This is a genomic window from Cellulosimicrobium sp. SL-1 (assembly GCF_011033075.1).
GTDB classification, from domain to species: domain Bacteria; phylum Actinomycetota; class Actinomycetes; order Actinomycetales; family Cellulomonadaceae; genus Cellulosimicrobium; species Cellulosimicrobium funkei.
In genome coordinates, this window is the sequence record NZ_JAACJC010000011.1 from 1 (window position 1) to 188,250 (window position 188,250).

Below are 188,250 nucleotides of genomic sequence, written 5' to 3' on the forward strand. Positions count from 1 at the left end.
CCGAAAAACTTTCCAACCACCCCCATGCGAAGGCGGCTCATATCCGGTATTAGCCCCGGTTTCCCGGAGTTATCCCGAAGTCAAGGGCAGGTTACTCACGTGTTACTCACCCGTTCGCCACTAATCCGCCCAGCAAGCTGGGCATCATCGTTCGACTTGCATGTGTTAAGCACGCCGCCAGCGTTCGTCCTGAGCCAGGATCAAACTCTCCGTAAATGAACAACGCCCACCACCAGGGCAAACCCCGGCAGTGAACAATCCATACGAAGCGAACCCCAACAGGGTTCACAAAACTGGCATCAACACGAAAGATGACATCATCTTCCGAAATCAACCAAAGGAATCCCAGACACAACCAACCCAACCACCCGGACGGGCAACCAGGCCAGCCATGCCACAGGGACAAAAAATTTGGCATTGACTAACAAGCACACTGTTGAGTTCTCAAACAACCGACACACACCGCCTCCGACCTCGTTCCCGAGGCCCTTGCGCGGGGCGCTTCCTTCGTTCTGAATCCTACCAGACCCGGCCGTTCGTCCCGGACCGGTGAAAACCGGATTTCCGTTAAGAAATGTACCTGATCCAGACACCCTCACCGCACTCACGGCGCAGCACTGTGCTCCGAGAAATCTGGTGGGAGTTTCGCCCGGGGGACCAGCCACTTCGCATCTGCTCCGAAGAGCTGTGCCGTGGTGTCTGTTCCTCCCTGCCGGGCGACCTCGAGAACATTACGGGGTCGCGGGCCAGGAGGTCAACTCGCTCCCTCGTGACCCGGCTCACCCGGCTCACCCGTCGCCGCCGCTCGCGCGCGCTCCCCCAGGACGCGCACGGCCTCGCGCAGCTCGGGCGGCCCGACGACGTCGAACGGCACGTCGAACATCGCGCACCGGGCCGCGAGCCCGCCCCAGGACCAGGAACCGGTCGTCAGGCGGCACCGCCCCTCCCCCGCCGGCTCGACGACCGCGTCCGCGCCCGCCCACCGCGCCACCGACGCGGCGTCCGCGTGGAGCTCGACGGTCCCGCGCACCGGGTAGCTGGTCGTGGCGAACCGCTCCACGACGAACGCCGCGACGTCGGGCGCCGGCAGCGCGCGCGGCGCGAACCGTGCCCCCGTGCCCTCGCGCGGGACCATCCGGTCGACGCGGAACGTGCGCCAGTCCTCCCGGTCGAGGTCCCACGCGACGAGGTACCACCGCCCGCCCCACGTCGCGAGGTGGTGCGGCTCCGCGCGCCGCGGGGCGCGGAACCCCGCGGCCTCCGGAGCACCCGGCGCGTGGAGCACCTCACCGGTGCCGCCGTCGTAGTCGAACCGGAGCACGCGTCGTTCGCTCGCCGCCGTCCCGACGGCGACGAGCACGTCGGGACGCACGGTGGGGAGCTTCTGCTCCCGGCGCCCCGGCACGGCGGTCACCTCCAGAGCGTCGATGCGCGTCCGCAGCCGCGCGGGCATCACCTGCCGGATGGTCGCGAGCGCCCGGGCCGCGGCGTCCTCGACCCCGGGCAGCGCGCCCGTGCGGAGGGCGACCGCGACGGCGACGGCCTGCTCGTCGTCGAACAGGAGCGGCGGCACGTCCGCCCCGGCGTCGAGCCGGTACCCGCCGTCGGGGCCCTTGGTCGCGCGCACCGGGTAGCCCAGCGTGCGCAGCCGGTCCACGTCGCGCCGCACGGTGCGCGGGCTCACCTCCAGCCGCTCCGCCAGCGTGGCCCCCGGCCAGTCGCGGCGCGCCTGGAGCAGCGAGAGGAGCCGCAGCAGTCGTCCCGAGGTCTCGAGCATGGCTCCAGCGTCGCACGAGGTAGAGGACCGAACGTGTCCGCTACCCGGAGCAGGGTCGTTCCCGACGCACGCACCGCACCCAGGAGGAGCACCGTGATCCGGACCAGAGCACTGACCAAGGACTTCGCCGTCGGGCGGGACGAGAGCCGCACCGTGCACGCCGTGCGGGGCATCGACCTCGACGTCGCGCCGGGCGAGCTCGTCGCCGTCCTCGGCCCCAACGGGGCCGGCAAGACGACCACCCTGCGCATGCTCACCACGCTGACCCGGCCGACGTCGGGCACCGCCACCGTCGCGGGACACGACGTCGTCGCCGAGCCGGACGCCGTCCGCCACCGCATCGGGTACGTCGGGCAGGGCAACGGGGCCGGGCACGCGCAGCGGGCCGTCGACGAGCTCGCGAGCCAGGGCCGCATCCACGGCCTGGACCGCCGGACCGCCCGGCGACGCGCCGACGAGCTGCTCGACTCCCTCGAGCTCACGGCGCACGGCACCCGCAAGGTGTCCGACCTCTCCGGCGGGCAGCGCCGCCGGCTCGACGTCGCCATGGGCCTCGTGCACGCGCCGTCGCTCCTCTTCCTCGACGAGCCGTCCACGGGTCTCGACCCGCACAACCGCGTGAACCTGTGGGAGCACGTCCTGCGCATGCGCGACGGCGCCCGCGCGACGACGGGCGAGCCCATGACGATCGTCCTCACGACGCACTACCTCGACGAGGCCGACACCATGGCCGAGCGGGTCGTCGTCGTCGACCACGGGCGCGTCATCGCCGACGACACGGCCGCGAACCTCAAGGCCGAGCTCGCCGGGGACCGCGTCCTCGTGACGCTCGCGCCGTCGGGCGGTCGCGCGCACGACGACGCCGCCCACCTCACCGCGCTGGCCCGCCGCGTCGAGGGCTTCCGCGAGGTGGCCCGCACGCCCGAGGGCGCGGGCGCCGTCGGGCCCGACGCTGGGCCCGACACCGGGCCGGACGCCGGTCCCGGCAGCGCACCCGCGCTCGAGGTGCGCGCCGAGCGGGGCGACGCCTACCTGCCCCGGCTGCTGCGCGCGGCGGACGCCGCAGGGATCGCCGTCGACACCGCCCAGGTGCGCCGGCCCACGCTCGACGACGTCTTCCTCGCCCTCACCGGGCGCAGCCTGCGCGAGACGGGCGCCTCCACGAGCGCCGACGCCCACCCCACCGAGAGGACCGCAGCATGAGCACCGTCACCACGACCCCGACCATGCCGCGCACGGCACCGAGCCGCGCGCACGCCCCACGCCGCGGCCTCGCCGCCTTCGCGCGCGACACCGGCATCGTGCTCGTGCGCGAGCTGCGGCCCGTGCTGCACGACCCGTTCTCCGTCCTCTTCGGGCTCGTCCAGCCGGTCGTCTTCCTCGCGCTGTTCGGACCGCTCCTCGTCGGGTCGCTCGGCGGCACGACGACCGGCCAGGAGGTCCTGGGCGGCAACGTCTGGCAGTGGTTCGTGCCGTCGATCCTCGTCATGACGACGCTGTTCGGGACGTCCACGACGGGCGCGAACCTCCTCGTCGAGCTGCAGACGGGGGCGCACGAGCGGATGCTCGTCGCGCCGCTGTCGCGCGCGTCGCTCCTCGTCGGGCGCGCGCTCAAGGAGATGGTCCCGATCGTCGCGCAGTCCGTCGTCGTGGTGCTCGTCATGCTGCCGTTCGGCTTCGAGCTGCACCCCGCCGGCGCCGTCGTGGGGCTGGTGCTGCTCGCCGTCTTCGGCGTGGGGATCGGCTCCCTCAGCTACGCGCTCGCGCTCGCCGTCCGCAAGCAGGACTGGATGTTCTGGGTCGTGCAGCAGACGCTCGTCTTCCCGCTCATGATCCTGTCCGGCATGCTCCTGCCGCTCGAGACCGGACCCCGCTGGATGCAGGTCGCGTCCGACGTCAACCCGCTGCGCTACGTGGTCGACGCCGAGCGGGCGCTCTTCGCGGGCGACCTCACGGCGTCCGCCGTCGCGTGGGGGTGGGTCGCCGCCGTCGTGACGGCCGCCGTCGGGCTCGCCGTCGGGATCCGGACCATGGTGCGGACGACCGACTGAGCGGGGCGCGCGTCAGGCCCGGGCCAGCTCCACGGCCCGGGCCACCGCGCTGCCCGGGCTCGTCAGCACCCGGACGGGCACGTCGGCGAGCAGCGGGGCGGCGGGCGCCATGCTCGCCTGCGCGAGCACGACCACGTCGGGCCTGCGGCGCGCGACGGCGTCCCGCACCGCGTCGGCGACGGCCCGGTGGTAGGCCGTGAGGTCGCCGGCCTCGAACGCCGCCCAGGCGTCGCCGCAGACGACCGGCTCCAGCTCGACCTGCGTCCCCGCGCGGCGAGCCGCGTCGGCGAGGAGCTCCGTCGTCGGGGCCAGCGTCGAGGCGAGCGCGACGACCACGGCGACCCGGCCGCCGTCGCGCACCGCCTCCGCCGCGAGCGGCGCGTCCACCCGCACCACGGGGACCACGGACGACCCCCGACCGGCGCTCTCCGCGACCGGCCCCAGCGTCGAGCACGTGCACACGACCACCGACGCGCCCGCCGCGGCGAGCGCCTCGACGTGGGCTCGCACCCGCGCGGCGACGGGCACGCCCCCGCGCGCGGCGTCGAGCAGGGGAACGTCCACGCGATGCGTGTGGCCCTCCCCCGGCGCGACCTCGTCGACGAGCGCACCGAACGTCGCGACGTGGACCTCCGCCGTGTGCAGGAACCCGATCACGCGTGCCTCCGGTCGTCGTGGTGCGGTCCCGGGGCGCCGGGGCGAGATGCGAGAAGTGGCCCCTGCGGCGAGTCCGCCAGGGGCCACTTCTCCCGTCTCACGCCAGGAGCGGTCCCGGCCCGCGGGCTCAGGCGGTGTGCTCGCGGAAGGCGTCGGTGAGGGTGGGGCCGTCGTCGGTGCCCAGGCGCCAGACGCTCCAGCCGTCGGCGGTGTGGGTGCCGGAGACCGCGACCGCGGCGAGGTCCGGGTGGCGGAACCGGGCGCCGTCGGACAGCTCGATGAAGCCGTCGGGCTGGAGCACCGCCTCGAAACGCTGCCCGCGCCGGGGCCGCGACCAGACGAGCTGGCGCGGGGCGCCGAACGCGCGGGCGAGCGCGACGAGGTCCGGGTCGTCCTCGGGGCCGAGCGGCAGGTCGGCCGCGGGCGGGGACGGCACCGGCGCGACGTCGCGGCTCCTCGACGGAAGGTCCGGCCCCGTGCCGAGGTCGACGGGCGGGTGGTACGACAGCGGGTCGTACGGGCGCTCCTGCGCCGGGCTGCGCTGGTCGCCGTACTCGTGCGTGAGGTACGACTCGCGCGTCCGGATCGACTCCCGGGTACGGATCGACTCGCGCGTGAGGATCGAGGTGCGCGGGGCCGGCGCCTCGTCGGCGCCCTCGACCGGGCGGCGGTCGGCCCAGGCCGTCGGCGCGGGCTCGGGCGCCGTGCGCGCGGTGAGCGGGTCGTCCAGGGGCACGAAGTCGAGCACGGGCGGCTCGGCGCGGCGCGGCTCGTCCGTCGCGGCGAGGGGGGCGAGCTGGCCCGTCTCGTCGGCCGACGTCGGCGCGACGCCGTAGGTGGTGCGGGGCTCGAGCTCGGCGGCCCGGCGGCGCTCCGCCCGGGACCTCGCGGCCTGACGCGTCACCACGGGAAACTTGCCGGTCAGGGCTCGGCCCACGGCGACGCCGTCCGCGAAGTCGGAACCGGGGGCGACGGCACGGCCCCGCGGGGGCTCGGGTGCCGCGGGTGGCGCGGGGTTGTCGCGCGTCATCGCGAGCGGGGACACGTCGACGAAGCGGCGGCCGTCGGCCCCGTGGACCACGCCGAGGCGCAGCACCGCGACCGGCGAGCCGGGCTGGCGCAGGAAGTCGAGCGCGTCCTGGATGCCGGGCGCGGCGCTCGAGCAGATGACGATGAGGCGCGCGCCCGTGGCGCGCGCGGTCGCCTGCGAGCGCGTGAGGGGCACGTTGTCGTAGAACGCGGCGACGTCCTGCTGAAAGCGCGACGCGCCGCCCGTGTAGCGCGCGGCGAGCTCGGCGCGCGTGAGGCGACCGGCGCGGCCCGCGTGGTTGAGCGCCGCGGTCAGGGCCTCCTCGGTGAGCTCGGCCGTGACCTCGATGACGACCGGGAGCCCCGCCGCGTCGAGCGCGAGGAGGTGCGGCTCGTCGTCGGACGTGCCCTGCGCGACCGGGAAGATCTGCTCGCCCAGCAGTCCCTCGAGGTTGCCGTCCACCACCCGCTGCGCGTCCGTCCCGAATGCTCCTGCCTGCTGGGGCGGCTGGACCAGTACGGGACGCTCGGCGTCCACCTCGAAGAGGGGCATCGGGGGTTCTCCTGCAGCAGCGGAAACGCGACCTGGGCGGGGGCGTATGCGCCATAGCCTACGGGGGCGGGTCAAGTCCCTCGAAGCGGGCGAACCGGTGCGCAAGGGCCGTCCGGCCCCGCCCTCCGGCCCGGGCGTCACCCGCCCGGTCAGGCGTGCCCGGTGTCCTCCGACTCGGCCGCGAGCCGCTCCTCGACGCGCTCGACCTTGCCCGTGAGCTCGCCCGTGCGACCCGGGCGGATGTCGGCCTTGAGGACGAGCGACACGCGGTGACCGCCCGCGCCGACGGCCTCGGTCGCACGCTGGATCACGGGCATGACGACGTCCCAGTCACCCTCGATCTCGGTGAACATCGACGTGGTGCGGTTCGGCAGGCCCGACTCGCGGACGATGCGGACGGCCTCGGCGACGGAGTCCGCGACGGACTCGCCGGCACCGAGCGGGGCGACGGAGAAGGCGAAGACGGCCATGGGTCCATCGTGGCACGGCGCCGCGCCACGGGCCGGGGCACCGGGCGCTCCCCGAGGGGACCGTGCTCCGACGTAGGCTCGTCGTCGTGACAGCAGAACACCGCACCGACCGCGTCACCGTGCTCGCGGGCGGGGTCGGCGGGGCCCGCCTCGCGCACGGTCTGGACCTCGCGGGGACGGACCTCACGGTCGTCGTCAACGTGGCGGACGACGTCGAGCTGCACGGGCTGTGGATCTCGCCCGACCTCGACACCGTGACGTACACGCTCGCCGGTCTCGCGGACGAGGAGCGCGGCTGGGGCGTCGTCGGGGAGACGTACGCGGCCCTGGAGGCGATGGGCCGGCTCGGCGAGGACACGTGGTTCACGCTCGGCGACCGCGACCTCGCGACGCACGTCGTGCGGACGGCCCGGCTGCGCGCGGGCGCGCCGCTGTCCGACGTCACGGCGCAGCTCACGGCCGCGCTCGGCGTCCGGGGGCGCGTGCTGCCCGTGACCGACGACCGCGTCGCGACGCTCGTCGACACGCCCGCCGGGCGCCTGGGGTTCCAGGAGTACTTCGTGGGCCGCCGGCACGCGGACGACGTGCTCGGTCTCGTCTACGACGGCATCGACGCCGCGCGCCCGGCGCCCGGCGTGCTCGACGCGGTGACCGACGCCGACGTCGTCGTGGTCGCGCCGTCGAACCCGTTCCTGTCGGTGGAGCCGGTGCTGGGCGTCGCGGGCGTGCGGGAGGCGCTCGCCGGGACGTCGGCGCGACGCGTCGCGGTGAGCCCGATCGTGGGCGGTCGCGCGCTCAAGGGCCCGGCGGCGCAGATCCTCACGACGCTCGGGCACGAGGTCTCCGCGCTCGGCGTCGCGCGCCTCTACGTGGGCCTGGTCGACGTCATGGTCATCGACGACCACGACGCGCACCTCGCGGACGCCGTCCGCGCGCTCGGGATGGACGTCGTCGTGACGGACACGGTCATGGGCGGCGCCGAGGGCCGCGAGCGCCTGGCGCGCACGCTGCTGCGGACGGCGGGGATCGCGCGTGGGTGACCTCGTGCTGCCCGACGGCGGCCCTCGCCCGGGCGCCCCGGGACTGGCGCGCGTCGTGGCGGTCGTGCCGCTGCGCGACGGGTCGTCGGGGAAGTCGCGGCTCGCGCACGTGCTCGACCCCGCGTCGCGCAGCAGGCTGATCGGCGTGCTCGCGCGGCACGTCGTGGGGACGCTGCTCGCGAGCGACGGCGTCGAGCGCGTGGTCGTCGTGACGTCCGACCCGCGGTTCACGTGGCGGGCGCTGCGGGACGTCGTGGTCGACGAGTCCGCCGACGCGGCGCACGCCGCGTCCGACGACCTGCCCCTGCTGACCGCCGACGCCGACCGGCTGCGCATCGTGCTCCAGCCCGCGGACCGGCCCGGTCTGGACGCGGCGGTCGAGCTGGGCCGGGAGATCGCGGAGGAGGCCGCGGCGCAGGACGCGGCGGCCCCGGGCCCGGTGCGGCTCCTCGTCGCGCACGCCGACCTCCCGGCGCTCACGACCGCGGACGTCGCGGCGCTGCTCGCCGAGGACGCCCCCGTCGTCGTCGCGACGGACCGGGTCGGCGCGGGCACGAACCTGCTCGTCCTCGGACCCCCGGCTTCCGCGCCGTCGAGCACGACCGCGGTCTCGGGAACCGGCGCAGGACGCCAGGAACCTCGCGCTCGGCCCGACGGCGGTCCCGGCGGAGGGGGGTTCCGGTTCCGGTTCGGGCCGGGCAGCCGCGCGGCGCACGTCGCGGAGGCCGAGCGGCTCGGGCTGCGGGCCGTCGTCGTGCAGCGGCCCGGGACCGCCGTGGACCTGGACACGCTGGACGACTGGGGCGAGCTGCCCCCGCCCGTGCGGGCCGCCGTCGGGCTGCACGTCCCGGCGCTGCGCGACCACGACGCCTGACCCGGCACCCGCCCGCGCCGCTACGACGGCCAGGTACCGAGCTCCTCGGCGGGCGCCGCGAGGCCGACCCGCACGTCGGCGAGGAGGCGCTGCCACGCGCCCTCGTCGAGCGGCCCGGCGCAGTCCAGCGCGAGCACCACGGACTGCGTCGACGCGTCGCCCTCGAACGTCGGCACGCTCACGACGCGCGCCGCCCCGCGCACCCGCACCTCGCCGCGCGGGGTCGTCACCGTCCAGTCCTGGGCCACGCCGTTCACCCCCTGACGGGTCACGCCGTCGGCGAGGAGGGGCAGCAGGACGTCGCGGGGAGCCGTGAGGTCGCCGCCGTCCGCGGCGACCGTCTCCGCGAGGAGGGCGGCGGACGCGTCGTGCGGGCTCGCCGTCGGTGCCGCCGGGTCCGCCGTCGCACGTGACGACAGGACGCACGCGCCGCTCGCACCGACGACATCCCACCCGGACCGCGCGACGAGCGGGGTCGCGCCGGCCACGCCTCCGAGGCTCGTGACCTCGGGCGGAGCGGCCGTGGGCGCCTCCCCCGGCCCGGCGGAGGCGCCCGCCGTCGGCTCGTCGGAGCCACCCGGAGGCCGCTCCGGGTCGCCCGAGGCGGTCGGGTCGTCGGCCGGGACCTCGGCGGGCGGCCGGTCCGTCCGCGTCGCGGACGCCGCGCCCGTCGGGTCCTCGGGCGTCGCGCTCCCCGTGCACGCTCCCGCGCCGAGGACGGCGAGCGCGAGCCCGACGGCGAGCGCCCCCGCCCGCGAGCCCGTCACGACCGGCCTCCCCAGCGGCCGCGGTGCACGACGTCGTCGAGCGGCTTGCGCGCGCGACGGCGCGGCGAGCCCGTGGCCGCCCGATCGAGGGGGTGCCCGACGGCGACGACCCCCGTCGGCGCGTACGCGTCCGGGATGCCGAACGCCGCGCGCAGCCGTCCGACCTCGCCCGGCGCGACGCCGAAGAAGCACGCGCCGAGCCCTTCGTCGACGGCGGTCTGGAGCATGAGCAGCGCGGCCATCCCGGCGTCGACGTGCCAGTACGGCACGGCCCAGCGGTTCTCGTCGCGGTCCGCCCAGCCCTTGTCGTCCTCGGCGTACCGGTCGAGGTAGACGTCCTTCGACGTGAGGACCACGACGAGCACGGGCGCGGTCCGCATCCCGGCGAGCCACGCGCTCATGCTCCGCTCGGGCTGATAGGGCGAGGTCGCGGACCAGAAGCGCGCGACGTCGTCGGGCTCGGTGAGCACGAGGAACGACCACCCCTGCGCGAACCCCGCGCTCGGCGCGCGGACGGCGTTGCGCACGAGGCGGTCGACGGCGTCCGGGTCGACCGGCTCGTCGGTGAACCGGCGCACCATGCGCCGGCGTCGGACGACGTCCTGGAACTCCACGCGGCCCCCTCGGCACGGTCCGGGATCAGGTCCCCGCACCCTATCCGGCGACGCGCCGCGTCATCCGCAGCTCGAGGAGGCGGGGGTCGCTCGGGAGGGGCTGGGTCTCGCCGGTCGGCGCGAAGCCCGCGCGCTCGTAGAGGCGGAGCGCGGGAGCGTTGGTCGCGGTGACCCAGAGCGCGAGCGTGCGCGCGCCGAGCCCGGCCGCGAGGTCGTCGGCGCGCGCCAGGAGCGACGCCGCCACACCGCTCCCCCGCGCGCCGGGCTCGACCCACACGGACACGAGCTCGGCCACGGTCGGGTCGTCGGGCGAGGGAACGACGGCCGCGACCCCGACCACGGGACCGGGCGACCGGCCGCTCCCGGGCGGGGCGCCGTCGTCGGACTTGCCGCGGTCGCCAGGCGGGCCGCCGTCGGGGACGGTGCGCGCGAGGAGCGTGCGCCCCTGCGCCGCGCGCTCGCGCCACACGCCGTCGGGGAAGGCGGCCTCGCGCGCGAGCGTCGAGCCGAAAGCGGACGGGGCGTCGGCGAGCGCGCGCAGGCGGACGTCCCGCAGCTCGCGCCAGTCGTCGGGCCGGATGCGCGCGACGATCGTGGTGGGCATCGGCCCATCGTGGCAGCCCGGCCCGGCGTGGGTGCGCCGGGCCGGGCCGCTCGGCCGGCTCAGGCCGCGTCGAGGCGCGCGCGCAGCTCGGGGTCGAGCTCCAGGTCGGCCGCGCCGAGGAGGTCGTCGAGCTGCTCGACCGTGCTGGGCCCGATCACCGGGATCACCGCGTGCTCGCCGCCGAGGAGCCACGCGAGCGCGACCTGGTTCGGCGTCGCGCCGAGCTCGCCCGCGACCTCGTGCAGGAGGCGGATGCGCTCGCGCGTGGTCGGGTGGTCGAACCCGTCCCAGAGCGGCTTGTCCCGGCGCACGTACGCGCCCTGGAGGATCGGCGAGTAGGCGGTGACGGCGAGCGGCGGGCGGCCCTCGACGCCCGTGGACGCCGCGTAGTCGAGCAGCTCGTACGACGCCCAGTTGTGCCGCCCGGGCTCGGGCGTCGGGTAGGCGTAGGTGTAGTTCTGCTGGACGAGCCCGTAGGGCGTGACGCCCTGGCGCAGCGCCTCCTCGCGCGCCTCGACGACGCGCCACAGCGCGACGTTCGAGATGCCCGTGATGCCGACGACGCCCTCCGCCTGGAGCTTGCCGAACGCGCCGACGGTCTCGGCGAGCGGCGTCCCGTGGTCGTCGACGTGCCCGTACAGCACGTCCAGGTGGTCGACGCCGAGGTGGCGCAGGCTCTCGTGCGCCTCGTCCGCGACGACGTCGGCGCCGAGCCCCTGGAAGTTCGTCGGCTCGACGTTCTGCAGCGGCAGGGCCGGGTCCTTCTTGGCCGCGCCCAGCTTCGTCGCGATCCGGACCTCGTCGCGCGCACCGCGGCTCGCGAGCCAGCGGCCGAGCAGGTCCTCGCTGTCGCGGCCGTGGCCGTCGGCCCAGAAGCTGTAGTTGTTCGCGGTGTCGAGGAACGTGCCGCCCGCCTCGCGGTAGCGGTCGAGGATCGCGAACGAGGTGTCCTCGTCGACGAGGGTGCCCATGTTCATCGTGCCGAGGCACAGGGTCGACACCTCGAAGGAGGTGCGCCCGTCGCCGATGGTGCGGTACCGCATGGTGGTCTCCCTGGGTCTGTCGGTGGTCCGAGCGGCCCGTGGTGGCCCGTGGTCTCGGTGACGTGCTCCACGCTAGGGAGGCATCGGCACGGGTGTACGGTCCGATGCCATGGCCGTCGACCAGACCAATCTGCCGTCCGACCGCCCCGGGCCGACGGCGGCGCTCGCCTGGGAGGCCCTGCTCGACCTGGGCACGGGGCCGGGGTCCCGCGTCGAGCGGCTCGAGCGCGCGGTCCGCGACGCCGTGCACGCCGGCCGCGTCCCCGTCGGCGCGGCGCTGCCGCCGAGCCGACAGCTCGCCGAGTCGCTCGGGGTGTCGCGGTGGGTCGTCACGGAGGCGTACGGCCAGCTCGTCGCCGAGGGCTTCCTCGAGGCGCGCACCGGCTCCGCGACCCGCGTCTCCGCCGCAGCCGGCGCCCGCTCGACGAGCCCGAGGGAAACGAGCGCGCTGGGCGAGCGGCCCACGAGCCCGGCGGGAACGACGGCGCGCGCGGGCCGTGGCGGGCCTGGCGGGAGCCGCGAGGAACGAGCGGCGGACGGTAGACCCGCGCGCTCCGTCGTGGACGCCGGGCGGACCGACACCGGCAGGACCCACGCCGCGCGCGCCCGGTTCGACCTCGCGCCGGGCGTCCCCGATCTCCGGCACGTCCCGCGCGACGCCTGGCTCCGCGCGGCACGCGAGGCGCTCGGCACGTCCGGCGGGACGGCGTCGAACGACGACCTCGGGCAGCCCTCCCCCGCCGGGCACCCGCACGCGCGCGCCGTCGTCGCCGGCCACCTGCGCCGGGCGCGCGTCGTCACCGGGCCGGACGACGCCGTCGTACTGACGCGCGGCGCGACGGACGGCATGGCGCGCGTCGCCGCCGCGCTCGTCGAGGCGGGCCACACGCACCTGCTCGTCGAGGACCCGAGCTGGTCGGTGCTGCGCGACGTCGCAGCGCGCGCCGGTCTCACCCCCGTCCCGGTCCCCGTGGACGCCGGGGGCGCGGACGTCGGCGTGCTCGTCGACGCGTCCCGGCGGACGGGCGCGCGGGCCGCGCTCCTCACGCCCGCGCACCAGTTCCCCACCGGCTCAGCGCTCGCGCCCGAGCGGCGCGAGGCCGTCCTCGCCTGGGCGCGGGACGTCGACGGCGTCGTCGTCGAGGACGACTACGACGCCGAGTTCCGCTACGACCGCCGGCCCGTCGCCGCGCTCCAGCAGCTCGACCCCGACCGGGTCGTGCTGCTCGGCTCGGTGAGCAAGACGATGAGCCCCGCGTTCGGCGTCGGGTGGATGGTCGTGCCCGCCCGCTGGCGCGAGTCCGTCGCGCGGGCTGCCGCCCCGCACGGCCCGACGGCGGCCCCGTCCACCGTCGACCAGCTCGCGTTCGCGCGGCTCGTCGCGTCCGGCGGCTACGACCGGCACCTGCGCGCCGCGCGCGGGCGCTACCGCCGCCGTCGCGACGCCGTGCTCGACGCCCTCGCCCGCGAGCTGCCCGGCGCCGCGGTGCGCGGCATCGCGGCGGGGATGCACGCGCTGCTGTCCCTGCCGGGCACGCCCGACGATCCCGCGCCCGACGCCGCGCACGTCGTGCGCGAGGCCGCGCGGCGCGAGGTGACCGTCGTCGACCTGCGCCGCTACCAGGTGCGCCCCGCCGAGCGGTCGACGACCCTCGTGCTCGGGTACGGCAACCTCGCCGACGCCCGCGTCGACGAGGCGGTCGCCCGGCTCGCCGACGCGGTGCGTGCCGCTACTCGTCGTGGGACAGGAGGCTGAACTCGGCGAGCAGCTCGCCGATCTCGGTGGCGTCCACCTTCTTCTGGAGCCGGTCGCGCAGGATCCGCGGCCCGGGGATGTCGAGCTCCTCGCCGTCGCGCAGGGCGCTCACCGCGGCGAGCAGCTTGCGGACGTCGTACGTGCTGTTGAAGACCTCGGGCACGCCGCGCTCCAGGTCGAGCAGCTGGTAGGCCGCCTCCATGCCGGTGCGCACGGAGTACTCGGTGGTGAAGATCGTGTCCCGGGTGGTCTCGGCGAACTGGCCGATGAACGCGAAGTTGCGGGCGCCGTCGGGCACGACCTGGGGCCGGTCGCCCGCGTGCCGGGGCATGAAGAACGCCGTGACGTACGGCATCATCACGGGCACGCAGCTCGCGGCCTCGGCGGCGAGGGTCGGGATGTCGGCCTCCGGCACCCCGAGGTGATAGAGCCACTCCTGCGTGATCTCCTCGCCCGTGCACTCCTGGAGCGACTTCTTCACGTAGTCGCCCGGGGTGTCCACGAACAGGCCGTAGACCCACACGACGATCTCGTCGGGCGACTGCGCCTTGAAGTGCGGCTGCCGGTTGACGGTCCAGCTCATCAGCCACGCCGAGTCGCGCGCGGTGACGATGCCGCCGGTGACGACCGTCCCGCTGAACGGGTCCCGCCGGCAGATGCGCTCGATGTGCTCGGGGATGCGCCGGTCGAGCGTCGTGACGGTGGCGGACTGCCACTTGGTGAGCGGGATGTCGGTGCTGAAGACGTCGGGCCGGCCGAACGACGGGTCCTTGGCCGCGACGCGCCGCCACAGGTCCCACGCGGGCGCGGGCCCCGTGTCGAGGCGCGCGGGCGTGTGCTGGTCGCCGTTGTCGGAGTTCTCGGTGAGCGAGCCGATGGTCGCGATGACGAGGTCGTCCTCGCCGAGGTCGATCGTCCGCTCGACGGCGGCCCCGCCGGACTCGTGGGCCGCCGCGTGGTCCAGCAGGTGCAGCCGCGTGGCGACCTTGCGGTCCGGGGCGAGGTCGAAGTCGACGTCGGTGACCTCGACGTGGAACCGGAACGTCACGCCCTGGCCCATGAGCCAGCGCGTGAGCGGCAGCACCATCGACTCGTACTGGTTGTACTTGGTGAACTTGAGCGCCGAGAGGTCGGGCAGGCCGCCGACGTGGTGGATGAACCGGTGCAGGTAGAGCTTGAACTCGAGCGCGCTGTGCCACTCCTGGAACGCGAACATCGTGCGCCAGTAGAGCCAGAACTGGCTGTCGAGGAAGTGCCGCGACATGACGTCCTCGATCGACTTGCCCTCCATGTCCTCGCGGCGCGCGAGGAAGATCTTCGTGATCTCCTTCTGCGCCTTCTCGTCGAGGCGGAACAGGTTGTCGAAGTGCGCGTCCTTCCCGCGGTCCTCGGTGACGCGCTGGAGCGAGAAGTTCGGGTCGTCCTTGTTGAGCCAGTAGAACTCGTCGAGGACCGAGACGCCCTCGGTCTCGATCGACGGGACGGAGCGGAACAGGTCCCACAGGCACTCCATGTGGTCCTCGAGCTCGCGCCCGCCACGGATCACGAACCCGCGCCGCGGCTCCTTGATGCCGTCGAGCGCGCCGCCGGGGAGTCGGAGCCGCTCGTAGACGGTGATCTTCTCCCCCGGCACCTGGCCGTCGCGGACGAGGAAGCCCGCCGCGGACAGCGACGCGAGGCCCGCTCCCACCAGGTGCACGGACCCGAGCCGGTCCGTCCGCTCCGGCCTGCGCGGTCGCGCGAACGCCTCGTAGTTGCCGCTGGAGTAGTACATGGCCTGCCCCTCACCGCCGACGACGTGGACGGAGCACCGCCCGCGGTGGTGCTCCCCTGCCATGCTCGCGCCGGGGTCGACGGACCGCACCTCGGTGCGCGCACGCACCCCAGGGGACTCGCGCCCGTGCGGGGCCGGGGCGGCCGTGCGCCGTCGGGCGGCGTGCGCCGTCGGGCGGTCGGCCGCCCGACGGGCTCAGAGCCGCTCGGCGAGCAGCTCGACGAGGGCCTTGCCCTGCACGCCGGCGAGGTCGTCGGCCTGCGTGCGGCACGAGAAGCCGTCCGCGAGGTACACGTCGCCGGGGGCGGCGTCGCGCAGCGCGGGCAGCAGCGCGTTCTCCGCGACGGCGACCGACGTCTCGTAGTGGCCCTTCTGCATGCCGAAGTTGCCCGCGAGGCCGCAGCAGCCGGCGAGGACCTTGATGGTCGCGCCCGCGTCGCGCAGGAGCCGCTCGTCGGCGGCGAAGCCCATCACCGAGTGCTGGTGGCAGTGCGGCTGCACGACGGCGGTCACGTCCGACAGGTCGGGCACGCGCCACCCGGACTCGCGCCCGGGCGCGGTGTCGACCGAGGTGAGGAGCTCGGCGAGCGTGCGCGTCGCGGCGGAGACCGCCTGGGCGCGCGGGTCGTCGGGGAACAGGTCCACGAGGTCGGAGCGCAGCACGGCCGTGCACGACGGCTCGAGCCCCATGATCGGGATGCCGTTCACGGCGTACGGGCCGAGCACGGACAGCAGGTTCTCCAGGCGCTTGCGCGCGCCGTCGAGCTGGCCCGTGCTGATCCACGTGAGGCCGCAGCACGCCTGCTCGTCGGGCACGACGACGTCGTACCCCGCCGCGGTGAGCACCTTCACGGCGGCCTGCGGCACGCCCGGCGACATGTTGTCGCTGAACGAGTCGGTCCACAGGACGACCTTCGGGCGCTCGTCGCGCACGGGGCGGCCGGGCTGCTGCCCGATGCGCAGGCCGGGCACGCCCTGGGTCGCGCCGCCGCGCCTCCACCACGTGCGGAACGGCACCTCGGCGAACTCCGTCATGGAGCGGCGCGTGTCCATGCCGCCCGCCCACAGGACCGCCTTCGCGAGCGGCCGGAACCCGAGCAGCTTGTTGGCCAGGCGCGGCATGCCCGTCGCGAGGCGCGCCCAGACCGGGAGCCAGCCGAGCGAGTAGTGGTCGACGGGGCGCAACTTGCCGCGGTACGTCCGGTACAGCACCTCGGACTTGTACTGCGCCATGTCGACGCCCGCGGGGCAGTCGCTCGAGCACGCCTTGCAGGACAGGCACAGGTCGAGCGACTCGCGCACCTCGGGCGCCGCGAGACCGCCGACGAGCGTGCCGTTCACCGCCTCCTGGAGCACGCGGGCGCGCGCGCGCGTGACGTCCTTCTCGTCCTTCGTCGCCTGGTACGACGGGCACATGAAGCCGCCCGCGGCGCTGGTGTCGGCGCGGCACTTGCCGACGCCGACGCACCGGTGCACGGCCTGCGTCATGTCGCCGTGGTCGTGCGCGAACGAGAATCCCTGGTAGCCGGCGCGACGCGAGATCTTCGTGACCTTCGCGGGCGCCGCCGTGCTCGTCCCGGGTGTCCCCGGCGCGCCGACCTTCGACAGCAGCGGGTGCGCGTGCGGGCGGCGCAGGTCGTCGTCGACGGCGCTCGGGCGCACCACGACGCCCGGGTTCATCACGTCCTGCGGGTCGAACAGCGCCTTGAACCGCTCCATGAGCGCGATCGCCTCGGGGCTGTACATGACCGGCAGCAGCTCCGAGCGCGCGCGGCCGTCGCCGTGCTCGCCCGAGAGCGAGCCGCCGTACTTCGCGACGAGCTCGGCCGCCTCCAGCATGAACGTGCGCAGCACCGAGCCCGACGCCTCGAGCGGGATGTCGATGCGCAGGTGCACGCACCCGTCGCCGAAGTGCCCGTACGGCAGCCCGTCGACGCCGTAGCGCGCCATGAGCGCGTCGAGGTCGCGCAGGTAGTCGCCCAGCTTCTCCGGCGGGACGGCGGAGTCCTCCCAGCCCGGCCACGCCTGCTCGCCCGCGGGCGTGCGCCCGGCGAGCCCCGCGCCGTCGGCCCGGATCTGCCACATCTTGGTCGCCTCGGCGCCCGCGGGCAGGATCATCGTGGCCTCGCTGCCCGACGCCGCGACGATCGCCTCGGCGTTCGCCATCGCCTCCTCAGGGGTGGCGCCGCCGACCTCGACCATGAGCCAGCCGGCGCCCGGGGGCAGCGGCGGCACGGACGCGTCGCCCTTGGCGCGGCGCACGACGTCGACGAGCCGCGCGTCGAGGCCCTCGACCGCGAGCGGGTTGAGACCGAGGAAGGTCGGGACGTCGTCGGCCGCGGACGGCATGTCCGGGTAGCCGAGCACGACGAGCGTCGGCTTGGACGGCACGGGCACCAGGCGCACCGTGGCCTCGAGGATCGTCACGAGCGTGCCCTCGGTGCCGACGAGCGCCTTCGCGAGGTCCGACCCGTTCTCCGGCAGCAGGTGCTCCAGCGAGTAGCCCGACACCTGGCGCCCGAACCGCCCGAACTCCGTGCGGATCAGCGCGAGGTTCTCGCGGACGAGCTCCGCCAGTCCGGGGACCGCCGCGAACGTCGGGTCGCCCTTGCCGGCCGTGAAGCGGCGCCCGCGGCCGTCGACGACGTCGAGCGCGAGGACGTTGTCGACCGTGCGCCCGTACGCGACGGCGTGCGGCCCGCACGCGTTGTTGCCGATCATGCCGCCGAGCGTCGCGCGGTTCTGCGTCGAGGGGTCCGGGCCGAACCGCAGCCCGTGCGGCGCCGCCTCCTGCTGGAGCGTCGACATGACGACGCCCGGCTCGATGCGTGCCGTGCGCGCCTCCGGGTCGACGTCGAGCACGCGGTTCACGTGTCGCGTGAAGTCCAGGACCACGCCCGGCCCGATCGAGTTCCCCGCGACCGACGTCCCCGCCCCGCGCGCCGTGACCGGCACCTCGAGCTCGCGCAGCACGTCCAGCGCGGCGACGACGTCGTCCGCGTCCTGCGGGTAGACCACGGCCTCGGGCACGACACGGTAGTTCGACGCGTCGGTCGAGTACTCCGCGCGGCGACGCGTCGCGGTGTCGACCGTGCCGCGCACGACCGTCCGCAGCGCGTCCGCGAGCGCCGTGCGCGCGGCGTCGGCCGCCCGTTCCGCCTCGCGGACGGCAGCGGCGCGCTCAGCCTCCGGCGACGTCGTCGCGCGGGAGCCGGACCGCCGCGAGCCGTTCCCGTGCTGCGAGGCGGGGGTCGTGGTGGCGTCGATCTCAGCGGACACGTCGCGATTGTCGCACCCCCTGCCCCCGACCCTCCGCCCCGTCCGCCCCCTGACCCCCGATCTGCCGAGGTAGAGCCCTGGTCTGCCGAGGTAGAGGCGTGGTCCGTCGAGGTAGAAGGGTGGTCCGCCGACGTAGAGGCCTGGTCATGCCAGACAGCGCGTGGTCACCGATCACGGCCGAGGTTGCGGCCGGCATGGGCGCCTGATGCCCGACGGCGGCCGGTGGCCCGCGGCGGGCGGGTCGCCGCTGCCCGACGTGAGCGAACGACGCCGCGGGTGGTTCGCCCAGGTGAGCGAAGACCACGGCGAGACGACGCCGGGCGGGGTGGGTGGTGGTGCCGCGTCGTGGCGGCCCTGGAACGAGGGATCGTCCGGAGTGAGCTTGCGAACGCAGGACGATCCCGACCGAGAAGGCGGGAGCGACGCGAGGAACGAGCGGCGCGGATGGTAGACGCGGCACCACCACCCACCCCGACCTCCCGACGCAACCACACGCCGTCGGGCACGAGAACCACGGCTCTACCTCGGCAGACCACGGCTCTACCTCGGCAGACCACGGCTCTACCTCGGCAGACCACGGCTCTACCTCGGTAGACCAGGGCTCTATCTCGGCAGACCTGGGCTCTATCCCGTGAGTCAGAGGACGAGCTCCGGCTGGAGCTTCTTGATGGTCCAGACGCGCTGCTTGCGGGCGGCGACCGTCGTCAGGGCGAGGGCCGCGACCAGCACGACGACGAGCACCGTGACGTCGCGCGTGACCGTCGCCATGTTGCCGCCGTAGAGGAGCTGGCGCAGACCCTCGACCGCGTACGTCATGGGCAGGAACCGGTGCATGGAGCGCAGCGGCTCGGGGATCGTCTGCCACGGGAACGTGCCGCCCGCGGTGACGAGCTGGACGAGCATGAGCACGAGCCCGAGGAACTGGCCCGCGGCGCCGAGCCAGACGTTGAGCGCCTGGAGGATCGCGACGAACGTCGCCGACACCAGCACGAGGAACAGGGCGGTCCCGACACCGTGGACCGGGTCGATGTCGAGCGCGAACTTCGTCACCGTGAACATCGCGGCGACCTGCACGACGCCGATCGCGGCCGGGGTGAGCCACCCGCCCAGGGCGGTGGCCAGGCCCGACCTCCCGGCGGCGAGGGCCCGCGACGACAGCGGGCGCACGAGCAGGAAGAGCACGTAGGCGCCGATCCACGTCGCGAGAGACAGGAAGAACGGCGCGAGGCCGCCGCCGTACGTGCCCGCGGACGACAGCGCGTCGCTCTTCACGGACACGGGGTTGCCGATGGTCTCGGCGGTGTCCTGGCGGGTCTGCTCGTCGAGGTCCGGCACCTGCCCGAGACCCTCGGCGAGCCCGTCGCGGAGCTGCGTGACGCCGTCGACGAGCTCGCCCGAGCCGTCGCGCAGCTGCGACGTGCCGTCCGCGAGCGAGGTCGCGCCGTCGGACACCTGGCGCGTGCCGTCGGCGAGCTGCGAGACGCCGTCCACGAGCTGCGGGGTCGCGGCGGCGAGCTGTCCGGTGCCGTCGGCGAGGCGGTCCGCGCCGTCGGCGGCGCTCGCGATGCCGGAGGTCAGCTGCGGCGTCGCGCCCGCGAGCTGGGCCGCGCCGTCGGACACCTGGCGCGACCCGTCCGCGAGCTGGTCGAGCTTCCCGGACGCGGCGGTCACCTGGTCGACGGCGCCCTGCACCTGCTCGCGCTGCTGGTCGAGCACGGGCCCGACCTGCGCCCGCACCTGGTCCGCGGTCGCCTGGTCGATGACGCCGTCGGCGACGAGCTGGTCGAGCCGCGCGTCGACGTCGCTGCGGATCGTGTCGAGCGTCGGGAGCACCTCGCCCGCGGCGGCAGCGGCCTGCTGCCCGTACTGCGCCACCTGCGCGTTCCCGTCCGCGACCTGCGCGGCGCCGTCGGCGAGCTGCTGGGTCTGGGCGGGCAGGGACGACGTCGCGCCCCGGAGCGTGCCGAGCCCGGACGCGAGCGCCTCCGCGCCGTCGTCGAGCTGCCCGACGGCGTCCGCGAGCGTCCCGGTGCTCGCGTCGAGACGCTCGGCGCCGTCGGCGGCCTGGCCCGCGCCGTCGGCGAGGGTGTGCGCGCCGTCGTCCGCGGTGACGAGGCCGTCGCGGAGCTGCGTCGACCCGTCGAGGAGCTGGTCCGCGCCGTCCACGGCGTCGGCGAGGTTGGTGTGGATGGACGCGAAGCCGCGCAGGAACGTGTCGGCCGCCTCCGTGCCCACCTGCTCGGCGATGGAGTCGCGCACCTTGCCGACGATCTGGTCCGCGATCGTCCGCGCGAGGTAGTTGTTCGCGTCGTTGGTGATGAGCGTGAGGCTCGCCTGCTGCGGCTCGAACTCGCCCGCGGACGCGAGGTCCGCCGAGAAGGTCGGGCCGATGACGAGCGCGGCGTCGTACCGCCCGGACCGCACGCCGTACTCGGCGTCGACCTGGCTCGTCTCGACCCAGCCGAAGCCGCCGTCGTCGAGCAGCTGGTCGGCGACGTCGCGCCCGAAGTCGCGCCGCGTCGTCGCGCCCGTCTGGGCGTCGGTGGTCGTCGTGCCCTCGTCGAGCACGACGAGCGCGGCGGGGATCTCGTCGAGCTTGTCGTACGGGTCGTGGTTCGCGAACAGGTAGAGGCCCGCGTAGAGCGTGGGGATGAGCGCCATCGCGAGGATCGCGAGGCGGGGCAGCGTCCCCGCGGCGAGGCGGCGCAGCTCGGACAGCCCGAGGCGGATCGCGGTCATCGGTCCTCCTCGGGGTCGTGCGGGGCGGCGGGCTCGTCGGTCGTGGTGGGCGCAGTGGGCGCGGTCCCGGGGACGGGCTGCTCGGGAGCCGGGCCCGGCTCGGGCGCGGGGTCCGGCCCCGGCGCGGGGTCGGGGTCCGGCGCAGGGTCGGGGTCCGGCGCGAGGTCCGGGTCCGGCGCGGGGTCCGGGTCGCGCGGCGGCTCGGGGCGCGTGCGCAGCACGACGGCCGGCGGCTGGTGGATCGACGCGCCGCGCGCGGGCGGGAGGTCCACGCCGAGGTCGCGGGCCGAGGCGCGCGTGCACTGCACGAGCACGCCGTACCCGGCGCCCGCGAGGCTCTGCGCGACCTCCCACCAGCCGGACGGCTCTCCCCCGTGCCGGTCGGGGAGCGTGAGCACGAGGAACCGGACGTCCGGGTCCTCGGCCGCGAGCGCCGCGAGCAGCGCGGTGCGCACGACCCCCGGCACCTGGTCGAGGCGCCGCGCACGGTCGGTGGTGAGGGAGTGGTCGGCGAGCCAGCGGGTCACGTCGGTGGGCAGCGAGCGGCGGCCGGCGAGCGCGAGGCCCTCGGCGACGACGTCGGCCACGGTGAGCGCGTCGTCGGGCTCGCTGATGCCGGGCACGTCGACGACGGCGGTCACGTCGCGCAGGGTCGCGGCGGCGCCGCGCGCGGGGCGGCCGGAGCGGTGCGACGGCGTGCTCGCCGGGGTGAGGCGGACCTCCCCCGCGGACGGGTCGAAGCGGCCGGTGGCGACGAGGGCGAGCGCGGTGTGCCCGTGCCCGGGCTCCCCGGCGACGAGGACGCACTCGCCCGTGGACCAGGCGAGGTCCATCGGCTCGAGCATGGGCTCGCGCCGCCCGTCGACGCGCACGTCCGTCAGCGTGATCTGCATCCGGTTCTTCCCCTCCGTGGCGTCCCGGGCCTGCCCCGGGGCGCCGTTGACTCACGGTCAACAACGCTACGCCTCTTGTTGACTCGCGGTCAACAAGAGCGTAGAACGGTGTCATGCCTCGCACGCCCACCCCCGCCGGCCCCTCCGGCGCCGACGGCTCCGTGCGCGCCCGGACGGGCGGCGCCCGCCGACGGCGCGAGCCCGCCGACCGACGGCGCGAGCTGCTCGACGCGGCCGCGCGCCACGCCGACGAGCACGGCCTCGACGCCCTGACCCCAGCGGCCGTCGCGGCCCGCTCGGGGGCGTCCAAGGCGCTCGTCTTCCACTACTTCGCGTCCACGGCCGGGCTGCGCCGGGCCGTCGCGCTGGAGGCCGTGGCGGAGCTCGAGGCGGCGACGGTCGCACCGGACGATCGTCCCCTCGTCGAGCGCCCGGCGCTCGCCGTCGCCTCCTACCTCGACGCCGTCGAGGCGCGCCGGCTCGTCTGGCAGGACCTGTGGCGCGGGGTGCTCGCCGAGGACGACGCCACCCAGGAGGCGCTCGCGCGCGTCCGCGACAGCCTCGTCGCGCGCCTGACCTCGACCGTGAGCGCCACCACGACGGACGCGCTGCCCACGACGCCCCGCCTCCGGCTGCTCGCCGCGGGCTGGGTCGCGCTCGTGGAGAACGTCACGGCCGCGTGGCTCGGCGGCGGGGACCTGAGCCGCGCGGACATCGAGAGCCTCGTGCTCGCGAGCGCCGTCGTGCTCGTGCCCGAGCTCCCCGAGCCCGCGCGCGGCGCCGTCCTGGCCATCGCCCGGGCGAACTCGCCCGCGGCGGGCTAGCGTCGGGGCGACGGGCAGCGGACGAGGTCGGGAGGCAACGCATGCGCGTGGTGGTCGTCGGAGCGAGCGGGAACGTCGGCACGGCGGTCCTGCGCCGGCTCGCGGAGGAGCCGGTCGTGACGTCCGTCGTGGCGGTCGCTCGGCGCGTGCCGCGCGCCGACGGGTCGAGCACCGTGCGCTTCCCGCACGACGTCGCGACCTGGCGGTACGCGGACGTCGCGGCCCCCGACGCCGACCAGCGGCTCGACGCCGCGTTCGCCGGGGCGGACGTCGTCGTGCACCTCGCGTGGGCGATCCAGCCGAGCCACGACCGCGAGCGGCTGCGGCGCGTCAACGTCGAGGGCACGCGCCGCGTCGTCGAGGCGGCGCAGCGGGCGGGCGTCGCGCACGTCGTCGTGGCGTCGTCCGTCGGCGCCTACTCCCCCGCCCCGTACGCGGGCGACGCTCGCGACACCCCGGTGAACGAGGGCTGGCCCGTCGAGGGCGTCCCGGGCTCGTCGTACTCGGAGGACAAGGCCGCCGTCGAGACGCTGCTCGACGACCTCGACCGGGAGACGGGGATCGTCGTCTCGCGCGTCCGCTCGGCGCTCGTGTTCCAGCGCGACGCGGGCTCCGAGATCGCGCGGTACTTCCTCGGCCCGCTCGGCACGCGCGTGCTGCGTCGCGACCCGCTCCCGGCGGTCCCGCTGCCCGACGGCCTACGGCTCCAGGTCGTGCACGCCGACGACCTCGCGGACGCGTACGCGCGGATCGTCGTGGGCCGGCACCCCGGGCCGTTCAACGTCGCTCACCCCACCGTGCTCACGGCGCAGGACGTGGCCGACGTCGTCGCGGACGGCTCGCTGCGCACCGTGCCCTACGCGACCGCGCGGACCGCCGTCGCCGTCGCGTGGCGCGCGCGCCTCGCGCCCGTCGGCGAGGGCTGGCTCGACATGGCGATGCGCGTGCCCGTGCTCGACACCGAGCTCGCGACGGAGCTGCTGCGCTGGCGCCCCGTGCACGGCGCGAAGGACACGCTCGCCGAGCTCGTCGACGGCATCCGGGCGGGCGCCGGGACGTCCTCGCCCCCGCTCCTCCCCCGCTGACCGGACTCGCTCGCGGCACCACGCCCCTGACACGACGGACCCCGGGTCGCGCGCCGTCCGGCGGTGCGCGGCCCGGGGTCCGTCGTCGGTGCCGGGGTCAGCTCTCGAGCGTGGCGTCCAGCGTGATCGTCGGCACGCCCGCGAGCGCCTTCGAGACGGGGCACGTGGCCTTGGCCGCCTCCGCCGCCTGCTGGAAGCCGGCGGCGTCGATGCCCTCGACCTCGCCGCGGACGGTCAGCGCGATCTCCGGGATCTGGAAGCCGCCTGCCGGGTCCGGCGCGAGGGTGACCTCCGCCGTGACCTCGAGCGAGACGGGCGTCGCGCCGGCCTCGCCGAGCAGCGCGGAGAACTGCATCGCGTAGCAGGACGAGTGCGCGGCGGCGATGAGCTCCTCGGGGCTCGTGACCCCGCCCGCGTCGTCGGCGGCGCGACGCGGGAAGGACACGTCGTACGTCCCGACCTTCGAGCTCGTGAGCTCGACCTGGCCCTGGCCGTCCTGGAGGCCGCCGTTCCAGGCGGTGCGTGCGATACGGGTGGGCATGCGAGATCTCCTTCGACGTCGTGGGTCCCGGGCAGGACCCGGTGCCCCGACCGTAACCCGCCGCGCCGCGCCCCGCCGGGACGGGGTGCGTGAGGTCTGCGTCACGCGGCGCGCTCAGCCGAGCGTGCCCGCCGGGCGGTAGACGACCGACGACGCGCGGTCGTCGAACGAGCCGAGGCTCGCGCAGTGCGGCGTGCAGTTCTTCTTCGTGCCCGCGTACGAGTAGGAGTCGTAGAGCGTCACCCAGCACCCGGCGTACGTCGACGCCGAGGAGACGACGTTGTTCATGAGGAGGTTCGCGAGGTTCGGGAACCCGTACGTCGAGCCGGTGTGGCACCCGTTCGTACCCGACCCGTAGAGCACCTTCGACGCGCCCTTGTAGCTCGGGTCCCGCCACAGCACGCCGAGCACGATCGACCCGGCCGCGGCCGTCGTCGCCCGCTCCGCCGCGGCCCGCGGGCCCGCCGTCGTGGTCGCGTTGAGCTCGCCGACGAGGCCGTCGACGTCGGCCCGCGTGGCGCGCGCGAGGCGCGACGGCGCCACCTCGTCCCCGGAGACGAACTCGAGCGCCTCCTCCAGCGAGCCGAAGCACACCTCGGGTGCGGCGGGCAGCGAGGCAGGGTCCTCGCCGGGGAGGAGAGGCCGGGCCTCGACGGCGCAGCTCTCGCCGGTCGCGACGGGCTGGTCGGCGAGCGGGACCGCCGCGAGATCGTCCCCCGGGGCGGCCCGGACGCCCGACGGCGAGGCGAGCGCCGGGCCGGCGACGGCGCCCACCAGCACGAGACCGGCGACGAGGCCGGCGGACAGGGCGCGGAGCGGAGTGCTGGTCATGGTTCTCCTTCTGCGTGGGCCACGCCCCCGGGTTCGCACCCCGTGGACCTGACGCGGGAAGGGGACTCCCACAGGACGGCCACGTCCCGTGACCCCGCCCGCATCCTAGGGCGGACGGTCCCTCGGGGCCCGGCGGAGGTCCCCTGCCGCTGGGCAGGTCGGGCGGTCGTTGGTTACCGTGCTCGGGTGGCCTCGGTCCCACCCGGGCGAGACCGCTGGGAAGGACCCATCCACGAACCCTTCGCCGAACCGGCACTGCCGGGGAGATGAGTGTCGATGAAGCACCGTTCTCTACCCGTGTCACTGACCGCCGCCGCCGCGAGCCTCGCGGTCGTCGCGGCCGCCGCCGCGCCCGCCGCCGCGGACCCGCCGCCCGACCCCGGCAACGCCTTCGGCGTGCAGTCGGGCGCGTCCCTCGAGCCGACCGAGAAGGTCGCGCCGTCGCTCGCCAAGGCGACCGGCACGGTCACCGCGTTCGTCGAGCTCGACGCGCCGTCGGCGGTCGACCTCACGGCGCAGGGCGCGAGCCCCGACGAGGTCGAGGCCAACGCGCAGGAGGTCGCGCAGCTCGCGGACGACGTCGTCCCTCAGCAGGCGACCGCCCGCAGCGCGGGCGCGCGGAACCCGCAGCAGGTGTCGGTGACGAGCACGCTCGTCGCGGGCGTCGTCGTCACGGGCGACGCGGCCCGCGTGCGCGACCTCGCGCGCGACGCCTCGGTCCGCACGGTCTACCGGATCATCCCCAAGAAGCCCGCGAACAAGGGCACGGACGTGTTCACGCGCGCGCTCGAGACGTGGCAGAGCACCGGCCTCACCGGCGAGGGCGTGCGCATCGGCATCATCGACACCGGCGTCGACTACACCCACAAGGCGTTCGGCGGCCCCGGCACGCAGGAGGCGTTCGACGAGGCCTACGGCGACCGCGGCACCGGCCCGGTCCCCGAGGGCACGTACGACGAGCTGAAGTTCCTCGGCGGCCACGACTTCGCCGGGTACGACTACGACGCGAGCGGCACCGTCCCCGGCACGACGCTCGTGCCGACGCCCGACGAGAACCCCATCGACTCGCTCGACTCGGTCGGCTCGGGCCACGGCTCGCACGTGGCCGGCACGACGGCGGCGTACGGCGTCACGGCCGACGGCGAGACGTTCGACGGCGACTACTCGACGCTCACGGACATCTCCGACTGGCAGGTCGGCCCGGGCTCCGCGCCCGAGGCGGGCATCTACGCGCTCAAGGTGTTCGGCGACCTCGGCGGCTCGACGGGCGTCGTCGTCGACGCGCTCGAGTGGGCGGCCGACCCGAACGGCGACGGCGACCTGTCCGACCGCCTCGACATCGTCAACCTCTCCCTCGGCTCCGACGGCTCGCCCGCGGACGACCCGGAGAACCTCTTCATCGACCAGCTCTCGCGCCTGGGCACGCTGTCCGTCATCGCGTCGGGCAACGCGGGCGACGTGACCGACGTCGGCGGCTCGCCCGGCAACGCGCGCACCGCGCTGACAGTCGCGAACTCGGTCGGCGACACGCAGACGTTCGACGCGGTCCGCGTCGAGGCGCCGGAGTCCCTCGCCGGCACGTACCCGGCGCAGAACTCGCAGGCGTACGCGGGCACCGCGGACGTGACCGCCCCGGTCGCGTTCGTCGCGGACGACTTCTCCGGCTGCACCGCGTTCACGCCCGAGCAGGCGGCCGCCGTCGCGGGCAAGATCGCGTTCCTCTACTGGGACGACGACGACGCGACGCGCGCGTGCGGCAGCGCCGCGCGCTTCAACAACGCGGAGGCCGCGGGCGCCGTCGGCGTCCTGCTGTCCTCCGAGCTGTCGTCGTTCGTCGCGGGCATCGCGGGCAACCCCGGCATCCCCGGCGCGCAGCTCACGGGCCCGAGCCACGCCGCGCTGCGCCCGGCGATCGAGGCCGGCGAGGTCACGCTGACCGTCGGCCCGTCGCTCGCGCTGTCGTCGTTCGTCTCGATCCCGGAGATCGGCGACACGCTGAACAGCGGCTCGTCGCGCGGCGTGCACGGCTCGCTCGGCGTCGCCAAGCCCGACGTCGCGGCGCCCGGCACCGGCATCGCGTCCGTCGCGTCCGGCCGCCTGGTCGGCGCGAGCATCAAGTCCGGCACCTCGATGGCCACCCCGCACGTCGCGGGCATCGCGGCCCTCGTCAAGCAGGCCCACCCGGGCTGGGCTCCGGCCGAGGTCAAGGCGTCGGTCATGAACACCGCGACGCACGACGTCTTCACCGGCCCCTCGGGCACGGGCACCGCGTACGGTCCCGAGCGCGTGGGCTCCGGCCGGGTCGACGCCGTCGACGCGGCCACGAACACGACCCTCGCCTACGCGTCGCAGGACTCCGACCAGGTCTCCGTCGCGTTCGGCGTCGTGCCCGTGGGTGCGGACCCGGTGACGGTCCGCAAGACCGTGACGGTGCAGAACACCGGCGACACCCCGAAGACGTACTCGACCGGATTCACGCAGTCGAGCACGGCCGGCGGCGCCACCGTCTCCGTCGCGCCCGCGTCGATCACCGTCCCCGCCGGCCAGCGCACCGTCGTCACCGTGACCCTCACGGCCGACCCGGCGACGCTCGCCAAGGAGCTCGACCCGACGTCGTCGGCCGACTCCGGCGTCGGCGTGCCGCGCGACTTCGTGTCCTCGGTGAGCGGCCGCGTGGTCCTCACCCCGACGGACGGCGGCAGCGAGCTGCGCGTCCCCGTGCAGGCGTCGCCGCGGCTCGTGAGCGACCTGTCCGGCAAGCCTGTCGCCTTCCCGGGCACCGCGACGACCGCCGAGCTCGACCTCGACGGCCGCGGCGTCGCCTCCGGCGGCTGGACGTCGATCGTCGCGCCGTTCGAGCTCAAGACGACGAGCCCCCGCCTCGAGGCGGACGCAGCGGTGGGCGCCTCGGCGTCGGCCATCGCGGCGGCCGACGTGCGCGCCGTCGGCTTCGCGTCCACGGCGCCGCAGGAGGCCGCGGCCGGGGGCGACCCCGCCGACGGCGTCATGGGCATCGGCGTCGCGATGGACGGGGAGTGGGCGAGCCTCGGCTCCGTCTCGATCCCCGCGGTCGAGATCGACGTCGACTCCGACGGCTCGGCCGACTTCGAGGTCGCGGCGGTGAAGTACAACGCCGAGACCGACCTCACGCTCGCCGCCACGTACACGCTCAAGGACTGGACGGCTCCCGACGGCACCGAGTACGAGGCGGGTGACAACGTCGACCTCCAGCCGGTCAACTCGGTGTGGGGCGACGTCGACACCTCGGTGTTCGACAACAACGTCGTCGTCATCCCGGTCGGCATCGGGTCGCTCGGCATCGAGGAGGGCGACGTGCCGACCTTCCAGGTCCTCACGTACTCGCCGTACTCGCAGGCCGCCGACCAGCTCGTCGACGCGAGCGAGACGTTCACGGCCGACCCGTACGACCCGGCCTACTGGTTCGGGGGCGAGGGCGAGCTCGTCTACGTCGGGGCCGACGACGCGCCGATCACCGTGCACCGCTCGGAGTCGGCGGTCGAGGCCGGCAGCGGCAAGCTCCTGCTGCTGCACCTGCACAACGCGACCCCGACCTCGCGCTGGCAGACCGTGGACGTCACGACGTCCGCCGTCGTCGACGCGACCGTCACGGCCGAGGCCCGCTGCCTCGGCGGGAAGGCCCACGTCGCGGTGCGCGTGCTCAACGAGTCGGGCGCGACGGCCGACGTCGTCGTGACCACGCCGTACGGCGAGAAGACGTTCCCGAACGTCAAGGACGGCAAGAACGCCTACCGGTCGTTCTCGTCGCGCGCCGCGTCGTTCGACGCGGGCTCGGTGACGGCCACGCTCACCGCCGAGATCGACGGCGAGGAGGTCACCACGACCTACGACGCCGACTACGAGGCGCTGAGCTGCTCGTGAGGCCCGCCGCCTGAGCGCTCCTCGCGGACGCTCGAGCGACACCCCCCGACGGCGCCCGGTCCCCACGGACCGGGCGCCGTCGGCATGTCCGGGGCCGCGTCGTGGTTCCCGCCGCCGCCGGGGTATGCCGGCCGCCGCGCGGTGGCCCCGCCGTCCGCGTGGGCACGGCCCGCTACGCTCGCGGGCGTGAGCGACTTCCCCTCCCCCGACACGTTCTTCGCCCTGCGCCCCGGCCCCGCCGTCGGCACGGGCGCAGCCGACGGCCCCGACTACACCCTCACGGTCCACGACCTGGGCGAGCTCGTGCTCCCCAGCGGGCGCCTGGAGGCGTCCGACCCGTTCACGCTGCTCGGCCACGGGCTCGTCGTGCCGGTCGAGCCAGGGCGGTACCCGGTGCGCGTCACCGTCGCCGACGTCTCCGACGAGCAGGACGGCTCCCACCTGCGCGAGGCGTACCTGAGCGTCGTGCTCGCCGAGGGCGAGGTCGCCGCCGTCGAGCCCGTGGTCCCCGAGGGTGCGGACGGCCCGCCGGAGGCCGGCGCCGCCTACGGCGTGCCGGTGGACGCCGGGACGGTCGCGTTCGCCGACGCCGACGCCGTCGCCCGGCTCATGCCGGAGGGCGACTGGTACGACGAGGTGTTCGACGACGGCACCGACACGAGCTGGTTCGCGCTCACGGACTCCCCCGACCACCTGCGCGAGGGGTCGGCGAACATCCTGCTGCCCGGCGCGCAGGACGGCGAGAACGTCGTGCTCGCACACTCCGGCTGGGGCGACGGCTTCTACCCGCTCGTGCGGACCGTCGCCGCGGACGGCACGGTGCTCGGGCTGCACCTCGACCTGCTCGTCGCGCTGCCCGACGACGAGGACGACGACTAGGCGGGCACCGCTCCCCATGGAGCGGTGGCGCGCGGGCGGCTAGCGTTCCGGGGCAGGTGACGACCCGCGACGAAGGAGGGGCCGAATGGCCTGGTGGGAAGACGAGAAGCCGTCCGCGAGCCGGCTCGCGGACCAGCTCGCGGACTCGAGCCGTCCGGCGCAGCCCGCCTCGCCGTACGCCGACGACCGCTCGGGCTCCTGGGCCGTCCTGCCCCTGTGGCTGCTCCTCGGGGCGGCGCTCACCGCCGGCGGGGTGGCCCTGCTGGTGTCGATGCGGTCCGCGACGGGGGTCTGCCTCGGGACGACGGTGCTCGCGCTGGGCCTGTTCTACCTCAGCCAGTACGGCGTCCTCGCCGGGTACGTGCTGCAGGTCGGTCGCCTGCGCCGCCGTCGCGTCGAGGCGGCGCTCGCGCACCAGCCCCCGCCGGCCCTGACCGACCACGACGTCCGCCAGTTCCACGTGCCGATCCGGCCCTCGTACGCCGGGTCGGCGTTCGTCGGGTTCCTCGACCCGGGCGACGCGCCGGCCCCCGCAGGGCTGCGCGCAGCGCGGGTCGTGGGCGGCGTGTGCACCGCCGTCTTCGTGCTGGGCGTCGTCGCGACGCTCGTCGTGGGTGCCGTCACCCGCGCCTGACCGACCGCCCGCGCGACTCGCCGACGGCGCACGGCCGTGCGCACCCCTCGCTCGCCGCGCGCCCGTGCGCCGACGCTCCTAGCCTGGAGAGCGTTCCGTACCTCCCAGGACGGCAGGGGCACCCCATGACCGGGCACGGCTCGCACCGGAGCAGCCTCTCCGGACGCTTCTCCCACGACCCCGACCTCGACTTCGAGATCCGCACGGTCCTCGGCGGAGCGTTCAGCGGCGCCGCCGACGCCGGCGAGGTGCTCGCGGCCGTGGCCGACGTCGGCACGGACCACCGTGCGTGGTTCCGCGCCTGGGACGCGCTCGGCGACCGCCTGGCCGCGACCGGCGAGTCGTGCGCGGCGCGCGGGCACCGCGTGAGCGCCGCCTCCGCGTACCTGCGTGCGGCGACCTACCTCGGCGTCGCGGTGAACGCGGTGTCCGGGCTCGAGGACGACGCGCCGCTGCTGCCGACGTTCCGCAAGCACCGTGCGGCGTGGGACCGCTGGGTCGACCTCGTGGACCTCGACGTCGAGCGCCTCCCGATCCCCTACGAGGGCACGACGCTCCCGGGGTACTTGTTCCGCGCCCCGGGCGTCGACCCCGGGGTGCGCGGGCCCGTCGTCGTCGCGGTGAACGGCTCGGACGGCTCGCTGCCGTCGCTGTGGTCGGCCGTCGTGTCCGGGGCGGTGCGCCGCGGGTACCACGCGCTCGTGTTCGACGGCCCGGGCCAGCAGTCGGTGCTCTTCGAGCACGGGGTCCCGTTCCGTCCCGACTTCGAGGCGGTCCTCACGCCCGTGCTCGACGCGGTCGTCGCGCGGGCCGACGTCGACCCCGGCCGCGTCGCGGTCTACGGGATCAGCCAGGGCGGCTACTGGGTCACGCGCGCGCTCGCGTTCGAGCACCGCCCGGCCGCGGCCGTCGTCGACCCAGGGGTGGTCGACGTGGCCACCTCGTGGGAGCGCGAGGTGCCGAAGAGCCTCCTCAAGCTCCTGGACAAGGGCGACGACCACGCGTTCGACCGCGACATGGCGCTCGGCCTGCGCCTGTCGAAGGGCGCCGCCCGCACGTGGCGCTTCCGCGCGCGCCCGTACGGCGAGCAGGGGTATGCCGCGACGCTGCGCGAGGTCCGCCGGTACGACGCCTCCGACGTCGCCGCTCAGGTCACGACGCCGCTGCTCGTCACGAGCCCGGAGGACGAGCAGTTCTGGCCCGGCCAGCCGGAGCGGCTGGCCGGGCTCGTCCCCGGGGCGACGCTCGTCACCTTCAGCGACGACGAGGGGGCGAGCGGGCACTGCGAGCCCCTCGGGCGGGCGCTCGTCGAGCAGCGCGTGCTCGACTGGCTCGACGAGCGCCTCGCCCGGTAGCGATCGCTCGTCAGACCCGGACGCCGAGGCCCTGCAGCTCGAGCACCAGGCCCTTGATCGCGGCGGCCGGGACCTGCCCGGACCCGCTCTCCACCACACCCGCGACCGACGCCGGCACCTCCGCGTCCGAGCAGATCACGAGCGGCGTGTCGGCGGAGGAGTCGGGGAGCCGCCCGTGCGAGCCCTTGACGTACGACGCGTCGAGCGGCACGGTGCTCATCGCGTACCGCAGGCCCACCTTCTTCTTCACGAGGTTGAGGCCGGCCTTCGCCTTCGCCAGCCGGTCCGCCGGGTCGAAGAACAGCTCGGCGGGGTCGTAGCCGGGCTTGCGGTGGATGTCGACGCCGCGCGCGTACTCGGGCGCGCGAGCGTCGTCGAGCCAGAAGTAGTACGTGAACCACGCGCCGGGCTCCGCGACGACGACGAGGTCGCCCGACCGCTCGTGGTCGAGCCCGTACCGCGCCTGCGCCTCGCGGTCGAGCACCTCGTCGACCCCGGGGACGCCGCGCAGCAGGTCCGTGACCCGCCGCCGGAGCGCCGGGTCCTGCTGGTCGCCGAGGTACACGTGCGCGACCTGGTGGTCCGCGACGGCGAACGCGCGCGAGGTCCAGGGATCGAGCTGCTCCTTGCCGTCCTGCACGTAGACCTCGAGGAGGCCCTCCCGGCGCAGGATGCGGTTGAGGTGCACGGGCCGGTCGGCGTCCGCGATCCCGTACTCGGAGACGACGAGCACGGTGACGCCCTGGTTCGCGGCGTCGTCGAGCAGCGGCGCGAGCGTCGCGTCGAGCTCGGCCGCCGCGGCGTCGGCCTGCGGCGACGTGGGCCCGAACCGCTGCAGGTCGTAGTCGAGGTGCGGGACGTACGCCATCGTGAGGTCGGGCGCGTGCGTGCGCAGCACGTGCCGCGTCGCGTCGACGATCCACCGCGACGACGTGATGTCCGCCGTCGGGCCCCAGTAGGTGAACAGCGGGAACTCGCCGAACCGGCCGACGAGGTCGTCGTGGAGCGCCGCCGGGCGCACGTAGGCGTCCGGGGACTTGCGGCCGTCCGCGTGGTAGATCGGGCGCGGCGTGACGGTGACGTCCGTCGTCATGCCCATCGCGTACCACCAGCAGACGTTCGCCGACGAGTACTCGCCGCGCGCCCGGCGCGCGGCCTCCCAGAGCTTCTCCCCCTCGACGAGGCGGTTGTGCTGGCGCCACAGGTAGACGTCGCCGAGCTCGCGGAAGTACCAGCCGTTGCCCACGATCCCGTGCTCGGCCGGGCTGAGCCCCGTGAGCATCGTCGACTGGACGCTGCACGTCACGGCGGGCAGCACCGTCGCGAGCTCGGACTGCCAGCCGCTCGCGGCGAGCTGGCGCAGTCGCGGCATGTGGGCGAGCGCGGTCGAGGTGAGCCCGACGACGTCGAGCAGCAGCACGGGCTTCATGCGGTCCTCCTGGTCGTGCCCGGGTCGGCGGCGGCGTCGTCCGCGGTCGGTCCCGAGGGTGGTTCGGTGCGCGCCGTCCCGGCGGCAGCGACGTCGTGCGCCGCGACGAGGTGGGTCGCGGCGAGGTGGTTCGTCGCCCAGCGCAGCTCGGCCGCGATGCCGGCGACGAGCGAGTCGGTCGCGGCCCCCTCGGGCAGCACGGCCCACGTGTACGTCTCGACGTCGAGGTGAGCCTCGTCCCCGTGCGGCGCCGCGCGGACGGCGTCGACCGCCGCGCGCAGCACGTCCGTCGTCGCGGCGAGCGGCGCGGCGGGCTCGTGGTGCAGGGGCACGTGGAAGTGCACGCGCCACGGTCCCTCCGCGGGCAGCGCGCCGTCCAGGGCGTCGGGCAGGTCGTCGGCGGCGAGCACGTCGCCCCCCGCGGTGAGCTCGCGCACCTGGTGGATGTACCGCTGCTCGGCGAACGCGCCGACGGCGGCGCGCGCCGCGCCGTCGGCCGGGTCCGCGACGTGCAGCGCGGCCGACGCCTGCACCTTGACGACCCGCAGGCCCGCGTCGGTGATGCGGCGCACCGTCGCGGCCGTCCCCGCGCGGCGGTCCGCGAAGGACACCGCGAGGTGGCACGTGTCGAGGCACACGCCCACGTGCTCGGGGTCGATGCGCCGGTCCGCCGGCACGTCCGGCCCGGTGCGCGCCGCGAGCCAGGCCACGACGTCGTCCACCGTGTCGAGCACGCAGCCCGGCTCGGGCTCGACCGCGACGCGCACGACCTTGCCCGTGCGCTCGCGCAGGTCGCGCAGGCCCTCCCCGAGCGCGGCGAACGCGCGCGACGCGGCGTCGTCGTCGGCGTCCGTCCACGGCTCGCGCCAGGCGAGCGGGAGCGTCGAGATCGACCCGGCGACGCCGTCGGGCAGGAGCTCCGCGAGCACCTCGGCGCACTCGAGCGTGTACGCGAGCCGCTCCGGGTCGGCCCACGTGGGCGTGTAGACGTCGAGCTTGACGACGTCGGCGTGGAAGCCGCCGTACGGGAACGCGTTGAGCGTGTGGACCTGGAGGCCGTGCTCGTCGAGCACGGCGCGCAGGCGCACGCGGTCGTCGGGCGAGCCCGCGAGGCGGTGCGCGAGCACGGCCGGCATCCACAGCCCGACGCCGAGCACGTCCAGCCCCGCGGCCTCGCGCACGGGCGCGGCGTAGCGCACGAGCTGGTCGAGCACCCCGTCGAGGTGCTCGGCCGGGTGGACGTTGGTGCAGTACGACAGCAGCATGGTGGTGCCCTCCCGCGCTACGCCCGCGCGCCGCGCAGCACGGACGAGCCCTCGAACTCCACGCCCGGGGTGGGGAGGTCGCCCTCGACGAACCCGGGGACCGGGTCCAGCACGAGGTTGCCCGACTGCCCGTAGAACTCGACCGGGTTGCGCCACAGCACACGGTCGACGTCGTCCTCGGTGAAGCCCGCGGCGAGCATCGCCTGCCCCGTCTTGAGCGTCTTGAGCGGGTCGGAGCGGCCCCAGTCGGCGGCGGAGTTCACGATCATGCGCTCGGTGCCGTGCTCCTGGAGGATCGCGACCATGCGGTCCTCGTCCATCTTCGTGTCCGGGTAGATCGAGAACCCGGCCCACGCGCCCGCGTCGAGCACGAGCGCGACGTTGGTCTCGTTGAGGTGGTCCACGAGCACGTGCTCGGGCGCGATCCCCGACTCGCGCACGACGTCCAGCGTGCGCCGCGTCCCCGACAGCTTGTCGCGGTGCGGGGTGTGCACGAGCACGGGCAGCGCCGCGTCGCGGGCCATCTGGAGCTGGCGCGAGAAGACCTCGTCCTCCTCGGGCGTCATCGAGTCGTACCCGACCTCGCCGACGGCGACGACGCCGTCCTTGAGCAGGTAGCGCGGGATCTCGTCGAGCACCTCGCGGCACCGCGCGTCGTTCGCCTCCTTGGGGTTGAGAGCGATCGTCGCGTGGTGCCGGATGCCGAACTGCGCGGCCCGGAACCGCTCCCAGCCCAGGAGCGCGTCGAAGTAGTCGAGGAACGACCCCACGTTCGTGCGCGGCTGGCCCAGCCAGAACGCCGGCTCGACGAGCGCGCGCACGCCCGCGGCGTACAGGGCCTCGTAGTCGTCGGTCGTGCGGCTGGTCATGTGGATGTGGGGGTCGAAGATGCGCATCAGGCGGTCCTCCCGGTGGTGACGTCAGGGGCGAGGCGGGCGACGTCGTCGGGCACGACGCGGCCCGCGGCGCGGCGCTCGGCGGCGAAGTCGCGGGCCATGCGGGCGAGCTCGTGGTCCGCGCGGTCGTCGAGACCGGCAACGGCGTCGAGGCTCACGCCCATGAAGACGAGCTTGAGCACGGCGTGGCGCCACGCGTGCGGGTCGAGGTGCGCGGCCGCGAACGGCCCGACGGCCGCCGCGACGAGGCTCTGGTCGTTGGTGCGGAGCGCGTCCGCGGCGAGGTCCCGGCCCACCGCGACGACCGACGGCGCGGCGTCGTCCGCCAGCGCACCTCGCGCCGTGAGGGCGTCGAGACCACGCAGGACGCCCCGCCGCTCGGCGGTGTCGCCGTGCTGGTAGAGGTCCGCGAGCCGCGCCGCGAGGGCGGCCTCGCCGTCGGCACCGCCGCGACCCGCGCCCTCGGCGAGCGCGACCACGAGGTCGGCGCGGGCGGCGTCGTCGACCGTCCCGTGCACGACCCCCGCGGGGTCGGTGTCCGGGCGGACGGGCGCGCGGCCCACCTGGCGGCCCGCGAGCGCGAACGCGCGCGTCACGGCCGCGGGGTCCTGCGCGACGGCGGCGCGCGCCTCGGCGAGCCAGCGCTCGCCCGGGGCGGTCCCGTCCGCCGTGCGGGCGTCGGGGCGGGTGGTCTCGGTCATGGCACCTCCTGGGGGTGGTGGGGGCGGTCGTCCCACGCGCGGTGCAGCGCTGTCATGCTGCGGTGCGCGAGGCCGGGGGCGTCGTACGAGTGGCGCGGCAGCTCGACCGCCGCGACGCCCGCGTACCCGACGTCGGCGAGCGTGCCGAGCACGAGCGGGAGGTCGATCTCGCCCTCGCCGAACGGGCGGTGCTCGTGGTGGGTGCGCGGCATGTCGTCGAGCTGCACGTTCGCGAGGTACGGCGCGGCCGCGCGCAGGGCGCCCACCACACCGTCGGGCTCGACGACGAGGCAGTGCCCGACGTCGACCGTGACCCCGAGGTCCGCGAGGTCGCCGCCGTCACCGCCCAGCTCGTCGCGCAGCCGCAGCGCGTCGCCCACCGTCTCCACGAGCATCCCGGGCTCGGGCTCGAGCGAGAGCCGCACGCCGTGGTCGCGCGCGTGCTCGACGAGCGCGGGCAGGCGCTCGCGCAGGAGCGTCCAGCCCTCGGCGGGGGTCACGTCGTCGGGCAGGACCCCCGAGAAGAAGGACACGCACTCCGCGTCCAGCACGGCCGCGATCTCGACCGCGCGGCGCAGGAACCGCAGCCGCGCGTCGGCCTCGACGTCCACGAGCGTGGGGCGGTGCTTGCGGAACGGGTCCAGGAGGAACCGCGTGCCCGTCTCGACGACGACGCGCATCCCCGCACCCTCGTGCGCTGCGGCGAGCCGTGCACGCAGCGCCGCGGCCTCGTCCTCCCAGCCGTCCGCGAACGGGTCGAGGTGCGGGAAGCCCAGCGTGAGCGCGACGGCGCCGTATCCCTCGTGGGCGAGCACGTCGAGCGCGACGTCGAGCGGGTGGTCGGTGAAGCCGTTGGTGCCGTACCCGAGCGTGAAGGGCATCGCGCCCCCGGCGGTGCCGGGCGCGCTCACGTCTCGCTCATCTCGGCGCGGCCCGGGGCCCGCCCCGCGCGGCGCAGCAGCCGGCCCGCGACCTCGACGCCCGCGAGCACCCCCACCGACGCCAGGCTCCCCCCGCGCGCGGACCACGCCGCCTGCAGCGGCAGCATCGCGCGGATCCCGGCCTTGGTCGCGGCGAACGCGTTCTGGGCGGACGGCGTGATCGCGGCGTCGACCTGCCGGGGCAGGCACGTCGCGAGGTAGGCGCCCGCGGCCGCGACCCCGGCGACCGCCGTCGCGACGCGCGTACGGTGGCTCGCGCCGTCGGCCGCCCGGGCGCGGCGCACCGCCCCCGCGCCGACGACCGCCCCGCCCGCCGCGGTGGCGGCGGCCACGCCCGCGGCGAGGGACGACGTCGTGCCGTGCACCTCGCCGCGCGACAGGTACGTGACGCCCGCGGTGTGCACGGCCATCCCCGCGGCGGCCGGCAGCGCGGCGCGCAGGTGCCCGACGCCGGCCCCGAGCAGCACGTCGAGCCCGCGGCACGCGGCCATGACGAGAGGACCGGCCGCGCGCTCCTTCGCGACCGTGTCGTACGTCCACACGCTCGCGGCGAGCGGGACGGCGACGGCGAGCGCGCGCGATCCCCCGCCCGCGGCGGCGAGACCGACGCCCGCGGCCGTGAGACCGACGGCGACCTGGAGGGCCCGTCGCTCCGTCACGCGGCCCGACGGGATCGGCCGCTCGGGCCGCTCGACCGCGTCGAGGTGCCGGTCCGCGTAGTCGTTGAGCGCCATGCCGCCCGCGTACAGGCACGCCGAGGCGAGGGGCAGGAGCGCGCGGCGCGGCGTGAGCGCGTGCCCGGCCGCCGCCGCGCCCGCGAGCGTGTCACCGACCACCGAGAGGACCGCGGGGGCGCGGACGAGGTCCAGGTGGTCGTGGAGGGAGCCCGTCACGACCGGTCGGCCGCGGCGGTCGCGTCGCCGCCCACCCGGGCGGTCGCCGCGCGGACCCAGTCGGACAGCGCGACGGTCTGTGCGGCGAAGTCGTGCACGCCGCTGCCCCAGGGGTCCTTGAAGAAGAACCCGAGCTCCGGGACGGGGCCCGCGTACCCGGCCGCGTCCGCGAGCGCGAGCAGGCGCGCCAGGTCGAGCACGAGCGGCGCGGCGAGCATCGAGTCGTACGCCGACCACGTGGTCTGCAACGTGAGCCGCGAGCCGAGGAAGCCCTCGACGTGCACGTGGTCCCACGCGACCTTGATGTCACCGAGGTCGGGCACGTTGTCGATGTGCAGCGGCGTGACGTCGCTGCCCGTGAGGTCCTGGAGCCCGCGCGACTTGGACACGAGCTTGCTCTGCACCGCCTGCGGGTCGGCGAGCGTGGCGCCGTCCCCGCCGCCGAGCAGGTTGGCCCCCGCCCAGGACAGGACGCGCAGCCCGCGGGCCCCGAACGCCGGGGCGAGGATCGTGCGCAGCCACGTCTGGCCGGTCTTGCCGTCCTGGCCCGCGACGGGGACGCCGCGCTCCTCGGCGAGCTCGAGCAGCACCGGGAGGTGCATGCTCGCCGACGGCGTGAACTCGGCGAACGGGGCGCCCGCGAGCAGCGCGGCGTACGCCGTGACCGAGCTCGGCGGCAGCACCGCGCGCTCCGGGTCCGCGAGCGCCGCGCGCAGCAGGTCGCGGTCGGAGAGCTCGGGCGCGGGCTCGGGCAGCGGCTCGGTCGACACGAGGTCGACGACGACGACGCGCGCGAGGCCGTGGCGCTCGCGGAAGTCCACGATGTCCGCGGCGAGGCGCTCCGCGGCGGCCTGCTGCGACTCGCGCGCGCTGCCCTCCGCGGGGTGGGCGGAGTAGCCGGGGCGCACCTCGGCGTCGGCCCGCTCGAGCGCGGCGTGCGCGGCGGTGAGCAGACGCGGCGCGATCATGCCGGCCTCGACGAGCAGCTCGGCGCGCTTGACCATCGACACGTCGGAGATGTCGTGGCCGCCCACGACGAGGTCGCCGAAGGCGGGCAGCGGGGCGGAGGCGAAGGGCTCGCCCGCGGTGACGCACCCGGTCGGCTCCGCGCCCCCGTCGGCGATCACCGCGAGGCCGAGGGCGGCGGTGGTGGCGACCGAGCCGCGGGCGCCGACGAGCCACAGCCCGGTGCGCGCGTCCGGGGCGGGGCGGTCCGACGATCCGTCAGGGGCGAAGTGGTGCATCGTTGCTCCCGTTCCGACGGCGGACGCCGCGGCGCCGCCGATCACGACGACGATGGCCTCCCTGCCACCGTCGGACCGCACGCCCCGGGAGAGGGTCGCTCTGCTCGCTCTCCGACCCGGTGCCGCTCGGTCTGCTGCGACCCTAACCACACTTTTGTCGGTGGTCAATCAAAAGCGTGGCCACTTTCGCGACCTCGGATGCTTGCAACGTGCAAAAGCGCGCAGGCGAAGCCGACCTGGCGGTCGGTATCACGATACCGACCGCCGGGTCGTGCTCCGTCATCCGGCAGCGGGCGTGAAGTCGAGCTGGTCGTCCACCACGGCCACGACCGACCAGACGTTCCCGTCCGCGTCGGACAGCTCGTACGCGGGCAGCAGGACGGCCGCGCCGTCCGGCTGGTACTGCACCGCCAGGCCCAGGCGCGCGTCCGTGATCGTCACGTCCGTGACGGGCCAGGCGAACCGCGCACCCTCCCCCACGGTGGGCGGGACCGTCGGGGCCTCGGGCTCGGACGCGGTCTCCGGGAGGGGCTGCACGTCCTCGCGGGCCCACGCGATCATCCCCCCGCCGCCGAACCCGAACCGTGCGTCGCCGAGCCGCTCGACCGCCTCGGCCGGGCTGACGACGTCGTACGCGCCGAGCGGGACCCGCGGCGCAAGCGGTCCGGAGAGCGACGCGAGCCCCGCACCCGAGTACGTCGCTTCCCACGTGGTTCCCGTGCGCTGACCGTCGACGATCTCGTAGGCCGCCAGGAACGTGGCCCGGGCGCCCTGCTCCGGCGTCATCTCGCGCGCGACGACCTCGTATCCCGAGACGTCGACGTCGAGTCGCGCGAGCAGTTCGCGAAGCTGGTCCACGGCGGCGTCGGGGCTTGGCGGCGCCCCGTGCCCCTCCTCCGCGCACTCCCCTGGCTCCGCTGACGAGGTGGACGAGCCCGCCGGCCCTGAGCCGTCCGCACCGTCAGCAGGCATCGGCGTCACGGCGACGCAGCCCCACGGGTCCTTGGCCGGGTCGGTGAAGCTCACGCTCGCGAGACCGTCCGGCTGGAGCGAGACCCTGGGTCCCGTCCAGTCGGCCGAGCCGACGGCGTACGACCCGTACTCCTCGCGCACCTCGCCCGCGACCCCGAGGGTGTCGGCGACGCGGCGCACCGTCTCCTGCGAGAACACGCCCGCCGCGTCGTAGGCCCACGCCTCGGCGCTCGCGCCCTGCGTGGGCAGGCCGTCCTGGTGGAACACCGTGCGCGCTCCCCAGAACCCCCCGGCGAACCCCGGGACGACGCTCGCCGCGCGCGACGCATCGACAGCGCCCCCTTCGGTGGCGGCGCCGCCCGCGAACGCGTCCGCCCCCGCGGGTGCGTCCGCGCTGCCGAGCCGGATCGGGGCGAGCGCCGTGCTCTCCGCGGCGGAGCCGCCCGCAGTGGTCCTCCACTCGCCGGCACCGAGCGCGTAGCCGCCCGTCCCGATGACGAGCGCGCCCACCACGGCGGCCGCCACCTGGAGCGGCGCCCGACGGCGCAGCCGGCGGGCGCGGCGCTCGGCGAGCTCGTCGACGAGCGCGGCCGTCGGGCCGTCCGCCCCGGCGAGGCCGGCCGCGTCCGGGAGCTTCGCAGGAGCCGCGCCCGGGCCGCTCGTCGCGGGACGGGCGAACGCCTCGGGGACGCGGTCGCGCACCGCGGCCTCCAGGACCGTGGCGTCCGGGGTCGCGTCCGCGGCCGGGTCGGCCGCGCGCAGGCGCTCCAGGTCCGCGTCGTCGGGCTGCTCGGGGGTTCGGGTGGTCATGTCGCCCTCCAGGTACCGCAGGGGCCGTACCGCGCAGGTGCGGCCGGTCGGGTCTACCCGTGATGTGTGCTCAGGCGCCGGTCTCTTGCGCGAGCGCCGACTGCTCCGCCCACGCCGTGCGCAGGCGCGCGCGGGCCCGGGACAGCGCGGCGTCCGCGCCCCCGCGCGACGTGCCGAGGACGGCGGCCAGGTCCGCCCCACCGAGCCCCTCCCACGCGTGCAGGAGCAGGATGCGCCGGTCGCGGTCGGAGAGCGCGCCGAGCGCGCGGCGCACCTCGTCGTCCTGCACGACGACGTGCTCGACGTCGGCGCCGTCGTCCGGGCGCTCGGGCACCTCGGCCACGGGCAGGGCCCGCGCCTTGCGGCGGTGGTTGGCGAGGAGGAACCCCGCCGTGCGGTACAGCCACGGCAGCTCGGCGCCGTCGGGCACGTCGGCGCGACGCCGCCAGGCGGTCGCGAGGACCTCGGCCGTCAGGTCGTCGGCGTCGGGGGCGACGCCCCCGACGGCGCTCGGCAGGCGCCGGCGGAAGTAGCGGTACAGCGGTGTCGCGTGCGCGGCGAAGAGCGCGGCGAACCAGGCCTCGTCGTGGACGGCGGCCTCGGTGGTCTCGTCACTGCCCTCGTCGGTCGTCACGGCGGCTCCTCGTCGGCGGGGCGGGCTGTCAACCGCTCTGTGTCCCGGGGCCCGCGTTCCTTGCACGCCCCGCGGTTCACCCGAACCTCACCCGCGACGGCCCCGATCCTGCCATCCCCGGCCCCTACGCTGAGAGGCATGACGACGACGGAGCGAGACGCCCCGCCGCGCCACCCCCGCCGTCGGCGGAGCCGGGCGGCCTGGCTGGGCTGGGTTCTCATCCTGCTCGCGGTCGCGCTCGTCGTGTGCGCCGGGCTCCTCGCCCGGGACGCGCTCGCCGCGCGGGACGCCCTGACGCGCGCGCTGGACGAGGTCCCCGCCGCCGAGGAGGCGCTCCGGGACGGCGACGTCGCGGCCGCCGACGCCGCGCTGGAGCGGGTCCAGCCCCTCACCGCGTCCGCACGGGCCCACACCGACGGCCCCTTGTGGTCGCTCGCCGCCCACCTGCCGGTCTACGGGCAGGACGTGCGGGCCTTCTCCGTGGCCGCCGCGACGGCCGACGACCTCGCCGCCGTGGTGCTGCCGTCCCTCACGCAGACGCTCGGCAGCGTCGAGGGAGACGGGATCGCGCTCACGGGCGACGGCGTCGACCTCGCACCGCTCGTCGCGGCCGCGCCGACGGTCGCGCGCGCCGCCGACGCGTTCGACGCGATCGACGCGCGCCTCGCGACCGTCGACCGCGACGCGCTGCACGCGGAGGTCGCCGACCCGTACGCCGCGCTCGTCGCGCGCACCGACGACCTGCGCCCGGTGGTCCGCACCGCCGACCGGCTCACGGCGCTCGCGCCCGCGATGCTCGGCGCCGACGGCCCCCGCCGCTACCTCGTCCTCGCGCTGAACAACGCCGAGCTGCGCGCCGGCGGCGGGATCCCCGGCGCGCTCGCGGTGATCTCGGCGGACCAGGGCAGGGTGACGCTGGAGCGGCAGGCCTCGACGGTCGGCTTCCCGTCGTTCGACGAGCCGGTGCTGCCCCTCGACCCCGGGGTCGAGCAGCTCTTCAGCGACCGCGTAGGCCGCTACCTCCAGGACACCCCGCTGACGCCGGACTTCCCCACGACCGCCGCGCTCGCGTCGACGATGTGGGAGCGCGCGCAGGGCGAGCAGGTCGACGGCGTGGTCGCGACCGACCCCGTCGCCCTCTCCTACCTGCTCGAGGCCACGGGTCCGGTGACCGTCCCGGTCGACGGCGGCGCGGTCGACCTCGACGCGGGCAACGTCGTGCAGACCCTCCTCTCCGACGCGTACGCCGAGCTCGAGCCCGGCGAGCAGACGGACACGTTCTTCGCGGCGGTCGCGGCCCAGGTCCTGGAGGAGTTCCTCGCGGGCGGGGCCGACCCGGCCGTCGCGCGGGACGCGCTCGTGCGCGGCGCGGACGAGCACCGCGTGCTGCTGTGGTCGGCGCACGAGGCGGAGCAGGAGCGCCTCGCGGGCACGGTCGTGGCGGGCGACATCGACACCGCCGACCAGGCCGCGGGCTCGGTCGGCGTGTTCCTCAACGACGGCACCGGCGGCAAGATGGGCGTCTACCTCGGCAGCGACGTGCGCCTCGCGGGCAGCACGTGCACGGCCGCGGGCCGCGTGGACACGTTCGAGGTCGACCTCGCGTCGTCCGCCCCGGCCGACGCCGCGACGAGCCTGCCCTGGTACGTCACCGGCGGCGGGACGGCGGGCGTCGAGCCGGGCGTCACGCGCACGTTCGTCGTGCTCTACCCGCCGCGCGACGGGCAGGTCTCGGGGCTGCGCCGCGACGACGCCCCGCTCCCGGCGCAGCCCGGCGACGTCGCGGGCCGCGGCGCGCTCTCCGCGATGGTCGACCTCACGCCCGGGCAGTCGACGACCCTGTCGTTCACGACGACGACGCCGCGGGACGCGGGGACCGCCGCCGCGACCTCGCTCGACGTGTGGAGCACGCCCACGACCACCCAGCCGGGCCTGCGCACCGCGGACGTCACGCCCTGCGGCTGAGCCGCGTCCGGTCGCGTCACGGCGCGGTCACGATCCCGCGCACCGACGCTTTTTCACCCTGGACAAGCGTCCAACTCGGGCGTCCGCCTCGCTAGCCTGGCAGGACGGAAACACCTCGCGCACGTGTGGCACCTGCACGTATCAGGGACCTCGGGGCACGGCTCCCTCTCCACGAACAGCCTTTCCCGCCCACGGACAGGATTCACCATGAAGACGTCGGGAGGACGCCGCGCCGGGAGCCGCGCGCTGGCCGTCACCGCTACAGCCGCGACGGTGGTGCTGCTCACCGCGCCGGTCGCGGGAGCCGCCGAGGACGACACGTACGTGCCGGAGCCGACGATCGAGCTCACCACCCTGTCCCCCGTCTGCGACGGGGACGTCCCGTACCTCGAGTACGCCATCGCCGTCACCGGCACGGACAACGACACCGCGACCATCACGTGGCTCAACCCGGGCGGCGCGGACGTCGTCCAGTCCGGCCTCCCCCTGCAGGGCCGCGTGCTGTGGCCCGGCGCCGTCGTCGGGGCGGACGGCCGCGGCGCCGACTGGCCCGGCTGGAGCCTGGTCGACGGGCAGTGGGTCGAGGGCGACGAGTTCGACTGGGTGCGCCCCAGCGTCCAGGTGCTCTTCCAGGTCAACCCCGAGACGGTCGTCAGCGTGGACTACCCGCCGTCGTCGCCGAGCTGCGCGACGAACCCGCCGGGACAGGGGAACCCCACGACGACCACGACGGCGTCCCAGGTCTCGCGCACCGTCGCGACCGGCTCGTCGTCCTCGTCGCTCGCGACGACGGGCGCGACCGTGGGCCTGTACGCCGCCGTCGCCGCGGGGCTCGCGGCCGTGGGCGCCGCGGTCGTGCTGCTGACGCGCCGCACGCGCAAGGGCTGACCCGGCCGCCGGCACGGCCGGGTGCACGACGACGGCCTCGCACCCTCCCGGGTGCGAGGCCGTCGTCGGTGCGGGCCGGGGTCGGTCAGGCGGACGCCCAGCCTCCCGCGGCGAGGCGCGACTCGAGCCCCTCGAACGCCCAGCGGTCGACGACGAGCACCGCACCGCCGGGGGCGTCGGGCACGTACCACTGGAGCTGCTCGACGGTCCGCACCTCGGCCCCGGCGGCGTCGACGCACGAGAGCGTCCAGCGCGCGAGCGTCGCGGGCGTGCCGGCGACCTCGACGTCCGACTCCGCAGGGTCGCCGACCGCGCGGGCCGCGAGCGCGTCCGCCCCGGGGCACGTGGCGCCGTCGGGCAGGAGCGCCGTCGCGGGGTCGACGCCGTCGAGCGCGGCACCGGTCAGCACCTCGAAGCTCGGGCACGCGGCGTCCTCGGGGCACCCGCCCGCCCGGACCTGCGTGACGCCGTCGGCCGGCTGGAGCACCGACCAGTAGTCGGCACCGGGGAGCTGGAGGGGGCCGACGGGCACCTTGCCCGCGTCGGCGTGGTCGCCGTGCGAGCCGTGATCCTCGGCCTGGGCGGGTCCCGACCCGCCGTCGACGGCCGCCCCGGCGTCGTCGGAGCCGCTCGTGCAGCCCGCGAGGAGCGCGGCGCCGAGCACGGCCGTCAGGGCCACGGGCAGGGCGGAGGCCACGGACGGCGGGAGGGGACGGGAGGTGCGGGGTCGGGTCGTTCGGTGACGCACGGGCACGCTGACCGCCTTTCACGGTCGGAGGAGCCCCGCAACCCACTGGGGAGGGCTGCGGAGTTCCTCGTCGGCCCCTTCACGCTAACGAGCGCGAGGGCTGGTCGAGATGCGGGAGAACCACACGATGGCGGCCCGCGGGTACGGGATTCCCCGTACCCGCGGGCCGCCCCGGTGGTCCCCCGTCAGGAGGGGCGGCCGGGCGTCAGCACGCGCCGAGGGCCTGCCACGGGCCGTACTGCTCCGCACCCGGGACGTTGTTCTGCGTCCACCACTTCGCGCGGTACGACTGGCCCTGGTAGGAGACCGTCGCACCCCCGGTGTAGGCCACCGTCGCGGACCAGGCCGGCGCGGTGCACGTGCCCGGCGTGGTGGGCGGCGTGGTCGGGGGGTTCGTGGGCGGCGTCGTCGGCGGGGTCGTCGGGGTGGTCCCGCCGCACGCGCCCGTCGCCTCCCAGGGGCCGCCCGCGCTCGGCCGGTCGCCCTGGGTCCACCACTTCGCGCGGTAGTTCTTGCCCTCGAACGACGCCGTCGCCCCGCCCGTGTAGACCGTCGCGGCCGACCACGCGGCCACGCAGGCCGTCGGGTCCGTCGGCGGGGTGGTCGGGGGGTTCGTCGGCGGGTTGGTGGGCGGGTTCGTCGGCGGGTTCGTCGGGCCGCTCGCGCCGTCGACGGGACCGGCCGGGAGCGTGCGGACCTTGTCCGTGAAGCCACCGAGCAGCGTGCCGTCGTGGTTGCCGGACAGGTCCCACCACATGGCGCCTCCCAGGTTCAGCCGGTCGATGTACTCGGCCTTGGCCGCCACCGACCGGGCGTTGTCGTAGCTCCACCACTGGTCGCCGTCGTACCGCCAGGCGGAGACGGTCGTCGGGTCGTAGTAGTCCTGGCCCCGCGTGCGGAGCTTGTCGTAGTCCTCGTTGCCCGCCTCCCACGTGCCGGGGGCCGCCCCGTTCGCGGCCGACCACGGCTGCGACGACGTGACGCCCTTCCAGCCGCGGCCGTACATGGCGAGGCCGAGGCCGAGCTGGCTCGGGGCGACGCCGGCGCGGAGGTACTCCTGGACGGCCTTGTCCGCGCTGAACTGGCGGCTCGCGGCCCGCGGGTCGACCGGGTCGTCGTAGAGGTTGCCCTGGTGGCCGGCCAGTGCCGGGTCCCAGGCGCCGTGGAGGTCGTAGCCCTGCACGTTGCCGTAGTCGAGGGACTGGAAGATGCGCGGGTCGTTCCAGCCGCCGGCCGCGATGTCGGCCGGGTTGGCGGGCAGGAACGCCGAGAGCAGGTAGTGCTTGCCGGTCTGCGCGCCGTACGCGTCGAGCTGCTTGCGGAACTCGGCGAGCAGGAGCCGGAAGTTCTCGCGGTCGTTCACGGGGTCGACCGAGTTGCCGACCTCGCCGTTGTTCGAGCCCGGCCACTCCCAGTCGATGTCGATGCCGTCGAACACGCCGGCAGCCGCACCCGGCCCGCCGCGGCCGTCGATCACGGGCAGGTTGCCCTTGATGTAGAGGTCGATGCACGACGACACGAGCTTCTCGCGGGACGCCTGCGTCGCCGCCGCGCGGGAGAAGTTCTTCGACCAGGTCCAGCCGCCGATCGAGATGAGGGCGCGCAGCTGCGGGTTCTTCGCCTTGAGCTGCTTGAGCTGGTTGAACGAGCCCGCGAGCGGCTGGTCCCACGCGTCGGCGACGCCGCCGACGGAGTTCGCGGCCGTGTAGCCCATGCCGAAGTCGGCCCACGCGTCGCCCGCGCCGTCGGAGCCGTTCGGCCCCGTGCCCTGCGCCTTGTTCGCGATGAAGCACGTGAGGTTCTGGTGGTGGATGTTGCCGAACGAGTAGTTGATGTGGGTGAGGTCCGCGGCCGCGCCGGAGTCCTGCACCTTCTTGAGCGGGAAGGCGCGGCCGTACACGCCCCACTGGGTGAAGTAGCCGACGTTGCGGTAGCCGTTGACGTCGCTGTCGCCGGGGTTGCCGACCGCCGTCGTGGCGGTCGGCGCCGCCTGCGCCGGCGCGACGCCCGCGAGGAGGCCGCCGACGAGGGCGGCCGCCGTCGCGAGCGCCGCGAGGCGCGCGCCGCGCCGCCGGGCCGGGCGCGGTGGTCGGGTGGAGAGGGACACGTCCATGGGTCCTGCCTCGTGCTCGTACGGGGAGCTGCGGCGGCTCCGTGCTCCGGACCGCCCTGCCCTCAGGTCACCCCGAACGTAGCCACGAGGGGACCCGCGCGTGATCCGCGCTTCCCGCAGTGTTCGCGGCTCCTCCGCGCGGTCGGCGTAGGGGAAGACCCGTAGGACAAAAGCGGACAGATGCTGACGAGAGGCCCCGAATCGACCCCGGCTCAGCGCCCCACGCGGTGCGCCAGGACCGTGAGCTCGACGCGCGAGCGCACCCCGAGCTTGCGGAACACGCGCCCGAGGTGGACCTCCACCGTGCGGACCGACAGGTAGAGCTGGTCCGCCGCCTCCCGGTTCGACGCGCCCTGGACGACGAGGAGCGCGACGTCGAGCTCGCGCTCCGTGAGCTCGTCCGCCCACCGGCCCCGCAGCTCCGCGAGCGCCTCGTCCGTCACGTCGCTCTCGCGCACCGCGAGCCGGCACGCGTCCGGCGGGGCGGGCCGCAGCGCGGCCTGCGCCTCGACGCCGGCGCGCGCGACCCCGAGGGCGGCGTGCATGCTCCCGGCCCGCGGGGCCGCGGGCCACGTGCCGCCCGGGACGACGGCCCCACCGCCGAGGACGCCGGGCACCCCCGGCACGGCCGCGGTCAGGTCCTCGGGCACCGGGCCCCCGAGGAGGCGGACCACCTCGGCGTGCTCGTCGAGCGCGATCGTCGTCCAGGCGTCCGCGCCCGCGTCGTCGAACAGCTCGATCGCGGACAGGAACAGGCCGTGGGCGCGCTGCAGCTCGCCCGCGCGCACGAGGGCGCGCGCGGCGCACAGGTCGGTCCGCGCGTGCTCGTAGGGCGACGCGGTCGTGCGGTTCACGCGCGTGGCCCGCTCGAGCGGCGCGGTGAGGTCCTCGGGCGCGGCGAGCGAGACGTCGGCGCGCACGAGCGTCGCCGACCGCAGCGACGGCGGGAGCTCCTTGGCGTCGACCCGGCGCCGCGCGAGCGCGCGCTGCGCCGCGTCGTGCCGCCCGGCGACGACCCATGCCTCGACGTCGTCCAGCCCGGGCAGCGGCAGCATGCGTGCGCTGTCGGGACGCTCGCGCTCCGCGGCGAGCTCGAGCAGCGTCGCGGCCTGGGTCACGTGGTGGGCGAATGCCGCACCCATGGCACGGTCCACGAGCAGGCCGAGGCGCACGGGCCGCGACGTCGGGCTCGCGCACGTCTCCTCGAGCGCCGTCGCGACAGGCCCGACGACGCCCCGGGTCATCATGTCGAGGCGGCGCGCGGCGGCCACGCCCATCCCCGCGAACGGCAGGCCGAGCGGCAGGCGGAACGCGGCCTCCGCGAGCTCGTCCGCGGCGCGCGTGAGGGTGCCGCGCCACAGGTGCACGAGCGCCTGCGCGAGCCGGACGTGCGCCTCGGCGAGCGGCGTGAGGGCGGCGTCCGGGCCGTCGAACCACCGGCCGCCGTCGCGCACCGGGGCCAGGGAGGCGACGACGCTCGCGAGCGTCTGCGCGGCGTCGTCCAGCCGGTCGTCGGCGGCGAGCCCGAGCGCCCGGCTCACCTGGAGTGCTGCCTCGTGGTCCGGGCCCAGGTCGACGTCGGGCACGACGCCGCGCTCCCCCACCCCGAACACCGCGGCCCAGGATCGGGCGAGGGCGAGACGCGCCGGGGTCGCGTCGTCCTCGCACCACGACGCGAGGAACGTCGCGGTGTCGAGGAGCTGGGAGGTGCTCACGCCGTCGCCCCGCTCTGCGTGCAGCCGCGCCGCCGTGAGCACGCCCGTCACGACCCCGGCGACGGCGTCCGGCGGGAGGCCGTCCGGCCGGCCCCCGCGCAGGTAGGGCGACAGTACGTCGTCGGGCACCTGGCCCTCGGCGAGCGTGAGCGCCGCGACGAGCGGGCCGAGCGTGCACGCGCGCAGCGCGTCGTCCCCGCTCCGCGAGGCCTTGCGCAGCCAGTCGGCGGCGTCCTGCACGTGGCCCGAGCGCAGGGCCGCGACCCCGGCGATCGCGAACGCCTCGGCGCGGTGCTCGGCGCCCGCCTGGCTCGCCGCCTCGCGCGCGACCTCGTGCGCCCACACGACGTCGCCGCGGTCGAGGTGGCGGCGCGCGATGCGCAGGAGGCCCGGGACGAGCGCCGGGTCGCCCACGAGGGTCGCGAGCGCCGAGTGCCACACCGCGACGTCCTCCTCCCCCGCCCGCCGGTGCGCCTCGGCGAGCGCGACGTGCGCCGCCGTGCGCTCGGCGAGGCGGGCGTCGGCGTGGACGAGCGAGCGCATGCGCGGGTCGACGAACGCGAAGCGGCCCCCCGCGAGGACGAGGTGCTCCGCGAGCGGGCCGTCGAGGACCTGCTCCATCGCGAGCCCCGTCGCGGACAGCACCAGCTCGGTGCGGTCGACGACGGCGACCGCCGCGACGAGCAGCGCCTGGCGCTCCGCCTCGCTGAGCGCGGCGAGCCGGTCGGCGAAGAGCGACCGGACGGCGGGGACGGCGGGCAGCGGGTCGGGCAGGATCGACCCGCCCGAGAGCTGCTCGGGGGTGAGGAGCGCCGCCGTCTGCGTGATGGCCGCGGCGTTGCCACCGAGGAGGTGCGCGAGCCGCGCCGCGACGTGCGGGGCGACGGCGAGCCGCCGCTCGACGAGCAGGAGGTGGAGCGCGTCGGCCGGCGCGAGCGGCGGGACGGCGCGCAGCTCGAACGGCCCCGCGGACGGGTCGAGCGCGCCCGCGGGCGCCGTCCCCAGCAGGACGACGGGCGCGTGCCGCTGCGCGACGAGGCTCGCGAGCACCGACCGGCTCAGCTCGTCCTGGAGGTGCAGGTCGTCGGCGACGAGGACGACGGTCGCGCCGTCGAACGTCGCGACGAGGAGCTCGGCGAGCGCGACCGCCGCCACCTCGGGGAGGTGGCCGAAGCCCGGGTCGACCGGCTCGAGGACCCGCGTGAGCCGCTCGGGGACCACGCCGCCCGCGAGCTGCGACACCTGCGACACGACGGAGACGACGGCCGACCCGGGAGCGGGGACGCCCGCGGGCGGGCGACAGCGGAGCGTGACGGTCGGCTGCGCGAACTCGTGCGTCGCGACGGCCTCGCACACGAGCTCGAGCGTCGCGCTCGCGCCCATGCCGTGCTCGGCGGTCCACACGAGACCGCCCTTGCCCTCGCTCACGGCGGCGAGCGCGCGGTCGACCTCCTGCGCGCGGGACGAGAGCCGCTCGAGCCGTCGCGCGAACCGCGAGTCCGCGCGACGGACCGGCTCGGGAACCATGTAGTCCTGCTGTTCTGACATGTCGGGACCCTCCGTCCGGGGGCTTCGTCGCCCGTCGACCGGATGAAATGTTAACAACCCTCCGTAAACAAGGGATCACCTCATCGTTTCCCGCTCGTCACACGGTCGCCACCTGGGCCGACGCTCGCACCTCGACGGTTGCTGCCCGCTGCCCGGAGGGCTAGCCTGGCCTCGATCCCCGTCGCGGCCACGACCCCCGTGCGCCCCGACCCGGGTGCGGCGCCCACGGCGCCGCCGCCACGAGAGCGAGGTGAGCCCCATGCCTGACGGCAGCAGTCATAGATCCGTGCACTGCGCGCTCACCCCCCGTGGCTCGCGACCCGACGCCTGAGCCCGGCCGACGCAGGTCCCTGCGTCCCCGGCCGTCGTCCGTCCCGCGCGGGGAGGTCGCCAGTGCGCTCCGCGCGCGCCTCGCGCGCGCCGCCGGACCTCCCCCGCCGACGCACCCGCGCCGCCCACCCGTGGCCGCGCCCGTGCCGTCCGCCCGCCGGAAAGGACGACCACCATGACCCAGCGTTCCCCTGCGACCGCGCCGACCACCACCCCTGCCACCCCGGTGCGGGCCCGCCCCGCCCGGACGCCCCTGCGCGCCCCGCGCGAGGCGCGGCGCCGCGCGCGCCGGCCGAACCTCGAACGGCAGTCGATCTCCTTCACCGTGGGGCTCTACCTGTTCATCTGCGCCGCGCTCCTCACCGCGCACTTCACGGCCGGCGGTGCGTGATGACGACGATGCTGCCCGAGACCCCGGGCCTCGCCCCCGGCACGGAGACCCGCCTGCCCGCCCCGGCGCGCGGCGGGCTCGACCTGCACGCCCGCGCGCACGGCGACGGCTCGCCCCGGTTCGACCCGCGCGTCCTGCGCTCGCGCTGGGTGCAGGTCGCGGTCGGGGACCCGGACTCCGCGGCCCGCGCGGCCGAGCACGGCGTCGACTTCGCGGCTGCCGGAGGACGTGTCTGGGAGACGGACGCGCACGTCTACCTGCCGGTGACGGCGACCCGGCGCGACGGCGACCGGGTGGTGGACGAGCGCATCGTGCTCGCCCTGTCCGCCGACGTCGTCGTGACCGCCCAGCCGCAGCGGCACTACGCCGTCTTCGACAAGGCGATCGCCCGCATGCGCCGCACGCCGTGGCTCATCGGCTCGTCGTACGGCGTCGCGTACGCGCTGCTCTACGCGCTCAACGAGGCGGCCGACCGCGTCGTGTCCTACGCGAGCGACCTGCTCGAGGACATGTCCGACGAGATCGACGAGGCCACGCGGGGCGTCGACTCCCGCGGCCGGGAGATCGGGGTGAGCGACATGCAGGACACGATCACGCGCATGAACCGCGCCGAGGAGATCGTGTCGCGCGCCCAGGAGTCCCAGCTCTCGCTCGCCCGCGCCGCGCGGCACCTGCGCAGCGAGATCGCGGACTCGGACCCCGTGCTCGCGGGGCTCGTCGAGACGCTCGTCGCGGACGTCGACGGCGTGAAGCAGCACGCCGGGTTCGAGCACGACAAGGTGCGCTACCTGCAGCAGGCGATCATGACGTCGCTCGACGTCAAGCAGGCGCAGATCGTCAAGGTCTTCACCATCATCACGGCGGTGTTCCTGCCCCCGACGCTCATCGCGTCGTTCTACGGCATGAACTTCACGCACATGCCCGAGCTCGACCGGCCGTACGGGTTCACGCTCACGGTCCTGGTGACGCTCGTCGCCGCCGTCATCCCGCTCGCGTACATCAAGCGCCGCGGCTGGCTGCGCTGAGCGACGGACGGTGCGGTGCGCGGCCGAGGCCGCGCACCGCACCGTCAGGGTGTCAGGCGCAGGTGCCGACGACGCGCCAGGCCGGGTACCACTTCTCCGTGCCCGGGACGTTCGTGCGGACCCACCACGCGGCGCGGTAGTTCACGCCCTCGTGCGAGACGACGCGCCCCCCGACGTACGAGGTGCTGCGGTCCCAGCCCGGGAAGCACGAGCCGGGCGCGGTCGGGTCGACCGGACCGGCCGGGGCCGCGCGGTAGACGTCGGCCGCCGTGCCGACGAGCTCGTCCTCGTAGTCGCCCGCGAGGTCCCAGAACATCGAGCCGCCGAGGCCCTTCTCCGTGATCCACGACGCCTTGAACTCGACGGCGCGCGGCGTGTCGACGCTCCACCACTGGTCGCCGTCGTAGCGCCACGAGGCCCCGCTGACCTCGTCGAAGTACTCGGTCCCGTGGTCGCGCAGCTCGAAGTACTGCTTGTTCCCGGCCTCGTAGGTGCCGGGGGCGACGCCCGCGGCGGGCTGCCAGGCGCCGTTCGAGTCGCCGGCCTCGACGCCGGACCAGCCGCGGCCGAACGCCGGGATGCCGAGCGTGAGCTGGGCGGGATCGACGCCGCGCGACAGGTAGAGGTCGATGCCGTCCTCGAGCGAGATCGTGCCGGGCTGCGAGGTGTCGTGCAGGTTCGCCTGGTGCCCGGCGAGGTTCGGCGACCAGCCACCGTGCAGGTCGTAGCCCTGCATGTTGCCGTAGTCGAGGTAGTCGAAGATCGTCGGGGCGTCCCAGCCGGCGTTCACCACGGTGGGGCTCACCGGGATGTAGGCGGAGAGCAGGTAGTCCTTGCCCTGCGCGGCACCGCGCTCGTCGAGCTGCTTGCGGAACTCGGCGAGGAGGGCGGTGAAGTTCGCCTTGTCGTTGACCGGGTCGACGTGGTTCTCGGGGTGCTGCGACCAGTCGGGGGCCCCGGGCCACTCCCAGTCGACGTCGATGCCGTCGAACAGGCCCGCGGCCGCGCCGGGGCCGCCGCGGCCGTCGATCACGGGCAGGTTGCCGTCGATGTAGAGGTCGATGCACGAGGCGACGAACTTCGCGCGGCTCTCGGGCGTCGCCGCGGCCTTCGAGAAGAACTTGGACCAGGTCCAGCCGCCGAGCGACATGAGGACCTTGGTGTCGGGGTGCTCCTCCTTGAGCTTGCGGAGCTGGTTGAAGTTCCCCGCGAGCGCCTGGCCCGGCTCGTCCGCGACGCCGTCCACCGAGTCCTCGGCGGAGACGGCTCGCACGAAGTCGGCCTGCGCGTCGCCGGCGCCGTCGTTGCCGCCCGGCTCGGGCGTGCCCGGGGCGTCCGCGAGGAAGCACGTGAGGTCGGTCGGGTGGATGTTGCCGAACGCGTAGTTCACGTGGGTGATCTGCTCGGCCTGGCCCGACTCGACGAAGTCGCGCACGGTGTAGCCGTAGTTCTCCGGGGCCCAGGACATGAAGTAGCCGACGTTGCGGTACCCGTTGAGGGCGGCGTCGCCGTTCGGGGAGTCGGGCGTCGGGGTGGTGGCCGCCGTCGTGGCGGTCAGGTGGGCGGTCGGCGCGGCGGCGGCGGTCGTCGCGGCGGCGACGGCCCCGCTCGCGGCGAGCGCGAGGGCGGTGAGGCCGGCGGCCGCGCGCGTGGCGCGGGCGCGGCGCGGGGCGGACGGGCGAGGACGGTGCATCGAGAGGACCTCTCGTCGACGAGGTCGGTCGCCGACCCGCGCGGACGCGCGGCGGTGCGGCCTCCTGCGGGGCCTGAGCGACCGGCTGACGTGAGCGACCGTAGCCGTGGGCGGGGCCCGCGGGACTACGTGCTTCCCACACTCTTCGCGTCACGCGCGCCGCGCGGGGTACGCGGTCCTCCGTACGCAGACCCCGTACGGGACAGCCCGTACGACGCCGCGTCAGGCCTCGAGGATCAGCGTGACCGGGCCGTCGTTGACGAGGTCGACCGCCATGTGCGCGCCGAACCGCCCGGTCGCCACCTCGACCCCGCGGGCGCGCAGCGCCTCGACGACCGCTTCGACGAGCGGCTCCGCGACGGGACCGGGCGCCGCGCCGTTCCACGACGGCCGACGGCCCTTGCGCGTGTCCGCGTAGAGCGTGAACTGGGAGACGACGAGCACGGGCGCGCCCTCGTCGAGCACGGACCGCTCCCCCGCGAGGATCCGCAGCTCGGCGATCTTGCGCGCGATCGTCTCCACCTGCGCGTCGCCGTCGTCGTGCGTCACGCCGACGAGCGCGAGGAGACCCGGCCGGTCGATGGCGCCGACGACCTCCGCCGTCCCGTCGTCGGCCACGACGCGCACGCTCGCGCGCGTCACGCGCTGCACGACGGCCCTCACGGCCGTCCCCCGTCGTCGCGCCGTGCGGCGTCGGACGAGCGGTCCCGCGAGGCGTCGTGCACCGCGTCCGTCCCGGGCTCGTCGAGCACCGCGCGCACGGTGCCCACCGGCTGCCCGGCGCCGAACACGAGCACGTCGCCGAGCGCGTCGAGCGCCGGCCCGTCCGCGCCCGCGACGTCGAGCGCGCCGAGACGGCGCAGCGCCGCGGCGAGCACCGTCGGGCGCGGCCGGGACGCGCCGTCGAGCACCTTGAGGGCGAGGGCACGGCCGTCGGGCAGCCCGGCCCCGTACACCCCGTCGGCCCCGTCCTTGGCGACCAGGCCCGGGACGGCGCGCATCGCGAGGGTCGCGTCGCGTCCCGTGCCGCCCACCATCTCGGGGAACGCCGCCATGGCGCGCGCGACCTCCGCCTCGGGGGAACCCGGGTCGTGCTGCGGGGCCGCGGCGAGATGCCCGAACGCGCGCGCGAGCCCGCGCACCGTCGTCGAGAAGAGCGGCGCGCCGCAGCCGTCGACCGTCACGTGCTCGACGGCGACGCCCGTCGCCTCCGCGACGGTCTCGCGCACCGCCACCTGCAGCGGGTGGTCGTGCTCCAGGTACGTGCGCGGGTCCCAGCCCGCGACGACGCACGTCGCGAGCATCGCCGCGTGCTTGCCGGAGCAGTTCTGGGTGATCGACGACGGGCCGTTCCCCGCCTCCTGCCACGCGAGCGCGGCCGGCGGGTGGAGCGGGAGGTCCGGGGTGTTGCGCAGCGCGGACTCGTCGAGCCCGGCGCCCGCGAGGATCTCGCGCACCCCCGCGAGGTGCTCGGGCTCGCCGTTGTGGCTCGCGGCGGCGAGGGCCAGGAGGCGCGGCGGCAGGCGCAGGCCGTGCCGCAGCATCGCGACGGCCTGGAACGGCTTGACGCTCGAGCGCGGCCAGACGACCGTGCCGGCGTCGCCGCGCTCGAGGAGCGTGCCGCCGTCGGGCTCCAGCAGCACGAGGTGCCCCGTGTGGACGGACTCCACGAGGTCGCCACGCACGACCTCGGCCAGCGGGACGGCGGCGCGCGCGACCCCGGTGCGGACGTCGTCGGTCACCGCGGCGCTCACCAGCCGCCGGGCCGGCCGGACGACCCGTTGCCGCGCCCGTTCCCGTAGGGCTGGAGGCGGGGACGCACGTCGACGAGGTACACGATCGCCGCGACGACCGCGATGATCCCGATGAAGCCGAGGTTGATCCCGCCGCCGAGCGGGATGGAGAGGAAGCCGAGCGCCGCGGCGACCCCGAGGATCGCGAGCCAGATCGGCTTGCTCAGCTTGCCCTCGGCCGTGAACGCGCTCGCGGGCCGCCGGATCGCGTCGACGAGCGCGAAGAGCTGCGTCCCGAACACGACCAGCGACAGGAGGAGGTAGACGATCCACTGCAGCGACCCGAAGATTCCCACGGGCACGAGCCTACGGTCTGGCGAGCGGCCACGGCACCACGCGCAGCCCGGCGGCACGCGCCGCGGTCACGACGTGCGGGTCCCACGCGGCCACGACCGTGTCGTCGTGCGCGACGGCGAGCGCGCTCGCCACGTGCACCGCGTCGTTGCTGCGCAGCGACCCGGCGGCGACGAGCCGCGACGCGCGGTCGGTGACGGCGCCGGACACCTCGACCACGTGCAGCGCGGGTCGCAGCGTGTCCCACGTGCCGAGCGCGCGGGCGTGCGCCGGGCCGTCGATGACCCCGCCGCGGGCCCCCGCGGCGAGCGCGGCGCGGACCTCGACGTCGGCGAGGCGGCTCGTGACGACGACGTCCGCACGGTTCCACAGGCGGCTCGCGAGCGCGGAGCCGGCCTCGGGGACGCACAGCTTCACGAGCGCGCTCGCGTCGAAGTAGACGAGGGCCACCGCGGGCCCCTCAGCGCCGGATCCGGCGCACGAGCGCCGCGACCCCGCCGCCGCGGGCGACCCGGGCGCCGTCGGACGGGCGCGAGCCGTCGGGACCCGCCGGACGTGCCCCGTCCGTCGCCGCGGCGAGCACCGGCGCGGGCACCGCGTGCACGGGGCGCTCCCCCGCCGGGGGGACCAGGACGCCGTCGCGCACGAGCTCGGTGACGAGGTCCGCCGTCGCGACGCCGGTCAGCCGGGCGACGGGGACGCCGCGCTCGGTGATGACGACCTCCTCACCGTCCCTGGCCCGCTCGATCCACGACTTGAGCTCGGCGCGCAGCGCGCTGACAGGGACCTCCATGCCCCGACCGTACCGGCCCGCGGTACCGCTGTGCAGGGGTCGGTCGTCCCGGGTGCGAACGCTCTCAGAGCTCGGGGAGCGCGTCGCGCGCCTGCTCGGGCGTCGCGCCCGCCGCCTCCAGGGCGTCGACGATCGGTGACCGCACGAGCATCACGAGCGACTGCACCTGCCAGTCGCCGTCGCCGAGCGCGTGGGGGTCGGCGCTGCGGGCCACCTCGAGGAGGACCTCGCGCGCGACCGCCGGGTCGCGCCCCGCGCCGACGGCCTCGGCGAGCACGTGCACCCCGGCGCCGAACCGGGCGACGAGGTCCGCCACGGCGTCGAGCTCGTGGTGGTCCGGGCCGCTCGCGACCGGCCGCGCACGCCGCGCCAGGACGCGCACGCTGCGCATCGCGCGGTCGACGAGCACCGCCTGCCGCTCGAGCCCGCCCAGCTCGTCCCGGTGCCGCAGCCCGGCGGCGCTCACGCGCGCGAGCTCGCGCGCGGAGGTCGCGGACGACTGCCACTCCTCGAGCGCGCCCTCGGACGCCCGGCCCTTGACCAGCGCCGCGTCGAGGTCCGCGGGGTCGCGCGCTCGCAGACCGCGCGCGAGCACGTCGAGCACGCCCGCGAGCTCCGACGTCGCCTCGGACCCGAGCAGGCGGGGTCGTCGTCGGGGGTCGCCCGGCGTGAGGGCCGCGACGGCGAGCGCGACGGCGCCGCCCACGAGCGCGTCCGTCCACCGCCCGAGCGGGCCGCCCGCCTGCGCGGCCGGCAGCCCGACGATGACGATGGCCTGCACGCCCGCCTGCGTCGTGAGCATCGCGCCCCGGTCGATGAAGCGTGCGGCGAGGGCCGAGACCGCGAGGACGACGGCGACCTGCCACCAGCCCGACCCGATCGCGTGGACCACGAGGTCCCCCAGGCCGACGCCGATCGCGACGCCCACCGCGAGCTCGAGCACGCGGCGGAGCTGACGGTCCTGGCTGAAGCCGAGGCAGATCCACGCGGAGACCGGCGCGAAGAAGGGGGCTGTGTGCCCGAGCCCGTACCGGGCGATGCCGAACGCGAGGCCGGCAGCCGCCGACGCCTGGAGGATGGGCCACAGCGCCACGCGCACGCGGGACGCGCCCTGCCGGACCCGGGCCCGCAGGAGGAGCCGGCGCCACGCCGTCCGGGCGACGTGGACCGCCCCCGGGGACTGCCCGCGCGCCGGCCCCGACGTCACAGCATGCTCGTGGGTGCGCCCTCGCCGCGCGGCGTGACGCCGCGCCCGACCGGGCCGCGCGCGGCCGGACGGTCGACGGAGACGCCCTCGCCGGGCACCACGACCTCCTGCGCCGCGGCGATCGCGCCCCCGTCGCAGTCGACGAGGAGCTCGGCGTCGACCGGCGCGCTCCGCTTGAGGACCGCGAGCGCGATCGGCCCGAGCTCGTGGTGGCGCGCGACCGACGTGACCGCCCCGACGGCGCGACCGTCGAGCGTGACCTCGGCCCCCGGCGCGGGCAGCAGATGGCCCGACCCGTCGAGGTGCAGCATGACCACGCGCCGCGGCGGACGCCCGAGGTTGTGCACGCGCGCGATGGTCTCCTGCCCCCGGTAGCAGCCCTTGTGCAGGTGGACGGCGGTGCGCAGCCAGTCGGTCTCGTGCGGGATCGACCGGTGGTCGACCTCCGTCGCGAGGCGCGGGCGCCAGGCCTCGACGCGAGCGGCCTCGCTCGCCCACGTGCCCACGAGGCGCCACCCGGCGGCCTCGCGCGCCGCGACGGCGTCGGCCAGCTCCGCGCGCGGGACGAGCACGAGCCGCCACGGGCGCTCGCGTCCCGGGTGCTCGTCCTCGGGCGGGCCGTACCGCGTGCCACCCGCGAGGACGCGCGGCCACGGGTCGCGCCACGTCACGGGCTCGTCCTCGGCGCCCTCGGCGTCGACCGGCTCGCCGAGCGCGGCCCACTCGTCCGTGGCGTCGGCGATCTCGACGCGGAGCATGAACTTCATGCGGTCCAGCCACGCGGCGAGGTCGGCCGCGTGCGAGCGCTCGGTGACGAGCCAGGTCGTGGTGCCGTCGTCGACGACCGACGCGGCGTGCTCGACGTGGCCCTGCGGCGAGAGCACGAGCAGCTCCGTCGAGGTGCGCGGCGCGAGGTCCGTGAGGTCCTGGGACGTGATGGAGTGCAGCCAGCTCAGCCGGTCCGGGCCCGTGACCGTGACGACGCCCAGGTGCGACTGGTCGACGACGGCGCCGCCCGTGCGCAGCGCGCGCTGCTCCCCGGTCGGGTCGCCGTAGTGCCAGGCGACGCCCTCGTCGGGGCCCGTCGCGGGCACGGCGCCGTGGCGGGACAGGAGCGGGCTGGTGTAACCGGTGGTCACGGGTGGTCCTCCTTCGTCGACGCGTCCGGACCGGGCGGGCCCTCGGGCCGCCCGGTGGCCTGCGTCAGGCCGACGGGCGCCGGGTCAGCTTCGCGGACGCGTACGACTGCAACGGCTGACCGAAGGCCGCCAGTTCCCACACCCACAGGAGCTGGCCCTCGACGAACCCGTAGAGCCGCTTCGAGGCCGTGACCTCGGACGCCGTGGACGTGCGCGCGATGAGGTCGCTCGCCAGGTCCACGCGGCCGTTGCCGACGGCGCCGAGGTACACCGACACGCGACCCGCCGGGTCGGCGACGAGGACCTCGAGGGGGTGGCGGTCGTCCTCCAGGCCCTCGGGCCGGTCGGTCGACACGCGCCAGTAGCCGGTCTCCGTGGACCAGACGGGCGACGCGGCGGCCGCGGCGTCGAGGGTGGCCTCGTCACGCTCCGGCCACTCGCCCTCCGCGGGCACCGTCTCGGGGACCGCGGCGTCGAGGACGCGCAGCGTCGACTCGTAGCGCAGGTAGGGGCCGCCGTCGTGGTCGAACACGACGTCGTGGACGAACGGCGTCTCCTCGATGCCCGGGTACTTGACGACGCCCTCGCCGCGCCAGCTCCCGACGAGCCAGGCGAGCGGGTACACCTCGGGAGCGAGGCCTTCGGGGAACTCGAACGGCATCAGCGACCACCTCTCGGAGTCGGGCGGCGCGCGGCGCCCGCGCGGGGACGGGCCCCGCGCGGCGACGTCAGCGCTGGCCCTTGAAGAGCTTGTAGACGACGTACCCGGCGAACCACGTGATGGTCACCGTCGCCGCGAGGAGCAGGCCGAGGAAGATCAGCTCGAGAGTGTGCGGGCTCATGCGGGCGATCCTACCGGCCGGACGGCGCCCGCACGCCGTGGCCGTGGTCACCCGCGGGGCTACGCTCGGCCGCGTGACCGACTCCACGTTCCCCGCCGCCGCCCCCCGCTCCCGCTCGCTCGTCGTCAAGACGACCTCCGGGCTCGACCGGCCCGAGGCCGCGAACCAGGCCTTCACCGTCGCCGCCGCCGCGGTCGCGGCGGGCGTCGAGGTGAGCGTGTGGCTCACGGGCGAGGCGGCGTGGTTCGGTGTGCCGGGCCGCGCGGCGGAGCTCGAGCTCGAGCACGCGGCGCCGCTGCCCGACCTGCTCGACGCGGTCCTCGCCGCGGGCACGCTGACCGTCTGCACGCAGTGCGCGGCGCGCCGCGGGATCACGGCCGACGACGTCCTGCCCGGCGTCCGCATCGCGGGCGCGGCGGTGTTCGTCGAGGAGGCGCTGCGCGAGGGCGCCCAGGCGCTCGTCTACTGAGCGAGCCGCGCCCGCGGGCGCTCGCCTGCGGGGCGGCCGCGCGCCGGGCCGTCAGCGGGCCGGCGCGACCCGGCGCAGCAGCAGGTACAGCTCGCACCCGAGGCACAGGCCGAACGCGGCGTTGAGGACGGCGGCCACGAGCGCGAGCGCCGCCGCGGCCGGCACGGCGCCCGCGACGCCGAGCAGCCCGAGCACGACCCCGGCGCCGGTGATCACCAGGCCCACCGCCTGCGCGAACCGCGGCGGCCTCGGGTCCTCGCGCTCCGTCGTCGGGCCGATGCGCGGGAGCAGGACCAGCCGGTAGACGGCCGCCTGCCACGTGCCCTGCGCGCCGCGGACGGTGCCGAGCAGGAAGCCCGCCGCGACGACGGCGAGCAGCACGAGCGCCGCGGGCGACGTCCAGAGCAGGATCACCACGGCGAGCAGGACGGCCGTCATGCCCGCCCCCGCGCGCGGCCCGCGCGGGTCGATGCCGGCGGGCGCGCCGCCCGGCTCGGTGACGGTGGCCTCCGGGCCTGCCTGGTCGCTCACTCGGGTCTCCTCCGGTCGGGCCGTCGGAGACGGCGGTCAGCTGCCTGGCACGCTCGCGGGCCGCGCGCCCGGGTCCGCGACGGCGAGCGCCGCGAGCGCCTGGGCGCGGTTCATGCCCCCGCTCGCGCGGGCGACCTCGCGGCCCTCCGCGTCGAGCACGAGGACGGTCGGCGTGCGCAGTATGCCGAATGCTCGCACCAGGTCGAGGTGGTCGTCGACGTCCATCTCACGATGCGTCACGTCCGGGTGCGCGGCGCTCACGTCGCGCAGGACCCGGGCGGTGGCGCGGCACGGCGCGCAGAGCTCGGCGGAGAACTGGACGAACGTGCGGCGCTCCGCGAGCGCGACGCCGTGCGCCGCCCAGTCCACGGGCGCGGGCCCGGCGACGGCGGCCGCGGGCGACGCGGGCCCTCGCTCCCGCGCGGCCCGCACGACGCCCTGGCGGTGCTGCCACCACACGCCGAGCGCGGCCGTCGCGACGAGGGTCACGACGAGCAGCACGACGGCGAGCGGCGAGGGGGTCACCCGACGATCACCCGGCCGACGACGAAGATCAGGGTCCCGCCGACGGCGACGGGCAGCGCCGTCGCGGAGAACGCGCCCAGCCGGCCGCGCAGCTCGGGGAGCTGGTCGAAGAGCGCGTGCAGGGACGCGACGAGCAGGCCCGCGACGCCCCCCGCCCAGACGCCGCCCAGCAGCTCGAGGTCGGGCATGACGTAGCCGACGGCGCCGCCCGCGAGCACCGCGAGGCCGAGCGTCAGCGCGGCGTTGAGCCAGCCGCCGAGCGGCAGCGCGGACACCGCGGACGCCACGGCGAGCGCGACCGCCGTCGTGACGACGAGGGACTCGCCCGCGTCGGTGCGGCCCGCGGCGATCCAGCCCGCGCTCGACGTCGCCACGACGATCCCGCTCACCGTGCCGATGAGCGACTCGACGAGACGCGGGCGGCCGTCGCGCCGCAGGAGCTCGGCGACGAACGCGAGGACGACGGAGAGCGCGAGCACGACGGGCAGGTGGCGCAGCGCGGGCTCCCCGCGCGTCGCGGCGGTCGCGGCCACGGCGCCGAGCCCGGCGATCGCGATGACGACCCGGGTCCCGCCGTGGACGGGGATGTCGAGCAGCCGCGGCCAGCCGATCGCGACGCTCAGCGCCAGCGCGCCCGACGCGATCGTGAGCGGCAGCGGGCCGAAGAACGCGGCGACGGCCACGACCGCCGCCAGGCATGCCGTCACGACGGCACGGGTCGAGAGGTCCACGCGGTCAGCGCCCCGTTCGGGGGTCGCGGGAGGGCGTCGGGTCGTGCAGCACGCCTCAGAGTGTCGCAGAGACTCGCCGCGGGCCGCTCACCGGCTGCCCGTCGGCGGCCGGGCGGCGGTCTCGCGAGCGAGCCGCGGCGTCGCTGCCGGGCAGCGCTGTCACCGGCCGGGGAGTGCGGACGCGCGCGATGTGAGACACGCACCGTGCGCGCGGCCGGCACGCGATACGGTAACCGTCCACGGACCGCGGACGTGGCCGACGACGTGGCGTGCCCCGTAGAGGTCCGTCCCGCCCGGTCGCCACGCGTCGACGCCCGGGGGCGCCGCCCGCGCCCCGCGACCCGGAAGGAGGTGCCGGATGGCCGACCTGCTCATCCTCACCCCCGCCACTGGCGGTTCCGTCGAGGTGCTGCCCGCGCTCGGCCTGCTCTCGCACCGTATCCGGGTCCTGCCCATGGAGCCGTCGGCGCTCGTCGACGCACCGGACTCCGACGTCGTGCTGCTGGACGCGCGCCGCGACCTCGTCGCGGCCCGCACCACGTGCCGGCTCCTGCACGCCACGGGCCTGACGGTCCCGCTCGTGCTCGTGCTCACCGAGGGCGGGCTCACCGTGGTGACCGCCGAGTGGGGTGCCGACGACCTCCTGCTGGAGGGTGCCGGACCGGCCGAGGTCGAGGCTCGCCTCCGCCTCGTCATCGAGCGCTCCGCGCGGGGTCCGGCCGAGGACGGCCCGCAGGAGATCGCGGCGGGCGAGCTCGCGATCGACGCGAGCGGCTACACCGCCCGGCTGCGCGGCCGCCCGATCGACCTCACGTACAAGGAGTTCGAGCTCCTCAAGTACCTCGTCCAGCACCCGGGCCGCGTGTTCACGCGCGCGCAGCTCCTCCAGGAGGTCTGGGGCTACGACTACTACGGGGGCACGCGCACCGTCGACGTCCACGTGCGCCGTCTGCGCGCCAAGCTCGGGCCGGAGCACGAGCAACTCATCGGCACGGTGCGCAACGTCGGCTACCGGTTCGACCCGCCGAAGGACCGCCGGCCCGCGGCGGCCGCGGAGACGTCCGGAGCGGACGCCGCCGGCGCCGGCTCCGGGTCGTCGGCCGACAGCGGGTCCGGGACGCCGGTAGGTTCGTCCGGGTGACGCCCGACCCCTCCGACTTCACGTCCGCCCTCCTCGACGGCCCCTGGCGACACGAGTTCGTGCCGGCCAACGGGGCCCGCTTCCACGTGGCGCTCGCCGGTCCCGAGGACCGCGGCGTGCGGGACCCCGGCCCGCCGCTCGTCGTGCTGCTCCACTCGTTCCCCCAGTTCTGGTGGGCGTGGCGGCACCAGCTCGAGCCGCTGGCCGCCGCGGGCTACCGCGTCGCCGCGATGGACGTGCGGGGCGTCGGGGCGTCCGACAAGCCGCCGATCGGCTACGACGCCCCGACGCGCACGCGTGACATCGCCGGCGTGATCCGCTCGCTCGGGTCGGGGCGCGCGGTCGTCGTGGGCCACGGCACCGGCGGCAGCCTCGCCTGGGCGATGGCGGCGCTCCAGCCCGCCGTGACGGCCGGGGTCGCCGCGTTCTCCGCGCCGCACCCCGCACGCCTGCACACGTCGGCCCGGCGGCTCCTCACGCCCGCCGCGCAGCGCCAGCTCGCGTTCTACCAGGTGCCGACGCTGCCCGAGCGCGCGCTCGTCCGCGGCGACCTCGTGGCCGACGTGCTCGCGACGGGCGCCGCGCAGCCCTTCGCGCCCGACGTCGTCGACACGTACCGCACCGTCATGCGCATCCCGTTCGCGGCGCACACCGCGATGGAGTCGCTGCGCTGGGCCGTGCGCTCCACCCCACGTCCCGACGGGCGCCGCTTCCTCGCCGCGCTCCGCCGCCCCGTCGAGGTCCCCGCCCTCCAGGTGCACGCGGCGCGCGACGGGTTGCTGCGGCGCGACCTCGCGGACGCCGACGGCGCCGCGCTCGCCCGGGACTTCCGCTTCGAGGTCGTGGACGACGCCGGGCACTTCCTCCCCGAGGAGGCCCCGGGCACCGTGACGGACCTGCTCCTGGACTGGCTCCCCACGACGCAGCGGCCCGCGGGCTGACCGCGCCCTGCGGCCGTCCGCGCGAGGCGCTCAGCTCGTCTTGACGAGCGCGGCCGCCTTGACCGGGTCGACCTCGCCGACGCCGAACGACGGGCACCACCGCGCGATCGTGCACGCACCGCACGCCGGCTTGCGCGCGAAGCACACCCGCCGGCCGTGGAAGATCAGCCGGTGGGAGAGCATCGTCCACTCCGACTTCTCGATGAGCCCGCCGACGACCTGCTCGACCTTGACCGGGTCCTCCTCCGTGGTCCACCCCAGGCGACGCACGAGGCGGCCGAAGTGCGTGTCCACGGTGAGCCCCGGCACGCCGAACGCGTTCCCGAGCACGACGTTCGCCGTCTTGCGCCCCACGCCAGGCAGGGTGACGAGGTCCTCCAGTCGGGCGGGCACCTCGCCGTCGAACCGCTCGACGAGCGCCTGGCCGATCCCGATGACCGACTGGGCCTTGGCCCGGAAGAAGCCCGTGGGCCGCAGGATCTCCTCGACCTCGGCGCGGTCCGCCGCCGCGTACGCCGCGGCGTCCGGGTAGCGCGCGAAGAGCGCGGGCGTCGTGAGGTTCACGCGCTTGTCCGTCGTCTGCGCCGAGAGGACCGTCGCGACGAGCAGCTCGAGCGGCGTGGTGAAGTCGAGCTCGCAGTGCGCGTCCGGGTAGGTGACCGCGAGCTCACGGTTGGTGCGGCGCGCGCGCCGCACGAGCGCGAGGTGCGACTCGGGCTTCGGGGCCCGCGCGCGGGCCTGCTCGGTGGTGGTCACGAAACCCACCGTAGCCGCCGCCCCTGACACCCGAGTTGCAGCGGTAGGGCAGACTTGTCCTGGAACATTTCCGAGGACGAGACGATAGGACACCCCGCGTGGACGACGACGTTGTGCTCTCCGCCCCCCTGTTCGCGACGATGGACGCGGACGAGACGCGCACCCTCTTCGAGTCGATGCAGCAGATCGAGCTCTCGCGCGGAGACGTGCTGTTCCGCGAGGGCGAGCCGGGCGACCGCCTCTACGTGATCGCGAGCGGCAAGATCAAGCTGGGGCGCCGCTCCAACGACGGCCGCGAGAACCTCCTGTCGATCCTCGGCCCCGGCGAGATGTTCGGCGAGCTCTCGCTCTTCGACCCGGGCCCCCGCACCGCCACCGCGAGCTCCGTCGCCGACTCCGTGATCTACGAGCTCGGACACGACCAGCTCGTCGAGTGGATCGAGAAGCACCCGAGCGTCGCCAAGCACCTGCTCAACGCCCTCGCGCGCCGCCTGCGTCGTACGAACGAGACGCTGGCCGACCTCGTGTTCTCCGACGTGCCGGGCCGTGTCGCCAAGGCGCTCCTCGACCTGTCGACCCGCTTCGGCGAGGAGACGGACGAGGGCGTCCGCGTCGCGCACGACCTCACGCAGGAGGAGCTCGCGCAGCTCGTCGGCGCGTCGCGCGAGACCGTGAACAAGGCGCTCGCCGACTTCGCGACGCGCGGCTGGGTCCGCCGCGAGGGCCGGGCCGTCGTCCTGCTCGACATGGACCGCCTGGAGCGCCGCGCACGCTGACCGACGAGATGCCGACGAGAACGGGGTCGGCGACCGGATCCTCACGGACCCGGTCGCCGACCCCGTTCTCGTGCGGGCGTGCGGGCTAGTCCGCCAGCTCGACGACGAGCTCGACCTCGACCGGTGCGTCGAGCGGCAGGACCGCGACGCCGACGGCGCTGCGCGCGTGCACCCCCGCCTCGCCGAAGATCTCGCCGAGGACGGTGCTCGCACCGTTCACGACCCCGGGCTGGCCCGTGAACGACGGGTCGCTCGCCACGAACCCGACCACCTTGACGACCCGCACGACGTCGTCGAGGTTGCCGACGACGTCGTGCACGGCCGCGAGCGCGTTGAGCGCGCACACGCGCGCGAGGCCCGCGGCATCGGCGGGCGCGACGAGGCCCTCGCCGTCGCCCACCTTGCCGGTCGCGAGCAGCGCGCCGTCGACGAACGGGAGCTGGCCCGAGGTGTGGACGTACCGGCCCGAGCGCACCGCGGGGACGTAGGCGGCGACCGGCGCCGCCACCCGCGGGAGGGTGATCCCGAGCTCCGCGAGGCGCGCGGCGACCGTCCCGGCGGGGACGCCCGTCACTACTTCTCCCCGGTGGGGCGCTTGAGATAGGCGACGAGGCCGTTGCCGTCCGGGCCGGTCACGACCTGGACGAGCTCCCAGCCGTCGGAGCCCCACTGGTCGAGGACGGCCTTCGTGTTGTGGATGATGAGGGGGATGGTCGCGTACTCCCACGTGGTTGCCATGGGGCGAGCGTAGTCGGACGGCGCGGGCCGCGGCGCGGCCGGACGGGCGCGCCGTCCCGGGATGCTTACACAACCCGCACACCCGGGAGAGGCGGCTTTCCGGGCCTCTCCCGGGGTTGCTCCCGTAGGGTTGGCACCATGGCTTCCCCTGTGCGTCCTCGCGGCCGGCAGATCAACGCGTACCAGCTCGTCGCCCTCTTCCTGGCGTTCGTGCTGGTCTCCGGCGTCGGCGGCGTGCTCGCGGCCGGACTCCTCGTGCCGCTGGCCGCCGGGGCGAACACGGCGACCGACACCGCCGTCGAGGTGTTCGACGAGCTGCCGGCCGACCTCGAGCCTGGCCCGCTGTCCGAGCAGTCGCGCATCTACGCGAACGACGGCACGACGCGGCTCGCGACGTTCTACACGGAGAACCGCATCGTCGTCCCTCTGGACCAGGTCTCCGAGCCCATGAAGAACGCGGTCATCGCGATCGAGGACAAGCGCTTCTGGGAGCACGGCGGGGTCGACGTCGAGGGCATCCCGCGCGCGTTCGTCAACAACCTGACGGGCGGCTCGACGCAGGGCGCCTCGACCCTGACGCAGCAGTACGTGAAGAACGTCCTCATCGAGCAGGCCGTGCGTGACGGCGACGTCATGGCCCAGCACGAGGCCAAGGCCGACACGCTCGGGCGCAAGGCGCGCGAGGCGAAGCTCGCCATCTCGCTCGAGAAGAAGATGAGCAAGGAGGAGATCCTCCAGGGCTACCTCAACATCGCGCAGTTCGGGCGCTCCGTCTACGGGGTCGAGACGGCGGCGCGGCACTACTTCGGCGTCTCGGCGAAGGACCTGAACTACCTCCAGGCGGCCACGATCGCCGGGATCACCAAGGCGCCGTCCACGTACGACCCGACGGCCGACCCGGAGAAGGCCCAGAACCGCCGCAACGTCGTCCTCAACACGATGTACCAGCAGGGGTACATCACCAAGGAGGAGTACGACGCCGGGCTGGCCACCCCCATCGCGGACACGCTCGCCATCCAGCCGCTCGAGGCGGGCTGCCAGGCGTCCGGCGGCTCCGCGTTCTTCTGCGACTACGTCACGAAGATCATCATGTCCGACCCGGTGTTCGGCGAGACGAAGGCCGACCGCGAGGCCCTGCTGTACCGCGGCGGGCTGGACATCTACACGACGCTCGACCCGACCATGCAGGCGGCCGCTGAGCAGCACGCGGCAGCCGCCGTCCCGGCGGACGACCCGAGCCAGATCGAGGACTCGATCGTCACCATCGAGCCCGGCACCGGCAAGATCCTCGCGATGGCGCAGAACCGCGCGTTCGACAACACGCAGGACCCGGCGCCGAACACGACCGCGGTCAACTACAGCGTCGACCAGGCCCACGGGTCGTCGAACGGCTTTTCCCCCGGCTCGACGTGGAAGCCGTTCGTGCTCGCGGAGTGGCTCAAGGAGGGCCACTCGCTCTACGACACGGTGAGCGCCAACAAGCGCACGTGGACGCTGGGTCGCGACTTCCGCGCGAGCTGCGCGCGCTTCGGCAACGAGCAGTGGACGCCGGCCAACTCGGACGGTCCCGGGAGCGGCTCGATGTCCGTCCTGCAGGCGACGTTCAACTCGGTGAACACCGCGTACACGACGATGGCGAGCCAGCTCGACCTGTGCGGCGTGGCGAACACGGCCAAGGCCGCCGGGTTCCAGCCGTCGATGCTCGCGGACGCGGGCGAGGTCAAGGTGCGCCCGTCCATGATCCTCGGCACGCAGAACTCCTCGCCGCTGCACATGGCGGCCGCGTACGCGACCTTCGCGAGCGGCGGCACCTACTGCTCCCCGATCGCGATCACCAGGGTCGTCGCGGGCGACGGCACGGAGCTCCCCGTGCCCTCCGCGGGCTGCCAGCCCGGAGCGATCGACCCGAACATCGCCAACACCGTCACCTACGCGCTGCAGCAGGTCCTCACGCAGGGCTCGGGGCGCGGCAACGCCCTCGCGGACGGGCGCCCCGCAGCCGGCAAGACCGGGACGGCGAACAACAACACGCACACGTGGTTCATCGGGTACACCCCGCAGGTCGTCACGGCCGTGTGGATCGGCAACGCCGAGAGCGACGTCCCGATGAACGGGCGCTTCACCATCAACGGCAAGACGCGTCCGTACTGGTACGGCTCGAGCCTCGCCGCCCCGACGTGGCGCGACTACATGAACCAGATCCTCGCCGGACAGCCCGCTCCCGGGTTCGCCGACCCGGACTGGGGCCGCGTGAACGCCCCGACGCCCCCGCCCAGCACCCCCTCGACGCCCGAGGGCGGCCAGGGGGGCGACCAGGGTGGAGGCGACCCGGGGGCCGAGCAGCCCGGTGGTGACGACTCCGGCGCCGACCAGCCGGACAGCGAGGCGGACGGCGGCGACCGCGGCGACCGCGGCGACCGCGGCAACGGCGCGGGCCGCGAGAGCGACCTCGGTGCCTGGCTGGAGGGCCTCGGCGGGAGGAACGGCTGAGCGCCGACGGGGCGCGTCGGGCCCTGCGAGGGCTCGGGGCGCTGGCCGCCGTGGGCGTGGCGGGTGTCGCGTACGCGCACGTGGAGACGAAGCTCTTCACGCTCCGTGAGGCGACCGTCCCCGTGCTGCCGCCCGGGTCGCGCGACCTCCGGGTGCTGCACGTCTCCGACCTGCACCTCGTGCCGACCCAGCGGCGCAAGATCGAGTGGGTGCGCTCGCTCGCCGAGCTCGAGCCCGACCTCGTCGTCGACACCGGGGACAACCTCGCGCACGTCGACGCGCTCGGGCCCCTGCTCGACGCGCTCGCCCCGCTCCTCGCGCGGCCGGGCGTGTTCGTCCTGGGCTCGAACGACTACTTCGCGCCGGTCCCGAAGAACCCCGCGCGCTACCTCCTGCCCGACGCCCGGCTGCCGTTCGCGTCGCAGGCCCGCCTCCTGCCCGCGGCCGAGATGGCCGGCGCGATGCGCGACGCCGGGTGGGTCGACCTCACGAACCGTCGTGACGTCCTCGACGTCGGCGGCGTCCGCCTCGACCTCGTGGGCGTCGACGACCCGCACCTCGACCGCGACGTCTTCCCCGCGCCCGCGTCGCAGGCTCCCGCCACCCCGCCGGAGGGCGGCGTGCTCCGGCTCGGGGTCACGCACGCGCCCTACCTGCGGGTCCTGGACCAGATGCACGACGACGGCGCGGAGCTCGTCCTCGCGGGCCACACCCACGGCGGGCAGCTCTGCGTGCCCGGGTTCGGCGCGCTCGTGACGAACTGCGACATCGACCGCAAGCGGGCCAAGGGCCTGCACGGCTGGCCGGGCCCTCGCCCCGACGCCGCGGGCGGCGAGGACTCGACGTGGCTGCACGTCTCCGCCGGCGCGGGCACGTCGCCCTACGCGCCGGTCCGGTTCGCGTGCCGCCCGGAGGCCACGCTGCTCACCCTGACGTCGCGCTGACGCCCCCTTCCCCACCGCTCCACCGAGCACGGGGTCAGCGACCGCGATCCCGGGTTCTCGGTCGCCGACCCCGTGCTCGGCGGGTGGTTGGGGGCGGTTGCTGGCGGGTGTCGTCGGGGTCACGGGGATCGGGTTTCGTGGCACGGCACTTCGTCGGCTATTCTGGGCAGGCTTCCCGCGGGGAAGACGGGGAGCTTCCCGTCGGACCGTCACGTGGGTCAGCAACCGGGGTGTGGCGCAGCTTGGTAGCGCGCTTCGTTCGGGACGAAGAGGTCGCAGGTTCAAATCCTGTCACCCCGACCAGCCGAGAGGCCCGGGATCCGCGAGGATCCCGGGCCTCTCGTCGTTCTCCCGCCCGCCGCTCCCCCGGCGGTGCGCCCCGGTTCGCGCGAGACTGAGGCCGTCCGCTGTCCCGAACCACCGCGGAGGTCGCCATGAGCGCTGGACGTCACGTCGTCGTCGGAGGAGGGCTCGCCGCGGCGAAGGCGGTCGAGACGCTGCGCGCGGAGGGCTACGACGGCGGGATCACCGTCGTCGCGCGCGAGCCGCACCGCCCGTACGAGCGGCCGCCGCTGTCCAAGGACTACCTGCGCGGCGAGGCCGAGCGCGACGCGGTGTTCCCGCTCCCGGCGGACTGGTACGCCGCGCACGACGTCGAGCTGCTCACCGGGACGGCGGCAACCGCGCTCGACCTCGCCGGGCGGAGCGTGACGCTCGACGACGGCCGCGCGCTGTCGTACGAGAAGCTGCTGCTCGCGACCGGCTCGGACCCGCGCCGGATCCCCCTGCCCGGCGGCGACCTGGCCGGGGTGCACGAGCTGCGGACGCTCGACGACAGCGACGCCCTGGGCGCGGCGGTGCGCGCGGCCCGGGACGACGGCGTCGGGCGGCTGGCGGTCGCCGGCGACGGCTGGATCGGCCTGGAGGTCGCGGCGTCCGCCCGCACGCTCGGCCTCGACGTCACCGTGATCGGGCTCGGGACCCACCCGCTCGAGCGCGTGCTGGGGCCCGAGATGGGCGAGCTGTACGGGCAGGTCCACGCCGACCACGGGGTGCACCTCCACCGCCGCGCCCAGGTCACCGGCATCTCCGGCGACGGTCGTCGGGCCACGGGGGTGGACCTCGCCGACGGCACCCATGTCGACGCGGACCTCGTGCTCGTCGCCGTGGGCGCGGTCCCGAACGTCGGGCTCGCGCGGGACGCCGGGCTCGCCCTCGACTCGGCGACGGGCGGCGTCGTCGCGTCGGCGACGCTCCAGACCACCGACCCCGACGTCTTCGTCGCGGGTGACATCGCCAGCGTGCCGTCGGCACGCTACGGGCGGTCGCTGCGCGTCGAGCACTGGGCGACCGCCCTCCACCAGGGCCCGCACGCCGCGCGCGCGATGCTCGGCGCGACCGACCCCTACCCCGAGCTGCCCTACTTCTTCTCCGACCAGTACGACGTCGGCATGGAGTACCTCGGCTTCGTCGCCGGCCCGGACGCCTACGACGAGGTCGTGGTCTCCGGCTCCGTCCCGGACCGCGAGCTCGTCGCGTTCTGGCTCAAGGACGGCCGCGTCGAGGCCGGCATGGCCGTCAACGTCTGGGACCGCATGGAGGACGTCAAGGCCCTCATCCACCGCGACGGCCCGCCCGACCGCGCCGAGCTGGAGTCCTTCGTCGCCTGACGCCCTCCGTCGGCCGACCAGGCGATCCCGGCGGTTCGAGCAGGTGGTCTCGGCTCGTCCGACCGGCGGGACGCGCCAAGACCACCTGTTCGGCGCAGGGCGGGGGTCAGGGTCAGGGTCAGGGGAGGTCGCGCTGCTCCGGGCCGACGTACTGGCTGAGCGGGCGGATGAGGGCGTTGGCGGCGCGCTGCTCCATGACGTGCGCGGTCCAGCCCACCACGCGCGACGCGACGAACAGCGGCGTGAACATCGGGGTGTCGAAGCCCATGAGGTGGTACGCCGGGCCGGCCGGGTAGTCGAGGTTCGGCAGGATGTTCTTGCGCTCGGTCATCGCGGTCTCGAGCGCGGTGTAGAGCTCGAGGAGGTCCGGGCGGCCGTAGTGCTCGACGAGGTCGTCGAGCGTCGCGCGCATGGTGGGGACGCGCGAGTCGCCGTGCTTGTAGACGCGGTGCCCGAAGCCCATGATCTTGCGCTTGTGGGCGAGCGCGTCGTCGAGCCACGCGGCGGCGCGGTCGGCGGTGCCGATCTCGGCGAACGTCGCCATGACGGCCTCGTTCGCGCCGCCGTGCAGCGGGCCCTTGAGCGCGCCGACGGCGCCCGTCACGGCGGAGTGCAGGTCGGACAGCGTGGACGTGATGACGCGCGCCGTGAACGTGGACGCGTTGAACGAGTGCTCGGCGTACAGCACCATCGACACCTCGAACGCGCGCACGACGGCGGGCTCGGGCTCCTCGCCGAACGTCATCCACAGGAAGTTCTCGGCGTAGGAGAGGTCGTCGCGCGGCTCGACGAGCTGGAGGCCGCGACGGCGACGCTGGTCGAGCGCGACGGCGGCGGGCAGCACGGCCCACAGGCGGACCGCCTTGGCCTGCTCGGCCTCGGGCGAGGAGTCCTCGGCGTCGGGGTCGTGCGCGCCGAGCTGGGAGATCGCGGTGCGGACGACGTCCATGGGGTGGCACGTCGTCGGGAGCTCGAGGATCGCGTTGCGCACGTGGCCGGGCAGCGCGCGGTGCGCCCGCTCGACGGCGGTCTGCTCGGCGAGCTGCTCCGGCGTGGGCAGCTCGCCGTGCCACAGGAGGTATGCGACCTCCTCGAAGCCGCGGCGGGCGGCGAGGTCCTGCACCGGGTAGCCGCGGTACAGGAGCGAGTTCGTCTCGGGGTTGACCTTCGAGATCGCGGTGACGTCGACGACGACGCCCGCGAGGCCCTTGCGGATCTCGGGCGCGTCGGTGGTCGGTGCGGTGGTGGTCATGCGGTCACTCCTTCGTGCAGCACGGGTCGCGGGGAGATGCCGGTGCCGCGGCCGACGGGCGCGCGGCACCGGCCGGTCGTCAGGGCCGGTAGGTGAAGATGCCCTCGTCGAAGGTGTTGTAGGCGGCGTAGTCGAGCAGCTCGTAGAGGCGTGCGCGCGTCTGCATGCCCTCGACCTGGCCTGCCTGGGTGCCGGTCGCGGAGATCTCGTCGAGCGCGCGCTCGGCGGCGCCCATCGCGACTCGCAGGAGCGTGACGGGGTAGATGATCAGCCGCACGCCGGCGTCGCCGAGCTGACGGCGCGTGAAGAGCTCGGACTTGCCGAACTCGGTCATGTTGGCGAGCACGGGCACGTCCACGGCCGACGCCACGGCCTCGAACTCCGACAGGTCCTTCATCGCCTCGGGGAAGATCGCGTCGGCCCCCGCGTCGACGAGCGCCTTCGCGCGGTCGATCGCGGCGCGCAGCCCGGCGTCGCCGGGGATCGTGCCGCGGACGTCGGTGCGCGCCATGATCAGGAAGCCGGGGTCGCGGCGCGCGTCGGCGGCCGCCCGCACGCGCTTCGCCGCCTCGTCGAGCCCGACGACCTCCTTGCCGTCGAGGTGGCCGCACCGCTTGGGGTTGACCTGGTCCTCGACGTGCGCGCCCGCCACGCCTGCGTCCTCGAGCGCCTGGACGGTGCGCGCGACGTTCATCGGCTCGCCGAAGCCGGTGTCGGCGTCGACGAGCGCGGGCAGGTCCGTGACGCGCGCGATCTGCTGCGATCGCCCCGCGACCTCGGTGAGGGTCGTGAGGCCGATGTCGGGCAGACCGAGGTCGGCCGACAGCACGGCCCCCGACACGTACGCGCCCTCGAAGCCCTTGTCCTGGATCAGGCGCGCGGACAGCGGGTTGAACGCGCCCGGGAGCCGCAGCGGCTCCCCCGTGGTCGCCGCGGCGTCGAGCGCCGCGCGGAACGCGCGCCGCTTGTCCGACGGCGTCACCTGGCTGTACAGCATCAGCGCGCCTCTCCCTCGGTGGTCGCGTCGGCCTCGTGCATGGTGAACCCGTCGCCCTCGACCTCGGGGTGCGCGGGGGCGTCGTCGCGACCGAGCTCGAACAGGCCGGTCGGGGTGGGGACGGAGTCGAGCAGACCGGGCCGCCCGACGATCGTCAGCTCGCGCACCTCCGCGGGCGTGAGCTCCGGGAGCCGCTGCGCGAGGTCGAGGAAGCGCTCGATCTCGGCGTCCTCGAGGACGCCCGCGGCGAGCGTGCGGAACTTGTGCACGTACTGCTCGCGCCCGAACGGCCGCGCGCCGAGCGGGTGCGCGTCGGCGACGGCGATCTCGCGGACGAGGCGGCCGCCGTCGGCCAGCTCGATCTCGACGCGCCCGCCGAACGCCTTCTCCGCCGGGTCGGTCGAGTGGTAGCGGCGCGTCCACTCGGGGTCCTCGGCCGTCGTGACCTTGGCCCACAGCGCGACGGTGTCGGGGCGGCCCGCGCGCTCGGGGGCGTACGAGTCGACGTGGTGCCAGCCGCCGTCCTGCAGCGCGACCGCGAAGATGTAGGGGATCGAGTGGTCGAGCGTCTCGCGCGACGCCGTCGGGTCGTACTTCTGCGGGTCGTTCGCGCCGGAGCCGATGACGTAGTGGGTGTGGTGGCTCGTGTGGATGACGATCGACGTGACGTTCTCGGGGTCGGCGAGCCACGGGTGCTCGTCGTGCAGTGCCCGCGCGAGGTCGATGAGCGCCTGCGACTGGTACTCCGCGGAGTGCTCCTTGGTGTACGTGTCGAGGATCGCCGTCTTCGGCTCGCCGGGGGCCGGGAGCACGACGTCGTACGCCGCGTCCGGGCCGTCGAGCAGCCACGCGACGACGCCGTCCTCGCCCTCGTAGATCGGCTCGGGCGACGTCTGGCCACGCATCGCGCGGTCGACCGCCTCGACCGCGACCTTGCCCGCGAACGCCGGGGCGTGCGCCTTCCACGTGGAGATCTGGCCCTTGCGCGACTGGCGGGTGGCCGTCGTCGTGTGCAGGGCCTGGCCGATCGCCTGGAACACCGTCTCGGTGTCGAGGCCGAGCAGCGTCCCGATGCCCGCGGCGGCCGACGGCCCGAGGTGCGCGACGTGGTCGATCTTGTGCCGGTGCAGGCTGATCGCGCGCACGAGGTCGACCTGGATCTCGTAGCCGGTCGCGATCGCCCGGACGACGGCGGCGCCGTCGGACCCGGCGTGCTGCGCGACGGCGAGGATCGGCGGGATGTTGTCGCCCGGGTGGGAGTACTCGGCGGCGAGGAACGTGTCGTGGAAGTCGAGCTCGCGCACCGCGACGCCGTTCGCCCAGGCCGCCCACTCGGGGCTCGTGCGGGTCTCGAGGTCGCAGCCGAACACCGTCGACCCCGGGGTGTAGGGGTGCGCGAGCGCCTGGCCTCGCGCCGCGACCGCGGGGCCGCGCGTCAGGCTGGCCGCGGCGACCGCGGCGTTGTCGATGACCCGGTTGACGACCATGTCGACGACCTCGGGCGTGACCTCGACGGGGTCGGTCGCGAGCTCGGCGAGCTTCCACGCGAGCTGGTCGGTGCGGTCGAGCGGCTCCGCGCTGGGGTAGACGCGCAGGTGGTGGGTGTACGGCATCGGTGTCTCCGTCGTGCGGTGGGCGGTGGTCAGGGGAGGTCGTCGGTCGCCGACCCCGCGCCGCGCAGCGACTGCTCGGCGAGGGCGGCGCTGCGCTCGATGTGGGCGCGCATCGCCGCCTCGGCGGCGGCGGCGTCGCGGCTCGCGATGGCGTCGGCGACGGCGCGGTGCTCGTCGACGTGGTCGGTGGTGCCCACGCGGCGGCGAGCCGCGAGCGCGCGGTACCGGTCGACGTGGCTGCGGATCTGGCGCAGGAGCGCCGAGCCCCAGCGGTTGTCGGCGAGCGCCTCGATCTCGCCGTGGAACTGGGCGCCGATGCGCAGCACCTCGTCCTCGTGGTCGCGGACCGCGTCCATGAGCGTCACGAGGCGCGCGAGCCGCGCGACGTCGTCGGGCGTGGCGCGCTCGCACGCGTCCCGGGCGAGGAGGCCTTCGAGGCGGGCGCGCACGTCGTAGACGCGCCGCGCGTCGGCGAGGTCGAGCGGCGCGACGCGCACTCCCCCGGTGGGCAGCTCGACGACGAGCGCCTCGGCCTGGAGCAGCCGCAGCGCCTCGCGCACCGGGGTCCGCGAGACGCCGAGCTCGGCGGAGAGCACGGGCTCGGTGAGCCGCGCGTCGGGCGCGAGGGAGCCGTCGATGATGCGGCCGCGCAGCAGGTCGTAGACCGCGCGGGCCCCGGACTGGCGGCGCGCGAGGCCCGCGTCGCCAGGCGCCGCGGACGGCCCGACGGCGGTGCGCAGCTCGGGCGTCGTCGTCACCCGGCCATCGTGCCACACGTCCTGCGCACTTGTATACAACTCTGGAGGAGGCTGGAGATGTCACATCGGATGGCGCCGCGTCGTCGTCCGGGTATGAGGATCGCTGTGGTGGGTGGGACGGGGACCGTCGGTCGGCACGTCGTGGCGGGCCTGGCCGCGCGCGTCCACGAGGTGCGGGCGCTGAGCAGGCACGCGCGGGAGCACCCCGTCGACCTCACGACGGGCGCAGGTCTCGCGGCGGCGCTCGACGGCGTCGACGTCGTGGTCGACGCGAGCAACACCGCGACGTCGTTGCGGCACGTGCGCGCGGCCGTCGTCGACGGCACGCGGCGCCTGCTCGCCGCCGAGCGCGACGCCGGGGTGCGGCACCACGTGCTCGTGTCGGTGGTCGGGTGCCACGATGTGCCGATGGCCTACTACGCCGCCAAGGTCGCGCAGGAGCGCGAGGTCGCGGACGGGGGCGTGCCGTGGACGGTCGTCGCCGCGACCCAGTTCCACGAGCTCGTCGCCGCGACGCTCGGGGCCGCTGCCCGCCGGGGCGTCGTGCCGCTGCTGCGCGCTCCGGTCCAGCCGGTCGCGGCCGCCGAGGTCGGCGCCGCGGTCGCGGACGCGGCCGTGCGCGGCCCGCTCGGTGGCACCACGACCGTCGCGGGTCCCGAGGCGGTCGACCTGCGCGACCTGGCGCGCGCCTGGCGCGACGTCACCGGCTCGCGCGCCGTCCCCGTCCGGGTGCCGCTCCCCGGCGCGCTCGGCCGCGCGCTGCGCGCCGGCGGCCTCACCGACCCGCACCCCGACGTGCGCGGCACCACGACGTTCCGCGACTGGCTCGCCGCGCAGCACGCCGAGCGGGCGGGGGCCCGGTGACCGGCCCGGCCGCGGACGACCTCGCGCGCGCGTTCGAGGCCGAGCGCCCGCGCCTCCTGCGGCTCGCGTACACGACGACCGGCTCCTGGTCCGACGCCGAGGACTGCGTCCAGGACGCGTGGCTGCGGCTGCGCACCCAGGACGCGGGCTCGATCCGCAACCTCGCGGCCTGGCTGACGACGACGGTCGGGCGGCTCGCGCTCGACGTGCTCGGGAGCGCGCGGGCGCGCCGCGAGCGCTACGTGGGGACGTGGCTGCCGGAGCCGGTCGTGACGACCCCGGGCGCCGCCTCGCCGGTCGCCGCGGGCGCCGTCGACGCGGCGGACCCCGCCGACCGTGTGACGCTCGACGAGGAGGTGAGCATGGCCCTCCTCGTCGTGCTCGAGCGCCTCTCCCCCGCGCAGCGCGTCGCGTTCGTGCTCCACGACGTGTTCGGGCTGCCGTTCGACGAGGTGGGCGACGTCGTCGGGCGCTCGCCCGCCGCCGTCCGCCAGCTCGCGGCGCGCGCCCGCAAGGACGTGGAGGCGGGGCGGCCGCGCGGGACCGCGACGCGCGCCGAGCAGGCGCGCGCCGTCGAGGCGTTCGTCGCGGCCTGCTCGGACGCCGACCTGCCGGCCCTGCTCGCGGTGCTCGACCCCGACGTCGTGCTGCGGGGCGACGGCGGCGGCAAGGTCCGCGCGCTGCGGCACACCGTGCGCGGGGCGGGGACGGCAGGTCCCGTGCTGCTCAGCTACCTGCGCACGCCGCCCGAAGCGATGCGCCTGGTCGACGTCAACGGCGCGCCCGGGCTGCTCCTGCGCGACGGGACCGGGGTGCTCACGGTGATCGCGTTCACGGTCGTCGGGGGGCGGGTCGCGGCGCTCGACGTCGTGCGCAACCCCGACAAGCTCGGGACGGTGCGCGCCGACCTCCTCGACGCGGACCCGGCATGACGAGGGCGTGACCGGGGCTCAGGGGCGGTAGCCGTCCGTGGGCCAGGCGCCGTAGCCGTCGAGGTGCTCGTCGGCGTCGCGCACGTAGTCGTCGACCGGGGCCATGCGCTCGGCCATCTCGAAGTGCCAGTCCACGAGCTCGCCGAGCGGCACCGGGGTGCGCGACGAGCGGGCGACGTCGCGCCCCTCCTCCGACCACAGGGGCGGGTAGACGCTCAGGCCCTCGTCGAGGCGCACGGAGCCGATCTCGTCGTACCAGCCGGGCCAGCGCACGGGCGCGTAGAACTCGGCGGTCCCCCCGCTCACGGACCACTCGAGGAACGCCGCCTGGCCGAACCCGAGGTCGAGCCAGGAGAGCGAGCCCGGCGCGAAGTAGTGGACGTTGCCGAGCGGGCCGGGGAGCCCGCCGCCGTTGATCGCGAACGTGCCGCCGAGCACGTCGTACGCGACGACGAGGACGGACGGCGCAACGCTGTCCTCGCCCGGCTCGCCGAGGCCGTTGACGGTCGCGAGGTCCGGCAGCCCGGCCCCGCCCCCGCCGATGATCCGGAGCCAGCCGCCGTCGACGAGGACCCCGCCGGTGTGCAGGGCGAGCGCGCCGAGGGTCGAGCGGACGGTGACCTGGAGCCGGTAGAGGACCTCGAGCGACCAGGCGGGCGCGGGCACGACCTCGACGCCGCCGCGACCCAGCATGCGCGAGAGCGTCGGCCACGCCGGGTCGTCGACCGCAGCGAGCTCCGCAGCCGTCCGCACTGTCATGGCCGGATCATGCCAGATGTTGCCCGTCAGCAGGAGTCCTGGTAAAAGCGCGGGGTCGGTACGCGCCCGGCTCGTCCGTCGATGCGCCGAAAAGACCGGTTCCCCCGCGCGGCGGCCCGGGTAGGCCCTGGCACGGTGAAGACGCCGGGCGGACCCTGGGGAGGACGTCGGCGCGCCACCCCGCACGGTCGCGGTGACCGGTACGGTCACGGCCGTGGACGACGACGGCACACCCTCCCCCGAGCCCGCCACCGACCCCGGCACCGGGACGGCCCCGCCACGGGCCCGACGGCGCGGCCCCCTCGTCGCGGTGGCCGCCGCGGGCGTGGGCGGTGTTCTCGCGGTGGTCGCCGCCGTCGTCGGGCCGGCAGCGCTGCGCACCGCGGCCGAGCAGCCCGCCCCGGCCACCTCGTCGGTCGGCCCGACGACCCCCGCACCCGGCGCGACGCCCGCGCCGACCTCCCCCGAGAGCGACCACGAGGCCGTCGCGGCGCGGCTGCGGGCGCTGCCCGGCGTCGCGGCCGTCGAGGCGCTGGGGACCGCGGGCGAGTCCGCGCGCGTCACGCTGGTCAGCCCGCTGCCGACACCCGAGGAGGCGCAGCGCACCGCCGACGACGCGAGCGCGATCGTCGCCGCCGTGCCCGGCGGTGGTGCCTGGTCGCTCCGCGTCGAGGGCACGGGCGCGGGCGGCGGGACGTTCGCCGTCGCGCACGGCCCGGGCGCGGACACCGACCGCGGCATCGACCCGGCCACCGGGGAGCCCCGCCCCGAGCTCCTCGGGGCCGACGCCGTGGCCGACGCCGTGCGCCTCGTCGCCCACGACCCCGTGCGCCGCGTGTTCCTGTCCCCGGGGTCCGCGTCGGTCGACGTCCGCGCGGCCGGGGACCTCGTCGCGGCCGCCGCGCTCGTCCGTGCGGAGAGCCGGGGGCTGACGAGCCTCGGTGTCGCCGGCGGCGCCGTCGGCACCTACGACGACGGCGGGCAGTCCGTCCCCGACGACGCGCTGCTCACCCTGCTCGGAGAGGTCGCCGCGGAACCTGGCGTGACGCAGGTCGTGCACGAGACCGCGCGGGACACGTTCCCGCCGAGACCCCTGCTCACCGTCATCACCTCGGGCGACGCCGCCGTGGTCGCGCGGACCCTCGACGGCGCCGCCTATGCCGGCCCGACCCTCGCGTACCAGGTCCACGGCTCGACCGACGGCGGCGCGTCCGCGACGCGCTCCGGGTTCGTCGCGGGAGCCGCCGCACCGACGACCGGGACGCCCCCCGCGGGCGCGTGCGCCCCCGGCGACCTCACGCTCGGGGCCCTCGGGTTCGACGCCGCGGCGGGGCGCCGGTTCCTCACCGTCACGGCCCGCAACAACGGCAGCGCGGAGTGCGTCCTCGCGGGCGCGCCCGCGGTCCGCTTCGTCGCCGACGACGGCTCGGAGACGGACGTGCTCCTCGAGCCGGACGACGACGGTCTCGCCCCGATCACGCTCGCGCCGGGCGCCACCGCCTGGGCCGCGCTCTCGTGGCGCGGTGGGTCGACAGCGGACGACCCGCCGCTCGTCACGACGCTGCTCGTGGCCCCGCACCCAGGAGACCCCGAGTCGGTCGTCGGGCTCGCGGGAATCCCCGGCGTCGGGGACGGCCTCGACCTGCTCGGCGGCGGGACCGCGACGATCGGGTCGTGGACGCCCGCGCGGGAGCTCGCGAGCTGACGCGTCACCCGAACGTCGCGGTGAACACCTGGACGCCGGGTGGGACGTCGAGCTCCACGAGACCCTCCGTCGGGCCGTCGCCCTCCAGGACGGGGTAGAGCGTCGGGCTGCCGGACACGTCGATCTCGCGGGTCGTGGTCCGCCCGTCCGTCGTGACGCGCGCCGTGACGGTGCCCTCGCCGCCGAGCACCGTGAACACGTCGGTCGAGCGGTACGCGAGACGCACGCGCGCGTCGTCGGACACGGCGGTCGCGCCCTGGAAGTCGACGTCCCACGTGCCGCCGAGCGAGAACGTGTCCTGCCGCTGGTCGTCGGCGAGCGTGAAGTCCTGCTGCCCCGCGGCATAACGCGGCTCGCCCGCGTAGTTGACGACGCGCTTGATGGAGAAGTACGTCTCGGGCGTCGTCTCGTCCTGCGGGGTGGTGTCGCCGACGGCGGTGGGCTCGGGCAGCTCGACGCCCGGGTTCGCGTCCTCGAGGAGCTCGCGCACCAGGCGCTCGGTGTCCTCGTACCCGCCCTCCCCGAAGCGGATGTGGCGCACGGTCCCGTCGGCGTCGACGAGGTACTGCGCGGGCCAGTAGCGGTTCCGGTAGGCCGTCCAGGTCGCGTACGCGTTGTCCTGGGCCACGGGGTAGGTGACGCCGAGGTCCTGCGCGCCCGCGACGACGTTGCGCGTCTCGCGCTCGAACGCGAACTCGGGCGTGTGCACCCCGACGACCTCGAACCCCGCGCCGACGTCGCGGTACCGGTCGTACCAGGCGTTGACGTGCGGGATCGCGCGCTGGCAGTTGATGCAGGAGTAGGTCCAGAAGTCGACCAGCACGACCTTGCCGCGCAGCCCCTCGAGCGTCAGCGCCTCGCCGCCCGGGGTGTTGAGCCACGTGTCGATGCCGCGCAGCTCCGGGGCCGTGCCGCAGTCCTCCAGCACGGGCGCGCCGTTCGAGCAGTTCGACAGCTCGCGGTTCTCGTCGGTGACGAGCCCGCCGAGGTCGAGCGCCTCGCGCACGGCGTCGTTCTCGTCGACCCGCTGCTGGAGCGCGCCCGTGTAGTCGGGCAGGGCGCGCTGGAGCGCGGCGGGGAGGTTCAGCGCGAGCGCGCCCGCGAGCGCGATCATCACGACGCCGCCCGTGACGCGGATGCCGCGCGTGTGCCGCTGGAACCCGCGGACCCGCTCCGCGACGCGGCGCCCCGCGAGCGCGAAGACCAGGAGCGGGATCGCCGCACCGACCGCGAACGACACCGTGAGGGCGACGGTGCCCGGGCCGATGTTCCCCGTCGCCCCGGCCACGGTGATCGCTGCGAGGACCGGCCCGGCGCACGGCACGTACAGCACGCCGAGGCCGAGGCCGAGCACGAACGCCCCGCGGTCCTGGCGGGCGGCGCCGCGTCGTGCCCCGAGCGCCGCGACCCGCCGGAACGGCCGCTCCAGGACCTCCTCGACGCGCGGAACGATCATCCCCACGCCGATCGCGACGAGGAGGACGATGCCCGCCCAGCGCAGCAGGTCCTGCGGGAGCCCGAGCGCGGTCAGCAGGAGGGAGCCGAGGAGCGTGAAGACGCTGAAGCTGAGGACCAGGCCCGCGATGACGAGGTAGGGGCGCCACGAGCGGCGCGCGGTCCGCCGCGTCGCGCGGGGCCCGGGCCCGCCGCCGGCCGGGGCGGCGGGCTCCGCGTCCCCCGTCGACAGGTCGAGGGCGAGCGCCCCGCCACGCGTCGGACGCGCCGCGACCTCCCGCGACCCGGCGGCCTCCGGCGCGCCGACCGGGCCACCCCGGCCACGCAGCCCCGCGGCCGGGCGACCGCCGACGCGGACCGCGTCCGGGACGCCCGCGAACAGCCCCGGGGAGACGCCGCCCGTCCCGGTCTCCGCGGTGCCCGACGGCGTCGCCCCCGTGCGCGCGCCCTGCACGCCGCCCGCGAAGAAGATGACGGGCAGCATGGGCAGGATGCACGGCGAGATCCCCGTGATGAGTCCGCCGAGCAGGCCGATGACGATGAGCGTCTCCATGCCCGGGGTTCGGACCGGCGGCCCTCGCGGATGGGTCCGCCGCGCGCCGAGGGGACGTCGCCGGGCGCACGACGACGGCCCCGACCGTCCGGTCGGGGCCGTCGGGACCCGCTCGCGCGGGTCCACCGCGCGCCCGCTTCTGGACGCGCAGGGAGGATCACATCGTCGGCATGAGCACCGTGTCCACGAGGTACACGGTCGCGTTCTGCGTCATCACGCCACCGCACACGACGGCCGCGTCGTTGACCATGAGCTCGTCGCCCGATCCGGTGACCTCGACCGTGCCGCCCTCGACGGTCTCGTGCTCGCCGGCGACCTGGTCGGGCGTGAGCTGGCCGGGCACCACGTGGTACGTGAGGATCTTCGTCAGCGTGTCGGAGTCCGTCTTCAGCGACTCGAGCGTCGCGGCGTCGATCTTGGCGAACGCGTCGTCGACGGGGGCGAACACGGTGAACTCGCCGCCGTTGAGCGTGTCGACGAGGTTGACGTCCGGGTTGAGCTCACCCGAGACGGCCGCGGTGAGCGTCGTGAGCAGCGGGTTGTTCGACGCCGCCACGGCGACGGGGTCCGTCGACATCCCGGTGATCGACCCGGCGCCGTCGGGCACCTGCTCCGCGTAGGCGGCACAGCCGGGGCCCACGAGGTTCGCGGCGGGGTCGGCCGCCATGTCGTCCGAGCCCTCGGTCGAGTCGTCGGTCATGTCGTCGGACGTCGAGTCGTCCGTCATGGTGTCGGACTGCGAGTCGGTCGTCGTCGAGTCGGACCCCGTGTCCGTGTCCGAGCTGCACGCGGACAGGCCGAGCACGGCGAGCGTGGCGATGCCGGCGACGGCGTACGACGTGCGGGTGCGAACGTTCATCGGTCTCTCCTCGGGTCGTCGCCCCGCCGGTGCGGGGCGTCATGCCGAGGGTTCGGAGCGCCGCCCCGGGTGGATGGGTCGGGATCGGCACGAGTTTCTCCCGCGCGCGTCCCGACCCCTCCGGGCCGCTGCGCTCAGCCGACGAGCGCGACCACCGGGTCCGTCGTGGGCTGCTCCGAGCCGCCCGCCGGCTCGACCGTCACGGCCATGCCGACGCCCGGCTCGTCCTGGACGAGCCGCGACGTGCTGCCGTCCTGGACGTCGAGGACGCCCGCCGAGACGACGGCGCCGTCGGGCTCGACCACCCAGAGCTGGTAGTCACGGTCGTCGCCCGCGTCCGGCAGGTCGGACGCGCGGAAGTACATGTCGTCGCCCGCCGCGAGGACGGACGCCTGCCCGCCGCCCGCCACGTCGCCGTGCAGGATCGTCGCGTCGGGGTCGGCGAGCATGCGCTCGATCGCGTCCGCCCGCGCCTCCAGGCGGGACTGCTCCTGCGTCGCGCGGACCGCGACCGTGGTCGGGACGGCCACCGCGACCACCGCGGCCACGGCCGCCGCGAGCCCGGTCCAGCGTCGGCGGCGGGCGCGACGCGCGGCCGCGAGGTCGACGACGACGCCCCCCGTGCTCTCCCCGGCGGACAGGGCCGCGTCCGCGGACGCGGCCACGCGGGCCAGGACGGCGTCGCGCAGCGCGGGCGGCGGTGCGCTCTCGACGGCGAACGCCGCCACGACGTCGCGGTACTCGTCGAGCTCGCGCCGCGCGTCGGGGTCGGCCGCGAGCAGGCGCTCGACGGCGCGCCGCTCGACGTCGTCCACCGCGTCGAGCGCGTAGGCGGGGAGCAGGTCGCGGACGTCCGGACGGTCGTCCGCGCCATCACCGCGGGGCGTGGTCGGGTCAGCCACGACGCACCCCCAGGCAGTCGCGGAGCCGCAGGAGCCCGTCCCGGATGCGGGACTTCACGGTCGGCAGCGCGGCGTCGAGCCGCTCCGCGACCTCCCGGTAGGTGAGCCCGCCGTAGTACGCCTGCACGACCGCCTCCCGCTGCGTCGCCGTGAGCGAGTCCAGGCACCGCCGCACGGCCGCGCCCTCGAGACGTCGCTCGACGTCCTCCACCACCACGTCCCGCGGTGCCGCGGCCGTCGAGGCGTCCACGTCGCGCTGGTCGCGGTCGCGGCGCGCCTGCTCGGCCCGCACGCGGTCCACCGCGCGCCGCCGGGCGAGCGTGGCGACCCAGGTCCGCGCCGAGCCGCGGGTCGCGTCGTAGCGCGCCGCCGTCTGCCACACCTCCACCATCACCTCCTGCACGACCTCCGCCGCGTGGTCCGGGTCCCGCAGGACCCCCAGGCACGTGCCGTACGCGACCGGCGCGAGCGCGTCGTAGACGGGCGCGAACGCGGCGGGGTCGCCGCCGGCGCACGCCGCGAGGGCGGCGTCGACGGCCGGGTTCGTCGTCACGGGAGGTGGCACCCGGTCAGTGTGCAGCACGGGCGCCTCCCGCACGCGCTGCGGCGCGTCGACCACGGCTCTCGGCACCCGACCTCCCGTCGCCAGCGCCGTCCCGGTCCGTCCGGGACACCCTGGGTTCGGCGCCGACGCGCGGACGGATGGGTCCCCGCCCCGCGGGCACCGCTCAGAGCGCGCGTCGGGCGCGGACCGCGCCCGCGAGCTCGCGCAGGAGGTCGGCCGTCGTGTCCCAGTCGATGCACGCGTCCGTGACGGACTGCCCGTAGACGAGGCCGCTCGGCGCGGGCTTCTGCGCGCCCGCCACGAGGAAGCTCTCCATCATGAGGCCCGTGATGCCCTGCTCGCCCTCGGCCAGCCGCGCGGAGACCTCGCGCACGACCTCCGCCTGGCGCACGTGGCTCTTGCCGGAGTTGCCGTGCGACGCGTCGACCACGAGCCCGTGCTCCGTGACCCCGCCGCGGCCCGAGGTGCGCGCGACCGCGAGCGCCGCCGCGACGTCGTCGGCCCCGTAGTTGGGGCCCGAGCGCCCGCCGCGCAGGATGACGTGGCAGTCGGGGTTGCCCGCGGTCTCCACGGCGGCGGCCCGGCCGAGCGAGTCCATGCCGAAGAACGTGTGCTCGCTCGCCGCGGTGATGCAGCCGTCGACCGCGATCTGCACGTCGCCGTCGGTCGCGTTCTTGAACCCGACGGGCATGGACAGGCCCGAGGCGAGCTGGCGGTGCACCTGCGACTCGGCGTTGCGCGCGCCGATCGCGCCCCACGACACCGCGTCCGCGATGTACTGCGGGCTCGTCGGCTCGAGGAACTCGCACGCGGCCGGGACGCCGGCGTCGAGCACGCCGAGCAGCACCTCGCGCGCGAGGCGCAGGCCGTGGTGCACGTCGTGCGACCCGTCGAGGTGCGGGTCGTTGATGAGGCCCTTCCAGCCCACGGTCGTGCGCGGCTTCTCGAAGTAGACGCGCATGACGACCATGAGGTCGTCCGCGAGCTCGTGCGCGACGGCGGCCAGGCGCCCCGCGTACTCGAGCGCGGCCTCGGGGTCGTGCACCGAGCACGGGCCGACGATGACGAGGAGGCGGTCGTCGTCGCCCGCGAGGACGTCACGGACCTCGCGGCGCGACGTCGTCACGAGGTCGCTGCGCGTCGCACCGAGGGGCAGGTCGGCGAGCATGGCGCGCGGCGCGGGGAGGGCGTCGAGCGCGCGGACCCGCAGGTCGCTCGTGCGCGCCTGGAGCTCGGGGCTGTCCACGGGGTCGACGGTACTCGTCGCGCCGTCGGTCGTCGCGGTCTCGGGCGAGGTGGTGGTGCTGGTCACGGGGGGCTCCTGGTCTGTGCGGCGGGGTCTGGGAACGCCGTGAGTCGGGATGCCCAGCGGCGCTCCACCGGCCTGCTGCCGCCCGTGGTCCCGGAGCGGCCCGTCTCACGACGAAGGGCCCGGACGCGGTCCGCGTCCAAGGCCCTGTGCTGGCTCCGGGTGGTGATCTGTGGTCAGGCTGACGCCCGCACGGCCCCACCGGGAGCCTGCGTAGAGCGCCAATACCACTGAGAAGTCACGAGCCGACGGTAGCACAGCGCCTCCGAGGGGCGGACGGCCCGTCTCACGGGCCGGTCGGGCAGCGCCTACGCTCGGGGCATGCCGATCCCCGAGTTCGTCGCCGCCCTCCGGTCCCACGTCGGGACCGACCTGCTGTGGATGCCGGGGGTGTCGGGTGTCGTCGTGGACGACGCCGGCCGGGTGCTGCTCGGGCAGCGCGCCGACTCCGGCCAGTGGGCCGTGATCAGCGGGATCCTCGAGCCGGGCGAGGACCCGGCGGTCGGGCTCGCGCGCGAGGTGCTCGAGGAGACGGGCGTCGAGGTCGTGGTGGACGCGCTCGTCGCGGTGACGGTCACGGAGCCGATGGAGTACCCCAACGGCGACCGGTCGCAGTACCTCGACCTGGCGTTCCTGTGCCGCCCGGCGTCGCCGGCGGCCGCCGCGGCGGCGCACGTCGCGGACGACGAGTCCCTCGCCGTCGCGTGGTTCGCCCCGGACGCCCTGCCCGACGACGTCGCGCGCTCGTCGACCGAGCGCCTTGGCCACGCCCTCGCGCGGCTCGCCGACCCCTCAGCCGGCCCGTTCTTCGTCCGCTGACGCGGCGGCCAGCGCGTCGGGCACCGCCCGTCCGCCCCCGGCAGGGCCGAGCCAGCGCACCGCGAGCAGGCACGCGTCGTCGTCCTCCGGCGCGCGCGAGACGACGGCCTCCAGCAACCGGTCGTCGCGCAGGCCGACGTCGAGGGCGCGCGTGACGACGTCCGCGAGCTCGTCGAGCGCGAGCGCGAGCGGCCGGTCGCGGCGCTCGACCACGCCGTCCGTGAAGAGCAGCAGGAGGTCGCCCGGGGCGAGCCGCACGGCCTTCGCGACGCGCGGCGTCGTGCCCCGCACGCCCAGCGGCGTCGACCGGGCCTCCCACAGGTACGCCGCGGAGCCGCCGGCCCGCACGAGCAGGGGCGGCAGGTGGCCCGCGCACGTGTAGCGCAGCACCCCGGCCCGCAGGTCGAGCTCCCCGTACACGAGGCTCGCCATGAAGCCCGTGCCCGTCCGGTCGACGAAGCGGTCGACGCGCTCGACCACCTCCTCGGGCGGCAGCCCCGTGTCGGACGCGGCCCGGACGGCGGTGCGCAGCTGCCCCATCGACGTCGCCGCCTTGAGACCGCGGCCGACGACGTCCCCCACGCTGAGCGCGACGACGTCGGGCGCGACCCGGAAGGTGTCGTACCAGTCGCCGCCGACCTGGAGGTCGTGGACGCCCGGGCGGTAGCACGCCGAGACGTCGACCTGCGGGTCGGTGACGATCCCGTCCGAGAGCATCGCGCCCTGGAGCTCGCTCGCGACCGAGACGCTCTGCTCGTGGACCCGCGCGCGCGAGAGCGCGAGCGCCGCGAGCTGGCCCGCGGCGGCGGCGGTGCCCAGGTCGACGGGGTCGGAGCCCGCGGCGCGGCGTGGTTCGAGCGCGAGCACGCCGAGCAGCGCGCCCGCGGTGCGCAGCGGCACGACGACCGTCCCGTCGTCCCGCACCGTCGCCTCCGTGAGCTCGTCGATCGTCGGCGCCAGGACGCCGACGGCGCCGCCCCACCGCCGCAGCGGGCCGCGCTCCTGCGCCGTCCACAGCGCGGCGTCGCCCGCGCCCAGCATCGTGACGGCCGCGCGGAGCAGGACCCACGCGACGCCGTCGAGACCGGCGACGCTCGCGAGGTCGGCGGCGACGCCGTGCAGCAGCCGCACCCGGCGCTCCGCCTCCTCCGCCGCGCGGCGCGCCTCGACGAGCTCGTGCTCGAAGCGCGACCGCTCGCGCGCGCCGAGCATCGCGACCTCGATCAGCCGCTCGCCGCGTGCCTCGCGCTCGATCGCCGTGAGCAGCACGGGCTCACGACCCCGCGGCGTGCGGAGCTCGACCGCGACCTCGTCCACGCGGCCCTCGATGTGCAGGCGCGGGGCGACGTGCGTCTCCCAGAAGATGCGCCCGCCCACCGTGAGCAGGTCCGCCAGACGGCGGCCCGCGACCGCCTCGACGTCCGGGACCTCGATCGTCCGCAGGAACTCGTCGTTGGCGTCGAGGACGCGCGCCTCGGTGTCGAGGAGGAGCAGCGCGACGGGGGCGAGCGCCCAGCGCTCGGCCCGGGACATCGCCATCAGGCGGCGCCCAGCCAGTCGCGCATCGCGCGCACGAGGAGGTCCGGGTGCGAGAGGTTCGGGCAGTGCCCCACCGAGTCGATGACGACGAGGTCGCTGCCGGGCAGGTGCTCGTGCACGTAGCGCCCGACCTCGGGCGGCGCGATGACGTCCTCCCGGCTCTGCACCACGAGGCTCCGGGTGCGCACGCGCGCCAGGTCCGCCCGGTTGTCGCCGAGGAACGTCGCGCGTGCGAACTGCCGGGCGACCGCCGGGTCGTTGCGCCGGAACACCGCGGCGAGCTCGTCGCCGAGCGCCGGGCGGTCCGGGTTCCCGGCGATCACGGGTGCCATGACCTGCGTCCAGCCGAGGTAGTTCGCGTCCATCGTCTCCAGGAGCTCGTCGATCTCCTCGGCGGTGAACCCGCCGCGGTAGCCGTCGTCGTCGACGTACCGCGGGCTCGGGCCCACGAGCACCAGCCGGTCGAACAGGTCCGGGCGGTCGGCCGCCGCGAGCAGCGCGATCACGGCGCTCACCGAGTGGCCCACGAGCACCACGGGCCCGCGCCCCTCCCCCGGCCCGACGGCCTCGACGATCTCCACCACGTCCGCGGCGTAGCCCGCGAGGTCGGCGTGCCGGACGGCGTCGTGCGCGGTGGGGTGCGACGCCCCGCACCCCGAGTGGTCGAACAGCACGACCCGGTGGTCCGTCGCGAACGCGGGCGCGACGAAGCGCCACATCGACTGGTCGCAGCCGAAACCGTGCGCGAAGACCATCGTCGGGCCGTCCTGCGCCCCCATGACCCGCACGTTGTTGCGCTCGTGCACGTCCACGCGTCACAGCGTAGGGGGGAAGGGGTCGCGAGGGGCAGCGGCACCCCGGGGTGAGACCCGCGCACGGCACAATGTCCTCATGCGTGTCTCGGCGAAGGCGGACTATGCGGTGCGGGCGTGCGCCGAGCTCGCGGCGTCGCCGCACGGCGACCCGGTGCGGGCGGAGGACCTCGCGACGGGTCAGGGCCTCCCGGTGAGCTTCCTCGAACGGATCCTCGGCGACCTGCGCCGGGCCGGGATCGTCGCGAGCGTCCGCGGGCGCTCCGGCGGCCACCGCCTCGCGCGCCCGGCGTCCGAGGTGACGCTGGCCGACGTCTTCCGGGCGGTCGACGGCCCGCTCGTCACGGTCCGCGACGAGCGCCCCCCGAACCTGGAGTACGACGGGTCCGCCGCAGGCCTGCTCGAGGTGTGGATCGCGCTGCGCGCGAGCGTCCGCGACGTGCTGGACCGCGTGACGATCGACGACGTCGTGCGCCGCGACCTGCCCGACGACGTGCACGCGCTCGCGGCCCGCGCCGACGCGTGGGAGAACCCCTGATTCTTACGTAAAGCGGAGAGTTTCACATTCCTACGATCGCAACAACGACACGAAGCGCCTCTCTCGCGCCAGTTTGAGGAGCGAGTCAAGTCTTAGTTCGTCCGTTCGAAGGCGCAGCGACCGTTCGACGCCCGTTCGAATCTCCGCTCTCAATTCCTCAGTAAGGCCCGCATGATGCGCCGAGTGTTCGATTATCTCACTGGCGAACTGGTGTGGGGTGACCCCTCGCGATACTAGCGACTGCCGCAAAGCGGCAACCTCTCGTCGGATAGACCACGCCATCCGCTCATCGTAAGAATACAGCAGTCGCCCACGCGCGCGATCGTACACGTAGGTAATCCCCACGGATTCAACCGCATCCCCCTTCTCCACCTTCCGGACAGGGCTGCGCAAGGCGAGCGGGCCCAATACGCCACACAGAACGCCGTAGATCAGGCCTTTCGCACCGGATGGAATCGCCATTGCAGCCGGCAATACGAAACCCGTAGCGACCAGTGCGGCGACAAGACCGTCGAGGAGTGCGACCATCACGGCAGAAGTTAGACCTCGCCACCTTGAACGGCTGAACGCATGGGCCTGAGACCTCTCGTAGAGTTCAAAAAACGTCACGAGAATAGCCGCTGCGGCAGCCGAACCGAAGAGCATGCGTTAACCTAACCAATGGTAGGCATGAACTCCGTCAACCTCTCTCATGCCAACTCGCCGCTGCTGCACCAGTTCCGACAATCTTGATTCCACTTCCGATGAAGATGCGCCGGACTCTAGCACGAGCTCGTCGATTGTCGCGGAACTGCGCGCCCCCAGAAGAAGACGAATGGACTCAACGATAGGCTCGAAAGCCAACAAGCCATCGAACCGACTGAGAGGAAACTGGGGAGCCGATCGGAGTATTCCAAGCACTTCGCGCGCAGTGTTTCCTTCGTAAACCGGCCCTTTCACACGCGTCTGTTTTGACACCAGTCGGCCGCCATTTAGGTCTAGCACACGGAGCTTTTGCTTGAGTCTCGATCCAGAATACTGACTCAGATCCAACGTATAGCATTCACTCCTCTCGCCAGCCCTCTCCTTGTCGGAGACACTGCCATCAATCAAGTGAAGCAGTCGAACCTCAAGCAGCCGCGTAAGGACGGCGTAGAGATCTGGATTTCTGTCACGGTCGCGGAAATCGACGCGGAAGTACGTGAAACCACGGTCGTCGAGGCAAAAGTCCCGTACCTCATTGAGCGCCCGGTAGGCCTGCGGAGCGAAACCAGCATTGGATGCCAGGTCGTCTTCAAGTTCGCCGAGTTTGCTCTGCGCGGCGTCTCCCGCCGCTTGGTTTACTTCGATAATGCCCACAGCGCGCGAACCTGACCGCGCACGAGCCTTGGTTGTCGCCGATGCGGCGAGGGTCAAGAAGTCGCGGGGAACACCGCCAGAAGCGAAAACCAGACGCTCGAAAGACTCCCGATTAAAAAGCGAGTTCAAGTTGTCAATCCCCACGGCTGCACAATACCGTGTGAACATGTCGCGCATAAAACGAATAGTGCCGCCGGGATCCTGCAAACTCAGATCAAGATCGACCAAGTCAGCATCTTGCCCGGTCTGCAGCCCGGTCGGCGGACTGGGGCGGAACCACCGCGTCAGGTGCCGAACCGAAGCAACCTTCAACCAGACATCTGAATCCCGTGTTGCTCCGTGCAATAGATCCAGCACGTCTGCCTGCTCGGCGCGTGGGATGAAATAAAAGTCGTCGAGAAATACGTAGAGCCTTAGGCCAAGGCCGAAAGTGGCGTACTGGATCGCCTGTTGTAGCGATGGAACCATCCTTCGAACGGCAACAGGATCCGCTTCCCCGTCTAGAGCAACATCAATCGAGGCGTGAAGTCGCTCCAGGTTCTTCGCTAGCTTTGCGTCAGATCGACCGCGTGCACGCGCCTCCGAGATCAGGGTGTCGATGACTTTTTCCTGAACCAGGAGAAACGCTCTCTCAATTCCTTGGTCACGAAGAGGCTGAACGTTCACCCAAACGGTAACGTGGCCTTCGCTCTCAACCAGGCGCTTGGCCTCGAGAAGCAGCGCGGTCTTACCCGCCCCGCGGCGCCCGAAAACTAAGTGATGTCTGGTCCCTGTAACTGCCGCGAGATTAGCAGTGTTATTCGGAATGTATGATAGGCTCGGCTGCGCTTCCGACGTTCGCGAACGCGAAGTCAACAGTTGGATGAGCCTCGAAACTCGCGGGTCCTGGATTCCGGTAAGCGGACCCTCCGGGGCTGGGGCGGCATCCCGCCGCGTGCGCACCGTAACAAGAACGCTCTTCCCGTTTAGGATAAATGCGTCCTCGATTTGACCAGCAAGGGCGACCGCTCGCTCGCGATCCGAGCGGTTAACCGAGATGACAAAGATGCGCTCGTCGCCTAACGCCTGGGAGTCGACTTCAGCGTCACCCAACTGTGCACGGTGGAGCGCCTGGCGCACCTCTTCCATTTCAAGATCTGTGGACAACGCCCTCACCCTTCTGGTCTGCCTGTGCAGAGTAGCGCAGGCGCGACCTGCTCCACGGCAGTCAAGGGCGCGCCCTCCGGGCGTGGCTGCGCGCCCGCGGAGCCCAACTCCCGTTAACACTGGCCCACGATGCGGGCGGCGCTTCACATAGTGGACCCGCCCGGTCAACCTTGTCAGGACACGTCGGGACCCTCCCGGCACCCGAGCAAGGAGGCCCCGGTGCGGACCCTCGTCCTGCTGGCCCTCGTGGGCCTCGGTGCCCAGCTCGTCGACGGCAGCCTCGGCATGGCGTACGGCGTGACGTCCACGACGCTCCTCCTCGCGATCGGGACGAACCCCGCGGCGGCGTCGGCGACGATCCACCTCGCGGAGATCGGGACGACGCTCGCGTCCGGCGCGGCGCACTGGCGGTTCGGCAACGTCGACTGGAAGGTCGTGCTGCGCATCGGCGTGCCGGGCGCGCTCGGGGCGTTCGCGGGCGCGACGTTCCTCGCGAACCTGTCGACCGAGGTCGCCGCCCCCGTCATGTCGCTGCTGCTCCTCGCGCTCGGCGTCTACGTGCTCTCGCGCTTCACATTCGCCGGGCTGCCGACGGGTCGTCTGGGCCTGCCGCTGCGCAAGCGGTTCCTCGCGCCGCTCGGTCTCGTGGCGGGCTTCGTCGACGCCACGGGCGGCGGCGGCTGGGGCCCGGTGGGCACGCCCGCCCTGCTCGCGTCGGGCCGGATCGAGCCCCGCAAGGTCATCGGGTCCATCGACACGAGCGAGTTCCTCGTCGCGGTCGCCGCGTCGCTCGGGTTCCTCCTGTCGCTCGGCTCGCAGGGGATCGACCTGACGTGGGTCGTGGCGCTCCTCCTCGGCGGGCTCGTCGCCGCGCCGATCGCGGCCTGGCTCGTCCGGATGCTCCCGCCCCGGATCCTCGGCTCGGCCGTGGGCGGCGTCATCGTGCTCACCAACGTCCGCACGCTGCTGCGCTCCGACTGGGTCGACGCGATCGGCGCGGTCCAGGGCGTCGTGCTGGCGCTCGTCGCGGTCGTCTGGGCCGCCGCCGTCGTCTGGTCGGTGCGGGCGCACCGCCGCGCCGTGGCGGCGGAGGCAGCGGCCGACCCGACACCCGCCGACACCCCCCACCCTGCCCCGGCCACCCGCTGACCCGGCCCCCGCCGAGCAGGCGGTTGTGGTCCGTCCTCGCCGCCGGACGGACCACAACCACCTGCTCGGCCTCCGGGGATCTCAGTCGCGCGCGTAGCGGCGGACGAACGTCGCGAGGATGCGGTGCGGCTCCCGGACGTCGCCGCGCCGGACGGTCGCCTCGACGTCGCCCGCGGCGTCGGGCGGGAAGTACCCGTAGTCCCGGTAGACGCCGATGCGCGTGAGGATGCCCTCCAGGTCGAGCTCCGGGTGGAACTGCGTCGCGTAGAGGTTCTCCTTGACGCGGAACATCTGCACCGGGCACGCGTCCGACGTCGCGAGCAGCACCGCGTGCGGCGGCAGCTCCCGCACCGCCTCCTTGTGGCCCACGTACGCCTCGAACGCGTCGGGCAGGCCCGCGAGCAGCGGGTCCGCCCGGCCTTCCGGGGTGAGCCGGATCGTCACGGGCGAGATGGGCTCGGCGTACGTGTCGTCCAGCACCGCGCCCTCGTGCAGCCCGAGCGTCCCGACGCCGTAGCACGCCCCGAGGAACGGGACGTCGCGCTCGACGATCTCGTCCAGGAGCGGTGCGAGCTCGCGCTCGACGCGGCGCTGCGTCGCCGACTTCTCCGCCTCGGGCCGCGACGAGTCGAACGGGCTGCCGCCGACGATCACCCCCGAGTACGCGTCGAGGTCGATCGCCGGCAGCGGGCCCGCCTCCATCCGTACGCGGTGCAGCTCGTGGGGCGCGAGGCCGGAGTGACGCAGGACCGCCGCGTGCTCGCCGTCCGCGGCCGGGTCCTCCGCCCGGGACGCCAGGAGCAGGAAGGGCTTCATGCCGGTCAGGCTAGGGGCGCCCCGGAGGCCACGCCCGCGGGGACCGGGCGGTGGCCCGGGCGGCGGGCCGGGCGGTGCCGGGTGCCCGGCACCGTGGTCGGGCCCCGCCTCAGCTCCAGCGGAAGAGCCGGATGCCGAGCGGCAGGAGCACGGCCGTCCACACGACCATGACGACCACCTGCACCGTGGGGAAGCCCTCCTCGAACCACCCCGCCGTCATCGCCTGCGACGCGGCACCCAGCGGGGTGAACCTGCCGACCTGCGCGACGGCCTCCGGCATCATCGGCCCCGGCGTCCACAGCCCGGAGAGGAACAGGAGCGGGAAGTAGATCAGCGTCCCGATCGCGGACGCGGTGCTCGCCTTGGGCGCGCGCGCCGCGACGAGGGTGCCGAGCGCGTACATCGACGCGACGCCGAGGACGAACGCCAGCACGACCGTCGCCGCGTTCTGCGGTGCCGGCAGGCCGAACACGAGCTGCCCGACGACGAGCGCGACGGCCGACGCGACCACGACGGCCACGAGGTTGATGACGAGGTGCGCGACGACGATCCCCTGCGGGCGCATGGGCGTCGTCGACAGCCGCCGCAGCAGGCCCTTCTCGCGGAACGTGGCGAAGTAGACCGGCATGGTCGTCAGGGCCGGGGTCGCGATCGCCGCGGCGAGCACCACGGGCGCGTAGAGAGCGACGGGCGTGAGCCCGCCCCACGGCGGGGGCGCGTCCTCGATCGGCACGCGCATGCCCGGGATGGCGAACCCGACCCCGACGAGCAGGACGGTCGGGAACACGAGCGCGAAGAACACCGTCCCCGGGTCGCGCAGCCAGAGCCGCGCCTCAGTGGCAAGCAGGACGCCGAACCCGCGCCAGCCGCTGCTGCGGCGGACGGGCACGGCGGACGGGGTCAGGGTCGTGGCGGTCATCGGGACTCCCCTCGGGTCGGTCGGGCGTCGGTCGCGTCCGAGGCGTCGGTCGCGTCCGGGTCGTACGTGCGGCCGGTCACGGCCACGAAGACGTCCTCGAGCGTGCGGGAGACGGTCCGGACGTCGTCGGGCACGACCTCGTGCTCGGCGAGCGCGAGCACGACGGCGGGCAGCACCCGCCGGGAGCCCGTGACCTCGATCTCGCGCCCGCCGGTCGGCGACGCCTCGACGCGCTCGACGTCCGCGAGCCCCGCGATCGTGTGCAGCGCGAGGTCGTGGTCCGCGGGCGGCACGCGCAGGCGCACGGTGCGCGACGTGTCGACGGAGTCGACGAGCTCGGCGGGCGTGCCCTGCGCGACGACCCGGCCGCGGTCGATGATGACGAGCCGGTCGCACAGGCGCTCCGCCTCGTCCATGAAGTGCGTGACGAGCAGGATCGTCACGCCGCGGTCGCGCACGCGCTCGACGAGCTCCCACGTCGCGCGGCGGGCCGCCGGGTCCAGCCCGGTGGTCAGCTCGTCGAGGATCGCGACGCGCGGGTTCCCCACGAGCGCGAGCGCGATCGACAGGCGCTGCTTCTGCCCGCCCGAGAGCTTGGCGAACGCGACGCGCCGGTGCGCGGCGAGGTCGAGCAGGTCGAGGAGCTCCTCCACGTCGCCGGGCGACGCGTAGAACGACGCGAAGAGCCGCATCGCCTCCTCGACCGTGATCTTCTCGTTGAGCGCGGCCTCCTGGAGCTGGACGCCGACGACGTCGCGCACCGCGGCGGGGTCGGCCTGCGGGTCGACGCCGAGCACGCGCACCGTGCCGCCGTCGGCCTGGCGCAGCCCGGCGAGGCACTCGACGGTCGTCGTCTTGCCGGCCCCGTTGGGCCCGAGGATGCCGAAGATCTCGCCCTGCCGGACGGTGAGGCTCACGCCCTCGACCGCGACGGTGCGCGTGCCGGAACCCTGCGGTCCCGGGTACGTCTTGCGCAGGTTCCGGATCTCGACGACCGGGGCGCGCCCGGCCGTGCGGTCGGTGGGCGGGGCGGGCGACGTCGCCGTCGTGCCGCCCGGGGGCGGTGCTGCGGTGCTCATGGTGACCTCCAGGAGGGTGTGCGGCACCCACGGACGGCGCCGTGCGCCGCCCGGACGGGTGGGAGTGCGGTCGGGAGGGTGCTGCCGGTCAGGCGCTCGCGGTGCCCGCGAACTCGACCGGACGGATCGCGACGCCCCGCAGGACGACGCGCAGGAGCAGTGCGGCGAGCACGACCCCGACGAGCCCGCCGAGCACGGCGAGCCAGACGGGGGTGCCGTCGAGACCGACGACGCGCGAGAGCGCGTGGCCGAAGAACCCGGAGCGCAGGAACACCTCGCTCACCAGGACGGTCGCGAGCGACGCGACGACGAGCAGCACGCCGCGCAGGAACCCGAAGCCGTAGAAGCCCGCGGCGACGACCATGCCCGCGAGGTAGTAGACGACGCAGAACGTGCCCTCGACGAGGATCATGAGCCCGACCTCGGACCCGTCCGCGTAGAGCTGCGTGAGGTCCTGCTCCGTCGGCCAGCCGGCCTGGCGGAACAGCGCCCACTCCGCCCACCGCACGAGCGCGGTCGCGATCCCGAACGTGAGCCCGGAGACGGCGGCGCCGATCCACAGGCCGTGCGTGTACGACCGCCGCGTGCCGCCGGCGGCGACGTGCAGCGCGATCGTCATGAGCGGCAGGAGGATGCCCATGACGAAGAGGAAGAACTTCGCCGAGCCCGCGACGCCGCCCACGCCCTCGATGCTCACGTCGTCGTTGCGCAGCATGATCCACAGGACGAGGGCCCCGATGGCGAGCGCGATGAGCCAGAACCACACGCCGACGTACCAGGTGCCGCCGATGAAGTACCAGGCGACGGCGCGGACGCCGCGCCGGTGGGCGGCCTTCTCGAGCGCGCGGCGCTCCGCGGAGCGCGGGGTCGTGGCGGTCATCGTGCCTCCTGCGTGCGGGTGCGGGCGGGCGCGCCGTCCGCGGTGCGGTCGGTGCGCGTGAGGTGGACGAACAGGTCCTGGACGGGCACCGCCCCGACCTCGAGCCCGGCCGCGGCAGCCGCGGCCCGCTCGTCGGGGGCGAACGTGCCGAAGAGCGTGACCTGGGCCGTGCTCCCCAGCCGCTGCCGGGCGAGCACCTCCCGGCCCGCGGTGTGGCGCTCGACCACGTCCGCCGGCCCGGTGAGGCTGACGCCGCGCGCGCGGACGTCGTCGGCGTTCTCGGCGAGCAGGACCCGCCCGCGGTCGATGATCACGACGTCCTCGAAGAGCCGCTCGACCTCGGCGATCAGGTGGCTCGAGAGCAGGATCGTGCGCGGGTGCTCGGCGTAGTCCGCGACGAGCGCGTCGTAGAACGCGTAGCGGCTCGGGGCGTCCATGCCGAGGTAGACCTCGTCGAAGATCGTCAGGGGCGCGCGGGCGGCGAGCCCGACGACCGCGCCGAGCGCCGAGCGCTTCCCGCGCGAGAGCTCGTTGGGCTTCTTGCGGACGTCCACCTCGAACGTGTCGAGGAGGCGCCCGGCGAGTTCGGCGTCCCAGTGCGGGCGCACGTCCGCGTAGTACTCGAGCGTGTCGCGCGCCTTGTCGGACTCCCCGACGTCGCCGCTCTCGCGCACGAGCTGGGTGTGCATCGTCGCCCAGACGTTCTCGAACGGGTCCTCGAGCTCGCCGTCCGGGCCGACGCGGACCGTGCCCGACGTCGGGCGCCGGAACGCGGCCAGCAGGGCGGCGAGCGTCGTCTTGCCGGCGCCGTTGCGGCCCAGGAGGCCGGTGATGACGCCGGGCCGGATGGTCAGGGTCGCGCCGTCGAGCGCGGGGTCGTCGTCGCGGGCGTACCGCACGACGACGTCGCGCACCTCGGCGCCGAAGGGCGCCGGCGCGGTCGCGGCGGGGAGGTCGGTGGGGTGGCTGGTGGGCCGGGCGGTCACGGGTCTCACCTCGGGGTGGGGTCGGTGGTCGGGCCGGTACGGGGTGCGTCGCCGGTCCCGGGACCGGCGGGCCGCGGGCGGCCGAGGACGTGCTCGACGATCTGGGCGGCCGGGATGTCCAGGAGATCCGCCTGCGCGAGCGCGGGGTCGAGGACCTCGTCGAAGAACCTGGCGCGGTGCTCGGCGAGCAGCCGCTCGCGCGCGCCGGGTGCGACGAACATGCCGAGCCCGCGCCGCTTGTAGAGGACGCCCTCGTCGACGAGGCCGGCGAACGCCTTGGCCGCCGTCGCCGGGTTGATCCGGAACGTCGTCGCGAACTGCGTCGTGGACATGACCTGCTCCTCCTCCGCGAGCTCCCCCGCGAGCACCTGCGCACGGATCATCTGCGCGATCTGGAGGTAGATGGGTTCAGGTCCGTCGAACATGGGCCCCATCCTCTCCCGCCTCGCGTGTCCTGTGGTTCATTACTTAACTAATGAACCACAGTGCAGCGACATCCGCAACCCCCTCGCGGAAGCGACCGACCCGGCAGAGAATCGAGAGAGAGGCAGGCGCGGAGAGGGGCACGTGTGGACGGCTGCGAGTACACGGGCACTGCGCCGTTCGCCGAGCCGCTCAGCACCGTGACGAGCCTCGCGTTCGTCGTCGTCGGCGTGGCGATCCTCCTCGGTGCGCGACGAGCCGCACGACGCCCCTCCGGCGCCGCCACCGGTGCGACGCCCCTCGCCCCCCGCACCACGCTGGGCGTCCTCGCTGTCCTCGTCGGACTCGGATCGGTCGTCCAGCACGGCCCGGCACCGTCGTGGAGCCCGGTCATCCACGACCCACCGCTGTTCGGCGCGCTCGCGCTGGTCACCGCCGACGCCGTCTCGGACCTCACCGGCCGCCGGATGCGGACCTGGTGGTGGCTCGCCCCGACCCTCGCTGACGTCCTTCTCGCCGCCACGGTCCCGGAGGCGTCCACCTACTTCCAGTGGGCGGTCTCGGTCACCGCCGTCGGGGCGAGCGCCCTGCGCGCGTGGTTCCGTCCTGGCGTCCGGCGGCGGGTCGTCCTCACCATCGCCCTCCTCGCAGCCGGCGGTGCCGTCAGCACGTTCACGCGCACAGGATGGCCGTGCGACGCCGTCGGCTGGTTCGGCGTCGAACCGCAGGGCCACGCGATCTGGCACGTGCTCGCCGCGGCGGCGATGTGGGTGGTCGCCCCGACCCTCGGGCGACGCGCGACGACCTGACCGCGCACCGCATCGTCGGGCGCGCTCCGTATCACCCACGGGGGGCGGTGCCGCGGGGGCGGCACGGTGGCAGGCTGGGACCACCCGGCGCGCGCGGCGGGCCCCGCCGTACGGCCGCCGGCGATCCCGAAAGGAGTGAGGCAGCGATGGTCACGATTCGGCGCGGGTTCTCCAGCTTCTCGGCGGACGACCTCGACGCGGCGCGCGCGTTCTACGGGGACACCCTCGGGCTCCCCGTCACGGCACTCGACGGCGGGAACGGTCTGGTGCTCCACCTCGGCGGCGGCTCGGACGTGTTCGTCTATCCGAAGGAGGACCATCGGCCGGCCGCCTTCACGGTCATGCACCTCACCGTCGACGACGTGGACCAGGTCGTCGACGAGCTCACCGCGAAGGGCGTGACGTTCGAGCGCTACGAGGGGTTCGACCAGGACGAGAAGGGGATCGCGCGCGGCTTCATGGAGGGCGGCGACGGCGCCTGGTTCACCGACCCGGCCGGCAACATCGTGGGCCTCGCGGACGGGGACGACATGGCCCGGCTCGTCGAGGGCTGAGCGCGCCCCGCTGACGCCCCCGGCTCGCGAGGTAGAGCCCTGGTCACGACCAGGGCTCTACCTCGGCGGACCGGGGCTCTACCTCGCGGGACCGGGGCTCTACCTCGCGAGGGCGGGGGCGAACGCGGCGCGGACGCCGTCGAGATCCTGGGCGACGAGCTCGGCGAGCTGGACCGCGTTGAGCGCGGCGCCCTTGCGGAGGTTGTCGTTCGAGACGAACAGCACGAGGCCGCGTCCGCCGGGGACGGACTGGTCGGTGCGGACGCGACCGACGAACGACGGGTCCTTGCCGGCCGCCTCGAGAGGGTTGGGTACGTCCGCGAGCGCGACGCCGGGGGCGGCGGCGAGGATCTCGCGCGCCCGGTCGGGCGTGATCGCGGCGCCGAACTCGGCGTGGATCGCGAGCGAGTGCCCGGTGAACACGGGGACGCGCACGCACGTGCCCGCGACAGCGAGCTCGGGCAGCCCGAGGATCTTGCGGGACTCGTTGCGGAGCTTCTTCTCCTCGTCCGTCTCCTCCTGCCCGTCGTCGACGATCGACCCGGCGAGCGGGACGACGTTGAACGCGACGTTGCGCGGGAAGACGGTGGGCTCGGGGAAGGCGACCGCGCCGCCGTCGTGCACGAGCCCGACGAGCCCGGCGCCCGTGCCCTCGGCCGCCGCGCCGGCGACGGCCTGGGCGCGCAGCTCCTCCGCACCGGCGAGCCCGGCCCCGGAGACGGCCTGGTACGTCGCGACGACGAGGCGCTCCAGCCCGGCCTCGTCCGAGAGCGGCTTGAGGACGGGCATCGCGGCCATCGTCGTGCAGTTGGGGTTGGCGATGATGCCCTTGCGCGCCTCGCGCAGCGCGCCCGGGTTCACCTCCGAGACGACGAGCGGGACGTCGGGGTCCATGCGCCACGCGGAGGAGTTGTCGATGACGACGGCGCCCGCGGCGGCGAACCGCTCGGCCTGCGCCTTCGACGTCGCGCCGCCCGCGGAGAAGAGCGCGACGTCGATCCCGCGCAGGTCCTCGGTCGGGGTCGCGGCGACGTCCTCCACGACGACGTCGGTCCCGCGCCACGGGAGCGTCGACCCGGCGGAGCGCGCCGACGCGAAGTAGCGGACGCTCGCGACGGGCAGGTCGCGCTCCTCGAGGAGGCGGCGCATGACCGCGCCGACCTGGCCGGTCGCGCCGACGACGGCGAGGTGCAGACCGGGGGTGCTCTGGGTGCTCATGGTGGGTCCTCTCCTGCGTCGGGTCAGCGGCCGGTGCCGGCGTAGACGACGGCCTCGCCGTCGGCGGCGTCGAGCTCGAAGGCGGTGTGCACGGCGCGCACCGCGTCGTCGAGCGAGTCCTCGCGCGTGACGACGGAGATGCGGATCTCCGAGGTGGAGATCATCTCGATGTTGATGCCCGCGTCGCGCAGCGCGCCGAAGAGCTTCGCGGACACGCCGGGGTGCGACTTCATGCCCGCGCCGACGAGCGAGAGCTTGCCGATCTGGTCGTCGAACTGGAGCGAGTCGAACCCGATCTCGGCCTGCAGCGCCGAGAGGGCGGACATCGCGGCGGGTCCGTCGCCCTCGGGGAGGGAGAACGAGATGTCGGTGAGGCCCGTGCGGGCCGCCGACACGTTCTGCACGATCATGTCGATGTTCACGCCCGAGCCCGCGACGACCTCGAAGATCCGCGCGGCCGTGCCCGGGACGTCGGGCACGCCGACGACGGTGATCTTGGCCTCGCTGCGGTCGTGCGCGACGCCGGAGATGATCGGGTCTTCCATGACGGTCTCCTCGGGAAGGTCTGCGGTGCTGCCGGCGGTGCCGGCCGGGGAGCCGGCGCTCGCGCCGGGGCGCGCGGTGTACGCGTCCGCGCTGACGAACGTGCCGTCCTTGCCGCTGAAGGACGAGCGCACGTGGATGGGGACGCCGTACCGGCGGCCGTACTCGACGCAGCGCAGCGCGAGGACCTTCGCGCCGCTCGCCGCCATCTCGAGCATCTCCTCGTACGTGATGCGGTCGATCTTGCGCGCGGACGGCACGATGCGCGGGTCGGCCGTGAACACGCCGTCCACGTCGGTGTAGATCTCGCACACGTCGGCGTCGAGACCTGCCGCGAGCGCGACGGCGGTCGTGTCCGACCCGCCGCGCCCGAGCGTCGTCACGTCGTTCGTCGACTGCGTCACGCCCTGGAACCCCGCGACGATCGCGACCTGGCCGCGGTCGAGGGTCTCGCGCACGCGCGTCGGGACGACGTCGACGATGCGCGCCTTGCCGTGCACCGCGTCGGTGATGAGACCGGCCTGCTGCCCGGTGAACGACTTCGCCTTCACGCCGAGGCTGGTGATCGCCATCGCGAGCAGCGACATCGAGATGCGCTCGCCCGCGGTGAGGAGGATGTCCATCTCGCGCTGCGGAGGGAGGGGGCTGACCTGCTGGGCGAGGTCGATGAGCTCGTCGGTCGTGTCGCCCATCGCCGAGACCACGACGACGACGTCGTTCCCGGCCCGCTTCGCCTCGGCGATGCGCTTGGCCACCCGCTTGATGCTCTCGGCGTCCGAGACGGACGAACCGCCGTACTTCTGCACGACAAGTGCCACGTGCTGCTCCATCTGTCGCCGGCCTCCGTCTCTCTCAACGGCCCGCCGGGTGCTTGTGGGTCGGTCGATGATAGGCACGCGTCCCACGCCCCGGCCAAGCCCGTCCCGCCCTGCGGACCGCGACGACCGACGCCGGGGTCACACCTCCGGCAGCACGCGCGCCCGCGGACCGGCCACGACGACGTACGCCAGCCCGACGACGACGGCCCCGCCGACGAGGTTGCCGAGGCCCACCCAGGTGAGGTTGCGGCCGAAGTCGGCCCACGTCGTCGGGCCGAGGTCGCCGAAGAGCCCGAGGGAGAACGTCGTCATGTTGGCGACGACGTGCTCGAACCCGGACGCGATGAACGCGAGGATCCCCCAGAACAGGACGACCGCCTTGCCCGCCTCCGAGCGCAGGCGCCCGCAGGCCCAGATCGCAGCGCACACGAGGACGTTGCACAGCACGCCGCGGAAGAAGAGCTCTCCCCCGGTCTCGTGCGCCTTGGCGCGCAGCATCGAGGCGACCATCTCGCCCGCGGCCGCGTTCGAGCGCAGGACCCCCGCCTGCGTGACGGCCCAGGCGAAGAGCATCGACCCCGCCAGGTTGCCGACGAGGCACAGGCCCAGCGTGACGACGGCGTCGCGCACCCGGACGGCGCGCGTCGCGACGCCCTGGGTGAGGACCATCATCGCGGACGTGGCGAGCTCGGCCCCGGCGAAGACGACGAGGGTGAGCGCCGCGGCGAACACGCCGCCGGCGACGAGGCGCTCGCCCGGCGCCCCGGCGGCGAGGAACGGTCCCGCCGTCGCGACCATGAGCACCACGCCGACGCCGATGTACGCGCCCGCGAGCATCGCCGCGACGAGGTAGCGCCCGGGGCGTCTGGCGAGGAGCACCTTCTCCCGGGCCGCCTCCGACTGGGTGGTCACCGCCTGGGCGAGGGTCTGCACGCCCTCGATCCTCGCAGCCGGGCGGCCTCCCGGACAGGGCCGGTCGTCGCGACGCCGCGGGGCCGAAGGTCCGGACCCGGCCCGCGCGCGTCAGGCCTTCGCCGCCTCCGCGGGCTCGACCGGCGCCCCCGTCTCCCCGGTGGGGGCGGGGTCCGCGTCGCCGCCCTCCTCCGCCGGGGCCGGCGCACGGCCCCCCAGCGGGGACGGGCGCGGGTCGAGCACCGCCGAGACGATCGCCTCGATCGCGAACTCGCTCGCCTCGCCGAGGTCGACCTGGGTCGGGTCGAGGAGCCACTGCACCTGGAGCCCGTCCATGACCGCGAGGATCGAGGCCGCCGCGTGCCGGACGGTCGTCGGCACCGTGACGCCCCGCTCCGCGCACAGCGCCTCGAACGCCTCGACCGCCTCGCGCCGCAGGGTCCGGTACCGGACCTCGAAGAACTCTCGCGCCGGGTGTGCGTCGGTCACGGACTCCGCGGAGAGCACGGCGTACGTCTGCACGATCCCGGCCCGCTGCGCGTTGAGGAACGCCGTGCGCACCAGGTGGCGGAACATGTCGATGCCGCCGGGGATGTGCTGCCCGTCGAGGCCGGCGACGTCGCTCTCGTCGCGGTAGCGGAGCACCTCCAGGAGGAGGTGGTCCTTGGACCCGAAGTGGTGGAGGATCCCGGCGTGGGTCATGTCGACCTGCTCCGCGATCTCCGTGAGCGGGCCGTTGTGGTAGCCCTTGCTCCCGAAGGTCGCCATGGCGGCCTTGAGGATCTCCTCACGGCGCCGGAGGGTCTCCTCCCGCACCCGCGGACGCCGCCTGCTCGTGGTCATCGCCTCGTCACTTTCTCGTCGTGGTGCCCGGTGCGCCGCCGTCGGCGTCGACGCGGGCTCGCGGGCGCCGAGCACGTCCTCGGTCCGTCACCGTCCGGGGCGATCCTACGCACGCCGCACCGCGTCCGAGTCCCCACCGCGCCGAAGATCACGGACAGATATCGATCTGACCTGCGCAAACGCAGATTCTTGCGCACTTACTGACTGCACGGTAAGTTCACGGATCGACAGCCGACTCGACGACGAGGAGCACGAACGTGACATCGCAGTCCCTGGCGGGAGAGCGCGATCCCGCGGAGCTCGCCACGCTGCGCACCACCGCGCAGGGCCTGCCCCTCCGCGACGCGGTCCGCCTCCTCACCGGGCAGTCCATGTGGCGCCTGCACGCGTCGGACGCGCTCGGGCTGCGGCCTGTCGTCCTGTCGGACGGCCCCGTCGGCGTCCGGGGCACGAGCGAGGTCGAGGGCGAGACCTCCGTCCTCTTCCCGTCGCCGAGCGCGGTGGGAGCGACGTGGGACCGAGAGGTCGCCCGCGAGACCGGGCACGCGTTCGCCCGCGAGGCGCGTGCGCACGGCGTCGACGTCGTCCTCGCACCCCAGGTCAACATCCAGCGCACGCCCGTCGGCGGCCGGCACTTCGAGTGCTACTCCGAGGACCCGTACCTCACCGCGCAGATCGGCACCGGCGTCGTGCGCGGGCTCCAGGACCAGGGCGTCGCGGCGTGCGTCAAGCACTACGTCGCGAACGACTCCGAGACCCAGCGCACGTCGTACGTGTCGCACGTCGACCCGCGCGTGCTGCGCGAGGTCTACCTCGCGCCGTTCGAGGACGCCGTGGCAGCCGGCGCCTGGTCCGTCATGGCCGCCTACAACCAGGTGGACGACGGCGTCGAGTCCGGACCCATGACCGGGCACCGGCACCTGCTCACCGACGTGCTCAAGGACGAGCTCGGGTTCGACGGCGCCGTCGTCTCCGACTGGGTCGCGACGCGCACGACCGAGCTCTCGGCGAACGGCGGCCTCGACGTCGTCATGCCCGGGCCCGGCGGCCCGTGGGAGGACGCCCTCGTCCGCGCGGTCGAGGAGGGTCGCGTCCCCCGGAGCGAGATCGACGACAAGGTCGCCCGCATCCTCCTGCTCGCGCGCCGCGTCGGTGCGCTCGACGAGCCCGGCCGCCCGGTCACCCACGACGGCGACCTGCGCGCGCTCGTGCGCCGCACCGCCGCGACCGGCACCGTCGTCCTGCGGTCGGACGCCGAGAACCCCGTCTGGGACCGCCCCGCGCCGCGCTCGATCGCGCTCGTCGGCCCCAACGCCGTGCGCCCGCACGTGCTCGGCGGCGGCAGCTCGACCGTGAACCCCGCGCACGTCGTCACGCCCGCCGAGGGTCTGGCCGCCCGCTGGCCCGACGCCACGCTCACCGTGGCCCGCGGCGGCGACGCACGCCGGTTCGCCCCGCGGCTCGACGTCGAGGGGCGCAGCCCCGACGGCGCCGCCGTCTCGGTGACCTGGCTCGACGCCGAGGGCGCGACGCTCCACGAGGAGGTCCTGCCGCGCTGGGACGGGTTCCTGCGCGACCTGCCCGACGAGGTCGACACCGTCGTGCTCGACGTCGACGTGCTGCTCGACGAGCCCGGGGACCACGTGCTCGAGGTCGGGACGGTCCCCGGCCACTCGATCGAGATCGACGGGGCCGTCGTCGCGAAGGACGAGCACCGGTCGGGCGTCGAGGTCATCCTCGACTCCTCGATCAACAACCCGGCGGGGGTCCCGGCGACCGTCCACGTCGACGCCCCGCGCCGCGTGCACGTCCGCGCCGCGCTGCTCGTGACGCGCGCCCAGGGCTACGGGAACCTGGTGCGTGCGGAGCTGCGCCACCGGGTGCCCGCCCCGAGCGTCGAGCGAGAGATCGCCGACGCCGTCGAGGCCGCCCGCGCGGCGGACCTCACCGTCGTCGTCGTCGGGACGAACGAGGAGGTCGAGTCGGAGGGCTGGGACCGCACGTCCCTCGCGCTCCCCGGCCGCCAGGACGAGCTCGTCGAGCGCGTCCTCGACGCCGACCCGGACGCCGTCGTCGTGGTCAACGCCGGCGCGCCCGTGCTGCTCCCCTGGCTCGACCGCGCGCGCACCGTGCTCTGGGTCTGGTTCCCCGGCCAGGAGGCCGGGCACTCGATCGCCGACGTGCTCGCGGGCGCCGTCGAGCCGGCCGGCCGGCTCCCCTGGACGCTCCCTGCCGCCGCGGCCGACGTCCCGGTCCCGCACGCGGTGCCCGCCGACGGGATCGTCGAGTACCACGACGGCGTCCACGTCGGGTACCGCGCGTGGGAGCGCTCGGGCGCCGTCCCCGCCGCACCCTTCGGTCACGGGCTGGGCTGGACGACGTGGTCGTACGACCGTGTCGGCCGGCCGGCCCGCACGCCGGACGGCGACACGGTCCTCACGGTCCACGTCACCAACACCGGACCGCGCGACGGCCGCGAGGTCGTCCAGGTCTACGTCGAGCCCCCGGTCGTGCCCGCGTCGGCCCCGGTCGCCGAGCGCGACCGCCCGGTCCGCTGGCTCGGCGGGTTCGCCGTCGTCGACGTCGCTGCGGGCGCCTCCGCCGACGTCACCGTGACCGTCCCCCGTCGTCAGCTCGAGGTGTGGGACACCGACGGCGGGCGTTGGCACCTCCCGGCCGGGACGTACCGGCTGCGGGTGGGGCGTTCCGTCCACGACCTCCGCCTGGACACCGCGGTCCGGGTGCAGGAGAGCACCACCGAAGAGGAGTAGCCCGGACCGCGGTCCAGCCGAGGGGCGACCCAGCGCCCCGCACCTTCCGTCACACCCCACGCTCCACCGCCCCGGCAGCGCGCCGGGGACGTCGTTCCCTCGAAGGAGAGAGATTCATGAGGTTGAAGGCCTCCGCGATCGCCCTCGGCATCGCGACAGCGCTCGTGCTGACCGGCTGCTCGTCGTCCGGCGGCAACGACGACGACAGCACGACCAGCTCCGGCGGGGGCGCAGCCCTCACGATCGCCAAGCCGGACGGCGCCATCGCGACCGAGTCGAACAACCCCTGGATCGGCGACTCGTCCGCGCTCAAGCTCGGCTACGTCAACGCGATCTACGAGCCCGTCGGCATCGTCAACGTGGTCGACCCGTCGGACGAGGTCCGTCCGTGGCTGGCGTCCGAGATCACGTGGTCCGACGACTACACGTCGGTCACGCTCACGACCCGCGAGGGCGTGAAGTGGAGCGACGGCCAGGACCTCACGGCCGACGACATCGCGTACTCGTACCAGATGCTCGTCGACACCCCCGAGCTGAACACCGCGGCGCTCGACATCACCGACGTCGCCGTCGACGGCGACACGGTCACCGTCTCGTTCGGCACGCCGATGTTCGCCAAGCAGGACAAGGTGCTGCACCGGTTCGTCGTGCCGAAGCACGTGTGGGAGGGCATCGCCGACCCGACGACGGAGACGAACCCCGACCCCGTCGGCACGGGCCCGTACACGCTGACGAGCTTCAGCACGGAGAGCGTCCAGCTCGACGCGCGCGACGACTACTGGGGCGGCGAGCTCGCGGTCCCGACGCTGTACTACGTCTCCTACAACGACAACAGCGCCCTGACGACCGCCCTCGCCAACGGGGACGCGGACTGGGCCCAGGCGTTCCTGCCGAACGTGCAGTCGGCCTTCGTCGACAAGGACCCGGAGCACAACGTGTACTGGGCGCCCGCCGGTCTCGGCATCGACGCGATGTTCGTCAACACGACCAAGAAGCCGTTCGACGACGTCGCGTTCCGCCAGGCCGTCAACATGGTGATCGACCGCGAGCAGCACCAGCAGATCGCCCGCGAGGGCGGCGTGCCGCTCCTGACCTCCGTCACGGGCCTGCCCACCCCGGCCGGCGACCCGTTCATCTCGGACGAGTACGCGGGCGAGGAGTACGAGGTCGACGTCGACGGCGCCAAGAAGGTGCTCACCGACGCGGGGTACACGTTCGACGGCGACTCCCTCGTCGACCCGGACGGCGAGCCCGTCACGTTCCGGCTGAGCGTCCCGCAGGGCTGGAACGACTACGTCACGGGCATCAGCCTCATCGCGGAGTCGGTCAAGGCGATCGGCGTCGAGGCCACGGTCGACACGCCCGACTCCGACTCCTGGTGGGCCGCGAAGGGCACGGGCGACTTCGACGCGATCCTGCACTGGACCGAGACCGGGGCGACCCCGTACGACATCTACAGCGACACGATGGACGCCCGCTGGCTCAAGCCGGTCGGTGAGGCCGCGGACTACAACTTCGGCCGCTTCGACAGCCCGGAGGCCACGGCCGCCCTCGACGCGTACCTCGCCGCGACGACGGACGAGGACCGCGCCACGGCCATCGCGGAGGCGCAGAAGATCTTCGTCGAGCAGGTCCCGGTCATGCCGATCGGCACGCGCCCGTTCATCACCGAGTTCAACACGCGCAGCTACGTCGGCTGGCCCAGCGACGACGACCCGTACATCAACGCGGACCCGACGCAGCCGACCGCGGTGCTGATCCTCACCCAGCTCAAGCCGGCCGAGTGAGACCCCGAGGCTCGCGCGGCGCCCGCCGCGCGAGCCTCGGTGCGGCCCGGCCCCCAGCACAGGAACAGGTAGGACGAGTGAACAGCGAACCCCTGCTGACCGTCTCGCACTTCAGCGTGGTCTACGACGTCGACCCGCCCGTCGAGGCCGTCAGCGACGTCTCCCTCACGCTGCACCGGGGGGAGATCCTCGGTCTCGCCGGCGAGTCCGGCTGCGGCAAGACGTCGCTCGCGTACGGCATCCAGCGGCTGCTCAAGCCGCCGGCCGTCATCCCCTCGGGGTCGGCGGTCTTCCACGACGAGTCGGGCGAGGACGTCGACCTCAACGCGCTGGACGACGACGCGATGCGCCGGTTCCGGTGGGACAAGGCGTCGATGGTGTTCCAGGGGGCGATGAACGCGCTCAACCCGGTCGCCAACATCGGCAAGCAGCTCGGCGACGTGTTCGAGACGCACCGCCCCCGGATGAGCAAGGCCGAGCGGACCGAGGAGAGCGCCCAGCTCCTCGACCTCGTCGGCGTCGGCCGCGACCGGCTGCGCTCCTACCCGCACGAGCTGTCCGGCGGCATGCGCCAGCGCGTCATGATCGCGATGGCCCTCGCGCTCAAGCCGCAGCTCATGATCATGGACGAGCCGACGACGGCCCTCGACGTCCTCGTGCAGCGCGAGATCCTCCAGCAGATCTCGGACCTGCGGAAGCAGTTCGGCTTCTCGGTCATCTTCATCACGCACGACCTCCCGCTGCTCCTCGAGATCTCCGACCGGATCGCGGTCATGCGCCAGGGCCGGATCGTCGAGCTCGACACGGCGTCGAACATCTACCACCACGCCCGGCACGAGTACACGCGCACGCTCCTCGGCTCGTTCCCGAGCCTCACCGGGGACCGGGGCGGGTTCGTGCGCGGCCGCTCGGAGCCCGCGGCCACGGTCGCGAGCACGGCCACGACCAGCGCAGGAGGCCAGGCCCGATGACCACCCTCGAGCTCTCGCACGTGAGCAAGAAGTACAAGGTCCGGGGCTCCGGCGACCTGCTCGCGCTCGACGACGTCAGCTTCACGCTCACCTCGGGCCGCACCGTCGCGCTCGTCGGGCAGAGCGGCAGCGGCAAGTCGACGATCGCGAAGATCCTCACGCAGCTCGAGCGCGCCACCTCGGGCGAGATCCTGCTCGACGGCGCGCCGGTCCCCCGTCGCGGACGCGCCCTGCGCCGCTACCGGCAGCAGGTCCGCATGGTCTTCCAGGACCCGTTCGCGTCGCTCAACCCGTACCACACGATCCGCCACCACCTCGAGCGCCCGCTGCGCCTCGACCACGTGGTCCCGAAGGACGAGGTCGACGCCGAGGTGCACCGCCTCCTCGACCGGGTCCACCTCGACGGCGGCGTCGTGGACCGGCGCCCGCACGAGCTCTCCGGCGGCCAGCGCCAGCGCGTCGCGATCGCGCGCGCCCTCGCCTCGCGACCGGCGCTGCTCGTCGCGGACGAGCCGGTCTCGATGCTCGACGTGTCCATCCGCCTCGGCGTCCTCAACCTCCTCGCCGAGCTCCAGCGCGAGGCGAACCTCGGGGTCCTGTACATCACGCACGACCTGGCGACCGCGCGCCACTTCAGCGACGAGATCATGGTGCTGCACCACGGCCAGGTCGTGGAGCACGGCCCGGCCGACGACGTGATCCTCGCCCCCCAGCACCCCTACACCCGCGCGCTACGCGATGCCTCGCCCAACCCGGAGGTCCACTTCTCCGGCGCCGGCCGCGCATCGTCGAGGAGCTGATCCCGTTGCGATTCTTCGCCCGCCGCACCGCCTTCTACCTGTTCACCGCCTGGGCGGCGATCACGATCAACTTCTTCCTGCCCCGCATGATGAAGGGCGACCCGGTCTCCGCGTACCTCGCGAAGAACCAGGGGAAGATCAGCCCCGAGGCGGCCGAGTCGCTGCGCACCCTCTTCGGGCTCGACGACGGCCGCTCGCTCCTCCAGCAGTACGTCGACTACTGGGGCCTCATGCTCCGCGGGGACCTCGGACGCTCGTTCTCCAAGGGCCTCGCTCCTGTCGGCGACGTGATCGCCGCCGCCCTGCCGTGGACGCTCGGGCTCGTCGGCATCGCCACGATCCTCAGCTTCTTCCTCGGCAGCGGGCTGGGCGCGATCATCGGGTGGCGCCGCGGGAGCAGGGCCGACGCGATCGTGCCCGTCTCGACGTTCTTCTCGACGGTGCCGTACTTCTGGATGGGGCTCATCGCCATCGCGGTCTTCTCCAGCACGCTCGGCTGGTTCCCCGCCTCCCACGCGTACAGCAAGGGCGCGTCGCCCGAGTGGTCGTGGGAGTTCGCGTGGGACGTCGTCCAGCACGGCACGCTGCCCGCGCTGACCATCGTCGTCGCGTCGCTCGGCGGCTGGATCCTCGGGATGCGCAACATGATGATCACCGTCCTCGACGAGGACTACGTCACGGTCGCGCAGGCCAAGGGCCTCCCGCCCCGCAAGGTGCTCACGCGCTACGCGTCGCGCAACGCGGTGCTGCCGCAGCTGTCGAGCTTCGCCCTCTCCCTCGGCTTCATCGTGGGCGGCACGCTCGTCATGGAGCTCGTCTTCTCCTACCCCGGGGTGGGCAAGCTGCTGCTCGACGCCACCAACGCGAAGGACTACCCGCTGATGCAGGGGCTCTTCCTCGTCATCACGCTCTCGGTCCTCGTGGCGAACATCCTGGCGGACGTCGCCTACGCCGCCCTCGACCCGCGCACGCGCCAGACGGAGGCCTGAGCCATGACGTCCACCACCACGACCGCGGCGAGCGGTCCCACGCCCGCGACGACCCCGCCCGACCCGGGCACGTCCTCCGGCCGCGGCCTCACGAGCCGTGCCGGGGCGTCGTTCGCGATGTTCCGCAACGGCAAGTCGCTCACGGGCCTGATCATCCTCGGCGTGTTCGCGCTCGTGGCGGTCTTCGGCGACCTCCTCGCGCCCTACGGCCCGCTGGAGAAGGACTTCACCGCGCTCAAGCAGCCGCCGTCCGCCCAGCACCTGCTCGGCACGACGCACATGGGCGAGGACGTCCTCAGCCAGATCATCTACGGCACGCGCGGCGTGCTCGTCGTCGGCTTCGTCTCCGGCATCATCGCGACGCTCGTCGCGGTGGTCGTCGGGGTGACCGCCGGGTACGTCGCGGGGTGGCGGAGCGAGTCGCTCTCGGCCGTGACCAACGTGTTCCTCGTGCTCCCGGGCCTGCCGCTCATGATCATCGTGGCGTCGCAGCAGGAGAACCCGAGCCTGCTGCTCGTCTCCACGGTGCTCGCGATCACGGGCTGGGCCTGGGGCGCGCGCGTCCTGCGGGCGCAGACCCTGTCGCTGCGGAACAGGGACTTCATCCAGGCCGCGCGGGCGAACGGCGAGCCGATCCACCGCATCATCGCCGTCGAGATGCTGCCGAACCTCACCGCGATCATCGCGTCGAGCTTCGTCGGCACCGTGACCGCCGCAGTCCTCGGCCTGACGACCCTCGCCTTCATCGGGGTCATCCCCATCACGAACCTCAACTGGGGCACGATCCTCTTCTGGGCCCAGCAGAACGGCGCCTTCCCCGACTACTGGTGGTGGTACGTCCCCGCCGGCCTGTGCATCGCGCTGCTCGGCACGGCCCTGTCGCTCGTCAACTTCGGCATCGACGAGTACGTGAACCCGCGCCTGCGCTCGGCCGGCGAGCGTGCGCGCGCCCTGCGCAAGAAGGGCTACGCGGCGTCGAGCGGGATCACGACCGTCGCCGACCGGCCCGACCTGCTCGCGGGGAGCGTCACCCCTCCCCCGCCCGACTCGCCGCCCGTCGACCTCCCGGGCGCGCCGGTGCACGGCGACGACATCGGTGCGGTCGTGGAGGCGGACCAGGCGACCGACGGCCCGGACGTGATCCCGGCCGGTCGGCCCGAGCGCTCCGCGTAGCGGACGCCGCACAGACGGGTGAGGGGCCGCGCCGCGGCCCCTCACCGGCAGCCGGTCCCGGCACGGGACGCCGTCCGCGCCACGCCCCTGGCGCGGGCGGCACGCCTCCACCCGCGCCGGGACCGTCCGCGTCCCTCGGGTCAGCGCATCTTGCGCCGGTAGATCGCGACGGCCCACGCGTAGGCGACGACGAGGATCCCGACGAGCCACGCGAGCGCGACCCAGATGTCGGACCCGACCGGCTGCCCGCCGAACAGCGCGCGCAGCGTGTCGACGATCGCGGTGACCGGCTGGTTCTCCGCGAACCACGCGACCGGGCCCGGCATGGTGTCCGTGGGGACGAACGCGGAGCTGATGAACGGGAGGAAGATCAACGGGTAGCTGAACGCCGACGCTCCGTCGACCGTCTTGGCCGAGAGCCCGGCGACCACCGCGAGCCATGTCAGGGCGAGCGTGAAGAGCACGAGGATGCCCAGCACCGCGAGCCACGCGCCCACCGACGCCCCGGTGCGGAACCCCATGAGGAGCGCCACGCCCACGACGATCGTCACGGAGACGAGGTTCGCCACGAGCGACGTCAGCACGTGCGCCCACAGGACGCTGGACCGCGCGACGGGCATCGACTGGAAGCGTTCGAAGATGCCGCCCTGCAGGTCGAGGAACAGCCGGTACGACGTGTACGCGACGCCCGAGGCGACGGTGATGAGCAGGATGCCGGGCAGCATGTAGTCGATGTACGACCCGGCGGCGCCGGTGTCGATCGCGCCGCCGAGGACGTAGACGAAGAGCAGCATGAGCGCGATCGGGGTGACTGCGGTCGTGATGATCGTGTCCGGGCTGCGCAGGATGTGGCGCAGCGAGCGGCCGGTCAGCACACGGGTGTCGGCCAGGACGTGCGTGGTCATCGGAGCTCCTCTCCGGCGGGCTGGGTGCCCTCGGGGGTCGTCGGGGTCGTGGGGTCGTCGCCGGTCTCGCCGACGAGGGTGAGGAACACGTCCTCCAGGGACGGCTGCTTCTCGACGTACTCGACCTGCGCGGGCGGCAGGAGCGCCTTGAGCTCGGCCAGGGTGCCGTTCTGGATGATGGTGCCGCGGTGCAGGATCGCGATCCGGTCCGCGAGCTGCTCGGCCTCGTCGAGGTACTGCGTGGTGAGCAGCACGGTCGTGCCGCCCTGGGCGAGCTCGCGCACCGTGGCCCAGACCTCGATGCGAGCCTGGGGGTCCAGGCCGGTCGTCGGCTCGTCGAGGAAGATGACCGGCGGGTCGCCGATCAGGCTCATCGCGATGTCGAGGCGACGGCGCATCCCGCCCGAGTAGGTCCCGGCCCGACGCGAGCCCGCGTCGGTGAGCGAGAAGCGGGCGAGGAGGTCGTCCGCCACCTGACCGGGGTTCTTCAGGTGGTGCAGGCGCGCGACGAGCACGAGGTTCTCCCGACCGGTGAGGACCTCGTCGACCGCGGCGAACTGCCCGGTCAGCGAGATCGACTCACGGACCTGCCCGGGCTGCTCGACGACGTCGTGCCCGTGGACGCTCGCGGTCCCCGCGTCGGGCGCGAGCAGCGTCGACAGGATCCGCACGAGCGTGGTCTTGCCCGCCCCGTTGGACCCCAGCAGCGCGAAGATGCTCCCGCGTGCCACGTCCAGGTCGACCCCTCGCAGCACGTGCAGGTCGCCGAACGACTTCTCGATGCCTCGTACCCGTACCGCGGGTGCGAGGGTCTGGTCGACAGACATGTCCAGGTCTCCGTCTCTCTCAGGTGTGGTCAGGGCCGACGGACGACGACGTCGCCGAACCCGGTGCTGGCGTGGATCTCCGCGGTGGCCTCGTCCTCGACGGGGCCCTCCGTGGGCGTGAGGTGGTTGCGCACGCTGCCGTGCTCGGAGCTCGCGTCGAGGAACGCGGCGGTGCCCTCGGGCACGCCCACCTCGATCGAGCCGTACGACGTCGCGAGGGTGACGCTCCCCGACTCCAGGCGCTCGACCCGGATGCCGGCGTGCGCGGACTTGGCCGTGAGCGTGCCGCTCACGCGCGCCACCGCGATGTCGCCGTGCGCGCCGTGCACGGCGAGCGAGCCGGTGACGGCACCGACCGTCGTCGTGCCGTTGGTCGCCTTGATGGTGCCCTCGCCACGGACCTCCTCGACGCGGACCGACCCGGCGCTGACGCGGGCGTCCAGCGAGCCCCGCACGCGGCGCGCCGCCACGGAGCCCGTCGAGGCCTTGACGTCGAGCCGGTCGACGTCCTCGACGCGGGCGTCCCCGGCGGACAGCGCCATCTCGACGGTGCCGAGGCCGCCCTCGGCGTAGAGCGAGCCCGCCTTGCCGCGCACGTGGGAGCCCGCGGGCAGCTCGACGGTGATGTCGGCGGTGCCGGACGCGAACGGCAGCACGTACTGCTTCCACGACCCGGGGTAGGAGATCGTCAGGGCGCTGCCGTCGCCGTCGACGCGGACCGCCTCGGCGGCGCGGACGCTGCCGGACTTCGCAGGGTCGGTCGGCAGGACCGTGACGACGACGTCGTCGCGGTCCCCGGCGACCACGTGCAGCTGGGCGAACGGCACGTCGACGACGACGGGCAGGGGCTGGGGGGCGGGGAAAGTGGGCATGACGAAGCTCCAGGAGTGGTGTCGTGGTGGTGTCAGGTGCGGTCGGAGGAGGCGGGGGCGGGGACCGAGGCGGTCAGCGCACCCAGCCGGTGACGCGGGCGGAGCCGCGCTGCTGCGGGCGGGCCTGCGCGGCAGGGCGTCCGGTGGACTGCTCGAGCGCCGCGGCGACCGCGCGCACGAGCCACGTGTTGACGGAGACGCCATCGCGCGCGGCGGCGGTCTCGGCCTGCGTCTTGAGGTGGTCGGGCAGGCGCAGGGTCGTGCGGGTCGTGGCCCCCGCCTCGACGTCGGTCGGCGCGGGGCCGGCCGGCGCGGCCGGCGTGCTCGCCGGGACGAGCGCCTCGGTCGGGGCGGGCGCGACGGCGGGGACGGCGACCACGAACTCGGGGGCACCGCCGCGCAGCCGCACGTCCACCGACCCGGGGGCGAGCTCCGCGGAGATCTCCCCCGCCGCGGCGGAGAGCGCGTCGAGGAGGACGAGACGCACGGCCGCGTCCAGCGGAGCGGTCAGGCGCTCGGCGAGCCGACGGCCGTCGTCACCGGCGGCGTCCGCAGCAGCGGCGAGGCGGTCCTGGAGGTCGTCGACGTACGGGGTGAGGTCCATGACGCCATCATGGCACCACGCGTGGTGTCACCGCAACCCCTGGGTGACAACACGATGACACCACGGGTAGTACGCGCCTCGAGACGCCGGGATGTCAGGCCGTGAGGTCGTGGACGACGTCGTACCCGAGCTTGACGATGAGCGCGCCGACGACGACCACGAACACCACGCGCACGAACGCGCTGCCCTTGGCGACCGCCATCCGGGCGCCCACGTACGCCCCGAGCAGGTTGGCCGCGCCCATGACGAGGCCCAGCCCCCACAGCACCGCGCCGTACGGCACGAAGAAGATCAGCGCGCCGGCGTTCGTGGCGAAGTTCGCGATCTTCGCGAGCGCCGACGCCGGCAGGAACGCGTACCCGAGGATGCTCACGAGCGCGATGACGAAGAACGTCCCCGTGCCCGGGCCGAGCAGGCCGTCGTAGGTGCCGATGACGAGGCCGATCCCGGCCGCTGCCCAGCGGTGGCCGTTGCCCTCCCAGCGCAGGTTCGTCGTGTGCCCGAGCCTCGGCTTCGCGATCGTGTAGGCCGCGACGCCGACGAGCACCACGAGGATGATCGGCTTGAACAGGTCAGCCGGGATGCGCGACGCGAGCGCCGCTCCCCCGACGGCGCCCACGAGCGCCGCGAACGCCATGGGCCCGGCGGTGCGCAGGTCCGGCCCGACGCGCCGGTAGTACGTCGCGGCGCTCACCGACGTCCCCATGATGCTCGCGAGCTTGTTCGTCGCGAGCGCCTGCACGGGGCTGATGCCGGGGACCAGGAGCAGCGCCGGGAGCTGGACGAGCCCGCCCCCGCCCACGACGGCGTCGATCCACCCCGCCGTGAGCGCGGCGAGGACGAGCAGGAGGACGGTCATGCCGTCGATCTCGAGCCCGCCGGAGACCGGGAGGGAGAGGGCGGGAAGCACCCCCCAGTGGTACCACGCCCACGGGCCGCGCCCGGGCCGGGTCCACGGCCGGTCCGCGGCGTCGAGGACGCCGCGCCCCTTCCCTACGCGTAACCGCACGGTTACGCTTGACGCATGGACGTGTTCGAGGCGGTCGCCGACGACGTGCGCCGCGACCTGCTCCGCGCGCTCCGGGCGGGGTCGCTCAGCGCGGGCGACCTCGCGCGCGTGCGCGACGACGTCTCCCGCCCGGCCGTGAGCCGCCACCTGCGCGTGCTGCGCGAGGCGGGGCTCGTGGAGGCCGTCGTCGCGGGACGCCGTCGCGTCTACTCGCTGCGGCCCGCCGCGCTCGACCCCCTCGCCGCGTTCGTCGCGGCGCTCACCAGACCCGCCCCGCCCGTCCCGGCGCGGGCGCTCGACGGCCTCGACCTCGAGGTCCGCCGCACGACCCGAGAACGTCGTGCCGAACGCGGCACGACCCGGCACGAGGAGAGCGCATGAGCGACCCGACGACGCCTTCGAAGGCGCCCGTCCCGGCGGCACCCGGTCTGCCGACACCCGGCGGGACGGTGGAGCGCGGGCCCGCGGGCGACGAGCTCGTCGTCACGCGGGCGTTCCGCGCGCCGGCCGACGACGTGTGGGCGAGCCTCACGGAGCCCGACCGGCTCGCGCGGTGGATCGGCTACTGGGAGGGCGACCCCGCGACCGGCCGCGTCGAGTTCTTCATGACGGCCGAGAGCGACGACCCCGATCCCGAGGAGTACCGCATCACCCGGTGCGAGCCGCCGCACCGCTTCGCCGGGGTGACGTCCTCGGGCGACCAGACGTGGCACCTGTCCTTCGAGCTCAGCGAGCAGGACGGCGTCACGACGCTGACCTTCCGCCAGCTCCTCGGCCCCGGCGACGACGCCCGGAACATCGGGCCCGGGTGGGAGTACTACCTCGACCGGCTCGTCGCCGTCCGCGAGGGGCGCGACGCCGCCACCGTGCCGTGGGAGCCGTACCTCGCCGGGCTGGCGGACCACTACGGCCGGGCGGCCGACGCCGTCTGACCGTGGGACGCCCGCGGCGCCGAGGGCACCCCAGGAGCCGGGAGTGACGGCTCAGGACTGGAGGGCGTCGTACTCCGCCTCGGTCGCGACGTCGTCCTCGACGTCGAGACGCAGGTGCGCGAGCGCGAGCTGCAGGACGCGCAGCGCGCTCGCGGCGCGCTCCCCCCACAGCGAGACGTAGGAGAACTGCCACCACCACAGGCCCTCGAGCTCGCGGCCGCCGTCGTAGTGCTGCAGGCCCTTCGCGAGGCACTCGGCCACGCACGCGAGGTCGCCCGAGAGCGACGCCGCACCGACCTCGGCGCCGACGAGCGGGTCGGTGATCTCGGCGTAGTCGTCGAACCCGTCGAAGAGCCGCGCGAGCGCCGTCCGCAGCGGGTCCACGTCCGTGTCGCGGCCGGCGTCGGGCTCGAAGCGCTCGACCGGCACGACGTCGCCCACGGCCCCCAGGCGGGCGCCCGCGGCGAGCGCGTCGGACAGCGCGAGGAGCAGGAGCGGCAGCACCGCGCCGGGGGCCGCGCCGGACGCGACCTGCGTCGTCGTGGTGAGGTAGGCGCGGGCCTGCTCCGCCATGCCCTCGGCGATCTCCCGCAGGTCGGGGTCGTTGTGGATCTCCCCCATGCTCGTCACCTCCCGTCAGCCGCCGACGAGGCGGCGGCCCTCGAACGCCCGGCCGAGCGTCACCTCGTCCGCGTACTCCAAGTCTCCACCGACCGGGAGGCCCGACGCGAGGCGGGTCACGCGTAGGCCCATGGGGCCGAGCATGCGCGCGAGGTAGGTCGCGGTGGCCTCGCCCTCGACGTTCGGGTCGGTCGCGAGGATCACCTCGGTCACCTGCCCGTCCGCGAGCCGGCTCATGAGCTCCGCGATCCGTAGGTCGCCCGGCCCGACGTTCTCGATCGGGTTGATGGCGCCGCCGAGCACGTGGTACCGGCCGCGGAACTCGCGCGTGCGCTCGATCGCGACGACGTCCTTGGGCTCCTCGACGACGCAGATCACCTCGGGCGAGCGGCGCGGGTCCGCGCAGATGCGGCACTGCTCCGACTCCGCGACGTTGCCGCACGTCTCGCAGAAGCGGACGCGCGCCTTCACCTCGGTGAGCGCGTCGGCGAGCCGGCGCACGTCCACCGCGTCCGCGGCGAGCAGGTGGAACGCGATGCGCTGCGCGCTCTTGGGCCCGACGCCGGGAAGCCGGCCGAGCTCGTCGATCAGGTCCTGGACAGCGCCTTCGTACACGCCCCCAGCCTACGGGGCGCGGCCCGCACGGCGGACCCGGCCCGCCGCCGTCGCGGACAGGCCGGGTCCGTGCCCGGGCACCGGGGTCAGTCCGGGAGCTCGGGCGTCACGGTCCGCGTGGTGCCGTCCGTGTACGTCGCCTCGTAAGCGAGGGTCGGCAGCGGGCCGCCCTCGCCGTCGGGACCGTCCACCGTCTCCGGGTCGAAGATCGGCCCGGGCCACCAGGCCACGAAGCGGCCGTCCTCGAGCGTCGTCTCGACGGCGGTCCCGTCCGCGAGCCGGAGCGTGAGCGCCACGACGTCGGCGCCGGCACGGCCACCCGTCATCGACAGGACGGGACGCTCGCGGCTCCACGGGTAGGCCTTGCCGCCCGACTGGAACATCGCGCCCTCCGCGACGCCCCGGGCGGAGGGGACGAGGTCGCCACCGCCCGCGGACCCGGCGGAGACGTCCTCCGCCTCGTCCGCGCCCGGGGGCAGGTAGCCGACGCACGACGACTGCAGCGTCTGCCCCTGCGCGTCGTCGTGGAGGTACATCACGGCCGCCCACGAGCCGCGACGCTCCGCGAGCACCACGTCGTCGACGGTCACCGCCCGCTCGGAGCCCAGCCGCGCCTGGCACGCCGCGTCGAGCACGGCGAGGTCCTGCGAGGAGAGGGCGTCCGGCTCGGGCGTCCACGACGCGAGCGCGTGCGGTGCCGGACCGACGAACGGGAGCGCGAACGCCGCCGCCGCGGCGGCGGCCACGGCCACCGGGATGCCGATCCGGCGGGCCGCGCGGCGCCGGGCCTGCACGGCGAGGTGCCCGACGGCGAGCGCGCCCGTCGTGCCCGGCTCCTCGCCGGCGAGGATGCGGTCGAGGCCCTGCGCCGCTCGCGCGGCCTCGGCGGCGGAGAGGTCGGACGCGGGGGCGTGATCGAGCCCGCGGAGCATGGTCAGGTCGTCGTGCGTCATCGGAGCGCCTCCTGGGCGGTGACGTCGAGGGATGGGGTCGGGAGGGCGGCGGGCCGGTGGTCCTCGCCGTCCGCGCCGGTTCCCTCGTCGAGGGCGAGCAGCCGGCGGAGCGCCGTGCGAGCGCGGTGCAGGCGGAGCCGATAGGCGACCGCCGAGATGCCGAGGACGCGTCCGGCGTCAGCGGACGGCAGGTCCTCCCAGAGGAGCAGCGACAGCACCTCCTGCTGCTCCGGGGTGAGCCGGCGCCACGCCGCGGCGAGGTCGGAGCGCGCGGCGGTCTGCTCGTCGGGGGCCGGGAGCATCGGCTCGGGCTGCGCGGCGAGCCGGACACCGAGCGCACCGCGTCGCGTGCTCGCCCGCCGGTCGTTGAGGAGGCAGCCGCGCGCGACCCCGAACAGCCACGCCCGTTGCGCGTCCCGGGTCGGTGGGAGGTCGCGCATCCGCCGCCACGCGACGACGAACGCCTCGTGGACGACGTCCTCGGCGTGGTCGTCGTCGGTGCGTCGCCGCACGAAGCGCAGCACGTCGGCGTACGTGTCTCGGTAGAGGTCGCGGAACCGTTCCTCACGGTCCGCCACGGGAGGTGGGCTCATACCTCGTACGTGTCCGGCAGCCGGCCCGCTGTTTCGAGGGGCGTCAGCCCTGGTCCTGGATCTCCTCGATGATCTTGCCGTCGAGCAGGCTCACCACGAGCGCCGTCCCGACGAGGCCCGTCGAGACGATGTCGGGGTCGTCGGCGGACGGGAGGTCGTCCATCGGGTCGGCCGTGGACGGTTCGCCCCGCCGGGCGGGTTCCTCGGCGGGCCGCGGGACGCGGGCCGCCGCGATCGCCGCGCGAGCGGCGGAGACGCCGCGCAACGGTGCGGCCGACGTGCCTGCGGACGCCGGTGCGGCGGGGGCCGCCGCGCGGGCGGGCGCCCCCTGCGACGAGGCCGCGGGCGACGCCGCGGACGGCCGTCCGGGCGCCGTCGGCGCGGTGGCGGCGGACGGCGCGGTGCGGGCGGGGGCCTGCGTGGGGGTCGGGGTGGTCGGCGGGGCCGGTTCGAGCACGGGCTCCGGCTCGGGGCCGTCGTCGAGGTCGACGGGCGGCTCCGCGGGCAGCCCCGCGAGCCACGCCTCGTCCGCGCTGTCCACGCGCGGTGCGGGCGCCGGTGCGGACGCCGGGACCGACGCCCCGGCAAGCCAGGCCTCGTCGGCGGCGTCCACCACGGTCGAGCTTGCCGGCGGCGCGGCGGGTGCGGTCTCGGTGCTCGGTCGCTCCTGGAGCGCGACGGCGGCGCGCGGGGCCTCGTGCGCCTCCGCGGCCTCGTCCGCCGGGCGGGAGGTGCTCGCGGAGCGGGCGGCGCCGGGCGCGCTCGGCGCCGCGACGGTCGCCACCGGCACTCCTGCCTGCACGCCGCTCGAGCCGTGGAGGGCGGCAGCCCCGACGCTCGCCGAGGCGGACCCCGCAGGGCCGGACGCGGCGGAAGCGGCCGCCGTCGGGGCGCTCGCCGCCGGGCCGGACGACGTGGCGACGGGCGACGCGGGTCCCGACGGCGCGGGGCCGCCGGACGGCGCGGGCGCTACCGGCGCAGGGCCGGACGACGGCGCCGAGCCGCCGCCCGCCTGACCACCCTCGTCGAGGCGCGGCTCGACGCGGACCTGGAGCCCGAGCGTCTGGTAGACGACGTCCTGGACCGCGCTCGTGTGCCGGGACGACGAGAACGTGCGGGCCAGCCCGGGCGACGGGAACGCGAGGTAGAGAACGTCGGCGCCGAGCTCCGCGACCTGCGCGTTGGCGCTCACCAGCGACCACGTCACGGGGCTCGCGCGCAGGTTCTCGAGGACCTCCGGCCAGCGCCGGCGCAGCTCCTCCGTCGTCAGGGCAGGGCTCGCGCCACCCGCCGCAGGAGCAGACGACGCGGCCGCCTCCTGCCGGGCAGCCGCCTCGCGCGGCGTCGACGGCCGCGGGGTCTCCTCGCGCGGCGCCTCGTCGCGTGACGTCTCGTGGCGCGAGGCCTCGTGGTGCGGTGCCTCGTGGTGCGGTGCCTCGGGGGCGTGGGAGGGAGCGTCCCCCGAGGCAGCAGAGGCAGCGGTCGCGCGGGCGGGGTCGTCCGAGGCCTCGGACTCTGCGACGGACGTCGTGCCGGACTCGGTGCCCGACGCGTCGGACGCGGTACGGGGCGGGGCGCTCGCCGCACCGGACACGGGACCGGTCCGCTCGGGGCCGGACGCCTCGGCAGTCGCGGTCTCCTCGCCCCGCGCGGACGAGTGCGTGGGAGCGGACGACCCGACGGCCGACCCGGCGCTGTCGACCGCCGACGACCCCGCACCGTCGGCCGCGCGCGACGCGGCAGCGGGTGATGCGGCGGCGGGTGATGCGGCGGCGGGCGATGCGGCGGCAGGCGACGCGGAGGCGTCGCCGGACGGACGCTCCTGCTCCGGCGCGGCGGGAGCCGCGACGCGCCCGACCGGCGTCGGGTCCTGCGCGGCCGGCGCGCTCGCAGGTGCCGCGGCGGGCTGGCCCGGTCGCGCGGGCCGGAGCGCCGCGCGGACGGCAGCGGCACCGGTGAGTCCCGAGGAGGGCGCGCCGGCCGGAGCAGCAACCGGGGCCGTCGCGGTGGCCGTGGCGCCGTCGCCCGGGGCGGGCGTCCCCGCGGCCGGGGGGACCACGACGTTGCCCAGGCCTCCGCGCTCGAGCCGGTCGAGGCGCGCCGCGAACCCGGCCGCGCCGTCGTCCGCTCCGGGCAGGAGCAGGCGGGCCATGAGGAGCTCGAGGTGCAGGCGGGGCGACGTCGCGCCCGTCATCTCGGTGAGCGCGGCGTTGACGAGGTCGGCGGCCCGGGACAGCTCGGCCACCCCGAGGTGCTGCGCCTGCGTGCGCATGCGCTCGAGCTGGTCGGCGGGCTGGTCGCGCAGGACGGCCTGCGCCTCGTCGCCCGACACCGCGATGACGATGAGGTCGCGCAGGCGCTCGAGCACGTCCTCGACGAAGCGCCGCGGCTCGTGCCCCGTCGCGATGACGTGGTCCACGACCCGGAAGATGCTCGCGCCGTCGCGCGCGGCGAGCGCGTCCACGACGTCGTCGAGCAGGGTCGCGTGCGTGAAGCCGAGGAGCGCGACCGCGCGCTCGTACTCGACGGCGCCGTCCTCGGCACCCGCGATGAGCTGGTCCATGACGGACAGCGAGTCACGGACCGAGCCGCCGCCCGCGCGCGTGACGAGCGGGACCACGCCGCTGCCGATCGACACGCCCTCGGCCGCGCACAGCTCCTCGAGGTAGGGGCCGAGCACGTCCGGCGGGACGAGGCGGAAGGGGTAGTGGTGCGTGCGCGAGCGGATGGTGCCGATGACCTTGTCCGGCTCCGTCGTCGCGAACACGAACTTCACGTGCTCCGGCGGCTCCTCGACGAGCTTGAGCAGGGCGTTGAAGCCCTGCGGCGTCACCATGTGCGCCTCGTCGAGGATGAAGATCTTGTACCGGTCGCGCGCGGGAGCGAACGCCGCGCGCTCGCGCAGCTCGCGCGCGTCGTCCACGCCGTTGTGCGACGCCGCGTCGATCTCGACCACGTCGAGGCTGCCCGGGCCGCCGCGCGCGAGCTCGACGCACGACGGGCACTGCCCGCACGGCGTGTCGAGCGGGCTCTCGGGGGTGTTGCGCTCGCAGTTGAGCGTGCGCGCGAGGATGCGCGCGCTCGTCGTCTTGCCGCACCCTCGGGGCCCGGAGAACAGGTAGGCGTGGTTCACCCGACCGCTGCGCAACGCCTGCATGAGCGGTGCGGTCACGTGGTCCTGACCGATCACCTCGGCGAAGGTCTCGGGCCGGTAGCGGCGGTACAGGGCGGTGCTCACCCCGGTCACTCTAGACGTCGCGACCCACACGCACGAGGTCGCTCCGCCGTCGGTCCCGCCGGTCCCGGCCCGGCCGCGTCAGCGGTGCAGCGCCTTGCGCGCGAGCCAGTTGCCCAGCAGCTGCGCGACCTGCACGATCGCGATGATGACGAGCACCGTCACGACCACGACCCCCCAGTTGTAGCGCTGGTAGCCGTAGACGATCGCGAAGTTCCCCAGCCCGCCGCCGCCGATGATCCCGGCGATCGCCGACATGTCGAGCACCGCGATGAAGAGGAACGTGTAGCCGAGGATGAGCGGCGCGAGCGCCTCGGGCACGAGCACCGTCGTGATGATGCGCCACGACGACGCGCCCATGGCACGCGCCGCCTCGATCACGCCCGGGTCGATGCCCACGAGGTTCTGCTCGACGATGCGGCTCGTGCCGAACGCCGTCATCACCGACAGCGGGAAGATGAACGCCTCCGTGCCGAGCGTCGTCCCGACCACCTGGAGCGTCACCGGTCCGAGCAGGGTGACGAAGATGATGAACGGGATCGGCCGCACGATGTTGACGAGCACGTTGAGCACGCCGAACACCCAGCGGTTGGCGAGCAGGTTGCCGCGCCGCGTCACGTAGAGCGCGATGCCGAGCGCGAGGCCCGCGACGCCGCCCGTGAGCAGGGCGACGGACACCATCTGGAGCGTCTGGCCGAACGACTCGACGAGGATCGGCCACAGCTGGGACCAGTCGCGGTTCATCAGCGGCCTCCGAGGTTGCCGTGGCGGAAGAGGGTGTCGCGGGCGAGGCCGTACGGGTCGCCCGGGTCGTCGTCGGTCGGGTCGGGGGCGTCCTCGTCGGCCGGAGCCGCGGCGAGGCGCGCGACGCGCGGGTCTTCGAGCGGGTGCTCCGCCGTCCCGAGGTCGACGACGTCGGCGCGCTCGCCCAGCGCGAGGAGGAACGGCGCGATGCGGTCCTCGGGCGCGTCGAGCTCGACGGTGAGCGACCCGAACGGCCGCTCCCCCACCTCGGAGATGCCGCCGTAGACGACGGACCCGTCGACGTCGTGCTCGCGCAGCAGGCGGAACAGGTCCGTCCCGGTGCTCGCGCCCTCGCGCACGCCGACCGTCACGAGCCGGCCCGGGTGGCGCTCGCGCAGGCGGGCGAGCGTCTCGCGCGACGGCCGGTCGTGCAGCGCGGTGCCGACGAACCGCTGCGCGGCGTCGGCGCGGGGCGCGGAGAAGACGTCGTACACGTCGCCCGTCTCGACGACCCGCCCGTGCTCCATCACGGCGACGCGGTGGCACGTCGAGCGCACGACCTCCATCTCGTGCGTGATGACGACGATGGTGATGCCGAGCTCGGCGTTGACGCGCCGCAGGAGCGCGAGGACCTCGCGCGTCGTCTCGGGGTCGAGCGCGGAGGTCGCCTCGTCGGCGAGAAGGATCGTGGGCTGCGCCGCGAGCGCGCGGGCGATCCCGACGCGCTGCTTCTGCCCGCCCGAGAGCTGGCGCGGGTACGCCTTCGCCTTGTCCGCGAGCCCGACGAACGCGAGGAGCTCCGCGACGCGCGCTGCCCGCTTCTCGCGCGACCAGCCCGCTACCTTGAGCGGGTAGGCCACGTTCCCGGCGACGGTGCGCGACGACAGCAGGTTGAACTGCTGGAACACCATCCCGATGCGCGAGCGCACCTCGCGCACGCGGCGCTCGGACAGGCCCGTGATGACCTGCCCGTCGACGACGACCTCGCCGCTCGTCACCGTCTCCAGCGCGTTGACGAGCCGCACGAGCGTCGACTTCCCGGCGCCGGAGTAGCCGATGACGCCGAAGATCTCGCCGCGGCGGATGGACAGCGAGACGTCGTCGACCGCGTGCACGGCACCGTCGCCCTCGCCGAAGGTCTTGCTCACGTGGCGCAGCTCGATCGCGGGCTGCTCGTCACCACCCGGGTCGCGGGGGACGTCGGTCACGTCGGAATCCTCTCGTCGGAGGCCGGGCCGCAGGGCCGGGCCGCCTGGCGCGGTCGGGCGCCCGCCGTCGGGCGAGCCGTCCGCCTGCCATCGTCTCTCCCCGGCACGACGGCGCGCGAGGGCGGGCGCGTCGTGCGCGCCCGCCCTCCCGTCGCCCGGGACGTGCCGGGGTCAGCCGCGGATGTCGGCCTCGATGCCCGCGAGGATCTCCTGGAGCTCCGCCGGGGAGTTCTCCTTGATGACGGCTGTGCCGCCCGACGCCTTCTTCTCGGCCTCGACGACCTCCGGCGAGTGCGAGAGCTCGGCGAGCTTGAGCAGCGTCTCGTCGTCCTTGTCCTCGGCGCGCGCGACCCACACGTTGATGTAGGGCTTCGCGGCGTCGGAGTCGGGGTCGTCCTGGAACAGGGCCTCGTCGGGCGAGAGGCCCGCGTCCTCGACGAAGTCGTTGTTGATGATCGACGCGTCGACCGACTGGAGCTGGATCGGGGTCTGCGCGGCGTCGACGGGCGTGACGGTCACCTTCGAGCTGGGCAGCACGTCGGCCTCGGTGGAGATGGAGCTCCCGCCGTCCTTCAGCTCGACGAGGCCGGCCTCCTGCAGCACGAGGAGCGCGCGGGCGAGGTTCGTCGGGTCGTTGGGCACGGCGACCTGGCCGCCGTCGGGGATCTGCTCGAGCGACGTGTGCTTCGTCGAGTACAGGCCGAGCGGGTAGACGGCGGTCGCGCCGATGGGCTGCAGGTCGTCGTTCGCGTCCACGTTGTAGCCCGCGAGGAACTGCAGGTGCTGGAACTGGTTCACGTCGAGCTCGCCCTGGGACAGCGCGGGGTTGGCCTGCGTGTAGTCCTGGAGGTCGACGAGCTCGACGTCGATGCCCTCGGCCTCGGCCTGCTCCTGGAAGACGGCCCACTTGTCGTCGGACGCGCCGACGACGCCGACGCGGATCGGACCCCCGTCGCCGCTCTCGCCGGAGGCGCCGCCCGAGGAGTCGCCGCCACCGCACGCGGTGAGGGTCAGGGCGGCCGTCGCGGCGATCGCGGTCCAGGTCAGACGCTTGCGGGTGGTGGAGAACGACATGGGGGTTCCTTCCGATGACGGCGGCGCGGTCACGGGTGGCGACCGGCACGGCCGGGGGTGCAGGGGGTCCCTGTGAGGCGGTGGGGTTCGGGGTGCTTCCGGCGGGCCATCAGCCACGCGGCGAGCGGGGGCCGGTCGTCGTCGAGGACGACGCGACGGGTGCGGCGCAGGTCTCCCTGCGGGTCACGACGGCGTCAGCAGCCGCACATTCGCCCGGTGCGCACGCGGCGACAGCACGACGAGCCGGCGCAGGCTGCTGCGCGCGGGGTCGTGGTCACGACGTGCTGACGGGTCATGCCGACATCATGGGCACGACGACGGCCCGCACGCCAATCTCCGACCGCGAAAGTCCACGATGTGGACCGGAAAGTGATCGCATGCCGGGAACGGAGGCGCCTCAACCGGGCGAAAAGCGGCGAATGCCGCGAGGTGGCGGGCGGCACACTCGGACGGTGGGGTGTGCGGTCCGGGGACGCAAAGGACCCCTCGCACACCCACCAGAGCTCACCTACCCTTGCTGCCTTCCGGCCCTGGGGGAGTTCGGCGAGATGATGCCGCACGAGGGGTCTGCACCCACCCTAGCCCAGGTCGGTGCCGCGCTCGAAACCCGCTCCACCGCGCGCCCCGCCGCGCGCCTGATCGCAGGCTCTCCGGAGGCGATTCGGCCGGGGCGCCGCCGTCCGGTATCCTCGTTGCGCTGCTGTCGGTGCGCATCCGCGCGTCGCCGACCGTCGCCAGGAGGATTCGCCTAGTGGCCTATGGCGCACGCTTGGAAAGCGTGTTGGGTTAACAGCCCTCGGGGGTTCGAATCCCCCATCCTCCGCAGACCGAAGGGCCCGCCGCACTCGCGGCGGGCCCTTCGTCGTCGGGGTGCGGGCGCACACCGAAAAGGCCCGTCGCACAGGTGCGACGGGCCTCTCGACGTCCCGACGGTCCGACGCGCCGGGACGTGGCGCCGGCGGTGCCGCCGACGGCTCCCCCCAGCCTACGGGTGTCCGGCCCGGAACGGCAGGGGTGGAGAGCCCCGGAGTCCCGGATCTTCGCCACATCCACCCACCCTGGGAGCCCCCTGGACCCCTGGACAGGCGTTGAACGCGTGTTTAGTCTATTGAACATGCGTTCAGAGCAGCCTCCGCGGACCGGTCGGGCCACGCCCGCGCCGTCGGGCACCGACGACCTCACGACCCGTGCCCGTATCCGGGACGCCGCGATCTCGCGGTTCGCGCGTGACGGGTTCGGCGCGCCGCTGCGCACGGTCGCGGCGGACGCGGGCGTGAGCGCGGCGCTCGTCGTGCACCACTTCGGCTCCAAGGACGGGCTGCGCCGGGCGTGCGACGCGTACGTGTTCGACGCCGTCCGCGCCGCGAAGACCGACGCGATCTCGCCGCAGGACCCGGCGGCCGGGCCCATGGCGCTGTTCACGCAGCTCGCCGGGATCGAGGACTACGCGCCCGTGTTCGAGTACACGCTGCGCAGCCTCCAGGCGGGCGGCGACCTCGCGCGGTCGTTCGTCGAGCACCTCACGCAGGTCACGCTCGAGTACATGGAGGACGGCGTCGCCGCCGGGGTGATCCGCCCGAGCCGCGACGAGCCCGCCCGCGCGCGGTACCTCGTCTCGCTCTCCCTCGGCTCGCTCCTCGTCGACGGCGCGCTGCGCGAGCGGACCGAGCCGCGCGACCCCGAGACCGACCTCCGCGAGTACGTCGAGCGCGTGATGCTGCCCGCGCTCGAGGTCTTCACCGAGGGGCTCTTCGTCGAGCCGACGCTGCTCGACGCGTACGTCCGGCACACCACCCACCAGGAGGAGACGCGATGACGAGCACGACCCCCGCCGTCGAGGTGCACGACCTGCGCAAGGCGTTCGGCCACGTGCAGGCGCTCGACGGCCTCGACCTGACCGTCCGCACGGGCGAGGTCGCCGGGTTCCTCGGGCCCAACGGCGCCGGCAAGTCGACCACGATCCGGGTGCTGCTCGGGCTGCTGCGCGCCGACTCGGGGACCACCCGGCTGCTCGGCGGGGACCCGTGGCGCGACGCCGTCGACCTGCACCGCCGCCTCGCGTACGTGCCGGGCGACGTGAGCCTGTGGCCGAACCTCACCGGCGGCGAGGCGATCGACCTGCTCACCCGGCTGCGCGGGCGCGTCGACCCGCGCCGCAAGGAGCTCCTGCTCGAACGCTTCGAGCTCGACCCGTCGAAGAAGGCGCGCACGTACTCCAAGGGGAACCGGCAGAAGGTCGCGCTCGTCGCGGCGTTCGCGTCCGACGTCGAGCTGCTCGTGCTCGACGAGCCGACGTCGGGCCTCGACCCCCTCATGGAGTCGGTGTTCACGCAGTGCGTGCGCGAGGTCACGGCGGAGGGCCGGTCGGTGCTGCTCTCGAGCCACATCCTCGCGGAGGTCGAGAAGCTGTGCGACACCGTGACGATCATCCGGGCCGGCCGCACCGTCCAGTCCGGCACGCTCGCCGAGCTGCGGCACCTCACGCGGTCGTCGGTCACCGCGGTGACCGACCGCGACCCCGCCGCCCTCGACGCGCTCGACGGCGTGCACGACCTCCTCGTCGAGCCCGGCGCCGACGGGACGCGGGCGCGTTTCGACGTCGACAACGACCACGTGGAGCCCGTGCTGCGCGCGCTCACCGAACTGGGGCTGCGGTCCGTCACGGTCACCCCGCCGTCGCTCGAGGAGCTGTTCCTGCGCCACTACGGCGACGAGCTCGCCCAGCTCGACGGGGCCGGTGCGCTGTGAGCGCCCCCACCGCGGCCCCGCCCCGCGGACGAGGCGCCGCCGTCGCTCCCGAGCCCCCGGGTCCCGGCCGCGCGGCGACGGGCTGGCTCACCCTGTTGCGCTTCGTCCTGCGCCGCGACCGCGTCCGCATCCCCGTGTGGACGGCGTCCGTCGCGCTCCTCTTCGGGTACGCGGCGGTCGCCCTCGACACGCTCTACCCGACGGCGGCCGACCGCCAGGCGCGCGCGGCGCTCGTCTCGAGCCCGGCCGGGATCATGCTGTCCGGGCCGCAGTACGGCATCGAGGACTACACGCTCGGCGCGATGATCGCCAACGAGATGGCGCTCACCGTCATGGTCGCGGTCGCGATCATGAGCATCTTCCTCGTCGTGCGGCACACGCGCGCCGAGGAGGAGACCGGCCGGGCCGAGCTCGTCCGGGCGGGCGTCGTGGGGCGGCACGCGCCCGCGACCGCGGCGTTCGTGGCGGCGGTCGTCGCGAACGCGGCCATCGCGCTCGCGACCGGCGTCGTGCTCGTCGCGACCGGGCTCGACGCCGTGGACTCCCTCGCGCTCGGCGCCGCCGTCGGGGTCACGGGCCTCGTGTTCGCCGCCGTCGCCGTCGTGACGAGCCAGGTCACCGAGCACGCGCGCGGCGCGAGCGGGCTCGCGCTCGCCGTGCTCGGCGTCGCGTTCCTGCTCCGCGCCGTCGGCGACGTGCAGGAGGAGCACGGGAGCTGGGTCTCGTGGCTCTCCCCCATCGGGTGGGCGCAGCAGATCCGGGCGTTCGTCGACCTGCGCTGGTGGCCCCTCGGCCTGTCCGTCGCGCTCGTGGTGCTGCTCCTCGCCCTGGGCGCGGCGCTCGCCGCCCGGCGCGACCTCGGCGCCGGGCTCGTGCCGCCCCGCGCGGGCCGGCCCGACGCCGCCCGCTGGCTCGCGAGCCCGCTCGCCCTCGCGTGGCGTCAGCAGCGCGCGTCCGTGCTCGCGTGGGCGATCGGGATCGGCGTCACGGCGCTCGCGTGCGGGACGTTCGTCGACTCGGTGGGCGACATGGTCGCGGCCAACCCCGAGGTCGCCCAGATGATCGGCGACGCGTCCGACCTCGTGGCCGGCTTCGTCGCCGTCATGGCGCTCTTCCTCGGGCTCGGCGCGGGCGGGTTCGCCGTCGCCTCGGCCCAGCGCGCGCGGGGCGAGGAGACCGCGGGGCGGCTCGAGCCGGTGCTCGCGACGGGTGTCGGGCGCGTGCGGTGGCTCGCGGGCCAGCTCGTCGTGACGCTGGTCGGGACGTGCGTGCTGCTGGCCGTGAGCGCCGTCGGGCTGTGGCTCGGCGCCCTGAGCGTCGGGGAGGACGCGTTCGGCCTCGGTGACCACCTCGCCGCGTCGTTCGCGTACCTGCCCGCGGTCGCGGTCGTCGCGGGGGTCGCGGTGGCGGCGTTCGGGTCGCGCCCCGGCCTCGCGGCGCTCGCGTGGGCGCTCCTCGCCTACTCGTTCGTCGTGACGATGTTCGGCGCCCTGCTCGACCTCCCGTCGTGGGCGAGCGGGCTCTCGCCCTTCTGGCACGTGCCCCAGCTCCCCGGGGCCGGCGCCGAGCCGTGGCCCTTCGTCTGGCTCACGCTCCTCGCCGTCGTGCTCGTCGCGCTGGGCCTCGCGGGCTTCCGCCGCCGCGACGTCCCGCGCCCCTGACGCGTGGCCGTCGTGGGCTCCGGCTAGGCTCGATCCACCTTTTCCGACCACGGAGGTGACGGTCATGTCCACGCCCGACCGGAGCGACGCGACGCGCTCGGCCAGGGCCACCCTGCACGAGTGGGTCGACGCGATCCCCACGCGGGAGCCGACCGAGGGTGCCGGAGCCCGCGAGCCGCGCACGTGGGTCGCGGCCCTCGCGCTCGAGGGCACGTGGCTGGGCCTGTACCAGGACGCGTACCGGTTCACCGAGACGGAGTGGGACGAGCTGGTCGACGACCTCTCCCGGTACGCCGACGTCCGGCCGCCCGCGCGCGCCGTCGTGTTCCGCGACGTCGAGCTCGACGAGGACCCGTTCCGCGACGACGAGCGCCCGCTCGTGGACGCGGTGCTGCGTGTCGCGCTCGAGGAGGGGGTCGAGAACGTCACCTTCGCCGCGGTCGCGCGGCGGTGCGACCGCAGCGAGTCGACCCTGCGGTCGATGTTCGGGGACGCCGAGACGCTGGTCGACGACGTCGCGATCGAGGTCGTGCAGTCCGGGTTCGACGACCTCTCGCCGCTGCGGCTCGACCCGTCGCGCGCCGCGGTCGCGGCGTCCGTCGCGGCGCTCGACGACTCGCGCAAGGCGGCGGCGCTCCTGCGCCTCTACGCCCTCGGCGGGGTGGCGCGCGACGACGTGCCCGAGGGCCAGCACACCGTCCACGCGGACGTGCTGCGCGCGTGGCGGGAGGAGGGCGCGCCGTCGTCCCTCGTGCTCGCTGCGCTCGCGTGCGACGGCTGGCGGGCGGGCGAGCGGCAGCGCGCGCTGCTCTTCCCTCCGGCCCTGCCGGGTGCGGTCGTGCGCGAGCTCGCGCGCCTCGTCGACGACGCCGCGGGCCCCGTGACACCGTAGCGGTCCCCTCACGGCCCGCGGCTCCCGCTCAGCGCCGGAGCTCGCGCTCGTGGACGACGCCGGGGCACGGGACCGCGACGACGTCCCCACGCCGCAGGTCCTCCGGGAGCCGCACCCCGCCCCCGGCGCGGCCCGGGGCGGGGTGCACGGTGAAGCGGCGCAGGGGTGCCGCCGAGACGCGTCCGACGAGCCGGGCCTCCTCGACCGCCGCGCCGCACGCGTCGAGGTCGGCGTCGAGCCACACCTGCCGGTGGTGGCCCCCGAGGCGCGGGACGACGTCCTCCACCCCGGCGAGCACGACGCACCGCGGCGACGCCTCCCACAGCCGCCCGACGCGGCCCGGGTCGGCGCTCGCGGGCACGTGGACGGTCGGGGTCGCGCGCAGCCGGGCGCAGGCGGCGAGGCTCGTCCCGTCGACGAGCACGTCGTGCGGGGCGAGGACGGTGCCGCCCGGCCAGGCCGACGAGGGAGCGCCGCGCAGCGCGGCGAGCCGGGCGGAGAACGCGGTGTGCACGAGAGTCATGACTCCGGTCTACCGCGCGCGGCGGGGGCGGGAACCGGGCCTGACGGAACGCACACGGCCCGCGCCCGGATCCTCACGGCCTCCCGACGGGCGTGGTCGCCGCCCGTCGGGAAGCCGCCCGCGGACGGCCCTCAGGACGCCGCGGTCGGCGCCCCGGGGTCCGGCTCGAAGCGGTAGCCCATGCCCGCCTCGGTGAGCAGGTAGCGCGGGGCCGCAGGCTCCGGCTCGAGCTTCTTGCGGAGCTGCGCGACGTACAGGCGCAGGTAGCCCGTGTCGCTCACGTGCTGGGAGCCCCAGATCTCCGTGAGCAGCGTCTGCCGCGTGACGAGCTTGCCCGGGTTGCGGACGAGCCGCTCCAGCACCTGCCACTCCGTCGGGGTGAGCCGCACCTGCTCGGTCTGGCCGTCGCGCACGCGCACGACGCTGTGGGCCGACAGGTCGACCGTCACGTCGCCCAGCACGACGACCGGGGCGGAGTCCTCGTGCGCGACGCGGCGCGTGAGCGCACGGATGCGGGCGAGCAGCTCCTCGATGGAGAACGGCTTCGTGACGTAGTCGTCGGCACCCGCGTCGAGGGCCTCGACCTTGTCGGCGGCACCCGTGCGCCCGGACACCACGAGGATCGGGGCGTCCGACCAGCCTCGGACGGCGTGGATCACGTCGAGGCCGTCGAGCTCGGGCATGCCGAGGTCGAGCATGAGGACGTCGGGCCGGTGGTCGATCGCGCGCGCGATCGCCTGCGAGCCCGAGGTCGCCGTGATGATCTCGTAGCCCTGCGCGGTGAGGGTGATGCGCAGGGCGCGCAGGATCTGCGGGTCGTCGTCGGCGATGAGGATCTTCATGGCGCGCTGGTCTCCGGTGCGTCGGGGTGGGGCGTCGGGCCCGCGGCGGGCAGGGCCACGACCATGGTGAGCCCTCCGCCGGGGGTGTCCTCGGGGGTGAGCGTGCCGCCCATGCCCTCGACGAACCCCTTCGACAGCGCGAGGCCGAGCCCGAGGCCGGTCGTGTTGTCGGTGTCGCCGAGGCGCTGGAACGGCACGAACACGTCCTCGCGCCGCTCGGGCGGGATGCCCGGGCCGTGGTCGACGACGCGGATCTCGACCGACCCCCCGAACGCGCTCGTCGAGATCCGCACACGCTCGCCCGGCGGCGAGTGCCGGGTCGCGTTGGCGAGCAGGTTGACGAGCACGCGCTGGAGCAGCACCGGGTCGGCGACGACCGCGGGGACGTCGAGCTCGAGGTCGAGCTCCACCTGGGCGGGCCCGAGACCGAGCTCGTCGAGCGCGGGCAGCACGACGTCGGCCGGCTCGACCTCGGTGCGCGACACCCCGAGGACGCCCGCCTCCAGCCGGCTGACGTCGAGCAGGTCGGTGATGAGCGTGCCGAGCGCGCCGAGGCTCTCGTCGGCGGTCGCGAGCAGCTCGTCCCGGTCGGCGGGGCTGAGCGCGCCGCGCGTCGAGCGCAGGCCGCTCACGGCGGCGGTCGCGGCGCTCAGCGGTCGGCGCAGGTCGTGGCTCAGCGCCGACAGCAGCGCGCTGCGCACGCGGTCGGACTCGGCGAGCTGGTCCATCTCGCTCGCGACCTCGGCGAGGTCGCTGTGCTCGAGCGCGGCCTCGAGCTGGACCGCGATGACGTTGAGCAGGCGCCGCTCGGACGCGGCGAGGTCCGGCCCGAACAGCTCGAGGTCCGCCCGGTCGTCCACGCGCACCGTCGTGCTGGGCGTGCCCGGCCCCGGGTCGCCGTCGGCCGCGAGCTCCGTCCCGGAGACGACGAGCCGCGCCCCCACCATGCCGAACGCCTCGCGCGCCCGGCTCACGAGGGCCTGCACGGCGTCCTGCCCGCGCAGGACGCTGCCCGCGACCGTGGCGAGCACCTCGGACTCCGCGGCCGCCCGCCGGGCCGCGCGCGTCGTGCGCGCCGCGCGGTCGACGACGACGCTCACGAGGACGGCGATGACGACGTACAGGACGAGGGCCACGAGGTGGAACCGCTCGCCCACGGTGATCGTGTGCAGGGGCTCGACGAAGAAGTAGTCGAGCGTGACGCCCGACAGGACCGCGGCGTAGACCGCGGGCCAGACGCCCCCGACGAGCGCGACGACGACGACGAGCAGCTGGTACGCCAGGACGTCGGTCACGAGCGTGTCCTCGTCGCGCGCCGTGACGAGGAGCCAGGTGAGCAGCGGTCCGCCGACGAGCGCGAGGACGAACCCCGCGACGCGACGCCGCAGGGTGAGCGCGCCGCCCGAGCGGGGCAGGCGTGCCCCTCCCCCGGCGGCGGCGTGGTTGACGATGTGGACGTCGATGTTGCCCGCCTCGCGCGTGACCGTCGCGCCGATGCCGGGGCCGCTGAGGGCCGACGCGAGCCTGCCCCGGCGCGAGACCCCGATGACGAGCTGCGTGGCGTTGACGCCCTTGGCGAACTCGACGAGCGCGGTGGGGACGTCGTCGCCCACGACCTGGTGGTACGTCCCGCCGAGCTGCTCGACGAGCGCGCGCTGGTGCGCGAGCGCGCCGGGGGCCGCGTCGCGCAGGCCGTCCTGCGTCGTGACGTGCACCGCGAGGAGCTGGCCGCCCGCCGACCGCGCGGCGATCCGGGCGCCGCGCCGCACGAGCGTCTCCCCCTCCGGGCCGCCCGTGAGCGTCACGACGACGCGCTCCCGCGCCTCCCAGGTGCTGTCGATCCCGTGCTCGGTCCGGTAGAGCTGGAGCGCCGCGTCGACCTCGTCGGCGAGCCAGAGCAGCGCGAGCTCGCGCAGCGCGGTGAGATTGCCGAGGCGGAAGTAGTTCGACAGCGCCGCGTCGACGCGCTCGGCCGGGTACACGTACCCGCCCGCGAGGCGGTCGCGCAGCGCCTGGGGCGCGAGGTCGACGACCTCGATCTGGTCGGCGCCGCGCAGGACGGCGTCGGGGATCGTCTCGCGCTGCACGGCGCCCGTGATCTTCTCGACCACGTCGTTGAGCGACTCGATGTGCTGGATGTTGACGGTCGAGATGACGTCGATCCCGGCGTCGAGCAGCCGGTCGACGTCCTGCCAGCGCTTCTCGTGGGCGAGGCCCGGCGCGTTCGTGTGCGCGAGCTCGTCGACGAGCGCGACGTCCGGGCGCCGCGCGAGGACGGCGTCCAGGTCGAGGTCCGTGAGCGCGACGCCCCGGTGGGTCACGCGGACGCGCGGCACCACCTCGAGGCCCTCCGCCATGGCCGCCGTCGCGGCGCGGCCGTGGGTCTCCACGACCGCGACCACGACGTCCCGGCCCTCGTCGCGCAGACGGCGGCCCTCCTCGAGCATGGCGTAGGTCTTCCCGACGCCGGGCGCCGCGCCGAGGAGGACCCGCAGCCGTCCGCGCGCCATGCTCAGCCTCCGATCCGGTCCAGGTCGACGTTGAGCTCGAGCACGTTCACCGTCGGCTCGCCGAGGTACCCCAGCGCACGCCCCCCAGTGTGCCGCGCGACGAGCTCCTCGACCTGCGCGGTGGTCAGACCGCGCGCCGCCGCGACGCGGTCGACCTGGACGGCGGCGTAGGCCGGGCTGATGTGAGGGTCGAGCCCGGAGCCCGAGGCCGTGAGCGCGTCCACGGGGACGTCGGCCGGGTCGATGCCCTCGAGCTCCGCGACCTGGGCGCGCCGCTCCGTGATCGCGGCGACGAGGTCCTCGTTCTCGGGACCGAGGTTCGAGCCCGACGACGCCGCGGCGTCGTACCCGTCGCCCGCGGCCGACGGCCGGGGCTGGAAGTACTCGGGCAGGGGGTCGCCGTCGGCGTCGGTGAACGCCTGCCCGAGCAGGGCCGACCCGACGACCCGGCCCGCGCCGTCGTGCACGAGCGAGCCGTCGGCGCGCGCGGGCAGGACGAGCTGCCCGACGCCCGTGACGACGAGCGTGTACCCGACGCCGAGGAGGAGGGTGAGGACGAGCATCGCCCGGGTCGCGACCCAGACGACCCGCCCGGTGCTGCGTGCCGTGGTGTTCATGGGGGTTCTCCTGGTCGTCGTACGGGTCAGTAGCCGGGAAGGAGGCGCACGACGAGGTCGATGAGCCAGATGCCGACGAACGGGGCCACGAGGCCGCCGACGCCGTAGACGAGCAGGTTCCGCCCGAGGATCGTCGAGGCGTCGGCGGGCCGGTACCGCACGCCGCGCAGCGCGAGCGGGATGAGCAGCACGATGACGATCGCGTTGAAGACGATCGCCGACAGCACCGCCGACGACGGCGAGCTGAGGCCCATGACGTTGAGCACCTCGAGGCCGGGGAACACGCCCATGAACATCGCGGGGATGATCGCGAAGTACTTCGCGACGTCGTTGGCGATCGAGAACGTGGTGAGCGCCCCGCGCGTGATGAGGAGCTGCTTGCCGATGCGCACGACGTCGATGAGCTTCGTCGGGTCGGAGTCGAGGTCGACCATGTTGCCGGCCTCCTTCGCGGCCGACGTGCCGGAGTTCATCGCGACGCCCACGTCGGCCTGCGCCAGGGCGGGCGCGTCGTTCGTGCCGTCGCCCGTCATGGCGACGAGGTTGCCGCCCTCCTGCTCGGCGCGGATGAGCGCGAGCTTGTCCTCGGGCGTGGCCTCGGCCAGGAAGTCGTCGACGCCGGCCTCCTGCGCGATCGCGGCGGCGGTGAGCGGGTTGTCGCCCGTGATCATCACGGTGCGGATGCCCATCGACCGCAGCTCGGCGAAGCGGTCCGCGATGCCCTCCTTGACGACGTCCTTGAGGTGGACGACGCCGAGCACGCGGCTCACGCCGTCCGGCGTCCGCACCGCGACGACGAGCGGCGTGCCGCCCGACTGCGCGACCTCCTCCACGACGTCGTCGAGCTCCGCGAGCACGCTCGACGCCGCCCGCTCGCCGCCCTGCTCGACCCACGCCGTCACGGCGGAGCCGGCGCCCTTGCGGATCTGGGTCCCGTCCGGCTCGTCGAGCCCCGACATCCGGGTCTGCGCCGTGAACGGCACGATCTCGCCCGGCGCGGTCGGCCCGACGTCGAGGCCCCCGCGGCGCGCGAGCTCGACGATCGACGTGCCCTCCGGCGTCGGGTCCGCGAGGGACGACAGCGCGGCGGCCCGGACGAGCTCGCGCTCGTCGACGTCGCGCAGCGCGACGAACCGCGCGGCCTGCCGGTTGCCGTAGGTGATGGTGCCCGTCTTGTCGAGCAGGAGGGTCGTGACGTCGCCCGCCGCCTCGACCGCGCGGCCGGACATCGCGAGCACGTTGCGCTGCACGAGGCGGTCCATCCCCGCGATGCCGATCGCCGAGAGCAGCGCGCCGATCGTCGTCGGGATGAGGCAGACGAGGAGCGCGACCAGCACCGCGACGCTCACCGGGCTCGCCGCGTACGACGCGACGGGGTTGAGCGTGAGGGCGACCACGACGAACACGATCGACAGCGACGCGAGGAGGATGCTCAGCGCGATCTCGTTCGGCGTGCGCTGCCGGCTCGCGCCCTCGACGAGCGCGATCATCCGGTCGACGAACGTCTCGCCCGGCATCGAGGTGACGCGCACGACGATGCGGTCCGACAGGACGCGCGTGCCGCCGGTGACGGCGGACCGGTCGCCGCCCGACTCGCGGATCACCGGTGCGGACTCGCCCGTGATCGCGGACTCGTCGACCGACGCGATGCCCCAGACGATCTCGCCGTCGCCGGGGACCAGCTCCCCCGCCTCGACGACGACGACGTCCCCCAGCCGCAGGTCGGCCGAGGACACCTCGACCGCGCGGGCGCGCAGGGCGCCGGGGTCGCCCGTCTCGTCGTACGCGGCGACCCGGTGCGCGACGGTCGCGGTGCGGGTCCGGCGCAACGAGTCGGCCTGGGCCTTGCCGCGGCCCTCGGCGACCGACTCCGCGAGGTTGGCGAACAGGACCGTGAGCCAGAGGAACACGGCGATGACCGCGGTGAAGGACCCGGGGACGGGCGTGCCGCCCGACTCCTCCGGGCCGCCGAGGAACGGCTCGACGACCGCGATCAGGGTGGTGAGCGCGGCCCCGACCCAGACGAGGAACATCACGGGGTTGCGCCACATCTGGCGCGGGTCGAGCTTGCGGAACGCGCCGGGCAGCGCCTGGCGCACCTGCGACCAGGTGAAGAGGCCGCCGGTGGTCGCGGCCGGCTGGTGCACGGTGCGCGGGGACGGGTGGGTGAGCGTGGACATGGGTTACAGCAGCCCTTCAGCCAGGGGGCCCAGCGCGAGAACGGGGAAGTACGTGAGCGCGGTGAGGAGGACCACCACGCCGATCAGGAGCCCCACGAACTGGGGGCGGTGGGTCGGCAGCGTGCCGACGGTCGCGGGCACCTTGTCCTGCTGCGCGAGCGAGCCCGCGAGCGCGAGGACGAGGGCGATCGGCACGAACCGGCCGAGCAGGATCGCGGCCCCGAGCGCGGTGTTGAGCCACGGGGTGTTCGCGGTGAGACCCGCGAACGCCGACCCGTTGTTGTTGGCCGCGGACGTGAAGGCGTACAGCACCTCGGTCGTGCCGTGCACGCCGGGGTTCCAGATCGACACCGTCTCGACGCTCTCGCGCACGGGCGGGATCGCGAAGCTCAGGGCCGTGCCGACGAGCACGAGCGTCGGCGTCACGAGGATGTAGAGGCTCGCGAGCTTGATCTCGCGCGGCCCGATCTTCTTCCCCAGGTACTCCGGCGTGCGACCGACCAGCAGGCCCGCGATGAAGACCGCGATGACGGCGAGCACGAGCATCCCGTACAGCCCGGAGCCGACGCCGCCCGGGGCGACCTCGCCGAGCATCATGTTGAGCAGCGGGAGCATCCCGCCCAGCGCCGTGTAGGAGTCGTGCATGGAGTTGACCGCGCCGGTCGACGTCGTGGTGCTCGTCGTGGCGAAGAGGGTCGAGCCGATGACCCCGAACCGCGCCTCCTTGCCCTCCATCGCGCCCCCGGCGAGCTGCGGCGCGGTGCCGTTCCCGGCGGACTCCAGCGCGGTCAGGGCGACGAACGACGCCACGAAGAGCACGCCCATCGTCGCGAGGATCGCGTAGCCCTGGCGGTCGTCGCCGACCATCCGGCCGAACGTGCGCGGCAGGGAGAACGGGATGACGAGCATGAGCAGGACCTCGACGACGTTCGTCCACGCCGACGGGTTCTCGAACGGGTGCGCCGAGTTCACGTTGAAGAACCCGCCGCCGTTCGTGCCGAGCAGCTTGATGACCTCCTGCGAGGCCACCGGCCCGCCCGGCACGCTCTGGGTGCCGCCCGCGAGGGTCGTGACCTGCGTGAAGCCGTCGAAGTTCTGCACGACGCCGCCGACCAGCAGCACGACCGCGCCGACGAGGGAGATCGGGAGCAGGATGCGCAGGCACCCGCGCACGAGGTCCACCCAGAAGTTGCCGATCGTGCCGACCCGGCGGTACGCGAAGCCCCGCACGAGCGCGACGGCGACCGCCATGCCGACCGCCGCGGACACGAAGTTCTGCACCGCGAGCCCGGCGAGCTGCACGGTGTAGCCGAGCGTCTGCTCCGGCGAGTACGACTGCCAGTTCGTGTTGCCCACGAACGACGCGGCCGTGTTGAAGGCGAGGTGCTCCGAGGGCGCGGGCAGCCCGAGCGAGTACGGCAGCCACTGCTGCGTGCGCTGGAGCAGGTAGAGCAGCACGAGGCCCACGGCCGAGAACGCGAGGATGCTGCGCAGGTAGGCGGGCCACGTCTGCTCGGAGCGGGGGTCGACGCCCAGGACGCGGTACAGGCCCCGCTCCACCCGCCAGTCCTTCGGCGAGGAGTAGACCCGCGCCATGTGGTCGCCCAGCGGGCGGTAGAGCGCCGCGAGGACCAGGGCGACGGTCCCGAGCGCGAGGAGCGCGAAGATCCAGGTCATCAGAAGCGCTCCGGTCTCACGAGCGCCACCACGAGATACACGATCGCCGCCGCACCGAGAGCCGCGGCGAGGAGCTCGAGCATGATCACAGCTTCTCCACCGCCTTCCCGATTCCGGCGACCAGCACGAACACGGCGATCACGCCGAGCACGTAGACGATGTCGAGCACGAGACGTCCCCAGGTCGAGACCGACGGCCCCCTGTCGGGCGGCCGGGCACCCACCGGACGGGGCGCCGACGACGATCGAACACCCGCTCCGGGACGGCGGAGCCCGTCCTCACGGGACCCATACGGGCCGGGGCGCGACGCTAACGATCTCCTGACGGTCGGCCGTCGGTCCGGGCGGTCGCGGACGAGCCCGTCGGTTCCCGTGGGGAGTTCGTGACGAGTGCGTGACCGACGCCCCGCCATCGGGGGCGGCGGCCGCCGTCGGGCACCTAGGATGTCCCGCATGATCTTCAAGGCCGTCGGCGACGGGCGCCCCTACCCGGACCACGGCCGGGTCACCGCCCGCGACTGGGCGGAGGTGCCCCCGCGTCAGGTGCGCCTCGACGAGCTCGTCACCACCAAGCGCACGCTCGACCTCGACGCGCTCCTCGCCGAGGACTCCACGTTCTTCGGCGACCTGTTCGCGCACGTGGTCGAGTTCGACGGCGTCCTCTACCTGGAGGACGGCCTGCACCGCGCCGTCCGCGCCGCGCTGCAGCAGCGGGCGATCCTGCACGCGCGCGTGCTGACGCTGCGATGAGCGGCCGGTCCGGTAGGTTGCTGGCGTGACACTCCGCCCCGACACCGCGCGCGCCGTCCGCCGCCGGCGCATGCACGAGCGCCAGGCAGTCGTGTTCGGGCTGCTCATCGCGGCGCTCGCCGTCGTCGGGATCGGCGCCCTCGCCGTGTACACCGGCGCGATCGAGGCGCCGTTCGACCGGGAGCTGTCCTCCCCCGAGCCCGTCGACGACCTCGCGGGGGTCAAGGTCCCCTGCCTCGCGGACGGCACCCTGCCCGTCGCCACCGGCGAGATCCAGGTCAACGTCTACAACGCGTCCGGCAAGGACGACCCGCTGGGTCGGCTCAACCAGGACATCCTCACGTCGCGCGGGTTCGCGGTGCTCTCGACGGGCAACGCCCCGGACCTCGACGGCGACGGGAAGTCCGACGTCGTGTCGCGCACGCAGATCCACTTCGGTGCCGCGGGCATCGCGCAGGCGTACACCCTCGCTGCGCACTACGAGAACCCTGGCCTCGTGCTCGACGCGCGCGGGGACGCGACGGTCGACCTCTACGTGGGCGCCGACTTCGAGAACATCGTGGACCCGGAGCTCGTCGGCCTGTCCGGCGACGTCCCGCTCGAGAGCCGTACGGGGTGCGTCCCGATCGAGGAGATCACGCCCCGCCCGCTGCCCGTGCCCCCCGCCGAGGGCTAGCTAGCACGTCCCGGCCCGGCGCCCGCCGGGCACCCTGACCGCCGAACGGTACCCATGAGCACCCTGCCCCTCCGGCCCGCCCGGACCACCGACCCCGCCGAGGTCGACCGCCTGTACGAGATCTGCCTGCGGACCGGTGCGTCCGGCGCCGACGCGAGCGGGCTCTACGCCGACCAGCGCCTGCTCGGCGAGGTCTATCTCGGCGCGTACCTCGCGCTCGAGCCGGGCCTGGCGTCCGTCGTCGAGGCCGACGGCGTCGCCGCCGGCTACGTGCTCGGCGCCCGCGACACCGCCGCGTTCGAGGACCGGTGCGAGCGCGAGTGGTGGCCGCCGCTGCGGGAGCGCTACCCCCTCGGGAGCTTCCCCGCGGCGTCGCGCGACGAGGCGCTCGTCGAGCAGATCCACCGCCCGCACCGCACGGACCCGTCCGTGCTCGGCGACTACCCGTCGCACCTGCACGTCGACCTGCTGCCGTCCGCCCAGGGCGGCGGCAACGGCCGCCGCCTCATGGAGGTGCTCTTCGACGCGCTCCGCGCCGCCGGGTCGCCCGGGGTGCACCTCGGCGTGGCGGAGGACAACGCGTCCGCGATCGGCTTCTACGAGCACCTCGGCTTCACCCGGCTCGACGTCGCCGAGGGCCTCGTCCTGGGCCTGCGCCTCTAGCCGACGGCCCGGCGGGCTCACGCCTGCCGGGCCGTCGTCTCCGTGGAACCTCCGAGGAGGCCGCTCCCGCGCGTCGCGTCAGCGGGCGTCCTCGACCGTCTCGTGGACGGCGGGCTCGTCGCCCCCGGGGGCCGACGCCGGGCTCGCGGGCTCCTGCGTCGTGCCGCGCCACCGCGAGAGGTTCCGCATCACGTGGTAGATCACGAGCGCCGCGGCGGTGCCCAGCGCGATCCCCTCGAACGTCAGGTCGCCCACGACCCACGTGAAGTTGGCGATGCCGACGACGAGCGGCACGGCCGCGGTCGTGAGGTTGACCGGGTCGGAGAAGTCGACCTTGTTCTGCACCCAGATGCGCGCGCCGAGGATGCCGATCATCCCGTAGAGCATCGTCGCGGCACCGCCCAGGACGCCGACCGGGATCGTCGCGATGAGCGCGCCGAACTTCGGCGACAGGGAGAGCACCAGCGCGGTCGCCGCCGCGACCCAATACGCCGCGGTCGAGTAGACGCGCGTCGCGGCCATGACGCCGATGTTCTCGGCGTAGGTCGTCGTGCCGGAGCCGCCGCCGACCCCCGCGAACGTCGTCGCGAGGCCGTCGGCGAAGAGCGCGCGGCCGGTGAGGTCGTCGAGGTTCTTGCCCGTCATCGCCGCCACCGACTTCACGTGCCCGACGTTCTCCGCGATGAGCACGAGCACGACCGGGATGAACAGGCCGAGCACGGCGATGTCGAACGTCGGCGTGACGAACTCCGGGAGCCCGACCCAGGCAGCCTTGCGCACCTCGTCGAACGACACCTCGCCCTGGATCACGGCCACGACGTAGCCGACGACCACGCCGACGAGGATCGACAACCGCCCGAGGATCCCCTTGAACAGGACGCTCACGAGGATGATCGCGGCGAGCGTGACGACGGCCGTGACCGGCGCCTGCTGGAAGTTGCCCCACGCCGCCGGGGCGAGGTTGAGCCCGATGAGCGCGACGATCGTGCCCGTGACGATCGGCGGCATGACGACGTCGATCCACCGCGCGCCCGCGACGTGGACCAGGAGGCCGACGGCCGCGAGCACGAGGCCCGTGACGAGGATCCCGCCGACCGCGACCGACTGGCCCTGGGACGCGGTCGCCGCACCGATCGGCGCGATGAACGCGAAGCTCGACCCGAGGTAGCTCGGGAGGCGGTTCCGCGTGATGAGCAGGAACCCGACCGTGCCGATCGCCGAGAAGAACAGCGTCGTCGCGGGCGAGAAGCCCGTGAGGAGCGGCACGAGGAACGTCGCGCCGAACATGGCGACGACGTGCTGCATCCCGATCCCGATGGTCCGCGGCCAGGTCAGACGCTCGTCCGGGTCGACGACGTCCCCCGGTCGGACCGTCTTCCCGTCACCGTGCAACCGCCACCCGATGGCGCTCATGTCTCTCCCGTCCGTGAAGCCCGTGTGAAAAAACCCCCGGTGCAGGGTAGTGGCCCGACGTCACGGCGGTGTTTCCGGGGCGACCCGTGGGCACGGGCGTCACGGCAGCTGCGGCACGACCTCGCTCGCGATGAGCTCCAGGTGGTCGAGGTCGTGCAGGTCGAGCACCTGGAGGTAGAAGCGCGTCGCGCCCTGCTCCGCGGCGGCCGCGATCTTGTCCGCGACCTCGCCGACCGTGCCGGCCAGGCCGTTGCGGCGGACCTCGTCGGGCTCGCGCCCGATCGCGTCGGCCCGACGGCGGAACTCCGCCTCGTCCTTGCCCACCGCGACGACGAACGCCGCCGAGTACACGAGCGAGTCGGGGTCGCGGTCGGCGTCGAGGCACGCGGCGCGCACGTTCTCGAACCGGTCGGGCAGGACGCCCGGGTCGGGGAACGCCGCGTTGAACTCGCTGGCGTACCGGGCCGCGAGCGCCGGGGTGCGCCGGGGCCCGTGGCCGCCGACGATCACCGGGACGCGCTCCTGCGCGGGCTTCGGCAGGGCCGGGGAGTCCGTGAGCGTGTAGTGCTCGCCGCTGAACGAGAACGTCTCGCCGACCGGCGTCTCCCACAGCCCGGTGATCACCGCGAGCTGCTCCTCGAGGATCCCGAACCGCTTCTCCGGGAACGGGATGCCGTACGCCTCGTGCTCGCGGGCGTACCAGCCCGCGCCGAGGCCGAGCTCGACGCGGCCGCCCGACATCTGGTCGACCTGCGCGACCTGGATCGCGAGCACGCCGGGGTGGCGGAACGTCGCCGACGACACGAGCGTGCCGAGCCGGATGCGGCTCGTCTCGCGGGCGAGGCCGGCGAGCGTCGTCCAGGCGTCGGTCGGGCCGGGCAGCCCGTCGCCGTCGCCCATGACGAGGTAGTGGTCGGAGCGGAAGAAGGCGTCGAAACCGAGGTCCTCGGTGGCCTTCGCGACAGCGAGGAGGTCGTCGTACGACGCGCCCTGCTGGGGCTCGGTGAAGATGCGCAGGTCGATCTGGGTCATGCCGTCACCCTGCCACACCGTGCGCCCGCCCCCGCCCGCACGACGCCCGCTCCGCGAAGGCGGTGCGGTCAGTCCGCGAGAGGGACGAGGTCGAGCTCCTGGAACTCCGCGACCTCGGGGACCCACCGCTCGGCGACGAAGCGGCGGTGGTCCGGGTGGGCGTCGTACGCGGCGTACGCGGCGTCGTCGTCGAACACCATGGAGAACTGGAACGTCAGCGGGCTCTTCGGGCTCACCTGGCGCGAGACGGTGAAGTCCCGGACGCCCGGGACCCCGGTGAGCGTCGCGCGGGCAGTGCCGAGGAACTCGGCCTCCTCCGCGCTGCCGGCGGGGTGGACGAGGCGGAAGGCGACGGTGTGCTGGATCACCTCGCCACGGTAGACGGGGCACGTCACCTGCGCCCGCTAGCCTCGCCGCGTGCGCATCCTCTGGCGTGACGTCGCGAGGTTCTTCGACGAGAGCGTCGACGGGCGCCTGCCGGACGGCTCCGTGCGCGGCAGCCGGGCGTCCGACGGCGCGCGGCTCGTCGAGCGGTACCGCGCGCTCGGCTGGTCCGTCGAGCGGGACGGCCGGCCATGGGACGGTGGCGCACTCCACCGCGCCGCGGACCACGCGCTCCCGACGGTCTTCGTCCGCCCCGCCCCCGGCGTCTCCGTCAACCTGTTCCTGTGGCCCGACGACGAGATCGCCTTCGACGTCGACGCCCGGGAGATCCACGACCAGCACACCCTCGACGCGGTCTGCCGCTTCCTCGCGCAGACGGGCCGGGCGCTCGCCACGGACGTCGACCTGTGCCCGGAGGGGACGACCACGCCGTTCCTGCGATACACCCGGCAGGCGGACAGCGTGGGCCGCTGTCCCTAGGCTGGCGACCATGCGCGTGAGCACCGTGATCCTGCCGATCTACCCGTGGCGCGAGGGCCGGGACGTGTGGCGGTCCGCCGACGACCTCGGGTTCCACGCCGCCTACACGTACGACCACCTGTCGTGGCGGTCGTTCCGCGACGGCCCGTGGTTCGGCGCGGTCCCGACGCTCGCCGCCGCGGCGGGCGTCACGGAGCGGGTGCGGCTGGGCACGCTCGTGTCGTCGCCGAACTTCCGCGAGCCGGTGACGTTCGCGAAGGACGTCATGACGCTCGACGACCTGTCGGGCGGGCGCGTGACCGTCGGCCTGGGCGCGGGGACGACAGGCTTCGACGCGACGGTCCTCGGCGGCGAGCCGTGGTCGGCCCGGGAGCGCGCCGACCGGCTGCGCGACTTCACGATCCTGCTCGACCGCCTGCTCACCGAGCCCGCCGTCACGCACGACGAGGGTCACTACCGGGCGCACGAGGCGCGGACCATCCCCGGGCCGGTCCAGTCGCCCCGGGTGCCGTTCGCCATCGCCGCGACCGGCCCGCGCGGGCTGCGGCTGGCCGCGCGCTACGGGGAGGCGTGGGTGACGACGGGCGACGGCCGCCTCGGGGACGACGCGACCCCGGCGCAGTCGCGGGCCGCCGTCCGCGACCAGGTGGAGCGGCTCGAGACCGCGTGCCGCGACGCCGGTCGCGACCCGGGGTCGGTGGAGCGCATCCTGCTCACGGGCTTCACGCCCGACCCCGCGCTGGAGTCGGTCGACGCGTTCGTCGAGACGGCGCGCGGGTACGCGGAGGCCGGCATCACGGAGATCGTCGTCCACCGGCCCATCCCGGGCACCCAGTTCGCGGGCGACGAGCGCGTGTTCGAGCAGATCGCGACCGACGGCGCCGCGCAGGTCGCCGGGCTGTAGGGCACAGGCCGTCACGCCTCGGGAGTGTTCTCCACGCGCACAGTGTGCCGGACCTCCGGCACGTCCTCCCGCGCGGGTGGAACCTCTCGGGGGGTCGCTGCGTGTCAGAGACAGAGGGCCCGCGACACATCTCGTGCGAGGGCTCACCGGACCGGGACGCGAGGAGGCGACGTGCGCAAGGCACCGGCGGGGTGGTACGCGGACGCACCGGGCTCGGGGAGCGAGCGCTGGTACGACGGCGCGGCGTGGACCGACCGGACGCGCGAGCGCCGGGCGCGGGACGACGTCGGGCCGTGGCGGCGGGTCGTCGTGCTCGGGTCGGTGGTCGTGCTGGTCGTCGCGGCGCCGCTCCTCCTCGCCGTGCTCGGCTGAGGCTCCCGCCGGGAGAGCCTCCTGCCGGGGCGCATCAGCCGAGCGGCCCCCGCACCCGGTAGGTCACGTGGGTCACCTGGGACGCCGCCCGCACGGCGACGGTCTCGAGCGCGAGGGGCGGGACGCCGTCGAGCACGCGGTCGCCGTGGCCGAGGACCTGGGGCACGACGTGCAGCCGGAGCTCGTCGAGCAGCCCCGCCATGATCACCTGGTTGATGGTCGCGGCCCCGCCCGCGATCGCGACGTCCCGGTCCCCCGCGGCCTCCCGCGCCTGCGCGACCGCTGACTCGACGCCGTCGGTGACGAAGAAGAACGTCGTCCCGCCCTCCAGGACGAGCGGTTCGCGCGGGTGGTGCGTGAGCACGAACACCGGCGCGTGGTACGGCGGCTCCGGGCCCCACCAGCCCTGCCAGTCCGGGTCCCACTCCCCTCGCCCGGGCGTGAACATGTTCCTGCCCATGACGAACGCCCCCGCGTCGACGATCGCGGCGATCTCGGCCGCGTTCTCGTCGGCGGTCTCGACCATCCACCGGTGCAGGTCCACGCCCGCGCCGAACGGGTGCTCCAGCGTCTGGTCGGGGCGCGAGGAGTACCCGTCCACCGACACCGCCACGTCGCACGTCACGTTCCCCATGCCGTCCTCACCCTCCGCTACCCGCGTGCGCCGCGGCCGCCGTCGTCCGTCCTGACGACACGTCCGACCGCGGGCGGGCGCGGAACTCATCGCCGCACCCGGGTCAACGCGGTGCGGGAGCCTCCTCGGTGGCGATGCGGAGGGCGGCGACGAGCTCGCGGTAGAGCTCGTCGGTCGCGAGGAGCTGGGGGTGCGTGCCGCGCGCGCGGACGCGGCCGTCCTCCATGACGAGGATGACGTCGGCGTCGATCACCGTGGACAGGCGGTGCGCGATGGTCACGACGGCGCGGTCGCGGGCCAGGTCCTCGATGACGGCGTGCACGGCGGCCTCGGTGAGCCCGTCGACCTGGGCGGTGGCCTCGTCGAGGAGCAGCACGTCGGGCGCGTGCAGGACGGCGCGCGCGAGGGCGACGCGCTGGCGCTCGCCGCCCGAGACGGTCGTCCCGACGAGCGACGTGTCGAGGCCGTCGGGCAGCGAGCGCACCTTGGCGTCGAGCCGCACCTGCGCGAGCGCCGCCCACATCGCCTCCTCCGTCGCGGCGGGGTCCGAGAGGCGCAGGTTCTCGCGGATGGTGCCCGGCACGACGGGGGTCTCCTGCTCGACGTACGCGAAGCGGCGCCGCACGTCGTCGAACGTCAGGTCGTCGTAGGGCACGCCGTCGAGGAGGATCCGCCCCGACTCGGGCTGCAGGAAGCGCAGCAGGAGCGAGAAGGTCGTGGTCTTGCCCGCCCCGGACGGGCCGACGATCGCGACCTGCCCGCGCGAGGGCACGTCGAGGTCGAGGTCGCGCACCACGGGCTCGCCGCCCGGCAGGTAGCGCGCGGTGACGCCGCGCAGCGACAGCCGCGGCGCGTCGTGCGGGGCCGCCGTGCCCGACGCCGCGCCCGCCCCGGCCGGGCGACGCGCGGCGGGGTCGTCGTCCTCCTCCGGCTCGATGGCCTGGACCTCGCGGATCCGCCCCGCGGCCGCGATGCCTGCCTGGAGCTGGGTGACGTTCATGGTCAGCCCCGTGACGGGCTCGACGATCTGGAACGCGTAGAGCAGGAACGCGACGAGGCTCGACACGGCCAGGAGCCCCTGGTCCACGCGCCAGGCGCCGAGCGCGAGGATGACGATGATCGCGAGCTGGATGCCGCCCCCGGCGATGCTCCAGGCGACCGCCTCGGTCCGCACGGCCCGCACGCTGTGGCGCGCGGAGTCCTGCGCGTCGTCGAGCACCCGGTCGATCTGGCGGCCCTCCGCGCGGCTCGCCTTGATGGTGCGGATCGCGCGCAGCCCGCCCTCGAGCGTGCCGCCCAGGCTGCCGAGCGACTCCTGCGCCTTCTCCTGCGCCTTCGCGATGCGGGGCATGAGCGCGCCCACGAGGACGCCGATGACGACGATCGCCGCGAGCGTCGTGCCGAGCAGGACGAGGTCGAGCACGCCCATGAGGACGACCGTCCCGACCAGGGACACCGCCAGGTTCACGAGGTTGACCAGGCTCGACGACGCCGCCTCGCGCAGCAGCACCGTGTCGGACGTGACACGCGTGACGAGCTCGCCCGTCGGGCGGCCGGTGAGCGCGCCGATCCGCGCGCGGAAGAAGCGCCGCACCATGGACGACCGCGCGTCGAGCACCACGCGCTCGGCGAGCGTGCCGAGCAGGACCCACTGCCACAGCCCGAGCACGAGCCCGACGACGAGCAGCCCGACGAGCGTGAGCACGGCCGGGGTCAGCGACTCCCCCGTGCCGAGCGTGTCGAGCACCCACTTGGTCACCATCGGCGTCGCGAGGGTGGCGGCCGTCGTCCCGAGACCGAGCACGAGGCCGAGCAGCAGGGTGCGGCGGTGCGGGCGGACGAACTGCCACAGCACCGCGAGGCGCGGGAGGAACGGGCCCCGCGGGGTGGCGTCGCGAGGAGCGGGCGGGGCCTCGGGCGTGGTGGCGGTCGGGGACATGTCGTCAACCATGGTTGACATCCTCTCTCGTGTCAACCGTCGTTGACGCGGCGCGGGCGGTCGCGCGCCGGAGCGCTCGACGCCCCTAGTGGAACATGAGTGTTCCATCCGTGACAAGCGGCGTTCCGTCACGGCGCGGGCTATCGTGGGCCGCGTGACGGCACGAACGAGCGCGCGGAGCACCGCCGCGGCCACGCCCTCCGGAGCGGCACCCGACGCGCCGCCCACGAGCGGCACCCGCACCCGAACCCGGCGCGCGATCCTCGACGCGGCCGTCTCGGTGCTCAGCACGGACAAGTCCGCGTCGCTCGGCGACGTCGCGCAGGCCGCCCAGGTGGGCCGCACGACCCTCCACCGCTACTTCCCCGAGCGCGCCGACCTCGTCGAGGCGATCGGCGCCGAGACCGTCGAGCGCACGCGCGCGGCGATCGCCGCCGCGCGGCTCGACGACGGGCCCCCGGCCTCGGCGCTGCGCCGCCTCGCCTTCGAGTACTTCGACCTCGGCCCCTGGTACATGGTGCTGTTCACCGAGCTCGCCGACGCCGAGTCCGCGTTCTGGGCCGAGTCCGAGCAGGCCGAGGAGCCGGTGCGGGAGCTGCTGCGCCGCGGGCAGGAGGCCGGCGTCGTCGACGATCAGCTCAGCGTGGCGTGGATCGTCCGCACGCTGTGGTGGATGCTCTTCAACGCGTGGTCCATGGCCGACGACGGCGAGATCTCGCGCGCCGACGCGCTCCGCATGGCTGTCCGCAGCATCGAGGGCGTCGCCCTCACGCGCGAGGGCCGCGCATGAGCGTCAGCCCGGGGCCGGCGCCCCGCCCCGGCCTCGGCGAGCGGCTGCGCCGCTGGTGGCAGCGGGCCGACGACGTCCGGACCGGCGTGCGCTGGGCGAGCGTCGCGACCGTGCTCGGCGGGATCGTCGTCGCGGTCGTGTGCCTCGTGCTGGTGCTGCGCGGCCGCGTCTGGGCGTGGGTCCCGCTGGTGGTCGCGGCGGCCGTCGCGCTGCGCGAGGTCCGCTACCTGCAGCGCGCCGCCCGGGGCGGGCGGCCCCGGTACCAGGAGAACGCCCCGCGCTGACCGCCGGGCGGTCGCTCGTGCGGGCCGTCGCGCGGTCGGCCGTGGGGTCGCCCGTGCGGTCGGCGGTGCGAGAGCGTGCACCTCGCGGGCCACGAGGACCACGCGCGCGTCATCCGGAGGTCGCACCCCGGCGGGCCGCAGAATCCACCGGACGGGCGACGCGCCCGGGGTGCGCCGCGGGACAGACTGTCGGTACGGCGCCGGTCAGCGGCGCCGGCCAACCTCCGGAGGCGCACCGTGACCCCCACCCCCGCCCGGGACACCGCGTTCCCCGCCCACGACGGCGCACCCGAGCAGCCGTCCGCCCGCGCGGCAGCGCGCGGCCTGCGCTTCACCGCGCGCCGCGCGTCCCGGGCCCGACGGCGGGGCGCGGCCCCCGCGCGTCGGCCCGCCGTCCCCCCGGTCGAGCGGGCGAACGGCTGGGTCGTCGCGCTGGCCGTGGCCGCAGGAGCCGTGCTCTTCTCGACCCTCGCGATGAAGGCGTTCCTCGGCGGCTGACCCACCCCTGCCCCCACGACGCCCGCAGCGCGGCCGAGGCGCCTCAGAGCCGCGGGTCGACCGGCTCCGACTCCAGCGCCAGCACCGCGAACACCGGTTCGTGGACGCGCCACGTCGGCTCGCCGCGCGCGACCCGGTCCAGCGCCTCCAGACCGAGCGCGTACTCCCGCAGCGCGAGCGAGCGCTTGCGCCCCAGCGACCGCTCGCGGAGGCGCTCGAGGTTGCGCTCCTCGGTGTACTCGGGTCCGTAGATGATGCGCAGGTACTCACGGCCGCGGACCTTGAGGCCGGGCTGGACGAGCCCGCCGTCCTTGCCCGGCACCCCCTGTCGCCGCACGAGGTTGGCGAGCGGCTTGACGACCATCCCCTCTCCCCCGGCTGCCGTCAGCTCCTCCCACCACGCCGTGCCCTCGGCGCGCGACGCCTCGTCGGCGAGGTCCACGACCACGCGCCGCGTCGCCCGGAACAGCGCCGGGTCCGCGGCGACGAGCGCGTCCGCGACGCCGAGGTGCCACAGGTGGTCACGGCCGGCGTACGTCGCCCCCGTGACCTCCGGCGAGCCCGGTCGCCCTGCTGTCCCGCTCGCGAGCACCTGGAACGGCGCGACCTGGACGCCGTGCAGCGGGTCGGCGCCGCCGCCCCCACCGTCGCCGACCGCGCCTGTGTCCCAGCGGTAGCGCCGGTACGCCTCGACGAAGAGCTCGGCGTCGGTCGCGCGCCGCGCCGTCCGACGGCGCAGCTCGCCCACGTCGACGCCCCGCGCCTCCGCCGCGGCGAGGGCCGCGAGCGCCGCGGGCATGACGGCGCGCGCGGCCGCGCCGACGCTCGCGTACTGGTCGCGCAGGAGCTGGTCGGCCTTGAGCGACCACGGCAGGACCTCGGCGTCGAGCAGGACCCAGTCGGCACCGAGCGCGTCCCACGTCCCGGCCGCGTCGAGGGCCGCGGCGACCCGCGCGAGGAGGAGCTCCGTCGTCGGGCCGTCGAGGAACGACCGCCCGGTGCGGGTGTGGACGGCGCCGGGCGCCTCGATGCCGAACCGCTCCGCCACGACGCGGGAGCCGCCCGGCCCCGAGTCGCGCGCGACGAGCAGGACGGCGCGCGACCCCATGTGCTTCTCCTCGCACACCACGCGGTCGACGCCGTCGCGCGCGTACGCGGCGAACGCGCCATCGGGGTGCTCGAGCAGCCCGGGCAGCGTCGAGGTCGCGACCGGGCTCATCGTCGGCGGCAGGTGGAGCAGCAGGCGCGGGTCGACGGCGAACCGGCTCATCACCTCGAGCGCCCCCGCCGCCTGCTCCTCGCCCACGGTCACGCGCCCGTGCGTCGCCGTCTCGACGCCGCGGCGCCCGAGCACGTCGGTGACGCTCAGCAGGTGGTCCTCGCGCGCGGGCGATCCGGGACGGGACGCGCCGTCGGGCAGGAAGGGGCGCGCGGGCGCGTAGTACTCGCGCGCGGCGGGCACCTGCACGACCTCCTTCTCGGGGTAGCGCAGCGCGGACAGCTTCCCGCCGAAGACGCACCCGGTGTCGAGGCACATCGTGCCGTTGACCCACTCGACCTCGGGCGTGGGCGTGTGCCCGTAGAGGACCATGGCGCGTCCGCGGTAGTCGTCGGCCCACGGGTAGCGCACGGGCAGGCCGAACTCGTCGGTCTCGCCCGTGGTGTCGCCGTACAGCGCGAAGCTGCGCACGCGGCCCGACGCGCGGCCCTGGTAGGACTCCTTGAGCCCGGCGTGCGCGACCACGAGGCGGCCGTCGTCGAGCACGAGGTGGGACACGAGGTCGCGGCAGAAGGCCTCGGCCCCGCGCCGGAACTCCTCGGGCTCCGCGGCGAGCTGGGCGAGCGTCGTCTCGAGGCCGTGGGAGACCTTCACGTCGCGCCCGCCGAGCGCGCGCACGAGCTTGTGCTCGTGGTTGCCCGGCACCGCGAGCGCGTGCCCCGCACGGACCATGCCCATCGCGAGCCGCAGCACGCCCGGGGAGTCGGGCCCGCGGTCGACGAGGTCACCGAGGAAGATCGCGCGTCGGCCCTCGGGGTGCGCGGCGTCGACGGGCCGGCCGGCGTCGTCACGCACGACGGCGTAGCCCAGCACCCCGAGCAGCGCCACCAGCTCGTCGAGGCAGCCGTGGACGTCGCCGATCGCGTCGAACGGACCGTGCTCGTCGCGACGGTCGGTGAGCAGGGGCGTGCGCACGACCTGGGCCGCTGCCACCTCGTCCTCGCCGCGCAGCACGTGCACGGTGCGGAAGCCCTCGCGCTGGAGGCTCTTCAGCGACGACCGCAGCGCCGCGCGCTGGCGCTTCACGACGTGCGCTCCGAACCCGCGGTCCGAGCGCGCCGCGTTCCGCTCCACCGCCACCTTCTCCGGCACGTCGAGGACGATCGCGACGGGCAGGACGTCGTGCGCGCGGGCGAGCGCGACGAGAGACCCGCGGGCCTCGCGCTGCACGTTCGTCGCGTCGACGACCGTGAGCAGGTTCGCCTCCAGCCGCTTGGACACGATGGTCTCCAGGACCTCGAACGCCGCGCGCGTGGCCGCCTGGTCGTTCTCGTCGTTCGACACGAGCCCGCGGCACACGTCCGACGACACCGTCTCGTACGGCCCGAAGTGCTCGCGCGCGAAGGTCGACTTCCCCGAGCCGGACACGCCGACGAGCACCACGAGGCTCGACGCAGGCACGCGCAGCTCGCGCGTGGAGCTCGGGGGCGCGTGCGAGGTCGCGCGCTCGGCCGTCTGCCCGGTCATCGGGCCTCCTCCGTGGTCCGTGCCGGGGCCGAGGCCGCCGGGGTCTCGGGCGACGCCGCGTCCGGAACGAGGGTCAGCACCGCCATCTGGGTGGGTGCCCCGACGTCGGGGGCGAGCGGGCCGACGTCGCGCAGCTCGACCGCGTACCCGTAGCGCTCCCCCGCGGCGGCCGCCCACGCGCGCAGCTCCGCGCGCGTCCACTCGAACCGGTGGTCGGGGTGGCGCACGCGCCCGCCGCCGGGGCCGTCCAGCAGGTTCGGGTAGTGGACGTTGTACTCGGCGTTCGGCGTCGTCACGACGACGGTCCGCGGCCGGGCGTGGCCCAGCACCGCGGCCGTGAGCGCGTCGAGGCGCGACGGGTCGACGTGCTCGACGACCTCCATGAGCACCGCGGCGTCGAACCCCGCCACCCGGTCGTCCACGTACGTGAGCGACGACTGCACGAGCCGCACCCGCTCCCGCTCGGCGTCGCTCGCCTCGTGCAGGCGCAGGCGCACCGCCGCCCGCTCGAGCTCGCGCGCCGACACGTCGGTCCCGAGCACGCGCGTGAAGGTCCGGTCCGCGGCGAGGCGACGCAGGAGCGCGCCCTCTCCGCACCCGAGGTCGACGACGGTCCGTGCCCCGGCGTCGTGCAGGGCCGCGAGCACCGCGTCGGCCCGCTGCCGCGCGAGCGGCGGCTCCGGCGTGTCCTCGGCGTCGCCCGCCGTGACGACGCCGGTCCCCGTCAGGGCGCCCTGCGGGCCCACGTCGGACGACGCGACGGCGCCGGCCGGCGTGCCGGCGGCGGGTGCGGCGCCCTCCTCGGGGGCGTCCCCGTCGAGCGCGGCGAGACGCGCGGTGGCGTCCTCCACGTAGCGGCGCTGGTGGGCGAGGTAGCGGTGCAGGATCTGCGCACGCTCCGGGTGGACCGCGAGCCAGCCGCCGCCCGCACGCACGAGCTTGTCCACCTCGTCGGTCGAGACCCAGTAGTGCTTCGCGTCGTCGAGCACGGGCAGCAGCACGTAGAGCTGCGCGAGCGCGTCCGCGAGCCGGCGGGTACCGCGCAGGCGCAGGTCGACGTGGCGCGACGCGCCCCACGACGGCACCGTCGGGTCGAGCGGCTCCGCCGTCGCCGTGACGCTCCACCCCAGCGGCTCGAACAGCCGGCGCGCGAGGTCCGCGCCGCCCCGGCACGGCAGGGACGGCACGTGCACGTCGAGCGGGATCGGGGCGTCCGCGAGCGCCGGTCGTGCGTCGCACCGGCCGCTCATCGCCGTCGCGAACACCTTGCCGAGCGCGACCGCGACCATCGACGACGCGGCGTACGGGCGGTCGTTCACGTACTGCGCGAGCGCGAACGCGTCGCCGCCGCCGAACCGCTTGTTCCGCACGATCCCCACCGGGTCGACCTCGAGCAGCAGCGCGACCTCGCACCGCTCCGCCGTCGCCTCGGGGTAGAAGACGTGCGCGCGGCCGACGGGCAGGTCGAACACCTGCGCCCGGTCCGGGTGCTTGTGCAGCAGGAAGCCGAGGTCGGTGGCGTCGTCGAGCGTCCCGGGGGACGCCGTCGCGGCGAGGGTCACGAGCATGGCCGCCATGGTGCCACCCGGCGGGGACCACGGCACCGGGTTTGTGGACGACCGTCGGGGCTGTGGACGGCCGTCGTCTCACCCGCTCCAGCCGTCGACGCGGGGGTCGCCACAGGTCTACCGTCGAAGCACGGGCGCCGCTGCCGACGGCACGCGCCCGGCCACCGTCGGGCCGGAGGCCGCCCCGGGGCTCAGGCCCCGCCGGCGGCCGCCGCGTCCCACACCACGACGTCGCCCGCCCGGACCGTGCCGGACGACAACAGACGGCACACGACGCCGCCCCGCGCGTGCATCGCGCGCATCGCGCCGGGCGCGATCCAGTCGTCGAGCAGCCGGCACGGCGCGGCGATCCGCAGCACCTGGAGCTCGACGTCCCCGATCCGCAGGAACGAGCCCGGCTTCGTGGGCAGGTCGCCGTGGGTGAGCGTGACGTTGCGCCGGGTCAGACCGGGGTCGATCTCCTGCCCGAGCTCCGCGGAGGCGGCGGCCAGGTCGGTGAGCGTCTGGATCGTCACGTGCCGGTGCTTCGACCCGTGGTACCGGTCGCCGACGAGGCCCTTGCCCTCCTCGGCCTCGACCGACGCGACGACCCGCGTCGGCAGCCGACGGGCCTTCGCGACGTGGATCGCGTGCACGCGAGGCTGGTCCGGCATGGCACCAGCCTCGCACCCGGCGCCGCCCGGGGGCCACCGTCCCCGGGCCGGGCGAGCGCCGGGTACCGGTGTACCGTCCGGTGCATGACCGACGTCCGCAGCCGCACCCATGCCCAGGCCGTCGACGCAGCGATCGAGCTCTTCACCCGCAAGGGGTACGAGCAGACGACCGTCGAGGAGATCGCCGACGCCGCCCAGGTCAGCCGCGCCACCTTCTTCCGCCGCTACGGGTCCAAGGAGGACGTGGTCTTCGCGGACCACGAGCTCCTGCTCGACGAGGTCGTCGTCATGCTCGCCGCGACGCGGCCCGTGCCCGACGCCGAGGGGCACCTCACGCCCGACCCGACGGTCGACCCGTACCTCGAGGTGTGCCGCGCGGCGCGGCTGGTGTTCGACCACCACGTCGGTCAGCGCGAGACGTCCCTGGCCCGCTGGCAGCTCCTCCAGCAGGTGCCGGCGCTGCGCGACCGCGAGCTCGTCACGACCCACCGCTACGAGCGCGCGTTCACCGCGTACCTGCGCGACGCGCTCCCGCCGGACGAGCGCCGCTCGACGGCGTCCATCGCGTTCGCGGCGTCCGTCGTCGCGGTGCACAACGCGCTCCTGCGCCGGTGGCTGCGCTCCCCCGAGCAGGACCTGCGCCCCCAGCTCGAGGAGGCGTTCGCGGACCTGCGCCGCGCCGCCGTCGGCCGGTACGCCGCGCCGGACGGCGCCGCCCGGGAGCGCAGCGGGGACGGCGTGCCCGCGGCGCGCCGCGTCGTCGTGACCGTGGTGGACGCGGACGCGGACGCGCAGGCCGTCGCGGACGACGTCGCGCGCGCCGTCCGCGACGCCCTCGCCTGACCCCTCCCACCCCGCCCCGCCGAACAGGTGGTCCTGGTCCGTCTGCGCCTGCGGACGGACCAGGACCACCTGCTCGGCGGCGCAAGATCGCATCGTGTTCCAGTCCGTGGGACGGTGCGGTGCGAGTCCCGTGCCCGGGGAATGCGCGAGTAGCATCGGCGGTTGCAGAACGCAGTACGCACGAACGTGCTCCGGGGTCGGTGCAATTCCGAGCCGGCGGTGACAGTCCGCGACCCGCGCCCACGCGCGGTTGACCTGGTGGAACTCCAGGACCGACGGTGACAGTCCGGATGGGAGGAAGCACGTGCGGCGCGGCCGTCCTCGGCCGGGCTCTCGCGAGCCCGCGCGACGGGGCGCGGTCTCGCCGTGGTGAGCGACGCCGTCGGGCCCTCGTGGCCCGTCCCCGCCGCCCGCCCTCACCCCGGAGCGCTCGTGCCCGGGAGGACGAGGACATCCGATGGACCTGATCCACGCGCTGTTCGACGCGCAGCTGACGATCGGCGACCAGCACCTGCTGTGGCGCGAGATCGTGGGCAACGGGTTCGGCCTGGCGTCGGCGCTGGGCGGCATGCGGCGCAAGGTGTGGGCGTGGCCGGTGGGCATCGTCGGCAACCTGCTGCTGCTCACGGTGTTCCTCGGCGCGGTGTTCGCGACGCCCAACCCCGTCAACCTGCTCGGCCAGGCGGGCCGCCAGGTGATGTTCGTCGTCGTGTCGGTCTACGGGTGGGTGCAGTGGCGCAAGACCCAGGCGCGGCTCGGTGACGCCGACGCGGACAGCCACGGCGTCGCCGTCGTGCCGCGCTGGGCGTCGTGGCGCCAGCGCGTGTTCCTCGTCGTCGCGCTCGTCGGCGGCACGGCCCTCCTGACCCCCGTGTTCCGCGCGCTCGAGTCGTACGAGCCCGTCTGGGCCGACGCGTGGATCTTCATGGGCTCGCTGCTCGCGACGTACGGCATGGCGAAGGGCTGGGTCGAGTTCTGGCTCATCTGGGTCGCCGTCGACGTCGTGGGCGTGCCGCTGCTGATCTCGGCCGGCTTCTACGCGTCGGCGTTCATGTACGTGTTCTACGGCGCGTTCACGCTCGTCGGGTTCTTCGTGTGGTGGCGCGTCAACCGCCGCGCGGCCGCCGCTGCCGAGGCGGACGCCGCGGCGGCGGGCGCGCCCGCCTGACCCGCGACCTCCCCGACCAGCCACCTCGATACGCCGTCTCGATTGACTGAGACGCGGTATCGCTGCACTATGGGAGGGACCGCCGCCGACGCCGGGCCCGCACCCCGGGCAACCGCGTCGAGGACGGTCGACCGACCGCAGCCGCCCTCCCAGGGGAGCACCGATGCCCACCACCCCGATCATGCCCGGCGTCACCGAGCCCACCTACGACCTCGCGACCCCGCTCGACCTCGACTACGCCGGCGCGTTCGCCGACGCAACCGAGGAGGACCGCGCCCACCTGCAGCGCGTCCGGCAGTTCGTCCAGGACGAGGTGCTCCCCGTCATCGACGACTACTGGGAGCGCGCCGAGGTGCCGTTCGACCTCGTCAAGCGCATGGGCGAGCTCGACCTGCTGCGCGACGGCGTCGACGTCGACGGTCGTCCGCACGTGAGCCAGCTCGCGGCAGGCCTCGCCGCCATGGAGATGTCGCGCGGCGACGGCTCCGTCGCGACGATCTGCGGCGTCCAGGGCGGTCTCGCGCTGCGCAGCATCCAGATGCTCGGCTCCGACGAGCAGCGGGCGAAGTACGCCGAGCCCATGGCGCGCGGGGAGATCCTCGGCGCGTTCGCGCTCACCGAGCCCACCCACGGCTCGGACTCCGTCTCGCTCGAGACGACGGCGCGCAAGGAGACGCGCGACGGCGTCGAGGGCTACGTGCTGAACGGCGAGAAGAAGTGGATCGGCAACGGGTCGTCGGGCCACATCACGGTCGTGTGGGCGCGCCTCGTCGGCGACGACGGTGACGGCCAGGTCCACGGGTTCGTCGTGCCGCAGGACACCCCCGGCTACACGGGCACGACCATCACCGGCAAGGTGTCGCTCCGCGCGATCTGGCAGGCGCACGTCGTGCTCGACGACGTGTTCGTCCCCGCCGAGAACGCCCTGCCCGGCGCGCGGTCGTTCAAGGACACCTCGCGCGTGCTCTTCGCGACGCGCCTCGGGGTGGCGTGGGCCGCCGTCGGGCACGCGGTCGCGTGCTACGAGGCCGCGGTCGCGTACGCGAAGCAGCGCGTCCAGTTCGGACGCCCGCTCGCCGCGAACCAGATGGTGCAGGAGCGCCTCACCCGGATGCTCTCGACGATCACGCAGCTCCAGCTCCTCGTCGCGCAGATGACGCGGCTCGACGAGGCGGGGACGCTCACCGGCCCGCAGGCGTCGCTCGCGAAGTACACGTGCACCCGCGGGGCGCGCGAGGTCGCGGCGAGCGCGCGCGACCTCCTCGGCGGCAACGGGATCCTGCTCCAGAACCGCGTCGCGCGGCACTTCGCCGACATCGAGGCCCTGCACACCTACGAGGGCACCGAGTCGGTCCAGGCGCTCATCGTCGGGCGCGACATCACGGGCGTCTCCGCGTTCGTCTGACGGTCCCGAGGGCGCACGCCCTCCCCCTGCTCCCCGGCGCCGCTCGCCCCTCCTCGCGGCGCCGGGGCTCCTTCCTGTTCGCCCCGTCTCCTCGCCCTCCCCGGATCGGAGTCCCATGAGCACCGACGCCAGCCCCCTGCCCGACGCCGCCGCCGTCACCCCCGAGGACGAGGTCACCCCGGTCCTCCTGCACGGCGCGCGCACCCCGTTCGCGCGCTTCCGCGGCGCGCTCGCCTCCCTGTCGGCGGCCGAGCTCGGCGCGCACGCGATCCGCGGCGCGCTCGCGGCCGCGGGCGTCGCGCCGGAGCAGGTCGACACGGTGATCGTCGGGCAGGTCGTGCAGGCGGGCGCCAAGCAGGGCCCCGCGCGCCAGGCCGCGATCCTCGCGGGCCTCGGCTGGGACGTGCCCACCGTGACGATCAACAAGCTGTGCCTCTCGGGCCTCACCGCGATCATCGACGCGGCCCGGCTGGTCCGCACGGGCGAGGCGAGCGTCGTCGTCGCGGGCGGCCAGGAGTCCATGACGAACGCGCCGCACCTCGTCGTCGGGTCGCGCTCCGGGTTCGCGTTCGGGGACGTGACGATGGCCGACTCGCTCACGCACGACGGCCTGAACGACCCGTTCAGCGGCGAGGTCATGGGCGAGCTCACCGACCGCGGCTGCGCGACGCGCGGCATCGGCCGCCCCGAGCAGGACGCGTTCGCGCTGCGTTCGCACCAGCGGGCCGCCGCGGCGCGCGACGCCGGGCGCCTCGCAGAGGAGATCGCCCCCGTCGAGGTGCCGCAGCGGCGGGGCGAGCCGGTCGTCGTCGAGCACGACGAGGGCGTGCGCGCCGACACGACGCTCGAGGCACTGGAGCGCCTGCGCCCCGCCTTCGTGCAGGACGGGACCATCACCGCCGGGTCGAGCTCGCCCCTGTCCGACGGCGCGGCGGCGGTCGTCGTCGCGAGCCGCGCCTTCGCGAAGCGCAACGGCCTGCCGTGGCTCGCCGAGATCGGCGCGGCGGGCCAGGTCGCAGGACCCGACAACTCGCTGCACTCCCAGCCGGCGCGGGCCATCGAGGCCGCCGTGAAGCGCGAGGGCATCGCCGCGGCGGACCTCGACCTCGTGGAGATCAACGAGGCGTTCGCCGCCGTCGCGCTGCAGTCCGTCGCGGACCTCGGCATCGACGCGGACGTCGTCAACGCCGACGGCGGCGCCATCGCGCTCGGCCACCCGGTCGGCGCGTCGGGCGCTCGGCTCGCGCTGCACCTCGCGCTCGCGCTCCGTCGCCGCGGGGGCGGCGTCGGCGCGGCGGCGCTGTGCGGCGGCGGCGGTCAGGGGGACGCGCTCGTCCTGCGCGCCTGACCCTCCGGGCGGGCCCCCTCGGGGCTCCGCCGCGCGAGCCGACCAACCCTGGTGCACGATGCTGCACCAGGGTTGGCGCGTTTCGGCCGCCGCGTGTGACGCAGATCGCGCCACGACGGCCGGATTTCGCGTCATGGATCGCGCCTGACGTGGTCCCTCTCCCTGGAACCGCCCCCCACGAGAGGACCGTCATGACCACCGTGACCGACGCAGCCCGCCGTACCGCGAGCCGTGCGCGCCGCTCGCACCTGTCCGCCGTCGCCGTCGCGCTCGTCGGGCTCGCCGCAGGCTTCGCCGCGGCGCCCTACCTGCTCGGCTGACGCCTCCCGCTCGACGGGCCCGGGACCGCGGCCCCGGGCTCTCGTCATCCCTCGGTCGTCGTGCTCCGCGCCGGCTCGCGCGCGAGCAGCTCCTCCAGCCGGTCCAGCAGCGGGACCTGGCCCGCGACGACGAGCCCGCGGGCGCGCGCGAGCGCGAACCAGCCGGCCCGGTCGAGCTCCGGGAACTCCTGCATGCGCCCCGAGCGCGGCGGCCACTCCAGCGCGAACGTGTTGCTCGCGATCGTCGTGACGTCGAGGTCCGCCTCCCGCGCCCACGCCGCGACGAGCTTGCCCGCGCGCTGGCGCACCGTGCCGAGGTCGAGGTCCGGCGCCGCGCCGGCAGGAGCCGGGACGCCGAGCTCTTCGGCGAACTCGCGCAGCGCCGCCGCGTGCTCGTCCTCCCCCGGCTCCACCTCGCCCTTGGGGATCGTCCACCCGCCCGCGTCCTTGCGCGCCCACAGCGGGCCGCCCATGTGCCCGAGGAGCACCTCGACGGCGTCGTCCCGGAACCGGTAGAGCACGAGCCCTGCTGACTGCTTCACCCCTCCTTCCTACACAGCCGACGGCGAGACGGCCCGTCGGGGCCGGGTCGCCACCGCGCGGCCGGGCAGCCCACGAGCCCGGGCCGGGGTGGAGAACCGGGGCGCGCCCGGCCCGGACCGCGTGGGTGGCGCGGCGTAGCGTCGGACGTCCCAGGACAAGAACGCAGGAGGGGACGACCATGACCACGCCGAGCGTCACGCACCTCAATCCTGCCGGGCTGCACCGCAACCCGGCGTTCTCGCAGGGGACCATCGTCGAGACGGGCCGCACGCTCTACGTCGGCGGCCAGAACGGCACCGACGCGGACGGCGCGATCGTCGAGGGCGGCATCGCGGCCCAGACGGCCCAGGCGCTGCGCAACGTCCTCGCAGTGCTGGCCGAGGCAGGCGCCGGGCCGGAGGACGTCGCGCGGCTCGCCGTCTACCTGGACCCCGAGGCCGACCTCATGGAGGGGTTCGCCGCCGTCGGCGAGGTCTGGGGCCAGCACCCGGCCGCCGTGACGGTCCTGCGGGTCGGGATCGCGCGGCCGGGCGCGCTCGTCGAGATCGAGGCGGTCGCCGCGCTCCCCGCCTGACGCGGGGCACCGGCTCCCGCGCGCGACGACGCGGGGGTGCCGCTACTGTCCGGGGGTGCCAGCCCACCGGACCCCGTACCGCGCCCTGTGGCGGGCCGCGGTGTACGGGGTCGCGGCCTCCCTCCCCGTGCTCGCGCTCGCGTGGCTCGTGCGCGCGGAGTCGGGGGTCGTCGTCGACGCGGACCGCGCCGCCGTCGCCGCGGCGACCCGGTTCACCGGCGAGCGCCCCGCGCTCGAGCGCGCGCTCCTCGTGGGGCAGGAGGCCCTGGCCGCGCGGTGGATGAACCTCGCCGCGATGGGCGTGTGCGTCTGGGCGTGGCGACGCCACGGGCTCGGGTCGCGCGCGGCCTGGGCGGCCGGGACGATCTGGGGCGCGTGGGCCCTCGGGCTCGGCGCGAAGGAGGTCGTCGGCCGCGCGCGGCCCGTCCTCGAGGACGCCGTGTCGACCGTGCCGGGCACGAGCTTCCCCTCCGGGCACGCGATGAACGCGGCGGCCGTCGGGGTGACGCTCAGCGTGCTCGTCTGGCCGCTGCTCGGGCGGCGAGGCCGCGTCGCGGTGATCGGCGGTGCGACGGCGCTCGCCCTCGTCACCGCGGCCGACCGCGTGCTGCTCGGCGCGCACTACCCCTCCGACGTCGTCGGCGGGATCCTCCTCGGCGGCGCGGTCGCGGGGGCGTCCGCCGTCGGCTTTCACGGGTGGACCGCCGCGCGGTCCGGCCGTCCCTCCGGAGACACTCCCAGGAACGAGGTCTGATGCAACCCTTCGTGCACCGCTACGAGCTGGACACGACCCGCCCCACGGCGAAGGAGGTGCTGCGCGACGTCGGCCTGCGGGCATTCCTCCCGGGGGCGGTGCTGTGGGTGGTCATCGTCGCGACGGGCTTCCTCGTCACCGGGCCGCTCGGCGACCTGCCGGGCGAGGTCGCGGTCAACCGGTGGTTCGAGCAACGGCGCACGCCGTTCTGGGACACCGTCACCGACGTGCTCTCCCTCATCGGCACGACCGAGTTCATCATCGGCGGCACGCTGCTCACCGTCGCGCTCGTGTGGTGGCGCACCCGGCAGTGGTGGTTCGCCCTCGTGCCCGCGCTCGCCGTCGCGCTGCAGGCGCTGATCTTCCTCACGTCGTCGATCGTCGTGGGGCGCGAGCGGCCCGACGTCTCGCGGCTCGACGAGGCGCCCCCGACGTCCAGCTTTCCCTCGGGGCACACGGGCGCGTCGGCGGCGTTCTACCTGACGCTCGCCCTGCTCGCGCAGCGCATCACGCACCCCGTGCTGCGCGTCGTCGTGACGGTGCTGTGCTGCCTCGTGCCGCTCGGCGTGGGTCTCTCGCGGCTCTACCGCGGCGCCCACGGACCGGCGGACGTCGTCGTGGGACTCCTCAACGGCATCGTGTGCTGCGTCCTCGCGTGGCACTACCTGCGCCGCGACCTGCGCTCGAAGCGCTGAGAGCACGCAGGGTCGCGCTCCCGGCGCCCCGCCCACGACGCTCTCCCCCGACCACGACGACGGCGGGCCCGGTCCGAAGACCGGGCCCGCCGTCGTCGTGCGGGGGCCGTCCGGGCGGCGCACGCGGCGCCCGGACCAGCCGTCAGATCACTCGCACAGACCCACCGGGTCCCACGAGCCCCACGTCACGGAACCGGGGAGCTCGCCCTTCGTCCACCACTGGGCCGTGTAGTTCACGCCCGCACGGGACACGGTCTGCCCGCCGGTGTAGACGGCCTCGCGCGACCAGGCCGGGGCGCAGACCGCCGCCTCGACCTCGGGCGCGGTGCCGCAGGGGCCGATCTTCTTCCACGCGCCCCACGCCGACGAGCCGGGGACCTCGTTGCGGGTCCACCACTGGGCCTTGTACTCCGCGCCCTCGTGCGAGACGACGTCGCCACCCGAGTAGACGCCCGTGCCGTACCACGGCACCGCGCACTCCTCGGCCACGCCGGGGCCCGGGGTCGCCGCACGCAGCGTCGAGCCCAGCGCGTCACCGAGCTCGTTGCGGTAGTCGCCGGAGAGGTCCCACCACATCGCGCCGCCGTAACCCTGCGTCGCGACGAACTCGGCCTTCGCCGTCACGGACGCCGGGTCGTCGTAGCTCCACCACTGGTCGCCGTTGTACAGCCAGCTCGCGCCGATCTTCGGGTCGAAGAACTTCTTCCCGCCGAACGAGCGCAGCTCGGCGTACGTCTTGGTGCCGACGTACCCGGCGGCGGGCTGCCAGCCCTTCGTGCCGTCCTTGACGCCGTACCAGCCGTGGCCGTAGGCCGCGAGGCCCGCGTTGATCTGCGACGGGTCCGCGCCCGCGTTCACGTACATGCCGAGCGCGCCGTCGAGGCCGAGGCCCCAGTTCTCCGCGCCGTCGGGGTGCAGGTTGCCCTGGTGGCCCGTCTTGTTCGGGACCCAGCCGCCGTGGAAGTCGTAGCCCTGGACGTTGAGGAAGTCGACGACCGCGAACAGGCGCGGGTCGAGCCAGCCGCCCTGGCCTGCGTTCCAGCCGCCCGCGGGCGCGAACGCCGTCAGCAGGTAGTCCTGGCCGGTCGTCGCGCCGCGCGCGTCGAGCTCGGCACGGAACTCCTCCATGAGGAGCAGGAAGTTCTCCTTGTCCTCCGGGCGGACGTTCGCCGTCTCGCCACCGGTGACCGGCCACTCCCAGTCGATGTCGATGCCGTCGAAGATGCCGGCCGCGACGCCGGGGCCGCCCTTGCCGTCGACGACCGGCAGGTTGCCGTCGATGTAGAGGTCGAGGCACGAGTCGACGAGCCGCGTACGACCCTCGGCCGTGGACGCCGCCTCGGAGAAGTTGTCCGACCAGGTCCAGCCGCCGAGGGAGACGAGGATCTTCGTCTCCGGGCTGACGGCCTTGAGCTTCTTGAGCTGGTTGAAGTTGCCGGCGAGCTTCTGGCCCGGCTTGTCGGCCTTGCCGTCGACGGAGTCCGCGGCGGGCACCTCCGCGACGAAGTCGTTGAGGGGGTCGCCCTCGCCGGGGACGTCGGCGATGTCGCACACCAGGTCGGTCGTGACGTTGCCGAACGCGTAGTTGATGTGGGTGAGGTCCTCGATCGCTCCGGTGCGGACGAGGTCAGCCACGTGGAAGTCGCGGGTGACGCGCGAGTCGGCCATGACGTAGCCGACGCTGCGGAACCCGTTGATGTCCGACGGCCCGGCGACGGAGGCCGCCGGCTTGGCCGTGGGCTGGGGCGCCGCCGCGGCCGGCGACGCGAAGGTGGCGGCCGTGAGGGCGAGCGCCCCGACGACGGCGGAAGCCGTGACCACGCGCGAGCGTCGCGGCGAGGTCCTGGCGAACGAGCGGCCGGGGGCAGCCGCGCTGGGTGTCGATCGATCGGTCATGAAGGCCTCGTTGCTCTTCGGCCCGGGCTGGGGATCCCGGGATTTGTTCGGTCTCCTGCAAGATACCCGTGCGCATCCCCGAAACGCCAGGGTCCGAACGAAACCGTTACCGCTGTCGGTGGCAGGGCGCAGAGTAGGGCGGTGAGCTTCGACCGTGCGCCGCACGCCCCCGTGCTGCGCGCCCGCCCGACGATCGCGCACCTCGACGCCGACGCGTTCTTCGCCGCCGTCGAGCAGCACCAGCGGCCGTCCCTGCGCGGGCGCCCGGTGCTCGTCGGCGGCGTGGGGCCGCGCAGCGTCGTCGCGACGGCGTCGTACGAGGCCCGGCAGTACGGCGCCCGCTCGGCGATGCCGATGGAGCAGGCGCGGCGGCTGTGCCCGCCGTCGACGGTCGTCGTCGTGCCGCGGTTCGCCGCGTACTCGGCCTACTCGGCACGGATCATGGCGGCGTTGCGCGAGGTGACGGACCTCGTCGAGCCCGTGAGCATCGACGAGGCGTTCGCCGACGTCGCCGCGGCCGTCGGGCCGGAGACCGACCTCGAGGCGCTCGCCACGGGGATCCGCGAGCGGGCGCGCGAGCTGAGCGGCCTGCCCGTCTCGCTCGGGCTCGGGCGGTCCAAGCTCGTCGCGAAGCTCGCCTCGGAGGCCGCGAAGCCGGGCGGGGTCCGGGTCGTCGGGGCCGACGACGAGGACCCGTTTCTGCTCGACCTGCCCGTGCGGGCGCTGTGGGGCGTCGGCCCGGTGTCGGCCGCGCGGCTCGACGAGCTGGGGGTGCGCACCGTCGCCGACCTGCGCCGCCAGCCGCTCGACACGCTGCTCCTCGTCGCGGGCGAGGCGGGCGGCACCAACCTCTACCGGATCGCGCGCGGCTGGGACGACCGCCCGGTCTCCACGGTGCGGGAGCGCAAGTCCGCGGGCGCGGAGCACACGTTCGACACCGACCTGCACGGCCGGGCCGCGATCGCCGCGGCGCTCGATCCCGTGGTCGACGCCGCCCTGGCCCGCCTCGAGCGGCACGCCGTCGCGGCGCGCACCGTCGTGGTCAAGGTGCGCCTCGCGTCGTTCACGACCCTCACCCGCTCGGTCACGCTCTCCCGCCCGACGACCGACGAGGGCGCCCTCCGCGACGCGGCTCACCGCGCACTGCGCCTCGCGGACGTCACCGAGCCCGTCCGCCTGCTCGGGGTCGCGTTCCACGCGCTGTCCGAGCACGCGCAGCTCATGCTGCCGCTCGGCGCGGACGCGGCGGAGGACCCCGCCGTTCCGATCGCCGCGGAGGTGGTGGGCGCCGAGGCGGCGGGCGATGAGGCGGTCGGCCCCGGGGCGGTCGGTGCAGAGTCGGTGGGTGCAGAGTCGGTGGGTGCCGAGGCGCCCGGCGCGGCCGCGACCGGCCCCGTCCGGGCGACGGCCGCCCTCCTCGCCCCCGGCCTCGACGTCGCCACCCCGGCTGACGGGCGCGGGTGGGTCGTGCGCGTCGGCGACGACGGCCGCGTCGCCGTCCGCTTCGAGACGGCGCGGACCGGCCCGGGCTACCAGCGCTGGGTCGACCCGGAGGCGGAGGAGCTCGCGCTCGTCGAGCCGCTCGGCCCGGACGGCGAGCCCGTGCGCGCCTCGCCCGCGGACGACGACGCGTAGCGGCGAGCCGCCCCGCCCGCGCTCGCACCGCCCGCACCCGTCCCGTCCGCGCTAGTCCCGTCCGTGCTCGTCCCGACCGCCCTCGTCCCGTCCGGGCTCATCTCGTCCGCGCTCGTCACGTCCGTGCGCGCGCCGTCCGTGCGCGCGCCGTCCGTGCGCGCGCCGTCCGTGCGCGCACCCACCGTCCCGGTCCTGCCCGACGCCGGGCGGTCGGCGCGCTGCCGACCGGGCCCTGCGCCGTCGGGCACGCGCGGGACGACCCCGGCCGCGACGAGGAGGAGCGCCGCGCCTACCCAGAACGCGGCCTGCGGCCCGACGACGTCGCTCAGCCCGCCCGTCGCGAGCGCGCCGACCGCCTGCCCGGCCGTGAGCGCAACGAAGAGCGCGGCGGTCGCGCGCCCGGCGGCGTGCGGGCGCAGCGCTGTGCCCCACGCGATGAGCACGCCGCTCAGGGCGGTGTAGGCGCCGCCGAAGAGCGCGCCTGCGACGGCGACGACGGGCACGCTGCCCGGGGCGAGGGCCAGGGCGGCGGTGCCGACCGCCGTCGCGACGGCCGTCACGACCCAGGCGCCGCGCAGGCCGAGCACGCGGACGGCGTCGCCGCTGAGCGCGCCGAGGACCGCCGCCACGCCGAGGAGGCACCAGAGGGCCGCCGTCGTGCGGCCGGGGAGGCCGCCGGTCACCGTGACGAGGTCGCGCCCGAACGTCCAGACCGCGGCACTGCCGATCCCGGCCACCGCGGCCGCGATCCCGGCGCGCCCGAGCGACCGCCCGCCCGCGCCGCGGGACGCGGGCGGCGCCTCGGGTGCCGTGGGCCAGCGCGCGCTCCGGTCGACGACCGCCGCCGTGACCACCGCCCCGACCGCGGCGGCGAACCACACGGGCCGCCAGACGTCCGGCGCGACGAGCGTCGCCGCCCCGACGAGCGCCACGCCCACGCCCGTCCCGGAGTTCACGACGGCCTGCATGCGCCCGGCCCGGCGGTCGTCGACCGTCACCCCGACCGCGGCGACGAGCGCGGGCGACGCCGCACCGGCGGCGCTGCCCGCGACGAGGACGCCCGCCGCGAGGCTCGCGGACGACCACGACAGCCCGACCAGGACCGCCCCGGCCGCTGCGAGGGACGCGGCGGCCCAGACGACCGCGCGCGGGGAGCGTCGGGCCATCGCGCGCTGGGCCCCGAGCGCGGCGGCGCAGTACGCGGCGAAGCTGCCCGCGGCGATCGCGCCCGCGGCGGCGGACGAGAGGCCGAGCTCGCTCGTGAGCGTCGGGAGCTGGAGGCCGTACCCGTAGCGGACGACGCCGTACGTCACCGCGACGAGGCCGGTGCCCGCGGCGACCAGGCGGCCGGGGGCGGGTGCGACGGGGTGTAACGATCGTTTCAGCATAGTGATCGTTACGCTATCCCCATGCCCCGGACCGACGCACGCCGACCGGCCCGCGACCGCCTGCTCGACGCCGCGGAGGCGTTGTTCGTCGAGCACGGGATCGCGGCGACCGGGGTCGACGCCGTGCTCCGCCGCGCCAAGGTCTCCCCCGCGACCCTGTACGCGCACTTCCCGGGCAAGGACCACCTCGTCGCGGCCTACCTCGAACGGCGGCACGAGCGCTGGCGGGCCGCGTGGGACGCGGCGCTGGACCGCTGCGGGGACGACGCGGACGCGCGGGCGCTCACCGTCTTCGACGCGCTCGACGGCTTCCCCACCGCGACGAGCACCCGCGGCTGCGCGTTCCTCGCCGCTGCGGTCGAGGTCACCGACCCCGAGCACCCCGCGTACCAATGGCTCGCCGCCGACACTCGGCTGCTCGTCGACCGGCTGCGCGACCTCGCCGCCGCGACCGGCGCCGCAGACCCCGACGCCCTCGCGGCCGAGCTCCTCGCGCTCTACGACGGCGCGCTCGCCTCCCGCACGCGCCGCGCCGTCGCGGGCGACGACGGCCCGACGCCCCTCCCGTGGCGCGACCTCGCCGCCGGGGCGGTCGCGCGCCACCGCGCCTGACCTGCCCGGCGCTGCTGATGCGCTCCCCCGCGTGCGAGGCGATCCTGGACGCAGGGCCGCGTCACGACACGAGGGAGGCCCCGTGGAGTCCGTGCAGGGGAACGCGCCGCAGACCGAACCGCCCGAGGACGACGAACCCGCCGTCGACCCGCGGGCCCACGCCAACCGGTGGCGTGCGCTCGTCGTCCTGGCGGTCGCGCTGTCGATGGTCGTCATCGACGGGACGATCGTCGCCGTCGCCGTCCCGGACATCGTCGCCGACCTGAACCTCGGGCTGAGCGAGGCGCAGTGGATCAGCGCCTCGTACGCCGTCGTGCTGGCCGCGCTGCTGCTCTCGTCGGGCCGTCTCGGGGACCGGCTCGGGCGACGGCGGCTCCTCGTGGTGGGCGTCGTCGTCTTCCTCGCCGGGTCGCTGCTCGCCGCTGCGGCCGACGACGGCGGCTCGCTCATCGTCGGGCGGCTCGCCCAGGGCCTCGGCGCGGCCGCGATCCTGCCCTCGACGCTGTCGACCGTGAACGCGACGTTCCGCGGCAAGGACCGGGCCGCGGCGTTCGGGGTGTGGGGCGCCGTCATCTCGGGCGCCGCCGCGGTCGGCCCGCTCGCGGGTGGGTGGATCACGACGTCGTTCACCTGGCCGTGGATCTTCCTCGTGAACGTCCCCGTCGGCACGCTCGTCGTGGTCGGCGCCTACCTCTGGGTGCCCGAGACCCGGGCGCACGCGTTCGCCCCCGGGCTCGACCTCATCGGGCTCCTGCTGTCCGCGCTCGGTTTCGGCGCGCTCGTGTTCGGGCTCATCGAGGGCCAGACGTTCGGCTGGTGGAGCCCGAAGGGGGACGTCGAGCTGCTCGGGGCCACCTGGCCGGCGTCCGCGCCCGTCTCGCCGACCCCCGTGTTCCTCGCGGCCGGGCTGCTCCTGCTCGTGCTCTTCGTCGGGTGGGAGCGGCACCGCACGCGGGTGCGGCGGTCCGCGCTGCTCGACCTCACGCTCTTCCGCATCCCGACGTTCCGGTGGGGCAACGTCACCGCGACGACCGTCGCGGTCGGCGAGTTCGGCATCATCTTCGTGCTGCCGCTCTTCCTCGTGAACGTGCTCGCGCTGTCCACCATGGGCGCCGGGCTCGTGCTCGCAGCAATGGCGCTCGGCGCGTTCCTCTCCGGGGCGTCGGCGCGCCACCTCGCCGCCGCCGTCGGCGCCCCGCTCGTCGTGGTCATCGGCCTCGCGCTCGAGATCGTGGGGGTCGCCGCCGTCGCGCTCACCGTCACCGCGACCGTCTCCCCGTGGCTGCTCGCGGCTCTGCTCGTCGTCTACGGCGTCGGGCTCGGCCTCGCCTCCGCGCAGCTCACCAGCACGACCCTCGTGCAGGTCCCCGCCGAGGAGTCCGGCCAGGGCTCCGCCACGCAGTCGACGGCGCGGCAGGTCGGCTCCGCCCTCGGGACCGCGCTCGTCGGGACCGCGCTCGCCGTCCTGCTCGCGAGCGCCGTGCCCGCGGCTCTCGACGGCGAAGGCTTGCCCGACGCCGAGGTCACGCGCCTCGCCGACGCGACGAGCGGCTCCGCCGGCGACGTCATCGCGAAGCTGCGCGCCGAGGGCACGCACGGCGAGCTCGGGCCGCAGGAACCCGAGGTCGTCGACGCGCTCGCGTCCGGGTTCGCCGACGCGACCCGCGGGTCGCTGCTCGTCGCCGGGGCGTTCCTCGTGCTCGGCCTCGCGTCCGCGACGGCCGTCGTGCGGGCGTCGCGCCGTTCGGGGTGAGGGTCGAGCCCGACGCCGGAGCGAGGGTCGAGCCGGCGCGAGTCGCGCCGAGCCCGGGGCCGGGTCGAGCCGGCGCGGGTCACGCCAGGCGGTGCCAGAGGCCCTCGGACACGACCTCGACCGCGCCGTCGACCACGAAGGCGGTCTCGTCGTCGACCGCGTACGCCGGCCCGCCCAGGGCGGCGGCCCACCGCCGCGCCGCGGCCTCCGTGTTGTCGGGCAGGTCCGGGTGGCCCAGGTGGGGGAACATCGAGAAGTCGACGAGCCCCAGCGGCGTCGCGTCCTCGCCCTCGGGCGGCTCCCACCCCACGAACTCCTCGCCGATGCGCGGCGTCAGCGCCATGCTGCCGCCGCTCATCCCGACGTAGACCGTGTCGGCGAGCGACGGCACGAGGTCCGCGAACCCCGACCGCCGCATCCAGTACGCCAGGTACCCCGCGTCACCGCCCGCGGCCAGCAGCACGTCCGTCTCCCGGACGAGCGGCACCCAGCGGTCCGCGGGGATGCTCGGCAGCGCCGTCAGCTCCAGCACGCCGACCGACCCCCACCCCAGACCCGCCATGTGGTCCGACTCCCCTGTGATGAAGTCCCGGACGTTCTTCCCCGGCCCCACCCACGGGTGGCCGTACAACGCCGTCGGGATGCACAGCGCCGAGCACTCACCGATCGGCCGGCCCAGCAGCCCGACGAGCGCCCGCTCGATGGTCGGGTTCGTGACTCCCCCTGACGTGAGCAACAGCTTCATCGCGTCCTCCTCGGCTCCGACGATCTGCACGGCAGACCGCGGCGCGGAGGGGAACTCATCGCTGCACCGCCGCACGGCCCGAAGTTTTAGGGCGACCGGCCGTCGTCCGTCACCGGGTGCTCATCGCTCGCTACAGTGCGGTCACCGACGGCGGTCGTCGGTCGGACAGCCGACGACGAGGAGAGCGCCGTGCGACCGGTATCAGACCAACACCCCCGACTGGCCCGGATGGACGCGTGGACCTGGAAGTTCCGACTGTGGGCCCCTCCGCTGATGGGTCCGCCGTTCCTGGTGTCGGCTGTCCTCGTCCCGGTCCCGCCGGGAACGACGGCCATTCTGTTTGCGGCCTTCACGCCTAGCACCATCGTCCTGATGTGGGAGCAAGCGCGGACCCGCCGATGGCATCCCCCGGCGGACGAGAAGACGCCCCGACGGATAGCGGTTGGCGTCGTCGCGGTGGTGGCGGCAGTCGTGGCGGCCTACTACGCCATGCGGATGTGGGGCGGCGTGGGCTTCGCGTTGGGCGCGATCGCCTGGTACGGCGCGATGTGGGCCGCCGCGCGGCACATCGCTGCGCAGCTCCGCGCTGTGCAGGAGCGACGGGCAGCAGCGGCACAGTCGACGGCCGCGAAGTGACGAGCATCGGAGCGCTTGGCGCGTCCAGGCCAGGCCAGGCCCAGGGCACTCCGAGAGGGCGACAGGCATCTCCGCATGACGAAGGGCCCCACAGCCGCAGGATTCCGCGGGTGGGGCCCTTCGGGTGGCGGTAGCGGTGGGATTTGAACCCACGGTGGACTTTCACCCACACACGCTTTCGAGGCGTGCTCCTTAGGCCGCTCGGACACGCTACCTCGCCGGGATACCCGGCCCAGGAAGGATACCTGGTCACACCCCCGGACACCGAATCGGCCGGTCAGCCGCTCCTGCGCCAGGTCACTCACGCCCCGCTCGACGCCCGCGCGGAGCCGGAACACCCGACCCACCCGGCGCCGTCGGGCACCCCGCCGCCGGGCACGGGCGTCACTTCCCGGCGAGCGCCTCGGCGAACAGCGGGGTGACGTTGTCGATCGCGTAGATCACGGCCGTGGGCGTGCCGAGCGAGAAGGCGTTGGAGAGGTCCTTGTCGTCGAACACGACGTAGCGGCCGTCGGCGACGGACGGCACGGTCTGGAAGATCGGGAGCGCCTCGACGTCGGCGGCGGTGAAGCCGATGGGCTGGATGACGGTGAGGTCGGCGTCGAGCAGGTCGACGTTCTCGGTGCCGAGCGTGGCGGAGAACTCCTCGCCGGCGGCCTCGTCGATCTCGGGCTTGGTGTCGAACCCGAGGCCCTGCATGAACTCGCCGCGGCTGGAGGTCGAGACGTAGGCGCCGAAGCCCTCGGCCCAGTAGGACCCGATGACGGCGGTCTTGCCCGCGAACTCGGGGTGCTCGTCGCGCGCGGCGGCGAACGCGTCGTCGACCTCGGCGAGCAGTTCGTCGCCGGCCTCGCTGCGCCCGAGGGCGGCGGCGATCATGCCGACCTGGTCCTCCATGGGCGTGAGGTAGGCCTCGCCGCCCTCGGGGATGGCGACGGTCGGGGCGATCTCGGAGAGCCGCTCGTACCGCTCGGGGTCGCCGGACGACTTCACGTCGAGGATGACGTCGGGGTCGAGCACGGCGATCTGCTCGTACGACGGCTCGAGGGTCCCGATGATCTCGGGCGACTCGTCGTACGCGTCGGCGAGCCACGGGCCGACGCCGTCGCCGCCGAACGCGAGCCAGTCGCTCGCGCCGACGGGCTGGACGCCGAGCGCGAGGGCGGTCTCGGCGTCGCCCCACCCGAGCGCGACGACGCGCTCCGGCTCCTCGGGGATCTCGACGTCGCCGAACGCCGTGGGGATGGTCACCGGGAAGGTGTCGGCGGCGCCGTCGGCGGTGGGGCTGCCGGACGGCGTGGGGTCACCGGAGCCGTCCCCGGACGAGCACGCGGCGAGCGCGAGCACGGCGAGCGCGGACACGGCCGCGAGCGCGCGGCGGGGACGGGTGGTGCTGGTGCGGTGCATGGAACTCCTCAGTCCTCGAAGATCTGGCCGACGGGCTCGCGCTTCTCCGCCTGGAAGCGGTCCTCCGCGCGGCCGTAGGCCCAGTAGCCGGAGAGCGACAGGTCGGAGCGCGGCACGCCGCGCTCCGTGAAGACGCGGCGCAGGGACTTCATGGCCCCGCGCTCGCCGTGCGCGAAGACGTGGACGCGGCCCTCGCGCCACGGGAGGTCGGCGACGGCGTCGGGCAGGAGCGTCGTCGTCCCGGCGGGCGCGTCGCCGCGCAGCACCCAGGTGACCTCGACGCCGCCGGGCGCCTCGAGCGGCAGGCGGTCCGCCTCGGTCCCGACCTCCAGCACGGCGTGCCCGACGGCGTCGCGCGGCATGGCCTCGAGCGCGGCGGCGATCGCGGGGAGCGCGGAGTCGTCGCCGGCGAGCAGGTGCCAGTCGGCGGCCGGGTCGGGCAGGTACCCGCCGCCGGGGCCGGAGAGGACGAGGCGGTCGCCGGGCTTCGCGCGGGCGGCCCACGGCCCGGCGAGGCCCTCGTCGCCGTGCACGACGAAGTCGATCGCGAGCCGCTGCGCCGCCTCGTCGACCCAGCGCACGGTGTACGTGCGGGTGACGGGCACGTCCTCGGGCGCGAGCGTGTCGCGCAGCGTCACGAGGTCGTAGGGCGGCTCGAGCCCGAGCTCGGGCTTGGCGAAGTAGATCTTGACGTACTTGTCGGTGTGCTCGTTCGTCGTGAACGCGGCGAACCCGTCGCCCCCGGCCACGACGCGCACGAGGTGCGGGGAGAGCCACGCGGTCTCGAGGACCTCGAGGACCGTCTGGGGGCGGGCGCGCCGCGGGGCGGGCGCGGTGGTGGTCGACATGACAACCTCTCGTCGGTGACTTAGGTGAGGCTAACATCACCGCCTGGGCGCGAGGTCGTGACGCCGGTCACCACCCTGCGGAGCAGGGCGAGTCGCGCGGTCGTGGGGCCCGAGGGAACTCATACACGCACCCTGTGCCCTCCACAGCGGCCGCACAGGCTCGACCGGCGGAATGAGGACGTCCTCGACCACGGCGCCCAGCGCCCCGGCACCCGGAGGCCTCGTGTCCCAGCCCGTCCTGTACCTCGTCGACCTCGTCGCGGTCACCGTCCTCGCGTTCGGCCTCTACTTCCCCCGGCACCGCCGCCGCGACCTCGTCGTCGCGTACCTCGGCGTCAACGTGGGGGTGCTCGCGGTCGCGGCGACGCTCGCGACGAGCAGCGTCGGCGCCGGTCTGGGGCTCGGGCTCTTCGGCGTCCTGTCGATCATCCGGCTCCGCTCGACCGAGCTCTCGCAGACCGAGGTCGCCTACTACTTCGCGGCCCTCGCGCTGGGTCTCCTCGGCGGCCTCGGCGCGACCACCGGCTGGTTGTCCCTCGCCGGCATGGCGCTCGTCGTGGGGGTGATGGCCGTCGTCGACCACCCGCGCGTCCTGCGCCGCGCGCAGAGCCAGACCGTCGTCGTCGACCGCGCCCTCGCCGACCCGACCGAGCTCACGCGCTACCTGGAGGAGCTGCTCGGCGCCGAGGTCCGCGGGGTGAGCGTGCAGCGGCTCGACCTCGTCAACGACACGACCTGGGTCGACGTCCGCTGGACCGCCCCACGGACGCCGCGCCGGGGCGCGCGCCCCGCCCGCCCCGCCGTCCTGCCCGACGCCGTCCCCTCGCTCGCGGCCGACGCCGCGCCGCTCCGCGTGGCCGCCGCGGCCCCGGACGGTCTCCCCGCCCGGACGGGGGTGCGCGCATGAGCCCGCAGACCCTCCCGGCCGACGACCGCGTGCGCGCCGCCCTGCACCCGCTCGCCGGGGTGGACCTCGACGAGCTCGTCGGGACGGCCGCGCTGCTGACCCGGGTCGACCGGAAGTACGTCCTGCCGGTGGACGACGCGGTCGCCGTGCTCGACGCCCTCGCCCGCACGACCGCCGCGCGCGTCCTGGAGATCGACGGCGCGCGCAGCGCGGCCTACGAGTCGGTCTACTTCGACACGCCCGACCTCGCGTCGTTCCGCCTCACGGCGACGCGCCGCCGTCGGCGCTTCAAGGTCCGCACGCGCACCTACCTCGACTCCGGGACGAGCTTCCTCGAGGTCAAGACGCGCGCCGCGCGCGGCACGACGCTCAAGCAGCGCGTCGCGCACGACTGCCCCACGGCGCTCGACGGCGGGCAGGAGTTCGTCCACCGGACGCTCGCCGCCGAGGGCATCGACGGCGTGCCGGAGCACGCGCTGGCACCCGGCCTCGTGTCGCGGTACCGCCGCACGACGCTCCTGCTCCCTCGGCCCGACGGCGCCGCGCGCGCCACCGTGGACACCGGGCTCACGTGGGAGCTCGACCGGCCCGACGGCGCCCGGCCCCTCTCCCGGCCCGTGACCCACCTGGTGGTCGTCGAGACGAAGGGCGGCTCGACGCCGTCGGACCTCGACCGTCTGCTGTGGCGGCACGGGCACCGCCCCGAGCGGATCTCGAAGTACGGCACCGGGCTGGCGCTGCTGCGCCCCGACCTGCCCGACGGCCCCTGGCGGCGCGTGATCCGCCGCCACCTCACCCCCTCCCCGGGCGGCACGACGTCCGACCGGACTCCCGCCCACCACCTCGCCCGCACCCCCGGGCACGACGACAGGAGCCTGTGATGCGTATCCGACGACCCCTCACGTACCTCACCGCGGCCGCGGCGGCCGCCGTCCTCGCCGGCTGCTCGGTCCTGGGCAGCGACGCCGCCACGGACGACACGTCCGCGAGCGCGAGCACCACAACCTCGACCGCCGCGTCCGACGCCGTCGCCGGCCTCACCCCGGACGAGGCGCGCGCCGACAACGCCGACGTGACGGTGGACGACGCCGACCTCGCGGTCGACGAGGCGTCGGCGACGACCGTCGCGCTCGACGGCGGCACCGCCACCGTGGACGGCGACGGCGTGACCGTCGACGGCGCGACCGTCACCGTGACCGCCCCCGGCACGTACGTGCTGAGCGGCACGCTCGAGGGCCAGGTCGTCGTCGACACCGCCGAGGACGGGCTCGTCCAGCTCGTGCTCGACGACGCCGACATCACCTCCCCGACCAACGCCGCCGTGAACGTGCAGGACGCGGAGAAGGTCGCGGTGGTCCTCGCCGACGGCTCGACGAACAGCCTCACCGACGCCGAGGAGCCCTCCGAGCTGGACGCCGACGGCGAGCCCGACGGCGCGCTGTTCTCGACGGCCGACCTCGTGCTCGGCGGCGACGGCGCGCTCACCGTGACGTCGCACGCGAACGACGGCATCGTCTCGAAGGACGGCCTCGTCGTCGCGGGCGGCGACCTCACCGTCGACGCGGGCGACGACGGCCTGCGCGGCAAGGACTACCTCGTCGTCACGGGCGGGACGCTCGACGTCACCGCCGCACAGGACGGGCTGAAGTCCACCGAGGACGGCGACGCGGCCCTCGGGTTCGTCGACGTGCGCGGCGGCGACGTCACCGTCACGTCGGGCGACGACGGCGTGCAGGCGGTGACGGACGTCGTCGTCTCCGGCGGCACGCTGACCGTCACCGCGGCCGACGGTGCGGGCGCCGACGTGAGCGAGGACGCCTCCGCGAAGGGCCTCAAGGGCGACGTGGGCGTCGTGGTCGGCGACGACGCGGCGGTCACCGTCGACGCCGCCGACGACGCGCTGCACTCGGACGGCGCCGTGTCCGTCTCGGGCGGGACCGTCGAGCTGTCGTCCGGCGACGACGGCGTGCACGCCGACGGCGACGTCACCGTCTCCGGCGGCGACCTCACGGTCACGACGTCCGTCGAGGGCATCGAGGGCGCGACCCTCACGATCTCCGGTGGTGACGTCGACGTGACGGCGAGCGACGACGGCCTCAACGCGACGGTCGGGTCGACGACGGGCACCGGCGAGGGCGACGCGGCATCAGGCGACGCAGCCGCGGGCGGCTCGGCAGCAGGCGGCTCGGCGGCGGGCGGCTCGGCGGCGGGCGGCTCGGCGGGCGGCTCGGCCGACGGCACGATGCCGGAGGCGCCGGACGGTGCACCGGGTGGCACGGCGGGCGGCACCCCGCCGGAGATGCCGGCCGACGGCGAGATGCCCGAGCCCCCGCAGGGCGGCGACCTGCCCGACGGTGTCGAGCCCCCCGACGGCGCGGACCTGCCGCAGGGCGGCCCCGGCGGCGGGGCGGGCGGCATGGCGGGCGGCGGCATGGACGCCGACGACGGCTCGTCGCTGACGATCTCCGGCGGCACGCTCACGATCGACGCCGGCGGCGACGGGATCGACTCGAACGGGTCGCTCACGGTCACGGGCGGCGAGACGGTCGTCCAGGGCCCGACGAACGACGGCAACGGCGCGCTCGACGTGAACGGCACGTTCACCGTCTCCGGCGGCTCGCTCGTCGCGGCGGGCAGCGCGGGGATGGTCGTCGTACCGGCCACGGACTCCGAGCAGGGCTGGCTCGCCGCCGACGTCTCTGCGAGCGCCGGCGACACCGTCACCGTCACGACGTCGGACGGCACCGTCGTCGCCGAGCTCACCGTCACCAAGGAGACGGCGAACGTCGTCGTCTCCTCCCCCGACGTGACGACCGGCGAGACCTACACGGTGACCACCCCGTCCGGCTCGGTGACCGCCGTCGCGGGCGAATGGACCGGCGGCGGCATGGGGGGCCGCCCCACCCACCCGGGCACGCAGGACGGCACCACGGCCCAGGACGACACCAGGGCTCAGGACGACACCACGGGCCAGAGCGAGACCACCGAGTCCTGACCGCGCGTCGTCCGGCCGGGGATCTCAGCCCGAGCGCCCTGCCGAGGTAGAGCCCCGGTCCCGCGAGGTAGAGCCGTGGTCCCCCGACGTACAGCCGAAGTCACGCGAAGTAGAGCCGAGGTCATCCGAGAGAGACCCGCGGTCGGGCACCGGCAGGAGCGCGCCAAGGATCGTCCCCACTCCGGTCCGTGCGGCCACCTGGTCGCGAGGAGCCCTTGCCGTGGTCGTGCCGCGTCCTCGCGTTGGAGCACCGTCGTGCCCGACGGCGGTCGGTCGCCCGCGGCGAGGGCGCCTCAGCCGGCCACCATCGAGGCGGCACCACCATCCAGACCCGACCCGCGCCGTCGGGCACAAGACCACGGCTCTACCTCGCAGAACCACGGCTCTACCTCGCAGAACCACGGCTCTACCTCGCGCGACCACGGCTCTACCTCGCCAGACCTCGAGTCCACCTCACGGGACCACGGCTCTACCTCGCCAGACCTCGAGTCCACCTCACGGGACCACGGCTCTACCTCGACCGAACCACGGCTCTACCTCGCGGGACCTCGGCTCTACCTCGCGGGGCCTCGGGGCTCCCTCGGGGTGACCAGCGCTACCTCGGCAGGCCGGAGTTCTGTCCCCGCTCTCGTCGTACCGTGGGAGACGTGCCCACCGACCCGACCGCACCGTCCCCGACCGACCCGACCGAACCGACGACCGCCTCCCCCGCGCACGTGGCGACGTCGTCCGCCGACCTGCCGTCCGCCGTCCCGACCCTGTCGTCGCGGCTCGCGTGGCGGCCGAGCCAGCCGCCGGCGGGCGCGGAGCCCGCGCCGCGGACGGGGACGGTCGAGGACGCGGTGGAGCTGCTGCGCGGGCTGCGGGTCACGGCGCTCACGGGCGCGGGCGTGTCGACGGACTCGGGGATCCCGGACTACCGCGGCCCGGACTCGCCGCCGCGCAACCCGATGACGTACCAGCAGTTCGTGCAGGACGAGGCGTTCCGCCGCCACTACTGGGCGCGCAACCACGTCGGGTGGCAGCACGTGCACCGCACGCACCCGAACGCGGGCCACCGGGCGCTGGCGCGGCTGGAGGACGCGGGTGTGCTCGTCGGGCTCATCACGCAGAACGTCGACCTGCTGCACGAGGACGCGGGCAGCCGCAACGTCATCGACCTGCACGGCCGCTACGACCGGGTGATCTGCCTGCAGTGCGGGCGCGTCATCTCGCGCGAGCACCTGGCCGAGCGCCTGACCGCGCTCAACCCGGGGTTCCTGGAGAGCGTCGGCGACGTCGGCGACGTGGAGATCGCGCCGGACGCGGACGCCGTGATCGAGCAGACGTCGCACTTCCGGCCCGCACCGTGCGAGTTCTGCGGCGGGGTGCTCAAGCCGGAGATCGTGTACTTCGGGGAGAACGTGCCGCGCGAGCGGGTCGACCGTGCGTTCGCGATGGTCGACGAGGGCGACGCGCTCCTCGTCGCCGGGTCGTCGCTCACGGTGCTGAGCGGGCTGCGGTTCGTGCGGCACGCGGCGAAGGACGGCAAGCCGGTCGTCATCGTCAACCGCGGCTGGACGCGCGGCGACCCGCTCGCGACGCTCAAGATCGAGGCCGGCACCACGGAGACCCTCACCGCCCTCGCCGAGGCGCTCGCGCGCTGAGGCGACCGACCCACGAGCGGTGGGGAGGAAGGACGGCGCCGGGTCGTGGCGGGCCTGGCGGGAGGCGCCGAGGGACGAGGCGCCGGATGGTAGAACCCGGCGCCGTCCTTCCTCCCCTCCGCGACCGCGACGACAGGGGGTGCGCTCAGCGCTGCGCGCCGAAGAAGTCGCGGAGCAGCCGTGCGCACTCGTCCTCGCGCACGCCGCCGACGACCTCGACGGCGTGGTTCGCGCGCTGGTCGCGCACGAGGTCCCACACCGAGCCGGTCGCGCCGGCCTTCGGGTCCCACGCCCCGAGCACGAGCCGCTCGACGCGCGCCAGCACGAGCGCGCCCGCGCACATGACGCACGGCTCGAGCGTGACGACGAGCGTGCAGCCCTCGAGGCGCCACTCCCCCCACGTCGCGGCGGCCTGGCGCAGCGCGAGCACCTCGGCGTGCGCGGTCGGGTCGCCCGTCTCCTCGCGCCGGTTGCGCCCCACGCCGAGCAGCCGCCCGTCCGGCCCGACGACGACCGCCCCCACGGGCACGTCGGCGCTCGCGAGCGCGTGGGTCGCCTCGTGCAGCGCGAGGCCCATGAGGGCGTCCCACGTCCGGCGGCGCCCCGCGACCGTGGCGGGCGGGAACGCACCCTCCGTGGCAGGGATCGCGAGCCCGCGCGGCACGCTGCCCGACGCCGTCCCCTCCTCCGGGTGCGCGAGGTCGCCCCGGTGGGCGGGGTCGCCCGAGCGGGCGGGGCCGCCCGGGTGGGCCGGCTCGCCGGGGTGGGCGACGTCGTCGGGCACGGGACCTCCGGTCGGTAGGAGCGGGCCGCACCAGGCTAGCGACCGCGCGCTCGCCCCGTGCGCGGATCGGTTACCGGCCGGTACGGCGGACGGCCCGCGGTCCGATACCGTTGTCACCATGCGCCTGCACGTCGCCGACCACCCGCTCGTGGCCCACAAGCTGACCGTCCTGCGGAACAAGGAGACGACGTCCTCGACGTTCCGGCTCCTCGTCGACGAGCTGGTCACCCTCCTCGCCTACGAGGCGACGCGGGACGTGCGCGTCGAGCCGCACGAGATCGAGACGCCCGTGACCAGGACGGTCGGCGTCCGGCTCGCGGAGCCGCGCCCCCTCGTCGTGCCGATCCTGCGCGCGGGCCTCGGCATGCTCGAGGGCATGACGCGCCTCCTGCCCACGGCGGAGGTCGGGTTCCTCGGGATGCAGCGCGACGAGGAGACGCTCGAGGCGGTCACGTACGCGAACCGCCTCCCCGACGACCTCACGGGCCGGCACGTGTTCCTGCTCGACCCGATGCTCGCGACCGGCGGCACGCTCGTCGCGGCGATCGACTACGTCTTCGCGCGCGGGGCGCGCGACGTCACCGCCGTGTGCCTGCTCGCCGCGCCGGAGGGCATCCAGGTGCTCGAGAAGGCGGTCGGCGACCGCGTCGACGTCCAGCTCGTGGTCGCCGCGGTCGACGAGCGCCTCGACGAGAAGGCGTACATCGTGCCCGGGCTGGGCGACGCGGGCGACCGCCTGTACGGCGTCGTCTGACCCTTCCACCTGCACGAACACCCGCCGGGACGCCCCGGCGCCCGCTCGGCACGCCCGGAACGCGAGATCGCGGCGGTCCGCATGATGAGAACTTCCACGGCTCCTCTTGGCGTGCCGTGCGCTCCGCTGCCATGCTCGCTCCCGTGAGCACCTCGACCCGTCCCGTCAGCGCGCCGTCCGGCGTGCTCCCGGGCGCGGTCGTGTGCGTCTGTTGTCAGGCCTGAACCCTCTCCCGCACCTCGGTTCAGCCCTCGACCCCTGCCGACCCGCCGGACTCCCGGCGTCGCCGTCGGCCCGACGCACCCGGAGCCACCCATGACGCTCACCGCTACCCGCCCCGCCCGCCGCACGCCGTCGGCCCGCGTCCCCGCCGCCCGGGCGTCGACGCCGCGCCCCACCGCCCCGCGGCCCGCCCCCGCACCCCGCGCGGCGGCGCCCGAGCCCGCCGCCCCGCGGCGCAACCCCGGCTTCGTGCTCTACGTCGGCGTCGACGCCGCGCCGGGCGAGCAGCCGCAGGCGCAGCTCGTCGAGCTCGCCGAGGCCCTGGGCGAGCTCGCGCGCGACTGGCTGCCGAGCGCCGAGACGTACACGGCGCTCGCCCTCGCGGAGCCCACGACCGCGACGACGTCGCCCGTCCAGGACATCGCCGCGTTCCGCGAGCGGCTCGCGACCCTCTCGCCCGTGCCGCGCGTCGTCATCGACCCCGCGGGGCGCACGGTCACCGTGGAGGGCCGCTCCGCGCGCCTGACCTTCCGCGAGCTCGAGCTGCTGTCGTACCTCGCGCGCACGGCGCACCGCGTCGTGACGCGCGCCGAGCTGCTGCAGACCGTGTGGGCCGACCACGAGGTCGCGAGCGGCAGCCGCACCATCGACGTCCACGTGCGACGCCTGCGCGAGAAGCTCGGGCTGGAGCACGTCATCACCACGGTCCGCGGGCTCGGCTACCGGTTCGACCCGCAGACCCCCGTCGTCCTCGGCGGCTCGGGGGACGCCGCCTGAGGACCGCGCTGCCGGGCCGCGGTCGACGTGGGGGTACGTGGGGGACCACGCGCCCGGCAGCGCAACCCCCTCCTGTGACGACCCTCGCACGCCGCCCGCTCGCCGGGCGCGGACGCGCGTGCGGCGATACGTTCGGCCCATGCGCACAGTCATCGCGGGAGGTCACGGCCAGGTGGGCCGTCGCCTGGCCCGGACGCTGGTGGAGCGCGGGGACGACGTCGTCGCCTTCGTGCGGTCCGCCGCGCAGATCACGGATCTCACGGAGCTCGGCGCGCACGTCGCGCTCGTCGACCTCGAGAAGGACGACGCCGTCGCGGTGTCCTTCGAGCTCGAGGGTGCGGACGCCGTCGTGTTCGCCGCGGGCGCCGGACCCGGCAGCGGGGCGCCGCGCAAGGACGCGGTCGACCGCGCGGGCGCGGCCCTCCTCGCCGACGCCGCCGAGCGCGCCGGGGTCGGGCGCTACGTCCTCGTCTCGTCGCGCGGCGTCGAGGCGGCCCGTGCCGACGAGCGCCCCGACGGCGTCGACGACGTGTTCTGGGCCTACCTGCGGGCGAAGGCCGCTGCGGAGGACGACCTGCGCGCCCGCACGGACCTGCAGTGGACGATCGTCCGGCCCGGCCGTCTCACCGACGACCCGGGCGTCGGGCTCGTGGCCCTCGCCCCCGTGGGCGACGGCGACAAGCCGCGCGGCAAGCGGCGCAAGCCCGGCGCCGCCGTCGGCGAGCGGTCCGACGTGACGCGCGACGACGTCGCGCTCGTGCTCGCGGCGGTGCTCCACGAGCCCCGCTCGGCCGGACTCGTGCTCGACCTCGTGGGCGGCGACCGCCCCGTCGAGGACGCGCTCGCCGACGTCCTGCCCTGACCGCCCGGCCCGGCGACGGACGTCGGGTGCGTCAGCCCGCGCAGCGGGCCTCGCGCTGCCAGATCACCCCGAGCGGGTCACGGTCGGGCCGGATGAGGACGTTCGCGATCCGCGCCGTGTAGTTCCAGCCGCCGTAGGACACCTTGTCGCCGAAGCCGTACCACTCGTCGACCTCCCACGCGGCGTAGCACGCGGGCGCCGCGCTGAAGGGGTCGACCACGAGCTGCTCGGACCACGATCCCGAGTGCAGGACGTACTTCGCCCCGGACCCGGAGGCCTCGCCCAGCTCCACCGTGCGGCGCTCGCCCGCCGCGAGGTCCCACTGGCCCTTCGCCTGCCCGGTGACCCGGAAGGTCAGCGGGACGTTCGAGCCGACGTTGTCGAGGAGCACGGACACCGTGCGGAACGAGGCGCCACGCTTCGCGTCGTAGTACGGGTCACCGAGGACGAGGCTCCCGCCGGGCGCCGCGACCGCGCAGTCGAGCGCGTCGAACCGGGCCGTCACCGTCTCCGCGAACGGGGTGCCGAGGACCGTGCGCGAGAGCTCGAACGTGACCGCACCGGACCGCACCGCGAGGGCACCCGCGGGCAGGTCGACGCTCGCGCTCGCACCGGGCGCGACCTCACCGAGGTCGCGCGTGCCGAACGGGGTACGGACGACGACGCGGGTCGGCTCGTCGGCGTCGTTGCGCAGACCGGTCGTGAGGACCACCCCGCCGGCACCGGGCGCGCACTGCGTCGTCGCCGTGAGCGTCGCCGCCCAGTCGGGCACGTACGCCGCACCCCGGTAGGTGGCCGCGAGGGTGGAGTCCTGGAACCCCTTCCCGAGCACCCAGCGGTACTGCCGGAAGGTCACCTTCCCGGCCTTGACGTCGAGCTTGCCCGTGTCGATCGTGAACGTCGCCGTCTCCCCCGGCCGGATGCCGCTCACCGGGGCGGAGTCCCCGAGCGCGCCCCCGAGCATCCGGGCGTCGAGCGTCTCCGCCGTGTCGTTCGTCAGGGTGCCGACGAGCCAGATCGAGCCGTCCTGCCAGCGCGCCTCGACCGTCGCCGTGCGCGCCCACGACGGCGCGTACGTCGTCGCGGCGTACGACGCGGTCACCGTGCTCCCCGCCAGGCCGGGGGCGTGAACCCGCTCGACCGCGAACGTGGCCGTCCCCGCCGGGACGTCGCGCACGCGGGTGTCGACGGCGAGCGTCTCGGTCGCGCCCGGAGCGACCTCCACGGGCGCGGCGCCGCCGTACGGCGTCGTCATCGTGACCCGCAGCGTCGTCGCCCGGTACGGGTTGTGGAACGTCCCGCGCACGACCGTCGAGCCGGCGCCCGCACCGTCCGGCACGACCCACGTGGCGGTCGCCGCCGCGGAGCCGTCCGCGACCGACCAGTCGAAGCAGTCGACGCCCGGGATCTCGTGGCTCGCGAGGGCCGCGCCGTCGGCGAGCACGTCGAGCGTCAGCGACGCCTCCCCGACACCGCCGGGCACGTCGACGACGGCGTCCCGGCCGCCGTCGACCGTGCGCGTCAGGTCGTCGCGACCGGCGACGGCGAACACCACGGGGACGGTCGAGCGCGTGTTGTCGTAGCGCAGCGCGACCGGGGCGGACGACCGCTCGGTCGCCGGGTCGAGCACGCACGCCCCGACGCTCGGTGCGTCCACCGCGGGCGCGTGCCGCACGGCGTCGTACGCGGCGGTCACGACGTGCGACCGGCCCGAGCCGTCGAGCCGGGAGACGCGGAACGCGACCTCGCCCGCGGCGACCTGCCGGGAACCGGTGTCGAGGGTCAGCACGGCCTCCGCGCCGGGCGCGACGTCGACCGCGCGCGTCGTACCGAGGTCTCCACCGTCCAGGGCCACGCGCAGCGTCGCCGCCGCGTGGTCGTTGCGGAAGGTCCCGCTCACCACCACGGAGCCGCCGCCCTCGGTGGGCGCCCACTCCGCCGTCGCCGAGCCCTCGACGCGCCACTCGAAGCAGTCGACGCCGTCGACCACGTGCCGCGCGACGGTCTCCCCGTCCGCGACGACCGCGAACGTCGCGCCCTGCGCACCGACACCACCGGGCACGACGACGTCACGTGTCTCGCCACCCTCGAGCGTCGCGGTCAGGTCGTCGCGGCCGACGACCGAGAACGTCACCGGCACCGTCGATGCCGCGTTGTCCAGGTGCAGCGTCACCGGCGCGGACGACGTGTCCGTCGCCGGGTCGAACACGCACCGTGCGACCGTCGGCTCCGCGACCCTCGGCGCGATCGCCTGGCGGCCGAGCGCGAGCGCGAGATCGCTCGGCGGCCGCGAGACGACCGTCCCGCCACCCGGGCCGACGAGCAGCCTCTCCTGCGAGAGCAGGAGCATGCTCGCGGGCACCGCAGGCGCGTTGACGTCGACGACCAGCGAGGCGTTCTCCCCCACGCTCGCGCGCCCGGGGAGGTCGGCCGCGCGCCACGCGGGCGTGTCGGGCGCGACGAGGCCGACCGTGACAGGGGTCCCCGTCCCGTTCGTCAGGTCGGCGACGAACCGCACCGCGCCGCCCGCGTTCTCCGCGCGGACCTGGACGTCGTCGGCCCCGAGCCACGCGAGCGGCACCGCCGCGCTCAGGGTGCGGCTCGCCGTGACTGCCTGGTCGTCGGCTCCGGCCCGCACCTCGACGGGCACGTCCGCGGGGAGCACGCGGAGCGCGCCGTCGTCGCGCTGCTGGAACTCGGGCGTGAACCCGTCTTCGGCGCGCAGCTCGACGGTCAGCTCTACCGGGCGGCCCGCAGACGCGCCGCGCGCCGGAGCGGGCAGCACCGTGTCGCTCGCACACTCGAGCGCGGCGCCCCGCGTCGGGGTGGTGCAGGTCCAGTCGTCGTCGACAGGCCGGAGGGACAGCCCCTTCGGCAGCTCGGGCACGGTGAAGCGGACGCCCTGGGCATCACGGTCGCCCGTGTTGGCGGCCGTGAGCGTGAGCGTCGCGGACCCGGGGTTCGCCGCGAGCGTCACGTGCTCGTCGTCGAGCCGGACCTCCGCGCCGACGTACTTCAGGGGCGGCGGCGTGAGGTTGCGCTCCACCGTCCGCAGGCCCTCCGCCTTCACCCGTGCGGGGAACTCGTAGACGCCGCCGCCCCGGGCCGTGACCGTGACGACGAGGTCGCGCGCCTCGCCGGGCGCGAGCACGCCCACCGCGCACGCGAGCGTCCCGCCCGCAGCGGCGGGCCCGCACGGGAGCGCAGCCGTGCGCAGCACGGGCGCGACCGACGCGCCGCGCGCGACGACCGACGACGTGACGGCCTCGACGCCGGCCGGCAGATCGATCTCGACCGTGACGTCCTGCGCCGCCCTCCCGCCCGAGTTCGACACCGTCAGGCGCACGTCGGCGGGCTTGCGCGCCTCCATCTCGATCCCGGTCCCGAGCGCGACGTCGAGCGCGGCCGGAGCCGGCTCCGGCGGCGGGTCGACGGGCGTCGGCTCGCCGGTCCCCGGGTCGACGGGGGTCGAGCCGCCGGGAGCCGGGTCGGTGGGCGTCGAGCCGACTGGGCTCGTCCCGCCGGGCGCGCCCCCATCCGCAGGCGGAGCCGTCGTCGCGTCGGGGGTGGCGGGGTCCGCCGGCGCCGGCGGGATGTTGGTGGGGGACGTCGGGTCTGTCGTGGGGTCGGGCGTCGGGGCGGTCGTCCCCGAGCTGGGCGAGGGCGACGGAGACGGGGACGAGCCGGACGGCGTCGGGGACGACTGCGAGGTCGGTGACGGCGTGGGGTCGGGGGTGAAGGCTCCGAGCGCGCCCGCGACGCCCAGCCCGGCGACCGCGAGCACGCCCACGGTCACCGCCGCCGCGGCGATCGGCGCGGACGCGACCAGCGCGAGCAGGCCTCCGGCCCCGGCCGCGGCCAGGGCGCCGCCGCCCGCCGCCGCACCGCCGACGGCCGCCGCTCCGCCCACCGCAGCAGCCCCGGCACCCGCGCCCGACCTGGAGGACCACCATGATCAGCACCTACACCGTGGCGCCGTTCCGTCCGCTCCCCACCGAGCG

Annotated in this window: 171 protein-coding genes, 3 tRNA genes, 1 rRNA gene, 1 other RNA gene, 1 pseudogene and 1 riboswitch; of the genes and pseudogenes, 72 read left to right on the forward strand and 105 right to left on the reverse strand. The window is 74.9% G+C overall.

Annotated elements, in window-relative coordinates; all coding sequences use genetic code 11:
• Window positions 1-216: ribosomal RNA gene (locus GWJ10_RS16520) — 16S ribosomal RNA — on the reverse strand; the annotation flags it as partial.
• Window positions 217-754: 538 nt separating this feature from the next.
• Window positions 755-1,777 carry a WYL domain-containing protein gene (locus tag GWJ10_RS16525; RefSeq protein WP_163188610.1) on the reverse strand — a complete coding sequence of 341 codons (1,023 nt, stop codon included), beginning with the start codon at window positions 1,775-1,777 and terminating at the stop codon, window positions 755-757.
• A 93-nt stretch (window positions 1,778-1,870) separates the two neighbouring features.
• Here GWJ10_RS16525 and GWJ10_RS16530 point away from each other — a divergent pair, with 93 nt between their 5' ends.
• Window positions 1,871-2,980, forward strand: coding sequence for an ATP-binding cassette domain-containing protein (locus GWJ10_RS16530; RefSeq protein WP_163188612.1), 1,110 nt, complete (start codon window positions 1,871-1,873; stop codon window positions 2,978-2,980).
• A complete protein-coding gene (locus GWJ10_RS16535; RefSeq protein WP_163188614.1) occupies window positions 2,977-3,828 on the forward strand; it encodes an ABC transporter permease in 852 nt (283 codons plus the stop codon). Before GWJ10_RS16530 ends, GWJ10_RS16535 begins: the two co-directional genes overlap by 4 nt.
• Before the next feature lie 12 nt (window positions 3,829-3,840).
• Here the strand turns inward: GWJ10_RS16535 and GWJ10_RS16540 are convergent, their stop codons facing one another.
• The 3 genes from GWJ10_RS16540 to GWJ10_RS16550 form a co-directional block, all read right to left on the reverse strand.
• Complete coding sequence (locus GWJ10_RS16540; RefSeq protein ID WP_163188615.1) at window positions 3,841-4,485, reverse strand: aspartate/glutamate racemase family protein; 645 nt, start codon at window positions 4,483-4,485, stop codon at window positions 3,841-3,843.
• Between the two features lie 127 nt (window positions 4,486-4,612).
• The gene (locus GWJ10_RS16545) at window positions 4,613-6,067 is read right to left on the reverse strand and encodes a DUF4357 domain-containing protein (protein ID WP_051877000.1); all 1,455 of its coding nucleotides are present in this window, start codon (window positions 6,065-6,067) and stop codon (window positions 4,613-4,615) included.
• Window positions 6,068-6,216: 149 nt separating this feature from the next.
• On the reverse strand, window positions 6,217-6,537 hold the full coding sequence (locus GWJ10_RS16550; RefSeq protein ID WP_021483491.1) for an MTH1187 family thiamine-binding protein: 321 nt from the start codon (window positions 6,535-6,537) through the stop codon (window positions 6,217-6,219).
• Window positions 6,538-6,623: 86 nt separating this feature from the next.
• Here GWJ10_RS16550 and cofD point away from each other — a divergent pair, with 86 nt between their 5' ends.
• Both cofD and GWJ10_RS16560 read left to right on the forward strand, forming a co-directional pair.
• Window positions 6,624-7,577 carry a 2-phospho-L-lactate transferase gene (gene cofD, locus GWJ10_RS16555; protein ID WP_163188617.1) on the forward strand — a complete coding sequence of 318 codons (954 nt, stop codon included), beginning with the start codon at window positions 6,624-6,626 and terminating at the stop codon, window positions 7,575-7,577.
• Window positions 7,570-8,451 carry a 2-phospho-L-lactate guanylyltransferase gene (locus GWJ10_RS16560; RefSeq protein WP_241005872.1) on the forward strand — a complete coding sequence of 294 codons (882 nt, stop codon included), beginning with the start codon at window positions 7,570-7,572 and terminating at the stop codon, window positions 8,449-8,451. Before cofD ends, GWJ10_RS16560 begins: the two co-directional genes overlap by 8 nt.
• A gap of 20 nt (window positions 8,452-8,471) precedes the next feature.
• Here GWJ10_RS16560 and GWJ10_RS16565 read toward each other — a convergent pair whose 3' ends face one another.
• The 4 genes from GWJ10_RS16565 to GWJ10_RS16580 are packed head-to-tail and all read right to left on the reverse strand — an operon-like array spanning window position 8,472 to window position 11,479.
• On the reverse strand, window positions 8,472-9,218 hold the full coding sequence (locus GWJ10_RS16565; protein WP_163188619.1) for a hypothetical protein: 747 nt from the start codon (window positions 9,216-9,218) through the stop codon (window positions 8,472-8,474).
• Window positions 9,215-9,832 carry a nitroreductase family protein gene (locus GWJ10_RS16570; protein ID WP_163188621.1) on the reverse strand — a complete coding sequence of 206 codons (618 nt, stop codon included), beginning with the start codon at window positions 9,830-9,832 and terminating at the stop codon, window positions 9,215-9,217. The genes GWJ10_RS16565 and GWJ10_RS16570 overlap by 4 nt, the downstream gene beginning before the upstream one ends.
• A gap of 40 nt (window positions 9,833-9,872) precedes the next feature.
• Window positions 9,873-10,436 carry a GNAT family N-acetyltransferase gene (locus GWJ10_RS16575; protein ID WP_163188622.1) on the reverse strand — a complete coding sequence of 188 codons (564 nt, stop codon included), beginning with the start codon at window positions 10,434-10,436 and terminating at the stop codon, window positions 9,873-9,875.
• A gap of 59 nt (window positions 10,437-10,495) precedes the next feature.
• A complete protein-coding gene (locus GWJ10_RS16580) occupies window positions 10,496-11,479 on the reverse strand; it encodes an aldo/keto reductase (RefSeq protein ID WP_163188623.1) in 984 nt (327 codons plus the stop codon).
• Between the two features lie 109 nt (window positions 11,480-11,588).
• On the opposite strand from GWJ10_RS16580, the gene GWJ10_RS16585 reads away from it, so the two are divergent.
• The gene (locus tag GWJ10_RS16585; RefSeq protein WP_163188624.1) at window positions 11,589-13,235 is read left to right on the forward strand and encodes a PLP-dependent aminotransferase family protein; all 1,647 of its coding nucleotides are present in this window, start codon (window positions 11,589-11,591) and stop codon (window positions 13,233-13,235) included.
• On the opposite strand, the gene GWJ10_RS16590 is transcribed toward GWJ10_RS16585, so the two are convergent.
• The 4 genes from GWJ10_RS16590 to GWJ10_RS16605 all read right to left on the reverse strand — a co-directional run bounded on the left by GWJ10_RS16590 (window position 13,210) and on the right by GWJ10_RS16605 (window position 21,920).
• The gene (locus GWJ10_RS16590; protein ID WP_163188625.1) at window positions 13,210-15,009 is read right to left on the reverse strand and encodes an oleate hydratase; all 1,800 of its coding nucleotides are present in this window, start codon (window positions 15,007-15,009) and stop codon (window positions 13,210-13,212) included. The two genes, GWJ10_RS16585 and GWJ10_RS16590, sit on opposite strands and share 26 nt — an antisense overlap.
• Window positions 15,010-15,204: 195 nt before the next feature.
• Window positions 15,205-18,123, reverse strand: a complete 2,919-nt coding sequence (locus tag GWJ10_RS16595; RefSeq protein WP_241005878.1) for an FAD-binding and (Fe-S)-binding domain-containing protein — start codon at window positions 18,121-18,123, stop codon at window positions 15,205-15,207.
• Window positions 18,124-18,924: 801 nt separating this feature from the next.
• The gene (locus GWJ10_RS16600; protein WP_163188626.1) at window positions 18,925-21,027 is read right to left on the reverse strand and encodes a YhgE/Pip domain-containing protein; all 2,103 of its coding nucleotides are present in this window, start codon (window positions 21,025-21,027) and stop codon (window positions 18,925-18,927) included.
• Entirely contained in the window at window positions 21,024-21,920 is an 897-nt protein-coding gene (locus GWJ10_RS16605) for a hypothetical protein (protein WP_163188627.1), read from the reverse strand. The genes GWJ10_RS16600 and GWJ10_RS16605 overlap by 4 nt, the downstream gene beginning before the upstream one ends.
• Window positions 21,921-22,033: 113 nt before the next feature.
• Between GWJ10_RS16605 and GWJ10_RS16610 the strand changes: the two genes are divergently transcribed.
• Both GWJ10_RS16610 and GWJ10_RS16615 read left to right on the forward strand, forming a co-directional pair.
• Window positions 22,034-22,744 carry a TetR/AcrR family transcriptional regulator gene (locus tag GWJ10_RS16610; RefSeq protein ID WP_163188628.1) on the forward strand — a complete coding sequence of 237 codons (711 nt, stop codon included), beginning with the start codon at window positions 22,034-22,036 and terminating at the stop codon, window positions 22,742-22,744.
• A gap of 41 nt (window positions 22,745-22,785) precedes the next feature.
• Window positions 22,786-23,829, forward strand: a complete 1,044-nt coding sequence (locus GWJ10_RS16615; RefSeq protein ID WP_163188629.1) for an NAD-dependent epimerase/dehydratase family protein — start codon at window positions 22,786-22,788, stop codon at window positions 23,827-23,829.
• Between the two features lie 97 nt (window positions 23,830-23,926).
• On the opposite strand, the gene GWJ10_RS16620 is transcribed toward GWJ10_RS16615, so the two are convergent.
• The gene (locus GWJ10_RS16620; protein WP_034655150.1) at window positions 23,927-24,370 is read right to left on the reverse strand and encodes an OsmC family peroxiredoxin; all 444 of its coding nucleotides are present in this window, start codon (window positions 24,368-24,370) and stop codon (window positions 23,927-23,929) included.
• A 114-nt stretch (window positions 24,371-24,484) separates the two neighbouring features.
• Window positions 24,485-25,201 carry a hypothetical protein gene (locus GWJ10_RS16625; RefSeq protein ID WP_163188630.1) on the reverse strand — a complete coding sequence of 239 codons (717 nt, stop codon included), beginning with the start codon at window positions 25,199-25,201 and terminating at the stop codon, window positions 24,485-24,487.
• Between the two features lie 297 nt (window positions 25,202-25,498).
• Between GWJ10_RS16625 and GWJ10_RS16630 the strand changes: the two genes are divergently transcribed.
• From GWJ10_RS16630 to GWJ10_RS16645, 4 genes are all read left to right on the forward strand, one after another.
• Window positions 25,499-29,101, forward strand: coding sequence for a S8 family serine peptidase (locus GWJ10_RS16630; RefSeq protein ID WP_163188631.1), 3,603 nt, complete (start codon window positions 25,499-25,501; stop codon window positions 29,099-29,101).
• 186 nt (window positions 29,102-29,287) lie between these two features.
• A complete protein-coding gene (locus GWJ10_RS16635; RefSeq protein ID WP_163188632.1) occupies window positions 29,288-29,980 on the forward strand; it encodes a DUF4241 domain-containing protein in 693 nt (230 codons plus the stop codon).
• An 85-nt stretch (window positions 29,981-30,065) separates the two neighbouring features.
• A complete protein-coding gene (locus GWJ10_RS16640) occupies window positions 30,066-30,614 on the forward strand; it encodes a hypothetical protein (protein WP_043658818.1) in 549 nt (182 codons plus the stop codon).
• A gap of 125 nt (window positions 30,615-30,739) precedes the next feature.
• Complete coding sequence (locus GWJ10_RS16645; RefSeq protein WP_076404544.1) at window positions 30,740-31,969, forward strand: dipeptidyl aminopeptidase; 1,230 nt, start codon at window positions 30,740-30,742, stop codon at window positions 31,967-31,969.
• 10 nt (window positions 31,970-31,979) lie between these two features.
• Here the strand turns inward: GWJ10_RS16645 and GWJ10_RS16650 are convergent, their stop codons facing one another.
• From GWJ10_RS16650 to GWJ10_RS16685, 9 genes are all read right to left on the reverse strand, one after another.
• A complete protein-coding gene (locus tag GWJ10_RS16650; RefSeq protein ID WP_076404543.1) occupies window positions 31,980-33,398 on the reverse strand; it encodes a nucleotide pyrophosphatase/phosphodiesterase family protein in 1,419 nt (472 codons plus the stop codon).
• Window positions 33,395-34,663, reverse strand: a complete 1,269-nt coding sequence (eboE, locus tag GWJ10_RS16655; RefSeq protein WP_206158419.1) for a metabolite traffic protein EboE — start codon at window positions 34,661-34,663, stop codon at window positions 33,395-33,397. The genes GWJ10_RS16650 and eboE overlap by 4 nt, the downstream gene beginning before the upstream one ends.
• Before the next feature lie 17 nt (window positions 34,664-34,680).
• Complete coding sequence (locus GWJ10_RS16660) at window positions 34,681-35,559, reverse strand: TatD family hydrolase (protein ID WP_043658812.1); 879 nt, start codon at window positions 35,557-35,559, stop codon at window positions 34,681-34,683.
• The gene (locus tag GWJ10_RS19630) at window positions 35,559-36,260 is read right to left on the reverse strand and encodes an EboA domain-containing protein (protein WP_206158420.1); all 702 of its coding nucleotides are present in this window, start codon (window positions 36,258-36,260) and stop codon (window positions 35,559-35,561) included. Before GWJ10_RS19630 ends, GWJ10_RS16660 begins: the two co-directional genes overlap by 1 nt.
• Window positions 36,257-37,171 (reverse strand): sugar phosphate isomerase/epimerase family protein, encoded by a 915-nt coding sequence (locus GWJ10_RS19635; RefSeq protein WP_241005873.1) that lies wholly within the window; start codon window positions 37,169-37,171, stop codon window positions 36,257-36,259. The genes GWJ10_RS19630 and GWJ10_RS19635 overlap by 4 nt, the downstream gene beginning before the upstream one ends.
• On the reverse strand, window positions 37,168-38,094 hold the full coding sequence (locus GWJ10_RS16670) for an SCO3242 family prenyltransferase (RefSeq protein ID WP_206158421.1): 927 nt from the start codon (window positions 38,092-38,094) through the stop codon (window positions 37,168-37,170). Before GWJ10_RS16670 ends, GWJ10_RS19635 begins: the two co-directional genes overlap by 4 nt.
• Window positions 38,091-39,338 (reverse strand): inositol-3-phosphate synthase, encoded by a 1,248-nt coding sequence (locus GWJ10_RS16675; protein ID WP_163188633.1) that lies wholly within the window; start codon window positions 39,336-39,338, stop codon window positions 38,091-38,093. Before GWJ10_RS16675 ends, GWJ10_RS16670 begins: the two co-directional genes overlap by 4 nt.
• Window positions 39,339-39,617: 279 nt before the next feature.
• Window positions 39,618-41,120, reverse strand: coding sequence for a hypothetical protein (locus GWJ10_RS16680; RefSeq protein ID WP_163188634.1), 1,503 nt, complete (start codon window positions 41,118-41,120; stop codon window positions 39,618-39,620).
• A 70-nt stretch (window positions 41,121-41,190) separates the two neighbouring features.
• A complete protein-coding gene (locus GWJ10_RS16685; protein WP_061267973.1) occupies window positions 41,191-41,754 on the reverse strand; it encodes a sigma-70 family RNA polymerase sigma factor in 564 nt (187 codons plus the stop codon).
• Window positions 41,755-41,892: 138 nt separating this feature from the next.
• Here GWJ10_RS16685 and GWJ10_RS16690 point away from each other — a divergent pair, with 138 nt between their 5' ends.
• Together GWJ10_RS16690 and GWJ10_RS16695 are read left to right on the forward strand one after the other, a co-directional pair.
• On the forward strand, window positions 41,893-43,719 hold the full coding sequence (locus GWJ10_RS16690; RefSeq protein ID WP_163188635.1) for a DUF4012 domain-containing protein: 1,827 nt from the start codon (window positions 41,893-41,895) through the stop codon (window positions 43,717-43,719).
• Window positions 43,720-43,926: 207 nt separating this feature from the next.
• Complete coding sequence (locus GWJ10_RS16695) at window positions 43,927-44,607, forward strand: hypothetical protein (protein WP_061267975.1); 681 nt, start codon at window positions 43,927-43,929, stop codon at window positions 44,605-44,607.
• Between the two features lie 85 nt (window positions 44,608-44,692).
• Here GWJ10_RS16695 and GWJ10_RS16700 read toward each other — a convergent pair whose 3' ends face one another.
• The 3 genes from GWJ10_RS16700 to GWJ10_RS16710 all read right to left on the reverse strand — a co-directional run bounded on the left by GWJ10_RS16700 (window position 44,693) and on the right by GWJ10_RS16710 (window position 50,731).
• Window positions 44,693-45,304 (reverse strand): hypothetical protein, encoded by a 612-nt coding sequence (locus tag GWJ10_RS16700; protein WP_163188636.1) that lies wholly within the window; start codon window positions 45,302-45,304, stop codon window positions 44,693-44,695.
• Between the two features lie 256 nt (window positions 45,305-45,560).
• Window positions 45,561-47,468: a glycosyl hydrolase family 18 protein gene (locus tag GWJ10_RS16705; RefSeq protein WP_163188637.1), complete on the reverse strand. Its 1,908-nt coding sequence runs from the start codon at window positions 47,466-47,468 to the stop codon at window positions 45,561-45,563.
• A 212-nt stretch (window positions 47,469-47,680) separates the two neighbouring features.
• Window positions 47,681-50,731, reverse strand: a complete 3,051-nt coding sequence (locus GWJ10_RS16710; RefSeq protein WP_137280718.1) for a helix-turn-helix transcriptional regulator — start codon at window positions 50,729-50,731, stop codon at window positions 47,681-47,683.
• Window positions 50,732-51,236: 505 nt separating this feature from the next.
• On the opposite strand from GWJ10_RS16710, the gene GWJ10_RS16715 reads away from it, so the two are divergent.
• Complete coding sequence (locus tag GWJ10_RS16715; RefSeq protein ID WP_163188638.1) at window positions 51,237-51,452, forward strand: hypothetical protein; 216 nt, start codon at window positions 51,237-51,239, stop codon at window positions 51,450-51,452.
• A complete protein-coding gene (locus GWJ10_RS16720; protein WP_061267978.1) occupies window positions 51,452-52,477 on the forward strand; it encodes a CorA family divalent cation transporter in 1,026 nt (341 codons plus the stop codon). Before GWJ10_RS16715 ends, GWJ10_RS16720 begins: the two co-directional genes overlap by 1 nt.
• Before the next feature lie 52 nt (window positions 52,478-52,529).
• Here the strand turns inward: GWJ10_RS16720 and GWJ10_RS16725 are convergent, their stop codons facing one another.
• From GWJ10_RS16725 to GWJ10_RS16765, 9 genes are all read right to left on the reverse strand, one after another.
• A complete protein-coding gene (locus GWJ10_RS16725) occupies window positions 52,530-54,170 on the reverse strand; it encodes a glycosyl hydrolase family 18 protein (protein WP_163188639.1) in 1,641 nt (546 codons plus the stop codon).
• A 222-nt stretch (window positions 54,171-54,392) separates the two neighbouring features.
• Window positions 54,393-54,833 (reverse strand): D-aminoacyl-tRNA deacylase, encoded by a 441-nt coding sequence (dtd, locus tag GWJ10_RS16730; protein ID WP_163188640.1) that lies wholly within the window; start codon window positions 54,831-54,833, stop codon window positions 54,393-54,395.
• On the reverse strand, window positions 54,830-55,912 hold the full coding sequence (locus GWJ10_RS16735) for an asparaginase (protein WP_163188641.1): 1,083 nt from the start codon (window positions 55,910-55,912) through the stop codon (window positions 54,830-54,832). The genes dtd and GWJ10_RS16735 overlap by 4 nt, the downstream gene beginning before the upstream one ends.
• Window positions 55,913-55,920: 8 nt before the next feature.
• A complete protein-coding gene (locus GWJ10_RS16740; protein WP_308200541.1) occupies window positions 55,921-56,259 on the reverse strand; it encodes a DUF2516 family protein in 339 nt (112 codons plus the stop codon).
• 10 nt (window positions 56,260-56,269) lie between these two features.
• The gene (locus GWJ10_RS16745; RefSeq protein WP_043660314.1) at window positions 56,270-56,707 is read right to left on the reverse strand and encodes a type II toxin-antitoxin system VapC family toxin; all 438 of its coding nucleotides are present in this window, start codon (window positions 56,705-56,707) and stop codon (window positions 56,270-56,272) included.
• A 10-nt stretch (window positions 56,708-56,717) separates the two neighbouring features.
• Window positions 56,718-57,050: a type II toxin-antitoxin system prevent-host-death family antitoxin gene (locus GWJ10_RS16750; protein WP_076404534.1), complete on the reverse strand. Its 333-nt coding sequence runs from the start codon at window positions 57,048-57,050 to the stop codon at window positions 56,718-56,720.
• A gap of 64 nt (window positions 57,051-57,114) precedes the next feature.
• Entirely contained in the window at window positions 57,115-58,257 is a 1,143-nt protein-coding gene (locus GWJ10_RS16755) for an FUSC family protein (protein WP_076404533.1), read from the reverse strand.
• A complete protein-coding gene (locus tag GWJ10_RS16760) occupies window positions 58,254-59,396 on the reverse strand; it encodes a glycine cleavage T C-terminal barrel domain-containing protein (protein WP_061267984.1) in 1,143 nt (380 codons plus the stop codon). The genes GWJ10_RS16755 and GWJ10_RS16760 overlap by 4 nt, the downstream gene beginning before the upstream one ends.
• Window positions 59,397-59,460: 64 nt before the next feature.
• A complete protein-coding gene (locus tag GWJ10_RS16765; protein WP_043654723.1) occupies window positions 59,461-60,057 on the reverse strand; it encodes an FABP family protein in 597 nt (198 codons plus the stop codon).
• 254 nt (window positions 60,058-60,311) lie between these two features.
• Between GWJ10_RS16765 and GWJ10_RS16770 the strand changes: the two genes are divergently transcribed.
• Window positions 60,312-60,707, forward strand: a complete 396-nt coding sequence (locus GWJ10_RS16770; RefSeq protein WP_061267998.1) for a DsrE family protein — start codon at window positions 60,312-60,314, stop codon at window positions 60,705-60,707.
• A gap of 51 nt (window positions 60,708-60,758) precedes the next feature.
• Here the strand turns inward: GWJ10_RS16770 and GWJ10_RS16775 are convergent, their stop codons facing one another.
• The 3 genes from GWJ10_RS16775 to GWJ10_RS16785 are packed head-to-tail and all read right to left on the reverse strand — an operon-like array spanning window position 60,759 to window position 62,494.
• Entirely contained in the window at window positions 60,759-61,238 is a 480-nt protein-coding gene (locus GWJ10_RS16775) for a DUF4395 domain-containing protein (RefSeq protein ID WP_061267985.1), read from the reverse strand.
• 36 nt (window positions 61,239-61,274) lie between these two features.
• Window positions 61,275-61,763 (reverse strand): thioredoxin family protein, encoded by a 489-nt coding sequence (locus GWJ10_RS16780; RefSeq protein WP_163188642.1) that lies wholly within the window; start codon window positions 61,761-61,763, stop codon window positions 61,275-61,277.
• Window positions 61,760-62,494 carry a hypothetical protein gene (locus GWJ10_RS16785; protein WP_163188643.1) on the reverse strand — a complete coding sequence of 245 codons (735 nt, stop codon included), beginning with the start codon at window positions 62,492-62,494 and terminating at the stop codon, window positions 61,760-61,762. The genes GWJ10_RS16780 and GWJ10_RS16785 overlap by 4 nt, the downstream gene beginning before the upstream one ends.
• 358 nt (window positions 62,495-62,852) lie before the next feature.
• Here GWJ10_RS16785 and GWJ10_RS16790 point away from each other — a divergent pair, with 358 nt between their 5' ends.
• Together GWJ10_RS16790 and GWJ10_RS16795 are read left to right on the forward strand one after the other, a co-directional pair.
• On the forward strand, window positions 62,853-63,635 hold the full coding sequence (locus GWJ10_RS16790) for a response regulator transcription factor (RefSeq protein ID WP_061267987.1): 783 nt from the start codon (window positions 62,853-62,855) through the stop codon (window positions 63,633-63,635).
• Complete coding sequence (locus GWJ10_RS16795) at window positions 63,632-64,576, forward strand: alpha/beta hydrolase (protein WP_076404528.1); 945 nt, start codon at window positions 63,632-63,634, stop codon at window positions 64,574-64,576. Before GWJ10_RS16790 ends, GWJ10_RS16795 begins: the two co-directional genes overlap by 4 nt.
• 30 nt (window positions 64,577-64,606) lie before the next feature.
• On the opposite strand, the gene nth is transcribed toward GWJ10_RS16795, so the two are convergent.
• Complete coding sequence (gene nth / locus GWJ10_RS16800; RefSeq protein WP_163188644.1) at window positions 64,607-65,332, reverse strand: endonuclease III; 726 nt, start codon at window positions 65,330-65,332, stop codon at window positions 64,607-64,609.
• 98 nt (window positions 65,333-65,430) lie between these two features.
• Here nth and GWJ10_RS16805 point away from each other — a divergent pair, with 98 nt between their 5' ends.
• Window positions 65,431-66,108, forward strand: a complete 678-nt coding sequence (locus tag GWJ10_RS16805; RefSeq protein ID WP_047232250.1) for a Crp/Fnr family transcriptional regulator — start codon at window positions 65,431-65,433, stop codon at window positions 66,106-66,108.
• A gap of 85 nt (window positions 66,109-66,193) precedes the next feature.
• Here GWJ10_RS16805 and GWJ10_RS16810 read toward each other — a convergent pair whose 3' ends face one another.
• Window positions 66,194-66,682, reverse strand: coding sequence for a RidA family protein (locus GWJ10_RS16810; protein ID WP_061267989.1), 489 nt, complete (start codon window positions 66,680-66,682; stop codon window positions 66,194-66,196).
• Window positions 66,682-66,846, reverse strand: a complete 165-nt coding sequence (locus GWJ10_RS16815) for a hypothetical protein (protein ID WP_021481786.1) — start codon at window positions 66,844-66,846, stop codon at window positions 66,682-66,684. Before GWJ10_RS16815 ends, GWJ10_RS16810 begins: the two co-directional genes overlap by 1 nt.
• Window positions 66,847-66,984: 138 nt before the next feature.
• Between GWJ10_RS16815 and GWJ10_RS16820 the strand changes: the two genes are divergently transcribed.
• The 4 genes from GWJ10_RS16820 to GWJ10_RS16835 all read left to right on the forward strand — a co-directional run bounded on the left by GWJ10_RS16820 (window position 66,985) and on the right by GWJ10_RS16835 (window position 71,950).
• A complete protein-coding gene (locus tag GWJ10_RS16820) occupies window positions 66,985-69,336 on the forward strand; it encodes a transglycosylase domain-containing protein (RefSeq protein WP_163188645.1) in 2,352 nt (783 codons plus the stop codon).
• Between the two features lie 80 nt (window positions 69,337-69,416).
• A complete protein-coding gene (locus GWJ10_RS16825; protein ID WP_241005874.1) occupies window positions 69,417-70,280 on the forward strand; it encodes a metallophosphoesterase in 864 nt (287 codons plus the stop codon).
• Between the two features lie 226 nt (window positions 70,281-70,506).
• Window positions 70,507-70,583, forward strand: a tRNA-Pro gene (locus tag GWJ10_RS16830).
• A 131-nt stretch (window positions 70,584-70,714) separates the two neighbouring features.
• Window positions 70,715-71,950 carry an FAD-dependent oxidoreductase gene (locus GWJ10_RS16835; RefSeq protein ID WP_163188647.1) on the forward strand — a complete coding sequence of 412 codons (1,236 nt, stop codon included), beginning with the start codon at window positions 70,715-70,717 and terminating at the stop codon, window positions 71,948-71,950.
• A gap of 118 nt (window positions 71,951-72,068) precedes the next feature.
• On the opposite strand, the gene GWJ10_RS16840 is transcribed toward GWJ10_RS16835, so the two are convergent.
• The 4 genes and pseudogenes from GWJ10_RS16840 to GWJ10_RS16855 all read right to left on the reverse strand — a co-directional run bounded on the left by GWJ10_RS16840 (window position 72,069) and on the right by GWJ10_RS16855 (window position 76,570).
• On the reverse strand, window positions 72,069-73,202 hold the full coding sequence (locus tag GWJ10_RS16840; protein ID WP_163188648.1) for a bifunctional 2-methylcitrate synthase/citrate synthase: 1,134 nt from the start codon (window positions 73,200-73,202) through the stop codon (window positions 72,069-72,071).
• Window positions 73,203-73,281: 79 nt separating this feature from the next.
• Window positions 73,282-74,199, reverse strand: a complete 918-nt coding sequence (gene prpB / locus GWJ10_RS16845) for a methylisocitrate lyase (protein WP_163188649.1) — start codon at window positions 74,197-74,199, stop codon at window positions 73,282-73,284.
• Between the two features lie 98 nt (window positions 74,200-74,297).
• Window positions 74,298-75,812: pseudogene (locus GWJ10_RS16850) on the reverse strand (MmgE/PrpD family protein); the annotation flags it as partial.
• A gap of 29 nt (window positions 75,813-75,841) precedes the next feature.
• Entirely contained in the window at window positions 75,842-76,570 is a 729-nt protein-coding gene (locus GWJ10_RS16855; protein WP_163188650.1) for a GntR family transcriptional regulator, read from the reverse strand.
• Between the two features lie 108 nt (window positions 76,571-76,678).
• Between GWJ10_RS16855 and GWJ10_RS16860 the strand changes: the two genes are divergently transcribed.
• Together GWJ10_RS16860 and sigJ are read left to right on the forward strand one after the other, a co-directional pair.
• On the forward strand, window positions 76,679-77,434 hold the full coding sequence (locus tag GWJ10_RS16860) for an NAD(P)H-binding protein (RefSeq protein WP_205688974.1): 756 nt from the start codon (window positions 76,679-76,681) through the stop codon (window positions 77,432-77,434).
• Entirely contained in the window at window positions 77,431-78,366 is a 936-nt protein-coding gene (gene sigJ / locus GWJ10_RS16865) for an RNA polymerase sigma factor SigJ (protein ID WP_128957735.1), read from the forward strand. Before GWJ10_RS16860 ends, sigJ begins: the two co-directional genes overlap by 4 nt.
• Window positions 78,367-78,384: 18 nt before the next feature.
• On the opposite strand, the gene GWJ10_RS16870 is transcribed toward sigJ, so the two are convergent.
• The gene (locus GWJ10_RS16870; RefSeq protein ID WP_082774512.1) at window positions 78,385-79,125 is read right to left on the reverse strand and encodes a DUF2625 family protein; all 741 of its coding nucleotides are present in this window, start codon (window positions 79,123-79,125) and stop codon (window positions 78,385-78,387) included.
• Window positions 79,126-79,339: 214 nt separating this feature from the next.
• Between GWJ10_RS16870 and GWJ10_RS16875 the strand changes: the two genes are divergently transcribed.
• The gene (locus GWJ10_RS16875) at window positions 79,340-80,830 is read left to right on the forward strand and encodes a DUF4232 domain-containing protein (RefSeq protein ID WP_163188651.1); all 1,491 of its coding nucleotides are present in this window, start codon (window positions 79,340-79,342) and stop codon (window positions 80,828-80,830) included.
• A gap of 4 nt (window positions 80,831-80,834) precedes the next feature.
• On the opposite strand, the gene GWJ10_RS16880 is transcribed toward GWJ10_RS16875, so the two are convergent.
• The 5 genes from GWJ10_RS16880 to GWJ10_RS16900 form a co-directional block, all read right to left on the reverse strand.
• On the reverse strand, window positions 80,835-82,838 hold the full coding sequence (locus GWJ10_RS16880) for a cytochrome c biogenesis protein DipZ (RefSeq protein ID WP_163188652.1): 2,004 nt from the start codon (window positions 82,836-82,838) through the stop codon (window positions 80,835-80,837).
• Between the two features lie 157 nt (window positions 82,839-82,995).
• Window positions 82,996-83,697, reverse strand: a complete 702-nt coding sequence (locus GWJ10_RS16885) for a fasciclin domain-containing protein (RefSeq protein ID WP_076404512.1) — start codon at window positions 83,695-83,697, stop codon at window positions 82,996-82,998.
• A gap of 134 nt (window positions 83,698-83,831) precedes the next feature.
• Window positions 83,832-84,599 (reverse strand): anti-sigma factor, encoded by a 768-nt coding sequence (locus GWJ10_RS16890; RefSeq protein WP_163188653.1) that lies wholly within the window; start codon window positions 84,597-84,599, stop codon window positions 83,832-83,834.
• Window positions 84,592-85,164: an ECF RNA polymerase sigma factor SigK gene (gene sigK, locus GWJ10_RS16895; protein WP_085951324.1), complete on the reverse strand. Its 573-nt coding sequence runs from the start codon at window positions 85,162-85,164 to the stop codon at window positions 84,592-84,594. Before sigK ends, GWJ10_RS16890 begins: the two co-directional genes overlap by 8 nt.
• Before the next feature lie 163 nt (window positions 85,165-85,327).
• Window positions 85,328-86,410 carry a 3-deoxy-7-phosphoheptulonate synthase gene (locus GWJ10_RS16900; RefSeq protein ID WP_074804177.1) on the reverse strand — a complete coding sequence of 361 codons (1,083 nt, stop codon included), beginning with the start codon at window positions 86,408-86,410 and terminating at the stop codon, window positions 85,328-85,330.
• Window positions 86,411-86,794: 384 nt separating this feature from the next.
• On the opposite strand from GWJ10_RS16900, the gene GWJ10_RS16905 reads away from it, so the two are divergent.
• The gene (locus GWJ10_RS16905) at window positions 86,795-87,292 is read left to right on the forward strand and encodes an NUDIX domain-containing protein (protein ID WP_076404510.1); all 498 of its coding nucleotides are present in this window, start codon (window positions 86,795-86,797) and stop codon (window positions 87,290-87,292) included.
• Here GWJ10_RS16905 and GWJ10_RS16910 read toward each other — a convergent pair.
• Entirely contained in the window at window positions 87,266-88,831 is a 1,566-nt protein-coding gene (locus GWJ10_RS16910) for a PP2C family protein-serine/threonine phosphatase (protein WP_163188654.1), read from the reverse strand. The genes GWJ10_RS16905 and GWJ10_RS16910 overlap by 27 nt on opposite strands.
• Window positions 88,831-89,643 carry an alpha/beta hydrolase gene (locus GWJ10_RS16915; protein ID WP_076404508.1) on the reverse strand — a complete coding sequence of 271 codons (813 nt, stop codon included), beginning with the start codon at window positions 89,641-89,643 and terminating at the stop codon, window positions 88,831-88,833. The genes GWJ10_RS16910 and GWJ10_RS16915 overlap by 1 nt, the downstream gene beginning before the upstream one ends.
• 79 nt (window positions 89,644-89,722) lie before the next feature.
• Between GWJ10_RS16915 and GWJ10_RS16920 the strand changes: the two genes are divergently transcribed.
• Window positions 89,723-90,181: an Rrf2 family transcriptional regulator gene (locus GWJ10_RS16920; RefSeq protein WP_163188655.1), complete on the forward strand. Its 459-nt coding sequence runs from the start codon at window positions 89,723-89,725 to the stop codon at window positions 90,179-90,181.
• A 30-nt stretch (window positions 90,182-90,211) separates the two neighbouring features.
• On the opposite strand, the gene GWJ10_RS16925 is transcribed toward GWJ10_RS16920, so the two are convergent.
• Window positions 90,212-90,826 carry a hypothetical protein gene (locus tag GWJ10_RS16925; RefSeq protein ID WP_163188656.1) on the reverse strand — a complete coding sequence of 205 codons (615 nt, stop codon included), beginning with the start codon at window positions 90,824-90,826 and terminating at the stop codon, window positions 90,212-90,214.
• A gap of 3 nt (window positions 90,827-90,829) precedes the next feature.
• The gene (locus tag GWJ10_RS16930; protein WP_163188657.1) at window positions 90,830-92,665 is read right to left on the reverse strand and encodes a hypothetical protein; all 1,836 of its coding nucleotides are present in this window, start codon (window positions 92,663-92,665) and stop codon (window positions 90,830-90,832) included.
• Between the two features lie 219 nt (window positions 92,666-92,884).
• On the opposite strand from GWJ10_RS16930, the gene GWJ10_RS16935 reads away from it, so the two are divergent.
• On the forward strand, window positions 92,885-93,814 hold the full coding sequence (locus GWJ10_RS16935) for a sulfite exporter TauE/SafE family protein (protein WP_163188658.1): 930 nt from the start codon (window positions 92,885-92,887) through the stop codon (window positions 93,812-93,814).
• 81 nt (window positions 93,815-93,895) lie between these two features.
• Here the strand turns inward: GWJ10_RS16935 and GWJ10_RS16940 are convergent, their stop codons facing one another.
• The 6 genes from GWJ10_RS16940 to GWJ10_RS16965 form a co-directional block, all read right to left on the reverse strand.
• Window positions 93,896-94,630, reverse strand: a complete 735-nt coding sequence (locus tag GWJ10_RS16940) for a glutamine amidotransferase (protein WP_163188659.1) — start codon at window positions 94,628-94,630, stop codon at window positions 93,896-93,898.
• Between the two features lie 109 nt (window positions 94,631-94,739).
• A complete protein-coding gene (locus tag GWJ10_RS16945) occupies window positions 94,740-95,549 on the reverse strand; it encodes an ABC transporter permease (RefSeq protein ID WP_043654394.1) in 810 nt (269 codons plus the stop codon).
• Window positions 95,546-96,628, reverse strand: a complete 1,083-nt coding sequence (locus GWJ10_RS16950) for an ABC transporter ATP-binding protein (RefSeq protein ID WP_163188660.1) — start codon at window positions 96,626-96,628, stop codon at window positions 95,546-95,548. The genes GWJ10_RS16945 and GWJ10_RS16950 overlap by 4 nt, the downstream gene beginning before the upstream one ends.
• Window positions 96,629-96,716: 88 nt before the next feature.
• Window positions 96,717-97,508, reverse strand: a complete 792-nt coding sequence (locus GWJ10_RS16955; RefSeq protein ID WP_163188661.1) for a hypothetical protein — start codon at window positions 97,506-97,508, stop codon at window positions 96,717-96,719.
• Entirely contained in the window at window positions 97,505-98,494 is a 990-nt protein-coding gene (locus GWJ10_RS16960) for an ABC transporter ATP-binding protein (RefSeq protein ID WP_163188662.1), read from the reverse strand. Before GWJ10_RS16960 ends, GWJ10_RS16955 begins: the two co-directional genes overlap by 4 nt.
• 5 nt (window positions 98,495-98,499) lie before the next feature.
• Complete coding sequence (locus GWJ10_RS16965) at window positions 98,500-98,919, reverse strand: GntR family transcriptional regulator (RefSeq protein ID WP_074803054.1); 420 nt, start codon at window positions 98,917-98,919, stop codon at window positions 98,500-98,502.
• A 144-nt stretch (window positions 98,920-99,063) separates the two neighbouring features.
• Here GWJ10_RS16965 and GWJ10_RS16970 point away from each other — a divergent pair, with 144 nt between their 5' ends.
• Together GWJ10_RS16970 and GWJ10_RS16975 are read left to right on the forward strand one after the other, a co-directional pair.
• A complete protein-coding gene (locus GWJ10_RS16970; RefSeq protein ID WP_163188663.1) occupies window positions 99,064-99,726 on the forward strand; it encodes a hypothetical protein in 663 nt (220 codons plus the stop codon).
• A gap of 146 nt (window positions 99,727-99,872) precedes the next feature.
• Window positions 99,873-100,280: a VOC family protein gene (locus tag GWJ10_RS16975; protein ID WP_085387301.1), complete on the forward strand. Its 408-nt coding sequence runs from the start codon at window positions 99,873-99,875 to the stop codon at window positions 100,278-100,280.
• 99 nt (window positions 100,281-100,379) lie between these two features.
• Here the strand turns inward: GWJ10_RS16975 and GWJ10_RS16980 are convergent, their stop codons facing one another.
• The 4 genes from GWJ10_RS16980 to GWJ10_RS16995 form a co-directional block, all read right to left on the reverse strand.
• A complete protein-coding gene (locus tag GWJ10_RS16980; RefSeq protein ID WP_163188664.1) occupies window positions 100,380-101,498 on the reverse strand; it encodes an aspartate-semialdehyde dehydrogenase in 1,119 nt (372 codons plus the stop codon).
• Between the two features lie 23 nt (window positions 101,499-101,521).
• Entirely contained in the window at window positions 101,522-102,859 is a 1,338-nt protein-coding gene (locus GWJ10_RS16985) for an aspartate kinase (protein ID WP_031316267.1), read from the reverse strand.
• A 138-nt stretch (window positions 102,860-102,997) separates the two neighbouring features.
• Window positions 102,998-103,792, reverse strand: coding sequence for a formate/nitrite transporter family protein (locus GWJ10_RS16990; protein ID WP_163188665.1), 795 nt, complete (start codon window positions 103,790-103,792; stop codon window positions 102,998-103,000).
• A gap of 90 nt (window positions 103,793-103,882) precedes the next feature.
• Entirely contained in the window at window positions 103,883-104,614 is a 732-nt protein-coding gene (locus GWJ10_RS16995; RefSeq protein ID WP_163188666.1) for a TetR/AcrR family transcriptional regulator, read from the reverse strand.
• A 257-nt stretch (window positions 104,615-104,871) separates the two neighbouring features.
• On the opposite strand from GWJ10_RS16995, the gene GWJ10_RS17000 reads away from it, so the two are divergent.
• From GWJ10_RS17000 to GWJ10_RS17025, 6 genes are all read left to right on the forward strand, one after another.
• Window positions 104,872-107,385 (forward strand): glycoside hydrolase family 3 N-terminal domain-containing protein, encoded by a 2,514-nt coding sequence (locus tag GWJ10_RS17000; RefSeq protein WP_241005875.1) that lies wholly within the window; start codon window positions 104,872-104,874, stop codon window positions 107,383-107,385.
• Between the two features lie 116 nt (window positions 107,386-107,501).
• Window positions 107,502-109,172, forward strand: coding sequence for an ABC transporter substrate-binding protein (locus GWJ10_RS17005; RefSeq protein ID WP_163188667.1), 1,671 nt, complete (start codon window positions 107,502-107,504; stop codon window positions 109,170-109,172).
• Between the two features lie 77 nt (window positions 109,173-109,249).
• A complete protein-coding gene (locus tag GWJ10_RS17010) occupies window positions 109,250-110,143 on the forward strand; it encodes an ABC transporter ATP-binding protein (RefSeq protein ID WP_163188668.1) in 894 nt (297 codons plus the stop codon).
• Window positions 110,140-110,943 carry an ATP-binding cassette domain-containing protein gene (locus tag GWJ10_RS17015; protein WP_076404497.1) on the forward strand — a complete coding sequence of 268 codons (804 nt, stop codon included), beginning with the start codon at window positions 110,140-110,142 and terminating at the stop codon, window positions 110,941-110,943. The genes GWJ10_RS17010 and GWJ10_RS17015 overlap by 4 nt, the downstream gene beginning before the upstream one ends.
• Before the next feature lie 5 nt (window positions 110,944-110,948).
• On the forward strand, window positions 110,949-111,932 hold the full coding sequence (locus GWJ10_RS17020; RefSeq protein ID WP_163188669.1) for an ABC transporter permease: 984 nt from the start codon (window positions 110,949-110,951) through the stop codon (window positions 111,930-111,932).
• 3 nt (window positions 111,933-111,935) lie between these two features.
• A complete protein-coding gene (locus GWJ10_RS17025) occupies window positions 111,936-113,105 on the forward strand; it encodes an ABC transporter permease (RefSeq protein ID WP_083711644.1) in 1,170 nt (389 codons plus the stop codon).
• 140 nt (window positions 113,106-113,245) lie between these two features.
• Here the strand turns inward: GWJ10_RS17025 and GWJ10_RS17030 are convergent, their stop codons facing one another.
• The 5 genes from GWJ10_RS17030 to GWJ10_RS17050 form a co-directional block, all read right to left on the reverse strand.
• Window positions 113,246-114,010, reverse strand: coding sequence for an ABC transporter permease (locus GWJ10_RS17030; RefSeq protein WP_163188670.1), 765 nt, complete (start codon window positions 114,008-114,010; stop codon window positions 113,246-113,248).
• A complete protein-coding gene (locus GWJ10_RS17035) occupies window positions 114,007-114,837 on the reverse strand; it encodes an ATP-binding cassette domain-containing protein (protein ID WP_163188671.1) in 831 nt (276 codons plus the stop codon). The genes GWJ10_RS17030 and GWJ10_RS17035 overlap by 4 nt, the downstream gene beginning before the upstream one ends.
• A 29-nt stretch (window positions 114,838-114,866) precedes the next feature.
• The gene (locus GWJ10_RS17040; protein ID WP_163188672.1) at window positions 114,867-115,709 is read right to left on the reverse strand and encodes a DUF4097 family beta strand repeat-containing protein; all 843 of its coding nucleotides are present in this window, start codon (window positions 115,707-115,709) and stop codon (window positions 114,867-114,869) included.
• A gap of 73 nt (window positions 115,710-115,782) precedes the next feature.
• Window positions 115,783-116,313, reverse strand: a complete 531-nt coding sequence (locus GWJ10_RS17045; protein WP_163188673.1) for a histidine kinase — start codon at window positions 116,311-116,313, stop codon at window positions 115,783-115,785.
• 94 nt (window positions 116,314-116,407) lie between these two features.
• Window positions 116,408-117,172: a TSUP family transporter gene (locus tag GWJ10_RS17050; RefSeq protein ID WP_163188718.1), complete on the reverse strand. Its 765-nt coding sequence runs from the start codon at window positions 117,170-117,172 to the stop codon at window positions 116,408-116,410.
• A gap of 165 nt (window positions 117,173-117,337) precedes the next feature.
• Here GWJ10_RS17050 and GWJ10_RS17055 point away from each other — a divergent pair, with 165 nt between their 5' ends.
• A complete protein-coding gene (locus GWJ10_RS17055) occupies window positions 117,338-117,703 on the forward strand; it encodes a metalloregulator ArsR/SmtB family transcription factor (protein WP_043659923.1) in 366 nt (121 codons plus the stop codon).
• On the forward strand, window positions 117,700-118,254 hold the full coding sequence (locus tag GWJ10_RS17060) for an SRPBCC family protein (RefSeq protein WP_163188674.1): 555 nt from the start codon (window positions 117,700-117,702) through the stop codon (window positions 118,252-118,254). Before GWJ10_RS17055 ends, GWJ10_RS17060 begins: the two co-directional genes overlap by 4 nt.
• 51 nt (window positions 118,255-118,305) lie before the next feature.
• Here GWJ10_RS17060 and GWJ10_RS17065 read toward each other — a convergent pair whose 3' ends face one another.
• From GWJ10_RS17065 to ffs, 9 genes are all read right to left on the reverse strand, one after another.
• Window positions 118,306-118,875 carry a DUF5063 domain-containing protein gene (locus GWJ10_RS17065; RefSeq protein ID WP_043659926.1) on the reverse strand — a complete coding sequence of 190 codons (570 nt, stop codon included), beginning with the start codon at window positions 118,873-118,875 and terminating at the stop codon, window positions 118,306-118,308.
• 15 nt (window positions 118,876-118,890) lie between these two features.
• On the reverse strand, window positions 118,891-119,490 hold the full coding sequence (gene recR, locus GWJ10_RS17070) for a recombination mediator RecR (protein ID WP_021483478.1): 600 nt from the start codon (window positions 119,488-119,490) through the stop codon (window positions 118,891-118,893).
• 86 nt (window positions 119,491-119,576) lie between these two features.
• The gene (locus GWJ10_RS17075; protein ID WP_163188675.1) at window positions 119,577-120,443 is read right to left on the reverse strand and encodes a hypothetical protein; all 867 of its coding nucleotides are present in this window, start codon (window positions 120,441-120,443) and stop codon (window positions 119,577-119,579) included.
• On the reverse strand, window positions 120,440-121,036 hold the full coding sequence (locus GWJ10_RS17080) for an RNA polymerase sigma factor (protein WP_163188676.1): 597 nt from the start codon (window positions 121,034-121,036) through the stop codon (window positions 120,440-120,442). The genes GWJ10_RS17075 and GWJ10_RS17080 overlap by 4 nt, the downstream gene beginning before the upstream one ends.
• A gap of 43 nt (window positions 121,037-121,079) precedes the next feature.
• Entirely contained in the window at window positions 121,080-124,274 is a 3,195-nt protein-coding gene (locus GWJ10_RS17085; RefSeq protein WP_163188677.1) for a DNA polymerase III subunit gamma and tau, read from the reverse strand.
• 78 nt (window positions 124,275-124,352) lie between these two features.
• Window positions 124,353-125,015, reverse strand: coding sequence for a methionine ABC transporter permease (locus GWJ10_RS17090; RefSeq protein WP_021483094.1), 663 nt, complete (start codon window positions 125,013-125,015; stop codon window positions 124,353-124,355).
• A complete protein-coding gene (locus GWJ10_RS17095) occupies window positions 125,015-126,178 on the reverse strand; it encodes a methionine ABC transporter ATP-binding protein (RefSeq protein ID WP_241005880.1) in 1,164 nt (387 codons plus the stop codon). Before GWJ10_RS17095 ends, GWJ10_RS17090 begins: the two co-directional genes overlap by 1 nt.
• A 216-nt stretch (window positions 126,179-126,394) precedes the next feature.
• Window positions 126,395-127,297 (reverse strand): MetQ/NlpA family ABC transporter substrate-binding protein, encoded by a 903-nt coding sequence (locus GWJ10_RS17100; RefSeq protein ID WP_021482467.1) that lies wholly within the window; start codon window positions 127,295-127,297, stop codon window positions 126,395-126,397.
• A 474-nt stretch (window positions 127,298-127,771) separates the two neighbouring features.
• Window positions 127,772-127,868: signal recognition particle sRNA small type (gene ffs, locus GWJ10_RS17105), an RNA gene on the reverse strand.
• Window positions 127,869-128,034: 166 nt separating this feature from the next.
• Between ffs and GWJ10_RS17110 the strand changes: the two genes are divergently transcribed.
• From GWJ10_RS17110 to GWJ10_RS17130, 5 genes are all read left to right on the forward strand, one after another.
• A tRNA-Ser gene (locus GWJ10_RS17110) sits at window positions 128,035-128,120 on the forward strand.
• Between the two features lie 291 nt (window positions 128,121-128,411).
• Window positions 128,412-129,113, forward strand: coding sequence for a TetR family transcriptional regulator (locus GWJ10_RS17115; RefSeq protein WP_076404487.1), 702 nt, complete (start codon window positions 128,412-128,414; stop codon window positions 129,111-129,113).
• A complete protein-coding gene (locus GWJ10_RS17120) occupies window positions 129,110-130,045 on the forward strand; it encodes an ABC transporter ATP-binding protein (protein ID WP_163188679.1) in 936 nt (311 codons plus the stop codon). The genes GWJ10_RS17115 and GWJ10_RS17120 overlap by 4 nt, the downstream gene beginning before the upstream one ends.
• A complete protein-coding gene (locus tag GWJ10_RS17125) occupies window positions 130,042-131,706 on the forward strand; it encodes a hypothetical protein (protein ID WP_206158422.1) in 1,665 nt (554 codons plus the stop codon). The genes GWJ10_RS17120 and GWJ10_RS17125 overlap by 4 nt, the downstream gene beginning before the upstream one ends.
• A 64-nt stretch (window positions 131,707-131,770) precedes the next feature.
• Window positions 131,771-132,598 (forward strand): hypothetical protein, encoded by an 828-nt coding sequence (locus GWJ10_RS17130; protein ID WP_061268970.1) that lies wholly within the window; start codon window positions 131,771-131,773, stop codon window positions 132,596-132,598.
• Window positions 132,599-132,626: 28 nt separating this feature from the next.
• Here the strand turns inward: GWJ10_RS17130 and GWJ10_RS17135 are convergent, their stop codons facing one another.
• The 8 genes from GWJ10_RS17135 to GWJ10_RS17170 form a co-directional block, all read right to left on the reverse strand.
• Entirely contained in the window at window positions 132,627-133,121 is a 495-nt protein-coding gene (locus GWJ10_RS17135; protein ID WP_163188680.1) for a hypothetical protein, read from the reverse strand.
• 131 nt (window positions 133,122-133,252) lie between these two features.
• Entirely contained in the window at window positions 133,253-133,963 is a 711-nt protein-coding gene (locus tag GWJ10_RS17140; RefSeq protein WP_021483553.1) for a response regulator transcription factor, read from the reverse strand.
• On the reverse strand, window positions 133,960-136,473 hold the full coding sequence (locus GWJ10_RS17145; protein WP_163188681.1) for an ATP-binding protein: 2,514 nt from the start codon (window positions 136,471-136,473) through the stop codon (window positions 133,960-133,962). Before GWJ10_RS17145 ends, GWJ10_RS17140 begins: the two co-directional genes overlap by 4 nt.
• 2 nt (window positions 136,474-136,475) lie before the next feature.
• On the reverse strand, window positions 136,476-137,090 hold the full coding sequence (gene kdpC, locus GWJ10_RS17150) for a potassium-transporting ATPase subunit KdpC (RefSeq protein WP_061268974.1): 615 nt from the start codon (window positions 137,088-137,090) through the stop codon (window positions 136,476-136,478).
• 26 nt (window positions 137,091-137,116) lie between these two features.
• A complete protein-coding gene (kdpB, locus tag GWJ10_RS17155; protein ID WP_061268975.1) occupies window positions 137,117-139,270 on the reverse strand; it encodes a potassium-transporting ATPase subunit KdpB in 2,154 nt (717 codons plus the stop codon).
• A 3-nt stretch (window positions 139,271-139,273) separates the two neighbouring features.
• A complete protein-coding gene (kdpA, locus tag GWJ10_RS17160) occupies window positions 139,274-140,947 on the reverse strand; it encodes a potassium-transporting ATPase subunit KdpA (RefSeq protein ID WP_163188682.1) in 1,674 nt (557 codons plus the stop codon).
• Complete coding sequence (locus GWJ10_RS17165; RefSeq protein ID WP_206158428.1) at window positions 140,947-141,030, reverse strand: potassium-transporting ATPase subunit F; 84 nt, start codon at window positions 141,028-141,030, stop codon at window positions 140,947-140,949. The genes kdpA and GWJ10_RS17165 overlap by 1 nt, the downstream gene beginning before the upstream one ends.
• A 2-nt stretch (window positions 141,031-141,032) precedes the next feature.
• Window positions 141,033-141,170, reverse strand: a complete 138-nt coding sequence (locus tag GWJ10_RS17170) for a hypothetical protein (protein ID WP_163188684.1) — start codon at window positions 141,168-141,170, stop codon at window positions 141,033-141,035.
• A 229-nt stretch (window positions 141,171-141,399) separates the two neighbouring features.
• Here GWJ10_RS17170 and GWJ10_RS17175 point away from each other — a divergent pair, with 229 nt between their 5' ends.
• The 3 genes from GWJ10_RS17175 to GWJ10_RS17185 are packed head-to-tail and all read left to right on the forward strand — an operon-like array spanning window position 141,400 to window position 143,035.
• Window positions 141,400-141,696 carry a type II toxin-antitoxin system VapB family antitoxin gene (locus GWJ10_RS17175; RefSeq protein ID WP_021480409.1) on the forward strand — a complete coding sequence of 99 codons (297 nt, stop codon included), beginning with the start codon at window positions 141,400-141,402 and terminating at the stop codon, window positions 141,694-141,696.
• 25 nt (window positions 141,697-141,721) lie between these two features.
• Entirely contained in the window at window positions 141,722-142,372 is a 651-nt protein-coding gene (locus tag GWJ10_RS17180) for a LytR C-terminal domain-containing protein (protein WP_061268978.1), read from the forward strand.
• Between the two features lie 54 nt (window positions 142,373-142,426).
• Complete coding sequence (locus GWJ10_RS17185; RefSeq protein ID WP_163188685.1) at window positions 142,427-143,035, forward strand: GNAT family N-acetyltransferase; 609 nt, start codon at window positions 142,427-142,429, stop codon at window positions 143,033-143,035.
• A 78-nt stretch (window positions 143,036-143,113) separates the two neighbouring features.
• On the opposite strand, the gene GWJ10_RS17190 is transcribed toward GWJ10_RS17185, so the two are convergent.
• The 3 genes from GWJ10_RS17190 to GWJ10_RS17200 form a co-directional block, all read right to left on the reverse strand.
• A complete protein-coding gene (locus tag GWJ10_RS17190; protein ID WP_163188686.1) occupies window positions 143,114-144,448 on the reverse strand; it encodes a solute carrier family 23 protein in 1,335 nt (444 codons plus the stop codon).
• Between the two features lie 99 nt (window positions 144,449-144,547).
• Window positions 144,548-145,471, reverse strand: a complete 924-nt coding sequence (locus GWJ10_RS17195) for an LLM class F420-dependent oxidoreductase (RefSeq protein WP_163188720.1) — start codon at window positions 145,469-145,471, stop codon at window positions 144,548-144,550.
• A gap of 77 nt (window positions 145,472-145,548) precedes the next feature.
• Window positions 145,549-145,848 (reverse strand): Dabb family protein, encoded by a 300-nt coding sequence (locus GWJ10_RS17200; RefSeq protein ID WP_163188687.1) that lies wholly within the window; start codon window positions 145,846-145,848, stop codon window positions 145,549-145,551.
• Window positions 145,849-145,897: 49 nt separating this feature from the next.
• Here GWJ10_RS17200 and GWJ10_RS17205 point away from each other — a divergent pair, with 49 nt between their 5' ends.
• The 3 genes from GWJ10_RS17205 to GWJ10_RS17215 all read left to right on the forward strand — a co-directional run bounded on the left by GWJ10_RS17205 (window position 145,898) and on the right by GWJ10_RS17215 (window position 147,620).
• Window positions 145,898-146,344, forward strand: coding sequence for a hypothetical protein (locus GWJ10_RS17205; RefSeq protein WP_163188688.1), 447 nt, complete (start codon window positions 145,898-145,900; stop codon window positions 146,342-146,344).
• A 10-nt stretch (window positions 146,345-146,354) separates the two neighbouring features.
• Window positions 146,355-147,248 (forward strand): LLM class flavin-dependent oxidoreductase, encoded by an 894-nt coding sequence (locus GWJ10_RS17210; RefSeq protein WP_163188689.1) that lies wholly within the window; start codon window positions 146,355-146,357, stop codon window positions 147,246-147,248.
• A 171-nt stretch (window positions 147,249-147,419) separates the two neighbouring features.
• The gene (locus GWJ10_RS17215) at window positions 147,420-147,620 is read left to right on the forward strand and encodes a DUF2510 domain-containing protein (RefSeq protein WP_021482786.1); all 201 of its coding nucleotides are present in this window, start codon (window positions 147,420-147,422) and stop codon (window positions 147,618-147,620) included.
• Window positions 147,621-147,654: 34 nt separating this feature from the next.
• Here the strand turns inward: GWJ10_RS17215 and GWJ10_RS17220 are convergent, their stop codons facing one another.
• Both GWJ10_RS17220 and GWJ10_RS17225 read right to left on the reverse strand, forming a co-directional pair.
• Complete coding sequence (locus tag GWJ10_RS17220; RefSeq protein ID WP_163188690.1) at window positions 147,655-148,254, reverse strand: dihydrofolate reductase family protein; 600 nt, start codon at window positions 148,252-148,254, stop codon at window positions 147,655-147,657.
• Window positions 148,255-148,357: 103 nt separating this feature from the next.
• On the reverse strand, window positions 148,358-150,205 hold the full coding sequence (locus GWJ10_RS17225; RefSeq protein ID WP_241005876.1) for an ABC transporter ATP-binding protein: 1,848 nt from the start codon (window positions 150,203-150,205) through the stop codon (window positions 148,358-148,360).
• A 142-nt stretch (window positions 150,206-150,347) separates the two neighbouring features.
• Between GWJ10_RS17225 and GWJ10_RS17230 the strand changes: the two genes are divergently transcribed.
• The 3 genes from GWJ10_RS17230 (at window position 150,348) to GWJ10_RS17240 (ending at window position 151,765) form a co-directional block, all read left to right on the forward strand.
• The gene (locus GWJ10_RS17230) at window positions 150,348-150,983 is read left to right on the forward strand and encodes a TetR/AcrR family transcriptional regulator (protein WP_163188691.1); all 636 of its coding nucleotides are present in this window, start codon (window positions 150,348-150,350) and stop codon (window positions 150,981-150,983) included.
• On the forward strand, window positions 150,980-151,267 hold the full coding sequence (locus tag GWJ10_RS17235) for a hypothetical protein (protein ID WP_137280772.1): 288 nt from the start codon (window positions 150,980-150,982) through the stop codon (window positions 151,265-151,267). The genes GWJ10_RS17230 and GWJ10_RS17235 overlap by 4 nt, the downstream gene beginning before the upstream one ends.
• A 237-nt stretch (window positions 151,268-151,504) precedes the next feature.
• Window positions 151,505-151,765 carry a hypothetical protein gene (locus tag GWJ10_RS17240; RefSeq protein WP_061268988.1) on the forward strand — a complete coding sequence of 87 codons (261 nt, stop codon included), beginning with the start codon at window positions 151,505-151,507 and terminating at the stop codon, window positions 151,763-151,765.
• Window positions 151,766-151,808: 43 nt separating this feature from the next.
• Here GWJ10_RS17240 and GWJ10_RS17245 read toward each other — a convergent pair whose 3' ends face one another.
• The 3 genes from GWJ10_RS17245 to GWJ10_RS17255 all read right to left on the reverse strand — a co-directional run bounded on the left by GWJ10_RS17245 (window position 151,809) and on the right by GWJ10_RS17255 (window position 156,732).
• Window positions 151,809-154,511, reverse strand: coding sequence for a polynucleotide kinase-phosphatase (locus GWJ10_RS17245; protein ID WP_163188692.1), 2,703 nt, complete (start codon window positions 154,509-154,511; stop codon window positions 151,809-151,811).
• Window positions 154,508-156,079 carry a 3' terminal RNA ribose 2'-O-methyltransferase Hen1 gene (locus GWJ10_RS17250; protein ID WP_163188693.1) on the reverse strand — a complete coding sequence of 524 codons (1,572 nt, stop codon included), beginning with the start codon at window positions 156,077-156,079 and terminating at the stop codon, window positions 154,508-154,510. Before GWJ10_RS17250 ends, GWJ10_RS17245 begins: the two co-directional genes overlap by 4 nt.
• A 191-nt stretch (window positions 156,080-156,270) precedes the next feature.
• Window positions 156,271-156,732 (reverse strand): MOSC domain-containing protein, encoded by a 462-nt coding sequence (locus GWJ10_RS17255; RefSeq protein ID WP_163188694.1) that lies wholly within the window; start codon window positions 156,730-156,732, stop codon window positions 156,271-156,273.
• Window positions 156,733-156,816: 84 nt separating this feature from the next.
• Here GWJ10_RS17255 and GWJ10_RS17260 point away from each other — a divergent pair, with 84 nt between their 5' ends.
• The 5 genes from GWJ10_RS17260 to GWJ10_RS20040 all read left to right on the forward strand — a co-directional run bounded on the left by GWJ10_RS17260 (window position 156,817) and on the right by GWJ10_RS20040 (window position 161,816).
• A complete protein-coding gene (locus tag GWJ10_RS17260) occupies window positions 156,817-157,575 on the forward strand; it encodes a TetR/AcrR family transcriptional regulator (RefSeq protein ID WP_061268990.1) in 759 nt (252 codons plus the stop codon).
• A gap of 182 nt (window positions 157,576-157,757) precedes the next feature.
• Window positions 157,758-157,883: riboswitch (FMN riboswitch) on the forward strand.
• A 149-nt stretch (window positions 157,884-158,032) separates the two neighbouring features.
• Window positions 158,033-158,743: a nicotinamide riboside transporter PnuC gene (gene pnuC / locus GWJ10_RS17265; RefSeq protein ID WP_051027656.1), complete on the forward strand. Its 711-nt coding sequence runs from the start codon at window positions 158,033-158,035 to the stop codon at window positions 158,741-158,743.
• A gap of 163 nt (window positions 158,744-158,906) precedes the next feature.
• Window positions 158,907-160,148 carry an acyl-CoA dehydrogenase family protein gene (locus GWJ10_RS17270; protein ID WP_144722003.1) on the forward strand — a complete coding sequence of 414 codons (1,242 nt, stop codon included), beginning with the start codon at window positions 158,907-158,909 and terminating at the stop codon, window positions 160,146-160,148.
• A gap of 115 nt (window positions 160,149-160,263) precedes the next feature.
• Window positions 160,264-161,496 carry an acetyl-CoA C-acyltransferase gene (locus tag GWJ10_RS17275; protein WP_061268826.1) on the forward strand — a complete coding sequence of 411 codons (1,233 nt, stop codon included), beginning with the start codon at window positions 160,264-160,266 and terminating at the stop codon, window positions 161,494-161,496.
• 191 nt (window positions 161,497-161,687) lie between these two features.
• Window positions 161,688-161,816 (forward strand): hypothetical protein, encoded by a 129-nt coding sequence (locus GWJ10_RS20040; protein ID WP_255179672.1) that lies wholly within the window; start codon window positions 161,688-161,690, stop codon window positions 161,814-161,816.
• 44 nt (window positions 161,817-161,860) lie between these two features.
• Here GWJ10_RS20040 and GWJ10_RS17280 read toward each other — a convergent pair whose 3' ends face one another.
• Entirely contained in the window at window positions 161,861-162,358 is a 498-nt protein-coding gene (locus GWJ10_RS17280; protein ID WP_163188695.1) for an NUDIX domain-containing protein, read from the reverse strand.
• Between the two features lie 179 nt (window positions 162,359-162,537).
• On the opposite strand from GWJ10_RS17280, the gene GWJ10_RS17285 reads away from it, so the two are divergent.
• The 3 genes from GWJ10_RS17285 to GWJ10_RS17295 are packed head-to-tail and all read left to right on the forward strand — an operon-like array spanning window position 162,538 to window position 164,382.
• Window positions 162,538-162,933, forward strand: a complete 396-nt coding sequence (locus GWJ10_RS17285) for a RidA family protein (RefSeq protein WP_163188696.1) — start codon at window positions 162,538-162,540, stop codon at window positions 162,931-162,933.
• 55 nt (window positions 162,934-162,988) lie between these two features.
• On the forward strand, window positions 162,989-163,687 hold the full coding sequence (locus GWJ10_RS17290; RefSeq protein ID WP_163188697.1) for a phosphatase PAP2 family protein: 699 nt from the start codon (window positions 162,989-162,991) through the stop codon (window positions 163,685-163,687).
• Window positions 163,687-164,382: a phosphatase PAP2 family protein gene (locus tag GWJ10_RS17295; RefSeq protein ID WP_163188698.1), complete on the forward strand. Its 696-nt coding sequence runs from the start codon at window positions 163,687-163,689 to the stop codon at window positions 164,380-164,382. The genes GWJ10_RS17290 and GWJ10_RS17295 overlap by 1 nt, the downstream gene beginning before the upstream one ends.
• A 147-nt stretch (window positions 164,383-164,529) precedes the next feature.
• Here the strand turns inward: GWJ10_RS17295 and GWJ10_RS17300 are convergent, their stop codons facing one another.
• The gene (locus GWJ10_RS17300) at window positions 164,530-166,278 is read right to left on the reverse strand and encodes a glycosyl hydrolase family 18 protein (RefSeq protein ID WP_163188699.1); all 1,749 of its coding nucleotides are present in this window, start codon (window positions 166,276-166,278) and stop codon (window positions 164,530-164,532) included.
• Between the two features lie 141 nt (window positions 166,279-166,419).
• Between GWJ10_RS17300 and GWJ10_RS17305 the strand changes: the two genes are divergently transcribed.
• The gene (locus GWJ10_RS17305) at window positions 166,420-167,913 is read left to right on the forward strand and encodes a DNA polymerase IV (RefSeq protein WP_163188700.1); all 1,494 of its coding nucleotides are present in this window, start codon (window positions 166,420-166,422) and stop codon (window positions 167,911-167,913) included.
• Here GWJ10_RS17305 and GWJ10_RS17310 read toward each other — a convergent pair.
• On the reverse strand, window positions 167,808-169,301 hold the full coding sequence (locus GWJ10_RS17310) for a YbfB/YjiJ family MFS transporter (RefSeq protein WP_163188701.1): 1,494 nt from the start codon (window positions 169,299-169,301) through the stop codon (window positions 167,808-167,810). The genes GWJ10_RS17305 and GWJ10_RS17310 overlap by 106 nt on opposite strands.
• Before the next feature lie 21 nt (window positions 169,302-169,322).
• Between GWJ10_RS17310 and GWJ10_RS17315 the strand changes: the two genes are divergently transcribed.
• Both GWJ10_RS17315 and GWJ10_RS17320 read left to right on the forward strand, forming a co-directional pair.
• On the forward strand, window positions 169,323-169,913 hold the full coding sequence (locus GWJ10_RS17315; protein WP_163188702.1) for a TetR/AcrR family transcriptional regulator: 591 nt from the start codon (window positions 169,323-169,325) through the stop codon (window positions 169,911-169,913).
• An 82-nt stretch (window positions 169,914-169,995) separates the two neighbouring features.
• Entirely contained in the window at window positions 169,996-171,666 is a 1,671-nt protein-coding gene (locus tag GWJ10_RS17320; RefSeq protein WP_163188703.1) for a DHA2 family efflux MFS transporter permease subunit, read from the forward strand.
• Window positions 171,667-171,745: 79 nt separating this feature from the next.
• Here GWJ10_RS17320 and GWJ10_RS17325 read toward each other — a convergent pair whose 3' ends face one another.
• Window positions 171,746-172,411 (reverse strand): Type 1 glutamine amidotransferase-like domain-containing protein, encoded by a 666-nt coding sequence (locus tag GWJ10_RS17325; protein WP_163188704.1) that lies wholly within the window; start codon window positions 172,409-172,411, stop codon window positions 171,746-171,748.
• Between the two features lie 228 nt (window positions 172,412-172,639).
• On the opposite strand from GWJ10_RS17325, the gene GWJ10_RS17330 reads away from it, so the two are divergent.
• Window positions 172,640-173,047 carry a hypothetical protein gene (locus GWJ10_RS17330; protein WP_163188705.1) on the forward strand — a complete coding sequence of 136 codons (408 nt, stop codon included), beginning with the start codon at window positions 172,640-172,642 and terminating at the stop codon, window positions 173,045-173,047.
• Window positions 173,048-173,172: 125 nt separating this feature from the next.
• Here GWJ10_RS17330 and GWJ10_RS17335 read toward each other — a convergent pair.
• The 3 genes from GWJ10_RS17335 to GWJ10_RS17345 all read right to left on the reverse strand — a co-directional run bounded on the left by GWJ10_RS17335 (window position 173,173) and on the right by GWJ10_RS17345 (window position 175,302).
• Window positions 173,173-173,262: transfer RNA gene (locus tag GWJ10_RS17335), tRNA-Ser, on the reverse strand.
• Window positions 173,263-173,431: 169 nt separating this feature from the next.
• Entirely contained in the window at window positions 173,432-174,454 is a 1,023-nt protein-coding gene (locus GWJ10_RS17340; RefSeq protein ID WP_163188706.1) for an iron-siderophore ABC transporter substrate-binding protein, read from the reverse strand.
• 8 nt (window positions 174,455-174,462) lie between these two features.
• Complete coding sequence (locus GWJ10_RS17345) at window positions 174,463-175,302, reverse strand: siderophore-interacting protein (protein ID WP_061268837.1); 840 nt, start codon at window positions 175,300-175,302, stop codon at window positions 174,463-174,465.
• Between the two features lie 223 nt (window positions 175,303-175,525).
• Between GWJ10_RS17345 and GWJ10_RS17350 the strand changes: the two genes are divergently transcribed.
• The 4 genes from GWJ10_RS17350 (at window position 175,526) to GWJ10_RS17365 (ending at window position 180,850) form a co-directional block, all read left to right on the forward strand.
• Window positions 175,526-176,209, forward strand: a complete 684-nt coding sequence (locus GWJ10_RS17350) for a DUF4956 domain-containing protein (protein ID WP_206158424.1) — start codon at window positions 175,526-175,528, stop codon at window positions 176,207-176,209.
• A complete protein-coding gene (locus tag GWJ10_RS17355; RefSeq protein WP_163188708.1) occupies window positions 176,206-177,090 on the forward strand; it encodes a polyphosphate polymerase domain-containing protein in 885 nt (294 codons plus the stop codon). Before GWJ10_RS17350 ends, GWJ10_RS17355 begins: the two co-directional genes overlap by 4 nt.
• Window positions 177,090-179,204: a carbohydrate-binding domain-containing protein gene (locus GWJ10_RS17360; RefSeq protein ID WP_163188709.1), complete on the forward strand. Its 2,115-nt coding sequence runs from the start codon at window positions 177,090-177,092 to the stop codon at window positions 179,202-179,204. Before GWJ10_RS17355 ends, GWJ10_RS17360 begins: the two co-directional genes overlap by 1 nt.
• Window positions 179,205-180,046: 842 nt before the next feature.
• Window positions 180,047-180,850 carry an NAD-dependent protein deacetylase gene (locus tag GWJ10_RS17365; RefSeq protein WP_043656515.1) on the forward strand — a complete coding sequence of 268 codons (804 nt, stop codon included), beginning with the start codon at window positions 180,047-180,049 and terminating at the stop codon, window positions 180,848-180,850.
• Window positions 180,851-180,995: 145 nt separating this feature from the next.
• Here GWJ10_RS17365 and GWJ10_RS17370 read toward each other — a convergent pair whose 3' ends face one another.
• A complete protein-coding gene (locus GWJ10_RS17370; RefSeq protein WP_074804208.1) occupies window positions 180,996-181,427 on the reverse strand; it encodes a nucleoside deaminase in 432 nt (143 codons plus the stop codon).
• Window positions 181,428-181,752: 325 nt separating this feature from the next.
• On the opposite strand from GWJ10_RS17370, the gene upp reads away from it, so the two are divergent.
• From upp to GWJ10_RS17385, 3 genes are all read left to right on the forward strand, one after another.
• Entirely contained in the window at window positions 181,753-182,388 is a 636-nt protein-coding gene (gene upp, locus GWJ10_RS17375; protein ID WP_163188710.1) for a uracil phosphoribosyltransferase, read from the forward strand.
• A 315-nt stretch (window positions 182,389-182,703) separates the two neighbouring features.
• On the forward strand, window positions 182,704-183,387 hold the full coding sequence (locus GWJ10_RS17380; protein ID WP_163188711.1) for a winged helix-turn-helix domain-containing protein: 684 nt from the start codon (window positions 182,704-182,706) through the stop codon (window positions 183,385-183,387).
• A gap of 139 nt (window positions 183,388-183,526) precedes the next feature.
• Window positions 183,527-184,249, forward strand: a complete 723-nt coding sequence (locus tag GWJ10_RS17385) for an NAD(P)-binding oxidoreductase (RefSeq protein ID WP_034651883.1) — start codon at window positions 183,527-183,529, stop codon at window positions 184,247-184,249.
• A 31-nt stretch (window positions 184,250-184,280) separates the two neighbouring features.
• Here the strand turns inward: GWJ10_RS17385 and GWJ10_RS17390 are convergent, their stop codons facing one another.
• Window positions 184,281-188,159: a DUF11 domain-containing protein gene (locus GWJ10_RS17390; protein WP_163188712.1), complete on the reverse strand. Its 3,879-nt coding sequence runs from the start codon at window positions 188,157-188,159 to the stop codon at window positions 184,281-184,283.
• Between the last annotated feature and the right edge of the window lie 91 nt (window positions 188,160-188,250).

Excerpts from the sequence above, each read along its gene's own strand:
- GWJ10_RS16525 (WP_163188610.1), bottom strand. The coding sequence starts at position 1,777 with ATGCTCGAGACCTCGGGACGACTGCTGCGGCTCCTCTCGCTGCTCCAG.
- GWJ10_RS16535 (WP_163188614.1), top strand. The coding sequence starts at position 2,977 with ATGAGCACCGTCACCACGACCCCGACCATGCCGCGCACGGCACCGAGC.
- GWJ10_RS16545 (WP_051877000.1), bottom strand. The coding sequence starts at position 6,067 with ATGCCCCTCTTCGAGGTGGACGCCGAGCGTCCCGTACTGGTCCAGCCG.
- GWJ10_RS16550 (WP_021483491.1), bottom strand. The coding sequence starts at position 6,537 with ATGGCCGTCTTCGCCTTCTCCGTCGCCCCGCTCGGTGCCGGCGAGTCC.
- GWJ10_RS16575 (WP_163188622.1), bottom strand. The coding sequence starts at position 10,436 with ATGCCCACCACGATCGTCGCGCGCATCCGGCCCGACGACTGGCGCGAG.
- GWJ10_RS16580 (WP_163188623.1), bottom strand. The coding sequence starts at position 11,479 with ATGCGGTACCGCACCATCGGCGACGGGCGCACCTCCTTCGAGGTGTCG.
- GWJ10_RS16585 (WP_163188624.1), top strand. The coding sequence starts at position 11,589 with ATGGCCGTCGACCAGACCAATCTGCCGTCCGACCGCCCCGGGCCGACG.
- GWJ10_RS16590 (WP_163188625.1), bottom strand. The coding sequence starts at position 15,009 with ATGTACTACTCCAGCGGCAACTACGAGGCGTTCGCGCGACCGCGCAGG.
- GWJ10_RS16600 (WP_163188626.1), bottom strand. The coding sequence starts at position 21,027 with ATGACCGCGATCCGCCTCGGGCTGTCCGAGCTGCGCCGCCTCGCCGCG.
- GWJ10_RS16605 (WP_163188627.1), bottom strand. The coding sequence starts at position 21,920 with ATGCAGATCACGCTGACGGACGTGCGCGTCGACGGGCGGCGCGAGCCC.
- GWJ10_RS16610 (WP_163188628.1), top strand. The coding sequence starts at position 22,034 with ATGCCTCGCACGCCCACCCCCGCCGGCCCCTCCGGCGCCGACGGCTCC.
- GWJ10_RS16615 (WP_163188629.1), top strand. The coding sequence starts at position 22,786 with ATGCGCGTGGTGGTCGTCGGAGCGAGCGGGAACGTCGGCACGGCGGTC.
- GWJ10_RS16620 (WP_034655150.1), bottom strand. The coding sequence starts at position 24,370 with ATGCCCACCCGTATCGCACGCACCGCCTGGAACGGCGGCCTCCAGGAC.
- GWJ10_RS16625 (WP_163188630.1), bottom strand. The coding sequence starts at position 25,201 with ATGACCAGCACTCCGCTCCGCGCCCTGTCCGCCGGCCTCGTCGCCGGT.
- GWJ10_RS16640 (WP_043658818.1), top strand. The coding sequence starts at position 30,066 with ATGGCCTGGTGGGAAGACGAGAAGCCGTCCGCGAGCCGGCTCGCGGAC.
- GWJ10_RS16645 (WP_076404544.1), top strand. The coding sequence starts at position 30,740 with ATGACCGGGCACGGCTCGCACCGGAGCAGCCTCTCCGGACGCTTCTCC.
- GWJ10_RS16650 (WP_076404543.1), bottom strand. The coding sequence starts at position 33,398 with ATGAAGCCCGTGCTGCTGCTCGACGTCGTCGGGCTCACCTCGACCGCG.
- eboE (WP_206158419.1), bottom strand. The coding sequence starts at position 34,663 with ATGCTGCTGTCGTACTGCACCAACGTCCACCCGGCCGAGCACCTCGAC.
- GWJ10_RS16660 (WP_043658812.1), bottom strand. The coding sequence starts at position 35,559 with ATGCGCATCTTCGACCCCCACATCCACATGACCAGCCGCACGACCGAC.
- GWJ10_RS19630 (WP_206158420.1), bottom strand. The coding sequence starts at position 36,260 with ATGACCGAGACCACCCGCCCCGACGCCCGCACGGCGGACGGGACCGCC.
- GWJ10_RS16675 (WP_163188633.1), bottom strand. The coding sequence starts at position 39,338 with ATGCACCACTTCGCCCCTGACGGATCGTCGGACCGCCCCGCCCCGGAC.
- GWJ10_RS16680 (WP_163188634.1), bottom strand. The coding sequence starts at position 41,120 with ATGACCACCCGAACCCCCGAGCAGCCCGACGACGCGGACCTGGAGCGC.
- GWJ10_RS16690 (WP_163188635.1), top strand. The coding sequence starts at position 41,893 with ATGACGACGACGGAGCGAGACGCCCCGCCGCGCCACCCCCGCCGTCGG.
- GWJ10_RS16695 (WP_061267975.1), top strand. The coding sequence starts at position 43,927 with ATGAAGACGTCGGGAGGACGCCGCGCCGGGAGCCGCGCGCTGGCCGTC.
- GWJ10_RS16705 (WP_163188637.1), bottom strand. The coding sequence starts at position 47,468 with ATGGACGTGTCCCTCTCCACCCGACCACCGCGCCCGGCCCGGCGGCGC.
- GWJ10_RS16710 (WP_137280718.1), bottom strand. The coding sequence starts at position 50,731 with ATGTCAGAACAGCAGGACTACATGGTTCCCGAGCCGGTCCGTCGCGCG.
- GWJ10_RS16715 (WP_163188638.1), top strand. The coding sequence starts at position 51,237 with ATGACCCAGCGTTCCCCTGCGACCGCGCCGACCACCACCCCTGCCACC.
- GWJ10_RS16720 (WP_061267978.1), top strand. The coding sequence starts at position 51,452 with ATGACGACGATGCTGCCCGAGACCCCGGGCCTCGCCCCCGGCACGGAG.
- GWJ10_RS16725 (WP_163188639.1), bottom strand. The coding sequence starts at position 54,170 with ATGCACCGTCCTCGCCCGTCCGCCCCGCGCCGCGCCCGCGCCACGCGC.
- GWJ10_RS16750 (WP_076404534.1), bottom strand. The coding sequence starts at position 57,050 with ATGGAGGTCCCTGTCAGCGCGCTGCGCGCCGAGCTCAAGTCGTGGATC.
- GWJ10_RS16765 (WP_043654723.1), bottom strand. The coding sequence starts at position 60,057 with ATGCCGTTCGAGTTCCCCGAAGGCCTCGCTCCCGAGGTGTACCCGCTC.
- GWJ10_RS16790 (WP_061267987.1), top strand. The coding sequence starts at position 62,853 with ATGGCCGACCTGCTCATCCTCACCCCCGCCACTGGCGGTTCCGTCGAG.
- GWJ10_RS16815 (WP_021481786.1), bottom strand. The coding sequence starts at position 66,846 with ATGGCAACCACGTGGGAGTACGCGACCATCCCCCTCATCATCCACAAC.
- GWJ10_RS16820 (WP_163188645.1), top strand. The coding sequence starts at position 66,985 with ATGGCTTCCCCTGTGCGTCCTCGCGGCCGGCAGATCAACGCGTACCAG.
- GWJ10_RS16835 (WP_163188647.1), top strand. The coding sequence starts at position 70,715 with ATGAGCGCTGGACGTCACGTCGTCGTCGGAGGAGGGCTCGCCGCGGCG.
- GWJ10_RS16840 (WP_163188648.1), bottom strand. The coding sequence starts at position 73,202 with ATGACCACCACCGCACCGACCACCGACGCGCCCGAGATCCGCAAGGGC.
- prpB (WP_163188649.1), bottom strand. The coding sequence starts at position 74,199 with ATGCTGTACAGCCAGGTGACGCCGTCGGACAAGCGGCGCGCGTTCCGC.
- GWJ10_RS16870 (WP_082774512.1), bottom strand. The coding sequence starts at position 79,125 with ATGACAGTGCGGACGGCTGCGGAGCTCGCTGCGGTCGACGACCCGGCG.
- GWJ10_RS16880 (WP_163188652.1), bottom strand. The coding sequence starts at position 82,838 with ATGGAGACGCTCATCGTCATCGGCCTGCTCGGCGGACTCATCACGGGG.
- GWJ10_RS16885 (WP_076404512.1), bottom strand. The coding sequence starts at position 83,697 with ATGAACGTTCGCACCCGCACGTCGTACGCCGTCGCCGGCATCGCCACG.
- GWJ10_RS16905 (WP_076404510.1), top strand. The coding sequence starts at position 86,795 with ATGCCGATCCCCGAGTTCGTCGCCGCCCTCCGGTCCCACGTCGGGACC.
- GWJ10_RS16910 (WP_163188654.1), bottom strand. The coding sequence starts at position 88,831 with ATGGCGATGTCCCGGGCCGAGCGCTGGGCGCTCGCCCCCGTCGCGCTG.
- GWJ10_RS16920 (WP_163188655.1), top strand. The coding sequence starts at position 89,723 with ATGCGTGTCTCGGCGAAGGCGGACTATGCGGTGCGGGCGTGCGCCGAG.
- GWJ10_RS16925 (WP_163188656.1), bottom strand. The coding sequence starts at position 90,826 with ATGCTCTTCGGTTCGGCTGCCGCAGCGGCTATTCTCGTGACGTTTTTT.
- GWJ10_RS16940 (WP_163188659.1), bottom strand. The coding sequence starts at position 94,630 with ATGAAGCCCTTCCTGCTCCTGGCGTCCCGGGCGGAGGACCCGGCCGCG.
- GWJ10_RS16945 (WP_043654394.1), bottom strand. The coding sequence starts at position 95,549 with ATGACCGCCACGACCCTGACCCCGTCCGCCGTGCCCGTCCGCCGCAGC.
- GWJ10_RS16950 (WP_163188660.1), bottom strand. The coding sequence starts at position 96,628 with ATGAGCACCGCAGCACCGCCCCCGGGCGGCACGACGGCGACGTCGCCC.
- GWJ10_RS16955 (WP_163188661.1), bottom strand. The coding sequence starts at position 97,508 with ATGACCGCCACGACCCCGCGCTCCGCGGAGCGCCGCGCGCTCGAGAAG.
- GWJ10_RS16965 (WP_074803054.1), bottom strand. The coding sequence starts at position 98,919 with ATGTTCGACGGACCTGAACCCATCTACCTCCAGATCGCGCAGATGATC.
- GWJ10_RS16975 (WP_085387301.1), top strand. The coding sequence starts at position 99,873 with ATGGTCACGATTCGGCGCGGGTTCTCCAGCTTCTCGGCGGACGACCTC.
- GWJ10_RS16980 (WP_163188664.1), bottom strand. The coding sequence starts at position 101,498 with ATGAGCACCCAGAGCACCCCCGGTCTGCACCTCGCCGTCGTCGGCGCG.
- GWJ10_RS16995 (WP_163188666.1), bottom strand. The coding sequence starts at position 104,614 with ATGACCACGAGCAGGCGGCGTCCGCGGGTGCGGGAGGAGACCCTCCGG.
- GWJ10_RS17005 (WP_163188667.1), top strand. The coding sequence starts at position 107,502 with ATGAGGTTGAAGGCCTCCGCGATCGCCCTCGGCATCGCGACAGCGCTC.
- GWJ10_RS17015 (WP_076404497.1), top strand. The coding sequence starts at position 110,140 with ATGACCACCCTCGAGCTCTCGCACGTGAGCAAGAAGTACAAGGTCCGG.
- GWJ10_RS17025 (WP_083711644.1), top strand. The coding sequence starts at position 111,936 with ATGACGTCCACCACCACGACCGCGGCGAGCGGTCCCACGCCCGCGACG.
- GWJ10_RS17030 (WP_163188670.1), bottom strand. The coding sequence starts at position 114,010 with ATGACCACGCACGTCCTGGCCGACACCCGTGTGCTGACCGGCCGCTCG.
- GWJ10_RS17035 (WP_163188671.1), bottom strand. The coding sequence starts at position 114,837 with ATGTCTGTCGACCAGACCCTCGCACCCGCGGTACGGGTACGAGGCATC.
- GWJ10_RS17040 (WP_163188672.1), bottom strand. The coding sequence starts at position 115,709 with ATGCCCACTTTCCCCGCCCCCCAGCCCCTGCCCGTCGTCGTCGACGTG.
- GWJ10_RS17045 (WP_163188673.1), bottom strand. The coding sequence starts at position 116,313 with ATGGACCTCACCCCGTACGTCGACGACCTCCAGGACCGCCTCGCCGCT.
- GWJ10_RS17050 (WP_163188718.1), bottom strand. The coding sequence starts at position 117,172 with ATGACCGTCCTCCTGCTCGTCCTCGCCGCGCTCACGGCGGGGTGGATC.
- GWJ10_RS17055 (WP_043659923.1), top strand. The coding sequence starts at position 117,338 with ATGGACGTGTTCGAGGCGGTCGCCGACGACGTGCGCCGCGACCTGCTC.
- GWJ10_RS17060 (WP_163188674.1), top strand. The coding sequence starts at position 117,700 with ATGAGCGACCCGACGACGCCTTCGAAGGCGCCCGTCCCGGCGGCACCC.
- GWJ10_RS17065 (WP_043659926.1), bottom strand. The coding sequence starts at position 118,875 with ATGGGGGAGATCCACAACGACCCCGACCTGCGGGAGATCGCCGAGGGC.
- GWJ10_RS17075 (WP_163188675.1), bottom strand. The coding sequence starts at position 120,443 with ATGACGCACGACGACCTGACCATGCTCCGCGGGCTCGATCACGCCCCC.
- GWJ10_RS17080 (WP_163188676.1), bottom strand. The coding sequence starts at position 121,036 with ATGAGCCCACCTCCCGTGGCGGACCGTGAGGAACGGTTCCGCGACCTC.
- GWJ10_RS17090 (WP_021483094.1), bottom strand. The coding sequence starts at position 125,015 with ATGAACCGCGACTGGTCCCAGCTGTGGCCGATCCTCGTCGAGTCGTTC.
- GWJ10_RS17100 (WP_021482467.1), bottom strand. The coding sequence starts at position 127,297 with ATGTCGTTCTCCACCACCCGCAAGCGTCTGACCTGGACCGCGATCGCC.
- GWJ10_RS17115 (WP_076404487.1), top strand. The coding sequence starts at position 128,412 with ATGCGTTCAGAGCAGCCTCCGCGGACCGGTCGGGCCACGCCCGCGCCG.
- GWJ10_RS17120 (WP_163188679.1), top strand. The coding sequence starts at position 129,110 with ATGACGAGCACGACCCCCGCCGTCGAGGTGCACGACCTGCGCAAGGCG.
- GWJ10_RS17130 (WP_061268970.1), top strand. The coding sequence starts at position 131,771 with ATGTCCACGCCCGACCGGAGCGACGCGACGCGCTCGGCCAGGGCCACC.
- GWJ10_RS17135 (WP_163188680.1), bottom strand. The coding sequence starts at position 133,121 with ATGACTCTCGTGCACACCGCGTTCTCCGCCCGGCTCGCCGCGCTGCGC.
- GWJ10_RS17140 (WP_021483553.1), bottom strand. The coding sequence starts at position 133,963 with ATGAAGATCCTCATCGCCGACGACGACCCGCAGATCCTGCGCGCCCTG.
- GWJ10_RS17145 (WP_163188681.1), bottom strand. The coding sequence starts at position 136,473 with ATGGCGCGCGGACGGCTGCGGGTCCTCCTCGGCGCGGCGCCCGGCGTC.
- kdpC (WP_061268974.1), bottom strand. The coding sequence starts at position 137,090 with ATGAACACCACGGCACGCAGCACCGGGCGGGTCGTCTGGGTCGCGACC.
- kdpB (WP_061268975.1), bottom strand. The coding sequence starts at position 139,270 with ATGTCCACGCTCACCCACCCGTCCCCGCGCACCGTGCACCAGCCGGCC.
- kdpA (WP_163188682.1), bottom strand. The coding sequence starts at position 140,947 with ATGACCTGGATCTTCGCGCTCCTCGCGCTCGGGACCGTCGCCCTGGTC.
- GWJ10_RS17165 (WP_206158428.1), bottom strand. The coding sequence starts at position 141,030 with ATGCTCGAGCTCCTCGCCGCGGCTCTCGGTGCGGCGGCGATCGTGTAT.
- GWJ10_RS17175 (WP_021480409.1), top strand. The coding sequence starts at position 141,400 with ATGATCTTCAAGGCCGTCGGCGACGGGCGCCCCTACCCGGACCACGGC.
- GWJ10_RS17185 (WP_163188685.1), top strand. The coding sequence starts at position 142,427 with ATGAGCACCCTGCCCCTCCGGCCCGCCCGGACCACCGACCCCGCCGAG.
- GWJ10_RS17190 (WP_163188686.1), bottom strand. The coding sequence starts at position 144,448 with ATGAGCGCCATCGGGTGGCGGTTGCACGGTGACGGGAAGACGGTCCGA.
- GWJ10_RS17210 (WP_163188689.1), top strand. The coding sequence starts at position 146,355 with ATGCGCGTGAGCACCGTGATCCTGCCGATCTACCCGTGGCGCGAGGGC.
- GWJ10_RS17220 (WP_163188690.1), bottom strand. The coding sequence starts at position 148,254 with ATGGGGAACGTGACGTGCGACGTGGCGGTGTCGGTGGACGGGTACTCC.
- GWJ10_RS17225 (WP_241005876.1), bottom strand. The coding sequence starts at position 150,205 with ATGGTTGACGACATGTCCCCGACCGCCACCACGCCCGAGGCCCCGCCC.
- GWJ10_RS17235 (WP_137280772.1), top strand. The coding sequence starts at position 150,980 with ATGAGCGTCAGCCCGGGGCCGGCGCCCCGCCCCGGCCTCGGCGAGCGG.
- GWJ10_RS17245 (WP_163188692.1), bottom strand. The coding sequence starts at position 154,511 with ATGACCGGGCAGACGGCCGAGCGCGCGACCTCGCACGCGCCCCCGAGC.
- GWJ10_RS17250 (WP_163188693.1), bottom strand. The coding sequence starts at position 156,079 with ATGCTCGTGACCCTCGCCGCGACGGCGTCCCCCGGGACGCTCGACGAC.
- GWJ10_RS17255 (WP_163188694.1), bottom strand. The coding sequence starts at position 156,732 with ATGCCGGACCAGCCTCGCGTGCACGCGATCCACGTCGCGAAGGCCCGT.
- GWJ10_RS17260 (WP_061268990.1), top strand. The coding sequence starts at position 156,817 with ATGACCGACGTCCGCAGCCGCACCCATGCCCAGGCCGTCGACGCAGCG.
- pnuC (WP_051027656.1), top strand. The coding sequence starts at position 158,033 with ATGGACCTGATCCACGCGCTGTTCGACGCGCAGCTGACGATCGGCGAC.
- GWJ10_RS17270 (WP_144722003.1), top strand. The coding sequence starts at position 158,907 with ATGCCCACCACCCCGATCATGCCCGGCGTCACCGAGCCCACCTACGAC.
- GWJ10_RS17275 (WP_061268826.1), top strand. The coding sequence starts at position 160,264 with ATGAGCACCGACGCCAGCCCCCTGCCCGACGCCGCCGCCGTCACCCCC.
- GWJ10_RS20040 (WP_255179672.1), top strand. The coding sequence starts at position 161,688 with ATGACCACCGTGACCGACGCAGCCCGCCGTACCGCGAGCCGTGCGCGC.
- GWJ10_RS17285 (WP_163188696.1), top strand. The coding sequence starts at position 162,538 with ATGACCACGCCGAGCGTCACGCACCTCAATCCTGCCGGGCTGCACCGC.
- GWJ10_RS17295 (WP_163188698.1), top strand. The coding sequence starts at position 163,687 with ATGCAACCCTTCGTGCACCGCTACGAGCTGGACACGACCCGCCCCACG.
- GWJ10_RS17300 (WP_163188699.1), bottom strand. The coding sequence starts at position 166,278 with ATGACCGATCGATCGACACCCAGCGCGGCTGCCCCCGGCCGCTCGTTC.
- GWJ10_RS17310 (WP_163188701.1), bottom strand. The coding sequence starts at position 169,301 with ATGCTGAAACGATCGTTACACCCCGTCGCACCCGCCCCCGGCCGCCTG.
- GWJ10_RS17315 (WP_163188702.1), top strand. The coding sequence starts at position 169,323 with ATGCCCCGGACCGACGCACGCCGACCGGCCCGCGACCGCCTGCTCGAC.
- GWJ10_RS17325 (WP_163188704.1), bottom strand. The coding sequence starts at position 172,411 with ATGAAGCTGTTGCTCACGTCAGGGGGAGTCACGAACCCGACCATCGAG.
- GWJ10_RS17330 (WP_163188705.1), top strand. The coding sequence starts at position 172,640 with ATGGACGCGTGGACCTGGAAGTTCCGACTGTGGGCCCCTCCGCTGATG.
- GWJ10_RS17340 (WP_163188706.1), bottom strand. The coding sequence starts at position 174,454 with ATGCACCGCACCAGCACCACCCGTCCCCGCCGCGCGCTCGCGGCCGTG.
- GWJ10_RS17345 (WP_061268837.1), bottom strand. The coding sequence starts at position 175,302 with ATGTCGACCACCACCGCGCCCGCCCCGCGGCGCGCCCGCCCCCAGACG.
- GWJ10_RS17355 (WP_163188708.1), top strand. The coding sequence starts at position 176,206 with ATGAGCCCGCAGACCCTCCCGGCCGACGACCGCGTGCGCGCCGCCCTG.
- GWJ10_RS17360 (WP_163188709.1), top strand. The coding sequence starts at position 177,090 with ATGCGTATCCGACGACCCCTCACGTACCTCACCGCGGCCGCGGCGGCC.
- GWJ10_RS17370 (WP_074804208.1), bottom strand. The coding sequence starts at position 181,427 with ATGGGCCTCGCGCTGCACGAGGCGACCCACGCGCTCGCGAGCGCCGAC.
- upp (WP_163188710.1), top strand. The coding sequence starts at position 181,753 with ATGCGCCTGCACGTCGCCGACCACCCGCTCGTGGCCCACAAGCTGACC.
- GWJ10_RS17380 (WP_163188711.1), top strand. The coding sequence starts at position 182,704 with ATGACGCTCACCGCTACCCGCCCCGCCCGCCGCACGCCGTCGGCCCGC.
- GWJ10_RS17385 (WP_034651883.1), top strand. The coding sequence starts at position 183,527 with ATGCGCACAGTCATCGCGGGAGGTCACGGCCAGGTGGGCCGTCGCCTG.